Here is a 230,686-nt window from a genome sequence, read left to right on the forward strand (position 1 = left end):
TTACAAGAAAAGGTTGGAACTCTTAAAAAGAGAAGAATGATAAACTTCTTGATGAGATATAAGTAAAAATTTTTATGGATGTAGGTGAAGGAGTTTATAAAATTTTATAAAGTGTTTAAAGAAATGAGGAAGTTATGCCTACGATAAATCAGTTAATTCGATTAGGAAGAAAAAAACAAAAAGCGAAATCGAAATCTCCGGCGTTAAAGGGTTGTCCTCAAAGGCGAGGAGTTTGCGTTCGTGTAATGACCATTACTCCAAAAAAACCAAATTCAGCTCTCCGAAAGGTTGCAAGGGTGCGCTTAACAACAGGAATTGAAGTTACCGCATACATACCCGGTGAGGGTCATAATTTGCAAGAACATCATACTGTTTTGGTTCGAGGTGGAAGGGTTAAGGATCTCCCTGGAGTTAGGTATCACATAGTAAGAGGAACTTTAGATGCTTTGGGTGTTGAAAAACGTAGAAAAGGAAGATCAAAATATGGAACCAAAAAGCCAAAAGCATAGGAGATCATTATGGCACGAAGAAAATTGAATATCAAAAGAAGAATACCACCACCTGATCCAGTTTATGGAGATGTGCTTGTATCAAAGTTCATCAATATAATGATGAAACGGGGAAAAAAGTCAGTATCAGAAAAGATTTTTTATAAGGCGATGGAATTGATTAAACAAAAAACGGGAGAGGAAGGAATAGAGATTTGGAGGCAAGCAGTAGAAAATGCAAAACCAGAATTAGAAGTAAAAAGCCGTCGAGTAGGAGGAGTTACATATCAAGTGCCGGTTGAAGTACCACCTCATCGTCAAGAATCTTTGGCTATGCGTTGGATTATTAAATCCGCTAGAGAACGAAAAGGTAAGTCCATGATTGAAAAATTAGCAAATGAGATTATTGATGCAAAAAACAACACGGGTGGCGCAATCAAGAAAAAAGAAGAAACAAGAAAAATGGCAGAAGCCAACAGAGCATTCAGTCATTATCGATGGTAATTTCATATTAATTTCTTTCGGGAGACAATTATGCCAAGACAAATACCATTAGAAAGAACAAGAAATATTGGAATCATGGCTCACATCGATGCGGGGAAAACTACAACCACAGAAAGGATTTTATACTACACAGGAAAAACCTACAAAATAGGTGAGGTTCACGAAGGAACCACCGAAATGGACTGGATGGAGCAAGAAAGGGAAAGAGGAATCACAATCACCGCAGCGGCAACAACGACCTTCTGGAATGGAATGGAAAAACAGTATCTTCCGCATCGAATCAACATTATTGATACTCCAGGGCACGTTGACTTTACTGTAGAAGTCGAACGTTCCTTAAGAGTTTTGGATGGTGCAATTGCTGTTTATGATGGAGTGAATGGTGTTGAGCCACAAACGGAAACGGTTTGGAGACAGGCTGACAAATATAACGTTCCAAGAATTTGCTTCATAAATAAAATGGATAGAATAGGAGCTGATTTCTTTTTCAGTGTCAATAGTATAAAAGAACGCTTGGGGGCAAATGCAGTTCCTATCCAACTACCCATTGGAAAAGAAGCAGATTTTGTTGGGGTTGTTGATTTGATTCATAACCGAGAAATTATTTGGTCTGGTGAGGAATTAGGAGCAAAATTTTACTTTCAAGAAATAAGAAAAGAATTAAGAGACATAGCAGAAGAATATCGCAACAAACTTATAGAGTCTGCAGTTGAATGTGTTGATGAATTGTTAGAAAAATATTTAGATGGTGGTGAAATCACAGTTGAAGAATTAAAAAGAGCCATTCGGATTGGAACTCTACAAAGAAAGCTTTTCCCAGTTTTATGTGGAGCAGCCTTTAAAAACAAAGGGGTTCAGCCTCTTCTCGATGCTGTGATTGATTTTCTTCCTTCACCCGTTGATATTGCTCATGTAAAAGGGATTGATAAGAAAACTGGAGCTGAAATTGAAAGAAAAACTGATGACAATGAGCCATTCGCTGCTTTAGCTTTTAAGGTGATGACAGATCCTTATGTAGGAAAATTGACCTTCTTTAGAGTTTACTCAGGCACTTTAAAGAAAGGAACTTACGTATTGAATTCCACAAAAGATAAAAAAGAGAGAATGGGAAGGCTTCTTTTGATGCATGCGAATCAGCGAGAGGAAATTGATGAAGTAAATGCGGGTGATATTGCTGCTGCTGTAGGATTAAAAGACACAATCACCGGTGATACTTTGTGTGATGAAAATGCACCGATTGTCTTAGAAAGTATGTCTTTCCCTGATCCTGTGATTGATTTGGCAATAGAACCTCTGACAAGAGCAGATCAAGATAAATTGGGAACAGCTCTTATGAAATTAGCTGAAGAGGATCCTACCTTCCGAGTCAGAACTGATCACGAAACAGGGCAGACCATCATTTCTGGAATGGGAGAGCTACACTTAGAAATCATTGTGGATCGTTTAAAAAGAGAATTCAAAGTAGAAGCTAATGTTGGTAAGCCACAAGTTGCATACAGAGAAACCATCACTGGTTTTGCAGAAGTTGAAGGAAAATACATCAAACAAACTGGTGGTAGAGGTCAATATGGTCACGTCTGGATACGAGTAAAACCAAACGAACCTGGTAAAGGTTATCAGTTCATTAATTCTATTGTGGGTGGAGTAATTCCTAAAGAATATATACCTGCCGTAGATAAAGGTATTCAGGAAGCCATGCAAAGCGGTGTTTTGGCTGGTTATCCAGTCGTGGATGTAATTGTTGAGCTTTTCGATGGCTCTTATCATGAAGTTGACTCCTCAGAATTAGCGTTCAAAGTTGCCTCATCTATAGCCTTCAAAGATGCGTGTAAAAAAGCAAATCCAGTTCTGTTAGAACCCATCATGGATGTGGAAGTTGTAACGCCAGAGGAGTACATGGGTGATGTGGTGGGAGATTTGAATCGTAGACGCGGAAGAATTTTATCCATGGATCAAAGAGGGAATGCAAGGGTAATTCGATCAGAAGTACCCTTGGCAGAGATGTTTGGATACGCCACAGATTTACGAAGCTTTACACAGGGACGAGCTTCATATACGATGAAGTTTAAGCATTACGAACAAGTACCAACGAATATAGCAAATGAAATCATAGCAAAAGTTTCTGTTTAGTAAAAAAATAAAACATTTTTAGTAAATTATAGTAGACTAGACAATAACGTAAAAAAAATTAACATTCTCAGTAAAAAATCTGATTGATGAAAATTTAATCAAAGGGTAAAGATATGGCAAAAGAAAAGTTTGATCGTTCCAAACCGCATGTCAACGTAGGAACTATTGGGCACGTTGACCATGGGAAAACTACGTTAACATCCGCTATTACACATGTTTTAGCAAAATACAAAGGTGGAAGAAACAGACCCGTAAAATATGAAGAAATCGATAATGCACCCGAGGAGAAGGAACGAGGTATTACCATAGCAACTTCACATCAGGAGTATGAGACGGAGAAAAGACATTATGCACATGTGGATTGTCCAGGGCATGCCGACTATGTGAAGAACATGATTACTGGTGCGGCTCAAATGGATGCTGCCATCTTAGTGGTATCTGCAGTTGATGGACCTATGCCACAGACTCGAGAACACATTCTTTTAGCAAGACAAGTGGGGGTTCCATACATAGTAGTATTCATAAACAAAGTAGATGCTTTATCTCCAGATGAAAGAGAAGAAATGGTTGAGCTGGTAAAAGAAGAAGTAAAAGATCTGTTAGTAAAATATGGTTTTCCTGCAGATACTCCCATGATTGCAGGTTCAGCTCTAAAAGCCCTGGAAGGTGACAATTCAGAGATTGGTGAACAATCTATTTTAAAGCTCATGGATACAGTTGATGAGTACGTGCCATTGCCCAAAAGAGATATTGATAAGCCCTTCTTGATGCCGATTGAAGATGTATTCTCCATCACAGGTCGTGGAACTGTTGCAACGGGTAGAGTTGAAACAGGTAAACTAAACATTAACGATGAAGTTGAAATTGTGGGATTGCGTCCAACACAAAAGACAGTAGTGACAGGAATTGAAATGTTCAGAAAGCAATTAGATTTCGCTCAAGCTGGTGATAACATTGGAGCACTCCTTCGAGGTATTAAAAAAGAAGATATTGAGCGTGGACAAGTTCTAGCGAAACCAGGTACTATCACACCCCATAAAAAGTTCAAAGCAGAAGTGTATGTACTCAAAAAAGAAGAAGGTGGAAGGCACACACCTTTTAGAAACAACTACCGACCACAATTCTATTTCAGGACAACCGATGTAACCGGAACGATTATACTCCCTGATAACGTAGTCGTCATGCCTGGCGATAACGTCAATTTAACCGTAGAGCTGATAAGTCCCATAGCTATGGATGTAGGTCTTCGATTTGCGATACGTGAAGGGGGAAAAACCGTGGGTTCTGGGGTAGTTACTCAAATTATTGAATAACTCTAATTCAAAAGGGAATAGAATGGAGAGAAAAACTAAAAAGATTCGGATTAAGTTAAAATCTTTTGACCACAAATTGATTGATAAAGCTGCTATTGATATCGTGACTGCTGCAAAAAGGAATGGTGCCAAAGTATCTGGTCCCATTCCTCTTCCTACTGATATTGAAAGATTTACAGTATTACGTTCTGTCCATGTAAATAAGAAATCAAGAGAGCAATTTGAAATGAGAACACATAAACGTTTAATTGATATTTGGGAACCAAATGATCAAGTAATGGAAGCATTAGGAAAATTAAAACTTCCAGCCGGAGTGCAGGCAATAACTCTAAAAACTAAACAAAAATAGGAGATTTCTATGCCAAAAGGTTTGATTGCGAAAAAAATAGGTATGACCCGTATCTTTGATGAAGATCGAAATGAAGTTCCCGTAACGATATTAGAATGCGGACCTTGCTATGTGGCAGAAATACGAACAAAAGAGAAACATGGTTACGATGCGATTCAATTGGCATTCCAACCAACGAGAGAAAAACTATTAACAAGAGCTGAATTATTTCATTTAAAAAAATATGGTTTAGGACCGTTCAAAGTAATCAAAGAGTTTCGTGATTTCGGGTTAGAGGTTCAACCAGGCCAAGAAATCAAAGTAGATATTTTTTCAAAAGGTGAGGTAGTTAAAGTTCAAGGTATTTCAAAGGGGAAAGGATTTCAAGGTGTGATGAAGCGACATGGCTTTGGTGGTGGTAGAATGTCTCATGGTTCAAAATTCCATCGAGCACCAGGTTCCTTAGGTTCAAGTACGTTCCCTGCAGAGGTGGTAAAGGGGAAAAGAATGCCAGGACGTGCAGGTGGAAAAGCTGTAACTATTAGAAATTTAAAGATCATCGATGTTGATCCCGAAAACAATTTGCTAATTATAAAAGGTTCTGTTCCGGGTCCAAGAAAATCCATTTTAAAAGTAGAGGCACAAAAATGAATACAATGACTTTACCAAAAGAACGAAAAATAATTCTTTTAGATAAGAATGGGCAAAAGATAGGAGAAGAAAATCTTCTAGATGAGTTTCAAATTGATAATGAACATATTTCTTTACATTTGATTCATGAAGTATTAGAAATTGAACGTTGGAATCGGCGTCAAGGAACAAGGAAAACCAAAACGATCAGTGAAGTTTCAGGTGGGGGAAGAAAACCCTACCGACAAAAAGGAACAGGATATGCAAGACAAGGTTCTATTCGAGCTCCGCAATTTCGTGGTGGTGCAACTGTTTTTGGACCAAGACCACAAGACTTTTACAAAAAAGTAAACAAAAAAGTCAGAACTCTTGCACTAAAACAAGTCTTGAATTTGAAATCTTCAATTAAAGCTATTTACAAGATCGAAGGTTTCCCATTGAGTGGTTTTTCAACGAAAACTGTATATCAAGTTTTGAAAAGGGCTAATCTATTGCCTAATCATCAGGTAGCAATCATTCATAACAATGAACCATATTTATATCATTCGTCTCGAAATATTGAAAACGTAAATTTGATTGCAGGAAGTCGACCTACGATGCCAGAACTATTTTATAGCAATTTTTTGTTATTCACTAATGAAGGATTTCAAAATTTCTTATCTGTAATACGTTGAGAGAGGTAAATATGGATCCAAGTAAAGTATTGATTATGCCATACATCACAGAAAAAACAGAAATGTTGAAAAGCAATTCTAAAAAGGGACAAATCGTTGTTTTTAAAGTACATAAAAACGCAAATAAAACTTTGATTAAGCAAGCTATCTATGAACTCTATAAAGTCAAGGCATTAAAAGTAAATATCATAAACCAGCCATATAAGAAGACAAGGTTTCGAAATGTCATGACGAAAAAACCAGGTTTTAAAAAGGCAATTGTGTTACTTGAACCTGGTAAAGAAATTAAATTTGATTAAGCGAGGAGTATATGCCTATAAAAAAATTAAAGCCTTATACACCAACAACTCGTTATCAAACCTATTATGATTTTAGTGAGCTAGATGATGTTCCACCAAAAAAGTCTCTATTAGAAGTGCTTCATTATAAAGCCGGGCGAAATTCTCATGGTAGAATAACTGTTTATCATCGTGGCGGTCGACACAAAAGAAAATATCGTATTATAGACTTTAAGAGAGATAAATTTGATATTCCTGGAACAGTGGTTTCCATTGAGTATGATCCCAACCGATCAGCGAATATCGCTCTAATCAAGTATCCTGATGGAGAGTATCGGTATATTATAGCTCCTGATGGATTGAAAAAAGGAGAAACTGTTATCTCATCCAAAAAGAATAATGTTCCTATCAAAATAGGAAATGCAATGCCATTAGAAAAGATACCTCAAGGAACAAGTATACATAACGTAGAACTATATCCCGGGAAAGGAGGGCAACTTTGTAGAGCTGCAGGAACCTACGCTGTGTTGGCGGGTTTTGATGACAAATATGCCATTATACGACTACCATCCACAGAATTACGAAAAGTTCTAAAAACTTGTCTTGCAACCATAGGTGAGGTGGGGGCAAAGGATCATAATCTTGTAGTATATGGAAAAGCTGGTAGAAAGAGATGGGTTGGAATTCGACCCACTGTTCGAGGTGTGGCAATGAATCCGATTGATCACCCTCATGGTGGTGGTGAGGGTCGTAGTAAAGGAAATCACCCACAAACTCCTTGGGGAATACCAACACTTGGATATAAAACTCGAAAGAAACGAAAAAAATCGAATGCTTTGATTATTGAAAGAAGAAAAAGCAAAAAGAAAAAATAGTTAAGGAGATACTATGGCAAGGTCTGTAAAAAAAGGACCTTTTATCGACGATCACCTGTTAAAGAAAGTTCTGAAAGCGAGAGAAACCAATGACAGAAAGCCCATAAAAACATGGTCACGAAGATCTACAATTTTGCCAGAGATGATTGGATTAACTTTCTTGGTTCATAATGGTAGAAGATTTACACCAGTTTATGTCACTGAGCAAATGGTTGGTCACAAATTGGGTGAATTCTCTCCAACTAGAACCTACAAAGGACACACTTCATTAGATAAAAAAACTAAAAAACAAGGTAAGTAGGACATTGCTTATGGAAGCAAAAGCAATATCGAATTTCTTGATTATAAGTCCAAGAAAGTTAAGACTGGTTGCCAATGAAGTAAGAGGATATTACGTTGATGATGCTTTGAGTATCCTCAGGAATATGCCTAAAAAGGGAGCACGCTTTTTGGAAAAAACGATCTTGTCAGCAAAAGCAAATTATTTGTTTCTAAACCAAAAAGCAGACGAGAAAAAAATTTATATTAAGAAACTTTATGTTGATGCAGGTCCGATCTTGAAGCGTTATCGGCCAAGAGCTCGAGGACGAGCATTTCGAAGGTTAAAACGAACAAGTAAAATCACCGTAGTCGTAGCTGAATAAGAGGTAAATTATGGGACAAAAGGTAAATCCAATTGGATTACGATTGGGCATCAATAAAACATGGGATTCCTTGTGGTATGAGAAAGAAAATTATACAAAATACTTACAGCAGGATTTAATCATTAAAGACATCATCAAAAATTCTTATCCTCGTGGGACAATTGTAAGAATCCACATAAAAAGAATCATGGATAGGATTAATGTGACGATTGAGACTGTAAGACCAGGAACCATCATTGGTCAAAAAGGAAATAAAATTGAACAACTCAAACAGAAACTAAAATCCCTTCTCAAAAACGAGAACATCAATATAGCCATAAAAGAAAGAAGAAATCCGGAAACAATAGCTCAGATTATTGCAGATAATATTGCTGAGCAAATCGAAGATCGAATGCCTTATCGAAGAGCTATGAAGACTGCTATCCGCGCAGCGAGAAGAGTGAATGTTCAAGGAATTAAAGTTTCTGTATCAGGAAGACTAAATGGTGTTGATATGGCAAGGACGGAATTCTATATCGATGGAAGGGTTCCTCTGCAAACCTTGAGAGCAAATATAGATTATGCTGTAAGTGAGGCTTTTACTACTTATGGTGTCATTGGTGTTAAGGTATGGGTTTATTATGGAGATATTATTGAGCCCAAGAAAAACTTTAATCCTTTAGAAGTTGCGGAGACTTAGGAGATAAATTATGTTGAGTCCAAAAAAAGTAAAATATCGAAAAAGACAAAAAGGGCGTCTAAAAGGAAAGTCCACACGAGCAAATAAAGTTTCATTTGGTGAGTTTGGTCTAAAAGCCATCACAGCGGCAAGAATTACGGCACGACAGATTGAGGCAGCAAGAAGGGTGATATCGAGACATATCAAACGGGGAGGAAAACTTTGGATTAGAATATTTCCTGATTATCCCGTAACCAAAAAACCAGCTGAGACTAGGATGGGTTCAGGTAAAGGAAACCCTGAGTATTGGGTAGCAATCGTAAAACCAGGTCGAGTGATGTTTGAAATAAGTGGTATTCCAGAAGATGTCGTAAGAGAAGCTTTTCGTTTAGCAAGTCATAAATTGCCAGTAAAAACAACGATAGTCAAAAAAGAAATTATTTAGGAGTAGGCGGTGAAGAAAAAATCCAATTTCCATTCATTGACGGATGAAGAACTCCATAAACAGTTAAAACAAAAAAAAGAAGAATTATTAAAAATGAGGTTTTCTTTTGGAGTCTCGAAAGTAATGAAGAATCCAGCACAATATAGAAAAACCAAGAGGGATATTGCAAGGATACTCACCATACTCAGAAAAAGAGAATTACAGAAATCAAAAGCGTAAAAGGAGTGCATAGTATGGAGAATGTTCAAAAAAAAGAAAAAAAATTAAGAATTGTGGAAGGGGTAGTGGTATCTGACAAGATGAACAAAACCAGAGTTATTCTTGTGGAAAAAAGTATAATGCATCCTTTGTATAAAAAAGTAATCAAGAAATCCAAACGGATCAAAATTCATGATGAAAATAATGAAACAAAGGTGGGGGACGTAGTGCAAGCAATCGAAACACGTCCTTTATCTAAAGAAAAGCGACATGTATTGTTCAAAATCCTCAAAAAAGGAGAAGAGCAATGATCCAAGAACAAACAATTTTGAATGTTGCTGATAATACGGGTGCTAAAAAAGTGATGTGTATCAGAGTTTTAGGTAGCACGGGAAGAAAATACGCCACCGTGGGAGATATTATCGTAGTTTCTGTGAAACAAGCCCTACCTGAATATGGTTTACGGGACTCACGAGGTAAGAAGGTTCATAGTAAAGCAGTGCAAAGAGCGGTAATTCTTAGAACGAAAAAAGAAATCAAAAGACCTGATGGTTCCATTATCAAGTTTGATGACAATGCTTGTGCTTTGATAGATGAGAAATTAAATCCCAAAGGAACACGAATTTTCGGTCCTGTAGCGAGAGAATTGCGGGATAAGGACTTCAAAAAAATCATATCTTTAGCACCAGAGGTGGTTTAAGGAAATCCCTATGAAGTTAGATCGAAGAACGCTACAAAAAATTCAGAAAGAAGATCCAAAGCTTTATAATAAATTAAAACACAAAAAAACGAAGCTTAAAGTTAATGACGAAGTGATTGTGATTGCAGGAAAACACAAAGGGAAACGAGGAAAAATTTTATACATCGATCGTTTGAGACAAAGAGTGATCGTTCAAGGTATCAACAAAATCAAAAAATACGTTCGTCCCACTCAGGAAAATCCCAAGGGTGGAGTTATAGAGATTGAAGCTCCCATCCACATCTCGAATGTGATGTTTTATGACCCGAAGTTAAAAAGAGGTGTGCGAATAGGTTACAAATTTGATGAAGATCGAAAGGTTAGGGTTGCAAGAGGAAAAGGTGGAGGGAAAGAAATCGATTAGGAGGTTCGTATGCCAGTATTGAAAGATTTATATCGAAATGAAGTGATACCTAAACTGATGGAAAAATATAAATACAAAAGTATCATGCAGGTTCCAAAAATAGAGAAAGTAACATTGAATGTTGGGATTGGTAGTGCACCTTCAAATCCAAAGTTATTAGAAGCCGCAATGGAAGAATTAGCGATTATCACGGGACAACGACCAGTGAAAACAAAAGCTAAGAAATCCATAGCAGCATTCAAAATACGGCAGGGAATGAATATTGGTTGTATGGTTACGTTAAGACGAGATGTGATGTGGGAGTTTCTCTATAAATTGATTAAAGTAGCTCTACCTAGGGTGCGGGACTTTCGAGGTTTGAATCCAAAATCTTTCGATGGACGTGGAAACTACAACTTTTCTGTGAAAGAGCAAATTATCTTTCCAGAAATCAATATTGATAAGATTGAATCCTATCATGGAATGAATATCACCATAACAACCACAGCAAAAACAGATGATGAAGCCTTGTCATTATTAGAATTTCTTGGATTTCCATTCAGGAAAAATTGAAAGGAGTCAATATGGCAAGAAAGGCAATGATGGAGAAAGCAAAGCGAGAACCCAAGTTTAAAGTTAGAAAGAGAAACCGTTGTCCGTATTGTGGTAGACCAAGGGGATACCTTAGAAAATTTGGTATGTGCCGTATCTGTTTTAGAAAAAAAGCAGGATTTGGAGAAATTCCTGGAGTAATCAAAGCGTCTTGGTAAGAGGTGAAAAATGTCACTCATGGATCCCATAGCTGATATGATTACGAGAATTCGTAATGCTCAGATGTCAAAGCATGAAGAGGTAAAAGTTTCTCATTCCAGATTGAAAGAAGAAATACTAAAGATTTTAAAGCATGAGGGTTTTATCAGAGATTACGAAGTCATTGATCTGGGAAAAAACAAAAAAGAAGTTTTGATAAAATTAAAATATTACAATAACAAACCTGTGATAACTGCCATTGAGAGAATTTCGAAACCCGGTCGTAAAATCTACATAAAAGCAAGTGAAATTCAGCCAGTAATGAATAACAGAGGTATTGCTATATTATCTACATCCAAAGGAGTAATGATTAGTAGAAAAGCCAAAAAACTTGGTGTTGGTGGTGAGTATTTGATCAAAGTTTGGTGATGGAGGGAGTTTATGTCAAGGATTGGTGTTTTGCCAATATCTCTACCAAAAGGAGTCGAAGTAGTGGTAAAAGATGATGAGGTCTTAATAAAAGGACCTTTGGGACAAATCACACAAAAATTACCTGAGGGCGTTTCTGTTAAGGTTGAAAATCAACAAATCATTGTTCAACGCAAAAGTGATGAAAAACAACACAAAGCCAATCATGGATTGACAAGAGCTCTATTGAACAATCATGTCTTGGGAGTTACAAAGGGATGGACAAAAAGACTACAATTGGTAGGGGTAGGATATAGGGCAAACCTAAAAGGAAATACATTGGTTTTTACTCTTGGTTTTTCCCACGAAGTTCAATACGAATTACCCAAAGACGTAAAAGCTACAGTGGATCAGCAAGTAAAAATAGAGTTAACGGGAATAGACAAACAAAAAGTTGGGCAAGTTGCTGCAACAATAAGAGCTCTAAAACCACCTGAACCCTACAAGGGGAAAGGTATCAAATATGAAGATGAAGAAATTCGAAGAAAAGCGGGTAAAACTGGAAAAGGTAAGTAGATAACGAGGTGTCTATGAATCGCTTGGAACTCAAAAAGGTTCGATTAGAAAGAAGAAAAAAAAGAGTTAAATATGCAACTCAATCCAAAGATCCAGAAAGAAAAAGATTAATTATCATCAAAACCAATAGGTATTTATACGCACAAATTGTAGATAATACTACGGGGAAAACCCTTTTGAGTGTGGGGACTTTTTCCAAAGCTGTGGATATACCAGAAAATGAAAGTAAAAAAAATATAGAGGCAGCGAAGAAGTTAGGTCATTATATTGCTAAACTGGCGCTAGAACGAGGAATAACGAAAGTTTATTTGGATCGTCGAGGTAGAAAATATACGGGTAAAATCGCTGCCTTTGCTGATGCTGCAAGGGAAGCAGGTTTGCAATTTTAGGAGAAGTTTATGTTAATTAAAGATCAAAGAGAAGAATTGTATGAACGAGCAATAAAGGTCAATCGTGTAACCAAAGTCGTAAGGGGAGGTAGAAGATTCTCTTTTAATGCATTGGTTGTTGTAGGAAACAAAAAAGGGAAAGTAGGAATAGGATTTGGTAAAGCCAAAGAAGTTCCAGAAGCTATACGAAAAGCTATGGAAAGGGCAAAGAAAAATTTGATTGAAGTTGCCATTACCAAACGTCATACAATTCCCCATGATATTATCGGAGAATTCAAAGCAACCAAAGTTTGGTTAAAACCAGCATCACCAGGAACGGGTGTGATTGCGGGAGAGTCAGTGAAGGCTGTTTTAGAAATGGCGGGCTATCAAGATGTTTTGACAAAGGTTATAGGTTCAAAAAATTATTTAAATGTCGTCAAAGCAACGATGAAGGCTCTTCAGCAGTTGGAAACCCCTATCGAAACAGCAAAAAAAAGAGGGATTTCATTAAAACAACTATTTGGTGAATTGGATTAATCAAAGGAGTAAAAAAATGTCGATTTTGAAGCTCCAAGATGAGGGAGTAAAAAAAATACGGGTTACTTTAAAAAAAAGTCTTATCGGAAAGATCCCCAAACACCGAGCCACCTTAAAAGCACTTGGATTAAAAAAGATTGGAAGAAGTAGAGAAATTGATATGTCAAATAAAGCATTAGTAGGAATGGTGAAAGAAGTTGAGTATATGTTAAACATCGAGGTGATAGAATGAAAAACCAAGAGAAAGAAATTCTAAAAATTTCATCTTTAAAGCCAAGTAGAACCAAAAAGAAAGAAAAAAGAGATATTCCTATCTTTTTGCTACAACCATTCCCAGGTAGCAGAAAAAAGAAAAAACGCGTTGGTCGAGGAGAAGGTTCAGGGCACGGAAAAACATCGGGGCGAGGACAAAAAGGACAAAAAGCAAGGACAGGTTATTCCAAAAAGATAGGTTTCGAAGGTGGGCAAATGCCCCTTTACAAACGTATCCCCAAAAGAGGGTTTCATAATCCCTTCAAAATAGAATACCAAGTAGTGAATTTAGAAAAAATAGATAAAATCCAAACTCAAGGTGAAATCACAATCGAAACACTATATGAAAATGGTTTGATTAGAAAAAAGAATCAACCTGTTAAAATCTTGGGGATGGGAGAAATTTCAAAACCTCTAACGATTAAAGCTAATGCGGCTTCTAAGAGCGCAATCCAAAAAGTAGAATCAAAAGGTGGCAAAATCGAAATCATTCAATTTTAAATTATGAATATCCTGCTAAATATTTTTAGAATTGACGATTTGCGAAAAAAAATCCTATTTACGTTAGGACTTTTGGTAATCTATCGCTTTGGTTCGTTTATTACTATTCCGGGTGTTGACCCAATTGCTGTTGCGAATGCAAAACCTCGAGGACAAAGTATATTAGACATCGTAGATATTTTCTCAGGAGGTGCTCTCTTTAAACTCTCGATTTTTTCTTTAGGTATCATGCCGTATATTTCTGCTTCTATTATTATGAGTCTTTTGACGATCGTGATTCCATATTTGGCGCAACTCCAACGAGAAGGAGAATACGGGAGAAGAAAGATCAATCAATTTACACGTTTGGGAACGGTTTTGCTTTGCGCTATCCAATCACTTTTTATTCTACTTTGGGCGGTAGAACAAACCAGTAGGGATGGAATGCCATTAGTTTCTGAGACAATGCCTAGAGCTCTTTTTTATATTACAGGTATCATCACCATTACGACGGGGACCTTGATTCTCATGTGGATGGGAGAACAAATCACTGAGCGTGGATTAGGTAATGGAGCTTCTTTAATTATATTTGCTGGAATCATTGCAAGATTACCAACTAACATCATAAAAATGATTCAGGATCCGACCATTAAGTTTTTCGATATTTTTGTTTTGATTCTTCTTTTTATCGTTTTGATTGCTTTTACAGTAATACTTTCTCAGGGTGTGAGAAAAATCCCATTACAGTATGGGAAACGAATTGTGGGAAGAAGATTAGTTCAGGCTCAAAGTCAAAGTTTACAATTTAAATTAAATTCTGCAAACGTGATGCCTATTATCTTTGCATCGTCATTACTTTTATTCCCACAAACCATTTTTGGGATGTTAGGTTCACAGGCTCAATCTTGGATTGGATGGCAAATCCTACAAGAATGGTTGAATCCGTTTGCTCCCTCTTTTTGGCAACAACTTCCGTATTATATATTGTATTCAGGCTTGATCATTTTCTTTGCATATTTTTACACTGCTGTATATATCAACCCTCAAGAACTATCAGAAAATTTAAAAAAATACGGAGGATACATTCCTGGAGTAAGACCAGGTGTTCAAACAAAAGAATACTTAGAAAAAGTATTAAATCGTATCATTTTACCGGGGGCTATTTTTCTTTCAGGGCTTGCTATAGCTCCTTACCTTATAATTAACATGATGGATTTAAAGGCAAATCAAAACATACAGGGATTAGCTTATACCTTTGGTGGAACTTCTTTACTTATCATGGTGGGAGTAGCCCTTGACACCTTAAAGCAATTAGAAGCTCAGCTTATTATGAGAAATTATCAAGGATTTATGAAAAAAGGAAAACTAAAGGGAAGAACATGAAAATCATTGTTTTTATGGGACCACCTGGTGCTGGAAAAGGAACTCAAGCTAAAATCATTTGTCAACAATTACAAATACCCCAAATTTCAACCGGTGATATTTTAAGAAAAGCCATACAAGATCAAACGGAATTGGGGATGCAAGCCAAATCCTATATGGACAAAGGAGAACTCGTTCCTGACTCTGTTGTCGTTGGAATTGTTGAAGAACGTATAAAACAAGATGATTGTAAAAATGGATTTCTTTTGGATGGATTTCCAAGAACTATCAATCAAGCCATCGAATTGGAAAAGATGTTAGAAAAGCTTGAGAAAAAAATCAATGTAGTAATTAATATTGACGTTCCTGAAGAAGAACTAGTTAAAAGACTTTTAAATCGTGCGAAAATCGAGAATCGGTCCGATGACACAGAACCAGTAATTCGAAATCGGATGAGGACCTATTTTCAACAAACCTATCCGTTAATTGAATTTTATCAGAAAAAGGGGTTGCTTGTCAACATAGACGGCATGGGAACCATTGAAGAGATCACGGAAAGAATCATTACCAACATCAAAAACTGAATGACAAAAATAAAAATTAAAAAATCTTGGCTTTTTAGGTATGTCAAAAGAAGAGCCCATAGTAGTTGAAGGAAAAGTGATTGAAAATTTGCCAAATGCCATGTTTCGAGTTGAATTGGATAATGGTCATAAAGTATTAGCTCACATTTCAGGAAAAATGAGAATGCATTACATACGAATTTTGCCTGGTGATAGAGTACGAGTGGAATTATCACCCTATGATTTGACAAGAGGACGTATCACATATAGAATCCAATAGAGAATTTGAGGTAAAATATGAAAGTTAGAGCTTCAGTGAAGAAAATTTGCAGTGATTGTAAAATCATTCGAAGAAAAGGAGTGGTTCGAGTAATTTGTAAAAACCCAAAGCATAAGCAAAGGCAGGGGTAAAATAAAAAAGGAGAAAAAGGATGGCAAGGATAGCTGGGGTTGATTTACCAAAAGAAAAAAGAGTGGAAATAGGTTTGACATACATTTACGGGATAGGAAGAACACGTTCACAAATAATTTTAGACTCACTCAAAATCAATCGAGACAAAAAAGTAAAAGATTTAACTGATCAAGAAATTGCTGCTATCAAAGATTTCATTGAGAAAAATTATCGTGTTGAAGGTGATTTGAGAACAGAAGTAAGTTTAAACATCAAAAGGTTAATGGAAATTGGATGTTACCGAGGACTGCGTCATCGTATGGGACTTCCTGTTCGAGGACAAAGGACAAGAACAAATGCCAGAACAAGAAAAGGTGCGAGAAAAACCGTGCCTAATAAGAAAAAATAAAGCAAGAGGAGAAAAGAATGGCATCGAAGAAAAAAGAAAAACGAAATGTTCCAAGTGGAAGGATTTATATCAATGCTACATATAATAATACGATTGTAACCGTTACAGACGAACAAGGGAATGTGATTTGTTGGGCAAGTGCAGGACAATCCTTTAAAGGAACGAGGAAGTCAACTCCTTTTGCTGCACAAGTAACAGCAAAAGAAGCAATGCAAAAAGCAAAGGAATTCGGTTTTCGTGAAGCAGATATTCTTGTGAAAGGTCCAGGCTTGGGAAGAGAATCAGCCATCAAAGCCATAGCAAATGAAGGAATCAAAATACGAATGATCAAGGACATAACTCCTATTCCTCATAATGGATGTAGACCTCCTAAAAAAAGACGAGTTTAAAACAACTTACATTACCTTGAGGAATACATTATGAGATTTTTGATCCGACCACTAAAAAAACCTAAATCTATACAATACGAGACTATAGAAAATCAACCCAATTATGGTAAGTTTGTCATAGAACCTTTTGAACGGGGTTTTGCGGTAACAATAGGAAATGCTTTGAGAAGAACCTTGCTATCATCAATAGAAGGGAGTGCTATAACGGCTGTGAAGATTCAGGGTGTTGAACATGAATTTAGCACCATTCCAGGAGTACTTGAAGATGTCACGAGAATCATACTCAATTTAAAAAGAGTTCGATTGATTTACGATACAGAAAAAAAAGATGAAGCTAAAATTCTTCATATAGAAAAACATGGCGCTGGAGTACTAACAGCAGGAGATTTAGCGGTAGACTCAGCCATACAAATATTGAATCCTGATTTAGTAATAGCTACTCTAAACGAAGATGCAGATTTAATTATGGATATACAGGTTGAGCGTGGAAGAGGATATGTTCCTGCGGAATTGATAAAAAAAAATTCAGAGGTAATTGGCACTATAGCCGTTGATGCATTATTTTCACCAATACAAAAAGTAAATTTCACTGTAGAAGAAACAAGAAAAGACTCAAGAAGTGATTTAGAGAGATTAATATTAGAAATTTGGACCGATTCTTCTATCAAACCAAAAGATGCATTAAGTCAAGCAGCTAAAATTCTACGAGATAATTTAGCTGTCTTTGTTAATTTACAAGATGTTCAAGAAGATGAAGAAGAAGCTGAACATCCAGCTATTGAAGAGTCGTTGAAGAATAACTTAGAAAAACATGTGGAAGAATTAGAATTCTCAGTAAGAACGTTGTCTTTGTTAAAGTCTCTAGAAATTGAATTTGTTATCGACTTAGTAAAAAGGATGGAAGATGAATTTCAAAAATCAAAGCATTACTCAAAAGAATGTATAGAAGAAATTAAGGAAAAATTATCAGCTCTTAATTTAGAATTGGGAATGAAAGATATACCTTACATAAGGGAAACCTAAAACTGAGGTATTTCTATGAAAAAAGGAAAAAAAATAAAAAAGCTAAATCGTGTTACTTCTCATCGAAAAGCCATGTTAAAGAACATGGCAGTGAGTTTACTCGATCATGAGCAAATCATCACATCAAGGGCAAAAGCAAAAGCCCTTCGCCCCTTTGTAGAAAAATTGATCACAAAGGCAAAATACAATCTAAACGAAAATCTACCACCAGAAAGAAAATTGCATAACAAAAGATATGTAATGAGATTTATCAAAAATAGAAAAATTGTAGTAAAGCTATTTGATGATATCGCCAAACGTTTCGAAAATCGGAACGGAGGTTATGTAAGAATCATTCACTTACCAGAAAGGAATAGTGATAGCGCTCAGTTATCAATCGTAGAATTAGTAGAAAAACGAAAAACTAAAAGAATTCCAAGAAGAGAACTAATCAAACAACAAAAACTACAAGAGGAAAAAGAACGAGACTTACTAACAAGAAAAAAAGATAAAAAAGAGAAAGAAACAACTGATGTAACACAGGTCAAAAAGAAACAAGAAAAATGGTATCATAAATTCAAATTCGGTTTTGGAAAGAAAAAAGAAGAAAAATCAGAAGAAAAAAAAGAAAAGGACAAAAATGACCAAGAACAAAAAGAAGAATAAATTATCATTTCTTGAATTTTAAGAGATTTTCATATAACGCGATACCTTCATAAGCTTCTGCAAAGTTTGATTTTTCGTTTTTATAGATTGATAAATAAAAATCTATCCAAGGGTTGTTCTTCTTCAAGTTTATCTTTAATTCTTGAAGTTCGAAAAATTTTCTGTATCGTTTAGAAGGTGCTAAACGAAAAACACGAAGTCCATCGTTTCCAATTTGAATTCGTCCTTTTTCAAATTCTAAACGTAAAGAGAATTCAAAATATTTTTTTTTGCTCCCTGATTCGATCGTTACAATGATATCGTTTTTTTTTAAAACATGAAACGAAAGAATTTCTAATGAATTTTTGGTTTCCCAATAACTATAAAGAATTTCAGGAAAACCTACATACCAAAGAATGAGATCAATCAAGTGAATCCCGTCTTCTAATAAGGGATCGTGAAATATACTTTTTGCGAAAACTTTTCCTTCTAAAGAAAGGAACTCGCCAAAGGTTTTTCTATCTATGATTTCTTTTACTTTACGATAATAGTTGTGATATCTTCTTTCGAAATTGATATAAATTTGAATCTCTTGAGTTTGATATAGCTTTTTGATTTCTTCGATTTCTCGAGTGGAATAGGCTATGGGTTTTTCAACCATGAATTTAGTTTTGCCTTTTTTTAAAAAGAATGTTAAGATTTCTTTATGGCTTTTGGGTCCAGTTGTAATAACAATCAGGTCTGCCTCCTTGTAGGGTAAATTTTGATATGATGTAGTAGTGTAGATTTTGTTATCACCCCACCAGTCTAAGAATTTCTGAATTTTCTCTGGATTTCTATCACAAACAGCAATCAAATCAAAATGAGTATCCAGAGCTTTTATCGTGCCAGCATGAGTACATGGATGATAACGCCGATCATCATGTTCCAACTGCCATCCAATCCTACCTAAACCAATTAGAATTGTTTTTTGTTTCACAGATGGTTAGAAGAATAAAACCTTAATACCAATGAAAATCTGTAAAATACTCAAGGAAAGTTTTAAGTTTTTGTCAGAAATAAATGACTTCAAATTAGCGCCCATTGCACCACCAAGTATGGACCCTATGAGGGAAGGTATCACAAAAGGTAAATAATAATAACCTATCGAAGGTTGAGGCATTTCTATGCGTTTTTGAAAGAAAAAAAGAATCGAACTAAACAAAGACATAATGGTCATAACGAAAGTCGAAGTCGCTATCGACATTTCGAAGCTTTCATTTTTTCGAAAATAAGAAAAGAGAGGTATCATAATAACGCCTCCACCAGTTCCTGTAAGGGTCGAAAGAATAGAAGTCAAAAATCCAAAAAAAGTAAGTAATATATATTGTGCCTTTGGCAGGTTCTTTTGGTTTTTAATGGACTCACGCTTTTTTGATAATAAAGTTTCAATCAATGTTTTTATTCCTACCAACAAAACAAACATACCAAAAATCAATTTTATTTGTTCTGTATCCAATTTGTTTGTCAATACGACACCAACAACAACACCAGGAAGACCACCAAAAAGAAAAAATAAAGAAATGTCTTTAAAAATAAGTTTTTTTCTATAGTTAACAAGGCTTGCAGAAAAGGAAAGTAAAAAAGCAGTCAGTAGAGAAGTAGCGATAGCAATGTGACCAATAATACTATCTGGTAAAGAATGGATTTTCCCCAGATATAATATCATCGGAACGGTAAAAATCCCGCCTCCTATACCTAAACTTGAAGAAATAATTGCTATTATAAAACTAAAAAAAAATATTCCTACAAACTCGAGGGTGTTAAATATGAACATAATGTTACAGGAAAGGGAAATCAAAGAACATGTAAAGGAAGTTTTAAGAAAATATTATCAATCCCTCACAACAAAAAAAAATCAAAGAGGAAAACTTCTAATAGATGAAGAAATGATTTATAATGCAATAAGGGAGCCGTCAAGAGGTGATGTTAAGATTGTGGTTTTAGTGGATAAATCATATCACGTTTTTATAGAAAGCAAAAGACATGCGAAAAGTTATTTTTGTGTGATGAATGATACAGAAGCGTATCAGTATACAGACAGAAGACCTTATGATTATTTTGTTTCCTCACCTGATCCCAATCAAAATTATAACTTATATATAGCTTCTGTTTTTGACCTAAACATGTTAGATAATGCCAAAGAAAAAGTAAACAAACTTAGTTTCTATTCAATGATATTGGGAATCCTAAAACCAGTTGGTCAAGATACACAATACAACGATAAATCACAGGGAGAAAAAAGAGAAAATATAGAATTAGCTGAAGGTGACCTAAAATGGCAACACTATAGAAAGCTCAGTGATCTTGATCCAAAGAAAAAAGAATTAGAAGAATACTTTTTTGGTTTTCGATTGAAGTTCAGAAGATACAAACAACCTGAGGAAGAAAGAAAAATCATCATACTGCCGACAAAAATCAAAGAAATGGTAGGTATGATAGCAAGAGATATTTATCCATTGAACTTAAGAAATGTTTTAAGAAAAGATTTTCAAAAAGATCATGAAAGTTTAGTTCGTTATACCATTCAAGTATTGAGTAATTTGAATGATCTAGTAAACGAAAAAAGAAAAAATGTAAAGCAAAGCAATGAATACATAAAATATTTAGATGAGTTGGAAAAAGAAATTAATTATCAAATAAGCTTATTAGAATAAACGGTATATATACCAATGATTTTGTTCTTTTATTTCTTTTATAAAGTAAGGGTTGTTAAAACGATATGATTCATGAGGCATATCAAGAAGGTGGATTTTTAATTCCATCTCTGTTTCAGAGATAAGGTAAAAATCAGCTTTTATTTGGTGAGTTTTCTTCAATAAATCAAGCAATGAAGTTTGATTTTCATCATTGGTGATTTTTCTTAAATTTTGAGTGTTGCAATAATACGAAAAAAGAAAACTATTTTTATCCGTGATTTCTTTGATGAAATCTTCTTTACTTTTCCAAGATTTTAGGTCAATAAAAATCCCTTTTCTTTCGGATACATACGGAAAAATGGGAGTAAAATCCTGATTATCAACAGACATAAACATTAACTTTAAAAGAGAAAATACATGCTCTGTTTCTTTTTGATCGAAAGTTTTTATTGTGATAGGGATGATATCACCCATCACGAGTTTTTCTGAAATTGACTTATGACACGAAAAAAGACTAAATACGAGTAAGTATATTAGCAAGTTCTTCACGGCCAATCACCTTGATTTTTCGTAAATTCTGCAAAACTCGTTCTCCTCCACTCGAGAGTTTTGCACCGGATATGATATAGCCTTCGTTGGCATTCAATTCATTGATTTTGTTTTGAAAGTTTCTGATAAAAATATCAGAGATGGTTTGATTCTTCCATTGACGGATTTTGAACAATGCTTTTTTTCCTTCAAAATTTTGAGCTAAACAATCATAACCTTCATTATCTTCATTGGGAAGAGCCTTTATCACTTCATAACCAAAATAAGAAATCAATCGATTACATTTTTCCAAAAATTGATTTCTTGGTAAGGATATAAATGAATTAATGATTCCATCAACATCAATCGATGACTCTTCGGTTCTTTGTAAAGCATCTTTCATAAATTCTCCTGTTTGAGAGAGATCCAATTTGATTCCCATTTTTAATCCAGAGATATTGTAAATGAAATCCAATGAGAATAATTTATCCAACCAAGAATTGGCAAAATTCATAAAATCAAAACCAGATGGAGAGACATCACCTGCTTTGATAGTTCCTTCTTCTACAATCAATCGATAATCAGCAAGTTTTGAGACCGTTTGATCGTTAAGATCACGAGATTCTAAGATGAATAAATTTTCATGGGCATTATCTAAGTCTCCACCTAAGATTGCTATACATGCATAAGCTATCCGAATATAGTATTCTTCTTTTAGAAATCCTTCTTTTAGAACAATTTGCAATGCCATTCCTGCATGTTTCAAAGCTTGATTGTAGTTTCTTTTTTTGAAATAAAAACCCATCAATAATTTGTAAAACAAATAGCGAGTTTCGATTTGCTCAATTTGAGAAAGGTGATCTTCTAATTTGGTGATGATAGTGTCATCGTAGATCTTTCTCCGATAAAGTTCTATCCCTAAAAATAAAAGTGCTAATGTGTGATTGGGGTCTAAAGCAATCACTTCTTCAAAGAGCTCTATGGATTCTTTTTTATTCAAAATACTACAAACTATACCTCTTCCCAATAAAAATTCTGTTTGTTTAGGTACTAACGATATGAGTCTTTTAAAGAGCATATCGGCTCTTTCGAACATTTCCTGCCCAGCATATAAAAAGGCTAATCTTGCTAAAGCTTCGATGTTATTTTTATTAAAGCGCAAACTTTCTTCATAGTATTTGACGGTTTCTACGTAGTTTTCTCTACGATAGTAAAAATCTGCCACTTTGTTTATGATTTCAAAAAAAGATAAATTCGGGACCGTTTTTCTGATTTTGTAAAGTTGTTCATAATGTTGAATGGCATTTTCTTCATCTCCTTCCATTTCGTAAATCAAAGCCATTGTATAGTGATATTTGGGATTCTCAGGGTCTCTCTCTAATTTGCTGCGAATAAGGGCACGTGCATCTAAATAGTTTCCTTCTCTTGCTAAACTCAAAGCTTTTTCTACAACATCTTTGCGCAAACTAAAAAAGTAAATAAAAATGCTTAGTGCCAATACTGATAGAATTCCTACTACAATTCCAACAATATTCATAAAATATTAACTTCTTCGTGGGGAATGAAAATACTACCAACATTTCTTGGAACACCACCATAAGTGAAAATCTTTTCTATAGTCGAAAGAGTATGCTTTTTTAGCGATAAAAGAGCTCTTTGTTTTAGTTTGAGTAATTGAAAAAACTTGTGCCATCCCAGGGGGAATTCGTATATGATGCGGAGTTTTTCTAACCAGTTTTTTCTATACCATTTTCGAAGATAATGCTCATGTTCAAACAAGTAGGCATTTTCCGGTCTATCTCCAGCAACTTTGATAAAAACAATATAACTATCTTTTTTAAAGATTTCATAAGAACCCACGAGTTCAATCAAGTAGGCAGCTTCCATGTCACAAACATTTGCATGAAATTGATACTTTAAATCGATTTTTTCGATAGCATCAAAAACAGGTTTGTCAACTGTCACAAGAGTATATCTACCTGGACCACCGGCGAATTGGACTTGGTTTTTGGCTTTTACTATCGTATTGATCTTTACGAGATCACCAACTTGAATCCTCTCTCTTTCATCCAAAACTCCAACTAAACCGGCATTGATAATGACCTCTGGAACGACGTTTTCTAAAATCTTTCTGGTTTTCTTTCTTTCTTGTAACCCAGGTCCGGTAGTAGCTGCATATAAAGATGGATACTTCTGGGATTGATATGCATAGACATTTTTATTAAATTGAAAGGGATGTTCTTTTAATATTGGTTCTAACTCTTCACGCAACCCCGTCAGAAGTAAAACTATCATATTTTATCAAATATTTCGGAGATTCTTTGATTTAGGTAATGAAAAATCTCCATGCAAACTTTATCTTTTTTCAAAGGACCTATTTTGTGGGTTTGATTCCAGCGATCAAAAATATAAACTGTGTTTTCATTGTCACCAAAACCCATATGGGTTTTATAAACTTGATTAGCACAAATGAAGTGTATATTTTTTTTCTCTAGTTTTTCTTTTGCATAAACTTCTAAGTGATTGGTTTCAGCCGCAAAACCCACTAAAAGAAGCTTTTGGTAGTTTTTTTGTTTTTCTGTTCCAATGGTCTTGAGGATGTCTATGGTTGGTTTTAGTCGTATGATTACTTCTTCTTCGGACTTTTTGATTTTTTGTGTATATACGTCAGCAGGAGTGTAATCCGCTGGAGCTGCTGCCATGATCAAAAGGGTATTGTCTTCTAACTCATTGAAAACAGCCTCAGCCATGGATTCAGTGGTATCTACGGAAATGTTTTTGACTTCTGGAACTTCTTTATAGGGTTTTTCAGTATAACCAGCAATGTAAACCACTTCCCGAAAAAGGGATTTTCCAATCCGTGCAAGTTCATAACCTGTTCTTCCAGATGAGGGATTAGAAATATATCGGACAGGATCAATCCATTCCCTTGTGGGACCTGAAGTCACAATCAACTTAAATTCTTGTGAACGATAGGCTTTCATAGTGATACTTTAGGATGTATTTTTCAATCTCTGTTATATCCATCATTTTCCCAGGACCATGATCCCCACAGACCACTTCCCCTTCCGAAGGGTCCAAGATGATTACTCCATCTTCTTTTAAGGTTTTTAGGTTTCTTTGGACAGCTCTTGAAAGATACATGTTTGGATTCATTGCTGGCGCTACTATCACCGGACAAGTCATTGCTAAGTAAGCAGTGGTGATTGCATCGTCTGCAATACCATTTGCCATTTTTCCAATGATATTTGCCGTTGCGGGAACCACAGCAAAAACAGAAGCCTCATTTTTTACGTCAATATGCACCATTCCACTTTCCCAATCATCAATGATTACTGGTTTGTTGGTCAACGCTTCAAAAGTAACTTTACCAATGAGTTTAGCGGCATTTTTCGTCATCATCACTCTGACAGGTATTCCTTTTTTGGTTATACTTCTTACCAACTCACAAGTTTTATAAGCAGCAATACTTGCGCTCACTGCAATAACGGGATGTTTTATTATCATTAATATCAATTCTTTTTTGAATTTTGAGATTTACTATAACTTTTTGATTTTCAATGCTTGTTTGGAGCTCAGTTCAGTAGATTTTTAAGGAAATAAAAAACAATTTTTGAATATCAACTTTACTAAATGTCGCTTTAATTCGGAGAAGTTTAAACTTTAGTTTTTGACTTTTAAAAACAAATCACAATTCGTCAAACATAAACACTTTCTGAGGTTTCTTGTCTTGGGTAGATTAGGATTTTGTTGTTTTTGGGTAAAGTTTCATCAAGAATATCAATCAACGAATCAAAAATATCGTGGTAAGAAATAAACCCTTTTCGTGCACAAAAGAAAACCACCAAATCCTCATTATGAATTTCACGGAATATCTTTTCCAAATCTTTTTTTTCTTTCCAGTCTTGCTGAATGTGTCGGATTTTTAGCGTGTTTTTAGGAATGAATTTTTGGATTTCTTCGTAGGTCTTTGGGTTTGCCACTAAGTTGATCTCAAGATTGAGCTTTTGAAAAACTTCGAAGATTTTTGTTAAAATATATTCAATGTTTTTTTCTTTTTCGAGGAACTCACTCAGAAATAAATACACTTTCTTACTAAAATGAAGAGGATACTGAATATTCGTAATGAGGATGTTTTTCTCACTATTTTCTATGATGGTTTTGATTTTTTGTATTCCTAAAAGTTTATCTAATAAAGACACCTTTGATGGCCAACCCAAGATGATTATATTTGCCATGATTTCTCGTGCTTTGATGGCGATTCCACTTGCAGGATTTGTCTCAATGGCAGCAATCAATTGAAAATTATGATCTTTTTCAGATGTATTTTGCAAAATGTAATTTTCGATGTTTCTTTTGGCTTTTTGGATATTTTCTTCGGCTTTTTTATTATTTTCAACCACAGTCAAAATATGAATGGGATGAGAAGAATGATTCTGAAGGAGCTTTGCTAATTGAATTAGTTTATCCATGGCATTAAGATTTACTACCGGTATAAGGATGTTTTCGGTTTCTTCGATGCTTGGTGTTTGTTCACTTTGTAAGGCAATTTTCTTTGCAATGTAGTCCGTAAGAAATGAAGAAAATAAAGAAGTGAGCATGATTAAAATGATGGTTGAATTCAGTATTACTTCATCGACAATTTTGAGCTCAAATCCTACCAGCATGATGGCGAGAGTTGCAGCGGCATGAGCACTTGTCAGTCCATATAGTAAAGTCATTTGATCTCTACGCATGGGGAAAAACAATCCCATGGCATAAGCGGCTACTCCTTTCGTGATGATTGCTACGACTGAAAGCAAAATCGCAATCCCAAAGGTTCGAAAGTCTTTGAATAAAACTTTGGGATCAATAATCATTCCAACAGATATGAGAAAAATGGGAATAAAAATGGCATTCCCAACAAAAGTGATTCTTTGCATCAAAACCGACGATGAGGGAATATATCGGTTCAGAGCTAAACCCGCAGCAAAAGCTCCAATAATGGCTTCTAAGTAAATACTTTCTGCCAAATACACAGAAAGAAAAATAAAACTAAAAACCAAAGCCAATTGAAGGTGTGTTTCGCTTTCTACTTTTTGAAAAATCCATTTCGCAATTTTGGTAAGAACCAAAAAAATAAAAAGTAAATAAACACTAAATGCCACTAAGAAAAATACCACAAAATTGGCTTCCATGACTCCTTTGGCATAGTTTGAAATAAAAATAAACAATAACAGAACCAACGTATCAGTGATCATTGTCCCACTAACTGAAATTACGACTTCCTCTCGTTGGGTAAGTCCTAATTTACTTACAATAGGATAGGCAATCAAAGTATGTGTAGAAAACATGCTTGAGACCAACAAACTTCCTAATAAATCAAGTCCAATCACATAATAGCACAATGGAAAAGACAAAAGCAAAGGCAGCCAAAATGTAAACATTCCGAATGTTAAGCTTTTGTGTTTGTTTTGTTTGAATTCAGAAAGATTCAATTCCAATCCCGCTAAAAACATAATATAAATCAACCCTACCTTTGCGAAGAAATCAATGATGGGGGTTTTTTCGATGATTTTCGTGTTGTTCGGACCAAGAATGATCCCCATAAGTATCAAAACAAAAATATAAGGAAAGTTGATTTTTTTCGAGAGGATGGGAATGATGAAGATCAAAAGAAAAATGATAAAGAAAAATAGGTAATTGTTCTTATGAAATTGAAGAAATTCAAGAAAACCTATTTCCATCATTGATTTGTAAAAAAAATTAAGTAGAAATTGGTCAATGAAAATTTGTTTTTCTAAATTTAGAGCATTTTCTACAAATGGATAGTTTTTTGGGTTTTTGTTTAAGATCAAATTTTGGTTTGAATTTTAGTTTTTTTTATCAATTCCAAAATCAAGAAGCCAATTGTTGATACAATAAATGTGGTAAGAAAACTAATGATTGTGGTTAGGGCAAAGTAGAGTTCGAAAAATTCACAAATCAAAGTCGTTGTTACATTCGTGGCGATACTCAAAACTATCACCTTTGAAGAGAGAGGTTTTCGGAAGAGAATATAGAGGGTTGTGGTTGTAAACAAAACCCCATTTACGTAGTTCATCATGCCCAAAGCAAAAGATAGAAAATCTTGATTTTTTTTATAAAAAATATAAACTAAACTAAAAGAAAACATAACCACTAACGAAATCAAGCTATAAAAATAGTTTTTGAAGTTCCATGGGAACTTCCTCAAAAGAGATTTCCAAATGGCTCCAGTTGAGTGGATGGTGGAATCCAAAGTAGACATTGCCGCAGCAAACACAAAAACCAAAAAAAGGTTTTTCAGAACAAGGGATAAAAGTAAGTCGTGAGGAATGCTCAAAACGTACGAAAGCAGTGGGGATTTTTTATCAAATTCTCCTTCATGAGAAATCTCATACCCGATCAAAAAGAAAATCAAAATCACAAAAAAAACTACCCATCCTGAAGTAAAAAGTGATCTTTTTGCTTCATCAAGCTTTCGAACACTCAAAACTCGCTGTAAAATGTCTTGGTCAGCTCCATGAGAAGATAAAGTAAGTAATATACCACCAAAAAAGAGAAATAAAGATCGACTCAACGAAAAGTTTAGTTCATCCAAACGAACAAAAAAAGAACCATCAAAAGAAAATAACAAAAGAACCAAAATTCCGAAAAGAATCATGATCCCCCCTTGGAACTGATCTGTCAAGATCACGGAACGAAGACCACCACTCAGACTATAAATCCCTACAAAAAACCCCATGAGGATCAGATTCCAAACGATGGGTAGTTGTGTGATTTGACTTACTGCATAGCCTGCAAGGAAAAAACGAACACTCCCAGAAATATACTTAGCAATCAAAAAAGCAGAAGATAAAACATATTTTCCTTTGGGGGTGGTGATTCCTTCGTATAAAGACAGGCTCGGGAGCTGGTGAATATGTGGAAGATAAAACCAAGAAACAAGATACCTTCCGACAATATAGCCTAATCCTAAAAAGATAATACTTCCATTTTTTTCATAACCTACGGCAGGAAAAATCAAAATCGTAGCTACAGAGGTTTCCGTGGCAAAGATAGAAATCAGGGAAGATTTCCAACTTGTTTGTCGGTGGTTATAAAAATACGAATCATCACTCTTTTCTTTATCAATCCCTAAAATTGTTATATAAGTAAGGATGGCAAAATAAACAATCAGTAAAAAATATTCCATCACACTGGGACTTCGAAGTCCCTGAGGGCTTCGTTAAGGGAAGTTTTTTCATCTGTTGTGGTTTTTCGTTTTCCAATGATTAATGCGCAAGGTGTTCCATACTCACCCGCAGGGAATTTTTTGACTCTCGTGCCAGGGATAACTACGGAATTGGCAGGAACCCGACCTCGATAAATGACTTCTTTTTCTTGGGTTACGTCAATGATGGGGGTTGAGGCAGTCAAAATCACACCTGCGCCGATCACAGCTCTTTCTTCCACAATCACACCTTCAACGATGATGGCACGAGAACCAATGAAAGCATTGTCCTCGATAATCACAGGAGTTGCTTGGGGTGGTTCCAAAACTCCCCCAATCCCCACACCACCACTCAGATGAACATTTTTTCCAATTTGAGCACAGGAACCCACCGTTGCCCACGTATCAATCATGGTTCCTGTATCTACGTAAGCTCCGATATTCACATAACTTGGCATCATGACGACGCCTTTTTCTACGTAAGCACCATAACGAACCAAACCATGGGGAACAACTCGAACTCCTCGTTGTTGGTGATCAATCCGAACAGGGATTTTATCATAAAAAACTAAATCTCCCGCTGTGATGGTTTTCATATCTTCTATTCGAAAGTATAAGATAATGGCTTTTTTTATCCATTCATTGGTTTTCCAATTTCCTACTGAAATTCGCTCAGCAACTCGCACAATCCCTTGGTTTAGTAAATCAATCACTTCTTGGATTGCTGAATGATATTCTTTGTTTTTTTTGAAGTCAGGATCTTCGTAGGCTTTATTTATGGTTGTTTTTAATTTTTCAATATGCTCTTCCATGATTCCATCCGTTTGAAATTCAGAGTTTAGAAAAGAAAATTTTTCCGTTTATAGATAAAACTCAAGCGAAACCAGTATTGCTTTGAGGTGTTGTTCCCAAACTTCTTCAGGTGGCTGATTCCGTAAGATTTCCAATGTGATTGTAGGAATGTTTCTTTCCCAACCGGCATATGTTCCTAAGCTACCGGGAGTAGGATAACCAATGTCGGATTTAGGTTCTAAGTGATTGTATTCCGACATGGCTTTTGCTAAATCATAGCAATTCCCGTTATAGTTAATCATGGGGTTTTCATATGAATGAAAAGAGATAATGAATTTGGGTTGGATTCTTTCTATTAGCATCATGGTTATTTTTGTTTCGGGTTCACTTGCTGGATATGGTCCAGGATAATACTTGGGGTCTGTAAATTCGGAGCTCCAATCCTTTGTCGGAAGGTTTCGGTTTAGGTCCACGTTATTGTGATTGGTTCTTCGAAGAACGGAACAACCATCAGGATTCATTCTAGGACAAATCCAAAGATTGATTTTATCCGGGATCACAAGATTTTGTTGGCTAACTTCATGAATAAAACGTTCCAAAAAAAGAAACCCTTCGGACTCATTGCCATGAACACCACCAATGAACAATACCGAAAAAAAAGCCTCTGGATTTTCTTGATAGTAGAGCTCGATGGATTGATTTTTCACTGAGTATCCCACAAGTTGTTTTTTCATAAGACCAAGTTATTTAGTATTGTTTCGACTTGTAGAACTTTTTAAAAAAACTAATCACTACTTCTTCCCATGAGGTATTTTTCAATATAATCAGTGATATCTTGTATGTTTCGATTGATCATCCTTTTGAACTCTGGAGGAATGTTTTGGGATTTTACCATACGATAGTAGTTTAAAGCATTTTTTAGCATTTTTCTACGTGCAAATTCTTGGGCTTTGATAAGAAGAGGTTTGTATTTATAATAAACATATTCTAGTGTATGATAATCTTTACTCAATTGAAAGGCATTAGGGATTTTGCTAAAATCATACGTTAGCGTTAAGAAGGGAGCATCTTCTTCTTCGGGGGTTTTGAGTTCAAGAACACCCCGAATTTCTTGAACAGGTGGTTTGGATTCTGATAAATCCATAGGGGGTAATTCCAAATCTTCCACTCCTTCACCCAGTTGCTGATGGAGGGTTTCTTTCTTTGCTGAACCGGTAGTGGGCGTGTTGTCACCTTCTTGTTCTTGAGGTTCAGTTTGATCGAAGGGTTCTAACATTCCTCGTTCTTGTTCTTGTTGTGCAGTGTGGGGCATTTCACTGGTTTGAGGAAAGCCAGAAGGTGTAAATAGGGTTTCTGTGGTTTTCGTGAATTCATCTTGAATTTCTTCCGGGTCAGGTAAATGTAATGTTAATAAGTCAGGATTGAGGAATTCCACTTTAGAGATGGTTTCTTGTGGTTTTGATTCCAAGTCCGTGGAAAAATCATCGGGGGTTTCAGGTAAATCTAAAGATACCAAAGCAGGGTTTTGGAATTCCACTTTAGAGATGGTTTCTTGTGGTTTTGATTCCAAGTCCATGGAAAAATCATCGGGGGTTTCAGGTAAATCTAAAACATTCAAATCAGAATAAGAAAACAAATCATAACCTTGAACTTTTTCGGATGTGGCTTCTTCTTCAAAATCAGGTATATCTAAAACATATAGTTCAGGGCTGATTTCTTTTGTGGATGTTGAAATATCTGGTTTGGAGGTGATCTGCTCTGAGGAAGAGAGAGGTTGTTCTGATGCTAAACTTTCGTGAACTGATTTGGTGGAGATGATCGTTGTGGGGATTTCTTCACTTATCGTTTGATTTTCGAATATTTCTTCAGCTTCTGGCATTTCTAGAAGAACAAGATCATTTTTGTTAAAAGGAGTTGATACCATCTTGATGGATTCTTCTCCAACTTCTTGTTTTTTATCTTCAAACCAGTCCTCTTGTAGTTCAAGTTCATCGATGTTGATGATGGGAGCACCATTTTTTCTCTCGATTTCATCGACGATTGCTTCGGGTAATTCTAAAGCTTCAGAAGCTTCTTTATCTTTTGTAAGAGTTTCTTTTTTCTTTGTTGGTTTTGTTGGTTTTACGTTTTTGAGGATATTTTCTAATTCTTCTGTGTTATCAAGTTCTTCTCTTAGAGGTTCTGCTTCGATCTTGATGGTATTAAAAGAATTTTGGATTTCTTCGATGGCTTGTTGGATACCTTCGGGCAAATCTATTTCTTCTTGTTCTTGGAGCTGAGATGGGGTGGAAGCCCCCAAAGGACTAAATGTAGTCATTCCAAATTGATTAGTTTGAGTAGGAAGAACAGGAATAAAAATATCTTTTGCTTCTAAGGATTCTAAGGTTTGTTTTTCACGTGCTTGGGTTCTTAAAGCTTGTTCGAACTCTTCTTTTTTTTCTTCTAAGAACTTTTTTCTTTCTTGGTGTTTTTCGTATTTTTCCAAAAACTTTTCTCTTTCCTCGAAAAGATTGACTTTTCGGCGATCCTGTCCTGAGCGTCGATCAGGTCGATTGGGATCAAATACAAATTCTTTTCTGCGATCCTTCCCACTTCTTCGATCAATTAATGGCAAATGTTTAAATTTTTCCCATTCTCTTTCGAAATCTTCGTCGGTCCAACCGTCGGTTATCAGATTTCCTTTTTCATCAAACTTCCATTCTTGAGTTTGATCAAGTTCTTTCAAATAATCTTCAAAACGAGAAGGAACAGTCTGCCCAATCGGTAGTTCCTTTCTTGTGAGAGTAATTGCAGGGATTGCTACTTGTTTTCGGGACTCAGGAACTTCATCATCGTAAACAAACGAAGGAATGTAATAGTATATATTAGGAAGCTCTTTTTTCTGGGCTTTTATTTCTTTTTGTATTTCCCAATCTCCTTGGAAAGAAAAGGTTTTAAATTCTTTTTTTAGTTCTTCGATGATGGTTTTTTTGAGTTCTTCCCAACTCATGGGGATTTCTATCTTTTTTTCTGTTTCTTCAGGTTTTTGTTCCAACGTTGAAGCAAACTTCTTTTCTTTTGCTGTTTCATGAGTTATGGGTATTTGGCTGGTGGTTGGAGTTTTTGAGTAGTCTGTGATTTCGTTGGATTGAGGGATTTCTGTTGTTGCAGCTTGGTATTGAGGAGATTGGGTAGTAGTTTTTGTACTGACTTGTTCTTGGGTTAGGGGTTGAAAAGTAGATTTTCCTGCGGTGATTTGTTGGCTTTGTATGATTTCGGATTGGATGCCTTTGGATTGTATGTCTTTTTGGAAGGAAGCACTTTCCACTCGAAGTTCTTTTGCTGTTTCATGAGTTGTGGGTATTTGGCTGGTGGTTGGAGTTTTTGAGTAGTCTGTGATTTCGTTGGATTGAGGGATTTCTGTTGTTGCAGGTTGGTATTGAGGAGATTGGGTAGTAGTTTTTGTGCTGACTTGTTCTTGGGTTAGGGGTTGAAGAGTAGATTTTCCTGCGGTGATTTGTTGGCTTTGTATGATTTCGGATTGGATGCCTTTGGATTGTATGTCTTTTTGGAAGGAAGCACTTTCCACTCGAAGTTCTTTTGCTGTTATGGTGGCTTCGGGTAGTTCTATTTTGGGTTTGAGTTCTTTGAGGGTTTCCCCCATGATTTTGGTGATTTCTCTTGCAATATCTTCTGAGATTCTCAAAAGCCCTTCGTTGAATTTTTCTAAGGCTACTACTTGCGTGGATAAAGGAATTATGATTTCTGGAAATTCAATCGGTTCATCTTCTTCAATCCCCATAAGCCATTTTTTGATGTCTTCGATGTTGGTTCGAATTTTTTTTTGGATTCCTTCGTCAGGAATGCGCTTTTCGATCCGTTCGTATATGGATAGAGCTTCTTTTGCTCGTTGTTCTTCGACAAATTTTTCTGCATTAAGTAATGGTCTTCGATGCCGAGAAAAAGGAGAGGTTCGAGGTATGATTTCGTCAGTTGTGTATGTCACTTTTAGAGGTTTTCTTTTTTTACGAATTTCGGTTTTGATTTCTTCAACAGTTTTGTGAAGATCCGTAGTTTCTTTTACTGTTGGTTGTAATGGTGTTGGGATCGATTGAATGACACTTCTGAATTTCTGTAAGTCATCTTCATCAACCCTAAATACGATTTTCTGTTTTGCTTCGGGGATGGGAGGAGTTTCTTTTTGTTGTTGAGGTTCTTGTGGAGCTTCGCTTCTTTCGATTTTGTTTGGTTTTTCTTCTTCGGTTTCTCTTAGTAGATAATACGCCGCACCTGAAGCTAAAGAACCCAAAAGTAATAACAATAACCATTCCATATTGACTTTTTTACTACCATCGGCAATTTTAGTAGAAAAGAAAAAAAGTCAATAGGAATATGAAGTTTCAAATTCACAAGTTACTTTCAAACTTAGAAGGAGAGATACTTTTTAAAAATTCCCACTTATCAATTCCTTTTGTGGTTCCTGGAGACATCGTAGAAGTAAAAATTCAAAAAAGGCATGCACAACTCATCAAGCTCGAAAGAAACTCAAACTTTTCTCATCTGGTTGAACCAAAATGCAGATATTTTAGCGAATGTGGGGGTTGCAAAGGTCAACATTTGGATTATCCCTATCAATGGGGGTTAAAAACACAAGAACTAAAAAATTATTACCAAAAAGAGTTCTCACTCAAGATAGAAGAAGTATTGCCATCTCAAAAGTATCACTATCGCAACCGCATGGATTTTGTGGTAACCGAGGAAAAAGTTGGTTTACGAAAACTCTATGATTACAATTCCATTGTGGATATCGAACAATGCGAAATCCAATCCCAAGAAGCCAATGAGATTCTTTTGTCTTTTCGAAACTTGCTAAAAGAATACCCAAATTTGGGGTATTCACGAAAACTCCATCAAGGGGTCATAAAATATATAACCCTACGAGTTGGAGATAGCATCTTCGTAATTTTAACGATAAACGAAAATTATCACCACAACGAAGTGTTAAAACAATCATACCAAAATTTTTTACAAAAGTTCATACAAAAACTAAAAGAACTTCAGGACCAATTCCAAAAAACCATTTCCCTAAAGGAGTGTTATACAGGGACATTTTCTGAAGTTTCAAATGTACTGAATGGGAAAGTTCTTTTAGGCATGCCATATTTTGAAATCTCTTTCGCTGATTTGAAGTTTCAAATCCCACCAGATTCTTTTTTTCAACCCCATACTTCTGTCATAACTCAAATGATGGGAAAGGCGATTCAGTTTCTTAGAAAAACTAGAGCTCTTCCATCTTCTATTTCTTTGATGGATTTATTCTGTGGAGTGGGAACATTGCTTTTATTAGTTTATGATCGCTTGTCGGATACTTATTCTATAAAAGATATGATGGGAGTTGAATTCAGTGAATCATCCATTGCATGGGCTAAGGTGAACTTTGAATATTATCTTCGTTCCTCTCCAAAAATGACTTCTTTTGAGTTTCAAGCCAAAGATCTAACAAAAAAATTGGATATCAAACCCAGCGAAAATACAGTTTTGATTTTAGATCCTCCCAGAAGTGGTCTTCATAAAAACCTCATCAACTGGATCATAAAACATCAAAAACAAATTCGTTGGATACTTTATTTATCATGTAATCCTCAAAAACAAAAGGACGAAATCGAAATACTAAAAAAATTTTATCAAGTAAAATATATAGTTTTTGGTGATCCTTTCCCACATACAGCTCACTGGGAATCACTAATTGTCTTACAGGGTCATCAATTATCAAAATAAAGAAATCAAGGCAAATTTTCTTTATTTTAGAAAAAATACTTGAAGGAAACTTAACTTAGAATTTACTCTACCATCTGGGAGAAGCTTATGCAAGAACAAAACCAACAAGAAATATCAAAATTCCAGCAAGCTTATGAAGAACTCAAACAAAAGTTAGAATCCATCAGGGTGAAAGCAGAAGAAGAATTGAGATTATTGCGAGAGAAAGCCAAGGTTTATGGGGCAGGTGCAGAAGAATTCATCGATTCCGTTGGTAGATACGTAAAAGAAAATCCACAACGATCTTCCATTATTGCAATTTTGATTGGTTTTGTGATTGGTTTACTATTGGGACTATTAATCAAAAAGAATAACGATTAGTGCTTGAGAAAAATCCATCTTTATCCAAACCATTAACTGCTGAGGAAAAAGAAAAGTATTTTCGAAGAATCGAAAATTTTGTTTTTATCCTGTATGAAATATTAATCAAACCCAGAACGTTTTTTTTGTATTTCAAACAATATCTTCAGTTTGTTGTTAGAAAAAAACTTACTTTTGCTTTTTTCTCTCTGTTTTACTTTGTAGTGAGTTTGATTTTTCTGATTGCTTTTGTTCTTTTTTCGTTGGTAGCGCTGTTTTTTTTCTTTGAGCAAAGGTTTCGAAATCCAATTTTGAGTTCTTTTTTAGTAGCTTGGATTTCGTTTTTGATTTTTTTCGTTTTTTTATACATTAGTAATTTCTACTTAACAAGATTGAAAGATGTTTCTTCTTATGAAGACACTGAAAAATCAATTTAATATTTTTTTCGTTGGTTTGGTTTCCCTTACTTTTCTGTTTGAGGATATTTATGGATGGGGTGGGCATTATTTGATAACTCAAAAAGCTTTATCTCATCCAGAATTTCATTTCTTAGATCAAGAAGTAGAAGTAGAAAGTTTTGAGGATTTCCTTGCGAAAGAACGAGAAGGTCTCTATAAACTTTTTAAAGAATATTATGAATGGTTATATTCTTACCGACCAAATCGAATGAATCCAAAATATTTAGAAAAACCCTTTGACAAAGAAAACCCCACATTAGCAAGTTTTTTAAAAGCAGCTCGTTTGAATCCAGAAACGAAATTTTATTTGGTAAATCGAGTTTTGCCCGGAGAAAAACCAAAACAAAAAATTATTCCAACGAAAGAAGTTTATCCCTACTACAAAGACCAGGGTTTCTATTTTGTTTTTGAGGATGTCTCAAAGAAAAAGGTTTCTTTGCGATCCATTTTGATAACCTTTTCTGATGAGCCAGACTGGGTAATGGATCACCATTTATGGGAAATTCAAGAGTACGGTTATGGTAAGCAACCCTATGGAGAACCAGAAGGAGAAAGTAGCAAAGCCCCTTTCCACATGCAGTTTATGCATGAACCATGGCTTGTAAGGAATTTTGCTCCCTTCTTACTGGAAGGCATGGCAGTGGAGCGAATTGTTCTTTTCACGAAATTGGCGAAATATGCGAAAAAAACAAATCATCCTTACTGGGCATACCGATTCTTAGCTTGGACCTTACATTACTATCAAGATTTGGCACAACCTTATCATGCAAGAGCTGTCCCCGAAGGAAATACTTGGTATTATGTAAGATATATCTTGTCTTTTGATAAAAAAGGATTTCAAGATAGAACCACACAAGTTTTGAAAAATAAGCATTTTATTTACGAAGATTTCGTGAATGTGTACTTAGAGAAAGATTATATTTCACCCAATGATTTTACTAGGGCTTTATCAAGTTATTTGCAAAAAGAGCCATTAGTTTTTGACAACTTTCAAAAGTATCTTCAAGGTAAAGAAACGATTAACTACTATGATGTTGTTTGGGAATTAACTCAATATTCAACAGAGCATGCCTATGAATTGGATAAAAGCATACAAAAAATCTTTGGAGAAAAATATACTCGGGATCCAAAATACGATGTGGAAAGAGACCCTGAATACAACATCAGAAAAGTCATCGAAACACTAGACGAAGATAAAAAGAAATTATTGATTGAAATAACTGGCAGAGATTTCTTAAATACAGCGCAAATAACTCGTTTTGCAGTTTTGGATTTTTATAGAAATCCATGAGGACTATACTAGAATATTGCCAAATTTTAGGAGTGCAACCAGGAGATAGCTCAGAAAAAGTAAAAGCGGCTTTTCGTGCAAAAATCAAACAATTCCACCCTGACAAGGGTGGAGATGTCGAAAAAGCAAAACTCCTCCTTGAGGCTTATGAACGTTTGAAGGGAGGAGTTCCAATTTTACAAACCCAACAAAAACCCCAAGACCAACAAAAACAAGAAAAAAAACAAAATGAAAATACAGTCTATAAAGAAGCTTTTCGTGAGTTCTTGAATCGAGTTTTTAGTAATGACCCAATGATTTTGAAGATTATTAACGATGTCCTCAACCAATATGGATTTGATGAAATTCATTTTCCTTTTCGGGTAAAAAGATATTACAAACAAGAAGATGGTATTCATTCCGATGAAGCTATGAATCAATTTTTAAAATTAGAAAGAATGTTTCATCAAATTATGCAAAACTTCAATTCTCAAAAGGGAAGACCGATCAAATATCGGGCATTAGAACTCATTCAGGATTTGACCCAATTACAAGTTCGTTATCGTAGTTTGATGGTTCGTCATCCATCCATGACTTATAAGTGTCGTCAAAGGCTGGATCAAATCAAGGAAATCATCGATCATGCAAAGATGGTCTTGTGATGAATTTTTCTCATGAATATTATTTAAACGTAGCTCTCAAACAGGCAAAATTAGCAGAAAAAAAATGGGAGGTTCCAGTAGGAGCTGTTCTTGTGAAAGAAGGGAAAATAATTTCAAAAGGACATAACCTCCGAGTTACGAAAAACAATGGGATTTATCATGCTGAGGTGGTAGCTATCATCAAAGCTTGCAAAAAACTCAAGACTTGGCGATTAGATGGTTGTATTCTATATACCACCTTAGAGCCGTGTTTGATGTGTTCAGGTGCCATTATCCAAACAAGGATATCAAAAGTTGTCTTTGGTGCTATCGACGAAAAAGGCGGAGCGATTGTAAGTAAATATCAAGTTTTTGATGATCGTAAGTTAAATCACCACCCAGAATATGAATATATAAAGTGTGAGGAATGTAGTCAAATTTTAAAGAGATTTTTTCAAAACAAAAGAAGACAAATATCTGTTGATGCATAAAATAGTTGATAATGCTATACATTTGAATAAAAATTAAGATATGGCGGATGATTTTGAAGAATCCACATTGAGTGAAGAGCAGTTAGATGCGCTTTTAGGTTCTAGCGACATTGGAGCGAATTTAGGAAAGCAAAGTGATTCTTCAGCAGAAATTCAACAAATAACGGATCTTTTGAACAACCTTCCTCAATCTGATGTTACAATCAGTGATGAAGATTTACGTAATGTTTCTTTGGGAGAATTTGGAGGTACTCTTTTTACTGCATCTCCTACGGTAGATACAACGGAAGTTCAAAAGGCAGGAGTCGATTTAAAAACATTATATGATATTAATGTTCGTTTTGTTGTTGAATTAGGAAGGACATTTTTGTTTATTAAGGACATAATCCATTTGGGGGAAGGTTCCATCATTGAATTGGATAAAAACGTGGGGGATGAAGTGGATATTTACATTAACGAACGATTGTTTGGTAGAGGACGATTAATCATAGTTGATGAATATTATGGTGTTCAAATCACACAAATTCTAAATCCAGCCTTATTTAAAAATGTATAATTGATTTTATCTCATGTATAAGGTACAAAAAAATTTTTTTTTGTAATTAGATTATAAAATAACAAAAGTCGATAAGCTTTTTAAGAAAGGGAAGTGTCTTCAAAAGAAATGGTATGGATCGGGAAGTATTATTTCATCAAATTCATGCCAATATTAGAGAAATCGAAAAGGGAAACTTAGTAAAAGTTATTGAACTCCAAAATTCTTTGTCAGAGTTAGCAGAAACAATCCAAACTGAAGAAAAAGAAAAACTACAAACTATCATGAAAGAAATACCAAAACAAATCAAATATCCTCAAAAATTAGAGAAAACTCTATCGGATTTAAAAGAAGTTATAGAAAAGTATTTACCCGAATCAAGCATTCAAAATGAAAATCAAGAAAATATAAAATTCGAAAGTGCTATCAGCACTTCTACAAGACAAGAAGAATCAGAACTTTACTCATCAAATTATTTTGATCAACTAACAGATGATTTGGAGCTTTTAAGAAAGTTTTATTATGAAACAAAAGAGCATTTAGATAACATCCAAATCAATTTGATTGAGTTAGAATATGATCCAAGAAGCAAAGAAATATTAAATCAAATCTTTCGAAGTGTACATACCATTAAGGGATCTTCTGGTTTTTTGGGTTTAAAAAATTACGAAGATATATGCCACACGATTGAAGAAATTTTCGCTAAAGCTCGTGATGGTAAGATTTATCTAAGCAAAGAATTGATTGATATAATCTTCTTGGGGATAAAGCTCCTTCAAACATTACAAGATGTTTTTTTTATAGAAATCCAATCTAAGGAATTTGATATTCAAAGATTAATCAAAGAATTCAAAACGATAAATATATTTAGTTACGTTAAAATCATGAAGGAAATTGCTTCTAAGTTAGAATACAAAAAGTTAGGGGAAATCCTACAAGAAGAAGGAAAACTTCAGTTAGAACAATTAGAAAAAATTTTACAAAAACAAAAAGAACAACATCAACCCTTTGGGCAAATAGCCATAAAAGATGGATATATCAAATCAGACGACTTAGAAAAAGCCTTAAAAAAACAAGAAAGAATCAAAAAGAAAATTTTAGAAGGTCATTACGTAAAAGTGGCAAGTCATAAATTAAATACATTAGTAGACTTAGTAGGGGAGTTAGTAATCAATCAATCGATCCTAAAACAAGAAATTTTTGATTTGAAATCGAAATACAAAATTGATTTTTCGGATAGGACATTGAACCAGATCGACATGATCACTTCAATGGTTAAAAACATTGTTTTGACATTGGGAATGCTACCTATTAGGGAATTATTTAATAAGCTCAAAGTGGTAGCAAGAAACACTGCAAAAGAACTAAATAAAATTGTAACTACAGAAACCAAAGGAGAAGAAACGGAATTGGACCGTAGCGTAATAGAACTTTTGTATGAACCAATGATTCATATTTTGAGAAATGCTATTGATCATGGAATTGAAACCATAGAAGAGCGTTTACAAAAAAACAAATCCAAAACAGGAAAGATTCAACTCATGGCAGAAAACAAAGGAAGTGAAGTTTGGATCACAGTTGAAGATGATGGTAGAGGTATTCAGAAGCAAAAAATTTTGAAAAAAGCCGTCGAGATGCATGTGATTTCTGAAGAAAATGCCGTGAACTTAAACGAACGACAAGTGTATGAGCTTATGTTTGTTCCAGGACTTACCACAAAAGAAGAAACCACCTCTATCTCTGGGAGAGGAGTTGGATTGGATGTAGTGAAGAGAGCAATCGAGTCCTTACAAGGAAAAATAGAAATCCAAAGTAAAGAAGGAGAATTCTGTCGTTGGATTTTAAAAATTCCTCTAACTTTAGCGATTATTGATGGTTTTGTCGTAAAAGTTCTACAAACAAACTTTGTATTCCCTTTTCAGTATATCGAAGAAGTTTATGTATTCGATCGCTTTGAAGTATTGAATCAGGAACAATTGTTTGTTCGAAAGGAGGGTGTTTTGATGCCTGTCTATTTTTTTGAAGAAATTTTACTCGACAAAGGAATACCAAAGCAAAAAGGCATTTATCAATCTTTAGTGATAAAATACGAAAATCAAAAAGTCTGTATCGTTGTGGATGAAATCATAGGAAAGCAAGAAATTGTGATACGCAATTTAGGAGCTCTAGTGAAAAATCATCTCTATGCTGGTGGAACCATTTTTGGAGACGGAAGCATTGGTTTTGTTATTGATATTGAAAATTTAATGGAGAAATTGTTAAGCTAAGGAGTTCTTATGAAGCATATCCTTTTGGCGGATGATTCAGAGATCATTTTGGATATTGTGAAAAAAACTTTGACTATGTATTTTAAAGATTATAGCATATTAGAAGCTAAAGACGGAAAAGATGCATTAGAAAAAGCAAAAACATACAAAGATGATATACGTTTGTATGTCTTGGATGTAAATATGCCTCATATTGATGGTATTAGTTTAATCAAGCACATTAGAAGTTTTGATAAGGAAACACCGATACTTATGTTAACGACAGAAGTGGAAAAAGCGAAAATTGAGAAAGCAAAAGAATATGGAGCAACAGGTTGGATTGTTAAACCTTTTGAAGGAGAAAAATTCATTCAAATCGTAAAGATGTTGTTAGAATGATATGAACGAAATTAAAAACAAATACTTGGTTTTTACAATTGAAAAAGAACAATTTGCAATCTCTTTACCTCTTGTTCAAGAAGTCATAAGTTATCAGCCCATTTATCCTCTGTATGATGTTTCTTCTTATTTAAAGGGTGTGATCAATCTTAGAGGGAAAATCATTCCTGTTTTGGATCTACGTTTGAAGTTTGGACTGCCAGAAGTTGCTTATACTGAGAGAACGATTTTTATTATTATTAACTTGGAAAGCGAGAATCAGAGTTCTTTATTAGGATTAGTAGTTGATAGTGTTAAAGACGTGATCACTCTTGATGAAAGTGAAATCCAACAACCCCATGAAATTGGCTTTAAATTCAAAAGCAAATACATTCATGGTATAGCCCAATACCATGATGATGTAGTAATCATATTAGATATTCAGAAAATCCTTACCACGGAGGAAATCATCGAACTTCATGAACAAATAAAGGAGTAGTTTATGTTTAAAAACAAAACAGTTCAAACACAATTGATCATGGCTTTTGGTCTGGTTTTTTTAGGATTTGTTGTTGTTTTAGGTTTGTCTGGATTTACTGTATTTAAACTCTACAACTCTATAAAAGAATTATCAGATGTAAGTATTCCTTCTATTCATAGTATTTTTGATGTTGAAATTGCTGTAGTGAATCAACGTCGTAGTATTTTGGCATTTTATGCTGAATACAAAACGGGTGGCATGGATCTAAAACGAAGATTGGATAATCTGAAAGAAGCTATAGACTTTGAGGATAAATCATATAAGATTTACGATCCTATTGTGAGAACTGAAGAAGAAGATCAGATTTATCAAAAAGTATTAAAAGTGAAAGAGGAATATCACAATGAGTTAAACAAAATATATAATAAGATGGAAGAAGCTATTCGAACAAATGATGAAGAACAGAGAGAAAAAATCATCGAGCAAATTGGCAGCTATGCAATGAGAGGAAAGTATTTTGAAATATCTGTACAATATATTGATCTTGTTGATGAATTAGTTGACTATGTAGTGAAATACTATGGTCAAGATCAGCCTAGGGAAATATTAAAGCAAAGTAATTTTTTAATGATATTATTGTTGGTGTTAACAATTGTTATTTTTGTATTTATTATTTTGGTTTCTATTATGATGGGAAGAAATTTAACGAATATTTTATCTAAAATAATCCATAGTTTAGTTGATTCATCGGATTATGTTCAAAAGGCAACAGATCAAGTGAGTAGATCCTCGCAAGTTTTGTCGTCCCAATCAAGTCAATTAGCAAGCTTGGTAGAGGAAATCACAGCAAGTATAGAAGAACTTCAATCCATCATCGATTCCAACAGTAAAAGCGTTAATGAAGGAAAAACTCTTATGGAAGATACCGTGCAAAACACAGAAACTACCAAGAAAAATTCTCAAGATTTATTACAAGCGATGAATCAAATTATAGAAAATGCAAAAAAAATCAACAAAATCAACAAAGCCATTGAGGACATAGCTTTTCAAACAAATATATTGGCACTTAATGCCGCAGTAGAAGCTGCAAGAGCAGGAGATGCAGGAAGAGGATTCGCCGTTGTTGCAGATCAAGTAAAATCCTTAGCTCAAAAAAGTGCGGAATCTTCTAAAGAAACTATGGATTTGATTTTATCAATCCAAGAAAGTATAGAAAAAGGTCAAGATAAATTGCAGCAAACAATGGAAGCATTACATAAAACGAGTGAAAGTATTAATAAACTTTTAGTTCTTTTGAATGAAGTTGTTGTGGCTTTCAAAGAACAAGCAAAAGGAGCTCAGCAAATTACGTCTTCAATTTCTCAAATCAATCAATCCACTCAATTTATTGCATCGAGTTCAGAAGAAAACGCTTCTTTAGCCGAAGAATTACAATCTCAAATCATGCAGATAAATGGCACTATCAATGAATTAAACAGATTAATAAAAAAACCAAACGAACAGGAACTAAAAACAACCAACCAGAAACTTCCCGAAACAGAAAAACGAATAGTGAAGAAACAAGAACCAGTTCAAGCAAAATTAAAAACCATACATATAAAACCCGAAGATAAAATTCCTTTAGAAGATTTAGAATTCAAGGATTTTAAGGATTTTTAGATGAAGTTTCGAACTATGCGGAGAAGTTTATTAATCGCTACAATCATAGTTTTATTAGAAGTGATAATGGTTTTTATTCTTTTTTTTGTTCCAGATAGAGTTCAGTATTCATTGGTCTTATTTAAATTTCTCATCACAATAGGGCTTTTTTTGTATTTGATGTTTAATTATAGTAAAATATGCAGAACTCAGTTTGATATACAGAGATTATTATTGTCTAAAATTAAAGAGCCTCAACTAACTAATAAAAATATTTTGTTGAAATTAGAGTCGAGCCTACATCAGCTAAAAGACTCAGATGTGGCTCAAGATTTTTTTAAGAACTTCAAGGAAGAATTTGAAAGTCTAAAGCAATTAGAAAAAGATATAGAACATGAAGATGTATATGAAAGTTTAAGGAGCCATTTAGAACATGAAGAAAAAATACAAAAAATCTATGAAGGATATTTAAATCTCACTATTAGAATAATCGAAAAATTGACAAATAGAGAGTTATACCTAATTTTCATAGCAATTGAGATTATTATTGATTTTTTTAATGAATATGTTCGTTCTTTTTTTGCAGATATAAATACTCTATACCTTGATGTTCATAATTTATCAAGTGATTTTAATTTTCGTCATGAAGAGTTAAATCAAGAACTCCAAAAAATGCAAGAAACCTCAAAAATCACAAGTGATTTGCTATTAGAACAAAACCAAAAAATGCTGAATTTCTTTGAGTTTATAAAAAACTTCCAACAAAAAAACATAACTTTTACAGAGTCAATTTCAAAAGATTATGAAAAGAATTTAGAATTAGTAAAAAACATTCAAGATATAGCTGAGCGGATGAAGATGCTTTCTTTGAATCTTTCCATTGAAGCAAATCGAGGAGGATCCAACAAAGTGTTTGATGTTTTGGCACAGGAACTACAAAATTTCACGGAGAAAATACAAACATTCTCTCAAAAAATTCGAGAAGAAATCAATAACAACAATAATAAAATAAAACAAGAAGTTCAATATCACTTGGAAGAAATTCAGAAAGAAAATAGTATTATTAACGATATAGAAAATGTCTATTCAAAAATCCAAAAGGAATTTTCGGATTTCCATCAATTAAATGAATCCACCATTATAAAAACAAGAGAAGCTCTAAATGAAAGCAAAAATATGTTAATTGAAATTTTTAATCACTATCAATCTATCATAGTTGAAAAGGGAGCTGTAAATAATTTCAGTGAGTATTTAAAAGAAGTTCACAAAGAATACGAAATAAACTTAAAACAAATGCAAGAAATTATCTTTCGCGAAGAAGATTATCAAATCTTAGTCCGAAAAATAATAGAAAACTATAGCAAACGAATCAATACAGAAAAAGAATTAAAAATCTTACTCAATCTTTGTGATAAATATCAAGTTCCTGAATTAAAACAAGAAATTCAATCCCGATTTACCACAAAAGATGTTATTATTTTTTAATGGAAGTCAAGCTCAAAGACTCTACTTTTCGTAAATTGAAAAAGGTTTTCTATGAGCTTACTGGGATTGAATTGAAAGAAAAAAAATATTTGGTAGAAAATCGATTGGCAAAATATATCGGAGAGGATCGTGCCTACAAAACATATGAAGAATTTTATGAAGCAGTTCTAAAAGACAAAACGGGGGAAGTAAAGAATTTACTTGTTCAATCATTAGTTACGAATTATACGTTTTTTTTTCGTGATCCGATACATTTTGCTTTTGTGCGTTGGTATATCCGAAATTTTTACAACCAGCAAGAATACTTACACATTTGGTCGAATGGATGTTCCACAGGAGAAGAAGCCTATAGCATCGTAATTTCTGCTTTGTTAGAAAAACCTGATTTATCAAACGAAAAGTTCAAAGTTTTAGCAACCGATGTTTCCAAAGAAAACATACAAAAAGCCATCAAGGGAACCTATGAGAGCTGGAAGATGTCTTATGTGAAATCAAAAAAAAATATATTACATGGTTTTTTTCAGTATCATTCCTCAGAAGATTTTTATATCGTCAAACCACAAGTAAGAAGTTTTGTTTACTTTCGCATTTTGAATGTTTTATCACCTTATCCTTTCACAAAGGAATTTGATATTGTCTTTTTGCGAAATGTTTTGATTTATTTTGATCAATCCGAAAGAGAAGAGATCATAAATAAAATTTATCATTTTACGAAACGAAATGGATATCTTGTTCTGGGATTGTCAGAAAATTTGATTGGAATTACAAGTCCCTTTAAGCCTTTAAAGTATTCTATTTATAAAAAAACATAATGAATGTTTACAAAAACATTTCTTATAGAGAATCCCTTCGATTTTTGGGAAGAGGTATATATCGTTTTTTTCGTTTCCAGCCTTTTACGTTTTTGAAGAGAGTTAGGATTTATCTACAAGATTTACAGACATTTTTGAAACTTCATCCCTCAGAAGAAAAAATCATTTTGTATCCTGAACTTAATGAGAAGTTGGATTATACTCCTGTTGATCCTGTATTTTTTTACCAAGATACCTGGTTTGCTTATCATATTTTTCGAATCAAACCTTCTCATCATTATGATGTGGGAAGTTCCCTTATGACGATGGGGATTATCTCCCAAAATATTCCTGTGACTTTCATAGATATTCGACCTCCAAGGGGTGTGAGTCTTCCAAATTTTTATTTCTTGAAAGGTTCTATTGTGAATTTACCTTTTCCTGATGAATATGTAGAAACCATTTCTTCTTTGTGTGTGATTGAGCATGTAGGTTTGGGAAGATATGGTGATGATCTTGATCCTCAAGGAAGTGAAAAAGCAATTCAAGAACTCATACGTGTTATAAAGAAAAAAGGATACTTATTTTTGAGTACTTTAGTGGGAAGAGAAAATCGAATATATTTCAATGCTTTTCGAACATTTGCGAGAGCGTATTTATTAGAATTATTCCAAAATACAGAAATCATCGAAGAAAAATACATTTATGATTTCTATCTTTTGGATGAGTATGATCCTCAAAAAGAAGGAGTGGGTTTGTATCTATTGAGAAAAAAATAAACAATTGCTTTTTCTAAAGAAGAAAAAAAATTATTTAATCATGAAAACTAAAAAATCCACGTTGGCTTTTTTGGGATTTTCGTTTTTTGTATTGATATGGATTTTGTATTCCCAACCCTCACCCGAAGAAAAAATCAGCGAAGACAAAGAGGCACTGGCTTTGCTTTTTGGTGGATCTTCAAGGGAATCCAAAGGAACTTTTGAAAGAACAAAAAAACAGCAATCTCTTTACGATACAGAATTCTGGAAGGAAGGGGTAAAAGATCAAGCCGTTGGTGAAGAAACTCCATCGGACGAAGAAGAACCTGAAATCTTGGAAAAAGTAAGTGAAGGAAATCCCATTAATCCTCAAACAGGTCTTCCTTATACCGATGAGCAAATGGAAGCCTTCGATCGACTTCGTCAGAAGTTTCCCAATAACTCTTTAATCCCCAGACGCATGACTCCTGAAGAAAAAAAAGTAGAAGAAGATTATAAGCGCAGAATGCTGGAAATCCAATCTAAAGTTTCTATTCGTAGTGCTACAGCACAAGAAATCGAAGAATACTACCAATACCAAAAAAAGCCCATCGAGGATAGAATAGAATTGTTAAAATATGTTTTGCAAGAACTTCAAGATGAACTTACAGAAGAGATGATCAAACAATACCAAGAAGTGCTTCGAATGAACGAACAGCAGCTAAAAAACTTAGAAGAACAAAAGAAAATTCTTTTAAGAACTGCTATGTAGAATTTTTTTCAGAAAATAAAATGGAACCCAATGACACTTCTTCTTCTTTTGCGTTTTGCATGAATTTTTTGTATTCCAGATCTTCGTAGTAGGCATCCAATGCTTTTAAAGAAAGAGTAATTTTTTGGTTTTCTTTGTCTATCTTGGTAATCATAGCTTTGATGATTTGCTCTTTTTGGAAAACTTTAAAAATATCGTTTTGTTTTGTAATATTCAGCTCTTTTGTCGGGATGAAGCCAGAAAACTTCTCTGGAAGAAGAACCAGAATTCCTTGTTTTTTTACGTTCAGAATTTTTGCATCTACAATGTCTCCAACTTTGAAGGGAAGTTCGCCCAGCCATGGGTTTTTTTCGAGTTCTTTTGTGGAAAGTAAGATTTTGTCTTCCTTCCAGTCTATTTGGATTACTTTGGCGCGGATTTCTTCGCCCGTTTTGAATACTTCTGATGGGGTTTCGATTTTTTTGTAGGTGATTTCTTTTAGAGGCAAAAATGCCTCAAACCCAAAACCTAAATCTATTGTAGCTCCACTTTTTGTGATCTTTGTGATCTTTCCAAAAACCACCGAACCTAATTTTAGTTTTTCCATTAATTCTTTTTTGTATTGATCTTTTTGGATTTGTAAGTAATCAGAATGGGATACTACATAGTTTTCTTTTCCTTTCTCTAAAACAATAAAAAGAAATTGCATTCCTTTTGAGGCTTTCACAGGCATTTTGGATTTGGGACAAAAAGCGAGTTCATCTCCTATTCGGACGAAATAACCTTGTTCTAAAACTTCTTCGATGGTTCCTTTTAGGGGAATTTGGTTTGCCTTTGCTTTTTCAAAAATGATTTTTGAATAAGGAGCTACAGGAATGGTAGTAAAGTAATGCTCACCGCCTTTGTTTCCCATGTAGAATGCTAATAACGTTTCTTCTACATTGACTTGGATTTTTTGTTGGGAATCAACCAGTTGATTTCTGGGGATTACGCCTGAGCCAATTTCGGATTCTACAAAGACATATTCTGAGTCCTTTGTGTCTTTGACTATGATATAAGTTGGTTCACCTACATCGAGCTTTTTGGGTTTTTCTAAAGTCTCTAAGTAAATTTTTGCCATTTCTGTGTTTAATTTATCTTGACCTATTTGTTTACTTTTCATAAGTTCTCCTTTTAATCATTAAATCTCATTTTCTTTTTTTCTCCAATACCGAGTTCTTCGGGGGTGATTCCTAATTCTTCCATCAAGATTTCTCTTTGATCTTTGATTTTTCCTGACATGTAGCAAGAATAATCATTTGGTGCTGTAACAAGAAGATTGTCTTTTATTATTGGTTTCAATCGATAGCCGCACTCAAAAGTTTCTACTTCTTCGGGAATTTCTTTGGAAAATTCAGGGAGAGGTTTTTTTGTTTTTTCGTAATATCTACGCATGATACGTCCTAATGTGGGAGCTGCTACACTTCCACCAGCTTGACCATGTCCCAACGTGATAGTAGAACGATCAAAGCCAAACCAAAGGGTAAATACGAACTCAGGATTAAATGCCGTCACCCAAGCATCGGACCAGCTTGATGTGGTTCCCGTTTTTCCTGCAAAATCTCCTTTGAAGTTTTGACCACGTATGCCAGAAGTAAGGGTTCCTTTTTGGACGGCGGCTTCCATCATTTTTCTCATGATAAAAGCTGTTCCTTCGGAGATTACTTGGATTTCTCCTGTTCGAACTTTTTGTGCGATATTTTGTTTTACGAGCTCTTCTTGGCTATAGATGATTTGATTGTTTTCATCAACCACATATCGAATAGCGTAAGGAATCACATCTTTCCCTTCATTGGCGATGATTGCGGTTGCTACTGCCAATTCTTTTGGTGTAATTTCACTTGCTCCTAAAGAAAGTGATGGTTCAGCTTTTAGACGATAAGGGTTGGTAATCTTCATGAGTTTTTGAGCAAATTCAATGATGGGTTTCGGACCAGTTTTATTGTAAAGATCCACCGCACATGTATTCAGTGAATAAGCAAATGCAAAGGTAGCAGGAACTAATCCATAATAACTTCCTTCGTAATTTGTTGGGGTCCATACCGTTCCATCATCGAAAATAATTTGCATAGGTGTATCACTCAATACAGACATGGAATTGATCATTCGATTCTCAATAGCAGAACCATAGACAAAGATTTTAAAAGCGCTTCCAGGTTGTCTTAAGGCGAAAAGTGCACGATTAAACTGATTTGTTGGAGAAAATTCTCTTCCACCAATCATTGCTCGGATTCCACCAGTGGAAGGATCAATGCTTATAAGGGCACCTTCTACTTGTAAATTGTGTGAAAATCCTAAGGTTCTTTTTCGGATTTCCGTGAAGGCAGAGTTTTCATTTTGTAAGGGTAAAAATAAAGTCAGACCTTCTAAACTATCTAGTAAGTTTTCTTCGATATAGGATTCTAAAATTTGCTTATTGGTTGGTTCACTGATTTTGGGTTTTCCAATAGGAAGGATGTTTGATAAAATTTCATAAATGTCAAATAGTTCTAAATCCACTCCGCTTTTCCCATCCGCTAAAGCATGAGCTCTTCCAACCTCATCAGCACTCTTTAGGGTTTGTAGCATTTCTTCTTGGGATATTAATTGTAAGTCTAAGTCAAGAGTAGTATAGACTTTGAGTCCACCTCCGTAGAGTTTTTCATATCCTATACTTGGTTCGTTTTTCAAAATGGTTTCAACGTAATTTGTGAAGTAAGGAGCTAAATTGAGTCGATCTGCTCGTACATTTGTGGAAGGAGAATTCGTAATGAAGCTTCCCCAATACTTGTCCCAGAATTGATGAAAGATTTTTTGAGCTATTTCTTCTGAAATCATTCCCTCGTCGGCTAAACGATTTAATACAAACTGGTGTTGCTCTCTTGCATTTTCAGGAAATTTATACGGAGAAAATTCAATGGGTGATTTAGGGAGTCGTGATAAAAGAGCCGCTTCTCCTATGGTCAGATCTTCAACCCTTTTATTGAAATAAATTCTTGAGGCACAACTAAGTCCTTCACATCCATGACCGAAATACACTAAGTTGAGATATAGTTCTAAGATTTCATCTTTGGAAAGATTTTGTTCTAACTTTAGGGCTAAAATTAGTTCTTTGAATTTCTGGGTGTAAGTTCTTTTTCTTTCTTTATAGTAGTTCAAATAGAGGAGTTTTGCTACTTGTTGGGTGAGAGTAGAACCCCCTTGCACGATACGACCAGCCATCACGTTTTTGACAAATGCACGAAAAATTCCCGGAATATCAAAACCTATATGATGATAGAATTGATCATCTTCTACGATAAGAAAAGTCTTCAAGACTGTTGGTGGAACTCTTTCTAAAGGAGTGAGCTCAAACTTGTGGATGAATAGTTCAGCAAAAGGTTTTCCATAACGATCATAAAGTATAGTTGGCTTTGATGGTTGATATGCTTTGAGTAAAAACAAATCCCTATCATCAACCTCAGACAAGACCAATCCAAAAGAGATCCCTACGATGATGGTGATAAAAACCAAAAGTATTTTGTGAAATTTCAAAACTTTGCTTTTTGCAATTTCTTGATAATTATTAACTTGACTATTTTTCATCCTCGACCTTCTTTGAAGTATGCAAACATATCAATATGAGGTGCGATATCCAACACTTACTGATGGCATCTTTCGTTTATTGATTCTATTTTCCATTACCTTTATCTTACAAGTATTGGCAACCATTTTTTCTTTGCCATATTTTTATTCTTTAGTGGTTGTCGGGGGTGAGATTCACTGGATAGCGTTTTTTACTCATTTTTTCGTTTATCCCATAAGCATTGGGGGTTTTATCAGCTTTATTTTCGAAATGCTCCTTCTGTGGAGTTTTGGTTCTGAATTGGAATTACTTTGGGGGACTAAAAACTTTTATCGATACTTTTTTATTTCTATTTTTGGTGGGGCATTGATGATCTTTTTGGTGGGTTTTTTTCTTCCCGGAATGATTGCTTATTCTGCAACGGCGGGGATTTCCGCTCTCCTTTTGGCATATGCGATTTTGTTCCCTAATCGTCAGGTTTTGTTTTTCTTCGTGATTCCTTTGAAAATGAAATGGGTGGCTTTGATTCTCTTTATCTTTTTAGCTTTGGGTTCTACAAATCATTTTTTATTGAATATCGGTGGAGTGATTAGCGCTTCTTTGTATTTGCTTTACACGGTAAAAGCTGGCAGACTTCGACAAGAAAATCGCCATTACTCAACCAGAAGCAGCTCTCAGGTATCGAGGATTTTTTATGATGAATCCCATGAAAAAGAAAGTCCCTTACAAAGACTCAAAAACCGAATCGAAGAATTCAAGAAAAAACGAAGATTGGAGAAAAAACGTCAAGAGATCCTCCGACGCATTGAAATGAAAGAAGAGTTGGATCGCATTTTAGAGAAAATTTCAAAACAAGGAATGAATTCTTTGACGAGTGAAGAAAAAAAGTTCTTAGATAGGGCTTCCAAAGAATTATAAATCAGGAAAAAGAAATCTTAATTTTTGAAGTTGTTCTGGATTTCGTTTTTCCTTAGAAGTTATGATTGCCTTTTCCACGGTTCCCCTGTAGGGGTTAGGAAGTTTCACAACATCAGGGAGGATAGCTTTTAGAAGTTTTTTTGCGTTTTCTGTGTTTCGGTGGAGATTTTCTATCACCATCTCTACACTTACAGCTTCTTCATCTTCCTTCCAGCAATCGTAGTCCGTTGACATACAAACCATTTGGTATGAGATTTCTGCCTCTCTTGCCAATTTCGCTTCTGGTAGAACACTCATGTTGATGATATCAGCTCCCCAACTCCGATAAAGATGGGATTCAGCTCTTGTAGAAAAAGCAGGTCCTTCCATGCAAATTAGCGTTTTGTTAATGTGCATATTTACATCAAGAATATGTCTATAGGCATAAATCACTTCTGCCAATGAATGAGAAAAGGGATCAGCGAACATGATGTGTCCAACAACGCCATTTTCGAAAAAGGTGCTGGGACGTATTCCCTTAGTTCGATCGATAATTTGATGAGGAAGAACAAAATCCCTTGGCTTTATTTCTTCTCGAAGAGAACCCACAGCAGAAAAAGCAATGATATGCTCAACTCCTAAAGATTTCATAGCAGCAATATTGGCTCGATAAGGAACTTCTGTGGGATTGTAAACGTGACCTCGTCCATGTCGTGATAAAAACGCAATCAAAATATCTTGGTACTTTCCAATGAAGATAACATCCGAGGGTTTGCCCCATGGTGTATCGGGATAGTATTCTTTGATGATTTCAATCTCTTCTATTTGGTAGAAACCGGAACCACCAATCACACCCACAACAACAGAATCCATAGGTTCAAAGAAGAAATGGCATTGTTTTTGTCATTTCGAATTTTATTTGCAAAGCAAGGATTCTTTTTTGATTTTAGTTGACATTAAAATCAATTTTGAGTTAAATCAAATATAATAAATTATGAGTAATATCCAAATAAAAGAAAGAACAACAAAAAACAAACGAGAAAGGAGTGAAAGAAAGATATTCCAAGCAGCCATCAAGGTCATTGCTGAACAAGGCTATCATAACACTCGGATTTCTGATATTGCCAAAGAAGCTGGAGTTGCCTACGGATTAGTTTATCACTATTTCGGTTCAAAAGAAAATATCATGCAAAAGATTGTGGATGAGGTCACAAAAAAGTTTTCTGAAAAAATAGAAAGAATAAACACCGAAGGTATTCATACATTAGAAAAGTTAGCAAAGATTAGCGATTATATCTTTGATACTTATTTAGCAAGCAAAGAAATCATTCAACTTCTTATCAATGAAGTCATAAAAGAACCTCGCATAAACAAAGAAAAATTGATCGGAGAACGAATTATCAACAAGATCTCTGCAATCATAGAGGAGGGAAAACAAAAAAAAGAAATTTATTCATTCATTGAACCAAAAATATTTACGTTAGTATTTTTTGGTTCTATCCAAATGCTTCTTTCAGCCTTGGTGAACAAGTTTTATGAAATTGATGATTCTAATAAAGTACAAGTAATCAAAAAATTCAAAAAGCAAATTCGCTCTATGTTATTAAATGATTTAGAAAAATCCAACAAAACTTTTCTTTCGAACAATGAGTTATAAATCACATCAAGTGGATTTCTTTTGCGATTAGGTCCTCATAAGTTTCTTTTTCTCTGATGAGCTTGATGGTTCCGTCCTTACGTATAAGGACCTCTGCTGGTCGTGGTCGGCTATTATATTGGGATGCCATTGAGAAACCATAAGCACCCGTTGTGAGGATGGCTAAATACTCACCTTCTTTTAGTTGAGGTAGGATCCGATCCCGTGCAAAAAAATCCCCAGTTTCGCATATCGGACCTACGACATCAACATTCATCAAAGAAGTTTTGTTTTGCCGAACGGGAAGAATAGTATGGTAAGCAGAATACAATGTTGGACGTATGAGATCATTCATAGCTCCATCTACTATGTAGAATATCTTGTCGTAGTTTTTTTTGATGTATTGAATTTTGGTTAAAAACATGCCAGCTGGTCCCACAATACTTCTTCCTGGTTCTACTAAAATTGTGGCATGAGGGATTTCTTTCCAAGGAAGTTGAGTAAGTAAAGTTTCTAAATATTCTTTTGGGGTTGGAGGATTTTCGTCTTTGTAGCGGATTCCTAAACCACCTCCTATGTCAAAATACATGAGTTTTTTGTATTTGTTGAAGATTTTTATTAATTCTTTTGAACGTTGTAGAGCTTCGATTTTGGCGTTGAGATTTACTATCTGTGAGCCTATGTGGTATCCTAATCCCATGACTTCGATGTGCTTTAACGCTAATGCTTGTTTTAGAACATGTTCGAATTCTACATGAGAAATCCCAAACTTGTTTTCTTTTAATCCTGTTGATATGTAGGGGTGAGTTTGCGGATCGATGTCAGGATTGACTCGAATATTTATAGGTGCCGTGGTTTGTAGCTCTTTTGCGATTTCGTTAATCACAATAAGTTCGCTCGGTGATTCTACACTGAAAAGTAAAATGTTTTCTTTGAGGGCAAAAGAAATTTCTTCTTTACTTTTGCCAACTCCCGAAAACACAATTTTATTCGATGGAACATTGGCGATTTTACATTTATAGAGCTCCCCACCACTTACGATGTCAGCTCCCAATCCATAATCTTTGATGATCTTCAAGAGACTCAAATTCGAATTGGCTTTTACAGAGTAGCACAAAATGACCGGGTGATTCCGAGCACCATCAAGGTAGGATTGGATCCTTGATGCTAAAACCCCTTCAGAATAAACGTAAAGGGGGGTAGAAAATTCTTCTATGACTTTTAGAAGAGAAGTATTGGAAAAATGCAAGATAGTATCTTGATACTCTACACCTTCGAATTCCATAGGTTCGTTTTTTTTCAAAAGTTTCTCAAGAGTAGAGAATTTTGATAACACAAAAGTTTGATTTTTCATAACTTTTGTCGAAAAGACTAAAAAAAATTTACAAAAAGAAGCATTTTTTTAGATGGAATCAAAATGATAAGAATCATTGGTTTAATTTTTTTACTGTTTGTTTCTGTAATACAAGCTCAGAGTTTAGAAAAAAAACCCGACACAGAGGTGCATATCCCAGATACAGAAGTTCGAGAAGAAACAGAAATCCAATGGCGAGATTACGAAATCCCGAGTCAATTCCCCGAACTCCAAATTTTGGATCGAATGGATGCGAAAAAGAACGAACAAAATCTAAAAAAAGCCAAAGAATATTTTGATCTTTCAATCAAAATCATAAAAACGGCAAGACAAGAAAAAGAATTAGTGCCAAAACAATTCCAGCATTACCCCGAACAATATCCATGGCAGATTCACGAAAAAGAAGAAAAAATCAGAAAAAAGCAAAATGAAATCATGGCTCAAGCTTACCAAAAATCCAAAATCTATATCATCAAAGGATTGGAAGAATTAGAAAAGATCCAATCCCCAAAGGTAATCAAAACAGATTACTATATCCACCTAAAAAGTAACCTCATTCGGCATTTTGTGTTGACTCAACTTTCTTTGAACGACATTTCGGGAGTAATACCTCTGATTGAAGAGTATTTTCAACTGAAAGAATCCCACAAAGAAGAACCACCACCCTACAAAATATTAGCTTATTGTTATCAAAGATTAGAACAAGCATCTATAAAATCAAATACCTCAGAAGAAGTCATTTTGGAATACCGAAGAAACAAATATAAAAATTTGCTACAATACGTGAAGCTAAAGTACGGAAGTCAATCCCCTCAGTATGAATACATAAAAAAACAAATGGATCGAAACCTCATTCAAAACCTTATGTTTTTGTTTTGAGAAAATTTTGATTTGAAAGAAAATAGGCTTGGGTTTTATCGAAACCTAAAGCATGAAGAAACAAATCTTTAAAAATGCATACGTGAAAAGTTTAGTTCCCTTTTTTTATCCTGAAAGTATAGCGATTTTATATGCCAAAAATGAAGGAGTCTCCAAACAAGTCCTTTTGAATCTAATCCAAAATCCTTTTGGTGGGGTGATTTATCCCATTAATCCTGACGAAACCAATGTTTTGGGTATTAAAACTCATGCTTCTCTGGATGATGTGTCAGAACCCATTGATTTGGTGATTATCACGGAAGATTATCCTTATGCCTTCACATGTCTTCAAGAATGTTTGAGGAACAAACATAAAATCCAAGCCATAATGCTGATTTCTTTCGGTTTTCGAGATGATAGTCTCGTTTATAGTAAACTCAAAGAAACTTTTTTAGAAACCCTTCGGAAAGAAAATATTCGTGTTCTTGGTCCTAATTCGATTGGAATTATTTCTCCCTATACGAACTTTAATGGTAGTATACTTTCCTTTGAATTTAACAAAGGGAATATTGCTTTTTTAACTCAAAGTGGTTCTATAGGAAGTTCTATTTTGGATTGGTCCATCCAAAGAAAAATTGGCTTTAGTGGTTTTGTTTCTTTGGGATCTTCGATTGATGTGGATTTCGGGGAATTGATTGATTACTTTGGACATGATCCTCATACCAAAAGCATGATTCTATATTTAGAAACAATCAAGAATCCAAAAAATTTTCTCTCCGCGGCTCGGGAGATTTCGTTGAGTAAACCGATTGTTGTTTTACGTAGTGGAAAGTTTCCTCAAACCCAGAGTCTTATTAGAAGAAGAAGTGGTCATCCCATTGATGAAGAAGTTTTAAACGCTGCCTTTCATCGCTGTGGGATTTTACGAGTTGAGACCGTTGAAGATTTATTTTTCATGGCTGAGGTTCTTTCAGAACAAATGATACCCACCAATCATCATTTGGCAATTATCTCGAATGGAAGTGGGCTTACCTTTCTTGCCATGGATAAATATTTGGAACACTACGGTTCGTTTGTTGAGTTCAGTAAAGAAACAAAAGAACAAATCAAAAAAAGAACAAGTATCAAAGTCATAGAAAATCCTTTGATGCTTCCGCCAAATAGCTTAAGCAAAGATTTTATCGAAGTTATCAAAATATTGAATGAGGATCCCGTAGTTGATGGGATTTTATTGATTTTAGCTCCTTCTTCTATTTTGGATTTTCAGGATTTGATCCATCAAATCATAACCATTAAAACTACCATCAAAAAACCTTTTTTAATAAGTTTAGTGGGGGGAATTTTTATCGAAGATAGTTTGGAAAAAATCCGCAATGCAAATATACCTGTTTTTGATTTTCCGGATCAAGCAGTAAAGATTTTTCACTACATGTATCGTTATTATGTTTCGATACGAGCTCTTTACGAAACGCCAGAACCTCTATCAAAAGAAACTTATGATTACTTAACAATATTTCAAATCTTTCATCAAGTAGAAGAAAAAAGCTTTAATGTTCCTACTGAAGAGATTACTTTTTCTGAAGAAGAAAGCATGAAAGTAATACAATCTTTGGGAATCATCGAAGTCTTAGAGAAATTTTCTGAATACAAAGAATTAAAAGTCAAAGTTGGTTCATTCGTAGAAAGGATTATGGGACCTATTATTTATCTCCAAGTGGATTTGGATGAGAAAGCGAAAATTCCCATCAAAGCTTTAGGATTACCACCATTGAATACCACCCTCGTGAAAAGAATGTTTGAAACTTCAACAAATTTTAAATATGTTAAATTTCATGAATCAAACTTGGAAGCTTTGCAAACCATATTAATCATAATTAGTAATTTTGTTTTGGAATTTCCTCAAGTTTGTGAATTTGAATTTACAATTGATTTTTCTGTAGATGGATTTCGAGTTTTATCGCCAATATTGAAAATTTATCATCCCAATCAATTTTTGAAAAATTATGTTCTTCCTGTGATACGTCCTTATCCCAAACAATATATTGAAATCACTACCTTGAAAAATGGTTTATCAGTGCTTTTTCGCCCCATTCTTCCCGAGGATGAACCTTTGGTGATAGAATTTCATCAAAGTTTATCAGAACGAAGTGTATATCATCGATATATGCAACCTTTAGAATTAAAACATCGCATTAAACATGAAAGATTAGTTAGAATTTGTTTTTTGGATTTTGATAGAGAAATTGCCATCATAGCTTTGGATCGAGAAAATTCTAAGATTTTAGGAATAGGAAGGCTTTCTCATCATCCTTACAGAGACGAATCAGAATTTGCTATTTTGATTTCTGATGCTTATCAAGGAATGGGAATTGGAACAAAACTATTAGAAAAACTATTAGATATTGCAAGAAAAGAAAAAAAGAAAACCGTCTATGGCATCATTCTGAAAGAAAATATCCCTATGATAAAGGTTTGTGAAAAATTAGGTTTTCAAATTCACTCTATAGATATCGATTTAGTAAAAGCTGAAATCAGTCTATGAGTCAAAAACAACATAACAAAAAAGGAACTCCAAAAAAAGAAATAACATCGGCTGATTTGGTGATCATAGATGCACATGCATTAGCATATCGTGCTTACTATGCTTTGATACAGCAAAACTTTCGAAATTTGGATCAAACTCCTACGTGGGCTGTTTATGGTTTTTTTCGAATGTTATTTAAAATCCTAAATGACTATAAACCTAAATATATAGCAATCACTTGGGATTCCATTGAAAAAACATTTCGTCATCAAATTTATCAGGAATACAAATCCCATCGAAAACCCATGCCAGAGGACCTCATTTACCAAGTCGAGATGATTAAGGATTTTTTGAAAAAAATTGGTTTTCCCATCATTCTTGTGAATGGCTTTGAAGCCGACGATATTATTGCTACTTTGGTAGAAAAGTTTAAAAGTAAATATTATATCTTGCTTTTTACGGGAGATAAGGATTGCTTTCAGCTCTTGGATTCAAACGTAAAAATGCTAAGAGGCAAAAAGGGAGTTTCGGAGTTTGTGGAATTTACAGTAGAAATCCTCAAAGATGAATATGGGATTTTGCCCGAACAAGTCGTGGATTACATGGCATTGGTGGGTGATGAATCCGATAATGTTCCTGGAGCAAAAGGAATCGGACCAAAGATAGCAAGTGAGCTTATCCAAAAATATTCAACGATTGAAAATATATACGAACACTTAGATGAATTAAAGCCAAGTATTAGAGAAAAACTCATGCAAAGTAAAAGTGACGTTTTTTTATCTAAGGAATTAGTAAAGTTAAACAAAAACATATCTGAAATCAATCATATAACAGAAGAAGAACTAAAAGTGCCGAATTATCTTTCTCATGAAGTTTTATCGCTCTTTCGAAAAGAAGGATTCCAGCAAATCTATAAAGATCTTCTTAAAGAGTTTGAAAAAGAAAAATCAAAACCATCGATCCCAGCTGATGATTTGTTTTCTTTTTGGGAGCCTTCTACAAAAAAAACTCAAAAATTCCAAAAAGATGAAGTATCGTATTATTTCATTTCCAACGAAGAAGAACTTAAAAAACACATAGAAAAAATCCAAACTTATTCTCAATTAGTTATAGATGCTGAGACTTCTTCTTTAGATCCTTTTGATGCGAAATTAGTGGGAATTTCACTTTGTGGGGAAGAAAAAGAATCCTACTACATTTCGATTATAGAAGGAGATTCTTTATTTTCAGAAAAAGGAATACCACTCGATGTAGCTAAGTATTACTTACAAAAATTAATGGATCGTCCCATTCAATGGATAGGGCAGAATATCAAGTTTGATTACAAAGTCTTATACCATAAAGGCATTGTGTTGCCTGAAATACACTTTGATACCATGTTAGCAAGCTATTTATCAAATCCCACGATTCGACAACATAACTTAGATGACTTAGCCATGGAATATTTGAACTACGAAACAATCAAATACAAAGAAATTGCAGGGGAAGGGAAAAAACAAAAAACTTTGGACAAAATCGATCCTGAAAAAGTATATCTATACTCTTGTGAGGATGCGGATATCACCTTTCGTTTGTATAAAATCTTTCAACAAAAATTAAAAGAAAATCAATTGGAGAAGATTTTTTACGAAGTAGAAGTCCCCTTAGTGGAAGTTCTTTCAGTGATGGAGTTATATGGAGTAAAAATTGATACAGATTATTTAAGATTTTTATCAAATGAGTATGAACTAAAAATCCAAAACTTAATAAAGATGATTTATAATGAAGCTGGTGTAGAGTTCAATATCAACTCCACCAAAGAACTACAAACAATTCTGTTTGAAAAGATGAAACTCCCTGTCCAACGAAAAACCAAAACAGGATTTTCCACTGATCAAAGTGTATTAGAGAGTTTACGTTATTTACATCCGATGATTGAGTATCTTTTACAATATCGAAAGTTGGTGAAATTAAAAAATACTTATATAGATGTTTTGCCGCAACTCATAAATCCAAAAACCAAAAGAATCCATACGCACTTTTCTCAGACAAGCACTGCAACAGGACGTCTATCATCCAGCAATCCAAATCTACAAAACATTCCCATAAAAGAAGAAGAGGGAAGAGCTATACGTAAAGCTTTCATCCCCGAAAAGGGTTATAAAATAGTTTCTTTGGATTATTCTCAAATTGAGCTTCGTATTTTGGCACATTATTCAGAAGATGAACGTTTGATTCAGGCTTTTGAACGAGGAGATGATATCCATTTAAACACAGCTCAGTATTTGTTTGGTGTCAGTAGAGAACAAATCACTTCGGACATGAGGAGTAAAGCCAAGACATTGAATTTTTCCATCATTTATGGTGCAACTCCCTATGGGGTTTCTCAGAATTTAGGTATTGAGCCCGAAGAAGCAAAGGAATTGATAGAAAAGTTTCATAAAAGTTTTCCGGGTGTTCAAAGATATATGAACAAAGTAATTGAATTTGCAGAAAAATTTGGTTATGTAGAAACTCTATTGGGAAGAAGAAGATATATACCCAATATTACATCTCAAAACAAAAAACTCAAAGAAGCTGCCCAAAGAATAGCCATCAATACCCCCATTCAAGGGACAAGTGCGGATATCATCAAGCTTGCCATGATCCAAATCCACAAAGAGCTAAAGAGAAAAAAATTCCAATCGAAATTGGTTTTGCAAGTCCATGACGAATTAGTGTTCGAAGCAAAAGAAGAAGAAATAGAAGACTTAATAGCCATGGCAAAAAACCACATGGAAAATGCTATTAAGCTAAAGGTTCCTTTGAAAGTTGATGTGGGTATTGGTGATAACTGGGCGGAAGCCCATTGATTTTTAATCGTCATACATTTGAGAGTTTTCTTGAATGATTTGATTGAAACAAAATTCATGGATTCAATGATTTTGGGACGGAGCTCTTGTTTCTAAGTTTTTTTGATAAAACGCATGAGACTGAATTTGCCATCGCCTCTTGCTGCGAGATAAAGGAAGACAAAAGCGTAAAGAGCTGATAATTCACCATTATTCAGGATGGGCCAAAAGTTTTTGTGGGCATGCCATCCAAAATAGGCGACTGCCATCGTACCACTACTTATAAAGGCGGCAATTGCTGTAAATAAGCCAACGAGAATTAAAATTCCTCCAACCAATTCAATCATCCCGGCAAACCAGTAAATAGAACCAAAGGTTGCTATTTTGCCATCCAATCCACCAAAGATTTTTTGGATACCATGCTGAAGAAACAAAAAACCACTGACTGCTCTTAAAAGTGAGTAAATGAATTCTTCAAAATTTCTTAAAATGATCATAACATAAAGTTTTTGTGGCTATGGTGTTTGCAATCAAAAATAATCCCTCATTGCAAAAAGTAAAAAGTAAACAACAAAACTGAAAGTAAGATAGAAAAAGCAAATTCTGCCAAAATCATGGGGATCTTAAATTTCAAAGTTGTGATTGCTATGTGGATTGAAAGAATTAAAAGAGCAAAACCTAATACAATTAATGTAGTAGAGATAGCTCCTTCGTAAGTTGAATGGTAAAAAAGAAGTATGACGGGCAAAATCCCACTAAAAGTTATATATGCTCCATGACTAATCCAACTCATTAAGTATAGTCTAAGATCTTTTTCATCTCCATCAATGTTTGTAACAATGGCACCGACAATCAATTGATGGAAAATTCCGAGTCCTGCAAGGATCAAACCCACTATGATGATTCCATATCTGATAAGTTCCATTGCTTTTTAAACTTTTGTTTTAGCTTGATATGACAAGAAATTTCTAATTTTTTAATAAGTAGGTATTTTGGGTTCATAATTGATACTATTGTCTATTTTCATAAAGGTATCCATACACTGAGTGAAAGTAAAGTCTTCGCAGGTATAATAAATAGCGTGGATTCTATCATCAAAAAATCTTAAAAATCCAAGCTTTTTTACTTTTACTTGTCCGTCATCGAAAGAACCTAAAAATTGATAACTATAAATTTTTTTATTATTGAATTCGATTTCTATGTAGTTTTTTTCTATGTAGTTCCAGTTTTTATAATTCAAATTGATGGCTTTATACCAACCTGAAGCATATTGTTCTCGTTCAGTTTTTGTCTTTGTTGGATTGGGAAGTCCTCTATATTCCATCATAGGACCGTATACTTGATTTGGATCCTTACCATAAAAATGAAAAAAACGTTTAGAAGAAAAAAAAATTTCCCAATGGGATGGAACTTGGAACTGGATTTTACTATCAGTTAAGGTGATGGTTGAATAGAGAATTTCTGAATTTATAACAATATAGCTTTTACAATTATGAAAAAATAAGATTATAACTAAAAGAAAAAACTTCCCATTCTGCATTAATCAAAATGAATGACTATTTAAGTAGTGTTAATACTTCGTAACCATCAGGTGTTACTAAGATGGTATGTTCAAACTGGGCAGATAATTTTCCATCTTTAGTTCGAACTGTCCAATGATCATTTTCGTCGAAAATGACTTCATATGTCCCTTCATTGATCATGGGTTCTATGGTGAATGTCATTCCGGGCTTCATTACGATTTTAACTTCATTGTTTTTATAATGTGGAACGATGGGTTCTTCATGAAAGTTCTTCCCTATTCCATGACCAGCTAATTCCCTTACTATTCCGTATCCATAAGGTTTGATGAATTCTTCGATTGCATTCCCAATATCACATATTCGATTGCCTGGTTTGACAGCTTGTATCCCCACCCACATGGCTTTTTCTGTTATTTCGATGAGTTTTTTTGCATTTTCTGAAATCTTTCCTACAGCGAATGTTTTTGATGTGTCCCCGTGATAGCCTTTATACCGAACTGTTATATCTATGTTGATGATATCCCCTTCTTTTAGGATTTCTTCTTTTTTTGGTATGCCATGGCAGACCACGTTGTTGACGGATGTGCATATACTTTTAGGGAAACCTTTGTAGTTTAGTGGTGCGCTTTCGCCTCCTTTTTTGATTGTAAAACGATGAGCAAAATCGTTTAATTCTAATGTGGAAATACCTGGTTTAACTCTCAATCCTGTCTCATATAGGACCTCTGCTGCGAGTTTGCCTGCATCCCTCATTCTTTGGATTTCATATTGACTTTTGTAGTGTATCAATGAGCCACTCCTTGGAGAATACATGATGGCACCTCAATGATAGTAAATCATAAATTTACCATAGAGTCAATTCCGTATTTTATGGTTGCTAAAAATATATATTTTTACTTGTCATTCAAATTAATTCAATTTTTGTATAAAATCAATTTGAGTAAGGTATGAATATTAGATTTAAGATTGACTATTTTACTCAAAATTTAATTTTTTTAACATTAATCACTCAACTTTTTTATCTATAATAAGCTATGACTGACATTTTTATTCTTATTTTACTTACACTTTTGAATGGTTTTTTCTCAGCTTCAGAGATAGCTTTAATTACAATAAAAAAAAGTAGAGTTAAATCTTTAATTGAGAACAAAGTCAAGGGAGCTGAAATCATTAGACAATTACAAAATGATCCCAATCGTTTGTTTGCTACTATTCAGATTGGGGTCACGTTAGTTGGAACCATTGCCTCCGTCTTTGGCGGAGTAAAGGTAGTAGAGCAAATCTCTCAATTATTACAAAATTTGCCAATACCTAATTCGCTTCTTCCTTTCGTAGATGCGATTTCTTTTGCAATTGTTGTTTTATTTATTACGTATCTGCAAATTGTTCTCGGGGAGTTGGTGCCAAAGTCCTTGGCTTTGAATCATTCGGAGCGAGTAGCTCTTATTTTGGCTTATCCGATTTCTTTTTTTAACAGTTTATTTTATTATCTAAGCCAAATTTTGATAAGTTCTAGTAATTTCATTTTGAAGCCTTTTAAAGATAAAACAAGCTTCTCTGAAACTAAACTTTTAGCTGAGGAAATACTTCACTTGCTTGAAGAAGGAGTGAAGAAAGGCACAATTGAAACCAACGAGCATGAGATGATTGAGAACATTTTTGAAATCAATGAAACTGATGCAAGAGAAGTGATGGTGCCAAGAGTGGATATGGTGGCATTACCAGTAAACGCTAAGAGGGAAGAATTAATTAAAGTATTAGAAACAATGTATAGTAGGATACCTGTATATAAAGAAAACTTAGATAATATCGTTGGCATATTACATATCAAAGATCTTTTGCGGGCGTTTTGGAAAAAGAACTTAGAACTTAGTGATGAAGAAATAGCTATTTCGAAGATCATGCGTCCACCCTTCTTTGTCCCAGAGGGTATGAAAATAGGCAAAATCTTGCAAGAAATGCAAAAACGAAAAATTCAAATAGCTATCGTTGTTGATGAATACGGCGGAACTGCTGGACTTTTAACATTAGAAGATATTCTTGAAGAAATCGTAGGTGAGATTCAAGATGTAAGTGAAGGAAAAGAATCAGAAAATCAAATTTTAAAAATAGATGATAATACCTTCTTAGTGAATGGAAGTTGTAACATTTTTGATTTCAATGAGTTCATTAGCGAAGATGTGATACCGGAATCAGAAGCTTATACAACAGTGGCGGGTTTTATTATAGAGCAATTAGGAAGATTTCCAGAGATTGATGAAGCTTTTGAATACAAGAATTTAAAGTTTATAATAATGAAGAAAGAAAAACATAAAATCATTCAACTACGTGTAGAAAAACACAAAAAAGAAGTAATCCCACATAAAGTGAAAGTTTAAACTTGTTCATTGAATAAATAAAATATTTAGTAAACTGAGAATTGTATTTAATTCACATTTTGTAGCTTTTCTATAGGAAAAGAATTTACAGAAACTATTTATTAGATACTTTTTTATCTATGAGAATTAAGGAAATCACTAAAGAAAAGATTAAAAGGATCATATCATTATTAAAAGAAGCTGAATATTCCCAGCTTGAGACTGAATTGTATGAACTTTCTGATTTACTTATTCAAGAGAAGGAACATTTTCTAAAAGCTGAAGATTTAGACCAGATACTACAAAATATGACTCGTAATACAGAAGAATTCCGAAATCAGTTAATCAATCTAATAAACTTCATAGATAAGCGTTTGGAAGAACATAAAGGATATAATGAGAAGCGATTCGAGATGATTGATAAGCGGTTTGAGGACATGAACAAGCGATTTGAGGAGCAGATAAGTAATAGTGATAAGCGGTTTAATGATATGAATAAACGATTTGAGGAAATGAACAAGCGGTTTGAAGACATGAACAAACGATTTGAGGAACAAAGAGAACTGATGGATAAACGATTTGAGGATCAGATGAAAAACATTGATAAAAGATTTATGGAAGTGCATCAGAGATTTCATGATTTAAATAAAAGAATTGGTTTTATTCAATGGATGATAACATTCCTTTTTAGTGTTATGATGGGGATATTATCATTCTTTTATTATCAACATTATTCTTTAACTAAAGAAATTCTAAACGAGCTAAGAAAACCAAATCAAAAAATAGAAAATTTAAAAAATGATCATCAACAAATGAATGTCAATTTTCAAAAAGGAATTCTTGAAGGGTTATGGGTATAAACGGTATCGTTTCCATTCACCTTCTTTAAGAGAGGTTCTTTCGTAGATTACTCTGTCATGGAAGCGTGCTGGACGACCCTGCCAAAATTCAATCTTTAAAGGTTTTAAGATATATCCACCCCATTTTTCGGGTTTTGGGACTGTTTTGCCTTGAAATTCTATGAGAGCTCGTTGGAATGTCTGTTCCGCTTCGTCTCGATTTTTCATGATTTGGCTTTGTTTTGAAATCAATGCCGCTACTTGACTTTCATATGGACGAGACTGAAAATATTCTATTGCTTCTTTTTCCGAAGTTGTTTCAACTTTCCCAAAAATACGAACTTGACGAAAAAGCTCACTCCAAAAAAAAACTAACGTTGCATAAGGTTGATTTTCCAAATCTTTTCCTTTTTTGCTTTCATAATTTGTAAAAAAAACAAAACCTTCAGAATTAACTTCTTTGAGTAACATAATTCTTGCATCAGGATAATGATCAACTCCTACAGTTGCTAATGTCATAGCATTCGGTTCTTTTTCTGTTTTGATAGCTTCTTGTAGCCAAATTTTGAAAAATTCTATGGGATCTTCATCCATCTCTTCCTCTAAAAGTCTAGTACCTTGATATTCCCTTCGTAAAGATTTAAGATCAAAAGTCTTTTCTTCTTTATCCATATCCATAAAAATGAAATTTTCAATAAGACTACCTTCTCAATAAAAATTCTTCTAAATTTGTATTTTTTGATTTTTTTAGAATATAAAGACTTTAAAATCAAACTATTTAGAATTAAAATTTCAGTAAACAAATAGTTCTTAATCCGATGTTGATTAGAAAACAGATCAACTTTTTTAACTTTTAATGAGTTTTAAATAGATGAATTTTTCTTATGTTTAAAAAGTTTTTTTGAATTCCTAATTTATAATAATTTTTTTTATAAAAGTTTTAGGATTTAATTTCCTTAAGGAAGAGGATTCTCAATTCTTGTAGATTTCTTACTTGATTATTACAAAAAACGAAATATTTAGGAAAATAAAAATGAAATCAAAATCAGTATTCCTTCGAAAAGTATCTGATTTCTATCCAAAAGAAGAATGTGGAATATTTGGGATTTATGGAAATGAAGAAGCAGCAAATTTTACTTATTTAGGATTATATGCCCTACAGCATCGGGGGCAGGAAAGTGCTGGGATTGTTTCCACTGATGGTGAGAGATTATATCGATATGCTGGAATGGGACAGGTGGCTCACGTTTTTGATGAAGCTAAAATCAAAATGTTAATTGGTCATGCGGCTATAGGACATAATCGATATTCTACTACAGGAGCTTCTTTTTTAAGGAATGCTCAACCCATTCGGGTAGATTCTCGTCTGGGGAGTTTTGCTTTAGCCCATAACGGAAATATAGTAAATGCATGGGAAATACGAAAGAAATTAGAATCAGAAGGCTCTATTTTTCAAACTACTGTAGATACTGAAATTATCTTTCATCTAATGGCAAAAAGTAGAAAACAGGATTTTTTAGAGGCATTGGTATTTGCGTTGAAAGAAATAAGAGGAGCTTATAGTTTATTAGTATTAAATCCCAATGAACTTTATGCAATACGAGATCCGTATGGTTTTCGACCTTTAGTAATGGGTAAGCATAAATCAGGGGCGATTGCGTTTGCTTCAGAAACCTGTGCTTTTGATATTACGGAAATAGACTACATAAGAGATGTGGAACCAGGAGAAATCATTCGGGTCACAGAAAAAGGAATGGAAAGTTTTTTCCCATTTTCGAAAGTTGAAAGACAAGCATTGTGTATTTTTGAAAACATCTACTTTTCACGCCCTGATTCTTTTATCTTTAATCGAGCGGTTTTTGATGTTCGAAAAAATTTAGGTAGGTTTTTAGCTTTAGAACACCCTGCAAATGCAGACATTGTAACAGGCGTTCCTGATTCGTCCATTGTAGCTGCCATTGGATATGCTGAACAAAGTGGAATACCCTATACAACAGCCTTAATTCGCTCACATTACATTGGGAGAACTTTCATTGAACCTGAGCAAAGAATTCGAGACTTTGGAGCTAAGATAAAATACAACGTAGTTAAAAGTGTTGTGAATGGTAAAAGGGTCGTTGTTGTGGATGACTCAATCATGCGTGGAACCACATCAAGAAAGTTAATAAAGATGCTACGAAATGCTGGTGCAAAGGAAATCCACCTACGAATAAGTGCACCCCCAACGAGATTCCCCTGTTTTTATGGAATTGACATACCAACAAGGAGTGAATTGATTGCTTCCACTCATACCATTGAAGAAATAAAGAAATATCTACGTGTGGACTCGCTGGGTTATTTAAGTATTGAAATGGCTCTCAAAGCAATGGAAACAGAAAACTCATTACTTTCTCAGTGGTGTGATGCTTGTTTCACTGGGAATTATCCCGTTCCCATCTTTGAAGAAGATTATAATAACCAAAAAAAGCTATTCTCTGAGTATCTTCTTGAGGAGATGAAATAAAATGTTATTTTTTGATTTTGAACTTTCCTTTAATTAGAATGTTGATTTCCTCCACTTCTATATTTCCTAGTACATTTTTATCTAATTCGGGTAAGCTTAATAAGCAAGCAGGAATGTCATAAATTTTTCCTGTTTCTAAATCAAGGAAGTGATGATGTTTGGTAGTATTGGAATCATAGTAAATCCTATCAGAAGAAAAAATCAATTCACGAACAACATTCTTCTCTACAAATAATTTAAGGGTATTATATACTGTTGCTTGGCTTACTTTTTCATAATCTTTGTTTAAATGGTTCAAAATTTCTTCGGCTGAAACATGTTGGGGCTTTTGGTAAATAAAATGTGCAATTTCTATCCTTTGACTTGTGGGGTTGATACCTTTATTTCGTAGTAGCTCTGCCACTTCTCTTTTTGAGAGTTTGAACTTCATGTTATGCTTTTGCTCATCTTGTTTATCCTTTGCTTTTCTTTCTCTTTTTTTCTTTTCTATCATGATAACCCTCAAAAATCAAAGTATTTTAAAATTATTCTAATTTTATAAAAATCAAAATTTAAGACATTGACAACCTTTTTTATGTGTTTGTTATTTGTAGAAATCACTTTAAATGTATTTGATTTCTATAAAAAATTTGCCTTTTATTTTGTTTAAATAGCAGAGTTAAGAAAAAATTTAAAATTACTGATTATAATTCATTTAGAATCCCAATTAAGATTTTTTTGTATTATGATGAGTTAATATTCTACTCGCTTTGAAATTATGATAAATATTACAAGAAATTGTAATATATTCTTTATTTTTTATTCATACTGATGAGTATTAAGAAATTGATGTTAGTTTATCATAGTTATAGAAAAAATTCTTCTCGTCCAATTAAAATCGCATTTATAACTGATACTTATCCACCTGATGTAAACGGTGTTGCGCATTCTTTGTATCAAATTATTCAGATTTTAAAACAACATCATGAAATCCTAGTTTTAAGACCTGAGGATGATTTGATAGGAATCAAAATTCAACCACATATAAAGGAAGTGTTTTTCCCTTATCTTAATTTACCATTTTATAAAGAAGTTAAGTTGGGATTACCTTTTTATCAAAGAGTTTATGATTCAATAAAAGCATTTTCGCCTGATGTCGTTCATATTGTGACTGAAGGTCCCTTAGGTTTTATGGGATTATTGGTTGCAAGACAATTAGGAATCACTGTTGTTTCTGATTACCGAACAAATTTTACTGATTATTTAAAGTTTTATAATATAGAATTTCTCAGTGAATTTATTAAGTATTACTTAATTTATTTTCATAATCAGTGTGATTTGAATTTTGTTCCAACAAGAGAAATCAAAATTCAATTAAAGAAACAAGGAATAAATAATTTAAAAGTTTTAGGAAGAGGAGTGGATATAAGAAATTTTCACTATTCCAAATATGATGAAGATTTCCGAAAAGAATGGAACGTCAAAAAAGATGATTTATTGTTTCTTTATGTTGGCAGGATTGCTCTAGAAAAGAATTTAGAGCTCGTGTGTGATGTTTTTCGTTCTTTAAAGAAAAAATATCCGTTCATTCATCTTATGTTTGTTGGTGATGGACCTTATCGTTCAACGTTAGAACAAGAGTATAAAGAGATCCTCTTTTTGGGGGCAAAAAAGAAAGAAGAACTATCTAAAATTTACGCTTCGTCAGATTTGTTTTTGTTTCCGAGCAAAACAGAAACTTTCGGAAATGTGGTATTAGAAGCTTATGCAAGTGGTCTACCAATTATAGCTTATTCGTATGCTGCCTCGAAACTGATATATCAGCACAAAAAGACAGGAATTTTGATTCCATTTCATAAGAAGAACTCTCATGAGGTTTGGTACCAATATTTGGAACAATTAATTAAGCACCCCAATCGATTGAAAAAGCTAAAAATGAATATAAAAAATGAATATCACAAATTAAAAAAATTTACTTGGGAAGGTATTAGTGCACTCTTACTAAAGCATTATTATGAATTGCTCAAACAAAAGAGAAAAAAGAAAATCATCAATCTTTGAATAAGACGAAATCAAGGAACTTTAACTGCATTTGAGGGAGAAGAAACATTTTCAAGAATGCCAATAAAACTTACAACCCGAATTGATACAAAATAACCTTGTGTTAGATTTATAGGGAAATAGCAAAGATTAGCGAGACCTCGGGGGTTTTCGGAAACTTCCATGATATAAATGATACCGTAGTTTGGACGCTGAATGAAATTTACACAATCAATTCCGTTTTCTTTTGGTAAAAGAAAAACTTCTTTTTCGGTAGGAGCTTGAAATAATTTATATCCTTTGAACGTGTATTCAACATTCTGAGCTGCAACCCGCAATATATGACCATTACTTGTTCTTTCTATACCTTTGATTTTTGTTGTTTCCGATGAGCCTTCTATTGTAGAAAGTATAATCACTGGGTTGATGGATATCTTTTGTGATGAATAGTTAGTGCATGAAATAGCTAATAGCAAAAATAAAAAGAAAAAGTAATTCATTATAGATGAATTTTTATTATGAGATAAACCCAGCAAAAGCTGGGTTGGGATCACATGTTATCAATCAAAGCATTTCCGAATTCAGAAGTTCGAACTTCTTTGGCACCTTCCATCAATCTTGCGAAGTCATAAGTGACGATTTTCTTTGAAATGGTTCTATCCATAGCTTCAATGATTTTGTCGGCGGCTTCATTCCAACCCATATATCTTAACATCATCTCTCCTGAGAGTATCACAGAACTTGGATTTACTTTGTCTAAACCAGCATACTTAGGTGCAGTTCCATGAGTTGCTTCGAAAATGGCATGACCCGTTTCGTAATTGATGTTTCCACCTGGAGCGATTCCTATGCCTCCCACTTGAGCAGCTAAGGCGTCAGAAATATAATCACCATTGAGGTTCATGGTGGCAATTACGTCATAGTCTGTTGGACGTGTTAGTATTTGTTGAAGAAAGGCATCTGCGATTGCATCTTTTATAACGATTTCTCTTCCATTGACTTTAAGTACTTGCCATGGACCCCCGTCAAGATCGATAGAACCCATTGATTTTGAAAGTTCATATCCCCAATCTCGAAATGCCCCTTCCGTAAACTTCATGATGTTTCCTTTGTGGACTAAAGTCACGCTTTTTCGGTTATTCTTGATGGCATAGTCAATGGCGGCTTTGATCAATCGATAAGAACCTTCTTTACTGATTGGTTTGATACCAATACCAGATGTTTCAGGAAATCGAATTTTTTTGTAGTACTGAGGAAAATGTTCTTTTAATAATTCTAAAAACTTTTTATTTTCTTCTGTTCCTGCTTTGAATTCTATTCCCGCATAGATGTCTTCTGTGTTTTCACGAAAAATTACCATATCGACTTGTTCAGGGTGCTTAACAGGGCTTGGCACTCCTTTAAACCATCGAACTGGACGTAAACAAACATATAAATCCAATTCTTGTCGTAGAGCTACATTTAACGAACGAATCCCCGTTCCAACGGGAGTGGTCAGAGGTCCTTTGATACCTACTAAGTATTCACGAAACGTATCTATGGTTTCTTGAGGTAGCCAATCATTAAATTTTTGGAATGCCTTCTCTCCTGCATAGACTTCTTTCCACTGAATTTTTCGTTTGTTTCCATAAGCTTTTTCTACTGCGGCATCAATCACTCTGACGGCTGCCGCCCAAATGTCAGGACCTGTCCCATCACCTTCAATGTAGGGAATAATAGGGAAATCTGGAACCTTTAATTGACCATTTTCTATTCGAATTTTTTCTGCATTTATGACTGTCATATTTCCAATACATTCAGAAAAAATGAAAAGTCAAGAAACATAAGATGAAAATCATCAATTTCATGAAAATTATAACATGACAAAAAAATACGTTTAGTAAGAAATTAAACCGCATTATTTAAGTGTAAGCATAATTTTCTGTCTGCTTTTGATATAGTTGAGTTTTGCCGTATCATCATTATCCAAACCCTGTGGAATCTTTCATTACTATGTAGCGTTCTTTATATAATATACTCATTCTATAGGCTAAGCTGGATGGTATGCCTGATCTTTCTATAGGTTGGTTTTCGGTTGTTGAAAGGAACATTGGGGGAATTGCCAACTTAGCATAAAATTCTTTATCAATCAGAAGAGAAAAGTTACCGCAAAACCAAAATTTTCTTACTCCTCTTCCCTTAATAAAGTGCTTAAGAGATATAAGCATAACATTTAAGATTTTCCCATACAATAGGAATAGTCAAGTTAGTAGGGCTTAAAAATCTCTATTATGAAGCAAAGAGTTTATATCTCTAAAAGTATGAAAATAAAGTCCTAAGCTTGATATTCCCTTTTTTGGATACTTGTGAATCATTCCGTCCGTAGTTTGAATTTCTTTTAACATAAAACTTATGCTGGAAAACAAAAATTCAAACTCAAAGGGGGGTCCAATCATTATAAGGGGGATTACCTACTATTGTTAAAAAATCATCACTTAGATGTTATACTTTTCGCGTTATTAATGCATTTGTGTAAAAAACCCTTTCTGGAGAATAATTTCTTTTCAAGTATTCTACCGCTACAGAATCAATGTTGGCTAATCGAAAGTTCAAATCTTATAAATGCCCCGTATCCACCTTCAGGATCTATAACAACAGTATTAGCGCTGAAAAAAGGGAAAAGCAGTTCTTTAGCTTTTTCTACAATAACTGAAGGAGTATAAAAAGACCCTAACTTTATTCTTTCTTTTCTTATTAGATGTTTTGCTACTAACATTACAAAACAAAAAGTTTAAAGTTTAAGGATTAGTACATACCTTAGCTTGTAAAGGTATAACTCTAAACCACTGAACCACAGGAGTACACTGTTAATCGGTATTTGTCAATATTTCTTCGAGAATGTGATTAGGTGGTAAACATGATAAGCATGTGGCAACAGAAATAGTGTAGAAAAACCAGAAAAACTTGACTTCAAAAAGTCTATCAAGTTCCACAAGATAAACATTATCATCACAAAAAAGCTTAACATGTTTATATCTTCATTCTGTTTTTATTACCCAACGTAATATAATATATACAAAGAAATTACGGGTTATTGTGTTATCTTTAAAAAATCAAAAAACTAAAACAACAGGTTATGGTTTAAAAATTAATTTCAAAATAACTGAATCACATTTTTTTTCATTGAAGTTAAAAGGATATTTAGTTTATTTGATATTATGGCAGTAAGTAATCAACTATTATCGAAAGAAGCAAAGATACCAGAACTTTCAATTCCAATTCAGTTTTCAGAGGATTTGATAGCACTTCGTGATTTAGTTCGGGAGATTGTGAGGGAAGTTGTCATTCCTGCTAGAAAGGAATTAGATGAAAAAAACGAATATCCGTGGAAAGTTTTAGAAAAGTTTCGAGAAGCAGGACTTTTTCAAGCGATGTTTGATGAAGAATATGGTGGAATGGGGTTGGGAATGATGGCGAACATAATCTTAGCAGAAGAAATAGCTTATGGATGCTTGGGGATCGGAACTTCGTTTTTAGCTACCAAATTAGGAGCTCTTCCAATTGAAGTTGGAGGGACGGAAGAGCAAAAGAAAAAATGGCTTCCGAGGATTGCCTCAGGTGAGTTGATTGCAGCTTTTGGCTTGACCGAACCAAATGCAGGTTCAGATGTGCCAGCACTTCAAACCACTGCGGTAAAAAAAGGTGATAAGTATATCCTTAATGGAACGAAGCAATGGATATCAGGTGCTGGGCAAGCTCATGTCTATACTGTTTTTGCCATCACAGATAAAAGTCGAGGACCACGTGGTATAAGCTGCTTCATTGTGGAAAAAGGAACTCCTGGATTTAGTTTCGGTAAAAAAGAAGACAAATTGGGAATACGTGCTTCGGAGACGAGACAGTTAATCTTCGAGGATTGTGAAATTCCTGCCGAAAATTTAGTAGGAGGAAAAGAAAACAACGGTTTTGTTCAAGCACTAAAGACTTTGAATCTTTCACGTCCAGCTGTTGCTGCTTCAGCTGTGGGGTTAGCTCAAGGAGCATTTGATGCAGCTATGCAATATGCACGAGAAAGAGAGCAGTTTGGAGTAAAAATTGTGACATTTCAAGCAATTCAACATATGTTAGCAGAAATGGCTATGAAGATCGAAGCAGCAAGGTTGTTAACATACAAGGCAGCTATTTTGGCAGAGCAAGGACACAAAGAGACAGCGAAATTCTCTGCTATGGCGAAGTGTTATGCAGCGGATATAGCAATGGAAGTTGCAACGAACGCAGTCCAAATCTTTGGTGGCTATGGATATGTGAAAGATTATCCAGTTGAGAAGTATTTCCGAGATGCAAAGATTTTACAGATTTACGAGGGAACCAGTCAAATCCAAAAAAACGAAATTGCAGCAGGACTCATCAAAGAGGCAGCATCAAAGAAAGTGATCCTCAATATGTAATAACATTATAATTTTGAACATCAAGAATATTTTTCTTCTAGAAATTCTAAGAGAAATATTCTTGATGTTTTGCTTTTCGAAAAAAAATGCACATTAATGATAAAATCAAAATTGTCAGAACTCCAAATCCAATTACCCTCAATTCCAAAGCCAGTTGCATCATATATCCCAGCGAAAATCCATAATGGTTTGATTTATACAAGTGGTCAACTTCCCTTAAAAGAGGGGAACCTTCTTTCCGTGGGAATTTTAGACAAAGAAGAAGATATAGAAAAAGGCAAAAAGGCTATGGAGCAATGTTTTCTGAATGCGTTAGCTGCTGCGAGCTCTGTAATTGATATTGACTCCATAAAAGGGATTTTGAAGTTAACAGCCTATGTTGCATCTTCACCTCAATTCGTTTGGCAACATTTGGTTGCGAATGGTGCTTCCGACTTAGCTGTAAAAATTTTTGGAGAAAATGGCATTCATGCGCGTTCTGCCATTGGTGTTTGTTCTCTCCCTTTAAATGCTTCGGTGGAACTAGAAGTTATCTTCATTTTGTAAGAATAATGGAATTTCTTTCTTTTTATAAGTTTTGGTTTTTGTATTTATACAAAGGCTGGAGAAATTTAGTTCTGTTTCTTTTTGAATATTTTAAAGGTTTTACTTATGAATTCTGGGTTTTATTATTTGTTTCGATTCTTCTTTTGTTGATGGTAGTTTTCCCCTGGTTTTCATATCAAATCCAATTTGATGAATTGGAAACCATCTACCTTAGAACCAAAAAATGGTATTGGTTTTCTTTGCCCGTTTTAACAACTTTTCTATTTATGGTGATTCATCACAAACTAACTTATAGTATTCAACTGATCATTAACCTTTTCGTGATTTTTTTGTTTGTTTATGGTTATTGGAATACGTCAATACATATTAATATAAAAGGAGAATACGAGGTTTTGTATACGTATTATTTGTATTTTGTTGTGCTTGTGTTTCATACATTTTTGATAAGTTTTCTGAAAAAAGGAAAAAATACTTTTTTTGAACAAATCCATGAATTATGGAAGAAATACAAAAGAAAGATTCAAATGAACCACAAATAAAAGGTTTTTACCTGCCAAATCAAGCAAGGAATTTTTTTTTAAATCCTCGTAATTTCACTCAAGACAAGGATTTGATAGATAACCAAAAAATATTATCACAAATTTACGAAACCATCTACAATCTCTACGAAGCCAAAAAATCAGAAAATTACATTCCTACGGAAAAAGAAATCTATGAGGACCTTGAGTTTCGTAAAAAAGCCATTAGTGATAAAACCCCTCTTCCCCCGAAAGAAATAATTTATCGTTATTATTTTATGTTAGCAGCTCATGAGCCAGCTTTTATTGCAATATTACGGGAACTCCGATTTGACTTTCAAAATAAGTTTCATTTTATCACCAAGATAGCAATCCCTTTTAGAGATAATTTGGATTTTTTACAAAAATCGATTATGCAGGTTTTACATAACTCTATGGTGGCAATACGAAATCATATTCATGATTATAATCCAATCAATGAACTCAAAGAAAGAATCCAACTGTATAAATCAATAGATGAGCTAGAAGAAATCTTAGAATATGGACAAATTAATTATATGTTGAAAAAGATTTATTTTTATAAGAATCAAATCTATAATCCTACGGATAAGGACCTAAGTCGAATCAATATAGTAAACCAAAAAATCAAAGAGCATATACTAAAACCACTACTATACCAGCTAACAAAAGAAAATCATGTAGTTACCATCAAAAGGAAACTGCAAATTTCAACAGATATTTTGTTAGTGAATAACATAGAAATCATACAATCTCATTTTCATCTTTTGCTGGATTTGGTTATGAATGAAATTACAAAAAAAGTTATCTTTGAACAACTATCATCTGAGCAAATCAAAAAATTAGAAAATTTCAATCGTGTCGAGCAAGCGAATTTTATCTCAAATTTCATTTTAAGTCAGCCTCAAAATTTCCCCAAAGGAATACAACTTTTAGCAACTGATATTCTTGGGATACATGAATATATTCATAAACATCAAGAAAAAGAAAAATTAGAACAAGATAAAGAAGAATTAAAGCAATTGATCCAACGTTTAACGAAGGCAAGTGGTATATTAAGAGTTAAAAATCGAGATAAATCTATGGTTTCGGATCGGGTCCTGGATTACATTTTAAAAGGAGGTATGCCATCAATTTTGTTTGCAACGATTCCTATCTACGATTTTCAGCATCCAGAAGCGAAACATTATAACGAAATCTATTTTCTATGGAATGACAAAAAAAGCATCGGTAGGGCTATCGAACAGGCACAAGAACTCTTCAGAAAAATCAAAGATGTTCATTTCATTCGAATCCTTGAGCAGATGTTTCGATACCATGATAGAAGTGAACAAGAATTATCAAACATCATCCCTTCTTATTTAAGAGAAGATTTGGACAAACTAATTTCTGATTCTTATTTAGATAAACTTCCCATTTGGCTAAAAATATTTTATAAAATCATCAATGGAAAAATCAGTCGACATACTTTAAAAGAATTTTGGAAAGATTATTATCAAAAAAACAAACTAAAGTTTGATGAAGGTGTCGTTGAGGAAAAGGAAACAACAAAGACACAAACCCAAAGAAAAACTAAAGAAAGCAAAGATACCAAAGAAAACATAAATTTTTCTATGGAGCTCTATAAAAACGTTATCAAAAGAATAGAAGGTTATTTAGAGAGGGATTTTTTACCAACGGAAAAAATTATTTTAAAAGATTTTGAAAATCAAAAACGAGAATTACAGAATTTATTTCAGTCTATTAGTATGGGAGCAAAATCCTTTCAAGACATCATTTTTATCGAAACTAAACAAGATGTATACTTATTGAGCCGAAATTATCTGAAGCAAAACAAAGAAAGACTTATACAAAAATATAATCAAAAACTCCAAGAAGCAGAAGGTATAAAAACAAAAACGGGACAAGTCATAGCATTAAAGCTTGAGAAAGAAAAAGTAGAATTATATAAGAAAATCCTTCAAATTTTAAATCAGCTTTAGTTCATCAAATCACAAGTGCTTTGTAGAATTCCAGTAGATAAGTTTAAAGTTTAAAGGTCTGTCTTTCTCTTCTATCAAGCTTGTTCCTGTATTTGATAAAATCGTTTTTAAAGAAAACTCAAGTGGGAAAGAAAGAATGACAGAACTAAGGGTTTTGATATATGTTCCATGAGATACAATTATAGTGGTTAGATTTGAGTGATTGTTGAGGGAATACAAGTGAGAGAAAAACTTCTCAGCACGGTTCTTAACATCCATTATGCTTTCTCCTTCTGGGTAGGGCACGTTCACAGAGTTTTTGACTAAAAAGAAGAGTTCTGGTTCTTCTTTTTCGATTTCGTTGATCAGTTTCCCTTCCCACCTTCCGCAACGAATTTCTCGTAAGAGTTCATTCATTTCGAATTGCTCGATTGGGATTTGCTTTTCTTGAAAGGTTTGATATAAAATTTCGGCTGTTTGCCTTGCTCTTATTTGAGGAGAGGTAAAGAGAAAATCTACTTTCGGGATTTCACTTGCTAAGGTTTTCGCTAAACGGTTAGACTGTTCTATCCCTTTTTCATTGAGTTCGGTTTCTATCCCTCCTTGTAGGCGTTTTTCTTTATTGAAGTTTGTTTCTCCATGACGTATTAAATAAATCTTCAGCATTGCTAAATGTTGATAGGTTCTCCTATACTTTGGGCAAAGGCTTCCATGAGGGATTCGGAAATCGTAGGATGGGGATGCATGATTTTGGCTATGTTTTCAGGAAGTAGTTCCCCATATAAAGACACCATACCTTCTCCGATGATTTCTGTGGCATTTTTGCCTATAATGTGGATACCTAAGATTTTGTGGGTTTTTTTGTCGATGAGCACTTTGACGAAACCATCTCGTTCGTTTGCAGCATGAGCTCTTCCTAAAGCTTGGTAAGGAAATTTACCCACAATGTAATTGTAATTGAGTTCTTTTGCTTTTTTTTCGGTAAGTCCGACTGAAGCAATCTCAGGCTGAGAATATACACATGATGGTATCCATTGGTAACGAATGGGTTCTATTTGAACATCAAAGTTCGTGGAAACTTTTTTTTCTTTTTTTAGGCTTAAATAAGCATGCTCTGCGGCACGAATTCCCTCATGACTTGCCACGTGAGCCAAAGCAGGAGTTTCAATACAATCACCAATGGCATAAATGTTTGGATTCGTAGTTTGATAGTATGAATTCACAATGATTTTGTCTTTTTTTAAATCCACAAAAACTTTATCTAAGTTCAGGTTTTCTGTATTGGCTTGAATCCCTACCGCAAGTAAAACATGATCAAAATCTTCTTTTATAATTTCTTGTTCTTGTTTTTGTAATTCTACATGAACTTTATGATCTTGAATCTTGAATTCTCTGATAGTTGTTTGGGTGTGGATTTTGATATTTCGTTTGCTAAAAATGTTTTGTAGGGTTTTGGATATTTCTTCATCTTCGTTGGGTAGGATTTGAGGTAAAATTTCAATCAAGGTTACTTCTGTTCCCAAAAGATTATAAATATCAGCAAATTCTACCCCAATCGCACCTCCGCCGACAATCAATAGCTTTTTGGGAAGGGACTCTAACGTCATGGCTTTTTTATAATCAATCACGTAAGTGTTATCAATGGAAACATGAGGTAAATTTTTTGCACGAGCTCCCACAGCAATGATGGTTTTTTTGGTTTGCAGTTCTTCTATCACTTCGTTTGAATTTTCTTGCTTAAAGATTTGAATGGTAAAAGTATCTTTGAATTTTCCAAAGCCGTAATAAACATCGATTTGATTTTTCTTCATCAAGTATTCAACACCTTTGGACATTCGATTGGCAACACTACGAGAACGCTGAATTATTTTAGGAAAATCAATTTCCACTTGAGAGGTTTTTATTCCGAATTCTTGAGATTTCTTGATTTTGTCATACAAGTGGGCACTATCAAGCAATGCTTTTGTGGGAATACAACCCCAATTCAAACACACACCGCCAAGTTCTGATTTTTCGATAATAGCAGTTTTGAGTCCTAATTGGCTTCCTCTTATTGCCGCAACATATCCCCCAGGACCTGAACCAATCACCACAAGATCATAACTTTTCATTCTTTACTCTCCTTGGAGTTAGTGGCTTGCTTATTTTTTGAGTCCATTATTTTTATCTATTTGTGAAAGTGAAATCCATTTATGAAATAGTTTTTGTTTTTTTTATTTTGTTAAATGAAGTTTTATTCCCACAGACTAAGGATTTTATTTCTTTTGATTATTTGCAGTTTCCTAAGGTTTTAGTTTCTGAGCAGGAATATTTAGAAACATTCCCGAAAACACCTTTTCTTTTTGAGCTGGATCCATCAGACTTTGTCTTTTGTAGAAAAAATCCCGTTTCTACCCAGCAATTTCAAAAACAAAAGCCATTTTTGATGAAATTTTTAGGACGTGATTTTACAGATATAGGAGAATATCATAATGAAGTCATTTCGTATTTTTTGAAGACAAATCGAATCGAGGTTTCCATCCAAGCTTTAGAGGAATTGTATCAATGGGATCCCCTTTTCTTTGCAACCTTGTATAACTTAGGTCGACTCTATTATTTAAAAAAAGACTATCAAAAGAGTGTTTTTTATTTTCAAAAAATTTTATATTTTTTTCCGAACTATCCAAGAGCTCATTACTACTTGGGGAAGAACTATTTTGAGCTACGCCAGGATCTTTTGGGAGAATCACATTTTCGAAAAGCCATTGCATTACATCCGGATCAAATAGAATATTGGATAGGTTTGATAGATTTTTTCTATCAAAGACAGCAATTCCAAAAGTCACAATTGTATCTTCATCAAGCAGAAAAGAAGTTTCTATCTAATGTTTTCATTCAGTTTTACAAAGCACATTATTTGTTTCGGGAAAAAAAATACCCTCAAGCTCTACAAGTAGCCGAGTCAATTTCTGAAAATGAACTACCCAAAAAACAAAAACTGCAGCTTTGGTATCTCAAGTTTCAACTCTATGAAATCTCAGGCTCACTAAAAAGAGCGCAAGCAACTTTACAAAAAATTCTTTCTGAAGAGGAACCTGAATTTTTTCATGAATACAGCAGAACCTTTTTTCAACACCAACTGGAACGCATCACAAAATTGTTAGAAGAATGATTACCTTTCCTCTGCAAGAATGTTTAAAGCTAAAATCAAAGGAAGTATTCCCAGAAAAGAGGCGCTAAAAAAGTTCCACCAAATAGGAGGATCTCTTAATAGTTCCCTTGGGGCTTCTGCAATCATGATCCCCCAAGAAGAACTTCCGGGTTCTATGCCAATTCCAATAAACGTCAGGACGGTTTCGGCAACGATGATGTGTGAAGATGAAAGCGCAAAGGTGATTTTGACAATGGAACTCAGATTGGGTAGGATTTCTTCCCAAAGGATACGAAAATGGGATTTTCCCACAATGAGTGAGGATTTAATAAAATTCATTTCTCGGAGCTTTAGGGTTTCTCCTCGAGCAATGCGTGCCAATTCCACCCAACTGGTAAGACCAATCGCTATGATGATCCAAATCATGCCTCTACCGAAAATCATCAAAAAAGTAATCACGAACAATAGCCAAGGAATCGAAGCTACTGTAGTATAAAACCACTGAATGATATCATCAATCCAACCACCGAAATAGCCAGCAATCACACCTAAAACTATCCCGATGGGAATGGCAATCAAATTGACTCCAATTGCCAAAAGTAATGCCGTTTTTGCTCCTTTGAGGGTTTGTAATAGGACATCGTTTCCGTTGATGTCGGTTCCTAAGATGTGAAGTCCTTTGGGTTTTTCAAAGTGCTTCGATTCTCGATATAAACCAAAGGGCTCGGTGTAGGTTCTTTCTTTTTGAACATTGAGAACTTTCACAAACAAAGCGTCCAATAAAGAAAACTTTGCCCCCATTGAGTCTCGAAAGGAAATCAAATCCAAAAGCCCAATCACGAAGTAAATACTAACGATGATGTAGCTGATTTTTTTGAGTCTTTGTTGGGTTTGATTCATGACTTACTCCAGACGTATTCGAGGATCCACAAAAGCATAAGAAATATCCGTTAGAACGTTTCCTAACATATACAAAAAAGCTCCCAAATAGACTAAGGCTCGAATGACAGGAAAGTCTTGAGAAATAATGGCAGAATACATCATGTCCCCCATGCCAGGAATTCCAAAAAATTGTTCTAATAATAAGGAACCAGTAATCAAAAAAGGAAGACTCATCATCACTGTGGTCAAGATAGGGATTGAGGCATTTCGTAGCACGTGAAAAATCAAAACATACCATGTTGTAGCTCCCCGAAGACGAGAAGCCCTCACGAAAAGTTGGTATTTTTGATCCATAAGCACGGTGCGATAGAAACGTATCTGTCCTCCTAAACCCGCAATCACAGCTACGATGATGGCTGGTAAAGGATCACCATAAATAGGCACTATCTTTAGAAAGCTTCCAAAAATCCATCCTGCTAATAATAAATACACAGGAATAGCAATACTCATCGAAACTACGGCAAAAAAACTGATGGTCCTATCTACCCAAAGGGGACTATAAACCGACAACAAAGAAAAAAACAAACTTATAAAGATAGAAATCACAAAAGCAGGGAACATCACACTCAAAGAGGGAATTGCTCTTTCCTTCATTTGTTCTAAAATATCCCGATTGTTTTTGTCTTTGCCAAAATTGAAGGTAATGAGATCCTTTAAGCCTAGAAAATAACGAGAATAAAAAATGCTTTTTTCTTTAAATTCGGGATGAACCCTTCCATCAGGACGAACTTCTTCAGCATGATGTGGCAGATTCAAAAATAGTGGCAAATGATAGTTGTTGGCACGAACCCAATCTTGTAAAACGGGCAAAGGAGCTTGAGGTAAATGCACCTTCGCTATGGCAATGGGGTCCCGAAGATGAAAAAGCAAAAAGGTGATTGTATAGACTCCTATTGCAATAGGAATAGTGTAAAGAATCCTTCGAAGGATGTACTTCCACATAGAATCTCCCTAAAACAAAGAATTTATTTCTAACCATTTTTGAAAACGAAATTCTGGGTTCACACTTCGGTATTTGAGTTGATTTAGATCTAATGGATGTGGGATGATAGGCTCAAGCCATGGCCATTGGATAGAAAACGTAACAGGATGGAATGTAAAAGCTACGGGTAGATCACGTAGTAGTATCTCGTTCATACGATAAACCAAGTTCTTTCGAATCTCAGGTTGTGTGGTTTCTAATAGTTGTTCGTAGAGTCGATCAAATTCTGGGTTGATGTAGCCAGCTTCGTTATACCCAGTTTCTATGTTTTTACTATAAAACAATTGAAAGAAGTTTTGTGGATCGGGATAATCAGCTCCCCATCCCCAACCAGCAATTTGAAACTCACCCTTATGGCGTTTTTCGAAAAAGGTCGGAGCATCGTATAAATCCACTTTGAGTTCGATTCCGTATTTTGCCAGGGATTCTGTGTAGAAACGATAAACGGCTGTTCCTGCACCGCCTGCCACTGCTGTTAGCCGAAGTTCCAGAGGTTTTTGATTTTTGTCTCTACCTTGAGGGTGTCCTGGTGGATATCCTGCTTTTGTGAGCAACTCTGGAACAAGGTGTTGGCAGTTCCTTATGGGGTATTTTTTTATGAGAGGGTCATCTTCTAAGTGTCCTTCCATTTCGGGTGGTATGAGTCCATTCGCAGGTATGGCTCGATTGCGAAAAAAACGAAAAATCAATTCTTCTACGTCTATGGCACAAGCAATCGCTCTTCGAAGATGAGGATTGTTTTTGAAGATAGGATCTCGCAAGTTGAAAACCCAACCATAAGTGACAGGTTCTTTTGCCTGAGTGAGAAGTATTCCCATCTTTCGGTATTTTTCTGAGAGAACCGTTCCATCCAGAACTTGCTGCATAGTGTCTTGATTGAGTCCAATCCGGTCGATATAGCCTTGACGAAACAAGGTCCAAATCGTAGGACCGGAACGAATGATATGAAAATACACTTCTTCGATGCGAGGTAAAGATTCTTGAAAATATTCACTAGTTTCATAATAGTTAGGGTTTTTTCGTAAAATCATACGTTGATTTCGTTTCCATTCGTGTAGATAAAAAGCTCCAGAGCTGATAGGATGATGGTCCAGTAAATATTCTGGATTTCGTAGTGAGTATTCCAAACATTCTTTTGGCAAAGGGGAGGAAGCCGTCATAGCAAAGAAATATGGAATCCTTGGATCAGGTTTTTTTAAAAGAATCTCGATTCCGTTTTGATTGTATTTTCTTACTCCTTCGATTTCTCGTTCATACATTTCCATTGTTTCTTTTTGGGGGAAGGTTTCTAAATATTGTGAATATTCCATAAAACCAATGATATTATCCAAAAGTGGGAATGCAAAGGGATTGATTTTACGATTGGCGGTTCGCTTCAACATCAGAATGAAATCTTCTGCTAAGATAGGACGTTTCTTTTTGCCAAGACATTCTTCAGGATAATAATAGGCTTCTTTGAGTTCGAAACGAAAATAATAAACAAGCTGATTTTTATGGGATTTGTATCCTGTTTCTGGATAATCTTTTGCTAAGAGAGGAATCATTTTCAAGGGTCTGGCTTTGTAATCATACTGATATGGAGTAGCTGTGATGTTGGAAAGAATAGTGATGGAAATAACATCAGTTGCTTTAATGGGATCTAAGGTTCTAGGTTCATCCGCTAATGCAGAAAGTAATACTTTTTTGTTTTTATCAAAATCACTATAAGGGTTGTTCCAAGGTTCACGACAGCTGATTAAAAACAAAAATAGCAAAAGAATTATTGGCTTCATCGAGATAACGAAATTCTCATTAGGACTTCTTTTACAAGTGGATTTTTGATTAGCTAACCTTGATAAGAATTGATAAAGGTTGATAAAAATTGATAAGAAATGGCAGTATCGAAATATTAAAAAATTAAATTAAAAAAAGTATATAAAAAATGTTCATAAAAACTCAAAAAAAATTGACTTAAAAAAACTATGAAGTAAATTTAAAGAAATTGTATAAAAATTTTACATTCTTTATTTATTTTTTTTATTATAGTGATACGATACTTAAATATGATTAAAAAGACATGAAACGTAATAATTTTATATGATAGGATAGGATTATGGCAACAGCAAAGAAATCAAACAATAAAGCAGAAAAAAAATCAACAAAAAAGGAAACAAAGAAAGCTGAGAAAAAAACAGCAAAGAAAGCATCAAAGAAAACAGGAAAGTAATTACGTTGTAAAAATATATAAGCTTTTCCTGTTTGGGATCGATTCTATTCTTGTTGCTTTTTTTAAAATCTGTTTATGATTGTTTTATGATGCGATATTTCGTTGTCGTTTATTTGTTGTTCTTGTTTTTATCAGCTTGCAAAACAGGAGAGAAACTAAAAGAAAATACGAAAGAAGAAGCACCAGTTATTCTTGATAACAAAAAAAAAGAAGAAAATGAGCAAGCTTATTTGGGAATTTTATATACAGAATATGTCTATGGAGTTCAAGTAGTTGAGGTTTTTCCTGATAGCCCAGCTTCAAAAGCAGGTTTGGAGATAGGTGATATCATCTTATCAGCTAACGGATATCCTATCTTTGGTTCTTACACATTGAAAGAAAATATATTTTCAAGAAAACCTGGAACTGAAGTAATCATCGAAGTAGAAAAGATGAATGGGAAAAGAACAAAATTAAGGGCTGTTTTAGAACCCATGCCAGAGAAATATAAAAAATACTATCAAAATCATTGATGCAACATCACTTTACAAGTCCCGTCGTTGACATAAAAAGAGCTGATGTAGAAGACCTCATAAAAGTAGCCATTTACGAAGATGCACCAGATGGTGATATAACTTCAGAAACTCTTTTCGATAGAAATCACTTTAGTTTTGCGAAAGTCATTTCCAAGTCAAAAGGAATATTTTGTGGTAATAGGATTTCAGGTCTATTGATTGAAATTTTTAATGAAATTGCAAACTATAACATCAAGATTTTGAATTCATTGCAAGATGGGGATGAATTTTTAGAAAACCAAGAATTATTAAAACTCAAAGGAGAGACTGCTGGTTTATTGAGAATTGAGAGGGTGCTTTTGAATTTTATCCAGCTTCTTAGTGGGATTAGCACTCAAACTCATAAAGTCATCCAAGCAATACAAGGTATAAATAAGAGTATTTTTATTTTAGATACAAGAAAAACCATTCCAGGTTTTCGTATTTTATCCAAATATGCTGTCTATTGTGGAGGTGGAAGTAACCATAGAATACATCTTTCAGATATGGCAATGATCAAAGAAAATCATCTTTCAATAGGATTATCTCTCAAAGAAGCAGTAAGGCAAATCAAGTCGAAACACCCAACAAAACCCATTGAAATCGAGGTTCAGGATTTTCGTATGATTGAAGAAGTTTTAAGCATAGAACCTGATATAATCATGTTAGATAACTTTTCTATCGAAGAAATCAAGAAAGCCGTCGAATTGATTGAAGATTATTGTAATAATCACAGTTTATCTAAGCCAAAAATTGAAATCTCAGGAGGGTGGCGTCCTGACAAATTTTACTTGTTGAAGGATTTGGAAAACATAGGAGTAAGTATGGGATATCTAACCCACAATGTGCAGTTTTTAGATATGAGCATGGATTTTGAGACTTTATGAAAACTCTGATAGAACTACAAAATTTAGCTAAAGAAGCAGAAAAAACAAAGAACATACCCAAAGCAATCTATTATTACAAACAATTGTATGAAATTACGAGAAAACCAGCTTTTCTTTTTCAACTGGGATATTTGGAATCGTTGATTCCTAATCACGAGAATTCTGTATCTTTTTATGAAAAGTATGTTGACTACAATCCTGATGATACCATTGCTTATTACAACTTAGCCGTTGAATATTTTCATTTGAAGAATTATCCCAAAAGCATTTTGAACTTAAAAAAAGCCATACTTAAGAAACCGGATTTTCTTCAAGCCTACATTCTTCTGGGTTATATTTATGAAGTCATGGAAAACCATCAAGAGGCTTTTCGTTATTTCCAAAGGGTCTTATCAATAAAACCCAACTATCATTTAGCTTTACAGGGTATCATTTTTTCTCTCATCAAACAAAAACTTTATGATCAAGCATTGGGGGAATGTGAAAAGTATTTAAATCTCTATCCAAATGATCGCTTTATAAAAAATACAAGGGTTCAATTGTTGATCCAGTTAAAAAAAACAGAAGAAGCATTTTCAGAAATTAAAACGTTAGTGGAAACAGATGAAAGATATAAATCTTTTGAAAACTATATCCATCAGGTTCAAGAGAGAAGAGAACACGAATTCCAGGAATTTCTTTCAGAAACTCAAAAAAAACTTCAAGAAAAACTAGCATCCTTAGAAGAAGCCAACGAAGAAACCAACCCAGAAAGGAAGACATATTTGGACATTAGCTTACTCTCATTATTTTCAGGAAAAAAAGAACAAGCAATCGAATACTTACAAAAAGCATTGGAGCAAGAAAAAATAAAAAAAGATAAATAAGAAGTGATAATTTTCTTGAAGAAATTAACAGTAGTAAAAATTAGTAAAATTCAAAAAAAAAAGAAATGGAGGTTATAAAATGCAAAACTTACAAATTTTACTTTTAATCATTTCGATTTTAGGGATCAGTGAGCTTTTTTCTATTTCAGCTAGGACATATCGATTTTCGGGTGGTCCATCAGGTGGTGTGTATCAATATTTTGCCAGTGGAGTTTCTACCTTAGCTAAGAAAGCAAACATCAATCTTTTAGCTAGTGCCTCGGGTGGTGCAATTGAAAATATTCGTTTAGTGAATGCTGAAAAAGCAGATTTTGGTATCGCAAACTCAGGGGATGTTTACTCTGCGAGGATGGGGCAGCTTATAGGTGATAGTAAAAAATACGAAAATATTTTTGCCATTAATTTCTTTTATAGTGCTGTTGCTCAGCTCGTCGTGCGTGCTGAAGATAGAATCACTTCCGTTAAGCAATTAGAAGGAAAGCGAGTCGCTGTTGGAAATCCTGGTTCTGGTGCAGCAGCTGCAGCAGAAATATTTTTCAAAGAAATTGGTATTTGGGAAAAAATCAACAAAGAATTTTTGGGTTATCGTGAGGCTGCAGAAGCATTTAAAAATAGACAATTAGATGCGTTTTGGGTATTTGCTGGATATCCAAATGCAGCTATCACTGAAGCTGCCTTACAAAATAAAATTCAGTTAGTGGATGTGTACACTGAAGCAGAAAAAGCAGGAATGTTTAAAAAATATCCTTATCTGACTAAAGAAGTCTTACCAGCAAATACCTATAGCGGACAAACTCAAGAGGTAGCGACTTATAGTGACGCCGTGATTTTCTTTGCTCATAAGAATGTTCCTACAGAAGTTGTTTATAACCTACTGAAGGTTCTCTATAGTAAAGAAGGTTTGGAATATATGGTGAGTGTTCACAAAGCAGCTCAAGAAATGAAAATCGAGCATGGACTAAAGGGAATTGTGACGCCACTTCATCCAGGAGCTGAAAAATTCTGGAAGGAAATGAAAGTATTAAAATAATATGTTCGAAAAACTTAATAAATTCGAAAAGTTTGTTTTTAATCTTTTTTCCCTTTTTCTTGTTTTTTTTTATATATATTCAGCAATCATACAGCCTTTCCCTGTGCAATATCATCGTGGAGTTTATGTTCTCGCTGCTTATGTTCTGATTTTGTTTCTATATAAATCGAAGAATCCCATTTTAAGGATTGTAGATTATTTTCTTATTATTGTTTCTTTTTATGTAGTAGGTTATTGGATTTTGAATTTTACTGCTATTACATATCGAGCTGGAGCTGAAACCCTACAAGATCAAATTGTAGCATTGATTGGAGTTATAATCGGAATAGAAATAGCTCGAAGGGTAGTGGGGATTGTATTTGTAATCATTGGTATTGTGATGATTCTATATGGAGTATATGGAAAATACTTACCCGACATTATTGCTCATCCAGGGGATACGCTTTTAGGACTGGCAACGACCATTTTTTTCAAAAGTGATGGGATTTTTGGTGTAATGGCGGATGTGATTGCTTCTTATGTGCTTTTATTTGTGATTTTTGGTGCATTTTTGGAACGTTCTGGTTCACAGAAGTTTTTTATTGATCTTCCCATAGCATTAGTCGGTCATAAAATAGGTGGTCCTGGTAAAGTTGCTGTGATTGCAAGTGCCTTATTTGGTTCCATATCTGGAAGTGCAATCGCCAACACTGTTTCTACAGGTATGTTTACAATTCCTTTGATGAAAAAAGCAGGATTCAAACCTCACATAGCAGGAGCGATTGAACCAGCCGCCTCAATAGGGGGTATGTTTATGCCTCCTATTATGGGAGCTGGTGGTTTTATCATGTCGGAGTTAACAGGTGTTCCCTATAACAAAATCATGTTGATTTCTTTGTTTCCTGCTTTGATGTATTTTTTGAGTGTTTTTGTTCTTGTTCATTACTATGCTAAAGACAATAAAATTGTTGGTGAAAAATCAGATGTAGATGTAAAAACCCTTTTAAAAAGTGAATGGTACTATAGTTTACCTATCATTGTAATAACGGGAGCACTTTTATATGGTTTTTCTGCGAGTTATTCAGCAGTGTTAGGTATACTTACAACGATTATTATAAGTTGGTTCAAAAAAAAAACCCGAATTGATCATAATAAATTTTTAGAAGCAGTTCGTGTAGGTGTAGAAAATAGCTTAACTATTGGTGCTACCGTAGGAATCATTGGAATTATCATTGCAGTTTTGACATATAGTGGGATTATCGTGAGTTTTGCAGATATTGTGATTCAACTTGCTGGAGGGAATATCTTTTTGACCATTCTTTATATCGGTATTGCATCATTGATTTTAGGAATGGGGGTTCCAGTTACAGCTGCCTATTTGATCACAGCTGTTGTAGCCGTTCCTGCATTGACAAAGTTGGGGATTGACCCCATTGCCGCTCACATGATTGTTTATTGGTTATCTCAAGACTCAAACATAACTCCACCCGTATGCATCGCTGCTTTTACAGGTGCCACCATTGCAGGTGCGAATATGTGGAAGACAGCATTTGCTAGTTTTATTTTTGCCAAGTATCTTTATGTAGCTCCATTTCTTTTTGCTTATGTCCCAGCCTTCACCTTGAATGATACACCTGAAAATATTATCATTGCTTTCATTCTTATCACCATTGGAACATATTTGTTTTCTTATGTTTTGAGTTTTACTTGGTGGAAATATATAAAACGAATTTATCAAAGAACCTGAGCTTCTCGAGTTTTTGACTACATACCTAATAATTTTCATCGCCTAAATTGATTTTTCTGTCAATATGTAATTAGGGGCTATTGTATGAGTCATTATGATTATGATTTTATTGTGATTGGTTCCGGTTTTGGTGGAAGTGTTTCTGCCATGAGGTTGACTCAAAAAGGCTATAAGGTGGCTGTGATCGAAGCAGGAAAACGATTTCGAAATCAGGATTTTCCAAAAACTAACTGGAACTTACGAAAGTATTTCTGGTTTCCAACAATCTTTTTCTATGGTATCCAAAGAATCAATATCTTGAGACATACATTGATACTTTCGGGTGCTGGAGTTGGTGGCGGAAGTTTAGTTTATGCTAATACTCTTTACGTCCCACTGGAAGAATTCTTTGAACATCCCAAAGTGAAAGTTTTGGGTGGTTATGAAGAGCTCTTGCCTTACTATGAGATTGCAAAAAAAATGCTGGGAGTAGTTGAAACTCCTAAAACCTTTCGTGGAGATGAAATTTTAAAAAAAACAGCCGAAGAAATGGGTTTCGGACAGACTTTTCGTCCTACACCTGTGGGAGTTTACTTCGGGAAGGTTGATGATCCCCAAGATCCATACTTTGAAGGAGAGGGTCCAAAGAGAAATGGATGTATCTTTTGTGGAAATTGTATGGTAGGTTGTCGTCATAATGCTAAAAATTCTTTGGATAAAAATTACTTATATTTTGCTGAAAAATTAGGGGCAAAAGTTATCCCAGAGACCAAAGTGGTCGGCATATATCCCTTGAGTCCGGATGGATCGGAGGGATACGAAATTCGAACCATTACCACTACAAATCTTTTTGGGTACCCCAAAAGGGTTTTTCGAACAAAAGGGGTAGTTCTATCCGCTGGTGTTTTAGGCACACTGAAACTATTGTTTACTATGAAACAAAAAAAAATCATGCCAAACATCTCAGAAAAATTAGGGTATTACGTTCGAACGAATTCTGAATCCATCATCGGTGTGACTTCGAAACGAAAAGACGTGGATTTTTCGGAGGGGGTAGCGATTTCATCAAGTGTCTTTCCGGATAAGAATACTCATATTGAAATTGTTAGATACGGGAAAAATTCTGATGTAATGAACATCATGGGAGCACCCGCATTGATTGATGGAGGTGGAAAAATCCCCAGACAACTTCGATTTTTAATGGCTTTTTTACGACATCCCATTCGTTCAGTGCGACTACTTCTTCCTTTTGGTTTTGCTCAACGCTCTATCATTCTGTTAGTAATGCAGACTTTAGATAATTATTTAAAGATCGTCCATAAAAGGGAATTCTATTTTCCTTTCAAAAAAATCCTTACATCAGAATTGGATGAAGGAGAGCCTCCGCCCACGTATATCCCTATAGCAAATGAATTTGCAAGAAAGCTTTCTAAGCATATCAATGGAATTCCAAGAAGCTCCATCAATGAAGTTTTATTCGATATCCCCATGACAGCTCATATTTTAGGAGGAGCATGCATTGGAAGAACGCCTGATGATGGAGTGATTGACGAAAAAAATCGTTTATTTCATTATCAAAATTTTTATGTTTGTGATGGATCGATGATTCCTGCTAACTTAGGAGTAAATCCAAGCTTAAGTATAGTTGCATTTACAGAAAGAGCTATGTCCTTCATTCCGCCTAAGAACGACCAAATGCACATTTTTGAATTTGAAAAAAAGTGGGGAATAGAAGCTTTACTTTTACGAATGAAGTAAATTTCATTTTCCAACTTGCCAAAAAAATTAAAATTAATTTTTTGTATTGAAACCTATGTTTTCTTTAAGAGGAGTTTTAATTTTTATCGTTTTCTTTGCATTAAGTTTTCAATCGATCATTGCTGAAAAAGTTATTTTTAAAGATGGAACTATTTTGGAAGGAAAAGTTATTCGACAAACAAAAGATAAAATTCAATTACAATTCCCTGATGGTACCACAAGAATTATAGAAAAACAGGATATTGATCGAATCATTTACGAAAAACAGCCACCAAAAAAAGAAGAGCCAAAAGAAAAGCCCAAACCTCCAGAAATTCCAATAAAACCAGAAGAACCACCAAAAGTTGAAGTAGAATCGGAAATTGTTAAAGTCGAAGGGATACCTACAATAACTCAGCAAATCGCTCTTCCAGAAAAAACAAAAGATACTACTGGGATCTATTTTAAGTCCATTGTCTTTCCTGGATGGGGTTTAATGGATTTAGGAAAAAGTGGTAAGGGAATTGCCATTAGTTCGATTTTCTTAGCAAGTGCTTTCTATTATGCTAGTACATATCAAAAAACCAATGACTATAGAAAACTATATAAAGAAAATACAAACCTTATAAATTTTTTAGTTGATACAAATATATTAACCCCTTTTACTCCTGAGCATTTGTTGATGTTGAATAATATATCAAAAATAAAATCTTCATTTCGATCTTCTACACGAGATTTGTCAGTTGCTGCAACATGGTTGGTTTTCTTTTATTTTATCCAGTTAGGGATTACAAATAATGAAATTCAAAATGCTTATTATTTTGATTACAAAAAAACCGAAGTCTCTTTTTGTGATTGTAAAACCCTATTTTCTTTTACTCATACTCATCATTTTTAAAAAAAGCAATTCTTCTTTAGTTTAGAGTTTAGAAAATCTATTGAAGTTGAGAGATTTTTAAAAAAATCGAAACAATGGCATCTTTGAAGAGTAGGTTTCATTCTCTTTTGGAGAAATACTTTAAAAATAAAAAAATATTGTATTTAATAAATGGTTCCTTGATTTTTCTTATTAACCTTATATTAGCATATTTGATTTACAAAATCCCTTTTTCTCAAAATGAAAGAATACAGAATAATATAGCTAACTTAATTACAACAGAATTGATGGTTTTTATTTCTTTTATCATACATAATAACTTAACGTGGAAGGGAAACACCGGGAAATTTATTCACAAAATCTTTAAGTATCATACCATAATGGCAGTTTCGATTTTAATACGTGCAGTTTCATTTTATTTGTTTGATAGTATAGGATTTCCGTTTATGGTATCTACGGTTTTAAGTATTGCAATTATTGTGATATTTAACTTCTTGGGTTTTGACAAATTTGTGTTTAATAAGTATGAATGATCAGAAATACCCTTTTTCTGTAAGCGTTTTGGTTCCAGTATATAACGAAGAAAAAACAATAGGCATTGTATTACAAAAACTACTCAAACTACCATTCGTGAAAGAAATTATTGTTGTGAATGATTGTTCAAATGACAATACAGAAGAAGTCATATTGGGTTTTTTACAAAAACATCAAGATAAAATCATTTATCAAAAAAACGAAAAGAATTCTGGTAAAACAGCTTCCATTCGAAAAGCGAAGGCTTTGGCAACAGGCGATATTATCATCATTCAGGATGCAGATTTAGAATATGATCCAGATGAGATCGAAAGTGTGATAGAACCCATCCAAAAAGGAGTAGCAGATGTAGTATATGGAAGTAGATTTTTGGTCAAAAAAGCAGCGAGGGTATTATACTACTATCATTACATTGCGAACAAATTTTTGACTCATTTATCTAACCTATTCACAAATCTTAATATGACTGATATCGAAACTTGCTACAAAGCTTTTCGAAAAGAATACTTCAAAGATATGCCTCTAACAAGTAAAGGCTTCGGCATGGAGGTAGAAATTACAGCAACTATAGGTAAAATGCCTGTTCGAGTTTATGAAGTTCCCATTTCTTATTATGGACGAACATATGAAGAAGGAAAAAAAATTGGTTTTAAAGATGGGCTTTATGCAATATTCTATATATTTTATTTTAATCTTTTTGGGATGTGGAATAAAGAACGTCGTGAGTTCGTTAAACGATTTTATAAGAAAAAATCGGATTCTTAAATGAAGTTTGAACGATATTATTTTTATTACGTAGATTTTGATGGGAATCTATATCATGACAATACTTTACTAACAGATGAAAAATTCTTAGATTTTTTCTTTAAGCAAATTCAATACAATCAAACTCAAATGTTTGAGAATTATCCTTACTTATCACCTTGTGGAAAAGAAGCTAATTTCATTGCATGCCCGGATACACCGATTGTTTTCAGAAAAATCGAAGATCAAAAATTATATTTTGCGGGTAGTTTATCCATCCCTTTTGATGAAACGAAACTTGCTTATGTAGAAACAAGTGGGCTTTTGTATCATCACTGGAAGGACAACCTATATGGAAGATTGGGTAAATATGTAATGATGGAAATCGCAAATGAAATCTCACTAAAAGAAGGAAAGTATTTCTATAAAGAACGTTTAATTCCGACCTATTTTTCTTTTCAGGATTTGATCTTTAAAAAGTTCACCAAGTTGTGATTTAATAAATAGGGATAGAAGGATCAACTTCTTCCGCCCATCTTTTGATACCACCATCTAAATTTTTTACATTAGGAAATCCTTTAAAATAAAAAAAATAAGTAGCTTCTAAAGACCTAATTCCCGTATGGCAAAAGAAAACCATTTTGGTTTGCTTGTTCCATTTTTGTAGGATTTCCCATGCAAGTTCTTGTGTTAGCCATAACGAACCTGAGATATTTGCTATTTCTCTTTCCATAGCATCTCTGACATCTAAAAGAATCCAATCTTTTTCCTCTTCTAAAAGATGGGATAGTTCTTTTGGTGCGATTTGAAAACTTCGCTCTAATTTGACACTATCATAAATCAATTGGATTGCTTCTTGTAAATAAGGAAGTTTGTTATGTTTGATGAAGACTTTTTCAATCGTATCGTTCAAGGAATAACCACAGCTATTACAACCGCCAATATGATATTTTTGGAAAAGAACTCTTCTCGCTGAAGGATAATTTTGAAGAATTTCTGACATCTTAGTTTGAGGTTGGATTTCTAATGTATACATATAATAGAAAGAAATCAATGAACATTCAAAGAAAACAAAATTTCTTTATTTCAAAAAAGGATTTTCGAAAAACTTTGATTTTCTGATTTGTAATTATGAAATACAAAATTATGGTTTTTTTGGCATTCTTTTTCATGAGTTGTAAAACAAATCCCTTCAAAGATTTCTGGCACAGGCAAAAAGAATATCATCCCTATGTGGTCCTAACTTATCATGATGATGCTGTGAGTGTTACTGTGCTATTGGAAGAATTAAACCTCAAATCCGAATTTTCTTTCCCACCAGAACCTTATACAGAGAATTCTTTTTCAGTAATACAAGTTGGCGAGAACTTCCCTTTTGAAAAATTCAAAGAAATCACACTATTTATAAAAAATTACTATCCTCAACTTCGTTATGTGGACCTTATTACAAAAAATGATAGAGTGCCAGAGAAAAGTCTATATCTTCTTTTCATTGGTGCAAACACAGAAATAGCCATAAAAAAAAATCTAAAAGCATGGAATGATAAAGACTTTGAACAATTTCGAAATTCAAAAACCAAAGAAGAGATGATATCTTTCATCCAAAACAAAAATCAAAAGAATTAAAGTTGGATTTCTAATCCTACTGGGCAATGATCACTTCCAAGAATTTCCGATTCAATCCAACAGTTTTTTATCATCGATAAACTTTCTTCGGTTGCGAAAAAGTAGTCAATCCTCCAACCAATATTTCTTTCTCTTGCTCTTGTAATGGGATCCCAATAGGTGTATCTTCCTGGAGATGGATCAAATTTTCGAAAAACGTCAACATAACCCATAGATATTAATTTGTCTAAAAAAGCTCTTTCTTCTGGCAAGAAGCCCGAGACATTTTCATTTTCTTTAGGTCTAGCTAAATCAATCTCTTTGTGGGCAGTATTAAAATCCCCTGTGATGATTAAATACTTTTCTTTTCGTTGTCTTTCCCAAATGTGAAGGCAATATTCATAAAAATTCAATTTGTATTGAACTCTTTCGGGTCCTCTTTGCCCATTGGGAAAGTAAACATTCCACAAAATAAAGTCTTGAAATTCAGTGATTACGACTCTTCCTTCCTCGTTGAATTTTTTTTCGGGATGATCTTCCTCAAATCCAAATTGAACTTTTAAAGGTTTGATTTTTGTTAAAGTGGCTACACCAGAGTATCCCATTTTTTTCGCACTCATCCAATAAGAATGATATGGATAATCGAATATCTTTTTTGCTGTCGGATGTTGTAGGATTTGAGAAAAATGGGATTTGGTTTCTTGCAAACAGACGATGTCGGGGTCTTTTTCTTCGAGCCATGAAAAAAACGTTTTATTCGAAATGGCACGAAGCCCATTGACGTTCCACGTGTAGATGATTAAATTTTTTTTCTCTGTGATGGGCAAATGAAGCTCATGAATTTTGATTTGATCTTTTTGATCTTGAAGAGATGAAGGCTCACTCAGTGTTTCTTTTTTTTCTGGAAAGCTGAATTCCTCTTGGTTTTTTTGGGTTTTCTTTGCTTTTGGCATAGAAACAAGAATCGGACCCACCTACGTGGGTCAATAGAAGTTAAGATTATCTTAATAGTTGTAATACGGATTGTGGTCGTATGTTGGCTTGAGCTAACATAGCTGTTCCACTTTGGACTAAGATTTGGTTTTTCACAAATGCAACCGATTCTTCTGCCATATCTACGTCTCTGATACGAGATTCTGATGCTTGTGTGTTTTCATAGGCAATCATCAAACCTTTCGCGGCGTGTTCTAGTCGATTATAATAAGCACCCAAATCAGCTCTTTGTTTGTTAATTCGATACAAGGCAGCATCTAAAACGGCAATTGCATCGTTAGCGAAATCAGCTGTCGATAAGGTCAAAAGAGAACCGTCATATTTTCTTAGATTCAATGCTCGAGCAGTCATGGTTTGGATATAGATCCTTTCTCGATGGTGTTGATTAGGTCCTATGTGGAACCACATAGAAGACACTCTTGATCCTCTTGCAAAATCCCCTAAGAACAAATTCATTTTATTGAATTCTGCCTGAGAGGCAATTCGATCGACTTCATCAATTAACTGAGATACTTCCACTTGAATCATTTGTCGATCTTCTAATGTATAGATACCGTTTGCTGATTGGACTGCAAGAACACGAATCCTTTGAACTATATCATTGAGCTCTTGTAAATATCCTTCTGCTGTTTGGATGAAACTCATACCATCTTCGGCATTCCGTTCAGCTTGTCTTAGTCCATTGATTTGAGCTCTCATTTTCTCGGAAACTGCTAAGCCTGAGGCATCATCACCCGCTCGGTTAATCCTCAAACCAGAGGATAACTTCTCCATGTTTTTATCAACTGCGAATTGTTGGAATTTCAACACCCTGTGGGAGTTAATGGCTGATAAGTTATGATTTACAATCATCAGTTTCCTCCTTGAAACTTACTTTTGCTTCCTTGCTTCGTTTGAATTTAGCTTCGGTTTTTTTTTAGTTCGAAATAAGAGTGGATCGTAATTTTTGTGAATTTCTTGATTAAAATTCTCAATTTCCATCTTCACTTGTTGAAAAATATTTATTCAACAAGTTCCGATATTTCTATCAATGAATCAAGAAGATAAAACCATCTTAATTTTACTTACAACAGCTGTGCTTCTGATTTTTCTCGATATACAAGCAAAAAAACAGCAAGAGTTCATCAAAAACAACGTAAAAAAGGTATCAGTAAAGGAGTTAGTAGAATCATCAAAAGAAGCCTTAAACCAAGTTCAAAAAGAAGAATATATCAACAAAGTCAAAACTATGATTGAACAAAACATTCCCACAGAAGAAATACTAAAAACCATATCAAAAATCAAAAGTCTTATGTCATCAAATCAACTTGAGCAGTTATACCAAAAAAACAAAGAACTTTTGACATTGCCAATAGATCAAAAAGAGAACACAAATTTGAAATTATATTATTTACGTTTTCGTGATGATAAAACGACCGAAATCCAAGAAATCACGAGAAAAATCAAAGGGAAGATCACACCAGCTGTGGCATTACAAATACTTCAAAAAGGACCTCAAGAAGGCGAACCGAATTTGGTAAATGCCTTCTATACAAATATATCTATCAAAAACATAAGTTATGATGAAGAAACAAAAACGTTTCATCTCTTTTTCTCTTTGTCGTTTTTATCAGCAAATTCAAATGTTCAACGAGATCGCATCCTACAAATTTGTCACACAATAAAGCAATTCCCTAACATAAAAAATCTAATAATATGGATTGATGAAAATCCTTATTTTTTCCTTGATGACTGCTCAAAAGGATATCAAAAATTACAAATATGAAAATTTACTACTATACCCACAGAGGAAAAGTGAGAAAAAACAACGAAGATTCTATTTTGATTCAAGATCGACTATATCACGAAGTCAATTTTGAAAATCTAAAAGAAACAGAAATCAATCAAAACGAAATCCTACTTTGTGTAGCTGACGGGTTGGGAGGACACGAAAAGGGAGAAATAGCAAGCTTCTTGGTTTTAGATACATTGAGAAAGTCAAAAATCAAAAATCAAAATGACTTGCTTAATTCGCTTTCTTATTCAAAGCAAGTTCTCAACGAGTATGCAAAAAAAAATCCGAATGCTTTCGGCTTAGGAACTGTAATTGCGGGGATTTTTTTCATGAGTGAATATGCCATAGTTTTTAATGTAGGAGATTGTAGGGTTTATCTTTACAACAAAGAAAAAAAGTTAGCTCGTATTTCGAAAGATCATTCTGTTGTTGAGGAACTAAAAGATCGGGGTTTTCTTTTAGAAGGAGAAGAACGTTATCATCCGGAAAAACACGTTGTTACGTCTTGGATTTCTGGTGATAATGAAAGCAAAATTCCCAAAGTATTTTTTAGGTCATATCCTATTTCGTTTTTTCGAGGGGGCAGGATTTTGATATGTTCTGATGGATTGTGGGAGGCAATACCCGGCGAAGATATGGAACAATGCTTCGTACTTGATAATCCCCAATTTGTGGGTGAGTGTTTGATTCGAAAAACCTTTTTGAATGGAGCTTTTGATAATATAAGTTTTATTTTGGTGGAAAATGTATAGAAACAAATTTCTATATATTAGTTTTTTCTGATTATCAAGAATAAAATCAAAAAAATCTAAAATTAAAAAATCCAAACTTAAAAAATTAAAAATTAGTAATTTTTTGTTGACGATCAAAAGTAAAACATTTTTTTGTTTTCAGTGATTTGTTTGTTTAAGTACAAGAGGGGTGCAATATGTTGAAGAAATCAAAAGATAAGTTAGAATCAAATGATAAACAAGAAAAACAGGAGAAAAGATACTTTATTAGTGACGTTTTCGGAGAAAGAAAATTTTTACTTCTCAGAGAGTATGCTAGTAGAAAAGGATTGATTTATGTGGATGAACTCAAAGACCACATTGATAGTATTAAAAACATACGTGGGATTGGTCAAAAGAAATTGGAAATCATCTTAGAGAAAATCAACAACCCTGAAATCCCAACAAGAGTTGAACCACTCCAACTAAAAGAAATTGAATGGGAAACACCAATAGAAAGGGTGTTTCGTGGCTCATATCATGCTTTAATTGAGTATTGTCACAAAACAGGAAGAACCCGATTAAAAGATTTAAAAACCCTCACATTAGAAGAAATCCGAGCTATCAACTGGCCAGGCAATGCAATCTACAAATCCTTTTTGAAAAAACTAGAAAAATTTGGCATTATCCCCCAAGCTTCCAACGAACCTTTGGATTTGGAAAAACATACTATGGGACACTTAACAGATGATGTGAAGTTAAACAAAGCATTCCAAAATGCTCATGTTTCAAATCTAAAGGAATTCCTCCAATTAGGAAGGGAAGGAAGACTTGCCATCAAAAACTACGGAGAAATCAGCGAGAATTTACTCAGAGAACTTTTAAAAGAGCATGGTATTGATATCGATGAGTTCGAAAATCAATATCTGAATAAATACCCAAATCGTAATTTAGACCTAAAGATGGATGATTTTCTTCCAAAAATGAAGGAATTTTTAACACAAAGAGAATATTACATTATTACGAGTAGATCCTTAGAGAAAAAAACTTTGGAAGCGGTAGGTTCAGAATTGGATCTTACCCGTGAAAGGATACGCCAAATTGAAAAAAAAGCTGTAATCAGAACCAATATCTATATCGGACCCGTTATCCAAAAATACGCAGAAGAAATATACCAAATGGTAAAAGAAGCTGGTGGAAAAATGAAATTATCTCAATTATGTAAGACCCTTAAATGCAAGCCCGAAAGTGTAAATTTGGTCACCTATTTAGCAGGTTATCGTGATTTAAGAACAGAAGATGATTTGATTTTTATTGATCTTACACGAACTAGGGTTTGGAACGCCCCTACATATGACTACGCATAAACTTGGTAATAAAAAGATTTCTTTTCTTTTTAAGAGGGTTTTTCCCTCTTTTTATTTTGATTTCATGCATCTCTCCTTATAAATTTCGAAATTATTACATACAAGTAAACACCAAAAAAGAAACCTCAGAAACAAGCCATCAGCAAATAAAGACAGCAAGATTTTCTATTCACAAAGACAAAAATCAGTGTATTGATTTTCATGTTATTTTAAAAACACCCTTAGTTTACCCTTTTGTTCCAAATCGAGCTGAAAATGTTTTTGTAGAAAATGAAGTAGCAAAACTCCTGAAGGAAAATTTTTTTTGGATAAGAATCTATTTAAACAATCAAACAGATGAAACTTTGTATTTACTGAGTGATAGGATTTATCTTTCAGTAGATCAAAAGAAAACTACGATTGTCCCTGTTGAAGAAATCATAAAGAAATATCCGTTCTTGTTGGATTCATATCCCGTGTTCTGGTACGTTATTCCTAAGCCAGTTTATATTTATTTTGATGGGAAACGTGAATGGTGGAGAAACTTTTATTTTTTCCCCTTGAACCCGGAAGAAAGAAAAGCCAAGTTGCATTACTATGCGCAACATTATGCAAAAAAAACTTATGAAATCAAACCCAAAGAAGAGGTATTATTTTTTTTAGTTTTTGAAAAACTCCAACCGAACAAAGAACATACTTACGAATTCCATATGGAATTCAAACCTGAGTTGTGTAACGTATCTTTTCAATTCCGATATTGGATGGAATTATCTCACAAAAAAGAAGATGATATAATAGAACTATCTATTTTGAATGAATTGAGACAGCAAAATCAAAAGTGGAGTGAAGTTTATCGAGAAAAACTACAATCACGATATTATAAAGAATTCTCAAAAACCTACTTTGATTTCTTTGAATGATTCACTTAAAAACCTATTGAAGTCTTTTCCCTGAAAGAAAATTTGAAAAAATGAAGATTTATCAGTGGGAGAAAAAGTATTCGGAATTCTTTTTGATCGTTCTGATTATTATTTTCGTTTTTATTGTTCTTGCAGATAGTTATGCTTTCATTGGTGACACATTTGTAAAGGTTTTACAATCCTATTCATTAATACAAAACCGTTTTTTAAGCGAGGATTTGTATTATCCCTTTCGGGTTTATGATCCTGATTATCAATATTTTTATTTAAAAGTTCCTATGTTTTTAAACTTAGAAGACAAAAAATTAGGAGCTTTCCCTGTTTTTTATTCAATATTGATAGCACCCATTGTTTGGTTAGAACCCTATGCTCTTCCTTTTTTTACGCTAACAATAAATCTCATTTCTTATTGGATTTTAAAACATTATTGGAATCTTTCTAAATTTATGTTGGTTTTCTTCATCTTTGGAACTTTTCTTTTCTTAAATAGTGTAGATGGATCTGAAAGTAGTTTGCTTATTTTATTTCAGTTAGTGGGTTTGACTTTTCTTTTCAAAACTAACAAAGAAACTCTACATACTTTGTTGGGGATTTTTTTTCTAAGTTTAGGGATGTGGTTGAGGATAGAAATGTTTATTTTTATGGGTATTTTGATCCTTTTCTGGTTTCTCGTCTTTTGGGAAGAACTTAAGCATGATTTGAAAGAACAAAAAAAATTCCTACAAATCTTGGTGTTCAGTGGGATTTTTGTAAGTATCTATTTTCTTTTTCATTATTTTCATTATGGTCATATTTTCGGACCGAGATTTGTACTAAATATTAAATTAGAAGATTATTCCTTAATTCGCCAGCTGCGATTTATGTTGTCACTGTCTTTCTTTGGGGATAAGTTCTTTAAGTTGGGGTTTTTTGGTTATATCCCGTTGTTTTTGCTAACAATATTTTTTGCATTCAAAAGATTGGACATCTTAGATAAAAAAGATAAAGTTCTTTTCTTCACAGGATTGACGGCTGTTTTTGTATTGGGATTCTTGGCACCAAATGATGGTTTGGTAAATCTGGGTCCGCGTTATCTTATTTTGGGGATCGTCCCTTTCTTGGTCATTACAAATAAACTTTGGGAATTAAAAGTGATTTTTAAACGTGTTTTTATGGTATTTGCTTTTTACTCTTTTTTGATAACTACTCTTTACTTTTTTCTGTCAAGGGAGTACCTTAAGAATTTCAAACATTTTAATGAGATTATCGCAACCCAAAGAGGAGATTTTTATATTACCATTCATGGATTTGATGTAGTAAGTGCTGGTCTATTGGTATTAAGATCTCCTTTAATTCTTGTAGAAAATCCTGAGGATTATTCACTCATGGAAAAAATCAAAGCTTTTTTAGATTCTGATCAAACTTTAATTTTTTATTATAGCTCTTATTCTGAAAGTCAAAATAGAGACAAGATTCAAAAGATTATTTCATTTTTGGGTAAATACTTTATTTTAACTCATCAAATGAAGATTGATATAAAACAAGGAGAGTTTTATTTTACTTTTTATCACTTCAGAAAAAAATAAGCTTTCGTGAGAGAAGAATTCGGCAATAGGAACATGTTTTTTAAAATAGTTTTGGTTATAACAGTTCTTATTGGAGTCAGTTCGTTGAAAGCACAAAATATTGGTCCTTACATTCAAGGGGAGAAACGACCAAGCACTAATGACCCTAGTTATAAACCATCCATCATCCCTTTTTTCTTACAACGAAAAACGGAATTGGCTCCGATTGAGAGTTATATATTAGATCCTAATTTGAGTATTGAAAATTTCGTAAAACGAGAAAAAAAAGAAGAACTTACAAAAGAAGAAATAGAAGTTCTCGAAAATTTCAATTACAACCCTGAATACCAAAAATACTACTATCAAAAGTATTTTTTGCCGCAATTTGGTTTAGAATTCCAAGATAAACCTTTACTTCCGAGACTCGTATATCAAGAAAGTATATGGGAAAGAAGAATGACTATCTTTCTTTTGTCATTTCCCATCAGTTTAGGATTAACTTATTGGTCGTATCGATTTTATAAAGAAAATCGAAATTACCCTCCCATCCTGAGTCAGTCGGAAACGTTCGGAGTCTTTTTCTTAGCTTCCCTGATTTCTGCTTTTGTTGTTTATCATGACGAAAATTATCATAAAAGTTTGATTGAATATAGTAAAACCCTAAAAAAAGAAAAAAGTTATTGATTTATTTCTCGGTAAGTTCTTTTTTTAGGGTTGTAAAAATATTCAAAGCCGTTCGATAGTCTCCCGAAAATAAGCAAGCCATTCCATATTCAGAAAGTTCTTTATAAGTTTCTAATTGATTTTGCAAATATTTTTGTTTAAGCTCTTGATATTTTTGCTTATAGTAAGATTCATATTTGTCATAGTGATTTAGGTATTCTTTCCCTGTGATTTTTTTATAGACCGCTAAAAGCACTCGTTCTGCTTCTTTGTATTTTCTTGTTTTTAAATAGATTAGACCTACATGAAATAAATCTTCATCATCAAAAACTTCTCTGTATTGTTCAAAAACTTCTAAGGCTTTTTGGTAGTCTTTCAGTTTATAATATGCATGAAATAACTCTTTTACATAAAGTATTTTCAATATCCCTTTTTTTAAAAAGGAATTAGCTACTCTTATGATTGTATCATATTGTTGACTTTTTTTTGCTGAGTCAAAGAATCTTTCAATGATCCAATCTGAATAGTATCCTTTGGTTAGTATCCAAGTGCTCAACTTCCTTGCAGAGTAATGATAGTTTTTAGAATAATAGTCAATCATCGCTTCTAATAATTCTTTAAAAATCCCATTTGTTTTTACTTTTACTTCGTTTGGATTCGTCTCTATCAAAGATAAATAATAAAGTTCTTTTATGTTTTCATTAGCTTCATTATTGTTTTGTTTGTTATTATAAAATTCTTGGATTTCTCGAAATTTCTTTTGTGTGTAATATTCCCAAAGTTCTTCTACTTTCTCAGCCACCTTCATAATCTACCTCATCATTGATTTAATTCAAGATTTCGACGATTTTGAATATTCTTTTAAATATTTTTTTAATTGATATTTTTGAATTTTGTTTCGAAGGGTATTTCGATGTAACCCTAACAAATTTGCAGCCTCTGAGATTTTTCCATTACAGATAATGAGAGTTCTTAGTATGTGTTCTTTTTCAAGGTCTTCTAATTTGGGAAAACCCATAACTTGCTTTGTAGACTCATTGGTTTCTTCTTTTAGTTTATATAAAGCATTTTTATCAAATTTATTTAATATCTTTTGTGGCAAATCCTCTACTTTGAGTTCTCCATTTTCTGATAACACACATAATCGTTCAATTGTGTTTTCTAATTCACGTATATTTCCAGGCCATTGGTATTCCTTCAAAATCTTCCATAACAAGGGATCTTTTATAGAGTAGGGTTTTTTGTATTTTTTTTTAAATTGTTCAAGAAAGTAATTTGTTAAACTTTCAATATCTTCTTTCCTTTCGCGCAAAGGAAGCATTACTAATGGAACTACATTAAGTCGATAATACAAATCCTCTCGAAATAGACCTTTTTTTACTAAATCCTCAAGGTCTTTATTGGTGGCTGCTATCACTCGAACATCTACAAAAACTTCTTCCGCGCTTCCTAAAGGGACAATCGTTTTATCCTGCAATACTCGAAGTAGTTTGACTTGTAAGTTCAAAGGAAGTTCTGCAATTTCGTCTAAAAAAATTGTTCCTCCATCAGCAACTTTGAATTTCCCATCTCGGCTTTTGTGGGCACCAGTATAAGCACCTTTTTCTACTCCAAAAAGTTCAGACTCAAGTAGATTTTCAGGAATACTTCCGCAAGATACAGTGACAAAAGGTTTGTTTTTCCTTGGGCTTCGTTCGTGTATCATCCTTGCTAATTTTGTTTTACCTACACCGGATTCTCCTAAGATTAGAAGAGTAGTATCTACTTCTGCCATTTTTCGTGCAATCTTATAAACTTCTTCCATTCGAGGATTCAAAGAACCGGGGATAAAATGGAAATCTCTTGGAACATCTTCTTGTTTTATAAGAATTTGTATTTCTGGCAAATCTTCCTCATCAATCCATTCTTTGTTTTTTATGTATTCTAAAAATTCTTTCTCAGAAAGAATATTACTTTTTAAAATTTCATTTTCCAATTGACGCAGTTGCTTCCTTGATAACCAGCCATTTCGAAATAACTTTATCGAGATTTCATTAATATGGGAAGGTATCTTCATGCTTTTAAATCATTTAAGTTGATATTTTTTAATTTTATACTGTAGGGCTCCTCTTGATATTTTTAATTTTTTTGCAATTTGATATAGATTCCCTCCGTAGACTTCAAGGGCTTCTTGAAGTATATGTTTTTCATATTCAATAATCTCTTGTTTCATTCTTTCTAATTTTTTTATTTTGTGATCAAGGTCATGGTGGTTCTCAAAATTTTTGGGTAAATCTTCTGGAGTAATTTCATTTTTTTGGATGGTTATGGCAGTACGATAAAGTAAATTTTCTAACTCTCGAACATTTCCAGGCCAGGGGTATACCATAAACATTTTTATAACTTCTGGATGAATTGTAATTTTTTTTTTATATTTTTCTTCAATCGAATTCAAAAAATATTCTACAAGTACTGGGATATCTTCTTTTCTTTCCCTCAAAGGTGGAATATGGATATGAAAAGCAGAAATTCGATAATACAAATCAGCACGAAAACGTTCTTTTTGAATTTCATATTCTAAATCTTTACTTGTAGCAAAAATAAATCTCGCTGTTGACTTTAATGTTTTATTAGAACCAATTTTTTCATATTCATTCGTTTGTATGACTCGTAGTAATTTTATTTGATGTTCCAAAGGTAGTTCTCCAACTTCATCAATAAAGAGAGTTCCAAAAGAAGCTTTTTCTATTAAACCTTCAGTAGTAGTATTTGCATCGGTAAATGCACCTTTCACGTGACCAAATAGTTCATTTTCAATTAATTCCTTTGGTATAGCTGATAAATTTGCACTAACTAATCTTCCAGGGCGATCAGAATAGAGGTGGATAATTCTTACAAGCTGTTCTTTCCCTGTTCCAGTTTCACCAGTTATCAAAAGAGGGTTAGAGAACTTTGCATATTTCCTTGCTAAGCGGATAACTTCTGTAATGGTACTATCAGGGTGATATACAAAAGAAATTCCATGTAATTTGAAATTATCCTTTTCCATGTTTTTTTAAAATTTCTTGAGCTGTTTTTAGTAAAGTTGGATCTACAGGAACTCTTACCCACGTTTCTTTTTCTTTGAATTTTTTTAAAGACTCTGGCTTAATTTTGTCTTCACCAATCCATTTCCCTAATGCTAATATCATTCTTCTGTGTAAGTCTTCAATTTTTTCTTTGGCACCAGCTTTTTTATAGTATCCGTAAGCTAATAGAGGTAATTTTTTTTGATACATATAATAATCACCAAGTTGAATTAATCCATCTTTGTAGTCAGCTTTAATAAAAAATTCTTTTGCTGCTTTTAAGTTCCTACTTTCGAAAGCTTTTTTTCCTAATTCAATATATTTCTGTCTTTCTTGTGGTGATAATGATGAGTTCATAAGTTATGAAATATGAAATTAAAAAAAAAATCAATTCTTTTTAGATAGTAGTAAACTAAATCCATGATCATTTTAAATAAAAAACCCCTAGGGGGAACTAGGGGGAAAAGGAAGAGTGTTTATGAGAGTTGAGTGTGCACCTGTGGCGCATTCGCATTTAAGGAAGGTTTAAGGTACAAAAAATTTTTTCTATCTTAATAGTCAAACTTTTTTAAATCTGGATTTTGATTTTTTTTGGCTGAGTTTGTTCTTGTATTTTTTTTCTCATTTGAATTTCTTTTGATACGGAAATGTATTAAAAATAAATTTGAGAAGATAAACCAAAAAGTAATAAAATGTTATTAGCCATTTGAAAAAACCAATTTTTTGATTCAATTCTCAGAAGCGTTTGTCTATTTATTCTCTTTATTCTTGCAAACTTTTAACAGAATTGACTATTGGTTCTTCAAAATCTTTTGTTAATTCATAGAACTATCTTCGAAGATTTGTTATGTCTGATTTCTTCTGTGAAAGGTTTAAGGTCTGGACTTTGACAAATGATTCTTTTTTTTACAAAAAGTTCTGAAAGTCTTATTATTCTAACTTTAGTTAAGACTAATTATTTTCTTTCAATAAAAGTATGTTCTTTTTGATTTTAGCTTGCAAGAGTTCTTTTGTTAATAGCATGTTTGATATTTGTGAGCTCAAATTATAAGTGAAAATAAATTTTTGTTGTTTACACTATATATCAATTACCATACCCTCTTTGGCAAGTTCTATGTTTATAATTGAGTTGGGGTATTTTTCTTTTAGATAATCCTTTGCTTCTTCAAAAAGTTGGTAGGTGCTATAATCATCATGAGCAGGTTCATGATGGGTAAGGTATAATCTTTTTACGTTCCAAGCCACCGCACAATCTACAGCAATAACCATACAGGTGTGTCCCCAACCAATCTTTTGTTCTGCTTCTTTGAGTGAATATTGAGCATCAATTACAAGAACGTCTGCATTTTCAAAAAATTTCTTTTTCTTTTTTATAATTTTGGTTAACTCAGATCCAAAAAATTCCGTATCTGTAGCAAAAATAAAAGATTTGTTATTTTTTTCGATTCTATAAGCAACAGAATTCCCTGGATGTATCAGTGCTTCGGTTTTGATGATGAAACTTCCAATTTGAAACGTATCACCAACTTTAAAATAATGAAATTCTCTTTTTGACATCATTTCATGAAATCCCAATGGGAAAAACTGGAATCTTTGCTGAGTGATGAATCGTTCTTCACAATCTTCAAATGCAGAATAAAAATGAATATGATTAGTAGGAATATATCCGGGAATAAAAAATGGCCATCCTTGGATGTGATCCCAGTGTGTATGAGTAAGTAAGATATGAATATGACCAAAAATCCCTTTTGCCATCATATCATATCCTAATCTTCTAGCACCAGTTCCCATATCAAAGATCAACTGTTCATTTCCATCTTTTAATTCTACACAAGTAGTATTTCCGCCAATGATTTCTTTTAGATGGGGTGGTAATATTTCGTAGATTTTGTCTATGGATAAATAAGGATCATCCTTCCATTTTTTTTGGCTGATTTTTAGGATCTCTTTTATTCGGCTCTCGTAATCTATTGGATCTAGTGGCGATGGGATAGAACCCCTCACACCCCAAAATTTGACTTGCATTCTAAATTCCTTAATGGAAAACTATTATGATAAAATATTTATCATTAAAGTTATTATCGTAAATAAAGGATAAGTTTTTCAATGAAATCAGAAATTCAACGAAAATTACTTAGAATCATTCAAAGACCTGCGAAGTACAAACTTCATCCTAATGTGATAGTTCCCAAAACTATCGATACCATTTCGAAAGAGATTTTATTTTTCATTCAAGAGAGCTTTCATATATTGGAATTGGGATGTGGATGGGGTGAGTTCGCAATAGAGTGGTTAAAAAAACATCCTGAACATGAGTATATTGCTATGGAAAAAAAAGGTGATAGGATCAAAAAAATCATAAAAAAAATTGAAAAAAATAATATCAAAAATTTAAAAATCATTCCTGTTAATTTCCTATGGTTTTATCGAGAAATTCTACCCGAAAATAGCTTTGATTTGGTAATCATAAACTTTCCTGACCCATGGCCCAAAAGACGACATTGGAAACACCGTCTAATAAGTGAAAAATTTTTGATTGATACATATAATCTTTTAAGACACAATGGAAAAATCTATATAGCAACAGACTATGGACCTTATGCAAGGAAGATTATATCCTTATTTCGAAAAAGTAAATTATATATGCCAGTCCTTCCGTGGCCTAATTACACAAGAAAAAGATTTTTTTCGTTTCCTGAAAGCAAATTCGAAAAGCTCACTTTAAAAGAAAATCAACCTTATTATATGATGTGGAGAAAAGTTTGAATTAATCAATTATGAAAAATCAAGAATCAAAAAAGATATCTTTAACTTCCGAAGAAATCAAAGAAATCATCCGTCAATACCGGATAATGAGAAAACTAATCGAAACTGCACCAAAACGAAAATTGTTGGTTCCAGAAGAAAAGGAATGGCACTTACAACGAGAAGCATTTTTGAAAAATCACCCGCCAGTAAAAAAAATATTTTCAGACCTAATCATTTCTGAGGAAAATAAAGTTTAAATTGCAATAAGCATCACAACGTGATGTGCAAGTTTCAAAATTTCTGAACTCACTACCTTCAACCACACCATCGGAAATGCCACTATCTATACCACATTGCTGATAACATATATCAATACCGTTAGGACATAAGACAAGATAAAGTAGAGCTCTTTCTGTAAATGCATCTGGTTCTTTTTTACATTGAAAGAATAGACTTATTATGGAAAATAAAATTATTATAAATATATGCTTCATAACTATGAGGAAATGGAAAAAGTCTTTGTAGGCAAGAAAATAATTATTTTTTTGCTAATCTTTAACCATTGTTTGACTTTATATCCTGTTAAAGTTAATGTTTATCATAATTTAATGAAGATTGACCCCTATACAGAATGGCAAAGTAAAAACCAGAGTATAAAATTTTTCCCAGAAACCATTGTCTTTTTTCTCTTTCGGAAACAAAAGTCCATTATCTCTAATGAAAAAAACTTGATGAATTTATATAATCAAGCAACAGATTGTAAAGAAAAAAATGATATTTTGATCACTTGGTTTACCCAAGAAATCAACAAAATGGAGAACCTAAAAAAATGGAATCTGCAAACAAAAAATTTATTTCAAAATCTGGCATTAGATATCCTAACTCGTTGTCAGGAAGAAATCATACAAAGAAACGGAAAAAACCTTCTTTATTTGATAATGCTTTATGAGACTTATCAATAGTTTAGTGATGGCAATTTTAGGGATTATGATTCTTTCCTGCAAAATCAAGACCTATCCAACTTACTATTATCTTTTGTTTCCTTACCTAAGAGAGGGTTTAAATCGTCCCGAGAAGGTGCGAAATATCCAAGTGAAAAAACAAGATTACTTAATAGTTGAAATAACTTGGGAACCATCAAAAGATCCAGAACTCAACAGAAATGTTCCATATTACTTCATTTATTTGTATTATGAATATCCAAAAGAAAATTTGTTCTATGATAAGAAATATCTCTTTGATATCGTTTCTGAACCCAAGTATGTTTTGTTTTTGGGGAATTTTCGTGGTTCCATCTTTTTAGTAATAACCGCTTATGATTTGGGAGCTGAATCTGAGGTTTCTGACATCATTAAGATTGATCAGCCTTTTTAAAAGATGAAGTATCGAAAATATCTATTTGTCATTATATGTTTTTTTGTTATACCACAAGTGGTGATGGCAAAAGAAGAACCAAAATGGGATTCCTCTTTTTTGTGGGAGGTTGTTATACCCGGCTATAATTTTTTTCGAGAAGAAGAATACTTTTGGGGTGGGGTTTTTCTTGCTTTACGTTTAGCAAGTATTTATTCTGCCATCACGTACCACGAACGTTTTTTAAAATACCAGAGCTTAGAAAAAGCCGCTAAAACTGCAGATATTTTCTACGGTCAAGGAATAGCTTATAAAGACCCTATTGGAGGTGGATACCAAACTACTAAGGGATTTTCAATCCTTGCAGGTCGTTCTTTAGCCTATCGGGACTTTTCTATATCTGTGCAACTTCTTTTGTTGGGTATTGGAATCTACAAAGGATATATGGATACAAAAGAAAAATTTATTGATGATACACCTCCTGAGCTCCAATGGCAGTTTTCTTTTGTGATTCCTTTCCTTGATGATTAGGAGTTTTTTTAAACTATTTATATCATTCTCCCGGGTTTTTGAATAGAGAAGGGATGGTCTTCAAAATTATATAAATATCAAAAAGTAAGGACCAATTTTCAATGTAATAAATATCCGCTTCGACTCTTTTTTCTATAGAAGTGTCCCCTCTATAGCCTAATACTTGTGCCCAGCCTGTGATACCAGACTTTACGGAATGTCTGAGCATGTATTTTTCATATTCTTTTTTGAACTTTTTCACAAAGTGGATTCGCTCAGGACGAGGTCCAACAACTGACATATCTCCTTTTAAAACATTCCAAAACTGGGGGAGTTCGTCCAAAGAGGTTTTTCGAAGAAACCTGCCAATGGGTGTGACTCTCGGATCATTTTTTCTACCCCACGTTGTGTCTGAGGTGTTTTTATCTTGCACATACATGGTTCGAAATTTAATTAATTTGAAAACCTTACGATCCAAACCAACACGTTCTTGAACGAAAAAGATAGGGCCTTTAGATGACAACTTTACCAAAATAGCAATCAAAATCATCAAAGGAAAAGTCAAAATCAGCACGAACAAAGAAAACACAATATCAAAAGCTCTTTTCATGAAACGATGATAGGCATTATTCAAAGGAATGTCTCGAAGGACTAAAACAGGTAAACCGTCCATGTCTTCGATACGAACCTTGTGGGAAATTAGGTCCATTACACTAGGAACAATACGACATTCGATTCCTTCTGAATCACAAATCTTTATCAGTTTGTGAATTTCTTTAGGATTGTTTCTCAGGATTATAATTACAGTATGAATATGATATTGGTTGAGAATGTTATGAATATCATCGATTGTTCCAAGAATATATTTTGAGAGGTGAGGGTGGATGGGTTTATCTTTTGTTTCCTTCAGGATTCCTACGAGATTTAATCCGAAGAGTTTGTATTTTTTTATGTAATCAATGATTTTTCTGGTTTCTTTTTGTGTGCCAATGATTAAAAGGTTTTTTGTGTATTTGCCTTTTTCGATCGCATTGAGGATGTATTTTCGAAAGACATAATGTCCTGTGGAAATCAAAATCGAACTGATGATAACTGTATAAATAACCACTAACCTTGAGTAACTATGTTCTCTGTAGAAAAACAAAAAGGCTAATACAACAACTAGATTGATTCCAATCCCTCGAATAAGGGATAAAATTTCTTTATGGGGTTCGATGATGTTTTTAGGCTTGTAAACGTCCAACGCAATAAAAACAAATACTTGGAAAAAAGAAAACACCAATCCCAGAACACTGTACGTAACTATAATAGCCAAAAAAGACTGCGGAGGAAACCACAAGCCTGGAGCAAAAAATCCTTTTGTGTCAGCAACGAAGAAAAATTTTTTTTCAGGGGAAAGAATGTAAAAGTGTAGTATTGTAGCAATGATCACAGAAAGAAAGCTCAAAAAAAAGTCCAAAAAGAAATAAATGATTTTGAAGGTCTGACGTTTTTCACGGATCACAAGTTCTTTTTTTTTTGAATTCTATCTCTTGTATAGTAGAATTGCTATTGATGAAGAGTTCGTTTATTGAGTAGGTGTTTTGAAAAAAAATCAGGGATGTAGGATCCCTGATCATCCAATTGCGTCCCTTCCCCTTTCACCAGTGCGAATACGAATAACTTCGATAAGATCAGTTACAAAGATTTTTCCATCACCGATGTTTCCAGTTCTTGCTCCTTCGATGATGGCTTTGATGGTTGGTTCTACATAATCTTCATTCACTGCGATTTGTAAAATGGTCTTCTTTAACAAATTCACTTCGTGGATAACTCCACGATAAGACTCGTCGTATCCCTTTTGTTGACCTGCACCTAAGCCGGTAGTTACCGTCATTTTTGTTACTCCAGCTTTCATCAAAGCAGCTTTTACATCTTTTAATTTATATGGTTGAATGACAGCTGTGATTAACTTCATAAGCTACTCCTTTAAAAGTTTAATCAACTGTAAAAATTGTGAATCCATTGTAAGCTTCTTCTCCATGCTCACCGATGTCTAAGCCTTTGAGTTCTTCATCACGAGATACTCTGATTCCAATCGTATATTTTAGAATTAAAAACAAAATGAACATTGTAGCAAATGCCCATAGAGAAACCGCAAGTGAACCAATCACTTGAACAACAAAGTCTTTCCCTTCGCCAAATAATCCAGTGGCAATTCCACCCCAAAGACCATTGAGTCCGTGGACAGGCCATGCACCAACGGGATCATCAATTTTAAGGGCATCTAAAAGTTTCACTCCTGCGATGACAAGAAGTCCTGCAACTAACCCGATCAGTATCGCTTCTTTGTTATCGACCACATTACAATTTGCTGTGATTGCTACTAAACCTGCTAATGCACCGTTCAAGGACATTGTCAAGTCAGGCTTACGAAAGAAAATCCAAGAACCAATCATGGAAAACACTGCACCTGTCATAGCAGCAAGAGTAGTATTGACAGCAACTAACATCACAGCATGAACATTGTCTTTCCCATAAATAGCTAATTGAGAGCCAGGATTAAAGCCATACCAACCTAACCATAGGATAAAAACTCCCAGAGTTGCAAGAGCGAGATTATGACCTGGCATGGGTTGTGGCTTTCCATCAGGATCAAACTTACCAATTCTTGGTCCCAAAAGAATTGTAGCAGCAAGACCAGCAAAACCACCTACAGCATGAACAATGATCGAACCAGCAAAATCATGGAAACCTAATTGCGCTAACCATCCACCACCCCATTGCCAAAAACCACTAATGGGGTAAATTAGGCCTGTGATGAATACAGAATAAATAAGATACACAGAGAACTTCAATCTACCAGCAACAGCTCCAGAAACAATCGTTGCTGCGGTTGCTGCAAAAGCTAATTGGAAGAGAAAATTAGCTTGTGGATGGATGATAGCTCCACCTATTTCTTCTGGTGAACTTTCTGGAATAAAAAAGCCACCAAATCCAAAGAAACCGCCTTTGAAGGCTTCTCCAGGATACATGAGGTTATACCCAAAGATAAAGAAAATCAAACCTCCTACAGAAAAATCCATTAGGTTTTTAAATAGGATATTTACAGTGTTCTTTGCTGCATTCATCCCAGATTCTACCATAGCAAAACCTGCTTGCATCCAAATCACCAAAATCCCCGTTAAAAAAATCCAAAGGTTATCAATAGTATACGCACTATTTATGTCCATAGACGAACCAGAGTTTGTTTCTTCTCCAAAAACAGGTAAAGTGTAAACAAACAGAAAAAACAAAACTAACATAAAAATCGATTTCCCAAACCTTTTGGAATTGGAACTTCTCATATAGAGCTCCTTTTAACGATTTTTCCTGATTATTTGCAAGATTAATACCCACAGAAAATCCTAATTTTTTGCGAATAAGTTGTTCATTTTTTGCTAAAAATAAAGTGTATAATATGCAAATTGCTTAAAACATATACTTTTTTTATCCTAGGGATAAAAGATTTTATCGTATACAATAAATGAAAAAAACTATTTACTTTAAACGAAATGAAATATTTCAGTTTTCACAATGATGAATCAAGCTGAGACCAATGGAATTGAAGTTCTTTATGTTGATGAAATCTACAATAACAAAAGAGAAACAAAGATAATCAAAACCACGGCAGGAAAAACTATATTGGAAATTTCTTTAGAAAATGGGATTCCTCATATTCATGCTTGTGGGGGAAATGCGAAATGCACTACTTGTCGTGTTTGGGTGTATGCAGGCGAAGAACATTTGAGTCCTAAAAACGAGCTCGAAGAAAGATTATCGAAAAAAAAAGGTTTTCGCAGGCAAGAACGGTTAGCTTGTCAAACCAAAGTCTATGGAAATATCAAAATCAAGAGGATTGTAAAGGATGAGGTGGATTCGGATATTGTTTTATCTTACTATAGAAGTGGAAAAGAGCAAGCTTTAGCGGTTCTATTTGCGGATATTCGGGATTTTACGAGTTTTACAGAAAGACACTTGGCTTTTGATGTGGTTTATGTTTTGAACCGTTTTTACAAAAAAATGGGGGATGCCATTTTGAATAATGAAGGCTATTTAGACAAATTTATGGGGGATGGGATTTTAGCTCTTTTTGGTATCGATAGTTGGGATAATCAAAAAAAATGCGAGAACGCTTTTTCATCAGCCATTGAAATGTTAAAGGGCTTAGAAGAAATCAATCAGTATCTAAAAACCAACTATGACGAAGAAATTCGGATTGGGATTGGTTTACATTTTGGGACGGTAATCATAGGAGATTTGGGGCATCCGGAAAAAATGCAACTTACAGCGATTGGAGATACGATTAATTATACTTCTCGGTTAGAAAAGCTCACAAAACAAATTCAAGTTCCTGTTTTGGTATCTGAGGAATTTGCTAAGGTTCTAAATCGACCTGAAATCATAGAGAAAGAATACGTCGTTCAAATTCGAGGAAAAACCGGAAATTACAAAGTCTATTCTGTAAATACTCAAAAGAAAACTTATGCGTCTATACGAAATTTGATAAAACAGCATTTATCCAAATCACTGGCACCTTCTGTATTGAGGCTTGTTTTTCATGATGTTATGAGTGGGGGAAGTTTTACCTCAAACTTTCATGATGACTATAATATTGAATTGGAACTAAAAAAACCTATCAATAAAAATTTAGAATCAAGTGTGGATTTTATCAAAAAAATCAAAAATCTCATCAAAGACGAGCCATATTCTTATCGGGATATCCTTTACTTAGCAGGAGCTGTAGCAGTAGAAATCACAAGAGGTCCTTTTATCAACATCGTTGTTCCTATGTTTTCAGATCGAGGATTTTATGAAGTTGGTATCCCTGATGAGAATGAAACTTTTGAATCATTTTATAAAAAATTCCAACAATTAAATCTCACAAAACAAGACATGGTAGCTCTAATGGGAGCTCATACCTTAGGAAAAGCAAATGGAAAACCATTCACAGAAAATCTATTTACGTTCAATAACGAGTATTTTCGAAGATTGATTTTCTATCGAGATGACCCTCAGTTGAATTCTTTGCTACCGACGGATAAAGAATTATTAAAAGACAAAGAATGTCGAAAATATGTGGAAATCTATGCTTTTTCTCAAGAACGTTTTTTTAAAGATTTTTCAGAAGCATATATCAAGTTGATTCAGTTTGGTTATTGAGCTTTGATTGTTATCAGAACTCGAATACTACTTCTTGTGATAGTTTGCTATGAATTTCTGGTTTGTAAACATAACTTGATACTCGAAGATAATAAACCACATCAGTTTCAAACACAATAGGATACCTTAGGGGGAGCGTGTTTTTTTCTCTTGCTTTTTTTTCGTAGTAGTGATAGAGTTCGTCTTTCGTGAGGATTATGCGGATGTGATTTTTCATGTGTTGTTTTATGAAGGTGGGACGAATTTTGAGGAGTTCTTCTTCGTCTTTTGTTAAAGGAAAATCTAAAGTTTGCTTTTTTATGGGTATCCATCTGCCATTTCGATAAACTTCACTTATCGAGATCTCCGAGTGTTCTTTTTTAGTTCCAATATGGAGGTTATAGCCACCAAATTCTTCTATGATTTCTTCGGGGATTTTTTGCCACTCGATACAGACTTGATGTTCGTTTGTCAGCTCAGGGATGATTTTTACGCTTGATACTTTAGGAAGACTTTCGATGGTTGTGGTTATGATTTTGAATTCAGTGATTTTCGGTGTCGTTGTTCCTTTTGAGTCCTGCCTCATGAAGATGCGGAATTGTAAGTAGGGTCGTAATTCCCGAAAGGAAAAGGTTTTTTTATCTTTTTCTAAAGAAAAAGAAGTCCAGTTTGAATTTTCCGAAGGAGTCTCAGAAAAACGATATTCTACTTTCAAGATGGTTCCCTGTGGTTTTTCATATTGAACGAAAAATTGAACTTGAGATGTATTATGTCTTAGTTGAATCCAAGGAGAAGTTAAAAAAGAAACAGGATTTTGAATCCTACCAGACAAAAGGTCCCACTCCAAAGGTTGATAATCATAATAAGTTATAGGTGTAGTAAAAAAACCTTTTAAAATCAGAAAATCATCGAGATAACCAATCAAATTCTTTCCAATCACAATGGGTGGGTAGTCGAGAGAAGAAAAATCCCAAACTGCGTTTTTGGGAAGTTCAATGAGTTGTTGGAGTTTTGCATTAAAAAAAACCAAGATTTGATTCTTCTCAGTGCTAAAGCTAATTAAAATGTGATTCCATTTTCTAAGAGAAAGTTTTGGGGTAATCACTTTTTGAAAACTGAAAGGAACTTCTTTTTTTAGAACCGATTGGATTTTCAAAAGGATTTCTCCATTGTGATGATAAATCCAAAATCCTTTGATTCCTTCATTTGCGAAAGAAACCCACTCAAAAATGGTTTGGTAGGGGAATTCAAGCAAAGGAAAAAACCAAAAAGAAATTGTAAATGCTTCTGTGTTTTGATGGGGCCAAAACTTCGGATCAGTTTGAAGCTCTATGGTTTGATTGCGATTTTTAAAATAGCAAACATTTTTGATCTTAGTTTCTTTTTGGGTTTTTGTCAAAAAAACATCAGCTTTAATAAAAGGGTATTTCCCTGAATGTTCTTTGGGTTTTGTTTCTTGATTGCAGTCAAGATAAAGAATAGCGTCTTTGCGAAAATCAACAGGTTGAAGTTCGATGGTCTGTTCAATCAAGAAATCTTTTCTTTCTTCTTTAGGGATTTTTTTGAATTCTTGAATTACATCAATAGTGTCTTCTCGGAAAGATAAAACATTCCCATAAAGAGCTTGAAGACCCAAAACAATCAATACAAAACTTAAAACCCTCACGATTTTTTAGTTCGGTAGTTGAGATAATTTTTTGAACCATTCTCTTTTAAACTCATCTGGTAGCCAGTAGAAGAGTTCGTATTTTAGAATACTATAGACTTCAAACCAAATTTGAATATCTTTGGTGTGTTTTTCGTATTGGGAGTTTTTATCAATCCAAAAGCTCCAGATGGCTTTTTGGTATGAGTAAACACTTTCATACAACGCCTTTTTGTTTTCTTCGAAATCTTCCAAGATTTTTTCTTTCTCGTAAAGATTTCGTTCATCAAGAAAAAGTTTTAATTCTTCTTGTAATGTGTCGTAATAAAGACGAAGGGTTTTTTCGTGGAGCTTCCACTTTTCCTGCCACTTTTGAAAATAAATTTCTTGGCATTGGTTTTGTGGAATCAATTTCTTTTTCTCTAAGATTTCTGTTTTTATGTTGGAAAAGGCATCTTTATAGAACATGACCCACTTTTCTTTTTCTTGATTCAAAAAGACATTGGGGGAAACAGGAGTTCTGGGGAAAAAACGAATAATCTCGAAGTCAATTACAGGACAGTGAATTTCATTGTTTTTGGAATTCGAATAAGACTGACAAGAGAATCCTACACTCAAAATTAAAACTAAGATTATTTTATCGACGAGCCATGAGAATTTTCTTTTTTGTAATTCATCTAACTTTTTGGTTAATTTTTTATTTAAGAAAAAAACCAAAAAGTTTAAAAGATTAATGATAAACATTTTAAAATTTTTTTTGGTTTAGTAATTCTATGGAGGTAAAAAAATGAAGTTTTTTCATAGCTTCTCTTTTCTTATTTTTTTTCTGTTTTTTTTTCATCTAATCAGTTGTAAATCTATAAATCAAAAATTAGAAACCAATGCAAACGAAAAAGAAAAAGGAAATACAAACGAAATCACTACTTTACATAGTGATGAAAAGAAAGAGTCAAAAGATTTTCCTCAAAAAGAAATTGAAACTATTATCGCAAAATTAAAAGATAAAAAAGATCAAAAGCTAAGTCTTAACGAAGTTGTGCAAATTGTTGTTTACAATAGCAATCCAGTAAAACTCCAAAAATTGGAAATCATCAAATCAGATACAGACCTCAAAAAAGATGAAGGTAAATATGCCCCTGTATTGGATTTCAAATTCCAAAGTTATGAGCGAATCGATAAGCAACTTCCTCAATCCCTCTTTCAAGGAACAAAGATCAATCAAGATGTATATACCTTGGGAATACAAAAACTCTTCGAGAGTGGGACATTTCTTCGACTTGAAGGTTCGGATACGAGGTTTGACTCAAATGCAGGGGAAGGTCCTGTGGCTCTAACCAACCCCTTCTTTCAGCAGCTAAGACAACCACCACTACATACAGCGGCAATAAAAGTGATATTTCAACAAGATCTTTTGAAAAATGCTTTTGGGTATTCTCAGAAACGTTTAAAGGAAATTGCCAAGAAAAAGAGTTTGGTTCAGCGAGAACAGTTGGAATTCCAACTTGCCGGTTTGATTGTAAAAACCATCGTTGATTACTGGTCCTTAGCAATTGCGGAAATTGAATTAAAAACAGCTCAAGGTCTTCTAAATAACGTCAATACGATTCGAAACATCACATACCAAAAATTGAATTTTGGATTAGCAGAACCCTTTGAGGTCAATCAATGGGAAGCTCTTTACAACCAAGCAGAAATTGCCGTCAACACTGCTAAATTAGAAAGAGACACAAAAAGAAAAGAACTACTCAGAACCCTAAATTTGGATCCCAACATCGAAATTACGGGTTCAACCGAACTCATCAAGGAACTACCCAAAGACGTGGATGTTCAAAAGGACATCAATTATGCTCTACAAAATCGAAGGGACTATCGAATTCTTCTTCATTCCTATGAAATTGCAAGGTTATCCAAAGAATTAGCTGACAATAATTTACTTCCAACTGTGAGGATTGGTGGACAATATGCCATAAGGGATTTTGGAAGATACTCTAGCACAGCTTGGGATCAGGTGTATTTAGGTAAATATCCCGAAAAAGCCATTGAATTTTCGGTTCAATATCCTTTGTGGGATGAAGCAGCAAAGGTGGATTTACGAAATGCTGAAATTACTTTAAAGCAATTGGAAATCCAAAAGAAAGAATTGGAACGCCAAATTCAAGACGAAGTAGAATTGGGCTTTAAACAAATTCAGACGGCTTTTGATTCTTTGAAAAAAGCAGAACAAGCCTATCTAAAAACATTAAATTTTTACAATGGGCTTTTGCAGGGTTATCGTCGTGGTAGATTTAACGTAACAGCGGTAAAAAACGCTTTGGATGCACTCCTACAAGCTGAGAAAGGCTACAATCAAGCCCTAATTAGTTATAACATCACATTAGTTCGATATGATTTAACAAGAAACATTTTATTCGAAAAGTATAACATCAATCTTGACGAAATATTATATCAATATTCAAAATAACCATGATGATATGAAAGAAAGACTCAATATAGCAATTCTTTCGGGTTCCTCTCGAAAAGGAAGCAATACCATAAAAGTTGCTAAGGCTTTAAAACATTTACTTCAACAAAACGAGATTGTAGATCAAATTTATTTAATTGACATGGTGGATTCTGATATCCCACTTGTTGGGAGGGGAGAGATTAATAAAGAATTTTTAACGCCTTTTCAAAGACAATTGGTATATTCTTTTGAAAATTCAGAACTTATTCTTTTGTGTCTTCCCGAATACAATTGGATAACCAATCCGGAGGTGATCAATCTCTTTCATCAATTAGGAACAAAAGAGTTTTTTTCTTGCTTTCATTTGAAAGTTTTTGCAACCATTGGAGTTTCTTCGGGTAGAGGGGGGAGACGCCCCTGTATTGAACTCCATACATTATTGAATAAAATCATTAGCTTTATGGGTGCGATTTCGGTTGTTTCCCCATTAATTTTAGAATCTCATGAAACAGATAAAGAGTTTGATGAAGAAGGTAATTTTCTGAATAGACAAAATAGAGGAATTTATTATGAAAAATTTATAAACTTTACTGACTATACCTTGAAGTTATCGTCGAAGTGGCATTTCGGTAGAAATCCGTAGAGAAATCTCTACGGATGTTAATTTATTAATTTCTTAGGCTTTTGGCACCCAGGAAGTGCACCAACCTTTTGGACTCACAGGTCCTTTGATAAGATTACATTTACCACAAGGAGAATTTCCTTCTGGCAATACGTAAAGGGCACAGTTTTCGCACAACTTAGAAGGATCAGGAGTAAAATCCGTATATTGTAAATTTTTTCTTTGTTCTATTTCTTCTTGGGTTAAACCAGTTACATCATCACAAATTGGACCTTTTTGGGCTTGCTTTTCTTCTGGCTTACAATTAGAAATTATCATTGGTCCGAATAAAATAGTTGAACCTACAATACCGACTTGCTTTAAAAATTCTTTTCTTGTAATTTCCATATTTCCTCCTGAATTGACTACCATTATAACTAAACTTAAAATTTAGTTAAATAATATTCTATACTCGTATGATTATTTTAATTTATAATGAGACTCAATTTTATGAATCATCAAAACGTAAATTCTAATAAGTTATTTTGTTATATGGCTTTTCGTTTTTTTTTGTTGGATTCGTTTATAGATTATGATTGGCTTTTTCAGAAGTAAAGTCAATCTTAATTGGTCATTTGCTATTAAAGTAAAATTTTTTCTGCCAAAATGGTATGTTTTGTTAGTTTGGAATATATATTTTACATAAACTTTTTTTGGGGTTTGTTATATGTTTTTCAAAAATAAGTTCTATCTTCACTTGGTTGTGATTTTGATTTTAAATATCAGTATAAACACAATGTCATGGGAGTTTCAATTGTATAATTCTTACATCAATGATGTTTCTGACAGAAAAGCCACAGAATTGTTTGAAAGTGCTGTGTTTGTTCATAGTTATCAGACCTTTTTTACCCTCAATCCAGAGAGAATCCCTTTTGCAGTCTATGCACTATCAAGAGTAGGTAAGATTAAAATTCGTGCAATCAATAATTCAGCTAATTTTTATTATGTTCTTGATTCTCAATGGGGTTTGGGGATTGGTTATGAAGAAAGTTTAGCTGAGCTCACAAATTATCCTCAATTGAATGTTGATAACTATTTTGGAACTCTTGGATATCTGCCACTTCTTAATGAAGAAAGTCAAAATTTTGTGTTTCGAATCTATGATTTCTTATCCATTCTGCGTTCTAAAACTTTTATCGAACCCTTGAGAACTTGGAACATACAAATCAAATATAACTTTCAGATTGATGAAGACGAAAACTTTTTTGTGATACGTTATGGTAGTGGAAAGCTAGCTAATGGTTTTACTGCGAAATACGGTTTTGATGTAGGAGCGTATATACCTATCTATCCCTATTTGAGTTTTAGTTATTCTTTTTATTTTAACTATACGCAGCTACCTGTTTTTCAAAAGCCTGAGATATTTGAAGGTGGTCTTCGACTTGGATTTGTAGTAAATCTTTAATAAGGATTATAATTTCTCAAAAACTTGTATTGGATAAAATAAATTGGAAGATAGCCAGATTTCCCCTTCACTTTTAAGAAATATTTTTTCGACAAAGGAATATCTTTTTTTCTTAGGTGTTGATAGAATTCTTCACTCATTATGATTTCATTGGGTTTACAAGCCCTTTGTAATCGACTTGTAGTGTTTACTGCATCCCCAATCAAAGTAAATTCTGTACGGAATTGGTTTCCTAAATTTCCATGAATGGCTTCTCCACAATGTAGAGCAATCTTTACTTTTAGAGGTTCAAAGTTCTCGGGCTTATGGGAAATAAAAAAATGAATCATTTCTAATGCCGCCTTCAACGCGTCATCAGCAGTGCTAAAGTAAGCAAAGATATTATCCCCCATGAATTTATCAATGTCGCCCTCATTATCATAGATAATATCTGTCAAATGAGAAAAATAAGAATTCAAACTACTGATGATAAATTCTGGATCTTTATTTTCACTAAACTTAGTAAAATCTACTATGTCTAAAAACAAAAAGTAATATAAGTTTCTTTCATTTGGTATTTTGAACTTTTGATAAATAGCATTTTTTACTTTTTGGAATGTTTTTCTTGGCAAATATCGAAATATCATGTTTTGAAGATTTAAATTTTCTTCTAAGATACGAACTAATTTGTCATTCATTTCACTTAGCTTTTTAAACTCAATGTTAATGCTATCTAGTAAGATTTTTTTATAAATTATGTTTAATAAAATAGATATGAAGGATTGCAGAAAGTATTCAAACTCTTTTGTTCTTTTGGTTTGGGATTTGTAGAAAAACAATCCAATGAATTGGTTTTGATAAACAATAGGAATGAATTCAAACCCCATATTCAAAATGACATCATATAGCGTTGGCAAATTCTTTTTTATAACGTTTGAGTTTTCCAAATCTTCAAAATCGAAAATCTCAATCTGGGAGTTTAAGGGAATTTTCTTGTAATGTTCTAAAAATTCAAAATTAAAAATTTTGTAAGCTACTAATTCTAAACTGAGATCATCCACATTCAGAGTATAGATACCATATTCTGTAATATCCGTTATACTTTCTAATTCTTTTAGAATGATTGATAGCTTTTTTTCTGTGGTGGTATAAGATAAGTCAATCTCGAGGATTTCGTTGATGAAGCGATAAAACGTTAAATCTTGGGAACTAAATGTTAAATATTCCGTCAGATCATTTCCAAAAAAGATACTGTATTTTTCTTTTTTATTTTCTATCATTAATCCATCAAAGTAATAGTTTTTGTTTTGATTAGTGATTTTAACTAATTGATTTTGAATCACTAAATCATCAGTTTGATGTTCTGAGATTTGTTTAACTACTTTTAAAATGTGGTTTATATTTTTTCCTAAGAGTTCATCTTTATTGATGATTTTAAATTGCTTTTGAAACACATCATTAAAAAATACGATTTCATTCTTGTCATTTAATAAGAGAAATGACAATTTCTTTTGAAAAAATTCGTTTAAATAGTTTGTGATTTTTTCGTTGAAGTAGGTTTTCATGGAATGATCCTTTTATGAGATTTATAGTTGGCAAAATGATTATATTTCATTCAATTTTAAATTCAATCATTTTTTGTAATCATTATGATATTTTATTCGTTCGTAATAAATTCCGATTGTAATGAATGATGTTGCAATATGATGGTTCAAACGAATATCAAGAATTGCTCTTAGAATTCAAAGAGTACTTGTTGGTAGAAAAAGGTCTATCCACAAATACGATTGAGTCATACACAATGGATTTGAAGAAATTTTTTTTGTATCTGAAAGTTAATCAAATGTCAGTGTTGAGTTTGAACTGGCAACAAGGAATGGAAGTTTTAGCTTACGAACAAAAGCGGTTATCGAAAAAGAGTCTAAAGCGTTATGCTACAACCCTAAGGCAATTTTATCGTTTTTTGTGGATAAAAAAATACATCCAAGAAAATCCCTTTGAAAACTTAGAGCTTCCGAAAGTTCCAAGAACTATTCCTACTTATTTGACATGGGAAGAAGTGATTAGATTTTTTGAAGTCTTTGATCAAAAAAATCCTTTCGAGCTACGAGATCGTGCCATTTTTGAGTTGATGTATGCTTGTGGTCTTCGGGTTTCTGAAGTGGTGAATTTGAAGCTAAAAGACATAGATTTTTGGAATAGTGAGATTTGCGTCATGGGGAAGGGAGGACAACAACGTATCGTCCCCTTAGGAGAAAAAACCCATCAAACTTTGAAGCTCTATTTTGATGAGGCACGAAATCGAATCACCAAAAAAACATCCGAGTTTGTATTTCTGGGGAAAAAAGGAAATCGTTTGGATCGCAGGTCCGTATGGAGGTCCATAACAAAATACGCAAAAAGAGCTGGCTTGGAGAAAAAGATTTCGCCTCATACCCTTAGGCATAGCTTTGCAACCCATTTGATTCAAAATCAAGCTGATATTCGAGTAGTGCAGGAACTTCTGGGACACAAAGACATCACAGCAACCCAAATCTACACCCACATCACCAAAACATCTTTAAGAAACTTGCACAAACAATTCCATCCTCGTGGCTAAAATTATTTTTTTCGTTTGTGTGAGGGTCTTTTAAGGTTTTTTATCTGTGAAAAAAATCATACCTAAAACCAAAAAAAAAGTTGATAAAAAAGTTCTGTGATTTTTTTTGTTCATGAAGCTCCGAGGGAGGAAGTTGGGTGCAAATCCCACGCTCACGGTGGAACTGTGATTCTCCAGCCAATGGCTGGGGATAAGCCAGATCTTCCCCGGTGTAGTAAGCCCGTAAAACTGCTACACCGCCTATCTTCCGGTTTAGGATACCCATCCTGAACGAAGGTAGAGGGTCCCTCTGGAGCTGAAAAGGACTCTGGAGGGACTTTCTACCGAAATCAAGGAAAAATCTTTCCTTTGCTTTCGTAGATTCTCTCCAGAGTCTTAAAAAAACTTTACCATCAAGGAGAAAACTATGAGGAAACTAACAATTTTTATCACCATACTATTTTTTGGGTTTTTCGGATTTGTCAAGTGTAGCAACATGGCAACGCAAAAAGAAGGCAGCTTAGATAGCGATGCAGAAGCCTTACTCTTGTTGGACAACCTCACGAAAACAAATGAACTGGCAAATTTGAATGGGCAGATTAACAATCTACAAACACAGCTGAATAATTTAAATAATCGTTTAGGAGAACTCGAAATCAATGGAATCTGGAAGGATAATTTCGGTTCTATTTATGAAATCTATGGATCTACTAATACAATTGTAATTGATAACATCCCATCTAAAGGTTACTGGAAGAGTTTTGGCACAAGGTATATTGTAACTTATGATAATATAAAGAAAGTTCTCTACGTAAGGACAAAAGATGAACCTTCATGGGATAGTTGTGATGGGGATAATATAAATGGTGAATCAAATGTACCATGTTTTTCTCGCATTAATTGGGTAAAAGTGGGTAATTTCTATTACTACTGTGAAGATACCTTTAACAAAGGTTCTTTTGAGGAAATCAAAAATGCACCCTATCCTACTAATTACAAACCGGAAACTCCTGAAGTTCGTGGCAGCTGTGGAGGTTTCACTTGGTCAAAATTCGTTCAAAAATTGGATTAATACCTACTCTACCAGTCCCCTCTCTCGCCCCCTCGGGGGCTTTTTTTTGGAGTTTGACGATGAATGCTTTCAAAAACAAAAGAATATTTTTGATTATATCACTGTCCGTGCTTTGGGTGTTTCCTTATTGTAAAGAAAGTAAAAATGAAAGCCAGGATGTGTTAGCTTTGCTTAGTTTCTTACAATCAAATCCTTCGAGCCCTGAGCCTCAAGGTCCACAGAATCCCCAAAATCCAACGGTTGAGCCTCCTTGTCCCAGCCAATGGCGATTTCAAAATGTGTATTTAGCAAATAAAATCACAGAAGCTCCAGGATCCACAGGAGAAGGCTTCAAAGATTCACGAAAAGCGATTAACGGAATTTGTGGTTGTGGGAAGTTATGTGGTTCTTTGGATGTTTATAGTTTACAATCGAGTGCTACGACAGATTATTGCGAGCCCAACGAGAAGTGTGTGGTTCTCGAGTGGGAAGGAAAAAAAGTCAAAAACACTCAAGGCATTGACTTTGTAGTTTTCGAAAATGGATTTTGCTACAATAGTGAATCCAATTGTGGAGTTTCCCACTTCATGGAACCCATGTTTGTGGAAGTGAGTGTAGATGGAAATGCTTGGTGTGGTTGGAATCCTCAATACATTGGTGATAATACTCAAGCAAGTTTAACCAATCCAAACAATTGGCTTCGATTTGCTGGAGTCGAACCAGTAGTCTTTCATCAAGAAAAATGGCAACTATCTGAACAAGATATCTTCGACAAAACAAAAGCAGGAGGTGATGGCTTCGATTTATTGGATCCAAACTTTGGAAACTCTGGAGAAAATTGCACGACTACATTGAAAAGCCAGATCCAGTCAGATGGCTTTGTCTATTTACGTTTGACTTTTGTTGGAAGTCGTGGATTTAGTGTTCATAATTCATTTGATGGAACTGCTGATGTGGATGGGGTCGTGGCAAGAGAGGTAGGAACTCGCTAATGAAAAGGCTTACTTTTTTGTTGTTTTTTGTTTTCGTTTTTGGTTGCAAAGAGGAACGAAAACCGGTCCCACCTTATAAAGTAGAAATCCAAATCATTCTTCCAAACGAAGTAAAAATTTTTCAAAAAGAATATTCCGTTCAAAAGAGTGTGTATGAGGTCCTTTTAGATCTACAAAAAGAAAATCAGCTCCAGTTCGAGACAAAAGGCAGAGGAGAAACCCTATTTTTGGAGTCGATTGCTGGAGTTTCGAATCAAGGATTAGGAGATGATAAAAATAACTGGATCTACTTTGTGGATCAAAAGCTTGCTCAAGTGGGGATGGCTCAGATGGTTTTAGAGGACGACAGTGTTGTTGTATGGTGCTTTACGACTTGGAAAGAAAAAGAAAAATGTATCCAAAGCCCAACAAAAATCGAAGGAGATCCTCATGATAAAGTCATGGTTCCAAATCCTGCAAAATAACGGATTTAAAATTTTCGTTGTGTTGTTGTTCGTTGGGATTGGGGTTCTTTCACGTTTGGTGGATCACATCCCGAACTTTACTCCCATTGTGGGAATTGGTTTGTTTTTGTCTTATATCTACGGAAAAAACTTTAGCTTAGCTTTTGTGATTCTTACCATGTTGATTAGTGATGCCTTCATTGGTTTAGGTCATTTTTTGGTTCATGCAACAGTGTATTTTTCTTTGATGGTTCCATCGTTTCTTGGAGTAATTTTGAGAAAATTCCCCAACTATAAGTGGAAATATTTTATTTTGGTGAATTTGAGTTTGATAAGCAGTGTGATTTTTTATTTAACCACCAACTTCGCTGTGTGGTTATGGGGCGGATTATATGAACCCACTCTTGACGGACTAATGATGTCTTATATCATGGCTATTCCGTTTTTTAAGAATACCTTGGCAGGTGATTTGTTTTCTTCGTTGTTGGTGTTTGGCGTTTATGATTTGATTTATATCTGGCTTTCCAAAAAAGAAACCGCTCAACAAGATAGTAAAGAAATTTTATAAATAGAATTTATAAATTTTTTAATTTGTGATTCTTTATCGAAGAGAAATTCGAAGCCCTTGGATTCAGTTAGAACCAAAAGAAAAGTCGCATCTTCGTTCTTTGAGGCTGAAAGAAGGTGATACCCTTTGGGTTTCCGATGGAAATTCTCATGCATACAAGGGAATTCTTCGAAATGATGGATTGGTTGAGGTAGATCTTCAAACACCTTTTGAAGAATCAAAAGAACAAAATGTAGCGATTTTTTCAGCTCTGCCCTCAGGGAATCGATTAGACAAAATGTTGGATATGGCAACGCAGCTGGGGATGTCTCAGTTTTTCCCTGTCATTTATCAAAGGTCAGAACGAAAAGACTGGAACAAAGAAAGAATGGAAAGAATCGTCATGCAAGCAGGATCACAATCTCAACGCTGGAGTTTACCTAAGCTTCATCCCATCATTCCGTTTTCTGAGTTGGAAAGATATACCTCCTCATTTCATTATGTTTTTTACTTAGATGTAAACCCTCATGCAAACCTGACTTTGACGGACTTATTAAACTACGTTCAAAATATTTCATTAGAGGAGATGGCATTGATTGTTGGACCTGAGGGTGGATTTTCTGAAAAAGAAAAGCAATACTTAGAAAAGCATTTTCTTGGCTTTCGATTAGCACCCAATGTTCTTAGAATCGAAACAGCAGTTTTATCTGCCCTTTCTGTATTTTTTGTTTTGAGGGAATTGATAAAAAAATAAATTGTTTTTTGTTTAGAACAAAATAAAAAAAATTTCTAACATAAGTCAAAATCAAACAAAAGCACTAAAAATCAAAACCAAATACTCGCACAAGAAGAAAAGAAGAACTATCGTCCATGCGTCCCCGCTTGTTGTCATCGAACACATTTATGTTATCTCTAAGATTTACAAAAAAAAGTTTTTTGTTTCTGTTTGAGAAGAATTTTGACTTTTGAATGCTTCGAAAAAAAGAAAGAAAAGAAATCCTTTCTTTTTTTAAGCCTGATATTACGGATTTAGAAATCCAAGCCGTAGAGAAGGTTTTGCGTTCTCATTGGCTCACAACGGGCAAAGTTACCGAAGAGTTCGAGAACAAACTCAAAGAATATTGTCAGAGTGAAAACGCCATAGCCGTAAGCTCAGGCACTGCGGCTTTACATCTTTCCCTGAAGGCATTGGGATTACAACAAGGGGATGCGGTGTTTCTTCCTGCTTTTACATTCACAGCTACTGCAGAAGTGGTCATCAAGTGTCAAGCATACCCGATCTTTTTGGATGTGGATCGAAATTCGTATTTACTTACATCAGAAATCATACAAGAATACATTGATAGATATTGTGATTTTCAAAATCAGACTTTGATACACCTTCCCACCAAAACGAGAATTCGTGGGATTTTGTGTGTTCATTATGGGGGTCGTGTTTGTGATTTGACTTCATTGAATCAATTAGCGAAGAAATATCACTTATTTTTAGGAGAAGACGCAGCTCATGCCTTCGGTTCTACGTATAAACAAAAACCGATTGGAACTCAAAGTGATTTTTGTGTTTTTAGTTTTTATGCAACAAAAAACATCACAACAGGTGAAGGCGGAGCTGTCATTACCAATCATCACGAGGTTGCTCAGAAAATCCGAAGGATGAGGCTTCATGGCTTTGATGTGGAAACCTATCGACGAAAAAATTTCTATTACGATATCATCGAAGAAGGCTTCAAGTATAACATCCCAGACATTCTATCAGCCATAGGAATTGTGCAGTTATCACGAAATCACGAGATGAAAGAAAAACGAAAATACATTCATCAAAGATACCAAGAAGCCTTTCGAAATCTACCCAACATCCGACTCAATCCCGAAGATGAAGGCTCTTCTTATCATCTCTATACTCTCGAGGTTCCAAAACGAAATGATTTCATAGAGAAAATGAAGTCTTTGGGAATCCAAACATCAGTTCACTTTCCACCTTTGTATAGAATGAGCTACTACAGAAAGAAATTTTCATATAACGAAAAGGGTTTTCCCAATACAGAAGAAATTTATCATCACATTGTTTCTTTGCCAATCTATAGCAAAATGACAGAAGAAGATATCCAAGATGTTATCGATGCGGTAAAAATAGCTTTAGAAAATTTATAAATTTTTTATGATGTTTATTTGACGATACTTCCTGTTTCTACGTCTTTGTGGGGTAGAAGTAATGAGAGCTTTCCCTGATCGTTTGCGGCTAAAATCATGGCTTCGGAAACTCCAAACTTCATTTTTCTTGGTTGAAGGTTGGTAACAACTGCTACTTTCATTCCAACAATTTCGTTGGGTTGATAGTGTTCTTTAATACCTGCGAAAACATTTCTTGGGGTTTTTTCTCCCACATCAATTTTTAGTTGTAATAATTTATCAGCTCCTTCAACGAACTTTGCCTCGACTATCTTTCCTATTTTGATTTCGATCTTGTTGAAGTCTTCAATCGTAATCCACTGGGTTTTGGTTTCTTTTTCTTCTGCTTGTGGGATTTCTTTTTGTTCTTCTTGGAACATCTTTTCTACATCCTCCTTTTGAATGCGAGTAGCCAAGTGTCTGTAGGGATGAATTTTATGATTACTAGGCAAAAGGGTTTGCTTTTCTACTTTGTTTGATAGAATAGAAAATTGGTTCTTATATTCAACAGGAATATTCAAAAATTCCCAAACCCCTTTACTGAATGAAGGCAAAATAGGATAAAGATAGATACTCAAAATCCATCCAGCATTTAATACATCAGTTAGTATCTTTCTTGCTTCTTCGGGATTTTGTTTGATGACCACCCATGGTTCTTTTTCAGTGATATAACGATTGATTTCTGAGCCTAAATCTTCGAGAATTCGAACTACTTTTTGTAAATTTCGCTTTTCGTAATTATCAAGAATTTCGGATTTTTTCTGTAGGAGTGTTTGGATGAGTTGTTTTCCTTTTTCTGTGGGAGTCGATAGAGTATTATCCAAAGTTTCTAATAGTTTTGCCGATCGCGAAAAGATATTCGCAAAATTCCCAACAACCGAACCATTATATTTATTAACAAAATCTTCTATCGTAAAATCCAAATCATCAATGGAAGAACCTAATCGAGAAGCATAAAAGTACCTCAGGGCTTGTGGATCCAGAAACTTCAAATAACTTTGAGCTTTCACGAACGTTCCACGAGATTTTGACATCTTCTCACCATTGATGGTCAAAAAGCCATGAACAAAAACAGATGTAGGAGTTCGAAAATCCCCAGCTTTTAATAGTGCTGGCCAAAACAATGTATGGAAATAAACAATGTCTTTTCCAATAAAGTGATAGACTTCTGTTTTTTGTTCGTTTTCCACGTTCCAAAACTCAAAAAATGTTTTTTCTTTTTTGTGCTTTTGAAAATAATTCAAAGAAGAAGCAATGTATCCAACCGGTGCATCTAACCAGACATAAAAATATTTATTGGGTTCATCGGGGATTTCAAAGCCAAAATAAGGTCCGTCTCTACTAATGTCCCAATCCTTTAATCCTTGCTCGAACCATTCCATGAGTTTATTTTTGATTCCCTCATCTAAACGTGTTTGTGTCCACTCTTTGAGAAACTCAGTAAAGTCAGAAAGCTTAAAAAAAATATGATCCTCTTCTTTTTCGATTGGTATTGTGCCGCAAAGGGCACATCTTGGCTCAATCAAGTCAGTGGGTCGATAAGATGCTCCACATTTTTCACAAGAATCCCCATATTGATCTTCTGCACCGCATTTAGGACATTTCCCCTTCACATACCGATCAGGAAGAAACATTTTATCATGGGGACAAAACAACTGCTTTACTTTTTTTTTATAGATATGTCCTTTTTCTTTTGCTTTTAGGTAAATTCTTTCTGATAATGCTCGATTTTCGGTTGAGTTAGTAGTGTAGTAGTTATCAAACTCTACTTCGAATAAAGTCAAATCCCTTAAATGTTCTTTATAAATTTTTTCTATTAATTCTTCTGGAGTGAGATTTAATTTTTGAGCTGTGATCATGATGGGGGTTCCATGAGTATCATCAGCGCAGAAATAATATACTTCATTCCCCTGTAGTTTTTGGAACCGAACCCAAATGTCAGTCTGAATATATTCTACCAAATGTCCTAAATGAATAGGACCATTCGCATAAGGCAATGCGGAAGTAACGAGAATTTTTCTTTTTTTCATATCAATTGCTGGGATACCATACATTCAGATTTTGTTTAGGGAGTTGAGTCTTTCTCCACTCAAGCCAAGAACCCAAGTAGACTTTTACATCTTTATATTTGCTTTCTTTTAGAACAAGAGCCATAAAACATGCCCGAGCTCCATTGTAATCATATAGTATCGTGGGTCTTTCTAAAATCAAGTTTGCTTTTTTGAGTTTTTTTAACACAGTTTGTTTTGGTAGAAGGTATCCGGTTTCATCATATAATTCTAGCCAATCAAAATGAATTGACCCTGGAATTCTACCACAGATTTCTCCTGGTTCGGAATTGTTGAAGCGGGGGATCAAGCCTTCATATTCATCTTTAGTTCGAACATCAATCAGTTGAACCTTAATCAAGTTAATCTGCACATAACTAATAGAAACAATATCTTTAAATTGATAGGGTTTTTGAATTTTTGTTTCGCTAATCACAATCTTACCGGGCTCAAGTTCGCTTTCTGGGATTTCATCGAATAATTTGTTATAGATGTAGATTTTTTTATTTTTTTCTAGAATTTGCTTGAGCAAGAAAGCAAGCTTCCCCGCAAACATCCCTAATCCTTCATCAAATACAATGATATTTTCATAGTTCTCACTTAAATCTTCTATGCTTTTGAGAAATGAAGATAACTTCAACAAGGATTTATCACTTGAGCCAGTGGGTTTACGAATAAGAGCAGCACTGTAAGCTCCCTTTATGGTTTTTTCTTTGTAAAATTGTTCTTCTCTACAATCCAAAAGAAGGCTATTTTTCGGAATTTCAGAAATCAAAAATTTCCATTCTGATTTAGTATTTTCTTCTAAATTCTCCATAGTTTTAGAATGGAAATGATTCTCGAACTTCATAGTAATGTTCAAAATTTTTTTCGTTTGTTTGTAATCAAAAAAATTGTTAGCAAAAGACAAAAAAAATAGTTTTTACATTGTATGACAATATTTTTTCTTCATCAAGTGCCATTATAAAAAGGAGAAAACATGAAATTTGCTGTAATCACAGGGACGAGCAGAGGTTTAGGGTTGGGTATGGCTTCAGCTTTTTTGGAAAAATATAAGGTAATCGGAATATCGAGAAAAGAATCTCCATTGCTAAAAGAAAATCCGGGTCAATATTTTCATTTGTCTTTGGATTTAGAGCAACTCACTAAAATCGAGTCAAGGGTTATCAATTATCTCGAAAATCTAAGCAATCAGCATGAGCTCTATGTTGAATATTTAATTTTGAATTCAGCCGTATTAGGTCCAATAAAAGATATGTATGATACGTCTTTAGAAGAAATTCAGGAGGTAATGAATATTAACGTTTGGGCAAATAAAATTTTGTTGGATACATTTTTTTTATTAGAAGAAAAGCAAATCATACGAGGACCAGAGAAAATTTTAGCTATGTCCAGTGGCGCATCCCATAAAGGTGAAAGAGGTTGGAATGCTTATTCTATATCGAAAGCAGCACTCAATGTTATGATCAAGCTTTACTCAGAAGAAAGAAAAGAAAAACATTTTATTTCCCTAGCTCCAGGTATCATCCACACAGATATGCAGGACGAGATTTACCATAAAAAAATTGATTTAGAAAAATATCCTTCTTTCAAAAGGTTATATGAAGCAAGAGGAACTGAAAAAATGCCTTCACCGAACGTAGTGGGGAAAACTATATTCGATAAACTATCAAAAATCTTTTCTTCACCATCAGGTTCTTATGTAGATATAAGAACAATTTAATTTTTATGTGGGAGCTTTTTTTGATCGGATTTTTGGGTGTTTATCTTCCCGGTCCGGATATGCTTCTTGTGATTCGAACTTCTTTGTTTTATGGCAGAAAAGAAGCATTGATAGTTCTAATGGGCATCTTATCAGGAAATGTAATTTATTTGATGCCAGTTATCTTAGGTTATGCTATAGTAGTGCAAGAGGGAATTGGTTTTCTTTTTGTCTTTGGAGGAATTTTTCTTATTTGGATGAGTTTCAAAATCCGAAAGATTACAGAAATTGATTTTAGTATTACTAAAGACACACCAAAGAATTTTTACTTTTTGGGGTTGTTTACGAATCTTTCCAATCCCAAAGCCGTTCTTTATTTTTCTTCTGTGCTGCTACCATCTCTCTTAAAGAATCCTAAAGAACAGTTATTTTCAATCCTGTCATTTTTTGTAGGAGTTGTTTTGGCGTTCCTGAGCTTGATTTTGTTTCACCATTGGGTAAAAGAATTCATAAAGAAATACTTAAAAATACTCAATTTTGTTTTTTTTCTTTTGTTTTTTTCCTATGGAATGTATTTTCTGGTGTATGGGCTATATCTTATCTCCAATCATATCTTCCGAATTTGATAGAAGGATGAATCTTTTGTTTAGGGGGACTCATTTGTTCTTTTGGAAGGTGAATGAAGAATTTGGTTCCGCTTGAGTCGGACTCAAAAAAAACTTTTCCATTATGGTTTTCGACGATGTTTTTTACAATACTTAAACCTAAGCCTGTGCCTTTGCCTTGAGGTTTTGTTGTAAAAAATGGATCCCACACTTGATCCTGAATTTCCTTAGGGATTCCAGGTCCGTTATCAATTACTTGTATCTCAATCATTTTTTCTGAAAGTTCTTTTAAAAGGATTTGTATTTTTGGATTAAGGATGTTAGCATCAGTTATGGCTTGATATGCATTGAGAATAAGATTGATTAAAACTTGTTGAATTTGATTGGGATCACAAAAGATTTCATTGTGGTATTCATAAACTTTCTCGATGGGGATTCTGTCCTTTATTGTGCTTTGGGTCATCTCTATCGCATTTTCGATAATCGTAATCGGACTACACTTTAAAAATTCGTTTTTTGAAGAACGCGAATAACTTCTTAAAGATTGAACTATTTTTTGTATGGATTTAGAAGCTTCATGAATCCTTCTTAGATTGTCAAAAATCAAAGCCATTGATTTGAGGATTTTTAATAATTCTTTTCTTTCTGTTGGTTGACTATGAGAATAAAATTCTATGATTTTATTAAGCAAACTATCGTTATTTTGAAACACATCAAAACTACCAGTAAAAAAGTGAAAATCAATCAAGAATTGGATAAGATCTTCGTCATAGGGTAATCCCTGACTTTCTAAGTATTCTTTTAGGCTTTTTTTTAGTTTAAAGGTTCTCGTTTGGCTATAAGAACTATAGATGGAAATATGATAAATAAAATAATGCAAGATTGAAAAAAATTCATCTGTGAGATTTTGCATTCTTTTGTTTAGAAAAAAGCTTTCAATTACTTCTTCTGAATTTTTATAAATGTTTTGAACAGATGAAAGGATCACACTAGTGGGAGTATTTAACTCATGAGCAACCCCAGCTACCATGACTCCCAAGGTTGCCATTTTTTCCTGTTGAAGGATAGTCTGTTGTGCTCTTTTTAATTCTTCTGTTCGCTTTTCTACTTCGATTTCCAAGTTTTTTAATAAATTCTCTAATCGTTGATAAATCAAAGAATTTGATAAAGAAACAATCACGAAGTAGCGAAGTTCTTCCAAAATAAAGTATTCTGATATTGAAATATAAAGATCTGTTTTTGCATAGATGAAACCTAAAATGGTTTCGTTAAGAATAAGAGGGATGATCACATTGCAATTTTGTTTCTTCATGAATTGCTGAAGAATTTCTATGTGTTCAGGATTGCGAAGAACTTCTAAGTTTCTTTTTAAGAAAATGATGTCATATTCGCTCATGATAATTAATAAAGGGTCGAAGATTTGGTATTTTGGATTTTGGTCTTGTTTATGAAAATCAACGAAATGCCCAATTTCTTCATTCCAATAGTAAAAGCCTACTGTATCAGTTTTTAAAGTATCCTTCAAGAATTGTAGTGTGTAAGTTATGATATCATTTGTTTTTCTAAACTTGATGATGAATCTTCGGAATTGATCAATCTTTCGTTTTCCTGTGTAATCTCTCAAATCTTGTTTGTGAATGCCTAATCTTTTTTTGAGATATTTCTGAAATTTGATAAAAAAAGAATTGAACTTTTTTAAAAGAAAATTCATTATGTTTTTGTTATCAAATCGAAGCATATCTTCAAGCTTAATTTTTATTATGAGAATCTATCGGGTTCAGGAAATTCACGGTAATTTATTTTATATTTTTTCTGAGGAATCGAAAGAACAAAAGATTGCTGTTTTACGTGGAAAACTACGTATCTTAGAAAATGAACATCCGTCTAAGATCCCCTTTCGAAATCCTTGTTGTGTAGGCGATTTTGTAAAGGTACGTGAACCGAAAAATAATTCTTCCGATGATCATCCACTGATTGAAGAAGTTCTACCACGAAGAAATATTCTTTTACGAGCTTCTCCTTACGAAATCCATCCTTTAGGATCAAATTTGGATTATGCGGCTTTGATTGTGAGTTTAAAACAACCTGATTTGCGCTCAGGCTTCATTGATCGTTTTTTGATTGCATGCTTTACGGAGAATGTAGAGCCAGTTCTTTTCTTTACGAAGTGTGATTTGTTAGAAGACACTGAAGAAGATTATTTCTACTTTCAACAGAGCTTATACTATAAAAATATTGTAAACTTTATATATTGGGACAATTTACTCAAACCCAGTGATCGTGGGATTTTAGAGAAATGGAGCAAAGAACTTCAAGAAAAACTTCCAACCTTTCATGATTTTCAATACCATCACTCCAAAGGAACATTGCTCTTAGCTGGTCAATCAGGAACGGGAAAGTCAACCCTCACAAACTTGATTATGGGAAAAAATATTCAAAAAACTAATAGAACAAGTATTTCTACTGGTAAAGGTCGTCATACAACTACAACATCCACTCTTTTACAAGTAAATTCTGATTTCTACTTAATTGACACACCAGGTGTGAAAGAATGGGGACTTTCGCATCTAACAAAAAAAGAAATTTATGAATCTTACCCAGAATGGAAAGACTTTATTCAACATTGCAAATTTCGAAATTGTGATCACACTCCGAATATCGAAGGATGCAAGATCCAAGAGGCAATCAACAATCATAGGATACCCGAATGGAGAAAAGAAAACTTAGACCATATCATATTTTCAATCGACTATTATGAGAGAATACGTCCTGGTGATTATAAAAAGCCCACAGGGAGATTCCAAAATAAGTTTTTATAGTTCGATAATTGTTTGGATGAAGTTCTTCTTTTTTTTGGTTTTGCCTTTATTTTTTTCTTTCACACCTATGTGGGGCGATTGTATATTTCGTGTGTATGATTTTCAAAAACCCTATTTAGAACTCAAAGGAAAGTGGAAATTTTTTAAAGGTTCTGGGAATATTGCTTCTAATCCGAATATCGATGATAGTGATTGGACAAGGGTCTCAGTTCCATTCTTGTGGAAAGATATTGATGTTTTGGAAAACTATATAGGAGAGATTTGGTTGCGTTGTTCGATTGAATTTTACGAAATCCCGCAGGAACTCTATTTTGATTTAGGGGAAGTAAAAGAAATCGATGAGGTTTATTGGAACGGACAAAAAATAGGTGGCTTGGGAGACTTCGAAAAAAAAATACCTGACTTTTCTGAAAGGCGAATTTATGAAGTGCCTCCCAGCTTAATTCAAAATCAAAATGTGGTTGCTATACGATTATACGGAACGTGGAGTGAGGCAGGTTTGCCTGATGTCCCTACTTTGTATTTTACTTCTCAACCAGTAGCCAAAAAGCAAAAGTATGAATTTTTTGCCTTAGTTTTTAGTATCACTTACTTGATTACCTCGGTTTTCTTTATGATTTATGGTTGGTTTACGAAAGAGCCTGCAAATTTTTATTTTTCTTTATTTACGATAATTTTGAGTTTTTATCACATTATCATTGAAGGATTCCGTTATCATTTATTCGAGAATTTTCTTCTTTCATATGTAGTGGAGTTGCTCCTTTTGATTCCTTTGCCATTTTTGTTTTTGACATTTTTGAAAGTTTTACTAAATACAAGGCTTACGTTTTTTTATCGCTTTGTTGGATATTTTTCTCTTTTCTTGTTCGTAATTACTTTAGTTTCATCTTTAGTGCCTCATACTTACAAAACTTTGGTTCTATACGCTATCACTTATATAAATCTGATTAACTTGATGGTAGCTGTTGTCGAAGTTCTAAGACTTTTCTTACAAATAGAAATTCGAAAAAAATTGGCATATATTTGGTTCGGGATATTGAGTATGATTCCTTTTATCGCAATGGATATTTTGATTACGATTGAACTTCTTTCCTTTCCAAAAACATTTGTATTTGGATATTCTGTTTTTCTTGTTAGTTTTGCTATTCAATTATCAAAGCGAGCTACTCAGCTAAAAGAACTTTATCATCAACAGGAGGTAAGAATCAAACAATCAGAAAAACAAAAACTCAATATTATTTATAATGTTTCCAGTAAATTTCATTCAATGTTTGCCGAGCTGGAAGAAAATATAAAACAAAAAAAGGATCCTGAATCTTCTATATTGAAGACTCAGGTTTTTTTAGAAAGTCTGCAAATCTTAACTTCTCTTGAACAGAAAAAATATATCCCACAACCAGCAAAAATTAACCTAAAAGAAGAGATAGAAAAAATCATACAACTAGTTTTAAGAACTACTAAACAAAAAAAGCATCGAATTCAAGCAGAAATACCATCAGCTTTTTTCTGGATGGATATAAATTTGTTTAAGTTTATTTTATATCATTTGCTAGAAAATGCATTGCTTTACTCTAAAGATGTTGTTGGATGTAATGTGGAAATCGGAAGTTCTGAAAACCAATATGAAGATATATTGATTCTTAAAATCACTGATAATGGAATAGGGATTGCGAAAGATCAAGTTGATAAAATATTCACTAAGTATTATCGAGGGCATGACCATTCTATTCCTGGTGCTGGAATTGGTCTTACTTTAGTAAAAGAAGCTGTGGAATTTTTACATGGCACCGTTTCTGTTGACTCAAAGCCGTTTTTTTATACGATTTTTGAAGTTCAAATTCCATCACTGAGAGAAGTTCAATGAAATTCAAAAATTTTCTCTTTTTTTTCTTCGTTTTTCTTTCTTCTACAAATGCCGAAGAATGGAAAATCAGTTTAAAAGATGATAAAGAAAATATAGAACTTCAATCAAAGACGAATTGGAGTGAAATTCAGATACCAATTAATTTTGATGAATTCATTACAACAAAATCAAGAGTTGTTTGGTTAAGAAAAGAATTTACGATTGATAAAAATTCCCAATATGCCTTTTTAATTACACGTATCAACGTTCCAGTTGAGATCTATTTTAATGAAGTTTTAATCTATGACTCGAATAAACAACATCAAGAAGAAAATATTTTTATATCTTTACCCATGAATCTCTATCGAACAGATAACAATGTGATTGCTATGCGCATTTTTCTTGTCCATCCAATAGCAAGTGGTATATATGGCACAACTGAAATAAACGAATTTTCAAAACTGTATCCAAAATACTTATTTTTTTATACTGAATATTTCATTTTTGCAATTTTAATGATTGGTGTAGGTTTGTTTCTATTGGGGTTTTTTGTTCATAGCCGGAATGAGATTTTTTCAATATATCTTTCACTTTATAACATTATAATAGGATTTAGCATATTGGGAAGTAGTGAGTTATTATTAAGAGAAGTTCCTTTTCCAAAATTAATACAATCCTTTGCTTTTTCTCTGTTGATATTTGTTCCTTTTCTTTATCGAAGGTTTTTTCTAAGATACTTATATCAAGAAATTGAAGCTAAACATTATGATATTGTTATATCTGTATTTTTATTTTTCTTTCTATTCACCATCAATCTTATGGGAGCTGAAAAACTAAAGATTTTAAACTACCTTTGGGCACCATTATTAGGAATTATTTTTTTGAGTTTTATTTATAAGAAATACTTGAAGATAATTTGGGATTTTCACATAAAGGATTTTGTTTTTTTTGCTTATTGGTTAATATTTATTTTGTATTTAGTCATTAAAATCTATACCTATGAGTTTTTTGAAACTAACTATTCTCTTTTCGATGAAGTAGGAATGGTATTATTCTTTTTTCCCTCATTACTTATAGCAATAAATTTTTTAAAGACTCATAGGGAAATCAAAGAGAAAAATCAGAAGCTATTACTATTGGATGTTTTTCAAACGAACATCTTTCAATATATTTTGACACTTCTAAAAAAGCCTATTTTGGATTTTTTAACAAATTTACAATCAATGTCTATAAAAGAATCTTCTCCAAATCAAATTCAAGCCATGATACATAAGCTAAAAGACATGGAAAATCGTCTTAATGATATCCTAGAATTGAGTAGACTTGAAACTATCAAAGAACCAGAGTCTTATGAAGAAGTTGAATTAAAAGAGTTTTTAGTAGAAATCTTAGGAAAAAAAGAAATTTTTTATACCATCAAAATTGACAAGGATATAAAAATAGAAACCAGTTTAGAATTAGTAAACTCGTTACTAGTAAGGTTTTTTGAATTTCCAGGTTTCCAAGGGATAAAGAATAAAAATTTAGTTGTGATAAATGATGAACAAAAAGTATATTTTCGTTTTTTCTTTCATAGTGAGAATTATAAGATTATAAGTAGAGTTTATAATGTCTTTAAAGAAAAATTGATTGATAATGAGGGTTGGTGGATCTTAGGAAAAATCATCAAAGAAAATTTGAGAATTTTAGGTGGGGATTTCAATTTAAGGTCAATCCAAAAACACTACTTATTAATTGAGTTTTCTTTTAGGTTCAAAAACCAAGAAATCGGAAAAGCCTATTCTTCTCAGAAAAAAAGAAAGAGAGAAGTTCCTTTGGTTTATAGTCTTGCAGAAACAAAACAAAAGATGCTAAAAGATCATCAAAGTGAAGATATGCTTTTGCAAAGAATTAAAAACCTATTTAAAAAAAGGATTGCATAAAAAGAAAGAAAGGAAAAAACTTTAACATGGATTATGCAGAAATTAAAATCAATGGTAAGTTCATTAGATTGCCTTTAATTAAAGGTTCAGACGGAAAACAAGCTATAGATATTCGTTTTTTTAATCAAGAGAATAATATCACAACTTTTGATACAGCATTAAATAGCACATCCATTGCCAAAAGCCAAATTAGTTATATTGACTCTAAAAATGGAAAGCTTTACTATCGTGGATATGATGTAGAGGAACTTGTTGAAAAATCTACATTTGTAGAAGTGGCATTTTTATTGATTTATGGTCATTTACCTACTAAGGAGGAAATGAAGAAGTTCTCTTTGGAATTAAGTAAGCACTCTATGATACATGAATCCATGAGGCTTTTCTTCGATGCTTTCCCTGGCACAGCACATCCGTTAGCAATCTTGGCTACATTAGTAACAGCTCTCTCTGCGTATTATCCTTTGTCATTTGAAGAAAACATGAAAAAAGGCATTGATATACGAATCAGATTATTAGCCAAAGTTCGGACATTAGCTGCTTGGGCATACAAGAAAAGTGTTGGACAACCTATCATATATCCTCGTGATGAATTACCCTACTGCACGAATTTTCTAAATATGATGTTTGCTACGCCTGCTGAACCTTATCAAGTAGATCCAATAGATGATCGGATACTCAATCAAGTTCTTATACTCTATGCTGATCATGAGATGAATGCTACAACAACAACAGTGCGGATTGTAGCAAGTGGAAGGGCAAATTTATTTGCATGTATAAATGCTGGTATTTGTTCTCTTTGGGGATCGAGGGAATCTGACGCAAATGTCCCACCAATTGTGATGCTAGAAGAAATGATTAACAAAAACTTAACTCCAGAAGTATACTTTCGAGATTTTCTCTACGGTAAGAGGCAATTGAAACTCAACAGTTTAGGACATCCAGCTTATGAAACGGAAGATCCTCGTGCCAGAGTCAGCCGAAGGTTGTTTAAAGACTATTATCAATTGAAGTTACAAAAGGATCCCACAATTGCGAATGACCCTATTATCAAAAAAGCTTTAGAAGTCGAAGATTATGTTTCTAATCATCCCCTCTTCAAGGAAATGAACTTGTATTTGAATGTAGAGTTTTATTCAGCGTTGATCTTTAAGCTCTTGGGAATTCCTCCAAAAATGAATAATGTTATCCGAACAATTGGTAAATTACCAGGATGGTTAGCTCATTGGTCTGAGCAACGAGAAGATCCGGATCGAAAATCCTATCGTCCAAGGCAAGTTTACGTAGGGAATTTAAACAAAAAGTATATTCCTATTGATGAACGAACATAAAAATCAAATGGTTTTCGAATAAATGGGCTTTTGATCTTTCTTGTTTTCCAAGAAAGCATCAAAAGCCATAGCTACGTTTCTGATTAGAGGTCTTCCATTGGGTAAAATCTTTAATTGGTGGTTTTCAATTTCTATAAGCCCATCTTCAATGAGGGGTTTTAATTTTTGAATTGAATTATGGAAATATTCATAAAATTTTATACGATATGTTTCTTCAATCTCACTGAAATCTACGTATAAATTACACATAATTTTCAGGATTACGTCCCTTCGAAGGATATCATCGAAGTTCATCTGATAACCATCATGAATCGGAAGTTTGTTAAGATCCAGAGTTTTTCGGTATTCTTCTAATCCTTTTTTGTTACGAATATATAAGTTTTGGAATTGTCCTATGGCTGTAATCCCAAAGGCAATCACATCCATAGAATCTAAAACAGTGTATCCTTGAAAGTTTCGATGAAGTTTTTTTTGCAAAAATGCTTTGGATAATTCATCCTCAGGTTTTGCAAAATGATCAAGTCCGATATAAATATAACCATTCTCAGTAAGGGTTTCTACGATATTTTTAAAGATTTGGATTTTTTCTAATGGAGAGGGGAGTTTCTCCAAAGGAATTAATTTTTGGTGCTTCTTTATCCATGGAACGTGAGCATAACTAAAAAACGCCAATCGATCTGGCTTCCATTCTAATATCTTTATTAGATTGTTTTCATATGAACTTTTAGTTTGATAGGGAAGACCATAGATAAAATCCATATTGATAGAATCAAATCCCAAATCTCGGGCAGAGTAGTATAATTCTTCTATGAGTTCAACTGGTTGTATTCGATGGACACTAACTTGAACTTCGTCGTTTATATCCTGAACACCAAAACTTATGCGGTTAAATCCTAAGTTCTTGAGTAATTGTAATTGTTCTTTTTTCGTAGTTCGGGGATCAAGTTCTATACTGATTTCAGCGTGAGGATCAATAACAAAGTGCTCTTTGATGAATAAAAAAAGATCTTCGATTTGATTGAGAGACAAAAAATTTGGGGTTCCACCGCCCCAGTGGAGTTGATGAACCACATGATCACTTTTCAAATAAGACAAAACCAATTCTACTTCTTTTTTTAAGTATTTCAGATATCGCTCAATGATTTCTTGGTTTTGAGTTATTACAACATTACATCCACAATAATAACATAAGCTCTTACAAAACGGAATGTGAAAGTATAACGAAATCTTTGGAGTTACTTTATGAGAACTCAAATATTCAATATACTCTTTTTCTCCAACATCTGAAGAAAAATTCGGAACAGGAGGATAACTTGTATACCTCGGACCTGAAACATTATGTTTTTGAACAATCTCTGGATGAATTTCGATCTTCATCTACACGGTATCTCCCTCTTGGGGAAACTGCACATGACTCATCTCGCTGGAGGAGTATCTATTTACAGCTTCTAAATATGCATAGGCAGAAGCTTCTAAAATATCTGTGGATGTTGCTCTTCCAGCATAGAGTTTATTTTTGATCTGAACGAGCACACTTACTTGAGCTTGTGCGTCTGTTCCTTCGCTGATAGGTTGGAGGCGATAGCTTTTGATTTTCGTTTGGATTCCCGTGATACGGTCAATCGCATTGCAAATAGCTTCGACGGGACCGTCTCCCGTTGCGGCTTCAGTCAATACGATTGGATCTCCATTTTCGTCTTTTAACTCATTGTCTTTTAACTTCACTGTGGCTGTAGGAGTAGTTCCTTTCCCAGTGAAAATATGGAGTTTTATGATTTCATAGCGATTCCCTAATCTTTTTCGTGTGGCGTCATCAACAATGGCTAAAATATCTTCGTCGTAGACTTCTTTCTTTTTATCTGCAAGTTCAGTGAATTTCTGAAAGATTTCTTCAAATTGTTTTTCATCAAAGGTATAACCCAATCGAGTGAGTTTATCTTTAAGAGCATGTCTTCCACTGTGTCTTCCCAAAACAATCCGATTAGAGGGAAGTCCCACAGACTCTGGAGTCATGATTTCGTATGTTAGAGGATTTTTCAACACTCCATCTTGATGTATCCCTGACTCATGAGCAAACGCATTATCTCCCACAATGGCTTTGTTGGGTTGAACCACCATTCCCGTTACTGTTCGAACCAAGAGACTTGTCTTCATGATTTCTTGGGTCTTTATGTTGGTTCGTACTTTGAAGTATTCACCACGAGTATAGATTGCCATGACAACTTCTTCTAAGGCGGTATTTCCTGCGCGTTCCCCGATACCATTGATGGTGCATTCGATTTGTCTTGCTCCAGCTCGGACTGCCGCCAAGCTATTCGCTGTTGCCATCCCTAAATCATTATGACAATGTGCACTGAAAATGACTTTATCAGCATGATCACACTTTTGGATTAAATAACGAAAAAGTTCGTAATACTCGTCGGGAGTGGTATAACCTACGGTATCGGGGATGTTGATAACAGTGGCACCAGCTTCAATCACTCGAGAAATGAGCTCTACTAAAAACTCTTTTTCACTTCGAGTAGCATCTTCAGGGGAAAATTCCACATCATGAGTGTAGTCTTTTGCCCACTTGACAGCTTCCACGGCTTTTTCTATCACTTTGTTGGGTTCAAGTCCAAGTTTGTATTTCATGTGAATGGGGCTTGAGGCAATAAAAGTATGAATTCTTTTTCTTCTGGCGTCCTTGAGGGCTTCTGCGGCAACTTCTATGTCTTTTCGTACAGCTCTTGCTAAGGCGGCAATGATGGGACCTTCGATTTCTCTAGCAATCCTTTGGACGGCGCGAAACTGCACTGGGCTCGAGATGGGAAAGCCCGCTTCAATGATATCAACTCCCAGGGCTTCTAATCGGTGGGCAACCTCTACTTTTTGTTCTTCTGTCATTGCCGCACCTGGACATTGCTCTCCATCCCTCAACGTGGTGTCAAAAATATAAACCAAATCTTTTTCACTTTTTTCAATTGTTCTTTGAATTGCTTGTTCTGTTTGAGTATTCATAGTTTTCTTGAGATTACTTCTACAATATATTTTAAGACTCGATTTCGAAAAGAATTTTTTTTGCTTGTTCTTTCTCTGGGGACTCGGGAAGAATTTTGATGGTTCTTTTGAGTTCTTCCAAAAACTTTTTTTGTTCGTCAGGTTTTAAGGAGTAAAACAATTCTTTGTGATCCTGACGTTGGGTGTAGTTTTTATATAGAAAACTGATTGTTTTGTAATACATTCCTAAGGGAAAATCAGGATCATCTCTTTTTAACCAAGCAAGATAAGCATTCCAGTAACTATAAGCTTTTTTGTAGTCCCTTTTTTTTGTTTGAATCACAGCTAAATTGTATAAAAGATTTTTTCTGTTTTGGTAATAATTTTGATCATTTGGAGATAGCACTTGATGAGCTTTTAAGATATATTCTTCTGATTTTTCCAAATCATTGATTTGAAAGTAATAAGAACCTAATTGAAAGTAATAGTAATAATTTTTTGATTCTTTTTGAGTGTTAGCTATGAGTTCTTCATGATAAGTAGCTCTTTTTAGAATTGAATTTACTCGATCTATGTATATGGGTTTGGAAAAATACCCTTCAATTCGACCAAGTTCATAAAGATTGGAATCAAATATAATCACAGTGGGATATCCATGAACATGGAATCTATCCGGTATCTCTGGGTGTTTGTCTCCATCAATAAGAACAAATACAAATCGATTTAAAAACTTCTGAAATTCTTTTGAATGATAGATTTCTTTTTCTATGACTTTGCAGTAATGACATGTTTTGGAATAAAAATCCACAAAAATGGGTTTTTTTTCTTTTTGTGCTAATTCTTTCGCTTTTTCTAGGTCCGAAATCCAATTTGGTTTTGCTAATAGAGTAGAAGTTAGAAAAAATATTAAATACAATTTATAAAATTTCATAATATTTTTGCAAAATGTTTGTATATGCCAAAATGATTTCTTTAGTTTTTTCTAAGCCATTAGGATTTTTGTCAGGATGATATTTTTTCAGTAAATTATGATAAATTTGTTTTAATTCTTCTTTGGTTTTTGGAAGTTCTGAGATTTCTAAGATTTTTAAATATTCGTTTTGTTCTTTGGTTTTGGATTTTTGAAATTTTTCGTCATTTGGTATCCATTGATTTTGTAAGCAAATTCTTTTTAGTTTTTCGAAGAAATTATGATATAAATTTTTTTCGGAGATGATTTTTCGTTCAAAACAATCTTGGATGTATTGATTGAGGATATACAAATTAAAATCGTTGGGTTTGATGTTTTTTTTCGAAAGAAAGATTTCAGCAGCTTTTCGAAAAAATAATTCTTCTTCGAAATTCAAGTTAAAATAAAACATCAAGCCTTCATATACATCAGTGCAAGCAGAAACACTCGTTTGCAAACTTTCATATCGAACTTCATGATTTTCTAAAAATGCTAATGTGATGGAAATATAGTATTCTAACCAGTCCCATAGTTCTTCTTGAGAAAAGAAAAAGCCTAAACTTTTTAAATGATTCAATAAATTTTGTTTTTTGTTATATTTCAATATTTCAATCAAAAGATCAAAATTTTCTTTGTCAAAGTAATCGGGAGGTTGATAAATAGAAAATTCTCGATAGAGAAAAGAAACATACTCTTCGTATTTAAAATTCAATTCCTCGAGGACGTAATGATAGGGAATTCGGTGATAAATGTTATTAGCAAATTCCAAGAACTCATCATAAAGAATCGATGTTTTTTTCATATCATTCTGTATACATGGGAAGAGCGATTTGACCTGTTCTTGCAATCTCTAAAATTTCGTATTCGCTCAAAACTTTGAATAAACTATTGATTTGACGTGGATTGCCTTGGACTTCAATTAGAATCGTGTTTTCGTGGATTTCGTGGATTTTTCCATTGAAAATCTCAATGATTCCAAAAAACTCACTTCTTTTATCAGGCATTACTTTGATACGCAGTAGGATCAATTCTCGTATTACGGCTTGAGAATAATTCAATATTCGCACATCTAAAACATCCGCTAATTTGAGTAGCTGCCCCTTGAGTTGATTGGCGGTATTTTCGTCCCCCATCATAACAATAGTGATAACAGAAATTTCGGGATTAGGTGTTTCTCCCACAGCAATACTATCAATATTGAATCCACGACGTGTGAAAAGACCAGAAACATGACTCATCACTCCTGGTTTGTTCCGAACTGTGATAGATAAGATATGCTTCATTCATTCCTCCAGAGTTGAAATTAGGTTTTTTATAAGTAATATTAAGTCAAATCATTTCAATTAGATGACATCAAAAATACTTTAAATTCTTTGTTTTGATGAATTTTTGGCAATATGCTTCGGATTTTGTTCTATTTGATTCTTTTCCCCTTTAGGTTGGTTTTTTTTGTCTATTATAAATCAAGATATCTCTTGATGAAAGAACGTGATTTGTATCTTCAAATCCCAACGAGTTTTTCTTTTTATCATAAAGCAGGACTCTTGCGTTTCTTTTTTGACAAAAAAGAAATCAATTATTTTTTCTTTTTGGTTCTTTTAGAAAAGGTTTCGAAAGAAAAAAAAATCAAAAATGTGTTAATAGAAATCCCATCAATTGAGGATTTATCATTCACTCAAGTCGAAGATATTGTCCATTTATTAGAAAAAATCAAAAATAGCGGAAAGACACTTTATGCCTATATCGAAGAAGGGGGGATTAAAACCCTTTTGGTGGCTTCGGTTTGTCATTATCGCTATGCGGGTGATTGGGCACAGTTTTCCGTTCTACTTCCTAAACTTGATCAATTTTACTTAGGAGATTTTTTAAGGTCCTTTGGCATACGTTTAGAAGTCTACGCAATGGGGAAATATAAAAGTGCTGGAGAAATCTACACGCGAAACAAGATCTCACCTTATGCAAAAGAAAATTTTATAGAACTTATACAAGATCAAAGAAAAATCATACAAGACATGTTGTTTCGTTCTCATGGATTGTCTCAAGAACAAAAAGAAAAACTATGGAATTTATTTCTCAAACAATCCATCATCAATGCAAAAGAGCTACAATCTCTTGGTTTTATCCATGATTTGGTGGATAAAGTTCAATTTCGAGAATTCGTTCAAAGTCAGAGTAATCCCACCATACCCAACGAAATCCAACATTCCATTCAAGGACAAGGAGACATTTTACCTAAAGAAACCAACGAAACTTCCATGAAAAAACCAACAAGAAAATTAATGGAGTTTGAACAGTTCTACAAAGTTCAAAGAAGAAAAGAAATCACTTTGTTTCCACAAATTCGAAAAAAGCAATTAGCGATTGTTGTGATGGATGGTATCATTCTAAGAGGAGATGAAGAAGACGAACCCAGATCAAATGCCATCAACTCCAAAGGATACGCGAAAATTTTACAAGAATTAAGGGAATCACCGGAATCAGCCGTGTTAATTTATCTCAATAGTCCTGGGGGGATGAGCGATGCCAGTGAATTACTCTTTCAAGAAATACGAAAGTTATCTCGAATCAAACCAGTTTATGTGCTACAAGCAGATGTTTCTGCTTCTGGGGGATATTATATTTCTTGTGGGGGGAACAAAGTCTTTTCGTATCGTTCTACCATTACGGGTTCTATTGGTGTTTTGCGTATGCGCCCCAACTTAAAAGAACTCTACAAAAAGCTAAAGATTCAAAAATCCAAACTCATGTTTGATAAAACCTCTGAGATTTTTTCAGAAGCTATGGATCTAACAGAAGAAGGAAAAAAACTATTAGAAAACTCCACGAGAGAAATTTATTCAGTATTTTTAGATCGGGTAGCCAGAGGACGTGGAAAAGATATTTCCTATGTGAAAAAGTTTGCAGAAGGTAGAGTATATTCTGCAACGCGTTTTAAAGAAGCGGGATTAATAGATGAAATCACTACTTTTAACGAAACGATTGCCATGATTAAAAAGGACCTAAAACTTACAGAAAAACAGCCTTTGTTTTTGAATTTATATCCAATGGTGAAGATTGATTTCCGAGAAATCTTAAGAATTCGAAAGTTATTTTCCCAAAACATGTTCTTTGATCTCAAAAAGATTTTTTTTATTATGAAAACACCACTACTTATTTCAATTGAAGGGTTAGAATGCTACTCCAAAAGACATTAATTCTTTTGATTGGGGTATTGATTTTCTCGTGCAGGAGTTCATCGGAAATTCAATATCTTCAAAAACAGGATTGGGTTTATGGAACAACCTTCACAGTGGTCATAGAAATAGAAAAAAAAGAAAATCAACAGTTCAACGAAGAAGAACTATTAAAAAAAATCTATGCAATCCTCAAGGAAATCAATCATGCCTTTTCTCTGTATGAGTCTCAAAGCAAAATCAATCGTTTGAATCGAAACCAAGAAGCTCATTTTACAAAAAAAGAAATGGAATTATTTGTTTTAGCAAAAGAAATTTGCAAGCTCACTGGTGGTTATTTTTTCCCCTACAGTAGATTAACTATAAATCAACTAAAAACAAAAAAGCTTCTTGTGAAAGGAAAACATAATGACTTCTGTGATATGTTTTCAGTCGAACAGGAAAGTAATTTCTACAAAATCAAGAAACGATTTCCTTTTGTGGAATTTGATTTTAATGCCATTGCCAAAGGCTATGCAGTGGATGAAATCAAAGCGTATTTATTATCAAAGAATTTGACTACTTTTTTGGTGGAATGGGGTGGAGAAGTTTGTGTGGGTAGAGCTCCCAAAAAAAGCCCTAAAGGTTGGAGGGTAGGGATTGAGTCTCCAAAATCGGATCTACTAAAAAAAGAAATTGATGAGTTTTTGTTTCTTCAAAATACGTGTTTGGCTTCTTCGGGTAATTATGCAAAAAAGCATATTTGGAATCCTTTTGGTGAGATTTCTCAAGAATCAGAGGCTATGACGATAAGTGTTTTTGGTCCTTCCTGCACGATTGCTGATGCCTATGCTACGGCATTGGTGGTAAACCCAAATTTGAGTTTGTATACCGATCAGTATAAACTAAAAATCACACGTTGATTTTCTTGTTTGACGAAGCATCTTGTATTATATAATGAGGCAAGAAATGAAACAAATTCAAAGTTTTTGGAAAAAGCATTTCGAAAAGCCCTTATTGGAAGTTTATCCTCCATGGTGGATTTTAGGAATGATTTTGATTGTGATGATGGATCTTTTTTCAAAAAAATGGATGACTGATCATCTCGTTTTTCATTTAACTTATCATCAGTTAGAAAATGTAAAGAATAGTTCTTTTCATGCTTTGCTGAATGGAATCCCTTACATTCCAATCTTAGGGGAAGATGGAAAATACATCAAATTTCGCTTGGTTTTTAATGATCGATTTATATTTGGTTTGGGACCTTCTGTTCCAACATTGGGAATATTTTTGACGTTTTCTGCAATTGTGTTTTTGTTTTTCTATCGTTGGAAACACTACCAATTTGGGAATGGGTTTTCTTGGATGCTAATTTTTTCTGGTGCATTGGGGAATTTCATTGATAAGCTTTTTATCAAGTCTGTTGATACAAGGGAATGGGTATTTTCTATTTTTCCTAAAAAAGGTTATGTTAGTGGGGTAGTAGATTTTGTTGAGTGTATTTGGTTTGGGTGGGAAAGTTTTTCGGATATTCCTGTTTTGTCCTTTCTTGCTTGGGATACCTGGCCTACTTTTAACCTTGCTGATAGCGTGATTGTTGTTGGAATTAGCTTACTATTGATTGAGGGTTTTGTGATAGAGTTTTTAAAAGAAAAAAAAATTAACTATTGACGAAAAAAAAGAATTTTTTTTTGCTATCTAAACAATGGAGAGGCTATGGAAATATTCGTTAGAAGAAGAATTTAGATTGATTGATGAAATCATCCAAAGTCAGCTTCTGAAAGAAAAGAGTCAAAAATTCGAAAAACTCATAAAACCTTATTATAATGATCTTTTTGCTGTTGCATTTTCGATTTTGAAAAATCAAAATGATGCTAAAGAAGCATTGCAGGAAGCCCTAATTTCTGCGTATTTGAATTTACATAAGTTCAAAAAAAATTCCTCAATAAAAACATGGCTTTATAAAATTGTTCGGAACAAATCGATTGATCATCAAAAGAGATTACTCAAAAAATCTCAAAGCCTAGACTCTGATATTTTCTTTGAACTAATTACGAAAGAAGACATAGAAAAATATACATTTGAGCAAGAACAAAAGGAATTGTTAGAAAGTCTAAATAAAATGATAGAAAAACTAGACGACGAAGAAAAGGAACTGATTATGATGAGGTATTATAACGACATGAGTTATGAAGAAATTTCAGAAGTGAAAAAAATCAAATTAGGAACTGTCAAAAGCAGACTTCACCATGTGAAAGAGAAATTAAAAAAAATGATACAAAAACAAAAAGATTATTTTCTTCTGAAGATCATCATGCTTTTAGTTTTGTAGCCTATGGAGAAGAAAGAACTTTTGATCAATGATGATGAGCTTGAAAGAGCTCTTAATGAATTGGGTTATATTTTTCGAAAAAAAGTAGAAGAAAATCTTCCTGATGAGGAAGAATTTTTTCGTAAATTGAACCAAGCCATTGAGAGAGAAGAAAATCAAGTTTATTTTAAAAAAGAAAATGTTGAAACATTAAGTTCCCATCGATGGAAATTTTTCTCACAAAAATGGTTTTATGCTGCTGCATTGATGGTGTTTGTTGTTTTTAGTGTTGTTTATTTTTTTGATGATTTGATGCAAAAACAACAACCTATCATTGAAAACCAGAAGATGGGGGTTGGTTCTCCCATGGTGATACCAGAAGCCGAAACAGAACAAGAACGAGAGCTGCTACAAAAACTTTTTGAAGAAGAAGATCCTGAGAAAAAACAAAAATACTTAGATGAATTACTAAAATACTATAAACAAACGAATCAAGAAGAAAAAATCAAAAAGTTAATCGAAGCATACGATTAGTAAATTTTCTTTACAAAAGTAGTGCTCTTTTTTTATTTCAATTATCACTTTTTATCACTTTAAAAGGGGAGATCAATGGACTCAGTGCTTAAGGAAATAGAAAAAGAAAATCTATTTTTTTTATCTCAAAAAGAAATGCCAGATGTTTGGTACAATATCCAAGCGGACTTAAAATCACCATTAAAGCCGCCTTTACATCCTGCAACGAAACAACCCATCACCTTTGATGATATGTTGCCATTATTCCCAGTAGCATTGATTGAGCAAGAGATGAGCAAACAAAAATGGATTTCAATTCCAGGCGAAGTGATGGATATATATCGCTTATGGAGACCTGCACCCCTCATTCGTGCAGCTCGTTGGGAAAAATACTTACAAACACCAGCAAAGATCTTTTTTAAGTATGAGGGGGTGTCTCCTACGGGTTCCCATAAACCAAATACGGCAGTGCCTCAGGCTTACTACAACAAAAAAGAAGGGGTAAAAAAAATTACCACCGAAACAGGGGCAGGTCAATGGGGTTCCTCCTTAGCTTTTGCTTGTTCCTTGTTCGATTTGGAATGTGAAATTTACATGGTGAAAGTATCCTATCATCAAAAGCCATATAGAAAAACCATCATGCAAATGTATGGCGCTAAAGTAATTCCTTCGCCATCGGATTTGACAGAATCAGGAAGAAAAATCTTAAGTGAGCAACCTGATTCACCGGGTTCTCTGGGAATTGCCATTTCCGAAGCAATTGAAGTAGCCATTAAGAATCCAAATACAAAGTATTCTCTTGGTTCTGTTTTGAATCATGTTTTGATGCATCAAACCATCATTGGACTTGAGGCAAAAATCCAACTCGAAAAATTAGGAATAAAACCGGATGTTTTGATTGGATCCGTTGGTGGTGGATCGAATTTTGCGGGTTTTACCTTTCCTTTCATTGAGGACATTCTTGCGGGGAAACACAAAATAAAGGTGATTGCTGTTGAACCTGCCGCCTGTCCTACCCTTACGAGAGGGAAGTTTACTTACGATTTTGGCGATACTGTTGGCTTAACGCCATTGATCCCTATGTTTACGTTAGGACACAAATTTGTTCCAACTCCGATACATGCAGGTGGTTTACGTTATCATGGAGCAGCGCCTTTAGTAAGTCAATTGGTATTGGATGGAATCATCACACCCATAGCATATCATCAAAGAGAATGTTTTCAATCAGCTGTTGAATTCGCTAAAACTCAAGGAATTATTCCAGCTCCCGAATCTACTCATGCCGTTCACGCAGCAATGGTAGAAGCAATCCGTTGTAGAGAAGAAAATCAAGAGAAAGTAATAATTTTTAACCTTTCAGGTCATGGACATTTAGATCTTTCTGCGTATGAATCTTATCTTGAAGGAAAAATGATGGATTATTCTTTAGAACAAGATATCATTGATAAGAACCTTGCTTTGGTAGAAAATCTATCATCCCTGTAAAAAGGGATGATGTATTAATCTTCTAACAAATTATTCAAGCTATCTAAGAATTGTTCTAAAGGAACACCATATCCTATGCAAACTTGTTCAATGGTTTCGAACTCGTTGATGGAACAATGGGAGCAGCCTCCTAAGTGATAGCTTGCAAATACGAGTGCTGCATCCGGGTGTAAGGACAAAGCTTCTCCAACAGTCATATCAGATGTGAAATATTTTTTTCCTTGTGTACTGACTTCTTTCATAGAATAACTCCTATTCTATTTTTTACAAAATAATCTAATCTTTTTTTTTATGGCAATCAATAAATGATTTCAAAACCTGCTGGAATCAATTTTGGTGGTACTGACTCTGTTTCGAGTTTGCTAACTTTTGATAAGGGTGGTCCTTTTTTGAGGGCTTGAAGGAATTTTTCTAAGTTTTCTTTCGTTCCTTTAGCAAAACATTCTACACTTCCATCTGAGAGATTTTTTACGGTCCCTTCGATATTGTATTGTCTAGCCATCATTACAGCAAATTGTCGATATCCTACTCCCTGCACTCTTCCATATACTTTGATTTTCATCCCCAAAATTTCCATAAATACAAGTATTTTTAAATTTTTTTGTTGTCGATTTTATTTAGGTTTAGAATAATTTTGTAGTTTTAGAATGAAGGTTTTTAAGATTTTTTTAATTTTCTTAGGATTGTTTGGAACTTGTAAAACCTTAGATGAAATTCCTTCTCCCCAAAAAGGAAGTTATGAAAATCCCATAAAGTTTCGTTCTCAACAAGAAGTGATTGCATGCCTCAAACAATGGGAAAAACAAACAGATTTGAAAATTCACTACCAAGAATCAGTGATTGGTATCAACTTTCAATTTTTAGATAAATTTGGTTTCCCCTATAAGCGATTTATCATGAAGTTTCACAATAAAAAAGAGTCATTATTTGGTATTCCTGATGTTCTTTATTTTTATGTAGATACACATCATAATATAAATGAGTGTGAAAAACAAAGTTTAACAGAGATATTGAGATTTTAGGAATGTTTCCTTGATTTTACTTAGATTTTACTTAACTTGACTTGGATTGAAAAAAATTGTATTCGAAACTCAGAAATATTAGTTTAATGACTTAGATTTGAAAATTTTAGAAAACGATTGTCAATGTTTTGTATTTGCTTTTCTTTACATCATGAATTTGCATCAAATCGAAGAGATTGTGAAAAATTCCCTAAAGAAAGTAGAACATCCAACCTACAAAATGACATTATTCGAGTTAGGAATGTTTGACAAAATCGAAGAAGAAGGAGGAACTTTAAAAATCCATCTAAAATCCCCTGATGATGATCGAAAAGCTCAAATCCAAATTGAAGCCCAACTACGAGGGATACTTAATCAAGCAGGTCTTCCCAAGGGATACAAAATTCGATTCACTTTGGATGAAAGTATCAAACCTGAGGAATTAGAAAATACAATACAAAACGTAAAGAACATTGTTCTGATAGGTTCAGGAAAGGGCGGAGTAGGTAAGTCTACCGTTACTGCGAATTTAGCTATAGCTCTTATGAATCAAGGGTATGATGTTGGGATTTTAGATGCTGATATCTATGGTCCTTCGATTGGAAAAATGTTTGGCTACGAAGGAAGAGTTCCTTTATACGGAGATGGAAAATCAAAAGTATATCCTGTTGTGAAATATAGTGTTAAGATCATGTCCTTTTCTTTCCTTTTGGAACCCGGTCAGGCTGTAATTTGGCGAGGTCCTATGTTAGGTAAAGCAATGGAACAATTATTATTCGAAGTGGACTGGGGCGCATTAGATTTTCTATTGATTGATCTTCCTCCTGGAACAGGTGACGTGCAACTATCTTTAGCTCAATATGTGGAGGTGGATGGTGCAATTGTGGTAACAACTCCTCAAACCGTAGCCATTCAAGATGCCAAACGGGCGATTGGAATGTTTCAAAAAGTGAATATACCCGTATTAGGCATTATCGAAAATATGTCAGAGTTTGTTTGTCCTCATTGCGGAATGACTTCTTATATCTTTTCAAAAAATGGTGGGAAGCATTTTGCAGAAGAATACGAAGTTCCCTTTTTGGGTTCTATTCCCTTAGAAACAACCATCATGGAATCAGGAGAAATAGGAAAACCAATTTTATTGAATTTAGATGCCAATAAAAGAATAGTAGAGGCTTATAATGAGATAGCTACAAAAGTAGCTACGGAAGTTCAACGCTATAAAGTGAATACAAACTAATCTTTTTTGTTTTGTTGGTTTCGGATATCTTGAAGTAATGTGTGAGAAAAATCGTATAGGTTTTCTGCGACTTTTCTTAATACTTCATCCGTATCATAAAATCCTGACTTCAATCTTTCTTTGACTTCTTGGATTTTTTGGGTATCAACGCTTTTCGCTTGTTCTTTTACGATGTTGATTAGATGTTGGATTCTTGCTTCTTCGGAAATCTGAATGGTATCTTTTTTCGCTGTGACTGGCTCAATACTGTTTGTTTTACCAGCCTTCTTAGGTTCATAAATAGGACTAATACCACTAACTTTATCAATGTTCATATTTCTATACCTCAAACTTAGTATCGGTTAGTTGAAAAATTTTATAAAGCATTTTTTAGGGACTACTTTTTTTTTCTTTACTAGGTGCAATCAAAATTGTAAACTCTCCTTTTGGGGGGATCATGCTTTTATCGAGCTGATAGGGGGGAAACAAGTAAAAGTTTTCAAACTTTTTTGTCATTTCTCTGCCAATCAGGATTTCTCTTTCTGGGAAAACTTCCCTTACTTCCTCTAAAAGTTCAAAGACGCGATGTACTGATTCAAATATCACAATACAGCCTTCAAAGGCTTTGTATTCTAAAAGAGTTTGTTTTCGTCTTGTTTTTTTTGAACTCAAAAAACCAAGAAATAGTGTAGGATTGGTTTGCCAGCCAGAAACACTCAAAATTGTAGATAATGCCGATGGACCGGGAATGGGAATTATGGGAACTTCAGGCAGATTTTCTCGAACAAAACGAACTAAATGAGACACGGGATCAGAAATCCCCGGTGTTCCCGCATCGGTGATAAACCCCACAGCTTTTTTTTCTGTGAGTTTGTTTTTGGCAAATTCTATATCCGAACGGATTTGATGAATACGAAAGGATTTGAGGGGAGAATCAATTTTATAAGTTTGGAATAGGATTTTGGCTTTTCTTGTATCTTCTGCTAAGACGACATCACATTCTTGTAAAGTTTCAAGAGCTCGCAAGGTGATGTCTTTTAAATTACCAATCGGTGTAGAAATGATGTATAAGCCAGGTTTTTGTAAGCTCATGGTTCATAACAAGCAGTTTCTTTCGGACAAGGTAGAAAACTACTCTTTGCACAAGCGGATATCTCAGGACCCGGGGAAGATAAAATCCCAGTTCGAAGAACAGCTCTCAAGCGAAAGTAGTATCGCTCACAGATTTGGAAGGGGATTTCTGAGGGATGGGGTTTTAAGTTCGGGACACGTTTCTTCTGGATTTTTGATGATTCCACACTGACTTCGTCTTTGGTGTGAAAAAAAGTAGGTTCATAGCCTTGAGGCAAATAAGGAGAGATTCCAATACCAGCTTGAATTAAATCAGGTGATATGGTCGATGTGGAGATGTATAAATTATAGCCTACAAATTCATCTTCAGTATTAGTCACATAATAATATATATCGAATTCTATTCTTATTTGGTTGTTCTGTTGTATTTCAACAGGTTTTACATCCACTATGGCAGGAGAGTTTACAGGATAAAACGTGTAGATGGGAAATACTGGCGTGCTTGTGTTGGTCCCACAGGCAAAAAGAAAAACTAAAAAAACAAACTCAATTTTGAGTTGTTTGATTTTCATAGAAGTGTTTAGCATGGAAGTTGTATTCTCTGTTTCCAATATGAAGGACAAACTTTTGAGGTAAAGGATCTTCTCCTCCTTCGTTAAAGGGATGACAACTCAAGACTCTCTTAATCGATAAATACAGAGCTATCAAAAAAGGATAGTTCTTAAATGCCAAGTAAGAGTATTCAGAACAAGAAGGGGTATAACGACAAACAGGACCAAATAAAAACGTAATCATTGGAGAAATAAAAAACTGATAAAATCGGATGATCAATCTAACACCAAAATTAATGATTTCATCAATGATAAACATAGAATCACGATATAAAAGAAATTTAAGTCATCAATTAGATTTTATTCAGAAGGGATAAAAATTTCCACTCGCCGATTTTTAGCACGATTTTCTGGAGTATCATTAGGATACAAAGGCTTTTGAGATCCCATTCCTTTATAAGATATTCTTTCTGGAGGAATTCCTTTATCTTTCAAAAAATCAGCAATGGCTTTTGCACGTTTTTCGGATAGCTCTAAGTTGTAATCTTCATCCCCGATGTTGTCGGTATGACCGTAAATTTGAATTTCTCTTTCGGGAAGTTTTTTTAGAACCTCAGAGATTTTTTCTAAAACTGGATAAGCGTCCGGTTTAATTTTATAAGAATCAAAATCAAAAAGAATATTTCCTAAGTTGATTTCCACTCCATTTTCTTTGGGTTCAATCGGAATAGAGAAGTCCTCGAGTTCTTTTTCAACTCGTTTTGCTAATTCTTCTTTTTTGAGTTTTTTGATTTTTCGATATGTGCTTTCGATTTCAATAAATTCTCTAAGAACTTGTTGGTTTTTTAAATGGAATTCATAGTAGAGTTTTTGTTCATCGAAAATGGGGATTTGATATTTTTCTGAAAAATACAAAATTCCTTCGGAGCTCCCCATGATTTTTGCAATCGGACCGATTGCTGGCACCACTCGATGATGGATTCGGTAGTGAAATTTGATTTTATGAGCGTGAGTTTTTTCTCCAAAGTATTCTTTCTCTTCTATCCCTTCATAATGGTAATGAACTTCAAAGGGAATAGTGATTTTTAAATTCCACTCGGGAAGCCAAAGGATTTCATAGGCGGGTTTTTTCCATTCTTTGGGTAATGGATTTTTCTTCTCTGGAAAAGTTGGGATGCCTAGGTAATTTGGATACTTTACATTTCTTTCAACTTGATAACTTCCATTGGAATAAAGAATAAATCTAGATGGGTATTCTTCTTCTTTCTTATAGGTTTCTTCTTTATGTGGATTTCGACTGTAGGTAGTAAAAGTTCCTGATAGGGTAAAGGATTGATTTTGGATGTTTTCAACACTTAAATAAATTTTATGTTTTTCCTGTTTGGTTTGAAGTGGGCTTTGGATTTTATGCTGTTTTTCTATGATATAAATATCATCAGACTCAAAATGAAATTCAAAAGCGAAAATGGGAAAGACGATAAAAAAAGCAATTATTAAGTAATTAAAATGATTTTGCTTCTTCATTGGGATGCTTTTCGACGTTTTAAAAAAATTCTTAATAAAGATTGAAAAAATAATTTCAAATGAATTTATGTCTATCTATGATAGTTATAGAAAATTTTGACCATATAAGCTTAGGAACTGCTAATCTAAAGAAGGCAGTTGAGTTTTATCGAGAAATCCTCGATTGTGATGTGTTAGAACAAAACGACAAATACGCATTGTTAGAAATCGATAGAATCATCATAAAGTTCAATTATATTCCAAATTATAAGTTTCCTATAAATAATCCTGCTGGGTTTACCATTTCCTTTAGTTTGGATGTGGATGATTTCACAGATGCCATCATCGAATTAGAGAAAAATAGCATTCCTATTGTTCACGGACCGATTCCTATCGAAGGGGGTGAGTCACTACTCATCAAGGATCCAGACGGACATTGGATTGAACTTCTCTATAAAGAATGATCAAGCTTGAATGTCAATCACAGCTCCTTTGACACGAAATGTCTCAGCTGCTTGGTTCGGCAGGACTGCATTTGATGCCATTTGGATTCGTCTTTCTTGTTTGGTTTCCATCATTTCGCCTGGTATGGGGGCTTCTTTTCTGACGGGTGGTTCACCTTGATTCAAAGGTCGAAAATATGATACATTTTTCAATCCCAACTCAGGTGATATTCTTGTTTCCATAAGAAAAAGAAAGAAGAAAATCTTACGTTGTCAATGAAAATCATTTTTTAAAGATGGGAACTTATTGACAAAATCAATGATAAGCTTTGCTTTATAAACAAATGAAAAAGTTTTCTCTTCCCCCACCTTGGAGATTAAAGGGTAGGGGATATATTTTGCTTTATCGGTTTTCAGAGAAGTTTGTTCAAACCCATTGTGTATTACCCAAGGATATATCTTTTTTTGGTGGATTTGGAAGTGTTATGATAGTTCAGTATCATTACTCTAATGCTGGTCCATATGATGAATTGTTATTTATTCCTGGGAAAGTAGAGCTAACAAAAATGGTTTTCAACTCCATCGGACATACCATTTCAAAAATCTACGTATCCACTGAAATAAGTAAAATCAGTGGAAGAGAAAATTGGGGTATCCCCAAAGAATTAGCACATTTCTATTGGGAAAGGGTATCTTCAAAAAGAGAAATCATCAAAATTGGAGTAAACAAATCTATTTTTTTTGAAATTGATATTTCTCATCAAACTTGGTTTTTCCCTATCTCCATGGATTTCCTTCCCTTCAGATTGATGCAATACAAAGATAATCAAGTATTCATCACGAAGTTTGAAGGTTTTGGCAAAGCTACCTTAGCAAGTGTGAAGATGATTGATGTCATACCAGAATATTTTCCTCCCGTAAGAAAGCCTTTGATAGCGTTTTATATTGATTCTTTCGAACTCCAATTCCCACAACCTATCATAAAAAATCTTTAGAATCACTCTTTAGGTATGGGAGTAATGTGAAAGACACGTTGATTTTTCTCCCAGATGACGTATAAAACATTTTCTTTTTGCATGCGCAGTAATGTTTCAGCTAAAATGGCAGTGAATTGTCGTCTTAGGTTTCCTCCCATCAAATAACCTAACTCAACAATATCTTTTTTGCAAAGTTCTTGTATAAACCTTGAATAGTTTTCACAAAGAAAACTAAAATCGACATAGAATTCATCATAAAAAATATCAATACTGATACCATAGGCATGAGTTGAATTTTCTATTGCATTCGGGTTTTTAAGTTTTAAAAGTTTTTGGTAATCAGCAGGTCTGAGAGCTGAAGAAATCGCCAACTTCACTTTTATAGGGTATGATTGAAAATTCAGAGTTTTTTGAAACTCTTCACCAATAAGAATGAGCACAGGATAGAATTTCCTATGAAAATAACGAAATTCATTAGGAACATTATAAAAAAAGTAATAGGTTCTTATGTCAGGATTTTCTAATGATTTAAAGTTATTTTGATTTAGTTCCTTGCTCGATCTGATGGAAGTAAGTTGATAATGATTTGCTAATTCGATATGATAAGGATAAAGATAAGTTCTTAAGGATTTCTTTTTTTCCTCATCAAGCCAGTCCTCAAAAATAGGAAAGTTTTGATATATGAATTGGTAAAACTCTTTGATAGCTAAATTTTTTGTTTTTGTGTAGCTACGGAGTTCTCTTTGTAATTTTAGTTTGGAATATAAGAGATATGCAATGACAATCGTTAAAATTGTGATAACAATCAAAAGAAAAAAGTTTTTTAAATTCTTCATATAGTTTTAGAAATTTTTTTTATGAGAGTGACAGAATTTCCTTTGCTATTGTAAACAATTCTATCAAAAGCATTCTTTGCAATGAAAATCCCACGACCATGAAGAGAGTCTAAATGGATGTTCTTCTTTTCTAAGTATTTTTTTACATCAAAGCCATTCCCTTCATCGGTGATTTTATAGGCTACTTCTTTTGGGGTAAAACGATATTCCACAATCACTTTTTTATTTTGATAATGAGGATCTCTTAATTTGTTTCTTAAATATTCATGATAGTTGCCTTTTTCTAAATATTTTTTCTTATCTTCGTAGGTAATTTCTAAGTTTCCATGTTCTATTGCATTGATTAAAATTTCTCGTAGTCCTACACGAATCATGCTTAGTTCTAATTCATCAATGAGTTCACTTAGTTCTTCTGTAAGCTTAGCTATGATATTATCTATCAAATAAATGTCTGTATTAAAAACAAAACTTGAATATTCCTTTGTTAAATATTGAAAGATTGGGTCTTTTTTAACTAAGGTTGCTCGAGCAAAAATTTCATCTACCTTGTTATTTCTAAAAATTTTTTCTAAGACAATATCAAATAACTTAAAGGGTATGTCATCATAAGACTTCAAAGGAACCTGGATTTTTAGAGTTTTACCATTTTCTATAAAGTTTTGGATTCTTTCAGTGTATAGATCAAGAACTTTACTTCTTTGGACGTCCTGATATATCAAAGAAAAAAAGCTTTTTTCTGTAAATTCATATTTTGGGATTTTTAGAATTTTCTCAAAACTATCACTTATTTCTATGATGTTTCCCTTTGGATCTAGGATAAATAAAATATCAGATGTTTGATTGAAAATAAGCTTATACTTTTTTTCCGATAGTTTTATGATTTCATTGGCTTTTCTGAGTTTATTGATTTTTGCTTGAAGTTTTTTGTTCAAATTGGTAAGCTGATTGTTGAAGTCTAATAAATGAAAGATAACACGAATACCTGAGTGTATCATTAGCAGCGTAAATCCTATTTCCATGTATTTGGGTCTTTGTAATTTTGTGATATACAAGATAATATCAAATATTGCAGGAATAAAAAGAAGTAATACATTAATTAAATGTGTAAAGCTTTCAGTAGAAATAGAAAATCGGAGCTTTGATAGAAAGTTTTCTTTTTTTGTTTGGTTTATTTCTTCTATAAGACTAATTGTATTAGAAATCGAAAGGACAGCCATTATAATAGGAATAGTAGAAAGCCATAAAAGTTGTAAATCAAACAATGTATTATCAGGCAAAATTAAAATAAAAAAGAAAAATACGGTTCCGTGATAAAAAGAAATATCAAAAATCCACTTTTTCCAACTTTTTATTTTTTTTATTGAATGTTGGTAAGTTTTCACAAGCAAAGGGATGAGTAAATATAAAGTTAAAGATCGTATTCGAAAAACCAGATTATAATCAGAGATGACTTCAAGTTCATCAAAAAGGGAGGATCGTATAAAAAAGAAAATGGCAATAACAATAGAGAATAAACTGAAGTAAAGATGTTTTTTTTTTTCTTTACGTTTCAAGAAAATAGTTAAATAAAAAATCCCAATCAAAATAGAAAGATTAATAAAGAAAACTTGTAAATAAATACGTTTTTGCTTAAAAAGGTCAATGAACTCATCGAAAAGATAGGGATTCCCAAAAAAAAAGCCTGTTTCTCGAGATAAAGGATCCCCTTTGATGTGAATACATAAAGTATTAGTTCCGATTTTGATTAAAGTCTTAGGGATTGGGATTATAACATCTTTGATATTAACTTGTTTTTCTTTGGATCTATCTACAATGAGTTCTTGATTCCAATAGATGGCATAATACTCTCCAATCTTAGCAAACAATATAGCAGGAGATTTCATTTTATCGTAATCACTTTCAGAAACGGGAACGTAAAAAAGAAAAGTGAAATCAAGAGGTGGAAGACTTCGAAGTTCGAAAAAATTTCTCTTTGGAATGTCCAAAACATCAGAAAAGTCTGGCACATGAATTTTTCGATTCCCTACATTTGCTTCGATTTTGTAGAAACCTTGTGAAACTGCTTCTTCTTCACTCAATGTGCAATTTTCAATATGAAAACCTTTTTTGATATAAACAGGAAGTCCCGTAAGGTCAACAGGATAGGACATTAAACTTTTAGTTTTGTATATAACAAAAAAGACAATTAAAATAAATATTACTTTTGGATTAGTAAAACTACTGTGCAGCATGCTATTCCCTCACTTCTTCCTATAAAACCTAATTTTTCTGTGGTTGTTGCTTTTATAGCTATTTGACTTTTTGGGATTTGACAAAGTTCTGAAATTTTCTCGATGATTTTTTCTCTGAATGGTTTGATTTTAGGTTTCTCAGCCAGTAAAGTGATGTCTATGTTTCCGATCTCGAAGTTTTTTTCTTTCATAAGCTGTAGAGCGTGTTTTAAGATTATTTTCGAGTCTAGGTTTTTATTTTTCGAGTCGGTATCAGGAAAATGGATCCCTATATCAGTTTCCCCAATAGCTCCCAAAATGGCATCAGAAAGAGAATGAAGAAGAATATCCCCATCGGAATGGGCAATGATACGATATTCAGAAGGAATTTCCACTCCTCCCAGACGTATGAAATCAACTTGATTTGTTTTTTCTATTCGATGAACGTCAATCCCTTGTCCTATCCGAATTTGCATTAAATTCAAATCTTTTTTTATTCATTGTGTATAAAACAATTTTTTTTATAAAATCAAAATCTATCTTATTTTTAATTTTCATCAGAATGAGACTATCCAGCCATCTTTTTCGAAAGTTTTAGAAAGTCGAAAGATACGGTTTTCTTCGAAGTGCGGAGCATGGATTTGTAGTCCAATCGGAAGTCCTGTCTCTGTTTTTGCGATGGGAACATTCATCGCAGGTATTCCAGCCAAGTTGACGGAGATTGTCAAAATATCGCTTTTATACATGGCTATCGGATCGTTTGTTTTCTCTCCGATTTTAAAGGGAACCGTTGGACTTGTGGGAGATAAAATAAAATCAACTTCTTTGAAGAATTGTTTGTATTCTTCCCGTATCATTTTTCTTGCTTTTTGAGCCTTGTGATAAAAGGCTTCGTAATATCCAGAAGAAAGAACATAAGTTCCTAAAAGGATTCTTCGTTTTACCTCAGGACCAAATCCTTCAGTTCGAGAACGAATGAAAACATCAAATACATTTTTTGCATTTGGAGAACGATATCCATACCGAACACCATCATACCTTGCTAAGTTACTTGATGCTTCTGCTGTTGCTAAAATATAATATACAGCTATGGAATATTTCCAAAGTTGAGATTGAATTTCTTGAATTTGATAACCTTCTTTTATAAGTTTTTCTTTGAGCTCTTGGAATGCTTTTATGACGTCATCATCAAAACCTTCTTCCCCAGGTTGTGGGAAATACAAACCTAATTTGACTTTTTTCTTTTCTGTTTTTGTGTAGGCTTTGGGTTTTGTATCAATAGGGATTTGATCGGACTTGGGGTGAGAAGTGGAGTCATAGCGATCATAACCTTGTATGATGGAAAGCACCAAAGCAATATCGTTGGTATTTCTTGCAAAAGGTCCGATTTGATCTAAACTAGAAGCAAACGCCACCAAACCATAACGGGAAACCCTGCCATAAGTGGGTTTAAGTCCATAGACCCCACAAAAAGAAGCTGGCTGACGGATAGAACCTCCCGTGTCCGAACCTAGTGATGCGGGAACGATCTTTGCCGCTACACTTGCCGCTGAACCACCCGAAGATCCGCCGGGAACCCTTTCTGGATCAAGGGGATTTTTCGTGATACCAAAAGCAGAGTTTTCAGTGGATGAACCCATGGCAAATTCATCCATGTTGGTTCTTCCAAACAAAATAGCACCACTATCTTTGAGTTTTTTTATCACTGTAGCAGAGTAGGGAGCTATGAAGTTATATAAAATTTTTGATGCACATGTAGTTTGTTCTCCTTCCTCACAGATATTGTCTTTGATGGAAATAGGTATCCCTTCCAAAGGTCTTGGTTTTTTCTTATCGTAATAACTCTGTGATACTTCTGCTTGCTTGAGGATTTTTTCTGGATCTAACTTCAAAAAAATAAAATAGTCCTTTGTCTTTTCAGCTTTCTCGAGGGAGGCTTGCATGAGCTCTTTTACAGAATAAACTTTCTTTTTTAGGTTTTTTATATGTTCTTCAATGGAGTGATTTAAAATTTCATTCATACGAACCTCTAATTTTCTTGTTCAATAATTCCGGGAACTACGAAATGTCCTGATTCCCAATCGGGAGCATTTTGGGCAATAGCGTTCAAGCTCAACGTAGCTTCTGGAATGTCTTTTCGAAAGATATTCATAGTGTCTTCTTGGGTATAGTCTTCGGTGATTGAAGAGGTGTCAATTTCTTCGATTTGCTTAACGTATTCTAAGATCTTTAGAAAATCCTTTTCGAGATTCTTAAGACTTTCATCATTTGGATCCAAGCGAGCAAGAAAGCATAGTTCTTTGAATTCTTCTGTCATGATAGCAAAATGTTTAGATTAAGTTTCTTCGTCAAATCTAATGAATAAAAAATTTGCTTGTATTTTTAAAGTAGTAGAATAATTACTCAACTTTAATACATAGAACAAAAAAAGACTTGTCAAGTAATGGCTTTTTTGTAAAATATACCTATACCATGTATTGGTAAAATTGGAGGTTTATCATGAGATTACTGAATCATGAAGCTCAAGAAGAAACAAGAAAGATCCTGTCGGAAATGAGAGATGATGTAAAAATGATTCTTTTTGTTTCTGATGATGGTTGCATGTATTGTGAAGATACAAAGCAATTAATATCAGAAGTTGCTGAGTTATCCCCCAAGCTTCAATTCGAAGTTTACAATTTTGATTTTAGTCGAGAAAAAGCAGAATATTATCAAGTAGATAAAGTTCCTGCTCTCATTTTAGAGAACAAACGAGATTATGGGATTCGTTTTTATGGTATTCCCTCAGGTTATGAATTTGGAACTTTACTTCAAGATTTGATTTATGTATCCAACCTAAAAACTGATCTTTCACCAAAAACTCTTGACTTCATACGAAACCACATTAAACAACCTATTCATATTCAAGTGTTTGTGACTCCCACTTGTCCGTATTGTCCAAGAGCTGTTCTTTTAGCGCATTCCTTTGCTTTGGAAAGTGAATATGTGCGAGCAGACATGATAGAAGCAACCGAATTTCCTGACTTATCAAGAAAATATAGAGTCTTTGGTGTTCCCAAGACTGTGATTAATGATCGGATTCATATAGAAGGAGCAGTTCCAGAATCAGTCTTCATCAAGAAACTTCAAGAAATCCTCTAAAAGCGATTTTTAGTTTTGAAGAGCATTCATTATTTTTTCTACTACAAGATGGAGGTTTTCTTTTTTGAGGGAGGATACTGCAATACTTTTTTCAAAAATAAGAGGTTCTAATTTCCATCGTGCGATGCGATCAATACGTTCATTATGTTTTAATTTATCCCATTTACTTCGTATGACAAAAAAAGGCTTTTGATGGTCAAGGCAGTAATCAATGATTGATAGTTCTTCCTCTTGAAACTCTCTTCGAACATCTACAATCAACAAAAGAATTTTTAAATGAGGATTTTTGGCAATATACTGGTCTATCATCACGCGTAGGTTTTGGATTTCGGTTTTTGTTGCTTCCGAATATCCATACCCCGGCAAGTCTACTAAAAAGAATTCTTTGTATAAGTTTTTGTAAGAAGGAATGTAATAATAATTGATAGTTCTTGTTTTTCCGGGTTTTGATGAGGTTTTTGCAAGGTCTTTATGATTGCACAGAGCATTAATCAGACTAGATTTTCCTGAGTTGGATCTTCCAGTGATAGCAACAACGGGGATGGGTGGGATCTTCGCTTGGTTTATCGCTTCTATATGAGAAAAAGCCCTATAAAACCTTGCGTTTGGAAAATATGAAATCTTACTCATACCCAAGAGAAGTTAAGATCTTGGGTATTGATATTTCTTTGTATGTTTCGGGGTAAAAGAATTCAAGTGCCATCTCGGCTTTATCGGTGAAAATCCCACTACTACCAAACCAATGAAGAAGAATCATTTGAAAAGGCTGATTGATGGTATAATGATGAACTAAAATCCCTTCTTTCAGAGCTCGGTATTGATTCCAAGGATAACCCAGATAACCAGAAGCTCCCAAGTGGGCACCCAGTTCCTTTGTGATACGAATTAGGTTTGCAAAACCCTGATGTTCTTTTTCTGCCTCTTCATCTACGAGAAACACACGAGGTACTTTGGGTGCGTATTTCTTGAACTGCTTTACGCTTTCAATCTCAAAGGATTGTAAAATCACTTTTGCGTACTTTGCGGACTGGGAGGGCTGGCTTTTGCTTTGGATGGGAGGATTCCCCAGAGCTTCAAGATCAACTTCCTCAGGAGAAATCCATCCAGTTTCTAAAAGAAGTAAAATCATTTCTTTTTCTATCCCAGGGTATTTGTGTGCCAATTTTGTTTCTAAGTAAAGTCCAAGGATGGGTTTTTGCTTCGCAATCTGAGCTAATTCTTTTAAAGTCAGAATCTTCGTATTTTTAAAAGAACTTCTGGCTCGATCGGGAAACTTTTCGTTAAACCAGCTTCCTGCATCCAGTTCCATTAATTCTTTATAAGTGAAATTTCCAATTTCTTCTTCAACGCGATCAGGAAAAACATCTTTTATGTTTGTAGTTCGTTTTAAGTCTTTGTCATGAAAACATATCAACACACCATCCTTTGTTCGTTGGATGTCAGCCTCTAAGTACAAATCCTTCCCTAATTCCATCGCTGCCAAGTAAGCAGGTAATGTTTCTTCAGGAGCATAAAAAGAAAGTCCTCGATGTGCCATTACCACAGGATAAGGAATTCGATTTTTCTCTGCAATTTCTTGATTCATGCTCTTTAATTGAAACCAAAAGACACCAACACCAAAAATCAAAAGAAGTAAAATGACAAAAATTGCTCTATACATAATGCTTAATCTTTTTTTAACTCTATATTATCAATCAATCTTACATTTTCCGTATAAACGGCTACTGCAATAAGATCGTTTTCTCGGACCTTTTCCACACTTTCCAGAGTGATGGGATCTACAATTTCCACATATTCTACACGATTTAAACTTCCAGTTTCGATGATGTCTTTGATGATTTCTTTCAATACGTTGGGTTGAGTTTCTCCTTTCATCCACTCATTTTTGGCTATACGCAAAGCCCGAGAAATTAAAACAGCATCGTTGTAGCTTTTTTCAGAAAGACGAACATTTCTAGAGCTCATTGCTAATCCTGATTCTTCTCGCACAAGTGGACAACCAACAATTTCTATATCTAAGTTGAGTTCTTCCACCATTTTTTGAATGATACGATATTGTTGGTAATCCTTTTTCCCAAAGTAAGCTTTATTTGGTTCCACCAAATGAAAAAGTTTTAGAACCACCAGCAATACGCCTTGAAAGTGCCCTGGTCGATACAAACCACATAGTTTATTCGTCAAACTGGGTATGTCTAAAGTGATCGTGGGTTTTGTGGGATAAATTTCTTCCAATTCAGGAGCAAAAACCAAATCCACGTTTTCTTGTTGTAAAAGACGTAAATCTCTTTCCAAATCCCTTGGATAATTTTTCAAATCCTCTTCTGAATTGAATTGAATCGGATTTACGAAAATGCTTACCACAATAAAATCACACTCTTTTTGAGCCTCTCTTACTAAAGAAAGATGCCCTTCATGTAAATAACCCATTGTTGGTATAAAACCAATGGTTTTATTATCTCTTTTTGCCTGATGGATTTCTTCTTTTAGGTTCTTAATTTTTTTTACTAATTTTAGCGTTTTCATGTTTCAATAACCATTTTTTTATTTCAATTCCTCCGGCAAATCCAACTAAGGATTCATTTTTTCCTATCACCCTATGACAAGGAATGAGGATGGGGATAGGGTTTTTTCTACAAGCTTGACCAACAGCTCTCGCATAGGATTTGGAAAATCCTGCACGGACAGCTAATTCCTCGTAAGACACGACTTCTCCCATAGGAATTTTGTTCAGTTCTTTCCAAACCTGAATTTGAAACTCCGTTCCTTCTAAAATGAAGTTTGGTTTGTTTTTGAGGGGTAGGTGATGAAAATAGTTATGGAAGTATTCTACTACTACTTTTATGAATTTTTTTTGGTGTTGGTCTAGGGGATTTGTCTGAATTTCTTTGGTTTCTTTTAAAAACCGAATTTTTTTGATAAAGTATTCGTTTTGGTATGCAATTTCTATTTCTAAAAAAACAGGTGGATGATGGTAATGATAAATCATTTTTTGAGTTCTCGTTCAAGGATAAAGTTCAATAGGTTTTCAGAAGTTCTTAAAATGATTTTTTGAACCTCCACAAATTTGGAATAACCACTATAATAGGGATCAGGAACGTCTGGGACGTGATGGGAATTTATCACTTCGGGATCGAATTCCCGAAAAAGAAAAACTTTCTTTTGATGATCATTATTGTTTCCTAATTTCAAAATATCTGAATAATTATAATGATCCATTGCAATGATATAGTCAAAATCATCAAGGTCCTTATAGGTTAATTGCCTTGCTTTGTGTTGGATAGTGATCCCCATTTCTAACCCCGCTTTTATGGTATTGGGATGAGGAGATTCTCCTATGTGATAAGCACTAACCCCAGCTGCATCAACATGAAAATACTCTTCTAACTTTTTATCTCTAATGAGTTTGATAAAAGTTCCTTTAGCGGCAGGAGAACGACAAATGTTTCCATGACATACAAAAAGAACCCGAATTTTCTTTTTCTCCATCTTTTGAAGTTTCTAAAAACTTTTCTTTTTTGTCAAATCAAAACACCAGAATTTATGTTATACATTTTTTTACTAAGAAAAATTTATAAAAAATAAATATTTTTCAATTTTCAGCGAAACACTCATATTGGAAGAATTATCACAAAAATAGCACCGCCTTCAGGATTATCTTTGATAAAAACTGATCCTTTGTGGATTCTTACGATTTGCCTTACAATTGATAAACCCAAACCAGTGCCACCTTCTTTACGAGAGCGATCCTTATCAATTCGAAAAAACCTTTCGAAGATTTTTTCTTTATACTCATCTGGTATACCAGGACCATAATCCTTCACAGAAATCGATACTTTACCGTGATTGAACTTTTCTACAATGATTTCGATTTTATCATTTTCTTTTGAATATCTCGCAGCATTACTAACTAAGTTTAAGATCAGATGTTCCAGCAAAAGTGGATCAGCGTAAATCTTAGGGACATTTCCAAGAAATTTATAAATTATCTTTAGATTTTTCGTTTTTAAAATACCTTCAATGATATAGTTTAATTCTGAAAAAAATTGCCTTAAATCCAACTCAATCGGATGGAAAGGATATGATTTTGATTCTAAAGACGAAATCATCACCATATCATTAATGATCCTTTCCATTCTTTCTGCATTTCTTAAAATGCCTTCTAAAAAAGTAGTTATCAGTTTGTCTTTGGCATTAAGTTCTATCCGATCCAGTAAAGTTTCTGTGTAGCCTTTGATACTCGTGATGGGGGTTTTTAACTCATGACTTGCATTTTGTAAGAAATCTTCTCGCAATCGCTTGACGTTTTGTTCCTGAGTTATATCATTGATTATGAACAAATAAAGCTTTTCATTTTCTTGAGGTGAATTTAAGCCTTGGAACGATATAGGATAATAGCGAAGTTGATAGTAATGATCTTTATTAGAGAACTCAAAGATATTCTGATCAATCTTGTATCCACCAAAAACATATTCAGAATTTTTCCCGTATAAAACTTTATAAATTATATCCAAGATAGTAGAATTTTTAATCACTTCGAAATAATTACTGCCAATAAGCTCATTGGTTTTATTATATCTTTCTTCTATGGTATAGCAAAATTTTTCCTGAACAAATTCATTAATGTATAGAATTTTTCCATCATGATGTAGGCACAAAACCCCTTCTTTCAGGTTGTTTAAAAGGGCATTCAAAAGACTTTTTTCTAAATTGAGTTCCTCTAAGTGCTTTGAGAATCGATTCAAAAAATCATGAGTATAATTTTTTAATAATTGGATTTCCGAAATCTTTGTTTGGATGCTATCGAAGTTATCAACCTTGGGGAATTTTTCAAATTGTAGGAGAATTTGCTTAATAGGAATTACAATGTAATTGCTAGTTCTAATGATCAAATAAATCGTAAACAAATACAAACCAAGAGTAACAGGAATAAAGACAAAGATTCTCTGAAAAAAAATGGTATTATCTTTTAGATAAACAACGAAAAACGAAAAAAGAAAAATTACGTAAAAAGCAGTTACTATAAGAATAAGCCGATAGAGAATACCTTTCATTCCAAAGGAAAAAGAAAAATCAAATCAATTCCCTCGGAAACGATAGCCAACTCCGCGTATGGTTTCTAATCGATGTTTCTCTTCTCCTAATTTCTCTCGAAGTCGCTTGATATTCACGTCCACAGTTCGGTCGGAAACATAAACTTCTCTACCCCATACTCTATCTAAAAGTTTATCTCTTGTAAAAGCGATGTCGGGATTTTCCATGAATAACTTCAAAAGTTTAAATTCAATTAAAGTTAAGTCCACTTCTCGTCCATTGATGGTAACTCTATGAGCAGTTTTGTTCATGTGGATTCCACCGATTGTAATGGAACCTTCTTGTAGTTCTTCATCACCTCTATGTCTGCGAAGAACCGCTTTTACTCTTGCAATCAATTCCCTCGGACTAAAGGGTTTTCTAATATAATCATCTGCTCCAATCTCTAACCCTAAGATTGCATCCAACTCTCCTGATTTCGCTGTTACCATAATCACGGGAACATTGTAATGGGATTTAATTTTTTTACATAAATCTAAGCCATTGATTCCAGGTATCATGATGTCCAACAAAATGATATCAGGAAGGTTCTTTTGAATTTTGTTCCATGCATCAATTCCATTGTCAGTTTTTGAGACAATGAATCCTTCCGCTTCTAAGTTATAAGCTAAAATGTTTTGGATATCTTCTTCGTCTTCTACAATAAGAGCTCTAAGCCCTTGCATTTCACTTTTATCTTTTGAGTTGGTTTTTTGTTGTGAGATTTGTGTGGAATTATTCATGAATGCGAGATTATCAATTATTTTTTACAAGAAGATTTCAAATCCATTAATAATGATAATGACTCAGCGGGTGAGGGGACTCGAACCCCCTCCAAAAGCTTGGAAGGCTTTTGTGCTGCCGTTACACCACACCCGCAGGTAATCTACAATTTTTCATTACCTATCATTTCGTCAATTCAAAATCAGAGCAAATTTTAAGTTTGTTTAAATATATTGTATGATGTTTTTGCCAGCTTGCTTTGCCAGAAGAAGAAGAGCATCAGCGGATCTTAACAACTGATGGTGATCGTTAACATCTTCTGGATATGAAGCAATTCCCATAGAAAATTGGATTTTTATGATGTTATGGGAATCTATCATGATTTCTTTTTGGTTGATAACTTCTTTTAGTTGTTTTGAGAAGGCAATTGCTTTATCTTTTGACGTGTTAGGCATAAGGATGATAAACTCATCACCGCCGTAACGAAAAACGTAGAAATTATGATTGTATGATCTTAGAATTTCCGAAAATTCCCATAATACTTTATCACCAACTTCATGTCCATATTGATCATTGATTTGCTTAAAATTATCTAAATCTAACAGCAATAGGGACAAGGAATTATTGGTTTTTTTTGATTCTTTGAATTTATTCTGAACTATGAATCGAAAATATCGAATGTTATAAAGTTCTGTCAAAGGATCTTTAATCGCCATCATCTCAATATTTTTATAGTATTCCCTTACTCCATAGGCAGACCAGAGAAATAGAGCGAAAGGAATCAAACTTATGAAACTTAAAATAAAAAAATTCCTGAAAGCTGCATTCTTTTTTTCTTTTAGGTAAAATAAAATCTCGTCATGATGATACTGGTAAAAATCAAGTAAAGATTGAATGTTCTCATTATAAATTTTTTGGATTTCCTTGTCTCTATAAATAATAGGTTGCATTCCATTGATTATCATTTGGTTACGTATGTTTTGGATGATATTATTGTTTTTGATTTTAATAAGTTTTTCTCTAAATTTCTCTGGTGAAATGTTGATCATACCTATGGTATACAATTTTTGTAGTTCAACTGCCTCTAAGAATTCCTTGAATAATCTCTGTTTGATTTCTGGTGGAATTTGAACAAAGTTTAATAGAAATAAAATTTCTTTTTCTTTATAAGCATTTTCCAGAATAATGAAGAAAATGGTTTTTCCTAATAGAAAACGATAGAGCTCTATGTCACTTATTTTGTATTTATAATAAATTTTTGTTTCTCTGATGATGTTGCTGATACTATCGGTATAGGTTCTATAAACTTCATATAAGGAAATACCATCCTTTGGATTGTTTCGAATATAATTGATCTTTTGGAGTAATTCCTCAGTTAATAGTAATTCTTGTTCATTTAAATTTCTATTTCCATAGATATTCTTTTTGATTTCATTAAAGAGAGATTGATTTGAGATAGTCGTATGTAAAAGAAACTCTCGTTCTTTTTGTAAATCCATTGTCAGAACAATACGTTTATTGAGATCAAAAACAGAATACTCAGATTTGTAAACTTCCTTTAAAGGTTGAATTGCCAGAATATAAAACAGAAAACTAGCAGAGAAAAATAATAAAACCAACGGTGAAAATAAAACTATAATCAGTTTGGTTTTTTGCAATTTCTGCGATATCATTTTCATACTTTATTCTAAATATATGCTCGTAACTGCAATGATTTTTTAAGAAATTAATTTTTTTTTATCTTTATACGAAACCAAAAAATTATTTTAGTTTGTAAATATGGATTTTCAATTTTTGAGGAAAGCCAATAAAAAAAATTTGGTTCCTAATGATTTTATGAGAGATATGGGGTTCCATTTGGATTTTGAAGTTTTTTATTTCCTCCTTAAAGGGAAGATTGATGATGAATTCTTTTTCTTGAAACTCCTGTCCTAAAGGCAAATTCCAATCGAACAAAATTTCGCTATCGAACTGACTAAAATGTCCCTTGATGGTTAATTTATTCCTCAACAAGGGGAAAGGACCAAACAAAAACTGAGAATTCCACAAATCCTTTTTTCGTATTCCTTTAAAGATAAAGATTTTATCTTTGGTTTCACTGATGACTAATTCTCGAAAAAGCAAAATCAACTCAGAAGAAGCCCAGCCATGGAAGCCATCCCCCATCACTCCTCCTTCTGTCGTGGGGTGTATGGCTTCGGGATATGCCCAGAACTTTCCTCTTTTCTTTAGGACATTTTTTAGAATTTTTCTTGCTATTTTAACTTGGTTTAACTTCAAAAAGCTATGAGCCACTTGCAAACTAAGATAAATATTAAATCCCGAGTGAATAATAGGATGAAAAAACAAATTATCAATAAAGTAATTTTTATACAGTGTTCTTAGTGTATTTTGGATTTCTTGATGTGAAAGCAAATTCAGTTGTAAAGGATATAAATCCACAATGCTACCAATTATTCCAGGATCAATATCTCGATTGGGAGCAGCTGTTAATACGCCATACTTTTCCCTTTCATAACGAGAGATTTCCAAAAAATCTTTTGCATAAATTTCCATTTGTTTTTGGAAGTATTTGTGGTGTTCTTTAAACTCAGGGAATAATGAACATGCATAAGCGGCATCTCGAAGCCCAGCAATAGACCAAAGATTATCCCAATAGTAATAATCAGCAGGTCCGAGATGTTCTGCACTAAAACCTGAAGGAAGTAATTTCTTTTGATAACCTTTTCTTCTTTTTTTGATAATCCAATGAGCTCCTTTTATGATGGAAGGAAGGGTTTCTTTTAATAATTCAAGGTCGCCTGATTTTTTGTAATAGTCAATGATAGTCCAAATCGCTTGTCCTGTTGAGTCCCACTCACCTTCGTGGGATTTGAAAAAACCATCACTTTCTTGACGCTTTGGGTAGGTTTCTAGTACTTTTCTCGTTTCTTCTAAAAAATTCCAACTTGATAGAGCAGAAAGCATAAAAGCAGAGTCCCGGAACCAAAACTGCCGATAGGTATAAACTCCCGGTGTGATTTTCTTTTCTGTTTGTAATTCAAAGACAATGTTGCTATGAACATCAGCAGCTTCGTTCCAAATCTTTTTGGCTGTAATAAAAGAACTTTTCTTTGAAACGGATTCTTTCCATTGGGATTTAGAATCTTCAATCTCTTGATAAAAACGTTGTTGGTTTTTGTAAATATTCGTAATAGGTTCATAACAACGTAGAATATAATTTGTTTTAATTTTCTTATTGCTTTCTACGTCTTTTGCTTTTGTTTTACGTTTTTCCGTAATGTCTCCTATGGAATCAAAAGGGTCTAATTGAGCCGGAGCAAGTTGTTCATAGGTTCGAACATAAAACAAAATGGGATGACTTAAACTCGGAGATAATCGATAAATAAGAGCCCCTGTGGAAACTCCATGAGGACAATTGATTTCTTTATTGTTGGTTCTTTCTAAGTACGCATCTCCTGTTTCTAAATTTGAAAGATGCACCTCATCAGGTTTGGTTAGAAATATGATTTCTTTTTCGTGATTCACATAAACGCTTGCAAAGTTTTCTTCTTCTTCGTAGAGTAAATGATTGATGATAGTTCCTCCTTCTGTATTGAAAGGACGAATGCCTATGATTAAATCCCAATTCGAATCCAAAACTCTGTATTCGATCAAGCTTAAGATTGTTGTATTGGTGGTTTTATCTCCTATGAGCTTCCATTTTAGTTGTAAATCGTTTTTGGTGTAAGTTATAATGGGGATTGGTAGGTTCTCCTCGAGTTCAATTTTGATATTTACGTCATTACGATTGGGAGTAAAAAACTGATATTTGTGTCGGAAAGCCAGTTCAATTGTGTAATAACCTATAACGGGGGAGAACGCTCCAGCAGGATCAATAATAGAAAAGCTACTTGAATTCGGACCTCGAAACCCAAACCAATTACGATGGGTTAAGTTCAAGCTCAGCATGGAGCTCGCTCGAGGGATAAAGGAAGGATCCTTAGGATTGTATTGTCTTTCTACCCAATAAGGTCCAATAAAATTTCGATAAAACTGAAAAAAACAGTAATTCCACATCCCAGAGGCAATCACCCGAGATGCTAAAGGCAAATTCTCAGAAGGGAATTCTGCTTTTTTCGGATTTGTAAGAGAAAAGCCACTTCGAACTAAATCAAAGAATTCAGGATGAACATTAAAAAAATGAATGAATTGGTAGAGAAATTTTTTAAAAAGAAACATGTTATGCTATTGCGTCAGCTTCGTCTTCATAAATATGAAACATATCCATGAGCTCTACTACTTCAAATACTCGTTTGACCGGCAAAGATAAATTGGTAAGTTTTAGCTGGCGATTTTTCTCTTTTAGTTGCCTCATTACGGAAACAAACACCCTTAATCCAGAAGAAGACATATACTCAACATCGCTCAAATTTAAAACTAAATTTTTTGTTGGGTGCTTTTCAATCAAATCATTTAAATAAGCTTCTAATTCTGTAGCCATATGCACATCAATCCTTCCATGCAAGGCAACAATGATATGATTGTTCTTTTCAGAAGTCTCAAAATTCATAAAGGATCTCCTAGCATAGAGTTATATTCTTAATTTTAAGTTTGAATAAGAATTCAACAACTATTTTGATTTATGATTTTATTAAATTTGCTTGATGATGGTTAAGAAGTTTACTCCATCTTTGTGCACATAACGAACTTTGTCCATTAAAGTGTGAATTAAGTATATACCGAAACCACCCACTTTTTCGCCCAAAAGATTTTTTTGGATATCAGGCTTTTGTAGATTGTAAAAGTTATATTCTTTTCCTTTATCGATGAAGGTGATAATAATTTTTTTATTTTGGTATCGGATTTTACATTTGAAGATAGGTTTATGTACGTTTAGTCCTTTATAGGCGTAAGAAACAATATTCGTAGCGATTTCATCGCATGCCAAAAGAATATCGTTGAGTATATCTTCTGATGTTTGGAATCTTCGTAAGATTCGATAAATTTCATTAATCAATTTAGGGACGCTTTCAACTTTTGCAGGTAAGATCAGCGAGAAAGAATTCTTTTTGAACCTCAAGGAAAACTTGCAAATGAGCAAAGTAAAATCATCATCTAAAATATCTTTATTAGTATAATGCACTACATCATCATAAATTTTCTTTATGATTTCCTCTGACTTTAGATGACGATGTTCTATTACTTTTCGAACTAATCTTTCAATGCCATATTCTTGATTTTCATTATCAGTAGACTCTGTTACTCCATCTGTGTAGAGCACAAGGATATCTCCATCTTTCAAAGGAATGGTTTTTTTATCGTAATGAATTTCTGTTGATTTCAAAACTCCTAAAGGAAAACCTTTTGCATTGAGTAAATCATAACTTCCATCTTCGTGAACCAAAATCATATGATTATGACCTGCAGTGGCATATTCTAAAATCCCTTCCTTTGAGTTATATTTCGCCAAAAAAACTGTGACAAACATTCCTGATTCTGACTCTTCAAAAAGTAATTCATTCGAATGGAGTAAGATCTTCGAGGGATCATGTTCTTTTCTCATCACAGTTCTCAAAATAGAACTTGCTACTGCCATAAAAATGGCTGCTGGTAAAGATTTCCCAGAAACATCGGCAATGACAAAATAGGCATCGCCATAAGGGGACTCAATGTAATAATCAAAAAAATCGCCACCAGTTGTTTTGGCTGGAATGGTATTTGCAAAAAACTCTAATTCGTGATGTTTAGATATATCTGTGGGAAGAATATTTTTTTGTATCCTTGCAGTGATTTCTATTTCTTTTTGAATTCCTGCATACTCAATACTTTCATATGTTTTCGATACTTGAGAACCTATTGTAAGCAGGATACGAAAATCATCATTTTCAAAATGAAGTTTGCCATGAGGTTCTGTGGCACACAGAACTGCAAAAGGACTTCCATTACTTTTGATTAAAGGAATCAAAATCGCTGATTTTGATTGATACCTCTCAGGAGTGATATAAGGTTGGAGTTCAGGAATGTCATCAAAGTTTCTTATGTAGAACGGGATCTTTTTTTCAAATACAAATTGGATAAGTTTTGGTGAAATCTCCCAATCATGGATTTGGAATCCAATATTTGCTAAAATATGAAACTTTTTGAAGTTGTAATCATATACCACAAAAGAAAGACGATTGATTTTTAGCTCATTTTGGATTGTATTTAAAACATTTCTTGCAATAACTTGAATATCTTGGTTTTCCACTAAAATTTGGGCTATTTTATGAAGGGTTGTTAATTCTCGAACCTTTTGTTCTAATTGGATATTGGTTCTTTCAATCTCATCCATGAGTTTTCTTCTTTGTAGTGCGATAGCTACGGAGTCCGAGAAACTACGGAATAGCTCTAAATCTTCTTGGGAAAACTCTGAGCGATCCAGTGTGTTGATGACTTCAATCACTCCAATCACTTCGTTATGAACCACCAAAGGACATGCTATTAAATTTCTTGTTGTAGTATGACTGATTTTATCTACATCCTGATAAAAATCAGGATTGCTCCTAACATCATTCACAATAAAAGATTTTTGGGTCTCAGCGCATTTCCCTGCAATTCCTTTTCCTTTGGGAATACGAATACCTTTTAAGTTGCTTTTCCCTGTGATAATGTCAAAAACCAAATCTCCTGTTTGCTTATCGATCAAAAATAAACTCGCACTCTCAGCTCGTAATACCTTCGCTGCACTTTCTAACACATTTTGTATCATTTCTTCCAACTTTTTGGAAGAGTTAATAATATTCGATACCTCAAGCAGAGAATAAAACTTTTTTTGTAAATCCTGATTGATATAGTTCAGCCTTGAGTTTTCCATCAACATGAAAAGAGAATTTTGTAAGGGAATATAAATCTGACCATCTTTATATAGACCATTTTTGACGGTTTTTACGAATATATCAAAAACATTTTTGATGGTTTGTAGGTCCGTATCGTAAAAAAGGTTGTTTGGCTTAGCTCTGAGGAAGAGTACTCCTAATGGGATTTGATTTGAATTTTCATTAATAGCAAGGTTGAAAATCAAGATTGAATTTTTTAGTTCATGCAGCTTTGCTATTTCGCTATTGTAATTGATTAAAATATTTTCCTGCCTGCGAAAAAATTCATTAATCAGTGTCCATTCACTATCTTCTACATCTTTTTGGTTATTCAATAAAAATAACTCATTTTCGTTATTGATTAAAAATAAAATTGCACTTTCGATATTTAATGCTAAAGAAAGTTCTTTTTTGAAAAATTCGATTATGTCTATAAAATGTTCAGAAACTAAAATTTCTTTCAATGAGATTTGAGTTTGTTTTTCCAATTCCATTTCTTAAACTTTGTTTTCGAAAAGTTTTGTAATTGAATTTGCATTGTAAAGATCAATCGGGCGATTTGAGCAATATTCAATGGCTTTGGGATGAAAATCAGAAACGCACATATAGATCCCTTTGTAGGCATTTTCCATTTTCATGGCTTCATGGAATTCTCTTACTTGTGATTCTGATACGGGTTTCATTTCTCTGTATAATCGAATAAGGATGCTATTGGTTTTATACTGAGGATTTGCATAATTAGAACAAACTGCTGTTATAGTCGAGTCACTATCAACATTGAGAGATAAGGCTTTATAATTGAGTTTCTCTATAATTTTGCGAAACAAAGTTTCAAATTGAACTCTGTTTGAGGTTAGAATATCTTTTATGATGTCGCTTGTTTTAAAATCAGAATATTGTTTGAGTTTGGCTTTTACATCTTTGTAATCTGGCTGAGTACTATGGATGTATTCCCAATGTTCAAGGGCTTTTTCGATATTTTTGAGTTTTTCTGCCGCTAGAGCAATGTAATAATGTGTAAGTAAATTCTCTTGAGTTCCTTTGGGGAACATACCGCTTGCTTTTTCTAATTCCATTATGCCTTGAGAAAAGGATTCTGTATCAATCAAAATAATTCCTTTCAAAAGTAATGCCCTTGACTTTAACTTGCTGTCTTTTTCAACAATATCCAAATATTGTATAGCTTTTTGAAATTCTCCAAGATATCTAAGGGTTTGGGCTAAATAATAAAGGTTTTCTGAATCATGGGGATTGATTTCTTTTGCTTTTTCTAAATAATTCTTCGCTTCAGTATAAAATTTCAAATGAAAACACGCTTTTCCTAAGGTGGTTAGAGTTGGAAAATGTTTTGAGTTAAGTTGGAGTCCTTGTTTTAAAACATTCATTGAGTTTTGATATAATTTTGCTCGGTAAAGTAAGCGCCCAGCATTATAAAAGTGTTCTATGTTGGTAGGTTCAATAGTAGTAAGAATAAGAAATTCATTTTTTGCTTCATTGAAATTTCCATTTTTTTCTAAAGAATGTGCCAGATGGGTTCGAACAACAATTTCATTTACATTTTGGTTGTATCTTCCGAACTTTAAGATTCTTCGTGCATACAAAATAGCATTGGAGTGATCCCCTAATTTTTCGTAAGCTTGAGCCAAAAGGAAGTTTACGTTAGGATCCCGCTCATCTTTTTCCAATTGCTTTTCTAAAAGAACAATGGCGTCTTTGTAGTGTCCTTTTTGGATCAAGCTTTGAGCTTCGTCTAAATCCCCCGCCGAAGTCAAGTATTTATAAATCCAAACAACACCAATCAAAGAAACAAAGATCAAAACTCCAATGGAGATGTAGACTAAGTTTTCCACAAGTGGTATGTTTCCAAAAGAAACTAAAAAAATCAAGTTCAAATCAAGAACAATTTTATGAGTCTCAGCTAAGCGACATGGCTTTTAAAAGAGATAGACACACAATACTTCAAAAAATAATTGAATAACATTTAAAAAAGGAGTTTCTATGGAACTTCGAGATATACTTATCAACCTTTTTCATTTTGTAGTTTTTTTTGGTTCCCTGATGGCTTTCGTTTACGCGATTGTATATCGCGTTCGTATCATGAATAAGTCCCAACCTGTAAAAGACCTTGCTTCGTGGGATGCACGGATTCGTTCTTTTCTTTTTAATGTTTTGTTCCAACAAAAGCTCTATAAAAACCCTCTTCGAGGTATCATGCATGCATTTATCTTTTATGGATTTATTGTTTATATTTTTCACACAACAAGCCAAATGATTGCGGGGAATCTCTGGTCAATCTTTCAATTACTTGGGATTGATCCTTATTTGTTTACGATATCTAGATACATTCAAATCTTTTCTTTGAATGAATTCTCCGCATTAGCAATCATTGTTGGTTTAATAATTCTAATGGTTTTGACGTATCAGCTCTACGTTCACCTCGATGGGAAAAATAATTATGATCCCAATCGAAATGTTTCTTTGCAATGGAAGATACTATCACTTCTTGGGATAAAATTTTTGGCTTTACTTTTGGTCGTGGTTGCTTCTGGTGAGCACGTTTATGAAGCAATTGTTCTTAATTTTTCTATTCTGGTTTTGGTAGGTCTTTTGTTTTTTGCTTATCGTCGTTGGATTTTGAAGGCAAAAGGTTTGGATATTCCTTCACCTCAATCTGCCATTGTGATTGGTTTGATTTCTGTGTTGATGGTTTCTACAATTGTGGGTTTAACCGCTAAAGCCTATTTGGAAAACCATGCCTTCTCTTGGGTAAATACTTTGATGTTTCCTTTACTGGAGTTTTTGGGAATGGATCAGCCTTTTGAGGCAAGGTCTCTATTAGAGTTCGCATGGTGGCTTCATTTAGCTACTGTGTATGCTTTTATGATTTACATACCCAATTCTAAGCACTCTCATTTACTATATGCTCCTGCAAATTTCTTTTTGATACGGGAAAAGCCACGTGGTGCTATGGATTACATCGACATTGAAAATTCACAAGTATGGGGAGCAGCAAACATAACAGAATTCAAATGGACCACTCTTTTAGATAGTTTATCCTGTATTGAATGTGGAAGATGCACAGTGGAATGTCCTGCAAATCGAACTGGTAAACCCCTCAATCCCAAAAAGATCATGGTGGATATTAAGCATGCCATGATGGATTACGCCAATGAGATTCTATCAAACACAGAATCAGCCAACTCAAGAGTGATTGGAGAACCTTATATCACAGAAGAAGAACTTTGGTCCTGCACTACTTGTTATGCTTGTGTGGAAACCTGTCCTGTTGGAGATAACCAATTAGATGCTATTTTGGAAATGAGAAGGTATTTGGTTTTGGGAGAAAGTAACTTTCCTTCTCAGCTCCAGTTGGCATTCACCAACATGGAAAAAAACGCAAATCCATGGGGAATAGGGGCTCACACAAGAGCTGATTGGGCAGAAGGCTTAGGAGTGAAAACTTTAGCAGAAGATCCCAATGTAGAGGTCCTGTATTGGGTAGGGTGTGCAGCATCTTTTGATGAAAGGAATCGAAAAGTAGCGAGAACTTTAGTAGAAATTTTTCGGAGCGCAGGAGTCTCTTTTGGAATTCTAGGCACGGAAGAAAATTGCTCGGGAGACAGCGCAAGACGTGGAGGAAATGAATACTTATACCAAATGTTAGCTCAAACCAACGTAAATACATTAAATCAGTATAATGTAAAGACTATTGTCACAGCATGTCCTCATTGCTATAACACAATAAAAAACGAATATCCACAGTTTGGTGGAAACTATGAAGTCTATCATCACACTCAGTTTCTTGATAAACTCATAAAAGAAGGAAAAATCACTTTGGATCCAGAAAAAAAAGAAAAGCTAAAATCCATAAGTATTACCTACCATGACTCATGCTATTTGGGAAGATACAACAGTATCTATGATGAACCAAGAAACTTACTTGAGCAGTCAACCAGTACTTCTATTATTGAGGCAGAAGATCACAGAAAAAAAGGTCTATGTTGTGGGGCAGGGGGAGCTCAAATGTGGATGGAAGAAAAATACGAACGTGTCAACATCAAACGAACTGAACAGTTGCTCAAAACTGGAGCCAATATGATAGGTGTTGCTTGTCCATTTTGCATGATAATGATTACCGACGGCGTTAAAGCAAAAGGAAAGCAAGAAGAAGTAAAAGTTATGGATGTATCGGAAGTTTTACTATCAGCAATCAAAAAACAAGATAAAATATCTTCAATCCATGCATAAAAATAAAGATTGACATCAAGATAAATTTCTGTGTTTTTGTTTTTAGGGGGCTTAGCTCAGCTGGTTAGAGCGCTTGCTTGACATGCAAGAGGTCAGTGGTTCAAATCCACTAGCTCCCAATTTTTTACTTCGAAAAGCAATCAAAATTAAACTTTACCTACAATGAATTAAGTTCCACACAAAAAATCATTAATTTTGTATAGAATACATAATTTTCAATTTACAACAAAGTTGAATTATAAAAAGTGATATATAAAAACACTTTATAATTCCTAAGGAGTTCCCTCAATGATCGTCAAACGCTTATTCACCACGTCTGTTGGAAGAAAAACCATTGTAGCTATCACAGGGATTCTTTTAATCCTTTTTATCATCGCCCACATGTTAGGAAACTGGAATATGTTTTTAGGTCCGGATGCCATGAACTCTTATGCTCAGGCTTTGCATGACCTAGGCGGACTTTTGTGGGTAGCAAGAATTGGACTACTTGTTGTGTTTGTTCTTCATGTTTTTTTTACTATTCAGTTGAATATTGAAAACAAAATGGCGCGACCAGTCCCCTACTACAAAAAAGAATACATCAAGGCTAGTTTGTCTTCTCGAACTATGGTTCTTTCTGGATTGGTTGTATTTTCATTTGTAGTTTATCATTTGCTTCATTACACATTTGGTGTGATACAACCCGAAACCTATAAAGGAAATCTTACTGACTCCATGGGAAGACCCGATGTGTATTCAATGGTAATCTTTAGTTTTCGAAATCCTTTGATTTCTTTGAGCTATATCATCGCTATGTTACTTTTAGCTATGCATTTGGATCATGCTTTTCAAAGCGCATTTCAAACCTTAGGTTTTGCAAACAAAAGAAATTTCCCAAAGTTAATCCAGTTTTCAAGGGCTTTTGCTATATTTGTATTTTTAGGATATTCCGTCATTCCATTGTCAGTGTTATTAGGTATTATTAATTAAAATAATTTATAGAAGGAGTTCCTATGAGTTTAGATGGAAAAGTTCCCACAGGTCCGATTGAACAAAAATGGAGTAAACATCGTTTTGAACTAAAATTAGTTAACCCAGCAAATAAAAGAAAATACGATATAATAGTGGTTGGAACAGGTTTAGCTGGAGCCTCAGCAGCGGCTACCTTAGGTGGTTTGGGTTATAATGTGAAAGTGTTTACTTTTCATGATACCCCAAGAAGAGCTCATAGCATTGCTGCGCAAGGTGGAATTAACGCTGCAAAAAACTATCAGGGTGATGGGGATAGTATTTTCAGACTCTTCTATGATACCATCAAGGGGGGAGATTTCCGATCAAGAGAAGCAAACGTCTATCGCTTAGCAGAAGTGAGTGTGAATATCATCGATCAAGCCGTTGCTCAAGGGGTTCCTTTTGCTCGTGAGTATGGTGGGTATTTGGCAAATCGTTCTTTTGGTGGAGCTCAAGTATCAAGAACTTTCTACGCTCGTGGACAGACCGGACAACAATTACTTCTTGGTGCTTATCAGGCTTTGATGCAACAAGTTGATGCAGGGAATGTCAAGCTATATCCTCGACATGAAATGTTAGATGTGGTGATTGTAAATGGACATGCAAGAGGTATCATCACAAGAGACTTGGTCTCTGGAAAGATCACTAAACACAGTGCTCATGCTGTTGTTTTAGCTACGGGTGGTTATAGTAATGTTTACTTCTGGTCCACGAATGCAAAGAATTGTAATGTGACTGCTACGTATCGGGCATACAAACGAGGAGCTTACTTTGCGAATCCATGCTTTACACAAACCCATCCAACTTGTATACCCGCATCCGGAGATTATCAATCAAAATTGACCCTCATGTCTGAATCACTTCGAAACGATGGAAGAGTTTGGGTGCCAAAAAAAATAGGGGACAAGCGCCATCCCAACGAAATCCCCGAAGAAGAACGAGATTATTACCTTGAGCGAAAATACCCAAGTTTCGGGAATTTGGTTCCACGAGACATTGCTTCCAGAGCGGCAAAATATGTTTGTGATGAAGGAAGGGGAGTAGGACCAGGAGAAAAACCTTATGCTGTGTATTTAGACTTTAAAGATGCCATTCAAAGATTGGGAAAAGAAAAGATTGCTGAACGATATGGAAACCTTTTTGAAATGTATCAAAAAATCACGAATGAAAATCCCTATGAGGTCCCCATGAGGATTTATCCAGCTCCTCACTATACCATGGGAGGTTTGTGGGTAGATTATAACCTTATGAGCAATATTCCTGGTTTGTTTGTGATAGGGGAAGCGAATTTTTCCGATCATGGGGCAAATCGCTTGGGAGCAAGTGCTTTGATGCAAGGTCTTGCGGATGGTTATTTCATTTTGCCGTATACCATCGGTGGTTATTTAGCAACCGTAAGTTGGGATAAGGTTTCTTCGGATTTACCAGAATTTAATGATGCAGCCAAAGAAGTAGAAAAACACATCAAAAGGCTTCTTTCCGTGAATGGTTCGAAGTCTCCCGATTATTTTCACATGGAATTAGGAAGATTGATGTTGGATAAAGTTGGTATGTCTCGAAATCGACAAGGTCTCGAGGAAGCACTAAAGAAAATCCCCGAAATTCGAGAACGCTTTTGGAAAGAAGTACGAGTATCAGGTAATGGTGAGTCTATCAACCAAACCTTAGAAAAAGCGGGTCGAGTTGCGGACTTTTTGGAGTTTGCAGAACTTATGGCATATGATGCTTTACATCGAGAAGAATCCTGTGGAGGACACTTCCGAGAAGAATATCAAACCCCTGATGGAGAAGCCGTGCGTAATGATGAAAAATTTGCTTATGTGGCTGCATGGGAATATACAGGAGTAGGTAATACTCCCATATTACACAAAGAAGAACTAAAATTTGAAGTTGTAAAACCATCAATAAGGAGTTATAAATAAGGAGTTTTTTATGAAAATCACGTTATATATATGGAGACAATCAGGTCCCAACGATGAAGGAAAATTTGTTCGCTATGATGTAGAAAAAGTGAGTCCACATTGGTCTTTTCTTGAACTTTTAGATGTTTTGAATAACCAGCTAATTGAAAAAGGAGAAGAACCAGTAGCTTTTGAACATGATTGTCGAGAAGGCATTTGTGGTAGCTGTGGTTTCATGATCAATGGCGTAGCTCATGGAAGACAATATGCTCCTGAGGGACGAACTACTGTTTGTCAACTTCACATGTTTCGTTTCAAAGATGGAGATGAGTTATATCTCGAGCCTTTCCGTGCAAAAGCCTTTCCCGTCTTAAAGGACTTAATGGTGGATCGGAGCGCTTTTGATAAAATCATTGAGGCGGGTGGATATATCACGGTTCATGCAGGGAACGCTCCTGATGGTAATACTATATTGATTCAAAAAGACATAGCCAACGAGGCAATGAACGCTGCCGAATGCATTGGCTGTGGAGCTTGTGTAGCTTCTTGTAAAAATGCTTCGGCAATGTTATTTGTGTCAGCCAAAATTTCTCATTTAGGTTTATTACCTCAAGGACAACCAGAAAGAAAGCGTAGAGCTCAACGAATGATTGCTAAAATGGATGAATTAGGGTTTGGAAACTGCACCAATCAATATGAATGCGAAGCCGTCTGCCCTAAAGGTATCCGAAAGGACTTCATAGGAAGGATGAATCGGGATTTTCTCTTTTCTGTTAACACGGAAACAGAAAGTAAGGATTTCGTAGGAGCTATTTAAATTCAAAAAGATTCGACCTTCACAAAGTCGGATTTTTTCCATAAGCTATGCAAATAAATTCCCTCCTGAAGGAGGGCTTCCTTCCCTCCTTCTTCTCGATCGATGATACATACTACATGTTGAACTTTTAGGTTCATTTCTCGAAAAGCTGATATAGCCTTCAAAGTCGAAGAGGCTGTGGTGATCACATCATCAACCACTAAAACTTCATCTAAATTTTCAATCAAACCTTCGATACGTTTTTTCGTTCCATGTTCTTTTGTTTCTTTGCGAACAATTAGAGGATAACAAATTACACCCTTTTGGAAGTAATAAAAAGAAATCCCATAGGCTATTGGATCAGCTCCTAAGGTCATCCCCCCCACTGCTTTGGGGACAGGGATTTGATTTTTCGGTAGTAGTTCTTCACATATCGCTTTAGAGAGCTCCCATAAATATTCAGGATGTAATGTGATCTTTTTACAGTTGAAATAATGATGGGATAATTTCCCAGAAGAAAGTTGAAAGGGCTTTTCATTATACTCATAAATAAAATGATGAGTTTTGTCAAAGAGAGCCTTAGCCAAAGGATGCATTTATGAAGAAGAATCTTCTTTTAGTGGGATTGTCGATTCTTTTTGGAATTATCGGGACCTTGTCATTGGAGCCTTTTCGTGTTCCTGTTTTACGATGGATGGTTCCGTGGGTTTTATTTTACGTAGGGGATGTTTTAAAACATCAATCCATCAAAAAGATTCTTTTGTATTCGTTTCTGATTGCTTTGAGTGGATGTGTCTTCGCTTTTCATTGGATTATTCATCTTTTTGTTGAATATGGAGGAATCCCTTTATATGCTTCTCTTTTGTTGTTTATTCCCTATTCTTTTTTGCTGAATACAAAAATCCCTTTGATACTTCTTTTTCTTTCGAAACTAAAACCAAAATTTCGTATTTTTTCAAAATATACTCTTTTGGGGATCCCTCTAATAATTACCTTACTTGATATTTTTACACCCCAAGTCTTCAACTGGTATTGGGGGAATTTAGTAACTCAAAATCTATATTTTTCTCAAATAGCAGATATTGTTGGGATACATGGAATCACGTTCTTTTATATTTTGTTTTCCTATGTGTTTTATCGATTGTTTAAAATTTTTATAAAAAATTATAAATTACTTTTGAAAGTTAAACTGATTAAAATATATGCTGTTTTTCTTTTTCTTTTTGTTTTAATTCATGTTTATGGTTTTTTTCAGATCAATTATTACGATAATTTGTCCCAAAATGTGCCAAAAATTCGCGTAGCTCTCATCCAGCCCAATGCTCCCTTAGAGAAATATGGTGAAAATAAAGTAACAGAAAATGTCTTGATTGAACTCATGTCAAAGACCATACCCAGACTTGTAGAAGAAGCCATCTTGAAGAGTGAAGGTAAATTAGACTTAGTAGTTTTACCAGAGTCAGCGATTCCATACTATACCACTCAAAAAGAATTTATCACTTTAAGGCTCAATGTTTACCATCCTAATTTTGAGTATTTGATACATTCCATCAATGGAAAATACAATGTGGATGTTTTTTTTAATGAGTTGGGCTATGGTTTGAAGGGTAATAGAATTCAAGTTTACAATTCGTCAGCTCTGTTTTCTCGCTTAGGGAAAAAAGATGCCATTTATCATAAACGAAGATTGATAGCTTTTGGTGAACAAATTCCCTATGCAGAATTTTTGGACTCAACAGGCTTAATCCAGTTCGTTCCCGAGTCGGTTCGTTATAGCAGATTTCAGCCCGGAACTGATTTTACTTTGATACCTTATTCTTTACAAAATTATCAAAATCCTATTAATGAACAAAAAGAATTCCCTTTTCAAGTTGTTGATGAGATACTCTCAGAAGAAAAAATCAAAAAATATTTCGAAAATCGAAAGTGGGAAGTATTTGGATACTTTATGCCTTTGATCTGTTATGAAGTAATTCAGCCGGATTATGTTTTAGAATTTTTTCGAAACTCAAGATCTTCAATTGATTTTATAGTAAATATTACTCAAGATAAATGGTATGGGAAAACTATCCAAAGTTATCAACACTTAGAGTTAGCAAGAATTCGTTCCATAGAGTTTCGAAAATCTTTGGTTCGATCTACAAATAGTGGAGTAAGTACATCAGTTGATCCCATAGGAAGATATATTCATCCAATTTACGGAAATCTTTTGACTTCGCAGGAGACCGAAGAGGTTCAAGTTGTTGATATTCCCATCATTAGGGATGTCTCGACTATCTATACTAAGATTGGTATTGGATGGCTTTGGTTCTTGGGATTTTTGTATATTTTCTTGTTGGTTTTAATGAAACTCAAATAGCTTCTTCTTCAAAATTACGAAATTCTGTTTTGGGAGTTTTGTGGTATAAAGAAACAATCTTTGCATCTTCGGGTGGTTTGATACGAGGACCAATTTCCCATATTAAAGCTTTTTGTAGAAGTTCTTCATCTTCAAGAGCTAAAGCATAAATTTTAAAGACCATGAATGACTCAAAAAAGTATTTCTTTTCTTTAAAGTCCAATAATTTTTGTTTGCTTATCGTTTTTTCATCTTTATCAATGGAAGAAATCTGCCTTTGAGCAATGAAAATCTGAGAAATCCTTTCCTGATCTTTCCCTGCAATCGATAAATGCTGAAAATATGGGGAAATTTGTTTCTTTACGTATTGATCTATGGTTTCATTCTTTTGTTTCCACTTTTCTGGGTGAAAAACCTCATGCACTAAATCAGCAAATATGAGAGCCATGTAAATGTTGTAGGTTAAATCCTCTCTTTCCACCAACATCCTATCTGCAATTTGTAATCTACGGTAAATGAGAGTTTCCGCAAAAGAAATCTTTTTCTTTTTAAAATTGAATGTTTTGTTTGTTAAGGGTATGCTATGTTCGATCAAATTTGGAAATAAAACATCAAACAACCCATACTGATGCATCATTTCCATGGTTTTAGCACAAGATCCCGTTTTAAAAATTTTCATGAATTCTTCTTGCAGTCTACTTTTGTTTACTTTTAGTATTTCATCTTTGTATTTTAGAATAGCTTTTGAGCTCTTTTTTTCTATTTGAAAATCCAATAAAATCGAAAATTTTATGGCTCGTATCATACGAACTGGATCTTCTTTAAATGAGATTTCTGGAGGCCCAATCACTCTAATCAGTCGATTTTTGATGTCTTCAACTCCACCCGTATAATCAATCAAAACCTCTTTTATGGGATCGAAAAACAAAGCGTTGATAGTGAAATCTCTTCGGGAAGCATCTTCTTTCGAATTTCCATATATGTTATCTCTTTTGAGGAGAGAATGATCAATTTCTTGAATATTAGGATTCAATCGATGTTGGGGAATTTTACGAAAAGTCGAAACCTCAATGATTTTTATATCTTCGGGACGTTTTTTGGATTTAAAATAAACATGAACAATCTTAAATCGCTTTCCTATGATTCGGCTATTTGTAAATAATCGTTTTATTTCTTTTGGTGTAGCATTCGTAACTATATCAAAATCTTTTGGAGTGCGTTGTAGCAATAAATCCCGTATACAACCTCCAACAAAATAAGCTTTGTATTTATTTTTGACTAATCTACGGATGATTTTCATTCCTTCTTTGTCCATCATGTGACTTCTAAGGAAATGAAATTCTCGATAGATTCTTTTTCCCTCAGGATATTTAAGAAACGAATCAATGGTTCTTTTTTTAGTGAAGAATTCCTTGATCTTTTTAAGCATAACTAAAAAGTTTTCTTTGGATGTTTTGATTATAGTTTTGATTATAAAAAAAAACTATTTTTGTTGCTTTTAAAATCAAGTATTTTACCAATAGGGTAAGAAAAATATGGAGTTTAGCAACATTAACTACGTAAAATATAGATACCTCATACGTAAGTTACAAAAATTTATTAATTGGGGTTGGGGTGGGGTTACGATCATGATCTACACAGACATAAGGAATGACCCCAAAAAGCTAAGACTCAATCTTTTTTCAATCTTATTTTTTATAGTATTGTTATACATAATGATTTTTTTAGTATTCACATTTTGGATCGATAAATATCAAGATGAGGTTTTTACAGAAAAATTGAAAACTAAGCAATATCTAATAATCAATCTATATTATTCTTTACAAATCAAAAACCATTACTTTCACAAAATAGAAAAGAACTTAAAAAAACTTTATGAATACTCGAAGTGGGATGAGTTTCTTGATCAGTATCTGAAAAAACAAAAAAACCACCAAATCCAACAAAGAACAACCAAAATCGAAGAAGAAATTGATTTAGCAAACAAACTAAAAGAACAAATAAATCATGAGTTTTTTACCAAGACCAAATTTCTTTTAGAACAGCTATGGCATAAAACTCATATCTATGCGGTTATTCCCAAAGGAACTCCAATGTTTTTGGGAACTTTTTATATCACATCAGGATTTGGAGTACGAGAGGATCCTTTTAACGATGTGATAGGGAATTTTCATACAGGTGTTGATTTTGCATCAGCAGAAAATACCCCAATCATTGCTGTGAATGATGGAAAAGTTGTAAAGGTCTCTTTTCTACCCAATAACAGTGGTTATGGAAATTATGTAATCATACATCATGGATTAGGTTTTCAAACCCTCTATGCTCATTGTAGCCGGATAACAGTTCAAGAACAAAGTTGGGTTTCGGCAGATCAAATCATAGCCTATGTAGGAAGGACAGGAAGAGCTACTGGAAATCACCTGCATTACGAAGTTCGTGTTGGTTTTGAAAATCCTATAGATCCAGATTTGTTTCTAAAGCTGAAATAGTTTGAGCTTCTTCGGGTATCTCTATGTATGTGCAGGAAGAACAAGCAATATACTTTCCTTTTTGTTTTTCTGTTTTTTCTAACAGTAATTTTCCACAAAGAGGACATGATCGATTTTCTACAGGTTTGTCCCAAGTGGTGAATTCACAATCCGGGTAACGTGAACATCCGTAGAAAACACGCCCCTTCTGTTTTTTTAGAGTTTTTGCGATAATATCTCCCTCTTCGCACTTGGGGCATTTTCCTAGGGGAATAGGCTTGGCATTTGTGCATTCAGGAAAGCCTGAGCAAGCCAAGAAATACCCATTCCTTCCAATCTTTTTTACCATTGGTCTTCCACATTTATCACATTTTACATCAGTTGGTTCTTCTAAAAAAGATCTCATCGATTGCATGTGCGCCTGAGCATGCTCTACTTTTTTCATAAAAGGATCATAAAATTTTTTCAACATATCTACCCAATGCATCTCCGAATTTGCAATTTGATCCAATTCTTCTTCCATTTTCGCAGTGAATTGGATGTCGACTAACTCAGGAAAATACTCAACAAGCATTTTGTTAACCAAGATGCCTAATTCTGTAGTTTTTAAAGCCCTTTGTTGCCTAACAACATAATATCTTTTTAGTAAGGTTTGTATTGTAGGAGCGTAAGTCGAAGGTCTTCCTACACCACTTTCTTCTAAGACTTTGACTAACGTTGCATCGGTATATCTAGGAGGAGGTTGAGTAAAATGTTGCTTCGGGATGACTTTTAAAAGTTTTGCGGAGCTCCCTTCTTGGAGTAGGAGTTCTTTGCCTGTTTCTTCGTCATCTTCTTCTTGATATATCAAAGTGAATCCTTTGAACTTTACTTTTTTGAAGTTTGCTCGAAATACAAATTCTTCTTGCTGATCGCTTATTCCTAATATGTCAATGGATGTGGTTTCAGAGATCTCTTCTGCCATTTGAGAAGCAACAAACTTTTGCCAAATCAATTGGTATAAACGGAATTGATCCCTATCAAGATAGGGCTGGACCCTCTCTGGTGTAAATTCAACGTTAGTAGGACGAATAGCTTCGTGGGCTTCTTGAGCATTCTTTGAAGCTTTAGAAAAAACCCTTACTTCTGAGCTGAGATACTCTTTTCCAATCTTTTCTTGGATGTAGTTCCTTACCATCTGAATGGCTTCTTCACTTACTCGAGTGCTGTCTGTTCTCATGTAGGTGATGAGTCCTACGGGAGTTCCCTCTACTTCTACTCCTTCATATAGTTGTTGAGCAATCATCATTGTTTTTTGAGAGGTGAATCCCAATCGGTTGGAAGCATCTTGTTGGAGCTTGGAGGTTGTATAGGGAGCTGTTGGCTGTCGTTTTCTTTCTTTGGTTTTGATGGAGTGAATAATATAATTCGAGATTGATGGGAGTTTTTTTTGTATTTCTTCTGCTTGTTCTTGATTTTTGATTTCGGGTTTTTTCCCTTGGATTTGTATTAGTTCGGTTTTGAGTTTCTTCTTGTCGATGGAGAACTCAGCTTCTATGGTCCAGTATTCTTCGGGTATAAAGTTTTGAATCTCTTCTTCTCGTTCGCAAATCAAACGTAAAGCAACTGATTGAACACGTCCAGCTGAAAGCCCCTTCTTGATTTTCTTCCATAGGATGGGAGAGATGTTATATCCCACTAAACGATCCAATATCCTTCGGGCTTGTTGGGAGTTTACGAGATTCATATTGATATCCCGTGGTGATTGCATTGCTTTTTTAATCCCACTTTCCGTGATTTCATGGAACTCTACACGTTTTATATTCGAATTTTTTTCTTGTAGGATTTTTGCAATGTGGTATGATATTGCTTCACCTTCTCGGTCTGGGTCTGTTGCTAGAAGAACGCCTTTTGTGAGTTCTGCTATTTTTTTTAGGTGATTTAAAATTTTTGCTCGCCCACGAATAATCAGATACTCAGGTTCAAAACCATTATTTACATTCACTCCTAAACGGGATTTGGGCAGATCCATAACATGCCCCATGCAAGCTTCGACGATATAATTTTTCCCTAAATACTTGTTTATGGTTTTGGCTTTTGCAGGTGATTCAACAACTACTAGGGTTTTGTCCTTGAGTTCTGATGGATTTTCAATTTTTTGTTTTTTGGATTTCATAGCATAACATCATCCAACTAATTTTTGGAAGTTCTTTCTTTAAAAATCCCTATTTTTGACAACTAAGTTTAATAAATCCTATTATATTATAGGTTTTCAATTTTTAATTGATGGGCACCATCACTAATTAGCATTTGATTCCCTAAATTATGTTTAGTATTTCGAAAAAGGGGATGATCAAAACAAATGATTTCTCGGTTCTCCTGAAGAGCGTATTCGGCAGTGATCAGAGCTCCACTTTTACTCCCTGCTTGCATTATGAACAAATAATTTGAGAATCCTGCAATAATACGGTTCCTCAAAGGAAATGTATATTTCCCGGGCTTATGGGTGGGAAAAAATTCACTGATAAAAATCATTTCTTTTTTTTCTTCTTGGGCTTTGAAGAATATTTCTTTGTTTTTTTTAGGAGAGATTTCATCAATCCCACAGCCTAAAATTCCTATGGTAGAAACACTAAAAAAAACAGAAGCTCTATGAACCCTTTCATCAACTCCCTTAGCAAATCCAGAAACAGTAGCTATCGTAGAACTTTGGTTATCTGTTTTCGTGCTTTGAGGAAACAAATCCTTATGGCTATTCCATTCTACGAGTTGAGATATTAATTTTTTAGAACTCTTTAGCAAAGAAAAAAATTCAATTAAGCGATCAACGGCAAGAAGCGAAATCGATAGAGGCTTACGAGTTCCCACGATAGAAATCATATCATATTGATTGAAATTTGTATTTTCTTTTTGAATGCTATGCTTCAAAAATAAAACCAAAGGAGGATCATAAATTTCTTTTAGTAATCTTGGATATTCTGGCTCATCGAAAAACAAAAGCGAATCAAATTCGAATTTGCTTTTCTTCTTTTCGATGTAATTCAAGGCTTTTCGTTTTCCATATTCGATCCATCTTTTACCGTAATATGTCTTAAGGATTTTCTTGTTGTTGGGTTCATCCCATGGGTTCTCTGTGATGGAAAATTTTTTTTGGTTTTCTTTGATTCGATGTAAAAAGCCTTTTCGATAGGGTAGAGATGATAGAAAAAGAGCTGAAATTATTCTTGCTGCTTGATTTTGCATTCTGCCTTTCTTTCAATACAAACTTGAAGTTCATTTAAGTTGTAGAGTGCTTGTTGATACTGGAGATTGTTTTGGATATTCCCTCGCAGGATTTGGTTTTTATGCATTTCCTCAAGAGTTTTTATGATTTTTTCATAAACAAAAAAAGCTTCTTGGAATTGTCCGTCTTCTGCTAAAATGTTTGCTTTGGCAAAGTATGCTTGGATGTTATAAGGATCTGCTTGATTTACCTGATTTAAGTATTCGATTGCTTTTTCTACATCACGGAATTCATTCGTAGTTTTTCCGTAAAGGATACCCAAAACATAATAAAAACGCATATCTTTGGGTTTCAACTGGAGTCCTCTTTCTAATAAAAACACAGCCGTCTGAAATCGTTCTTTTTCCCAGCCCAGAGCTCGAGAAGCATTCCCATAGCACAATCCCGCATCATAAAGCAAATCTGCACTAATGGGATAACGAGATAAAGCTTTTTGAAAATAGGTTATAGCTTCTTCGAATAAAGAGATATCTTGAACTTGACGTAATTCCTTTTGGACAGATTGTTTAAAAAATTCTTTGGATAACTCAAAAGAGCTTTGTTCCATCAGGGCTTTTCCTATTTTCCATGCAATTTCGCCTTGAAGTTTATTTTCTTCTGCGAATTTATGGATTAATTCGTATAAGGTTCTTGCTTTTTCTTCTGATACTTGAAGGTCCTTTTTCCATTTTTCTAAATCTTCTTCTTGGATTTCTATTCTTCGTTCTTTTCTGTGACGTTCTGCCCAATTCTGAAGGAAATGACTAATATCTGAGCAATAGCTAAAAAAAACAAAAAGACTCAAAATAAAAATTCTATTCATGTGATTCTCCTGATGAAAAATTTATTGTTTGATGAATTTCACATTTTTACATTCTCAAGCCATAAAAATGCATAAAATTTTAAGTCAAATTTTTGAGATTGAAAACCTTTGCTTCGAAAAACCATACACTTTAAATCAACTACAATCTCTTTGGGAAAAACCATTTTATTGTTTTTATTTGCTTTTGGAAAATCGAACTATCTTTTCGTTTGAACATGATTATACAAATGAGAAACAAATCACCCTCAAACCAATCATTGGGTATTCCGTTTTTTTAGAAAGTATTGATGAACTTGAGCTGTTGCGATTTGCCATACATCCCTCCTATCAGAATCAAGGTCTTGGAACTTGGTTTTTATCTTCTATTATAGATATGTATAAAACGAAAGGAATTTTTAAAAAAATTTTCTTAGAAGTCTCAGAGAAAAATCAAATAGCCATAAGACTTTATGAAAATTTAGGATTTCGTTTAGTTGCCAAAAGAAAAAACTATTATGAAAGTTCACATGCACTCATAATGTATTTAGAATTATGAGAGGATGTTATTTTTGATTTTCTAGGGTCTTGAAATTTCATGATTTTAGTCAATAAACAATCACAAAAATTTCAATTTTTTTGTTTACAAATCGCTTATTTTCAAAAATTCGTATTTTTAAGCCGAAGTGGCGGAACTGGTAGACGCAGTAGACTCAAAATCTACCGGGCATTACGCTCGTGTGGGTTCGAATCCCACCTTCGGCATTAAACCAAGTTATAAATACAGTTTTCCTTATGTTTCTTTTGATTTCGTAAATCACAATTACACTTATATATAATTCTTAATTTTTCTTTTGTTTTTTTGCCTTCTTTGTCCTTTGTTGAAGTTTTTGAATCTGATATTGTTTCTAGAATTGAAATTTCCACAGAAACCTCCATGTTTTTGTGATCCTTCCTTGAGGTATCGAATTTAGTTTCGGTAAATGAAAGTTAAATGTTCAGAAATTCTCGAATATAAGTAAATAATTACGATGAATTTTTATTTGATTTTTTTTATAAAATTTTTTTACTAATTCCATACCTTCTAGATTTAAAACTAACGAAAAGCTCAAAAATCTTCCATGATGACTCAAAGAAATAGGATATGAATTTCCTTGGTGATATAGTTTTGGTGGTAGATAAAAGTTATTCTCTGGGTCGAATTCTCTAATTACTTCAACATTTGCTTTGAATATTTCAAAAAATGTTTTTTGTATATACTTTCTTATAAGATGGGATTGACTTTTATTTTGTTTTAATTCTGGGTCTGAAAGTTGTATGATCCATGAGCAAAAATAAATAAAGAATTCTTTTTTTTGATGTAGTTTTGATTCTGAAAGATAGTGGCTAATTGTTGTTAGAAAGTTTTTTTTTTATCGAGGTAAATGTAGTTTTTCAAAAAGAGATTTTGATATTTTGTAACTTCCATATTGGGTAAGACTTCATAATCTTTATATCGAAAACTATGTAAGTTCAATGTTCGTGATATGGCTTTGTAAGCAGACTCTTTAAGTGCCCAAATAGTCCACAAGAGAATTAATTTCTCATGTAATGGTTCAAGTGTAGAAAAAAAATGTTCTATTTCGTTTGGTGTGCCAATTTTTTGAATAAATCTTTGGTTAAGATGATCTAACGAAGTATCAGGATCTTCAAGATCAACAATATCATTACCAAACCAAACTTCATCGAGCGGAAGAAAAATATTCATTTTCCATTCTGAGTAATTCATCCAAAATTTGTAGTGTTAGCTCTCTGTGGGCACGTATCCCTTTTTGTTGGGTCCTTGGTTCTAATAATTTGTATTGAATATAAAATTTTTGATCTTTTTCTGGAAATACTGATTTTTCTTTTTGTTTTTCACCTCGTAAATAAATCACTAATACCTTAGTATTGGGAACCTCATACAAAAGTTGCCCCACTCCATAGTGTATTTGATCCTTCAAAATGCGACCTGTTGGACTTCGGGTTCCCTCAATGAAAATACATACAGGCTCATTTTTCTTGAGTAAGTATTTAAGTTTGTTCATTACGAGTTCTTTGTGTTCTTGTGTTCCATTTCTTTCAAAAAGAATACATTTGGTGAGATAAGCTATGATGCGAAACAAAAGATTCCTTTCTACATTCTCTTTTGCTGGAATGTTCCAAGGGAAGGTTCGGAATCTTAAGGAATAAAAAATGCTTCCACCTAATGCCCAGGCTATGATTGCTGAGTCTATAAAAGTTAAATGGTTAGGACAAATGAGAATAGGTTCTTTTTTCTTATGAACTTCTCGATAGAACTTCCTGATTTTAGCTAATTCCGATATCTTATATTTTCTCACAAATCGAAAATAAAAAACAACCAAAATTGCAAGTATGGGGAATATGATATTACCAATCAGTTTTTGGATGTATAATTCCGTTTTTGCTTTTATTGATAGCTTCTGCACTTTGAAGGAAATTAAAAAAGGGACGTATGTCCCTTTTGAGATCAGCCAATTTTATTTTTGATGAGATCCACAGCAGCTCCCACAGTTTGGACTTTGTCTGCTTCAGAGTCGTCGATTTCAATGTTGAATTCATCTTCGAGAGCTAAGATGATATCGACCAGACGTGAAGAATTAATCTCTAAATCTTTTAGTAAATTTGTTTCCGAGGTTGCATTATTCAAAGCTTCTTTGTTTTTAGCATAGGGTCCTAAAATTTTTAGGACTTTTTCCATTATTTCTTTGTTATCCATAGGAAACTCCTTTTGAATTATTTTTTAATAATTACACTATCCTTCCCATTTTTTATAAATCACACAACCATTCACGTCTCCAAAACCAAAGCTTGCTTTTGCAAAAATCCGAACATCTTTGTAAATAGTTTCTCTTACTACCCTATGTTCGAAGGGTTTGATTTTTTCATGGATATCTTCGCAGTTAATAGAAGGATGCAAAAAGCCTTGTTCTAGTTGTAAAATCACTGCTACGGACTCAATACTTCCCGCTGCTCCCAAGGTATGTCCAATCAAGGATTTCGTCGATTGTATGTAAGGGAATTTCTCAGGTGGAAGTCCCAAAGCAACTGACCAGTTATTCACTTCGATGGGATCAGCCATCGTTGCCGTCAAGTGACCATTTATGGCATCTATCTCCTCGGGTTGTATACATGCTCTTTTCACAGCTTCACGAATACAAATCTGAACGGAAGTAGGATTGGGTGCGGTCATGCTTCCCCCCATTCGATGTCCACCACAATTAAGGTATCCACCCAGTATTTCTGCGTAAATCCTTGCTCCTCGTTTTTGGGCATGCTCTAAGCTTTCTAATACTAAGATACCTGCACCAGAGCCAGGAACAAAACCAGCTGCACTCGCACTCATTGGACGAGAAGCTCGTTCTGGTTGATCGTTGTATTTAGAACTTAAAACCCTCATGGCATCAAAAGCGCCCCAAACATACTTAGAAGATGACTCGGCGCCTCCCGCCAACATGATTTCTGCATCCCCACGTTTTATCCTTTCATAAGACAATAAAATTGCTTCAGTTCCCGTATTACAAGCACTGCTGTTGGAAAATGTGTTATTCCCTAAAGCTAACAAACCACTCAATTTCGCAGAAAGAGAACTCATCATGATTTGTTCAACCATAGTAGAACCTAATCTTCGCACTTTTCCAGAATCAATAAAAGGGATGACCTTTTCTGCTATCGTATCAATTCCTGAAAGTCCTAACCCAATTACGCAGCCAGCATCCCAATTTACATAATCTGATTTGGGATCAGGAACTTCAAATCCTGCGTCTTTCCATGCATCAATACCCGCAATCGAAGAAAGAATCATGATTTCATTCATGGCTAGCAATTCTTCTTCAGTAAAATACTTTTTTGCTTTTTCCTCTAAGATTTCTTTATCAATCCAGCCCCCCACTTGGCATCCAAATTTGAGTTCTTCTAATTCTTTTCGAAATCGAATACCACTTTTTCCTTGCTTCAATGCTTGAGAAAACTCTTCTTTCCCATGACCATTGGATGTGATAACGCCGATTCCTGTAATAACAACTCTTCTTTCCATGATCCACCTCTCTATTTTATGATATTGCTACTCCTGCAAGTTCACCTACAGCAACAAGGGTTCCTTCGGTTTTTTTTACTTCGACTTTTGATTTGATTTTATTTTTTCTGTGATAAATCAAATCCCCTCTGATAAAGATAGTCTCTTCGGGTAAAACCATGTTGATGAATTCCACAGTTGCTTCGGTGAACAAAGTTATTTTATCGACCGGTCGATTCTTTAACATTTCTAAGTAAATCCCTAAAGCAACGACTCCAGTTTGAGCCATAGTCTCAAGAATAATTACACCAGGAGTGATGGGATTGTTCGGAAAATGACCATCGTAAAAATATTCATTTTTTTTGAAGGTGTATTTCCCTACAATATGCTTATCTGAAAGTTCTATGATGTCTTCTATGAAACGAAAGGGTGGTTTTTGAGGGATAGACTCTAGAATCTTTTTTTTGATTTCGAAATCAACCACCATACATACCTCCGTTCACGTGAATTACCGTTCCTGTGATATAACTACCTGATGTTGCTAAAAATCCCACAACTTCTGCGATTTCTTCTGGTTTTCCCATGCGTCCTAGAGGGATCTTTTCCAAGATTTTTTTCTTGTGCTCTTCTGGTAAATCTTTGGTCATATCAGTATCGATAAATCCTGGAGCTATAGAATTTACTAAAATTCCGTATTCTGCAAATTCCATTGCTGCTGTTTTGGTGAAGTTATCAATTGCCGCTTTGGTCATGCCATAAATGGACTGGGTGGGATTTCCAGTGCTTCCGATGATGGATGAGATGTTGATGATTCTTCCCGAACGATTGCGTATCATGAATCGAACAAGTCTTTTAGTTAAATACCAGACTGATCTCATATTCGTTGAAATGATTTTATCAAATTCTTCCAATGATGCATTAAATATAGGATTATCTTTTACAAATCCTGCATTATTGACTAATACTTCCAGTGTCAATTTTGAATTTTTAATTTCGTCATAAATTTTATCACAGCCTTCAATCGTAGAGATGTCTGCTTGAATGAGTAGTCCTTCACCTAATTCTTCTTTTAGGGTTTCAGCTTCCTTTTGAGAGGTGTGATAATGAATTCCCACGAGAAAACCTTTTTTATAGAGCTCACGTGCAATCGCACGACCAATCCCTCTACTCGCTCCTGTTACTAAAGCTAATTTTTTTTCTGACATAAAACCTCCTGTTATTTTTTCAGTATCCCACCAATAGAATGTTGGGTAGGGAAGGGGTAATCTTTGTAAGATATGTTTTTAAAAATACCTACTCTAGCTTTTTCTATGCTATAAATGGGAGTTCCATCCACAAATAACTTTCCATCTGCGATGGCGATGGCGACCCCTTGTTCTCGTAATTCACTGTAACGAAGAATTTCAATCTCATAGCGTATGATTTTATTCCATGGACGAACTTGACCCTCGAATTCAATCTTCTCAGCTCCTAATGCTCTTCCAACTCCAATTGCACCATTGGTGCAAGAGTAAAAACCGATCAATTGCCAAATGGCATCTATTCCAAAAGAACCCGGCATAACTGGATCATCTCGGAAATGAAACTGAAAAAACCACTCATCAAGAAGAATATCTTTTTCAGCTATGATTTTTCCTTTTTTTCCCATTTTTTCAATCGATACGATTCTGTCTACTAACAAAAACGGCGGAGCTGGGAGCTTTGCTAATTCTCCTGGGGGATCTTCTATCAATTTCCCTAAAGAAAAAGCAATTAACTCCACTTTATCAAAATAAGTTCTTTGCAAAAATTCGTGATATTTCATTGCTAACTTCCTATCCTTTCTCCACCATCAACTCTTATGATAGCTCCATTAATCCATGAAGTTTCATCTAAACTCATAACATAAACCACGTTTGCCACATCCTCAGGAGTGGTCAAACGTCCCAAGGGGTTTCTCAATCTTGAGTGCGCAGACATTTGAGCGCTTCCGGGAATAAGACGTAATGCAGGAGTGTCTGTAACACCAGGTTGCAAAATATTACTTCTGATTCCATAGGGACCGAACTCAAAAGCAATAGAACGTGAAACTGATTCTAAAGCTAATTTGGCGGCACTTACCGCTGCATATCCACGCCATGCCACTTCATTTCCTTCACTGGTAAGTCCTAATACCCTTGCATCATCAGCAAAAAGATTCCTTTCGAAAATTTCTTTCGTCCAAGTATACAGACTAGTGCCCATTGCATAGATAGTGTTGGCGAAGTCTTCATCTGTTAAAAAGATTTCTTGGTTATATTCCGGTTCTTTAGCTAGATACATCAATTCATCAATATTTTCTTCGAGAAAAAGTTTGGTTGCTACTTCTCTGAGTTTTTCTTTTTCAATTCCTAAAGCATTCGCTAACTTTTCTACGGGATCGTAATTGTGATGTTTTTTCAAACGAACCATTAACTTGAGATTTCCAAAGGCAATTGAATGAAGTAGGGTTCTGATTTTTCCGTTGGTAGCTTCCAGTTCTTTTTCGAGTTCATCTAATACTGTTTTTCTTCCTTCTTCACTCAAAGCATCGAGATTAAAAGTCAAAAGTTTTACGTTTTCTTTACGGATTTGATCAAACTCAGGTTCAATGCGGTGCATTGCCCCTTTGCGATCTCGATGAACTATGCAGATATGCATTCCTGCTTTTGCCAGACGTTTCGCACTCGCTAAACCAAAACCACTTGAACCACCTAAAATTAATGCCCAGTAATTTTTACCTAAAAATGACATAACAACTCCTTAATTTTTTTCTATGTCAGGAAAAACTTTATACATACTACGAACGTTGATGATGGATGGAACCTCATGATTGAGTGTTAGGAAGAATTTTCCTAAGGGTCTGTTCGGTCCAATCTCAATGATGGGCAGACCTTGTTGGATGAGAACCTTCATGTTTTGTATCCAATCAACAGAGCCACTGATTTGCCGAACCAAATTTTCTATCAGAGTCTCGGGTTGATGGAAAGTACCTGTAAAGTTTGATAAAACATTGACGCAAAGTTCTTTTCTGGCAGTAAACTGCGAGATATAATCACGAAATTCTTCTTCGATTTCCTTCATCAAACGAGAATGAAAGGGTGCACTAACATTCAAAAATACAGCATCAATATTAGGAAACTGAGTTTTAATTTCTTTTACAGCGTTCTCAACTTTGTCTTTATAACCACTGATCACTACTTGATCTTTAGAATTTATGTTCGCTAAATCAACATCATGCTTTTTTAGGATTTCTTTGTAATTATATTGCTCAATATCCGTAGAAATCAAGGCTGCCATAGAACCCACACCCTCTGGCACAGCTTTCTGCATCAACTGTCCACGCTTTTTGACAATTTTAACTGCATCTTTGAGTTGAAAAACACCAGCCGCTGCTAAAGCAGAATATTCTCCTAAGCTATGTCCTGCAAAATATTTACCATGTTTTTGGTATTTTTTTAAAACTTCATAGACAGCCATTTCCATGGTTAAGATACTTGGCTGAGTATATTCTGTAAGATTCAATTTTGGGTTTTCTTCAAAACAGATGGCTTTTAGATCTTCCCCTAATGACTCTGATGCTTCATCAAAAACCCTTTTGGATTCTTCGAATTCTTGATAAAAATCTGAACCCATGCCTGGTCTTTGAGAACCTTGTCCCGCAAATACATAAGAATACATAAAAAACCTCTTTTGGATACATAACAAGTATTTATGACGCTAATATGTGTCAACTAATCTAAGTTTTAGTTTGATTATAAAGAAAATTGACTAAATGAATTTTGTTCACTCAACTAATTGGAATTTGATAAAGCAAAAGTATGTTCAATTTGATTACGTATCCAAATCTTTAGAATAAATAATAACTTGATTTCTCCCTCTCCTTTTGCATTCATATAAAGCTTTGTCAGCTCTTTCAATTAAATTTTTATTGGTTTTTGCATCAAGATTTGGTTCAAAACGTGCAATCCCAGCTGATACGGTTACTTTTAGTATTTTATTTTCATAAGGGATTTCTAATGCTTCTACACTTTTTCGATATTCTTCTCCAATCGCATACGCTTCTTGATCGCTTGTTAATCCCGGCATAACCAAACAAAATTCTTCACCTCCATAGCGAGCGGCAAAAAAAGGAGATTTTGCAATCTTTTGAAGTTGTTTTGCAACTGCCTTTAAGACTTCATCTCCAGCTTGGTGTCCATGGGTATCATTAAAACTCTTGAATTTATCAACATCACTCATCATTAGATATAGAGGAGTTCCGCGTTTTAGTGCTTTTTCTCTTTCATCTTTAAGCCTTGATTGAAAGTATGCGTGGTTTTTTAGTCCTGTCATTAAGTCATTCGTTGCCCTTTCGTATAACCATGCATTGTCAACAGCAATAGCACCTAGAGATGCCAGATCGACAAGAAATTCTTTTTCTGAATGGGTATATTCGGTTCCCACAATCTTTTCACCTAATACAATAAGACCGATTATATTCCCTTTGGCTTTCATGGGGATCACTAAGTGAGCACCTAATTCTTTTAGAATTTGAATTTCTTTTTCATTGTGTAGCTGTTCCTTTGCCATCAACTCCAGTAAAGTATAAGCTTTGTTTGTTCCTTTTAGAAATTCAATTAGCCGAGACTCTAATTTAAGCCTATAATAACTTATAGGATGAATTAAATCAAATCCTTTTAAATCAGGATTCAAATCTAAATAATCAGAATCCATATCATGAATTAGAAATAATGCCGCTGAAAATGTTTGCATTTGAGCCAAACAAACGTCAATGACAGCATTGATAAGATACTTATAGTCCAACGTTGAATTTAGTGCTCTTGAAATTTCGATCAACTGACGCTGATCGTAAATTTTCTTTTCATAATTTAAAATCTCTTGAGGAAATGTAAATATTTTGTCCTCAGAATCAGCCATATATGACTCCTTTAGGAGAAATTTTTTGTTTTTCAATCATAAATAAGACAATCATAAATAAACCTATTATCATAATTTCGGTTTTTGTTTTTATCATCTTCAAAACATCAGTATTATTTGTTTTTTTCTAATAAAAATTTAAAAAATTCAGAATACTAACAATAATTTTTTGTTTTTTCCGATGGCATTAATATGATAATCAAGCATTTAAAAGAACATATCGTCAATCCCATTTCTATTGGAACTTTGGCACTCGGTGTGGCTATCGGGGCGATAACTACTAATCTAAAGCAAAAAGAATGTAATTTACAAAAACCCTCTTTAGTCATTCTTAAAGATCAGCAACAAAAACAAGGTAACCTAATAGCCATAACCTCGAATGAGGTCATTTTATCAATAGACGAAAAAAAAGAAGTCATTCCTTTTTCTTCCATTCTGCGAGTCATTTTGTATGAGAACGAAATGAATTTGGAAAGGGAATCTTTTCTAAATTCTCATGAACCATTCATTGGCACTTACAAACTTTGGGTTGGAGGACATGAAGGCTTTTTGACAATTTATAAAACATCTCAAGGTTCATTTGGAGGGTATGTAGAATTTCCCAACTGGGGAAAGGGAAAAAAGGAAATTCTTTCGTTCGTCCAAATAGCAGGAAATCAAATCCAATTTATGCGTTCTTGTTATAAAGAAAGTTGCAAAGAGATCGGTTCTCCTTACGAATTTCGACAATCCTATATTGGTTATATCAATTCCAAAAGAGAAATTGAAGGTAGATACACAGGAACACATAGCTCAGGAACCTGGAAGGCCATTCCCCTAAAAAATTAAATTACTCTACTAAAGAATGAACAAAAGGTTTCACAAAATAAGGTTCATAGTTATTCTTTAGAGCAAATTCTCTATAAGTCATGGTTAGCCTTTGGCTTAAATTGGCAGATGGAATTTCAAAAATCTTTTGAAAAATCCTGATCCCTGTACTTTCACTCCATGTTGGAATGAGGATACCATTCCCCTTGTGAGGTATTACCGGGAAATCTGGTTTTGAGAAGAGTTCATATTCTTTCTTCTTGTTTTTGAGTAGAAAATACAACACATTTTCGTTGGATTGCTTGGGAAAGAACGAAACTAGAAGTAATCCCTTCCCTTTGTGAGCATTGTTTTTAAAACTTGCAATCAATTCCAGATCGTTGAACCTTTTTTGTTTTGATTCAGTAATGACTTCGAACTTAGGGATTTCGTTTTTGATAAAAGGCTTTCGTTTTTCCTCAAAATCCAAAGGATAAAATACAAAATAGAGATTTTCTCTGTAGGGAATCGGAGCTTCTTTATGGGATCCACTAAGCCATAAATAAGTTTTTCTTGTTTGAGGATGAGAATAAGGGATTTTGGAATAGAAATCTACTAATAGTTCAGTTTTTTCGTATTCACTTTGAAAATACGTTTTTTCATAAAAATATCTTTGTAATTGCAAACGAAAATCAAGGCTTTGTATGTTTAGTTTTTTACATTCTTGTTGCTTTATAGAGCAAAAGTAAGTGTCCCCATCAAGTTCAATGATACTTACAAAATCTTCTTCTTGATTGAGAACTTTTTGAATTCTACTAAATTTGTCAGTGTAGTTTTTATCTTCAGTGTCCTTCATAAATGCAATGTTCTGAAAGTCTCTTATCTGGTTTTTCTTTAAGAGATTTTTCAAAAGAATATCGTAGATATTTTTGTGGTAATTTTCGTCTATTTCTGACCATGGGAATTTTTCAAGATTGGCTTTTAGATTTTCTGGGGGTTCAAAAAGAAGCTTGATGATGTTTTCTGCAATCCCTTTTGTTTTGGGGAATCGCTCAACTACTTTCAAAATAAATGAATCGTCGATTTTATATTGCATAGCTCTCAAGATAAGCAGAGGATTTAGAATTTCCTGAACGTATTTTTCGCTTTCTTTGTGGAAGATACATTGATATTGATTTTGATACTTTTGATAAAATGAAAATGCTGTTTGATACTCAAAATTTTGGATGTATCTCGACAAAATCCGGGATAAAAATAAAACACCACGGAAGCATGATTTTTCAAAAATCAAAGGAAGTAATGAATTCCAGTTCTGATGAATTACTTTATAAGTATCAAAAGGTATGTTTTGTAATGAAAATTGAAGATAAACGAATTCGTCGATTTCAGTAAAATCTTGGCATTGATTTCGCTTTCCATTTTGGCACAAGAACTTTTCTAAATTCAAGTTCTTATCTTGGTAGATGTTTTTGAGGTATTCATAAAAGGCAATTCGAGTAGGATAACGTTTGTCCTGAAAGTTTTCGATGTATTCCTCCCTCAGAGTTTGAACAATCAGATCAAATTTATTTTGATAAAGATTATTAAGAAGTTTTAGATTGGGATCCTCAAAATTAGAATTGAGTTCTTTAAAACTTCCCTTAAGTTTTAAAAAGTTAATATAGATTTCATTTTTGATGTAGTCTTCTTTGTAGACTTCGTATTTGCCTGCAATGTGATTTGCCATGTGGTATAAAGCATGATGTTGGAGCTTCTCGATTAAAATGTCGGTAAATGAAGTATCGTATTGTTTATTGTATATAACTTCTTCTACTTTTTGGTAGTTTGGAGTTGGCTTTGATAATTCCATCAAGATGTCAATTGTATTCTGGTAAATTTGAAGTTTTTCTTTATGGGGATAGATCTGGTTTAATTCTTTTAGTGTTTCTTGGATTTGCTGATAGTCTTGGGTATAAGAAAAAGCATTCAAAACCATCACATAGTAACGCAACTCTTCTAATCTTGAGCCCTTTTCTTTGATTTTTTGTTTTAGCATTTCTTGATAAGTTTTATATAGTGGATTCTTAGTTCGAATCAAAGCTCCTAAAATATAATTCTTTGTTTTGAGGTCTTCTTCGTAAGAATCTGATAAAGAAAAATAAAAGAGAGCTTCTTGGGGAGAGGTCTTATATAATTTTAATCCCTTTTCGAGGGTTTTTTTTGCTAATTCTTTTTTGTAGTTTTTCAAGTTATCTTGATGGTAACCCAAGATTCCCCAGGTAAGGTTTTGAGGATCCATGATTGTTGATGCACCAAGCTTATGAAAGAACTCATAAGAAATCCATAGACTATCAAAAGAAAAATGAGGATTTTTATTGGAGTGGATTTTTACTATTGAGGCGGTAAAATGAGATCGAAAGGAAGCTCCGATTCCGTTCGAACGAGTATTCATCAAAAATGCCAAGGGGGATAATGTAAATTCTTTATAGTCTTGTTCTGGGATTACTGTGTTTGGATTATGATTAAAAAGGTTTTTAAAGGCAATGGTTTTAAGATCATCAGGTTGAGTTATATGAACTGGATAGGTCTCAAAAATAGAGCTTCGTAAAACAACATTCGATTGACCTTTTAAAAAATCATAATAGGGCTTAATGCGAAAATAAGAATACTTATCAGGTATCAAAACTACATTTTTTTCTTTAGCGCACTTTTGTATGTCTGAAGGCAAAAAAAGTTCTTCATACAAGAATTTGTTTTTGTAATAACTCAAACAAGAGTCTCTTTCATAAGAAAAAAAGAAGATTATTTGTGGATTATTGTTTTGATTAAAATTGATTCTTTGAGGGAAAAGAAAATCCTGAAATTGTGGATAATAACTAACAAATTTTTCTTTTAGGATTTGATAGATTTTGTAGTGCTTTTGTATCTGTTCTTTAAGTATTTTTACGTTTTTTTCTTGAAGTCGTTCTTGTATTTCAAGTTGCTTTAAGTTTCGTATGATTTCTATCACCCTTATCCATGAAGAAAAGATACTTGTTATGTTTTTATCTGGAAATTGAAGTTTTGAACTTAAAAAATAATTATGCAATAGATAAAACCGATATTTTTCTCTAAAAACAACAATCTTTTGATAATCTTTTAACTGAAGTAAGCAATAGGTGTATTTATAATAAAAATCATCCAAAATCCACGGATTTTCTATGTATAGTAAATTAAGGTTAGAATCAAGATAAGCAATGATTCGCTCATAGTAATTGGCGGCTTGTTTACAATTTTTTTGGTAGTAAAATACATCCCCGTAGATTTTTAAAATTTCAATAGTTTCTGTAGGTAAATCCAATCCTGTGATTTCTATGTAAAGTGCATTGATTTTTTCCAAGAATTCATTAGGTATGGGTTGGTTTTTTATGTTTGTATATTGAACATAGGTCTTGAAGTAGTTGACGTGAATTCTAAAATAGAGTCGATCCATCTCTAATTTTTTGTAGCTTTGGATCAATCGCTCAAATTCTTGTAGAGACGCAAAGAAGATATTTTCGTCTTTTTTGGTGAGTCCTTCATAGTAAAGTAGCAGAGCTCGGATGTGATAGAATTCCAAGAGCTCTATTTCTACTTGTTCTTTGATGATTTCGTCATCTCTTTCTGTGAATTCGTAGTCTGGATTTTCAATTCTTCTTGCTTTTTCATATTCTGCTTTTCGGATTTGATAGTAGTCGCTTTTGAATTTATCTAATTTTTCTTTTAGTTGTTCGATTTTTCTTATAGCTTCTTTTCTTGCAGATTCTTCATTTAAATCTTGATGTTCTAATTCTTCAAAGATTACATAAAAAGAATTCTTAAAGTTTTTATAATAATCAGTTGTGAATTGAAATTTATATGCTAATTCATAAGCTTCTTGAAATGCTTTGTAGGAACGTTCGTAATCCAAGAGTTGTTTATAAATGTAGCCTTCTTGATTTAACAAAGCTATGTATGCTTCCTTACCTAAACGAACATCGTAATCATACTTTTTGATGGTTTCTTTTTTCTCTTGTATGACTTTTAATAAAGAATCGACATCTTTTAGTTCCGAATAGGAATTCCTTTGAATCCCTAAAGAAATCAAATAACTACGTAGGCTGGGGATTTCATAAGGCATTCGGCTATCCCCGATAATGGCAAAATCTTCTCCAAATTTCATAAATAAACTAATTAACCTACCTCCCACGGTTTGAGGGATGAAGATTTCATCATTCCTTTTGAGTCCTACTTTGAGAGTTTCTTTCATGGCTTCTTCGGAAAACCTTAGAGCTCCCGAAAGATCAAGATTGTTCAAAGAATTCAAAGCAAGGAGATTGTAAATATTATAAACTTTAACTGCATCTTCTGTCTGGATATCTTCGATGATTTGCTGTAGTTCGTCAATGGCGTTGGTATAGTCTTTGCCATAGAAATAAATCAGGGTTTTGTAAGTTTTTAATACCAATAAAATATCTCTCCAGTATTGAATTTCCTGATCAAACTTAGTTTTCAGGTTATTTCTAAGTAAGGGAAGGGTTACTTTTTGGGGTTCTAATTTCGATATAGTGGCATTGTAGTTTTTTAGCTTCTCTTGATAGATAGAATCAAATAATGTGTATGATTTGTCTAAATAAGAAATTGCTTTTAAGTATTCGTCTTCAAAAAAATACGCTTTGGCGAAGTAAAAGTAAAACAAAGCTTTCGTTTGAAAGTCTTGGTAATCCCATATGGTTTCTTGAACCTTCTCGAAGTTTTCAATGGCTTTTTTATAATTTCGAACAATATAGTAATTCAAGCCCAAGTTCAAAAAAACCTCAGGTGAGGTCTTTTTGTTGGATAAATTTTGTATCTCAATTAGGCTTTCTAACAGAGTGATGTTTTTTTCAAAGAGCCTTTCAGGAAACGTGTTGGCATATAAATCCTGATAAAAAATGCCATCTGTTTGTTTTTTCGGTCGAATACCCGTTAAATAGCGAAATACCCGATCCACATAACCAGGGGGATTGAGTATAGAAGCTTCTTTTCGATAGTCGATATACGAATACAAATACGAAAGTAACAATGTTGCATCTTCGTTGGTTGGATCTAAAATCATAATGTATTGCAAGATGTACTCTGCTTCTTTGAGTTCGAGTAGAATTTCTCTTTTTCTACGGATCATTTCTTCATTCGAAATAGAATATCCTTTTCTGAAGAGATAATCATAATAGTTTTCTCTTTCGATGGACTTTCGGATTAAAGTATAAGCATGACCATATAAAACAGAGTAATCAAAGTTCTGCAAAGAACCTTTAAAAGCAATCTCTCGATAACCATAAAGTAAATCATTGAAAATTGTTCCTGCGAAAGGATCTTTTTCTACAAGTAAATTGGTGATTTCTTTTTGAGTTAAAAACAGAGCTCTTTTTTCTTCCCAATCAATCAGATAACGAAAACGTTCTACAGAAAGATCAATCTTTAAGCGATGATAAAAGACCGACCATTTTTGGTAATAATCACGAAAAGAACCCGAAAGATGAACACTTATGAACAAAAGATTAATCATGTTTGCATAAGCATAGCTTGATAGATACATTAACTGGTTGGTTTCAAAAGCAAGTTCTATAGGGATTTGATTTTGATTTTGGTATTCATTTCGATAAGTTCTGCAGAGGTTTTCATATCTACGTTCATATTCAACATAGTCATAAGAATCAATCAATTGTCCTGCTAAAGAATCAGGAGCACAAAATTCATCCAAATTGTCTTTATCAATCGCAGTTAAAGATACAAGGGGTGTTTGTAATAACTGAAATCCTTTTATGAATTCGTTTTCAATGGCTTCATAAATAAGTTTTGCCGCTTTTCTATATTTCATCACGTATTCATAGGATGATGAAATCAAACCTTCAATCTCATCTTCTCCTAGTTCTATGTTTAAGTTTTTGTCATAGGCATTGATAAAAGAATACCTTGCCTCTAAAAGTTCTTTTTCTAACCCTAATTTCTTATAGATTAGAATCTTCTGCCTCAAAATCAAAAGGTTTAAGTATTTATAATGAGGTTTTTGTAGATTGGTAAGGAGTTTGAGGGTTTCCAGTGCCTTAGTATATTCATTTTGCAGAAAATACTTTTGAGCAATGGAATAGGAAATATAGTATTTGAGTTCTTCTGTTGGGGCTTTTTGTTGGAGATCTAGTAGCTGCGATAAGCTTTTTTTATCGAGTTCATCCAGCAAAGCCTCAGAATATGAAACCAACAAAGAAGGAAACTTCGATAAAGTCTCTAAGTAGCTTTCATTTGAGTTTAAATACTTTTGGGTTTGTAGGTTTTCTTTGATGACTTCGAATTGTACAAAAGGGAACTTCACAAAAGAAGGTTCTACTTTTTGAAAGTAAGAAAATGCTAAGTTTTTGTTTTGACGAAGGTAAATATTTCCTAAACGAAAGTAAAAATAGTTTTTAGTAAAAGAGTCTGGATTTTTCTTAAGAAATTCTTCTTCTAAATTTTGGAGTTTCCCAAGAGCCTTCTGGGTTTCATAACTTCGTAATTGGTAAAAGATTTCAATCAAAGGGTTTTGAGAGATTCTGTTTTTGAAGTATTGTTCGAAATATTCAAGTTTTTGTTTGTCTTTTTGTTTTGAGTAAAATTCCATCAAATCAAAGATGACTTCTCCTTCAATCACAAGAAATTCAGGATGGTTTGTATCATAGTTTAATACAGATTGAAGGATTAGGGGATAGCTATGATGGTTTTGATTTTGTAAAGCAAAATCATATTGTAAAAAGGGCGATGATAGTTTTGGAATATTTCCTTCAGAAAAAGTCAGAAAAATATCTTTTTGGCGATAGTGATTAGAAATATAAAAAATGCTATCTTGTATGTAGCTTGAGATTTGGAGCTCTGTAATGTTTTTATCATCAGGAAGCACTTGGGAAATCACAAGTCCATCAAAACTCATTTTGAGTATAGTAGAGTTGTCATAAGGATCAAAGCTTTGGTTTAAGTTTGTATCTCGGGGAATGTGAATAAAATAGATTTGATTCTTTTGGGGATGGAGAGAAGGTTTGATGGCTAATCCATCAATCGGTTTTTCGAAAAATCTCGGAGTAATAGAAAGGATTTGATTCGTTGAGACATCCCAAATGCCAAATTCCGAAAGGATTTGTTGTCCTTGCATTTTATTGAATAAAATTTTTCCCTTTTGGTGGGTGGGATAGTACAAGGGTATGGGAAGGGCTTTCTCGGGTTTTTGTCTGACTTTACCATCTTCTAAATCAAAAGAAATACGCCAAAGGTAATAACCATCCGAGCACCGATTCGATAGGAAATAAATATAATCCTGATTTTCTACAACGAACGGAAAATCCTCAACGTATTTGCCCTTACACTTCGAATCAGAAGAAAAGTAATCATCGATAAATTTTGATAAGTTTTGGGAATATTGCCAGTAGTTCAAACGTATACGTCTTGTAATATAAGCCTCAAAAATTTCTTTGGGGTTAATGTAGGTGAAGTATATATCACCGTTAATATCATCATTATACGACACAAAGAGAAGAAGATACAAATCTTCGTGGATTTTTTTTAGATAGGGTCTTGTTTGTTTCGCAGGATGCTCAATAATTTTTAGTTGCAAGACAGTATTTAAATCCCTCAACCAGAGATCCAGATTGCCTGCATCGTTTGATGCAAAAATCAAGTATCCATCATCAGAAACGAAAAAAGTTTCTTCTTCAAAAGGCTGAACAACAATGGGAAATGGCTCGTGGAATTTTTCTTTATAGTGTTTTTGCAGAAGCGGTTGGTAATAAAACTCAGGGATTTTACGTATGGGCGGAGTATAACAAGCAGCTCCAATAAAAATCAGTAGTAAAAATAAAACTTTATCTTTTATACCAACCAATTTTTGGATCATAGTTCCACCCTAAATGACGAAAAGATTTTTTATAACTTTCTAAAAAGCTCTGAGCGAGTTGTTGGTCTTTTTTCTGTAAGAACAAAACAACCTTTTCTTTGTTTTGGTTCATTATCAAAATGCCTTGCTGAGCTAATTCAAGATGTTTGAAATCTGTGGTTTTTCGATAAGTTTCGGGAACCAAAAGAAAATTCCCAAAGCCATCGATTCCAATATAATCCCGAAGCATGTAGTATTCCATCATGCTTTTGTAGAGCTCTAACTTTTCTAAGGGTTCGCGGATTTCCTCGTAGATGGTAAGTTGCTTCTCTCTTATGGGATTAACAAAGTTGGATGAGGTAATTATCCATCCTTCCGGAACCAATTCTGTTTTTTCTCCCAAAATTTGTTTCTCTATGGCTGTTTTTTCTGATGTCAACGTGATGGGAGGAACATCAACGGAAATGCAACTTTTATCAAAAATCCAGCTGGTTAAAGGATTTTGTAAGGGATTTACAACTTCATTCACTGTGGCACAATAGGAAAAATAAGAAAAAAAAGAAACCAATAAAATTATCCATCTGAATTTAATCATAGCTTTACTCCAATTCCATCTGGATTTCTTTTTCGCTACGTTTGATAAACTCAGCTAAGGGGATTCTTTCTTGGCGGATTTCTTCTTCCCTTGGACGTATGAGCCGGGATAACGAGAAAAACCCAGGACTCGAAACTCGAATAGAAGTATATACCAATCCGTTTTTTAATTCTAAATCGATGGAATTGATCCGTAAAGTGTTATTCACTACCGAAGCTACAATCGTAGGAGCAATGATTCGAACCAAAAAGCCTCCAAAATCCTTGCTGATTTGATAGACGGAAACCGACATTTCGGTGGTTGTAAAAAAATCTTGAAGGTTAAAAGTTCTTATCTTTGCATAACCACTCAAAATACCTTTAAATACATTTTCTGCTTTTGGAAAAAGGGAGTTCAAATCGAAATTCACGATATATAGATCACCTTGTAATTCCATATGATTGGGTTGCAAGTTTGAAAGGTTGAAATAAAAATTTTTCAACTCAATATCTCCGTTTTTTTGATCCTTCAAAAAAGAAGAAAATCTCAAATAGGGAATCCACAAAATATTTTTTTGATAACTGAGATATCCTTCAATCGCTTTGTTGTTTTTACTACCTAAATAATAAAACCCTTCTTTGAAATAGGCATTATCGATACTATAATTCGAACGAATGCTTTGAACAACGAAATTAGGCTGAGGCAAAGAAAAAAATTCTTCTTTCTGAAAAGAAACAGGGAATTTTTCTTCTAACTGATGTTCAAACGGCAAAGTTAGGTTGACATTCTGAACCTCATAGAACCGACACAACTCTTTGTTGGGAGAATCACAAGGTAGAATATATTTTACATCAAAGTTTCGGATGAACAAATTACCTTGGATTTGCTTTCCTAAGATGTCTACTTCTAACAAAAGGTTTCCTCGAAGAAAAAGATTTTTATATACCTCAGCAGTCTTATAATTTTGGTATTGGAACAATATTTCCAATCGTGGTTCCCACTCTCGTTTTTTTACTAACGCTCCTTTGGTTTTGAGAATCAAGTTTTGATCCCAACCTTGTAAAAAAAGTTCATCAAAAGAAATCTTCGATGGATTTTGTTTGATATCTGTTTTGATTAAAATTTCTGTTGGATGTAGTGAAGGAAGAAGCAAAGATAAATTCCCTCGATATTGACTCTCTTGAGAAAAAGTCAGCTCTGCTTTTCCTTTTAAGAAGATGCCTTCTTTTAAGATTCCTTTTAAGGGTTGGATTTGAGGTTTTAAACTTAGTGGGATGTTGTCTTCAAAAACTCCAAATTGAAAGCTCAAATCTTTTAGATCAATCAAAATGTTTTGATAAGAAGAAAACTCCATTTGGGAGTTTCCTTTCAAAGTTAAGATTGATTGTTTTGCTGAGTCAGAAATTAAAAGTCTTTCTACATCAACAAAGATCTTTGTTAAATCTAAAAGATGGATCATCCCCGAAGCCAAAAGTTCTAAGTGGTGTTTTTTTGAGTATGAATTTTCAAAAAGGTATTGTAATTCCTTTCCTGTAAGTTTTGCTTGTAGAGTTATGTTTTGAATTGTTTTGTCTATAATTCCATTCAATTCTAAAGAAGCGTTCCCCAAAAGAAAGGGTTTTGTGAAGGTATCCAAAAGAAAATTTTCGATGATAAGTTTTGTATTAATGTTATCGTAAATATTTCCCGTGAGGGTGATGTTGGATGTAAGAAATTGGGATTTCAAAACTAAGTAATGGATTTCTTTGATAAAACCTAAAACTAAATTCGATGGGGTTTCTTGTTGATTAGCCGGCGGGGAATAAAAAAAAGAAGAAATATCAAACTTTCCTTCTATTCCAAAAAACAGATTCTTCACAGAATAATCTTCGAAGTAAAAATAATCTGATCGTAGCTTGAGCTTTCCAAATATATCTTTAATATGTCCTTGAAGGTTGATTTCTTCGAAAGAGAGATTTCCTCCTAACCGAATGGGTTTATCTAAGATGAACGAAAGGATCTTGCTATAATTTTCAAAAGAAAATTTACTATGAGGGTTTGCTTTTTGAGAAATTTCTATAAAACTATTGTCTTGGTCATATTGGAATTTACCAATCAGAAATAAAAGATAATTTTGGTTTTCTTGTAAAGAGACTTGTTCAATGATATATAAATTTTCTTTGGGTTGGTATTGGATTTTGATGAGGAATTCTGTGTTTGTTGAAATCTTTTGCTTTTCGATCTGTAGATCCTTTACTTGTAGCTGGGTATTTAGATGAAAAGTATAGGGTTCTTCTTTTTTGTAAAGCTTTAAGTTGATAATAGGATTAGAAGAGAATGCATAACTTTTTTGATATTCAAGAGAAAATTCTTTTTGAGGATTCAATTCTATGAGGACATCATCAATGAGATCTAAAAGCTTAAGATTTAGCGGAATTTCTGAGAATCTTTTCGATACAAGTCCTGTGATTAACGTCAGGTTTTGGATTTGTAGGGATTCTATGGTTTTTTTGGTTTTTTGGATGGTTTGATCTTTTTTGTAGAGAAAGCTGAGGTTTTGAATTTTTATAAGAAAATACAATTTAATGGGTAAGTAGAGAGAAATTTTTTCTGGGAGCGGTTCTTCTTGTGGTGGGGACTCTTCTTCCGGTAGTTTTCCAATCAGACTTTCGAAATTCCAGCGGTCATCAAGTTGGTATAAGAAAATATTCGGTTCTACGAGAGAAATTTCTCGAATTCCTATGTCTCCAATCAGAATTCCCAAAAGAAAATAATCAATCTTGATTTTTTTCACTTCAATAAATGAAGTGTTTGTGATTTTATCAAAAATCTTTAGGTTATCCACGTCAATACCCGTAAAAAGCCCAACTTTGTTAACGTGATATTCAATCACCGCATCAGGGAAAAGTTCAGCAAGGTAAGGCTTCAAAAATCGGTTGAGAAAAAACGCAGAAACTATGAAATTGTATAGGAAGATCAAAAGAACAAACAAACTTCCCAAAAGAATTTTAAAAGCATTCGCTTTTAACCACTTCATTTTTTCGGGAATCCTTTTAATTTCTGAGATTACTCTTTGTCAATTTGTTTATTAAACAAAAAAATTAAGAACAAAAGACCATGATTCAACAAAGAAAGTAGGAATAGAGTGGAATAATCAAAATGGCTCAAAAGAAATCCATAGGTAAAGTTTCCAACGATAGCTCCCATGGATAGGGATGCCACCATGAAAAGCCCAAAGGCGGTGCCGTTGTATTCTTCGGGATACTTTTTGTGGAAGAAGTAAATGACTCCTGCCATGTATCCGGTAAAGTGAATGCCATGGAGTAGCTGAGAAAATAAAATCCAATTTCCTCCATAATAAGTGTTATGAAGTAAAAGCAAAAGAAAACGTATTATGCCACTAAATAAAGAAATCAAAAATAAAAAATTCAATCCATAGCGATAAATCAAGCGTTGAGTCAAAGGAAAAAAGGGAATTTCTAAAATGACCCCTAAAATCCAGCCCCCATAGACAAATTTCATTCCACCTAATTGATAAAAATATGCACCCAAATAGAAATCTATCATTTGGTAAGAGAAATAATAAAAAAACGACAAAACAAAAAAAATCCAGTACTGGTATCTAAAAGTGATATAAAAAACTTCTTTGAAATAATAAGGATTGTTGGATTTTCGATTTTCGGGTAAAGTAATCAAAATCAAAACGAACGTAAGAATATGAAGCCAGGCGCCGATTTGTCCTCCTCTCGAGGTTTGTGAGGTCTGTAGATTTGTTGGTAAGAAAACAAAACTTTCTAATAAAAACATGGTAATTTGCATCAAGAAAAAGCCAAATGTTCCGCCAGCTCTACTGATAGAAAAACCTTTATAAGAAAGGGTTTCCAAGGTTGCTATCTGAGTGATTTGAATCAAAGCAGCAAACAAAAACCGAACAAGAAAAGAAAAAAACAAAACTACTTCAAAATCCAACGATGGCAAAAAAAGGAGATACTGTGATGGCACAAGTAAAGCCGCAAATATCCAACCCCATAATCTTAATTTTTTGGTTTTATCCGATAACCAACCGGTAAAGAAATAACCTATAGGATAACCCACTTGACCTGCGAAAAACAAGTATTTCGCTTGTTCTTGAAACCTCTCGATGAAATAAGGGCTCAAGGAAACAAAATACGAACCCAACCCAAAATAAGAAATCAAATACAACAAAAAGTAAAGTATCATTTGCTTTTTTTGTATCAAAGTTTGTAGATACGTGATCTTTGAGAGATTCATATTGACTTTAAAATCAATTTCTTAAAATAGGACATGTCCAAATTCTTGAATCATTGAGAAAATACGATGAAAATTCCAACGAAAATTACAGAGATGCTTCGAATTGATTATCCCATTATTGGAGCTCCGATGTTTTTGGTTTCATATCCTGATCTGGTGGTTTCGGTTTCTGAAGCGGGAGGGATTGGATGCTTTCCTGCTTTGAATTATCGAACCATTGAAGACCTAAAACATGGGTTGGAAGAAATTCGTTCTCGAACCAAAAAACCAATTGGAGTAAACATTATTTTACATAAAGATCACAATCCCTATTGGAGAAAGCAATTTGATGTATGCTTGGAATACAAAGTAGAACTAATCATTACCAGTTTGGGTTCACCGAGAAGCATTGTGAATGAAGCAAAATCCGTAGGGGCAAAGGTTTTTTGTGATGTTACTACGTTACGTCATGCACAATTAGTGGCAAAAGCAGGAGCTGATGCTTTGATTGCTGTTTGTTGGGGTGCTGGTGGTCATGGGGGAACCATCTCTCCTTTTGTGTTGATACCTCAGTTGAAAGAAGAAACGGGATTACCTGTGGTTGCTGCTGGTGCCATCACTACGGGAAGGCAAATGGCAGCGGCATTGGCGTTGGGAGCTGATGCCGTTTATGTGGGGACTCGCTTCATTGCAACTCCAGAATCCAAAGCAAGCGAAGAATACAAACAAATGATCTTAGAATCCACAGCAGAAGAATTGGTGTATACTGATGAGGTAAGTGGGATTCCAGCAAACTGGTTAAAAAAAAGTTTAGAAAAGGCAAAAATTACCAAGCCAGCAACAATTGTAGGCAAAAACCCTACAGAAGAAGAAATCGAAAAAGAATACAAGCGTTGGAGGGATATTTGGTCAGCAGGTCAAGGGATTTCTTTGATCAAAGACATTCAACCGGCAAAAGACATAATTGCCAGCATGGTCGATGAATATTTGAATATCATAAAGACTCTTCCTCAAGCCGTCTATGCCTTAGATTGATAATGGATTAAAAATAAAACTGTATTATTTTATATGTATGCTGTTTTATCCACCTAAACAGAGAGAAGAAGTGAACCCAAAACTTCTTCAACAAGAATTCTTCATTAAAGGGAATTACGAAGAACTCAAGGATTTTGTTTATAACGGAGAACAACTCAAGCTAGAGGAAGATCAATGGAAAGAACTGCTCACAGAATGGCAGTTCTACATCTTACGAGAAAAGGGAACGGAACGAGCTTTTACTGGAAAATACTATCTCAACAAAGAAGAAGGTGTGTATGTTTGTTCTGGGTGTGGGCTTCCTTTGTTTTTGTCAGAAACAAAGTATCCTTCGGGGAGTGGATGGCCATCGTTTTTTGCTCCCATCCAAAAAGAAAACGAACCCCCAAGAATTCGAGAAGCACTTGATACATCCTATGGGATGTTTCGGATGGAAATTTTGTGTTCTCGTTGTGGTGGTCATTTGGGACATGTTTTTCCTGATGGTCCAAAACCCACAGGACTTCGTTATTGTGTGAATTCGGCTTCTATCTTTTTCATTCCTAAGAAAAAATAAACCTTATCGGCGGAAAAGTTTACTTCTTCCTTCTTCTATCCAATAAATCGATTGGATATCGGGATAATGATCAAAGATGGTCATCAAAAAAGCTTTTTGGTATTTCGTTAATAAATCCATGAGTTCGTCTTCTTTCATTTTTTTCTGATAGGGATATTTTTTGAGTTTGTTTATATCAAAGTAAATGAATAGCCTCTGATCGTCTCGATGAACATGCAAAATTCCTAAGCTAAAATTTGGAAAATAAAAGGTTTCTTCGGTTTCTTGGAGATTTCCACGCAAGAAAAACTTTGGCTGTTGGACCAATTGGGCTAAAAACAAAACATCGTTTTCAATCTGAGATGTTAGAACTACCTCTGTTTTGAGAGACAATAAAGCAAAGTCGTCTTTACGATAGCTATAGTAGGTGATTTCTTCAGGTTGATTCCACAAAGAAACAGGATAGATTCGATGGGGAGATAAGAACTTCCAAGGATTGCTATCGGATAGATACAAAAAAAAAGCTAAGTTCAAAAAAACAACCCCAGCGAAAAACAGGAGCTTTCTTTGGGATGGAGTATAGTATTCGTTGAACTTGTTTTTAATCAGTAGGATTTTGCTTTGTAGAAAACTTTTCATTTTTTTATTGTGGATTACTAAGGGATTTGATGTATTCTCTGTGGAGTTGTTTTTGGAGTTCTTGTATGGCTTTTCCTTCGGGAGTTGACATGAAGTAGTAAAACCAAGCATAATAACCACCCAACACTAAAAATCCTACTGCCATAATTCTTAGTGCCAAAATCCTACGTTTGCTCCATGTCTTCATATAGTTTTTGTGCAATATTCCAAAAGACATCAAAAGAAAGTAAATCCCAACTCCCAAATACACAATAATATAAAACATAGAGATTAATTAAATTCTAAGCTTTAGTCAAGTCAAGAAAATCCTAAGATTAAGTATCCTCAAGTCCAAAAAAGAAACGAAATCCATTTTCTTTGTAAAAATTCTAAAAAATAAATTCGATAGTTTGATTATAGTTGAAAATTGGTTTACAAAACAATCGATATACACTAATTATAATTTAGTAAACATTTGTTATGCTTTTCATCAAAAGGAGTGAAAAATGAAAATCAATCGTTTTTACACTAACTCAATCCAAAGTGAAGCCTTCTTCAATGAAAACATGCCGTGGGAAAGTCGAGTGTGGGATTTATTTGAATGGGAGGTTCGAAGTTCGAAGATTGTAAATCCTGATGGAACCGTGGTTTTTTCGATGGAAAATGTGGAAGTTCCCGAACATTGGTCTCAAGTTGCCGTTGATATCCTTGCTCAAAAGTATTTCCGAAAGGCAGGAGTTCCCAAATATACAAAACCCATAGAAGAAGAAAACGTCCCCAGATGGTTGCAACGTAGGGTCCCAGATTATGAAAAACTATCACATTTACCTAAGGAAGAACAGTTTAAAGGTGAGTTTTCAGCAAAACAAGTATTTCATCGAATGGCAGGAACATGGACCTACTGGGGATGGAAATATAAATACTTCACAACAGAAGAAGATGCATTAGCATATTACGAAGAAATGCTTTATATTTTAGCAAATCAGATTGGAGCCCCGAATTCACCTCAGTGGTTTAATACTGGGCTTTTCTGGGCTTATGGGATTGAAGGAAGAAGTCAAGGTCATTATTTTGTGGATCCAGAAACCGAGACCATACAGCGTTCGAATTATGCCTATGTGCGTCCTCAACCCCATGCATGTTTTATTCAGTCTGTAAAAGATGATCTTGTAAACGAAGGTGGAATCATGGATTTATGGATAAAAGAAGCAAGGCTGTTCAAATATGGTTCTGGAACAGGAACGAATTTTTCCTCTATCAGAGGAGAAGGTGAACCTCTATCAGGTGGTGGAAAGAGCTCAGGACTGATGAGTTTTTTGAAGATCGGTGATCGTTCTGCGGGTGCCATCAAATCGGGCGGAACTACAAGAAGAGCAGCCAAAATGGTCATTCTTGATGTAGATCATCCTGACATAGAAGCCTTCATCGATTGGAAAGTCAAAGAAGAATACAAAGTTTTGGATTTAGTGGTTGGATCAAGAATCGTAAAACAACACATCAAAACAATTTGGGATGCAATCCAGTCAGAACCCAACAAAGAAATCAAATTTGATTACAATAAAAACCAAGCTTTAAAGAAAGCTGTTTTTGAAGCAAAAAGGTCTCATGTTCCTGATTCTTTTATCATGAAGCTGATTGATTTAGCAAAGCAAGGAAGATCTATTCATGATTTTGAAGAGTTCAATACAGACTGGGAGTCAGAAGCCTATAACACAGTTTCAGGGCAGAATTCAAATAATTCTGTGAGAGTTACAAATGAATTCATGAATGCAGTTTTTCAAGGAAGAGAATGGAATCTTTATTGGAGAACAGAGTTAGATAAGGCAAAAGCGGAAAGACGTTCTCCAAAACCTCACAAGAAAGTTTCCGCACGAGATCTTTGGGACAAAATTGCCTACGCAGCATGGAGTTGTGCAGACCCTGGAATTCAGTATCATACTACGATTAATGAGTGGCATACATGTCCTGCGGGTGGGGAAATTACTGCTTCTAATCCGTGTTCAGAGTACATGTTTTTGGATGATACTGCTTGTAACTTGGCATCCATCAATTTGATTAAGTTTTTAGATCGAAAAATCAATGAATTTGATGATATTTCGTTTCGGTATGTAGTCAGGCTTTGGACAATCACCTTGGAAATTTCTGTCACAATGGCGCAATTTCCTTCAAAAGAGATTGCTTTGCGTTCTTATGAGTATCGAACCATTGGATTGGGTTATGCAAATGTTGGAGCTCTTCTAATGCAAATGGGGATACCTTATGATTCAGAGAAAGGTCGATCTATCATAGGTGCAATAACGGCAATCATGCATCATACGGCAGCAGCAACGAGCGCTGAGATGGCAAAAGAACTTGGGGCTTTCAAACGGTATGAAGAAAACAAACAACATTTTCTACGAGTGATGAGGAATCATCGTAGAGCTGTATATAATGCTCAGCCTGAGGAATACGAAGGATTAAGTATCACACCATTAGGACTAAATCCTGAGTATGTTCCAGAAAATCTTCTCAAAGCAGCAAAAGAAGAAGCAGACAGATCCTTGGAGTTAGGAGAGAAGTATGGTTATCGGAATGCTCAGTTTACAGCGATTGCTCCTACTGGAACGATTGGTCTTGTGATGGATTGTGATACCACAGGGATTGAACCGGATTTTGCGTTAGTTAAATACAAGAAACTTTCTGGTGGCGGATACTTCAAGATTATCAATCAATCTGTGCCACATGCTTTGCGGGTTTTAGGGTATTCGAATGAACAAATCGAAGATATTGTGAAGTACACCATCGGTCATGGAACTCTACGAAATGCACCATACATCAACCATCAGACTCTGAGACAAAAGGGATTCGATGAAGAAACCATACAGAAAATTGAATCGTTAATACCCACTGCCTATGATATTCGTTTTATTTTCAATCGGTTTACTTTAGGAGATGAACTAATCGAAAGACTCACTCGAAGAAAACCTTCTGAGCTCCCTACAAATTTCGATCTTCTCAAGCACTTGGGATTTACGGAAGAAGAAATTCGACATGCAAATGACTACGTCACAGGAACAGGGACTATTGAGGGAGCACCACACTTAAAAGAAGAACATTATCCTGTTTTTGATTGTGCAAATCGTAATGGTAAATACGGTAAACGGTATTTGTCATGGAAAGCCCACGTGCTCATGATGGCATCTGTTCAACCCTTTGTTTCGGGTGCCATTTCGAAAACTGTAAATCTTCCCTCAGATGCTACCATTGATGATGTAAAAGAAGTGTATGAGTTTTCATGGAGGATGGGATTAAAGGCAATCGCTCTCTATCGTGATGGAAGCAAATTATCTCAACCGTTGAGTATCGTTCTTGAAGATGAAAACTTTATCAAAGAATATCAAGAAACAACATCAACAGCAGAGAAAGTAGAAAAAGTAGCTCAAAGAATGGAAAGGATTGTGTCTAAACGTCAAAGACTTCCCTCAAGAAGGACAGGATATACCCAAAAAGCGATTGTAGGTGGACACAAAATTTATCTTCGAACAGGTGAATACGAAGACGGAAGGTTAGGGGAAATCTTCTTAGATATGCACAAAGAAGGAGCAGCTTTCCGATCATTGATGAACTCATTTGCCATAGCAGTATCGTTGGGTTTGCAATATGGTGTTCCGTTAGAAGAGTATGTTGATGCTTTTATTTTCACGAAGTTTGAACCAAATGGAGTCGTTCAAGGGAATCCGCACATCAAAATGGCAACTTCTGTAATAGACTATATTTTTAGAGAATTAGCTATTACGTATTTGGGACGTTATGATTTGGCTCACGTTGAACCAGAATCAATCTCACCCGATGCTGTTTATAAACACAAAATAGAAGTAAAAACATCTCCACCACAGCAACCAGAACGGGATTTACCTTCTTGGATAGTATCAAAACCAATCGAAACCAAACAAAGATCCGTAGAAACTCGCTCGCAAACCAATCTAGAGTTCGAAAGAAAACTCACTTTAAGCACATTAGCAAAAATGCAAGGCTATGAAGGGGATCCTTGCCCTGAATGTGGTCAGTTCACATTAGTTCGAAATGGCAATTGTCTTAAGTGCGTAAGTTGTGGAGCTACTACGGGATGTAGTTAAAAGAAAGATTGTGCCTTTCTTAAGATTTTGTTTTGATGATAAATTTGCCAAATTCCAAAATCAAAATGATGTAATGTTTTTCAATATCCATCTGCAGAAATTTCTTTCTCCCTTCATCTTGGTAATAATAGATAAGCCTTTTTTTGTGAGAAAAGGTTCTGTCTTTTGTAAGTTGAAAATTTTTTTCAATATTGAATTCTGAATTTTTAATATATAAAAGAATACTTGATTGACCGTAAGGGCGAATTTCAAGGAAAGAATTTCGGGCTACTTCTCTTACAATGATTTTTTTTACTTTTAGTTCTAACACACAATTTCGTTTTTTACTCTGATTTTGGATTTTATATTCGATTTCGCAATCAAGTTGTGAGTCTTTGAAAAAAGAATGCAAAAGGGAGTTTTTCAGCTCTTCCCACTCGTTGGCGTATAACCACACTGAGTTTAGAAATATTAGAAATAAAAAACTAAAAGTTAACTTGTTCTTCTGGATAAAGCTCATTGGTAAAGATCAATTCAATTCGCTCATTTCTGTAGGAGGAAAATAAGGTTTTTTCTTGGTAGTCTGGTCGAATCTCTCCCCAACCACGAAAAAAGATTTGTTTATAGGGAATTTCTTTTTTCAAAAGCAGGTATAGCATCTTGGCAATTTCTTCAGTTTCTTTGAGGTTTTCTTCCTCTTCCCCATAAGCATCAGAATGAACGTAAATATAGAAATACTTTTTTTGTGAACTTTGGAATTCTTCTTGGATGTTTTTAGCGTATTGGCTTAGGTAGTTTTTGATGGTTTCTTTGTTTCTTGTTGGATCCAAGTTAGATAATGGGATTTTCGAAAGATAAGTTTGCTGGTGTTTTCGAAAATATAAATCTGTTGTGAAAGTTTTTGTTATTTTAGTTTTTTGTTGGGTAATGTCGATGACTTCTACCTCCAGAAGAAAGTTTTCGAAACTTTCTAAAGGCAGGTTCAAAATATTATCACCGAACCAAAAGATTTCTTTTTCCCAGAAGTCTTGTTTTTTGATGAGTTGTTTTGCTGGGAGCTTCCATGATTTTAAAAAGACTTTTTCTTGTTTTGCAAGTAGATACAAAGAAAGATTAACTTCTTGAAGAAAAGTGTTCTCTTTTATCGTTATTTGAAAGCTCTGATAGAAATCGGGATAATATGGATTGGGTCTGAATTTCGAAGATTTAAGTTCAACTGAAACAATAGGTGCCGTATCATCAATGAAAAGAAGGAGATTTGCAATCACTGGGATTGAATGCAGTTTTTCGAAATCAAAAATTTGGTGAGCTTCACGAAAGAAAATGATCTGACAATATTGATTTTTGGGTAGGGTTTGAAGGAGTCTTTCTATTCCTTGTTCTGAGAGTTCTTCTTTTCCATCCCTAAAAAATTCCCATTTGGTTTTGAAAAGTTTTTCTTTTAGGCAATAGATTTGATGGTAGTTTGATGAGACAGCTTTAGCTTGATAGGGTTTCCATTGTTTTTGGGTGTAAATTAAGATTTCGAACTTTCGGTATTCTTGTCGAACATAGCCATAACCATTCGAATTGAGAAACATAGGAGAAATTCTTAGCAAAAGCTCAGGTTCAAAAGGCAAAACTAAAATCCCATGCAAAATTTCTTGGTATTGTTGCTTTTCTTTGGTAGTATAATTGAGTCCCATTAGATAAACAGAAAAATCCGAAACTTGCTTTTTTCTTTCTCCGTTCCATGTAATAAAATTGTTTTTTGGGCTCATGTTTTCGTAATAAATTTGATGATTGTGATTAAGCAAAAAGCCCCTGATTTCTCTGAAAGAAGTTTGATGAAAATAAATCTCGGCAGTATTCTTTGGTGGTAAGAATTCTTTGTTTTTTTCATCCCACAAACGGAAAATATATGTTTGACGTAACTCCCATTGGATTTCTTCGTTTGGTGTGAGGATTTCTATGGGGATTACAAAATCCTTTCGTATGTTTCCATAATCATAAAAGACAGATAAGACTACTTCGTATCGTCCTTCTTTTTGAATTTGACCTTTTTCGTCTTTCCCATTCCATACAATTACGTGTTCTTTTTGAAGTTTTTGTCGATCCTCAGGCTGGTGGATAAACACGATTTGACTTTCAGGATTGTAGATTTTTATTTCCCAATCTTTTACTTTGATGGGAAGGTTTTGATGTAAGATCACGTAAAAAAGAACTTCATCATTATAACCATCTTGGTTGGGGGAAAGAAAGCTCGAGCTTGCCTTGAAATCAATATATGAGAGTTGATTTCCAAATACATTTGATGCGAATGCGAAAAAGAGAAATAAGAATTTGAAATGACGAAATCTCATAATTGGATTTTCTTTACCAAGATATGATAAGCACATTTCCCATCAATAAGTTTCAGGACATCCCACTACCAGAGAAAGGTTCGAAGGTTATAGTTGCTATGTCGGGTGGGGTTGATAGTGCTGTTTCTGCCTTACTTTTGAAGGAATTAGGTTTTGATGTGATTGGTGTGAATTTACGAGTTTGGGAATATGAAGAAGAAACTTGTCATTCGCACAAAAAGTCATGTTGCACTCCTAAAGATGTTTACGATGCAAAAGAAGTCGGTATGATTTTAGGTATTCCCTTCTATGTCATCAAAATGGAAAAAGTCTTCAAAGAAAAAGTGATAGATCGATTTGTATTGGACTATCAAAAAGCAAGGACACCGAATCCTTGTGTAGATTGCAATTCTTTTGTTAAGTTTGGAGCTCTTTGGGAAAAAGCCAAATCCTTGGGGATTTCCTACATAGCAACAGGGCACTATGCAAAAGTCTATCAAACACCTCATGGGCGTTTTACCATACAAGATGCCGTAGATAAAAATAAGAATCAGGCTTATTATCTATATGGTGTTTCCCAAGACTCACTGAAGCACACGATCTTTCCTCTGGGGAATTTTACCAAAAGTGAAGTTCGAGAGATTGCAAAAAAATACCGATTACCGGTTGCACAAAAATCAGAATCTCAAGAAATCTGCTTCATACCAGAAAATGACTATCGAAAATTTTTAGAAAAGCAGGGTATTGAATGGACTCCTGGGTTTTTTCGTGATGTTCACGGACGGATTTTAGGAAAGCACAAAGGAAAAGAACACTTCACCATCGGGCAAAGGAAAGGTTTAGGTATTTCTTGGAAAGAACCATTATATGTGATAGATATCTTAGAAAACGGAGATGTCATTTTGGGCTCAAGAAGGGAGCTCTATTTTCGCTCCTTTGAAGTAGAACAAGTGAATTTTCTTTATTACTCTGAACGTGAGTTTTCTAAGAGTTTTAGCGAAAAAGAACTACTTTGCAGGGTTCAAATTCGTTATCGAAGTAGCCCTCAAAGAGCTTATGTTCGATACTTGGGGTTTGATGAAACCATTTCTTGGAATGGAAAACCTAAAGGACATAAGCTCAAGGTAGAGTTAGAAACACCTATCCCTGCGGTAACTCCCGGACAAAGTGCCGTTTTTTATCCTCACGAAACGATACAACCTTCCGACATCCTTCTTATGGGAGGTGTGATTTCTAAAGAAAACTTAATACATGAATATAAACAAGATATAAATTTATAAATTTTTTTTATAAAGTTTCTAAAATGTACAAAACATTGTTTAAATTTTCGAAACATGGAAAATTATACTCAAACTTATATTTCCATGGTCCTCAAATATCAAATCAAAATTCTCATAAAAGCGAACAAAACATTATAAATTCTTGCCATTAAAAAAAGCTCAAATTACAAATTGAGCTTCCCAGTTTTCCAAAAGAGGTAATTCGAATTCCGAAACAGAGAAATTGCGATCTTCGTTCTCTAAATGTCGGACAACACAGCTCTTTTTCTTTTTGTTGTAGATCATGGTCGTATAAGAGAGAGGCAAGCGCAGCTTGAGAACTTCACCTTGAGGTTGATGTGTGGAGTTCAAGATTTCGTATTTCAGTAGGATGTTGTTGTTATTTTCTCTTTTTCCCTCAATCTTTGCTAAAAAGTGCTTAGATTTGTATTGATTGGAAATTCCGTCATCTATGTAAACAAAACCTTCGATTTTAGCATCAGGATAGATTTCAAAAATCAAATTGCTTTGTAGAGTTTCTTCGGTATTTTTTCTGGGTATAGCCATCGGAATGGCACTTCCAGCTCGAATGAACAAGGGATAATATCCTCTCTGAACGGGGAAATTTAACCAACGATTTCCGTGGTAGATCTTAGCACTTTCAAACTCAAACCAATTGCCAGGAGGCAAATAAACATTGATATTTGATATACTTGGTAACAAAACTGGACATGCTAAAAGATTATTTCCCAAGAAAAATTGGTTTTTTAGGTTTTCGTCTTCTTCTGAAAGTTCTCCATGTTCGTAAAAAATAGGTCTTACGATAGGTTTTCCTTTTTGGTGGGCTTCATAAAAAAGATAGTATAGATAAAACAAGAGCTGGTATCTTCTTCGAATGTGCTTTTTGACTCGTTGTAGTGTTGCGTTCGGAAACTTCCACGGTTCTTGGGAATAAGAAAATAAAACCGTGTGATTTCGAAAAAAAGGAAGCAAAGAGCCTAATTCCACCCAGCGTTCAAAAAGTTCAGGATTTCGAAAGAATTTAAAGATTGAAAGGACTCCTTTTCGTGGAGCTCCAAACCCTCCAATATCAGCTCCAACATAATAAACCCCTGACAAAGTAAGATTCATCACCATGTATAAGTTTTCTCTGAGATGTTCCCAGGAAGTGTGGTTGTCTCCAGTCCACAAAAAAGCCCATTTGTGAATTCCTATAGTTCCTGATCTAGTCAAAATAAAAGGACGATTTTCGGGGTTATGTTCTTCGAAAGCCTTGAATGTCGTTTCTGCCTCGAAGTTTGCGTATTGATTTCGGTATCGCAAGTGGGATCCAAGTTTATGGGAAAGGGATTCTTTTAATGGTTCAATCGTAGTACCTAATTTCAGGACAGGTTCGTTCATATCATTCCAAATGCCTGCCATCCCGAGTTCTAAATGATCTTTGAGTCGTTGTTTCCACCATTCTCTTGCTTTCTCGTCAGTAAAATCCACCAGGTGAACATTCCCAGCCCATAGCTTTGCTTGATAATAAGATTGTTCTGATTTACAGAAATAATCATTTTTTGTGCTTTCTTGATATAATGGATTTTGAGGATCAATGGCAATTCCGGGATTAGTGATGGCAACAAGCCTGATTCCTTTTTGTTTTAAAGTCTCGATCATAGTTTTTGGATCAGGGAAGCGTTTTTTATTCCATGTAAACACTCGATATCGATCCATATGATGGATATCTAAATAAATGGCATCTAAGGGAACCTCATGTTTTTGAGCTTCTTGGGCAACTTCGAGAACCTTCTTTTGGGTTTTGTAGGACCATCGAGATTGATGATACCCTAATGCCCATATGGGTGGCAAGAATGGCTGACCCAAGAGCTTCATCATGTTCGTGAGGATTTCTTCAGGTGTTCCAATCAGAATCAAAAAGTCTATGATTTCTGTTTCTCGTTTGTGGTAGTAGGAAACTAAGA

At 34.0% G+C, this 230,686-nt stretch carries 227 protein-coding genes, 3 tRNA genes and 2 pseudogenes (1 of these 232 cut by a window edge); 127 read left to right on the top strand and 105 right to left on the bottom strand.

From position 1 onward, the window contains the following. Window positions 1–134 precede the first annotated feature (134 nt). The 33 genes from rpsL (at window position 135) to rplQ (ending at window position 18,403) form a co-directional block, all read left to right on the top strand. The gene (gene rpsL / locus NZ853_03130; GenBank protein ID MCS7204666.1) at window positions 135–509 is read left to right on the top strand and encodes a 30S ribosomal protein S12; all 375 of its coding nucleotides are present in this window, start codon (window positions 135–137) and stop codon (window positions 507–509) included. A 9-nt stretch (window positions 510–518) separates the two neighbouring features. Next, on the top strand, window positions 519–992 hold the full coding sequence (gene rpsG, locus NZ853_03135) for a 30S ribosomal protein S7 (GenBank protein ID MCS7204667.1): 474 nt from the start codon (window positions 519–521) through the stop codon (window positions 990–992). A 30-nt stretch (window positions 993–1,022) separates the two neighbouring features. After that, complete coding sequence (gene fusA / locus NZ853_03140) at window positions 1,023–3,122, top strand: elongation factor G (GenBank protein MCS7204668.1); 2,100 nt, start codon at window positions 1,023–1,025, stop codon at window positions 3,120–3,122. Window positions 3,123–3,235: 113 nt separating this feature from the next. Beyond that, on the top strand, window positions 3,236–4,435 hold the full coding sequence (gene tuf, locus NZ853_03145; protein MCS7204669.1) for an elongation factor Tu: 1,200 nt from the start codon (window positions 3,236–3,238) through the stop codon (window positions 4,433–4,435). 22 nt (window positions 4,436–4,457) lie between these two features. After that, on the top strand, window positions 4,458–4,784 hold the full coding sequence (gene rpsJ, locus NZ853_03150; GenBank protein ID MCS7204670.1) for a 30S ribosomal protein S10: 327 nt from the start codon (window positions 4,458–4,460) through the stop codon (window positions 4,782–4,784). 9 nt (window positions 4,785–4,793) lie between these two features. Then, window positions 4,794–5,414, top strand: coding sequence for a 50S ribosomal protein L3 (gene rplC / locus NZ853_03155; GenBank protein MCS7204671.1), 621 nt, complete (start codon window positions 4,794–4,796; stop codon window positions 5,412–5,414). Next, the gene (gene rplD, locus NZ853_03160; protein ID MCS7204672.1) at window positions 5,411–6,067 is read left to right on the top strand and encodes a 50S ribosomal protein L4; all 657 of its coding nucleotides are present in this window, start codon (window positions 5,411–5,413) and stop codon (window positions 6,065–6,067) included. Before rplC ends, rplD begins: the two co-directional genes overlap by 4 nt. 11 nt (window positions 6,068–6,078) lie before the next feature. Beyond that, the gene (locus NZ853_03165) at window positions 6,079–6,366 is read left to right on the top strand and encodes a 50S ribosomal protein L23 (protein MCS7204673.1); all 288 of its coding nucleotides are present in this window, start codon (window positions 6,079–6,081) and stop codon (window positions 6,364–6,366) included. An 11-nt stretch (window positions 6,367–6,377) separates the two neighbouring features. Continuing rightward, the gene (gene rplB / locus NZ853_03170; protein MCS7204674.1) at window positions 6,378–7,220 is read left to right on the top strand and encodes a 50S ribosomal protein L2; all 843 of its coding nucleotides are present in this window, start codon (window positions 6,378–6,380) and stop codon (window positions 7,218–7,220) included. 13 nt (window positions 7,221–7,233) lie between these two features. Further along, complete coding sequence (rpsS, locus tag NZ853_03175; GenBank protein MCS7204675.1) at window positions 7,234–7,521, top strand: 30S ribosomal protein S19; 288 nt, start codon at window positions 7,234–7,236, stop codon at window positions 7,519–7,521. 10 nt (window positions 7,522–7,531) lie between these two features. After that, window positions 7,532–7,864 (top strand): 50S ribosomal protein L22, encoded by a 333-nt coding sequence (gene rplV, locus NZ853_03180; protein ID MCS7204676.1) that lies wholly within the window; start codon window positions 7,532–7,534, stop codon window positions 7,862–7,864. Window positions 7,865–7,874: 10 nt separating this feature from the next. Further along, window positions 7,875–8,543 carry a 30S ribosomal protein S3 gene (gene rpsC / locus NZ853_03185; GenBank protein MCS7204677.1) on the top strand — a complete coding sequence of 223 codons (669 nt, stop codon included), beginning with the start codon at window positions 7,875–7,877 and terminating at the stop codon, window positions 8,541–8,543. Between the two features lie 10 nt (window positions 8,544–8,553). Then, on the top strand, window positions 8,554–8,967 hold the full coding sequence (rplP, locus tag NZ853_03190; protein MCS7204678.1) for a 50S ribosomal protein L16: 414 nt from the start codon (window positions 8,554–8,556) through the stop codon (window positions 8,965–8,967). Window positions 8,968–8,976: 9 nt separating this feature from the next. Then, window positions 8,977–9,186, top strand: a complete 210-nt coding sequence (rpmC, locus tag NZ853_03195) for a 50S ribosomal protein L29 (protein ID MCS7204679.1) — start codon at window positions 8,977–8,979, stop codon at window positions 9,184–9,186. Between the two features lie 14 nt (window positions 9,187–9,200). Beyond that, on the top strand, window positions 9,201–9,476 hold the full coding sequence (rpsQ, locus tag NZ853_03200; GenBank protein MCS7204680.1) for a 30S ribosomal protein S17: 276 nt from the start codon (window positions 9,201–9,203) through the stop codon (window positions 9,474–9,476). Further along, on the top strand, window positions 9,473–9,865 hold the full coding sequence (rplN, locus tag NZ853_03205) for a 50S ribosomal protein L14 (GenBank protein ID MCS7204681.1): 393 nt from the start codon (window positions 9,473–9,475) through the stop codon (window positions 9,863–9,865). The genes rpsQ and rplN overlap by 4 nt, the downstream gene beginning before the upstream one ends. 10 nt (window positions 9,866–9,875) lie before the next feature. Further along, window positions 9,876–10,268, top strand: coding sequence for a 50S ribosomal protein L24 (gene rplX / locus NZ853_03210; protein MCS7204682.1), 393 nt, complete (start codon window positions 9,876–9,878; stop codon window positions 10,266–10,268). Between the two features lie 9 nt (window positions 10,269–10,277). Beyond that, complete coding sequence (gene rplE / locus NZ853_03215) at window positions 10,278–10,820, top strand: 50S ribosomal protein L5 (GenBank protein MCS7204683.1); 543 nt, start codon at window positions 10,278–10,280, stop codon at window positions 10,818–10,820. A gap of 11 nt (window positions 10,821–10,831) precedes the next feature. Next, on the top strand, window positions 10,832–11,017 hold the full coding sequence (locus tag NZ853_03220; protein ID MCS7204684.1) for a type Z 30S ribosomal protein S14: 186 nt from the start codon (window positions 10,832–10,834) through the stop codon (window positions 11,015–11,017). Window positions 11,018–11,027: 10 nt separating this feature from the next. Beyond that, window positions 11,028–11,426, top strand: a complete 399-nt coding sequence (rpsH, locus tag NZ853_03225; protein ID MCS7204685.1) for a 30S ribosomal protein S8 — start codon at window positions 11,028–11,030, stop codon at window positions 11,424–11,426. 12 nt (window positions 11,427–11,438) lie between these two features. Further along, window positions 11,439–11,981: a 50S ribosomal protein L6 gene (gene rplF, locus NZ853_03230; protein MCS7204686.1), complete on the top strand. Its 543-nt coding sequence runs from the start codon at window positions 11,439–11,441 to the stop codon at window positions 11,979–11,981. Between the two features lie 14 nt (window positions 11,982–11,995). Next, window positions 11,996–12,370, top strand: coding sequence for a 50S ribosomal protein L18 (gene rplR / locus NZ853_03235; GenBank protein MCS7204687.1), 375 nt, complete (start codon window positions 11,996–11,998; stop codon window positions 12,368–12,370). Window positions 12,371–12,379: 9 nt separating this feature from the next. Beyond that, a complete protein-coding gene (rpsE, locus tag NZ853_03240; GenBank protein MCS7204688.1) occupies window positions 12,380–12,889 on the top strand; it encodes a 30S ribosomal protein S5 in 510 nt (169 codons plus the stop codon). A 16-nt stretch (window positions 12,890–12,905) separates the two neighbouring features. Then, window positions 12,906–13,121, top strand: coding sequence for a 50S ribosomal protein L30 (gene rpmD / locus NZ853_03245; protein ID MCS7204689.1), 216 nt, complete (start codon window positions 12,906–12,908; stop codon window positions 13,119–13,121). A 74-nt stretch (window positions 13,122–13,195) separates the two neighbouring features. Beyond that, on the top strand, window positions 13,196–13,642 hold the full coding sequence (rplO, locus tag NZ853_03250) for a 50S ribosomal protein L15 (GenBank protein ID MCS7204690.1): 447 nt from the start codon (window positions 13,196–13,198) through the stop codon (window positions 13,640–13,642). Window positions 13,643–13,645: 3 nt separating this feature from the next. Then, complete coding sequence (secY, locus tag NZ853_03255; protein MCS7204691.1) at window positions 13,646–15,004, top strand: preprotein translocase subunit SecY; 1,359 nt, start codon at window positions 13,646–13,648, stop codon at window positions 15,002–15,004. After that, complete coding sequence (locus tag NZ853_03260; protein MCS7204692.1) at window positions 15,001–15,567, top strand: adenylate kinase; 567 nt, start codon at window positions 15,001–15,003, stop codon at window positions 15,565–15,567. The genes secY and NZ853_03260 overlap by 4 nt, the downstream gene beginning before the upstream one ends. A 40-nt stretch (window positions 15,568–15,607) precedes the next feature. Continuing rightward, entirely contained in the window at window positions 15,608–15,826 is a 219-nt protein-coding gene (infA, locus tag NZ853_03265; GenBank protein ID MCS7204693.1) for a translation initiation factor IF-1, read from the top strand. A gap of 17 nt (window positions 15,827–15,843) precedes the next feature. Next, entirely contained in the window at window positions 15,844–15,957 is a 114-nt protein-coding gene (gene rpmJ, locus NZ853_03270) for a 50S ribosomal protein L36 (protein MCS7204694.1), read from the top strand. 20 nt (window positions 15,958–15,977) lie between these two features. After that, window positions 15,978–16,346, top strand: a complete 369-nt coding sequence (rpsM, locus tag NZ853_03275) for a 30S ribosomal protein S13 (protein MCS7204695.1) — start codon at window positions 15,978–15,980, stop codon at window positions 16,344–16,346. A 17-nt stretch (window positions 16,347–16,363) separates the two neighbouring features. Continuing rightward, window positions 16,364–16,735: a 30S ribosomal protein S11 gene (gene rpsK, locus NZ853_03280; GenBank protein MCS7204696.1), complete on the top strand. Its 372-nt coding sequence runs from the start codon at window positions 16,364–16,366 to the stop codon at window positions 16,733–16,735. Between the two features lie 30 nt (window positions 16,736–16,765). Next, on the top strand, window positions 16,766–17,758 hold the full coding sequence (locus NZ853_03285) for a DNA-directed RNA polymerase subunit alpha (protein MCS7204697.1): 993 nt from the start codon (window positions 16,766–16,768) through the stop codon (window positions 17,756–17,758). Between the two features lie 15 nt (window positions 17,759–17,773). Then, complete coding sequence (gene rplQ / locus NZ853_03290) at window positions 17,774–18,403, top strand: 50S ribosomal protein L17 (protein MCS7204698.1); 630 nt, start codon at window positions 17,774–17,776, stop codon at window positions 18,401–18,403. A 4-nt stretch (window positions 18,404–18,407) separates the two neighbouring features. Here rplQ and NZ853_03295 read toward each other — a convergent pair whose 3' ends face one another. Then, window positions 18,408–19,361, bottom strand: coding sequence for a Gfo/Idh/MocA family oxidoreductase (locus tag NZ853_03295; protein MCS7204699.1), 954 nt, complete (start codon window positions 19,359–19,361; stop codon window positions 18,408–18,410). A 6-nt stretch (window positions 19,362–19,367) separates the two neighbouring features. Continuing rightward, window positions 19,368–20,198, bottom strand: a complete 831-nt coding sequence (locus NZ853_03300) for a sulfite exporter TauE/SafE family protein (GenBank protein MCS7204700.1) — start codon at window positions 20,196–20,198, stop codon at window positions 19,368–19,370. Here NZ853_03300 and NZ853_03305 point away from each other — a divergent pair. Next, window positions 20,191–21,078 (top strand): hypothetical protein, encoded by an 888-nt coding sequence (locus NZ853_03305; protein ID MCS7204701.1) that lies wholly within the window; start codon window positions 20,191–20,193, stop codon window positions 21,076–21,078. The two genes, NZ853_03300 and NZ853_03305, sit on opposite strands and share 8 nt — an antisense overlap. On the opposite strand, the gene NZ853_03310 is transcribed toward NZ853_03305, so the two are convergent. The 10 genes and pseudogenes from NZ853_03310 to NZ853_03355 all read right to left on the bottom strand — a co-directional run bounded on the left by NZ853_03310 (window position 21,070) and on the right by NZ853_03355 (window position 30,701). Continuing rightward, window positions 21,070–21,534 (bottom strand): hypothetical protein, encoded by a 465-nt coding sequence (locus NZ853_03310; protein MCS7204702.1) that lies wholly within the window; start codon window positions 21,532–21,534, stop codon window positions 21,070–21,072. The two genes, NZ853_03305 and NZ853_03310, sit on opposite strands and share 9 nt — an antisense overlap. A gap of 40 nt (window positions 21,535–21,574) precedes the next feature. After that, complete coding sequence (locus NZ853_03315) at window positions 21,575–23,125, bottom strand: tetratricopeptide repeat protein (GenBank protein MCS7204703.1); 1,551 nt, start codon at window positions 23,123–23,125, stop codon at window positions 21,575–21,577. After that, on the bottom strand, window positions 23,122–23,883 hold the full coding sequence (locus NZ853_03320) for a hypothetical protein (protein ID MCS7204704.1): 762 nt from the start codon (window positions 23,881–23,883) through the stop codon (window positions 23,122–23,124). The genes NZ853_03315 and NZ853_03320 overlap by 4 nt, the downstream gene beginning before the upstream one ends. After that, on the bottom strand, window positions 23,880–24,572 hold the full coding sequence (locus NZ853_03325; protein MCS7204705.1) for a phosphopantothenoylcysteine decarboxylase: 693 nt from the start codon (window positions 24,570–24,572) through the stop codon (window positions 23,880–23,882). The genes NZ853_03320 and NZ853_03325 overlap by 4 nt, the downstream gene beginning before the upstream one ends. Beyond that, the gene (locus tag NZ853_03330; protein MCS7204706.1) at window positions 24,544–25,095 is read right to left on the bottom strand and encodes a phosphopantothenoylcysteine decarboxylase; all 552 of its coding nucleotides are present in this window, start codon (window positions 25,093–25,095) and stop codon (window positions 24,544–24,546) included. Before NZ853_03330 ends, NZ853_03325 begins: the two co-directional genes overlap by 29 nt. A gap of 191 nt (window positions 25,096–25,286) precedes the next feature. Beyond that, a complete protein-coding gene (locus tag NZ853_03335; GenBank protein MCS7204707.1) occupies window positions 25,287–27,314 on the bottom strand; it encodes a cation:proton antiporter in 2,028 nt (675 codons plus the stop codon). Window positions 27,315–27,421: 107 nt separating this feature from the next. Beyond that, window positions 27,422–28,783 (bottom strand): hypothetical protein, encoded by a 1,362-nt coding sequence (locus tag NZ853_03340; GenBank protein ID MCS7204708.1) that lies wholly within the window; start codon window positions 28,781–28,783, stop codon window positions 27,422–27,424. Next, the gene (locus tag NZ853_03345; GenBank protein ID MCS7204709.1) at window positions 28,783–29,613 is read right to left on the bottom strand and encodes a 2,3,4,5-tetrahydropyridine-2,6-dicarboxylate N-succinyltransferase; all 831 of its coding nucleotides are present in this window, start codon (window positions 29,611–29,613) and stop codon (window positions 28,783–28,785) included. Before NZ853_03345 ends, NZ853_03340 begins: the two co-directional genes overlap by 1 nt. Window positions 29,614–29,661: 48 nt before the next feature. After that, on the bottom strand, window positions 29,662–30,327 hold the full coding sequence (locus tag NZ853_03350) for a DUF2817 domain-containing protein (GenBank protein MCS7204710.1): 666 nt from the start codon (window positions 30,325–30,327) through the stop codon (window positions 29,662–29,664). A gap of 50 nt (window positions 30,328–30,377) precedes the next feature. Then, a pseudogene (locus NZ853_03355) lies at window positions 30,378–30,701 on the bottom strand (hypothetical protein). A gap of 3,263 nt (window positions 30,702–33,964) precedes the next feature. Here NZ853_03355 and NZ853_03360 point away from each other — a divergent pair. The 15 genes from NZ853_03360 to NZ853_03430 all read left to right on the top strand — a co-directional run bounded on the left by NZ853_03360 (window position 33,965) and on the right by NZ853_03430 (window position 47,612). After that, window positions 33,965–35,350, top strand: coding sequence for a hypothetical protein (locus tag NZ853_03360; protein MCS7204711.1), 1,386 nt, complete (start codon window positions 33,965–33,967; stop codon window positions 35,348–35,350). Window positions 35,351–35,437: 87 nt separating this feature from the next. After that, window positions 35,438–35,710 carry a hypothetical protein gene (locus NZ853_03365; protein MCS7204712.1) on the top strand — a complete coding sequence of 91 codons (273 nt, stop codon included), beginning with the start codon at window positions 35,438–35,440 and terminating at the stop codon, window positions 35,708–35,710. Continuing rightward, the gene (locus tag NZ853_03370; protein MCS7204713.1) at window positions 35,710–36,126 is read left to right on the top strand and encodes a hypothetical protein; all 417 of its coding nucleotides are present in this window, start codon (window positions 35,710–35,712) and stop codon (window positions 36,124–36,126) included. The genes NZ853_03365 and NZ853_03370 overlap by 1 nt, the downstream gene beginning before the upstream one ends. After that, window positions 36,101–37,438 (top strand): hypothetical protein, encoded by a 1,338-nt coding sequence (locus NZ853_03375; GenBank protein MCS7204714.1) that lies wholly within the window; start codon window positions 36,101–36,103, stop codon window positions 37,436–37,438. Before NZ853_03370 ends, NZ853_03375 begins: the two co-directional genes overlap by 26 nt. After that, window positions 37,435–38,079 (top strand): DnaJ domain-containing protein, encoded by a 645-nt coding sequence (locus tag NZ853_03380; GenBank protein MCS7204715.1) that lies wholly within the window; start codon window positions 37,435–37,437, stop codon window positions 38,077–38,079. The genes NZ853_03375 and NZ853_03380 overlap by 4 nt, the downstream gene beginning before the upstream one ends. Beyond that, on the top strand, window positions 38,079–38,549 hold the full coding sequence (locus NZ853_03385) for a nucleoside deaminase (protein ID MCS7204716.1): 471 nt from the start codon (window positions 38,079–38,081) through the stop codon (window positions 38,547–38,549). Before NZ853_03380 ends, NZ853_03385 begins: the two co-directional genes overlap by 1 nt. 40 nt (window positions 38,550–38,589) lie before the next feature. Continuing rightward, the gene (gene fliN, locus NZ853_03390; protein MCS7204717.1) at window positions 38,590–39,105 is read left to right on the top strand and encodes a flagellar motor switch protein FliN; all 516 of its coding nucleotides are present in this window, start codon (window positions 38,590–38,592) and stop codon (window positions 39,103–39,105) included. A gap of 113 nt (window positions 39,106–39,218) precedes the next feature. Continuing rightward, window positions 39,219–41,351 (top strand): ATP-binding protein, encoded by a 2,133-nt coding sequence (locus NZ853_03395; GenBank protein MCS7204718.1) that lies wholly within the window; start codon window positions 39,219–39,221, stop codon window positions 41,349–41,351. A 9-nt stretch (window positions 41,352–41,360) separates the two neighbouring features. Then, window positions 41,361–41,729: a response regulator gene (locus NZ853_03400; protein MCS7204719.1), complete on the top strand. Its 369-nt coding sequence runs from the start codon at window positions 41,361–41,363 to the stop codon at window positions 41,727–41,729. A 1-nt stretch (window position 41,730) separates the two neighbouring features. Continuing rightward, the gene (locus NZ853_03405) at window positions 41,731–42,207 is read left to right on the top strand and encodes a chemotaxis protein CheW (protein ID MCS7204720.1); all 477 of its coding nucleotides are present in this window, start codon (window positions 41,731–41,733) and stop codon (window positions 42,205–42,207) included. Between the two features lie 3 nt (window positions 42,208–42,210). Then, a complete protein-coding gene (locus NZ853_03410; GenBank protein MCS7204721.1) occupies window positions 42,211–43,848 on the top strand; it encodes a methyl-accepting chemotaxis protein in 1,638 nt (545 codons plus the stop codon). Next, window positions 43,849–45,312, top strand: a complete 1,464-nt coding sequence (locus tag NZ853_03415) for a methyl-accepting chemotaxis protein (GenBank protein MCS7204722.1) — start codon at window positions 43,849–43,851, stop codon at window positions 45,310–45,312. After that, a complete protein-coding gene (locus NZ853_03420; protein ID MCS7204723.1) occupies window positions 45,312–46,124 on the top strand; it encodes a protein-glutamate O-methyltransferase CheR in 813 nt (270 codons plus the stop codon). The genes NZ853_03415 and NZ853_03420 overlap by 1 nt, the downstream gene beginning before the upstream one ends. Next, complete coding sequence (locus tag NZ853_03425; GenBank protein MCS7204724.1) at window positions 46,124–46,882, top strand: DUF268 domain-containing protein; 759 nt, start codon at window positions 46,124–46,126, stop codon at window positions 46,880–46,882. Before NZ853_03420 ends, NZ853_03425 begins: the two co-directional genes overlap by 1 nt. Before the next feature lie 40 nt (window positions 46,883–46,922). After that, window positions 46,923–47,612 carry a hypothetical protein gene (locus tag NZ853_03430; protein ID MCS7204725.1) on the top strand — a complete coding sequence of 230 codons (690 nt, stop codon included), beginning with the start codon at window positions 46,923–46,925 and terminating at the stop codon, window positions 47,610–47,612. Here the strand turns inward: NZ853_03430 and NZ853_03435 are convergent. Together NZ853_03435 and NZ853_03440 are read right to left on the bottom strand one after the other, a co-directional pair. After that, on the bottom strand, window positions 47,605–48,753 hold the full coding sequence (locus NZ853_03435; protein ID MCS7204726.1) for a S1 RNA-binding domain-containing protein: 1,149 nt from the start codon (window positions 48,751–48,753) through the stop codon (window positions 47,605–47,607). The two genes, NZ853_03430 and NZ853_03435, sit on opposite strands and share 8 nt — an antisense overlap. 11 nt (window positions 48,754–48,764) lie before the next feature. Further along, complete coding sequence (locus NZ853_03440; GenBank protein MCS7204727.1) at window positions 48,765–51,194, bottom strand: transglycosylase domain-containing protein; 2,430 nt, start codon at window positions 51,192–51,194, stop codon at window positions 48,765–48,767. 19 nt (window positions 51,195–51,213) lie between these two features. Here NZ853_03440 and NZ853_03445 point away from each other — a divergent pair, with 19 nt between their 5' ends. Beyond that, entirely contained in the window at window positions 51,214–52,092 is an 879-nt protein-coding gene (locus NZ853_03445) for a rhomboid family intramembrane serine protease (GenBank protein ID MCS7204728.1), read from the top strand. Here the strand turns inward: NZ853_03445 and mtnP are convergent. Continuing rightward, on the bottom strand, window positions 52,087–52,944 hold the full coding sequence (mtnP, locus tag NZ853_03450) for an S-methyl-5'-thioadenosine phosphorylase (GenBank protein MCS7204729.1): 858 nt from the start codon (window positions 52,942–52,944) through the stop codon (window positions 52,087–52,089). The two genes, NZ853_03445 and mtnP, sit on opposite strands and share 6 nt — an antisense overlap. Window positions 52,945–53,065: 121 nt before the next feature. Between mtnP and NZ853_03455 the strand changes: the two genes are divergently transcribed. After that, window positions 53,066–53,728 carry a TetR/AcrR family transcriptional regulator gene (locus NZ853_03455; protein ID MCS7204730.1) on the top strand — a complete coding sequence of 221 codons (663 nt, stop codon included), beginning with the start codon at window positions 53,066–53,068 and terminating at the stop codon, window positions 53,726–53,728. A 1-nt stretch (window position 53,729) separates the two neighbouring features. Here NZ853_03455 and lysA read toward each other — a convergent pair whose 3' ends face one another. Further along, on the bottom strand, window positions 53,730–55,061 hold the full coding sequence (gene lysA, locus NZ853_03460; GenBank protein MCS7204731.1) for a diaminopimelate decarboxylase: 1,332 nt from the start codon (window positions 55,059–55,061) through the stop codon (window positions 53,730–53,732). Window positions 55,062–55,124: 63 nt separating this feature from the next. Here lysA and NZ853_03465 point away from each other — a divergent pair, with 63 nt between their 5' ends. Genes NZ853_03465 through polA form a run of 3 tightly spaced genes read left to right on the top strand, consistent with a single transcriptional unit; the run spans window position 55,125 to window position 61,274 of the window. Then, window positions 55,125–55,940, top strand: a complete 816-nt coding sequence (locus NZ853_03465) for a hypothetical protein (protein MCS7204732.1) — start codon at window positions 55,125–55,127, stop codon at window positions 55,938–55,940. 52 nt (window positions 55,941–55,992) lie between these two features. Further along, window positions 55,993–58,461, top strand: a complete 2,469-nt coding sequence (locus NZ853_03470) for a GNAT family N-acetyltransferase (protein ID MCS7204733.1) — start codon at window positions 55,993–55,995, stop codon at window positions 58,459–58,461. Further along, on the top strand, window positions 58,458–61,274 hold the full coding sequence (gene polA / locus NZ853_03475) for a DNA polymerase I (GenBank protein MCS7204734.1): 2,817 nt from the start codon (window positions 58,458–58,460) through the stop codon (window positions 61,272–61,274). Before NZ853_03470 ends, polA begins: the two co-directional genes overlap by 4 nt. Before the next feature lie 92 nt (window positions 61,275–61,366). Here polA and NZ853_03480 read toward each other — a convergent pair whose 3' ends face one another. From NZ853_03480 to map, 4 genes are read right to left on the bottom strand one after another with little or no spacing between them, the layout of a single operon-like run. Then, a complete protein-coding gene (locus NZ853_03480; GenBank protein ID MCS7204735.1) occupies window positions 61,367–61,750 on the bottom strand; it encodes a DoxX family protein in 384 nt (127 codons plus the stop codon). Between the two features lie 47 nt (window positions 61,751–61,797). Continuing rightward, entirely contained in the window at window positions 61,798–62,178 is a 381-nt protein-coding gene (locus NZ853_03485; GenBank protein ID MCS7204736.1) for a hypothetical protein, read from the bottom strand. 51 nt (window positions 62,179–62,229) lie between these two features. Next, complete coding sequence (locus NZ853_03490) at window positions 62,230–62,793, bottom strand: hypothetical protein (protein ID MCS7204737.1); 564 nt, start codon at window positions 62,791–62,793, stop codon at window positions 62,230–62,232. Window positions 62,794–62,809: 16 nt separating this feature from the next. Next, window positions 62,810–63,565, bottom strand: a complete 756-nt coding sequence (gene map, locus NZ853_03495; GenBank protein MCS7204738.1) for a type I methionyl aminopeptidase — start codon at window positions 63,563–63,565, stop codon at window positions 62,810–62,812. Window positions 63,566–63,810: 245 nt separating this feature from the next. Between map and NZ853_03500 the strand changes: the two genes are divergently transcribed. Then, window positions 63,811–65,154 carry a hemolysin family protein gene (locus tag NZ853_03500; protein MCS7204739.1) on the top strand — a complete coding sequence of 448 codons (1,344 nt, stop codon included), beginning with the start codon at window positions 63,811–63,813 and terminating at the stop codon, window positions 65,152–65,154. A gap of 119 nt (window positions 65,155–65,273) precedes the next feature. Then, on the top strand, window positions 65,274–65,993 hold the full coding sequence (locus NZ853_03505; protein MCS7204740.1) for a hypothetical protein: 720 nt from the start codon (window positions 65,274–65,276) through the stop codon (window positions 65,991–65,993). On the opposite strand, the gene pdxH is transcribed toward NZ853_03505, so the two are convergent. Further along, window positions 65,982–66,644 carry a pyridoxamine 5'-phosphate oxidase gene (gene pdxH, locus NZ853_03510; protein MCS7204741.1) on the bottom strand — a complete coding sequence of 221 codons (663 nt, stop codon included), beginning with the start codon at window positions 66,642–66,644 and terminating at the stop codon, window positions 65,982–65,984. The two genes, NZ853_03505 and pdxH, sit on opposite strands and share 12 nt — an antisense overlap. 361 nt (window positions 66,645–67,005) lie before the next feature. Here pdxH and purF point away from each other — a divergent pair, with 361 nt between their 5' ends. Continuing rightward, window positions 67,006–68,475, top strand: a complete 1,470-nt coding sequence (gene purF / locus NZ853_03515) for an amidophosphoribosyltransferase (protein MCS7204742.1) — start codon at window positions 67,006–67,008, stop codon at window positions 68,473–68,475. Window positions 68,476–68,479: 4 nt separating this feature from the next. On the opposite strand, the gene NZ853_03520 is transcribed toward purF, so the two are convergent. After that, window positions 68,480–68,968 (bottom strand): transcriptional repressor, encoded by a 489-nt coding sequence (locus NZ853_03520; protein ID MCS7204743.1) that lies wholly within the window; start codon window positions 68,966–68,968, stop codon window positions 68,480–68,482. A gap of 335 nt (window positions 68,969–69,303) precedes the next feature. Between NZ853_03520 and NZ853_03525 the strand changes: the two genes are divergently transcribed. Then, the gene (locus NZ853_03525) at window positions 69,304–70,515 is read left to right on the top strand and encodes a glycosyltransferase family 1 protein (protein MCS7204744.1); all 1,212 of its coding nucleotides are present in this window, start codon (window positions 69,304–69,306) and stop codon (window positions 70,513–70,515) included. Between the two features lie 11 nt (window positions 70,516–70,526). Here the strand turns inward: NZ853_03525 and NZ853_03530 are convergent, their stop codons facing one another. The 4 genes from NZ853_03530 to NZ853_03545 form a co-directional block, all read right to left on the bottom strand. After that, window positions 70,527–70,994 carry a hypothetical protein gene (locus tag NZ853_03530; protein ID MCS7204745.1) on the bottom strand — a complete coding sequence of 156 codons (468 nt, stop codon included), beginning with the start codon at window positions 70,992–70,994 and terminating at the stop codon, window positions 70,527–70,529. 50 nt (window positions 70,995–71,044) lie between these two features. Beyond that, the gene (gene icd, locus NZ853_03535; protein MCS7204746.1) at window positions 71,045–72,277 is read right to left on the bottom strand and encodes an NADP-dependent isocitrate dehydrogenase; all 1,233 of its coding nucleotides are present in this window, start codon (window positions 72,275–72,277) and stop codon (window positions 71,045–71,047) included. 178 nt (window positions 72,278–72,455) lie between these two features. Continuing rightward, window positions 72,456–72,701 carry a hypothetical protein gene (locus NZ853_03540; protein ID MCS7204747.1) on the bottom strand — a complete coding sequence of 82 codons (246 nt, stop codon included), beginning with the start codon at window positions 72,699–72,701 and terminating at the stop codon, window positions 72,456–72,458. A 359-nt stretch (window positions 72,702–73,060) separates the two neighbouring features. Continuing rightward, window positions 73,061–73,249: a hypothetical protein gene (locus tag NZ853_03545; GenBank protein ID MCS7204748.1), complete on the bottom strand. Its 189-nt coding sequence runs from the start codon at window positions 73,247–73,249 to the stop codon at window positions 73,061–73,063. A 442-nt stretch (window positions 73,250–73,691) separates the two neighbouring features. Here NZ853_03545 and NZ853_03550 point away from each other — a divergent pair, with 442 nt between their 5' ends. The 4 genes from NZ853_03550 (at window position 73,692) to NZ853_03565 (ending at window position 77,985) form a co-directional block, all read left to right on the top strand. After that, window positions 73,692–74,921, top strand: coding sequence for an acyl-CoA dehydrogenase family protein (locus tag NZ853_03550; GenBank protein MCS7204749.1), 1,230 nt, complete (start codon window positions 73,692–73,694; stop codon window positions 74,919–74,921). Window positions 74,922–75,017: 96 nt separating this feature from the next. After that, window positions 75,018–75,467, top strand: a complete 450-nt coding sequence (locus NZ853_03555; GenBank protein ID MCS7204750.1) for a RidA family protein — start codon at window positions 75,018–75,020, stop codon at window positions 75,465–75,467. 5 nt (window positions 75,468–75,472) lie between these two features. Beyond that, window positions 75,473–76,006, top strand: coding sequence for a hypothetical protein (locus tag NZ853_03560; GenBank protein MCS7204751.1), 534 nt, complete (start codon window positions 75,473–75,475; stop codon window positions 76,004–76,006). Continuing rightward, complete coding sequence (locus NZ853_03565; GenBank protein ID MCS7204752.1) at window positions 75,964–77,985, top strand: hypothetical protein; 2,022 nt, start codon at window positions 75,964–75,966, stop codon at window positions 77,983–77,985. Before NZ853_03560 ends, NZ853_03565 begins: the two co-directional genes overlap by 43 nt. A gap of 9 nt (window positions 77,986–77,994) precedes the next feature. Here NZ853_03565 and NZ853_03570 read toward each other — a convergent pair whose 3' ends face one another. Next, window positions 77,995–78,630 carry a histidine phosphatase family protein gene (locus NZ853_03570; protein MCS7204753.1) on the bottom strand — a complete coding sequence of 212 codons (636 nt, stop codon included), beginning with the start codon at window positions 78,628–78,630 and terminating at the stop codon, window positions 77,995–77,997. Window positions 78,631–78,632: 2 nt separating this feature from the next. Continuing rightward, a complete protein-coding gene (lpdA, locus tag NZ853_03575) occupies window positions 78,633–80,075 on the bottom strand; it encodes a dihydrolipoyl dehydrogenase (GenBank protein ID MCS7204754.1) in 1,443 nt (480 codons plus the stop codon). Between the two features lie 68 nt (window positions 80,076–80,143). Between lpdA and NZ853_03580 the strand changes: the two genes are divergently transcribed. Further along, window positions 80,144–81,115, top strand: coding sequence for a tetratricopeptide repeat protein (locus NZ853_03580; GenBank protein MCS7204755.1), 972 nt, complete (start codon window positions 80,144–80,146; stop codon window positions 81,113–81,115). On the opposite strand, the gene NZ853_03585 is transcribed toward NZ853_03580, so the two are convergent. Genes NZ853_03585 through NZ853_03595 form a run of 3 tightly spaced genes read right to left on the bottom strand, consistent with a single transcriptional unit; the run spans window position 81,116 to window position 84,790 of the window. Beyond that, a complete protein-coding gene (locus NZ853_03585) occupies window positions 81,116–81,994 on the bottom strand; it encodes an ABC transporter permease (protein MCS7204756.1) in 879 nt (292 codons plus the stop codon). A gap of 3 nt (window positions 81,995–81,997) precedes the next feature. Beyond that, window positions 81,998–82,978 carry an ABC transporter permease gene (locus tag NZ853_03590; GenBank protein MCS7204757.1) on the bottom strand — a complete coding sequence of 327 codons (981 nt, stop codon included), beginning with the start codon at window positions 82,976–82,978 and terminating at the stop codon, window positions 81,998–82,000. A gap of 9 nt (window positions 82,979–82,987) precedes the next feature. Further along, the gene (locus tag NZ853_03595; protein MCS7204758.1) at window positions 82,988–84,790 is read right to left on the bottom strand and encodes an ABC transporter substrate-binding protein; all 1,803 of its coding nucleotides are present in this window, start codon (window positions 84,788–84,790) and stop codon (window positions 82,988–82,990) included. Between the two features lie 520 nt (window positions 84,791–85,310). Between NZ853_03595 and NZ853_03600 the strand changes: the two genes are divergently transcribed. The 10 genes from NZ853_03600 (at window position 85,311) to NZ853_03645 (ending at window position 94,632) form a co-directional block, all read left to right on the top strand. Then, window positions 85,311–85,736, top strand: a complete 426-nt coding sequence (locus NZ853_03600) for a PDZ domain-containing protein (protein ID MCS7204759.1) — start codon at window positions 85,311–85,313, stop codon at window positions 85,734–85,736. After that, a complete protein-coding gene (nadC, locus tag NZ853_03605) occupies window positions 85,736–86,644 on the top strand; it encodes a carboxylating nicotinate-nucleotide diphosphorylase (GenBank protein ID MCS7204760.1) in 909 nt (302 codons plus the stop codon). Before NZ853_03600 ends, nadC begins: the two co-directional genes overlap by 1 nt. Next, window positions 86,641–87,510 carry a tetratricopeptide repeat protein gene (locus NZ853_03610; protein MCS7204761.1) on the top strand — a complete coding sequence of 290 codons (870 nt, stop codon included), beginning with the start codon at window positions 86,641–86,643 and terminating at the stop codon, window positions 87,508–87,510. The genes nadC and NZ853_03610 overlap by 4 nt, the downstream gene beginning before the upstream one ends. A 79-nt stretch (window positions 87,511–87,589) precedes the next feature. Continuing rightward, the gene (locus NZ853_03615; protein ID MCS7204762.1) at window positions 87,590–88,540 is read left to right on the top strand and encodes a TAXI family TRAP transporter solute-binding subunit; all 951 of its coding nucleotides are present in this window, start codon (window positions 87,590–87,592) and stop codon (window positions 88,538–88,540) included. A 1-nt stretch (window position 88,541) separates the two neighbouring features. Beyond that, window positions 88,542–90,266 carry a TRAP transporter fused permease subunit gene (locus NZ853_03620; protein ID MCS7204763.1) on the top strand — a complete coding sequence of 575 codons (1,725 nt, stop codon included), beginning with the start codon at window positions 88,542–88,544 and terminating at the stop codon, window positions 90,264–90,266. An 84-nt stretch (window positions 90,267–90,350) separates the two neighbouring features. Continuing rightward, the gene (locus tag NZ853_03625) at window positions 90,351–92,003 is read left to right on the top strand and encodes a GMC family oxidoreductase (GenBank protein MCS7204764.1); all 1,653 of its coding nucleotides are present in this window, start codon (window positions 90,351–90,353) and stop codon (window positions 92,001–92,003) included. A gap of 55 nt (window positions 92,004–92,058) precedes the next feature. Beyond that, a complete protein-coding gene (locus NZ853_03630) occupies window positions 92,059–92,880 on the top strand; it encodes a hypothetical protein (protein MCS7204765.1) in 822 nt (273 codons plus the stop codon). A 74-nt stretch (window positions 92,881–92,954) separates the two neighbouring features. After that, window positions 92,955–93,392, top strand: coding sequence for a GtrA family protein (locus tag NZ853_03635; GenBank protein ID MCS7204766.1), 438 nt, complete (start codon window positions 92,955–92,957; stop codon window positions 93,390–93,392). Continuing rightward, entirely contained in the window at window positions 93,385–94,158 is a 774-nt protein-coding gene (locus NZ853_03640; GenBank protein MCS7204767.1) for a glycosyltransferase family 2 protein, read from the top strand. Before NZ853_03635 ends, NZ853_03640 begins: the two co-directional genes overlap by 8 nt. Beyond that, window positions 94,159–94,632 (top strand): DUF4505 family protein, encoded by a 474-nt coding sequence (locus NZ853_03645; GenBank protein MCS7204768.1) that lies wholly within the window; start codon window positions 94,159–94,161, stop codon window positions 94,630–94,632. Window position 94,633: 1 nt separating this feature from the next. Here NZ853_03645 and NZ853_03650 read toward each other — a convergent pair whose 3' ends face one another. Beyond that, the gene (locus tag NZ853_03650) at window positions 94,634–95,191 is read right to left on the bottom strand and encodes a rhodanese-like domain-containing protein (GenBank protein ID MCS7204769.1); all 558 of its coding nucleotides are present in this window, start codon (window positions 95,189–95,191) and stop codon (window positions 94,634–94,636) included. 77 nt (window positions 95,192–95,268) lie between these two features. On the opposite strand from NZ853_03650, the gene NZ853_03655 reads away from it, so the two are divergent. Then, window positions 95,269–95,763: a hypothetical protein gene (locus NZ853_03655; protein ID MCS7204770.1), complete on the top strand. Its 495-nt coding sequence runs from the start codon at window positions 95,269–95,271 to the stop codon at window positions 95,761–95,763. Here the strand turns inward: NZ853_03655 and NZ853_03660 are convergent. Then, window positions 95,760–96,695 carry an exodeoxyribonuclease III gene (locus NZ853_03660; GenBank protein MCS7204771.1) on the bottom strand — a complete coding sequence of 312 codons (936 nt, stop codon included), beginning with the start codon at window positions 96,693–96,695 and terminating at the stop codon, window positions 95,760–95,762. The two genes, NZ853_03655 and NZ853_03660, sit on opposite strands and share 4 nt — an antisense overlap. 46 nt (window positions 96,696–96,741) lie before the next feature. Further along, window positions 96,742–97,587, bottom strand: a complete 846-nt coding sequence (locus NZ853_03665; protein ID MCS7204772.1) for a flagellin — start codon at window positions 97,585–97,587, stop codon at window positions 96,742–96,744. 178 nt (window positions 97,588–97,765) lie between these two features. Here NZ853_03665 and NZ853_03670 point away from each other — a divergent pair, with 178 nt between their 5' ends. From NZ853_03670 to NZ853_03695, 6 genes are all read left to right on the top strand, one after another. Then, a complete protein-coding gene (locus NZ853_03670) occupies window positions 97,766–98,500 on the top strand; it encodes a GerMN domain-containing protein (GenBank protein ID MCS7204773.1) in 735 nt (244 codons plus the stop codon). After that, complete coding sequence (locus tag NZ853_03675) at window positions 98,497–99,261, top strand: hypothetical protein (protein MCS7204774.1); 765 nt, start codon at window positions 98,497–98,499, stop codon at window positions 99,259–99,261. The genes NZ853_03670 and NZ853_03675 overlap by 4 nt, the downstream gene beginning before the upstream one ends. A gap of 176 nt (window positions 99,262–99,437) precedes the next feature. Next, window positions 99,438–100,586: a hypothetical protein gene (locus NZ853_03680; GenBank protein ID MCS7204775.1), complete on the top strand. Its 1,149-nt coding sequence runs from the start codon at window positions 99,438–99,440 to the stop codon at window positions 100,584–100,586. 2 nt (window positions 100,587–100,588) lie between these two features. Beyond that, window positions 100,589–101,485, top strand: a complete 897-nt coding sequence (locus NZ853_03685; GenBank protein MCS7204776.1) for a hypothetical protein — start codon at window positions 100,589–100,591, stop codon at window positions 101,483–101,485. Between the two features lie 50 nt (window positions 101,486–101,535). Next, a complete protein-coding gene (locus NZ853_03690; protein MCS7204777.1) occupies window positions 101,536–103,050 on the top strand; it encodes a hypothetical protein in 1,515 nt (504 codons plus the stop codon). Window positions 103,051–103,083: 33 nt separating this feature from the next. Then, window positions 103,084–103,713 carry a hypothetical protein gene (locus tag NZ853_03695; protein ID MCS7204778.1) on the top strand — a complete coding sequence of 210 codons (630 nt, stop codon included), beginning with the start codon at window positions 103,084–103,086 and terminating at the stop codon, window positions 103,711–103,713. 1 nt (window position 103,714) lies between these two features. Here NZ853_03695 and NZ853_03700 read toward each other — a convergent pair whose 3' ends face one another. The 5 genes from NZ853_03700 to NZ853_03720 all read right to left on the bottom strand — a co-directional run bounded on the left by NZ853_03700 (window position 103,715) and on the right by NZ853_03720 (window position 108,764). Continuing rightward, a complete protein-coding gene (locus tag NZ853_03700) occupies window positions 103,715–104,500 on the bottom strand; it encodes a tetratricopeptide repeat protein (GenBank protein MCS7204779.1) in 786 nt (261 codons plus the stop codon). Between the two features lie 24 nt (window positions 104,501–104,524). After that, window positions 104,525–105,748 (bottom strand): sigma-54 dependent transcriptional regulator, encoded by a 1,224-nt coding sequence (locus tag NZ853_03705; GenBank protein ID MCS7204780.1) that lies wholly within the window; start codon window positions 105,746–105,748, stop codon window positions 104,525–104,527. A 9-nt stretch (window positions 105,749–105,757) separates the two neighbouring features. Then, entirely contained in the window at window positions 105,758–106,720 is a 963-nt protein-coding gene (locus NZ853_03710; protein ID MCS7204781.1) for a sigma-54 dependent transcriptional regulator, read from the bottom strand. After that, the gene (locus NZ853_03715) at window positions 106,707–107,096 is read right to left on the bottom strand and encodes a hypothetical protein (protein ID MCS7204782.1); all 390 of its coding nucleotides are present in this window, start codon (window positions 107,094–107,096) and stop codon (window positions 106,707–106,709) included. Before NZ853_03715 ends, NZ853_03710 begins: the two co-directional genes overlap by 14 nt. Before the next feature lie 720 nt (window positions 107,097–107,816). Next, window positions 107,817–108,764 carry an MBL fold metallo-hydrolase gene (locus tag NZ853_03720; protein MCS7204783.1) on the bottom strand — a complete coding sequence of 316 codons (948 nt, stop codon included), beginning with the start codon at window positions 108,762–108,764 and terminating at the stop codon, window positions 107,817–107,819. Window positions 108,765–108,845: 81 nt separating this feature from the next. Here NZ853_03720 and NZ853_03725 point away from each other — a divergent pair, with 81 nt between their 5' ends. From NZ853_03725 to NZ853_03745, 5 genes are all read left to right on the top strand, one after another. After that, the gene (locus tag NZ853_03725) at window positions 108,846–109,505 is read left to right on the top strand and encodes a methyltransferase (GenBank protein ID MCS7204784.1); all 660 of its coding nucleotides are present in this window, start codon (window positions 108,846–108,848) and stop codon (window positions 109,503–109,505) included. Between the two features lie 11 nt (window positions 109,506–109,516). After that, the gene (locus NZ853_03730) at window positions 109,517–109,744 is read left to right on the top strand and encodes a hypothetical protein (protein MCS7204785.1); all 228 of its coding nucleotides are present in this window, start codon (window positions 109,517–109,519) and stop codon (window positions 109,742–109,744) included. 249 nt (window positions 109,745–109,993) lie between these two features. Continuing rightward, window positions 109,994–110,449, top strand: a complete 456-nt coding sequence (locus NZ853_03735; protein MCS7204786.1) for a hypothetical protein — start codon at window positions 109,994–109,996, stop codon at window positions 110,447–110,449. Beyond that, entirely contained in the window at window positions 110,433–110,861 is a 429-nt protein-coding gene (locus NZ853_03740; protein MCS7204787.1) for a hypothetical protein, read from the top strand. The genes NZ853_03735 and NZ853_03740 overlap by 17 nt, the downstream gene beginning before the upstream one ends. Before the next feature lie 3 nt (window positions 110,862–110,864). Then, complete coding sequence (locus NZ853_03745) at window positions 110,865–111,371, top strand: hypothetical protein (protein MCS7204788.1); 507 nt, start codon at window positions 110,865–110,867, stop codon at window positions 111,369–111,371. A gap of 22 nt (window positions 111,372–111,393) precedes the next feature. Here the strand turns inward: NZ853_03745 and NZ853_03750 are convergent, their stop codons facing one another. The 3 genes from NZ853_03750 to amt all read right to left on the bottom strand — a co-directional run bounded on the left by NZ853_03750 (window position 111,394) and on the right by amt (window position 114,676). Then, on the bottom strand, window positions 111,394–112,854 hold the full coding sequence (locus tag NZ853_03750; GenBank protein ID MCS7204789.1) for an undecaprenyl-phosphate glucose phosphotransferase: 1,461 nt from the start codon (window positions 112,852–112,854) through the stop codon (window positions 111,394–111,396). 111 nt (window positions 112,855–112,965) lie between these two features. Next, window positions 112,966–113,307 (bottom strand): P-II family nitrogen regulator, encoded by a 342-nt coding sequence (locus NZ853_03755; GenBank protein ID MCS7204790.1) that lies wholly within the window; start codon window positions 113,305–113,307, stop codon window positions 112,966–112,968. Between the two features lie 19 nt (window positions 113,308–113,326). Further along, complete coding sequence (gene amt / locus NZ853_03760; GenBank protein ID MCS7204791.1) at window positions 113,327–114,676, bottom strand: ammonium transporter; 1,350 nt, start codon at window positions 114,674–114,676, stop codon at window positions 113,327–113,329. A 232-nt stretch (window positions 114,677–114,908) separates the two neighbouring features. Here amt and NZ853_03765 point away from each other — a divergent pair, with 232 nt between their 5' ends. Further along, window positions 114,909–116,531 carry a 2Fe-2S iron-sulfur cluster-binding protein gene (locus NZ853_03765; protein ID MCS7204792.1) on the top strand — a complete coding sequence of 541 codons (1,623 nt, stop codon included), beginning with the start codon at window positions 114,909–114,911 and terminating at the stop codon, window positions 116,529–116,531. A 13-nt stretch (window positions 116,532–116,544) separates the two neighbouring features. On the opposite strand, the gene NZ853_03770 is transcribed toward NZ853_03765, so the two are convergent. Both NZ853_03770 and NZ853_03775 read right to left on the bottom strand, forming a co-directional pair. Continuing rightward, on the bottom strand, window positions 116,545–118,176 hold the full coding sequence (locus tag NZ853_03770) for a LamG domain-containing protein (GenBank protein ID MCS7204793.1): 1,632 nt from the start codon (window positions 118,174–118,176) through the stop codon (window positions 116,545–116,547). A gap of 6 nt (window positions 118,177–118,182) precedes the next feature. Beyond that, window positions 118,183–118,899, bottom strand: a complete 717-nt coding sequence (locus NZ853_03775) for a hypothetical protein (GenBank protein ID MCS7204794.1) — start codon at window positions 118,897–118,899, stop codon at window positions 118,183–118,185. Window positions 118,900–118,942: 43 nt separating this feature from the next. Between NZ853_03775 and NZ853_03780 the strand changes: the two genes are divergently transcribed. Then, complete coding sequence (locus tag NZ853_03780) at window positions 118,943–120,616, top strand: TolC family protein (protein MCS7204795.1); 1,674 nt, start codon at window positions 118,943–118,945, stop codon at window positions 120,614–120,616. 10 nt (window positions 120,617–120,626) lie between these two features. Then, window positions 120,627–121,241: an NAD(P)H-dependent oxidoreductase gene (locus NZ853_03785; protein MCS7204796.1), complete on the top strand. Its 615-nt coding sequence runs from the start codon at window positions 120,627–120,629 to the stop codon at window positions 121,239–121,241. 33 nt (window positions 121,242–121,274) lie between these two features. Here NZ853_03785 and NZ853_03790 read toward each other — a convergent pair whose 3' ends face one another. Further along, entirely contained in the window at window positions 121,275–121,607 is a 333-nt protein-coding gene (locus NZ853_03790; protein ID MCS7204797.1) for a high-potential iron-sulfur protein, read from the bottom strand. 319 nt (window positions 121,608–121,926) lie between these two features. Between NZ853_03790 and NZ853_03795 the strand changes: the two genes are divergently transcribed. Further along, the gene (locus NZ853_03795; GenBank protein MCS7204798.1) at window positions 121,927–122,664 is read left to right on the top strand and encodes a hypothetical protein; all 738 of its coding nucleotides are present in this window, start codon (window positions 121,927–121,929) and stop codon (window positions 122,662–122,664) included. Here NZ853_03795 and NZ853_03800 read toward each other — a convergent pair. Next, on the bottom strand, window positions 122,661–124,208 hold the full coding sequence (locus tag NZ853_03800; GenBank protein MCS7204799.1) for an adenylate/guanylate cyclase domain-containing protein: 1,548 nt from the start codon (window positions 124,206–124,208) through the stop codon (window positions 122,661–122,663). The genes NZ853_03795 and NZ853_03800 overlap by 4 nt on opposite strands. 125 nt (window positions 124,209–124,333) lie before the next feature. Between NZ853_03800 and xerD the strand changes: the two genes are divergently transcribed. The 7 genes from xerD to NZ853_03835 all read left to right on the top strand — a co-directional run bounded on the left by xerD (window position 124,334) and on the right by NZ853_03835 (window position 130,405). Next, window positions 124,334–125,242 carry a site-specific tyrosine recombinase XerD gene (gene xerD, locus NZ853_03805; protein MCS7204800.1) on the top strand — a complete coding sequence of 303 codons (909 nt, stop codon included), beginning with the start codon at window positions 124,334–124,336 and terminating at the stop codon, window positions 125,240–125,242. A gap of 406 nt (window positions 125,243–125,648) precedes the next feature. Further along, on the top strand, window positions 125,649–126,293 hold the full coding sequence (locus tag NZ853_03810; protein MCS7204801.1) for a hypothetical protein: 645 nt from the start codon (window positions 125,649–125,651) through the stop codon (window positions 126,291–126,293). Between the two features lie 59 nt (window positions 126,294–126,352). Then, the gene (locus NZ853_03815; GenBank protein ID MCS7204802.1) at window positions 126,353–127,264 is read left to right on the top strand and encodes an LIC_13355 family lipoprotein; all 912 of its coding nucleotides are present in this window, start codon (window positions 126,353–126,355) and stop codon (window positions 127,262–127,264) included. Beyond that, window positions 127,264–127,728: a DUF4430 domain-containing protein gene (locus NZ853_03820; protein MCS7204803.1), complete on the top strand. Its 465-nt coding sequence runs from the start codon at window positions 127,264–127,266 to the stop codon at window positions 127,726–127,728. The genes NZ853_03815 and NZ853_03820 overlap by 1 nt, the downstream gene beginning before the upstream one ends. Continuing rightward, the gene (locus NZ853_03825) at window positions 127,694–128,275 is read left to right on the top strand and encodes a hypothetical protein (protein MCS7204804.1); all 582 of its coding nucleotides are present in this window, start codon (window positions 127,694–127,696) and stop codon (window positions 128,273–128,275) included. The genes NZ853_03820 and NZ853_03825 overlap by 35 nt, the downstream gene beginning before the upstream one ends. A gap of 25 nt (window positions 128,276–128,300) precedes the next feature. Then, entirely contained in the window at window positions 128,301–129,008 is a 708-nt protein-coding gene (locus NZ853_03830) for a 16S rRNA (uracil(1498)-N(3))-methyltransferase (GenBank protein MCS7204805.1), read from the top strand. A 215-nt stretch (window positions 129,009–129,223) separates the two neighbouring features. Continuing rightward, a complete protein-coding gene (locus tag NZ853_03835; GenBank protein MCS7204806.1) occupies window positions 129,224–130,405 on the top strand; it encodes a DegT/DnrJ/EryC1/StrS family aminotransferase in 1,182 nt (393 codons plus the stop codon). 14 nt (window positions 130,406–130,419) lie between these two features. On the opposite strand, the gene metG is transcribed toward NZ853_03835, so the two are convergent. Continuing rightward, window positions 130,420–132,453, bottom strand: coding sequence for a methionine--tRNA ligase (gene metG / locus NZ853_03840; protein ID MCS7204807.1), 2,034 nt, complete (start codon window positions 132,451–132,453; stop codon window positions 130,420–130,422). A 1-nt stretch (window position 132,454) separates the two neighbouring features. Continuing rightward, window positions 132,455–133,321, bottom strand: coding sequence for a sulfurtransferase (locus NZ853_03845; protein ID MCS7204808.1), 867 nt, complete (start codon window positions 133,319–133,321; stop codon window positions 132,455–132,457). Between the two features lie 129 nt (window positions 133,322–133,450). Here NZ853_03845 and NZ853_03850 point away from each other — a divergent pair, with 129 nt between their 5' ends. Both NZ853_03850 and NZ853_03855 read left to right on the top strand, forming a co-directional pair. After that, complete coding sequence (locus NZ853_03850; protein ID MCS7204809.1) at window positions 133,451–134,194, top strand: SDR family NAD(P)-dependent oxidoreductase; 744 nt, start codon at window positions 133,451–133,453, stop codon at window positions 134,192–134,194. Window positions 134,195–134,199: 5 nt separating this feature from the next. Further along, on the top strand, window positions 134,200–134,799 hold the full coding sequence (locus tag NZ853_03855) for a LysE family translocator (protein ID MCS7204810.1): 600 nt from the start codon (window positions 134,200–134,202) through the stop codon (window positions 134,797–134,799). On the opposite strand, the gene NZ853_03860 is transcribed toward NZ853_03855, so the two are convergent. Both NZ853_03860 and NZ853_03865 read right to left on the bottom strand, forming a co-directional pair. Then, window positions 134,771–135,241, bottom strand: a complete 471-nt coding sequence (locus NZ853_03860; protein MCS7204811.1) for a HAMP domain-containing histidine kinase — start codon at window positions 135,239–135,241, stop codon at window positions 134,771–134,773. The two genes, NZ853_03855 and NZ853_03860, sit on opposite strands and share 29 nt — an antisense overlap. A gap of 492 nt (window positions 135,242–135,733) precedes the next feature. Further along, window positions 135,734–135,832 (bottom strand): annotated as a pseudogene (locus NZ853_03865) (sensor histidine kinase). 706 nt (window positions 135,833–136,538) lie between these two features. Between NZ853_03865 and rsgA the strand changes: the two are divergent. Genes rsgA through NZ853_03885 form a run of 4 tightly spaced genes read left to right on the top strand, consistent with a single transcriptional unit; the run spans window position 136,539 to window position 142,690 of the window. Then, window positions 136,539–137,597: a ribosome small subunit-dependent GTPase A gene (gene rsgA / locus NZ853_03870; GenBank protein MCS7204812.1), complete on the top strand. Its 1,059-nt coding sequence runs from the start codon at window positions 136,539–136,541 to the stop codon at window positions 137,595–137,597. 16 nt (window positions 137,598–137,613) lie between these two features. After that, complete coding sequence (locus tag NZ853_03875) at window positions 137,614–139,461, top strand: HAMP domain-containing histidine kinase (GenBank protein ID MCS7204813.1); 1,848 nt, start codon at window positions 137,614–137,616, stop codon at window positions 139,459–139,461. Next, window positions 139,458–141,362 (top strand): hypothetical protein, encoded by a 1,905-nt coding sequence (locus tag NZ853_03880; protein MCS7204814.1) that lies wholly within the window; start codon window positions 139,458–139,460, stop codon window positions 141,360–141,362. The genes NZ853_03875 and NZ853_03880 overlap by 4 nt, the downstream gene beginning before the upstream one ends. A 26-nt stretch (window positions 141,363–141,388) precedes the next feature. Continuing rightward, a complete protein-coding gene (locus NZ853_03885; protein ID MCS7204815.1) occupies window positions 141,389–142,690 on the top strand; it encodes a citrate synthase in 1,302 nt (433 codons plus the stop codon). 3 nt (window positions 142,691–142,693) lie between these two features. On the opposite strand, the gene hemN is transcribed toward NZ853_03885, so the two are convergent. From hemN to ilvN, 5 genes are read right to left on the bottom strand one after another with little or no spacing between them, the layout of a single operon-like run. After that, window positions 142,694–144,067, bottom strand: coding sequence for an oxygen-independent coproporphyrinogen III oxidase (gene hemN / locus NZ853_03890; protein ID MCS7204816.1), 1,374 nt, complete (start codon window positions 144,065–144,067; stop codon window positions 142,694–142,696). Beyond that, window positions 144,068–145,690, bottom strand: a complete 1,623-nt coding sequence (locus tag NZ853_03895) for a 2-isopropylmalate synthase (GenBank protein MCS7204817.1) — start codon at window positions 145,688–145,690, stop codon at window positions 144,068–144,070. Window positions 145,691–145,721: 31 nt separating this feature from the next. Continuing rightward, window positions 145,722–146,600 carry a thioredoxin family protein gene (locus tag NZ853_03900; GenBank protein MCS7204818.1) on the bottom strand — a complete coding sequence of 293 codons (879 nt, stop codon included), beginning with the start codon at window positions 146,598–146,600 and terminating at the stop codon, window positions 145,722–145,724. Further along, window positions 146,587–147,420 carry a DnaJ domain-containing protein gene (locus NZ853_03905; protein MCS7204819.1) on the bottom strand — a complete coding sequence of 278 codons (834 nt, stop codon included), beginning with the start codon at window positions 147,418–147,420 and terminating at the stop codon, window positions 146,587–146,589. The genes NZ853_03900 and NZ853_03905 overlap by 14 nt, the downstream gene beginning before the upstream one ends. A 1-nt stretch (window position 147,421) precedes the next feature. Further along, window positions 147,422–147,901 carry an acetolactate synthase small subunit gene (gene ilvN, locus NZ853_03910; protein MCS7204820.1) on the bottom strand — a complete coding sequence of 160 codons (480 nt, stop codon included), beginning with the start codon at window positions 147,899–147,901 and terminating at the stop codon, window positions 147,422–147,424. A gap of 195 nt (window positions 147,902–148,096) precedes the next feature. Here ilvN and NZ853_03915 point away from each other — a divergent pair, with 195 nt between their 5' ends. The 6 genes from NZ853_03915 (at window position 148,097) to NZ853_03940 (ending at window position 154,079) form a co-directional block, all read left to right on the top strand. Next, window positions 148,097–149,812: a S49 family peptidase gene (locus NZ853_03915; GenBank protein MCS7204821.1), complete on the top strand. Its 1,716-nt coding sequence runs from the start codon at window positions 148,097–148,099 to the stop codon at window positions 149,810–149,812. Beyond that, window positions 149,791–150,693 (top strand): FAD:protein FMN transferase, encoded by a 903-nt coding sequence (locus NZ853_03920; protein ID MCS7204822.1) that lies wholly within the window; start codon window positions 149,791–149,793, stop codon window positions 150,691–150,693. The genes NZ853_03915 and NZ853_03920 overlap by 22 nt, the downstream gene beginning before the upstream one ends. A gap of 46 nt (window positions 150,694–150,739) precedes the next feature. Further along, window positions 150,740–151,441 (top strand): signal peptidase II, encoded by a 702-nt coding sequence (locus NZ853_03925; GenBank protein ID MCS7204823.1) that lies wholly within the window; start codon window positions 150,740–150,742, stop codon window positions 151,439–151,441. A gap of 34 nt (window positions 151,442–151,475) precedes the next feature. Next, on the top strand, window positions 151,476–152,102 hold the full coding sequence (locus NZ853_03930) for a sigma-70 family RNA polymerase sigma factor (protein MCS7204824.1): 627 nt from the start codon (window positions 151,476–151,478) through the stop codon (window positions 152,100–152,102). A gap of 3 nt (window positions 152,103–152,105) precedes the next feature. Next, window positions 152,106–152,615, top strand: a complete 510-nt coding sequence (locus NZ853_03935) for a hypothetical protein (GenBank protein ID MCS7204825.1) — start codon at window positions 152,106–152,108, stop codon at window positions 152,613–152,615. 75 nt (window positions 152,616–152,690) lie between these two features. After that, the gene (locus tag NZ853_03940) at window positions 152,691–154,079 is read left to right on the top strand and encodes a TrpB-like pyridoxal phosphate-dependent enzyme (GenBank protein ID MCS7204826.1); all 1,389 of its coding nucleotides are present in this window, start codon (window positions 152,691–152,693) and stop codon (window positions 154,077–154,079) included. Between the two features lie 14 nt (window positions 154,080–154,093). On the opposite strand, the gene NZ853_03945 is transcribed toward NZ853_03940, so the two are convergent. Together NZ853_03945 and NZ853_03950 are read right to left on the bottom strand one after the other, a co-directional pair. Continuing rightward, window positions 154,094–154,321 (bottom strand): DUF1858 domain-containing protein, encoded by a 228-nt coding sequence (locus NZ853_03945; GenBank protein ID MCS7204827.1) that lies wholly within the window; start codon window positions 154,319–154,321, stop codon window positions 154,094–154,096. Window positions 154,322–154,377: 56 nt separating this feature from the next. Continuing rightward, complete coding sequence (locus tag NZ853_03950) at window positions 154,378–154,656, bottom strand: acylphosphatase (GenBank protein MCS7204828.1); 279 nt, start codon at window positions 154,654–154,656, stop codon at window positions 154,378–154,380. A 70-nt stretch (window positions 154,657–154,726) separates the two neighbouring features. Between NZ853_03950 and NZ853_03955 the strand changes: the two genes are divergently transcribed. Continuing rightward, window positions 154,727–155,101, top strand: a complete 375-nt coding sequence (locus NZ853_03955) for a hypothetical protein (protein MCS7204829.1) — start codon at window positions 154,727–154,729, stop codon at window positions 155,099–155,101. A 151-nt stretch (window positions 155,102–155,252) separates the two neighbouring features. Continuing rightward, entirely contained in the window at window positions 155,253–156,320 is a 1,068-nt protein-coding gene (locus NZ853_03960; protein ID MCS7204830.1) for an Mrp/NBP35 family ATP-binding protein, read from the top strand. Here NZ853_03960 and NZ853_03965 read toward each other — a convergent pair. The 5 genes from NZ853_03965 to NZ853_03985 are packed head-to-tail and all read right to left on the bottom strand — an operon-like array spanning window position 156,317 to window position 159,445. Next, window positions 156,317–156,634 (bottom strand): flagellar biosynthesis anti-sigma factor FlgM, encoded by a 318-nt coding sequence (locus NZ853_03965; GenBank protein ID MCS7204831.1) that lies wholly within the window; start codon window positions 156,632–156,634, stop codon window positions 156,317–156,319. The genes NZ853_03960 and NZ853_03965 overlap by 4 nt on opposite strands. 55 nt (window positions 156,635–156,689) lie before the next feature. Beyond that, window positions 156,690–157,391, bottom strand: coding sequence for a 16S rRNA (cytidine(1402)-2'-O)-methyltransferase (gene rsmI / locus NZ853_03970; protein ID MCS7204832.1), 702 nt, complete (start codon window positions 157,389–157,391; stop codon window positions 156,690–156,692). Next, window positions 157,388–157,942, bottom strand: coding sequence for a hypothetical protein (locus NZ853_03975; GenBank protein ID MCS7204833.1), 555 nt, complete (start codon window positions 157,940–157,942; stop codon window positions 157,388–157,390). The genes rsmI and NZ853_03975 overlap by 4 nt, the downstream gene beginning before the upstream one ends. Continuing rightward, window positions 157,917–158,240, bottom strand: a complete 324-nt coding sequence (gene yidD / locus NZ853_03980; protein ID MCS7204834.1) for a membrane protein insertion efficiency factor YidD — start codon at window positions 158,238–158,240, stop codon at window positions 157,917–157,919. Before yidD ends, NZ853_03975 begins: the two co-directional genes overlap by 26 nt. Window positions 158,241–158,281: 41 nt before the next feature. After that, window positions 158,282–159,445, bottom strand: coding sequence for an OmpA family protein (locus NZ853_03985; GenBank protein MCS7204835.1), 1,164 nt, complete (start codon window positions 159,443–159,445; stop codon window positions 158,282–158,284). A 77-nt stretch (window positions 159,446–159,522) separates the two neighbouring features. Here NZ853_03985 and NZ853_03990 point away from each other — a divergent pair, with 77 nt between their 5' ends. Further along, complete coding sequence (locus NZ853_03990; protein ID MCS7204836.1) at window positions 159,523–159,888, top strand: VOC family protein; 366 nt, start codon at window positions 159,523–159,525, stop codon at window positions 159,886–159,888. Here the strand turns inward: NZ853_03990 and NZ853_03995 are convergent, their stop codons facing one another. Beyond that, a complete protein-coding gene (locus tag NZ853_03995) occupies window positions 159,889–160,110 on the bottom strand; it encodes a hypothetical protein (protein MCS7204837.1) in 222 nt (73 codons plus the stop codon). It abuts the gene before it with no gap. 101 nt (window positions 160,111–160,211) lie between these two features. Between NZ853_03995 and NZ853_04000 the strand changes: the two genes are divergently transcribed. After that, window positions 160,212–160,862: an acetoacetate decarboxylase family protein gene (locus NZ853_04000; protein MCS7204838.1), complete on the top strand. Its 651-nt coding sequence runs from the start codon at window positions 160,212–160,214 to the stop codon at window positions 160,860–160,862. 2 nt (window positions 160,863–160,864) lie between these two features. On the opposite strand, the gene NZ853_04005 is transcribed toward NZ853_04000, so the two are convergent. From NZ853_04005 to gatC, 5 genes are all read right to left on the bottom strand, one after another. Then, entirely contained in the window at window positions 160,865–161,680 is an 816-nt protein-coding gene (locus NZ853_04005; protein MCS7204839.1) for a DUF5715 family protein, read from the bottom strand. Then, window positions 161,677–163,830, bottom strand: a complete 2,154-nt coding sequence (locus NZ853_04010; protein ID MCS7204840.1) for an ATP-binding protein — start codon at window positions 163,828–163,830, stop codon at window positions 161,677–161,679. The genes NZ853_04005 and NZ853_04010 overlap by 4 nt, the downstream gene beginning before the upstream one ends. Before the next feature lie 47 nt (window positions 163,831–163,877). Continuing rightward, on the bottom strand, window positions 163,878–164,366 hold the full coding sequence (gene ispF / locus NZ853_04015) for a 2-C-methyl-D-erythritol 2,4-cyclodiphosphate synthase (GenBank protein ID MCS7204841.1): 489 nt from the start codon (window positions 164,364–164,366) through the stop codon (window positions 163,878–163,880). 81 nt (window positions 164,367–164,447) lie between these two features. Further along, window positions 164,448–165,911: an Asp-tRNA(Asn)/Glu-tRNA(Gln) amidotransferase subunit GatA gene (gene gatA, locus NZ853_04020; GenBank protein MCS7204842.1), complete on the bottom strand. Its 1,464-nt coding sequence runs from the start codon at window positions 165,909–165,911 to the stop codon at window positions 164,448–164,450. Window positions 165,912–165,919: 8 nt separating this feature from the next. Next, a complete protein-coding gene (gene gatC, locus NZ853_04025; protein MCS7204843.1) occupies window positions 165,920–166,207 on the bottom strand; it encodes an Asp-tRNA(Asn)/Glu-tRNA(Gln) amidotransferase subunit GatC in 288 nt (95 codons plus the stop codon). 182 nt (window positions 166,208–166,389) lie between these two features. Here gatC and NZ853_04030 point away from each other — a divergent pair, with 182 nt between their 5' ends. After that, complete coding sequence (locus NZ853_04030; protein ID MCS7204844.1) at window positions 166,390–167,031, top strand: thioredoxin family protein; 642 nt, start codon at window positions 166,390–166,392, stop codon at window positions 167,029–167,031. 9 nt (window positions 167,032–167,040) lie between these two features. Here NZ853_04030 and yihA read toward each other — a convergent pair whose 3' ends face one another. The 13 genes from yihA to NZ853_04095 form a co-directional block, all read right to left on the bottom strand. After that, window positions 167,041–167,661 carry a ribosome biogenesis GTP-binding protein YihA/YsxC gene (gene yihA, locus NZ853_04035; protein MCS7204845.1) on the bottom strand — a complete coding sequence of 207 codons (621 nt, stop codon included), beginning with the start codon at window positions 167,659–167,661 and terminating at the stop codon, window positions 167,041–167,043. After that, the gene (locus NZ853_04040) at window positions 167,654–168,691 is read right to left on the bottom strand and encodes a hypothetical protein (GenBank protein MCS7204846.1); all 1,038 of its coding nucleotides are present in this window, start codon (window positions 168,689–168,691) and stop codon (window positions 167,654–167,656) included. Before NZ853_04040 ends, yihA begins: the two co-directional genes overlap by 8 nt. 5 nt (window positions 168,692–168,696) lie before the next feature. Continuing rightward, window positions 168,697–169,554 carry a pantoate--beta-alanine ligase gene (gene panC / locus NZ853_04045; protein MCS7204847.1) on the bottom strand — a complete coding sequence of 286 codons (858 nt, stop codon included), beginning with the start codon at window positions 169,552–169,554 and terminating at the stop codon, window positions 168,697–168,699. After that, window positions 169,523–170,017 (bottom strand): MGMT family protein, encoded by a 495-nt coding sequence (locus NZ853_04050; GenBank protein ID MCS7204848.1) that lies wholly within the window; start codon window positions 170,015–170,017, stop codon window positions 169,523–169,525. Before NZ853_04050 ends, panC begins: the two co-directional genes overlap by 32 nt. Then, window positions 170,014–170,517 (bottom strand): low molecular weight phosphotyrosine protein phosphatase, encoded by a 504-nt coding sequence (locus tag NZ853_04055; GenBank protein MCS7204849.1) that lies wholly within the window; start codon window positions 170,515–170,517, stop codon window positions 170,014–170,016. Before NZ853_04055 ends, NZ853_04050 begins: the two co-directional genes overlap by 4 nt. A 122-nt stretch (window positions 170,518–170,639) precedes the next feature. Beyond that, complete coding sequence (locus NZ853_04060) at window positions 170,640–172,082, bottom strand: ATP-binding protein (GenBank protein MCS7204850.1); 1,443 nt, start codon at window positions 172,080–172,082, stop codon at window positions 170,640–170,642. Between the two features lie 24 nt (window positions 172,083–172,106). Beyond that, window positions 172,107–172,844 (bottom strand): response regulator, encoded by a 738-nt coding sequence (locus NZ853_04065; GenBank protein ID MCS7204851.1) that lies wholly within the window; start codon window positions 172,842–172,844, stop codon window positions 172,107–172,109. Between the two features lie 65 nt (window positions 172,845–172,909). Next, a tRNA-Gly gene (locus tag NZ853_04070) sits at window positions 172,910–172,980 on the bottom strand. A 68-nt stretch (window positions 172,981–173,048) separates the two neighbouring features. Beyond that, the gene (locus tag NZ853_04075; protein ID MCS7204852.1) at window positions 173,049–174,503 is read right to left on the bottom strand and encodes a GGDEF domain-containing protein; all 1,455 of its coding nucleotides are present in this window, start codon (window positions 174,501–174,503) and stop codon (window positions 173,049–173,051) included. 82 nt (window positions 174,504–174,585) lie between these two features. Continuing rightward, window positions 174,586–177,045: a hypothetical protein gene (locus tag NZ853_04080; GenBank protein MCS7204853.1), complete on the bottom strand. Its 2,460-nt coding sequence runs from the start codon at window positions 177,043–177,045 to the stop codon at window positions 174,586–174,588. A 1-nt stretch (window position 177,046) separates the two neighbouring features. Next, window positions 177,047–177,376 carry an STAS domain-containing protein gene (locus tag NZ853_04085; protein MCS7204854.1) on the bottom strand — a complete coding sequence of 110 codons (330 nt, stop codon included), beginning with the start codon at window positions 177,374–177,376 and terminating at the stop codon, window positions 177,047–177,049. Window positions 177,377–177,457: 81 nt separating this feature from the next. Beyond that, window positions 177,458–180,154, bottom strand: a complete 2,697-nt coding sequence (locus tag NZ853_04090) for a SpoIIE family protein phosphatase (GenBank protein ID MCS7204855.1) — start codon at window positions 180,152–180,154, stop codon at window positions 177,458–177,460. A gap of 3 nt (window positions 180,155–180,157) precedes the next feature. Further along, window positions 180,158–181,510 (bottom strand): tetratricopeptide repeat protein, encoded by a 1,353-nt coding sequence (locus NZ853_04095; protein ID MCS7204856.1) that lies wholly within the window; start codon window positions 181,508–181,510, stop codon window positions 180,158–180,160. A gap of 148 nt (window positions 181,511–181,658) precedes the next feature. On the opposite strand from NZ853_04095, the gene NZ853_04100 reads away from it, so the two are divergent. The 5 genes from NZ853_04100 to NZ853_04120 all read left to right on the top strand — a co-directional run bounded on the left by NZ853_04100 (window position 181,659) and on the right by NZ853_04120 (window position 187,616). Continuing rightward, the gene (locus NZ853_04100; GenBank protein MCS7204857.1) at window positions 181,659–183,908 is read left to right on the top strand and encodes a (Fe-S)-binding protein; all 2,250 of its coding nucleotides are present in this window, start codon (window positions 181,659–181,661) and stop codon (window positions 183,906–183,908) included. A 45-nt stretch (window positions 183,909–183,953) separates the two neighbouring features. Beyond that, window positions 183,954–184,027 (top strand) — tRNA-Val (locus tag NZ853_04105). Window positions 184,028–184,196: 169 nt separating this feature from the next. Further along, window positions 184,197–184,877 carry a succinate dehydrogenase cytochrome b subunit gene (locus tag NZ853_04110; protein ID MCS7204858.1) on the top strand — a complete coding sequence of 227 codons (681 nt, stop codon included), beginning with the start codon at window positions 184,197–184,199 and terminating at the stop codon, window positions 184,875–184,877. Between the two features lie 23 nt (window positions 184,878–184,900). Next, window positions 184,901–186,820 (top strand): fumarate reductase/succinate dehydrogenase flavoprotein subunit, encoded by a 1,920-nt coding sequence (locus tag NZ853_04115; protein MCS7204859.1) that lies wholly within the window; start codon window positions 184,901–184,903, stop codon window positions 186,818–186,820. A gap of 10 nt (window positions 186,821–186,830) precedes the next feature. Continuing rightward, window positions 186,831–187,616, top strand: coding sequence for a succinate dehydrogenase/fumarate reductase iron-sulfur subunit (locus tag NZ853_04120; GenBank protein ID MCS7204860.1), 786 nt, complete (start codon window positions 186,831–186,833; stop codon window positions 187,614–187,616). A gap of 2 nt (window positions 187,617–187,618) precedes the next feature. Here the strand turns inward: NZ853_04120 and NZ853_04125 are convergent, their stop codons facing one another. Next, a complete protein-coding gene (locus NZ853_04125) occupies window positions 187,619–188,191 on the bottom strand; it encodes an orotate phosphoribosyltransferase (protein MCS7204861.1) in 573 nt (190 codons plus the stop codon). Between the two features lie 2 nt (window positions 188,192–188,193). Between NZ853_04125 and NZ853_04130 the strand changes: the two genes are divergently transcribed. Beyond that, complete coding sequence (locus NZ853_04130) at window positions 188,194–189,954, top strand: hypothetical protein (GenBank protein ID MCS7204862.1); 1,761 nt, start codon at window positions 188,194–188,196, stop codon at window positions 189,952–189,954. On the opposite strand, the gene NZ853_04135 is transcribed toward NZ853_04130, so the two are convergent. Beyond that, window positions 189,947–191,362 carry a CCA tRNA nucleotidyltransferase gene (locus NZ853_04135; GenBank protein ID MCS7204863.1) on the bottom strand — a complete coding sequence of 472 codons (1,416 nt, stop codon included), beginning with the start codon at window positions 191,360–191,362 and terminating at the stop codon, window positions 189,947–189,949. The genes NZ853_04130 and NZ853_04135 overlap by 8 nt on opposite strands. 106 nt (window positions 191,363–191,468) lie before the next feature. On the opposite strand from NZ853_04135, the gene NZ853_04140 reads away from it, so the two are divergent. Next, window positions 191,469–192,422 (top strand): M23 family metallopeptidase, encoded by a 954-nt coding sequence (locus NZ853_04140; protein MCS7204864.1) that lies wholly within the window; start codon window positions 191,469–191,471, stop codon window positions 192,420–192,422. Here the strand turns inward: NZ853_04140 and topA are convergent. The 3 genes from topA to NZ853_04155 form a co-directional block, all read right to left on the bottom strand. Beyond that, window positions 192,388–194,556 (bottom strand): type I DNA topoisomerase, encoded by a 2,169-nt coding sequence (topA, locus tag NZ853_04145; GenBank protein MCS7204865.1) that lies wholly within the window; start codon window positions 194,554–194,556, stop codon window positions 192,388–192,390. The two genes, NZ853_04140 and topA, sit on opposite strands and share 35 nt — an antisense overlap. Before the next feature lie 86 nt (window positions 194,557–194,642). Beyond that, complete coding sequence (locus NZ853_04150) at window positions 194,643–195,623, bottom strand: DNA-protecting protein DprA (protein ID MCS7204866.1); 981 nt, start codon at window positions 195,621–195,623, stop codon at window positions 194,643–194,645. Continuing rightward, entirely contained in the window at window positions 195,599–196,465 is an 867-nt protein-coding gene (locus NZ853_04155; protein MCS7204867.1) for a hypothetical protein, read from the bottom strand. Before NZ853_04155 ends, NZ853_04150 begins: the two co-directional genes overlap by 25 nt. Before the next feature lie 31 nt (window positions 196,466–196,496). Here NZ853_04155 and NZ853_04160 point away from each other — a divergent pair, with 31 nt between their 5' ends. Then, window positions 196,497–197,000 (top strand): GNAT family N-acetyltransferase, encoded by a 504-nt coding sequence (locus NZ853_04160; protein ID MCS7204868.1) that lies wholly within the window; start codon window positions 196,497–196,499, stop codon window positions 196,998–197,000. 121 nt (window positions 197,001–197,121) lie between these two features. Then, window positions 197,122–197,206: transfer RNA gene (locus tag NZ853_04165), tRNA-Leu, on the top strand. Window positions 197,207–197,837: 631 nt separating this feature from the next. On the opposite strand, the gene NZ853_04170 is transcribed toward NZ853_04165, so the two are convergent. The 10 genes from NZ853_04170 to NZ853_04215 all read right to left on the bottom strand — a co-directional run bounded on the left by NZ853_04170 (window position 197,838) and on the right by NZ853_04215 (window position 205,412). Then, a complete protein-coding gene (locus tag NZ853_04170) occupies window positions 197,838–198,188 on the bottom strand; it encodes a 4'-phosphopantetheinyl transferase superfamily protein (GenBank protein ID MCS7204869.1) in 351 nt (116 codons plus the stop codon). Next, window positions 198,163–198,909 carry a 1-acyl-sn-glycerol-3-phosphate acyltransferase gene (locus NZ853_04175; protein MCS7204870.1) on the bottom strand — a complete coding sequence of 249 codons (747 nt, stop codon included), beginning with the start codon at window positions 198,907–198,909 and terminating at the stop codon, window positions 198,163–198,165. Before NZ853_04175 ends, NZ853_04170 begins: the two co-directional genes overlap by 26 nt. A 41-nt stretch (window positions 198,910–198,950) precedes the next feature. After that, the gene (locus NZ853_04180; protein ID MCS7204871.1) at window positions 198,951–199,199 is read right to left on the bottom strand and encodes an acyl carrier protein; all 249 of its coding nucleotides are present in this window, start codon (window positions 199,197–199,199) and stop codon (window positions 198,951–198,953) included. Between the two features lie 36 nt (window positions 199,200–199,235). Continuing rightward, window positions 199,236–200,516, bottom strand: a complete 1,281-nt coding sequence (locus NZ853_04185) for a beta-ketoacyl-[acyl-carrier-protein] synthase family protein (GenBank protein ID MCS7204872.1) — start codon at window positions 200,514–200,516, stop codon at window positions 199,236–199,238. Between the two features lie 16 nt (window positions 200,517–200,532). Continuing rightward, window positions 200,533–200,982, bottom strand: coding sequence for a beta-hydroxyacyl-ACP dehydratase (locus NZ853_04190; GenBank protein MCS7204873.1), 450 nt, complete (start codon window positions 200,980–200,982; stop codon window positions 200,533–200,535). Further along, entirely contained in the window at window positions 200,972–201,700 is a 729-nt protein-coding gene (locus NZ853_04195) for a 3-oxoacyl-ACP reductase FabG (protein ID MCS7204874.1), read from the bottom strand. Before NZ853_04195 ends, NZ853_04190 begins: the two co-directional genes overlap by 11 nt. 11 nt (window positions 201,701–201,711) lie before the next feature. Beyond that, the gene (gene fabA / locus NZ853_04200) at window positions 201,712–202,299 is read right to left on the bottom strand and encodes a bifunctional 3-hydroxydecanoyl-ACP dehydratase/trans-2-decenoyl-ACP isomerase (GenBank protein ID MCS7204875.1); all 588 of its coding nucleotides are present in this window, start codon (window positions 202,297–202,299) and stop codon (window positions 201,712–201,714) included. Window positions 202,300–202,301: 2 nt separating this feature from the next. Next, a complete protein-coding gene (locus NZ853_04205) occupies window positions 202,302–203,246 on the bottom strand; it encodes an SDR family oxidoreductase (GenBank protein MCS7204876.1) in 945 nt (314 codons plus the stop codon). A gap of 9 nt (window positions 203,247–203,255) precedes the next feature. Beyond that, complete coding sequence (fabD, locus tag NZ853_04210; GenBank protein ID MCS7204877.1) at window positions 203,256–204,173, bottom strand: ACP S-malonyltransferase; 918 nt, start codon at window positions 204,171–204,173, stop codon at window positions 203,256–203,258. Between the two features lie 153 nt (window positions 204,174–204,326). Beyond that, a complete protein-coding gene (locus NZ853_04215; GenBank protein ID MCS7204878.1) occupies window positions 204,327–205,412 on the bottom strand; it encodes a sensor domain-containing diguanylate cyclase in 1,086 nt (361 codons plus the stop codon). 192 nt (window positions 205,413–205,604) lie between these two features. Between NZ853_04215 and NZ853_04220 the strand changes: the two genes are divergently transcribed. Then, a complete protein-coding gene (locus tag NZ853_04220) occupies window positions 205,605–206,240 on the top strand; it encodes a hypothetical protein (protein ID MCS7204879.1) in 636 nt (211 codons plus the stop codon). Between the two features lies 1 nt (window position 206,241). Here NZ853_04220 and NZ853_04225 read toward each other — a convergent pair whose 3' ends face one another. From NZ853_04225 to NZ853_04240, 4 genes are read right to left on the bottom strand one after another with little or no spacing between them, the layout of a single operon-like run. Continuing rightward, the gene (locus NZ853_04225; protein ID MCS7204880.1) at window positions 206,242–214,074 is read right to left on the bottom strand and encodes a hypothetical protein; all 7,833 of its coding nucleotides are present in this window, start codon (window positions 214,072–214,074) and stop codon (window positions 206,242–206,244) included. Next, window positions 214,043–214,648: a hypothetical protein gene (locus NZ853_04230; GenBank protein MCS7204881.1), complete on the bottom strand. Its 606-nt coding sequence runs from the start codon at window positions 214,646–214,648 to the stop codon at window positions 214,043–214,045. The genes NZ853_04225 and NZ853_04230 overlap by 32 nt, the downstream gene beginning before the upstream one ends. Window positions 214,649–214,652: 4 nt before the next feature. Beyond that, window positions 214,653–217,643: a hypothetical protein gene (locus tag NZ853_04235; protein MCS7204882.1), complete on the bottom strand. Its 2,991-nt coding sequence runs from the start codon at window positions 217,641–217,643 to the stop codon at window positions 214,653–214,655. Between the two features lie 29 nt (window positions 217,644–217,672). Next, a complete protein-coding gene (locus tag NZ853_04240; GenBank protein ID MCS7204883.1) occupies window positions 217,673–218,878 on the bottom strand; it encodes an MFS transporter in 1,206 nt (401 codons plus the stop codon). A gap of 66 nt (window positions 218,879–218,944) precedes the next feature. On the opposite strand from NZ853_04240, the gene NZ853_04245 reads away from it, so the two are divergent. Both NZ853_04245 and msrB read left to right on the top strand, forming a co-directional pair. Next, window positions 218,945–219,892: a nitronate monooxygenase gene (locus tag NZ853_04245; protein ID MCS7204884.1), complete on the top strand. Its 948-nt coding sequence runs from the start codon at window positions 218,945–218,947 to the stop codon at window positions 219,890–219,892. Between the two features lie 103 nt (window positions 219,893–219,995). After that, entirely contained in the window at window positions 219,996–220,448 is a 453-nt protein-coding gene (gene msrB, locus NZ853_04250) for a peptide-methionine (R)-S-oxide reductase MsrB (protein ID MCS7204885.1), read from the top strand. A 3-nt stretch (window positions 220,449–220,451) separates the two neighbouring features. Here msrB and NZ853_04255 read toward each other — a convergent pair whose 3' ends face one another. Together NZ853_04255 and NZ853_04260 are read right to left on the bottom strand one after the other, a co-directional pair. Then, window positions 220,452–221,066: a hypothetical protein gene (locus NZ853_04255; GenBank protein ID MCS7204886.1), complete on the bottom strand. Its 615-nt coding sequence runs from the start codon at window positions 221,064–221,066 to the stop codon at window positions 220,452–220,454. A gap of 4 nt (window positions 221,067–221,070) precedes the next feature. After that, the gene (locus NZ853_04260) at window positions 221,071–221,331 is read right to left on the bottom strand and encodes a hypothetical protein (GenBank protein ID MCS7204887.1); all 261 of its coding nucleotides are present in this window, start codon (window positions 221,329–221,331) and stop codon (window positions 221,071–221,073) included. 280 nt (window positions 221,332–221,611) lie between these two features. On the opposite strand from NZ853_04260, the gene NZ853_04265 reads away from it, so the two are divergent. Beyond that, on the top strand, window positions 221,612–225,160 hold the full coding sequence (locus NZ853_04265; protein MCS7204888.1) for a vitamin B12-dependent ribonucleotide reductase: 3,549 nt from the start codon (window positions 221,612–221,614) through the stop codon (window positions 225,158–225,160). 19 nt (window positions 225,161–225,179) lie between these two features. On the opposite strand, the gene NZ853_04270 is transcribed toward NZ853_04265, so the two are convergent. Together NZ853_04270 and NZ853_04275 are read right to left on the bottom strand one after the other, a co-directional pair. Beyond that, on the bottom strand, window positions 225,180–225,551 hold the full coding sequence (locus NZ853_04270; protein MCS7204889.1) for a hypothetical protein: 372 nt from the start codon (window positions 225,549–225,551) through the stop codon (window positions 225,180–225,182). Between the two features lie 73 nt (window positions 225,552–225,624). Beyond that, window positions 225,625–227,481 (bottom strand): hypothetical protein, encoded by a 1,857-nt coding sequence (locus NZ853_04275; GenBank protein MCS7204890.1) that lies wholly within the window; start codon window positions 227,479–227,481, stop codon window positions 225,625–225,627. 23 nt (window positions 227,482–227,504) lie between these two features. On the opposite strand from NZ853_04275, the gene mnmA reads away from it, so the two are divergent. Next, window positions 227,505–228,740: a tRNA 2-thiouridine(34) synthase MnmA gene (gene mnmA, locus NZ853_04280; GenBank protein ID MCS7204891.1), complete on the top strand. Its 1,236-nt coding sequence runs from the start codon at window positions 227,505–227,507 to the stop codon at window positions 228,738–228,740. Between the two features lie 159 nt (window positions 228,741–228,899). Here mnmA and NZ853_04285 read toward each other — a convergent pair whose 3' ends face one another. Next, on the bottom strand, window positions 228,900–230,686 hold the 3' portion of the coding sequence (locus NZ853_04285) for a glycoside hydrolase family 31 protein (GenBank protein ID MCS7204892.1). The gene runs 544 nt beyond the window's last position; the window shows 1,787 of its 2,331 coding nt (coding positions 545–2,331); its start codon lies beyond the right edge, outside the window; it ends in the stop codon at window positions 228,900–228,902.

Source organism: Leptospiraceae bacterium, assembly GCA_025059995.1.
GTDB lineage: Bacteria > Spirochaetota > Leptospiria > Leptospirales > Leptonemataceae > SKYB61.

Excerpts from the sequence above, each read along its gene's own strand:
- NZ853_03730 (MCS7204785.1), top strand. The coding sequence starts at position 109,517 with ATGAAAAATCAAGAATCAAAAAAGATATCTTTAACTTCCGAAGAAATC.
- rpmD (MCS7204689.1), top strand. The coding sequence starts at position 12,906 with ATGTCGATTTTGAAGCTCCAAGATGAGGGAGTAAAAAAAATACGGGTT.
- NZ853_03895 (MCS7204817.1), bottom strand. The coding sequence starts at position 145,690 with ATGAATACTCAAACAGAACAAGCAATTCAAAGAACAATTGAAAAAAGT.
- NZ853_04230 (MCS7204881.1), bottom strand. The coding sequence starts at position 214,648 with ATGATTAAATTCAGATGGATAATTTTATTGGTTTCTTTTTTTTCTTAT.
- NZ853_03925 (MCS7204823.1), top strand. The coding sequence starts at position 150,740 with ATGAAACAAATTCAAAGTTTTTGGAAAAAGCATTTCGAAAAGCCCTTA.
- NZ853_03775 (MCS7204794.1), bottom strand. The coding sequence starts at position 118,899 with ATGTTTATCATTAATCTTTTAAACTTTTTGGTTTTTTTCTTAAATAAA.
- rplC (MCS7204671.1), top strand. The coding sequence starts at position 4,794 with ATGCCAAAAGGTTTGATTGCGAAAAAAATAGGTATGACCCGTATCTTT.
- lpdA (MCS7204754.1), bottom strand. The coding sequence starts at position 80,075 with ATGAAAAGTTATGATCTTGTGGTGATTGGTTCAGGTCCTGGGGGATAT.
- NZ853_04110 (MCS7204858.1), top strand. The coding sequence starts at position 184,197 with ATGATCGTCAAACGCTTATTCACCACGTCTGTTGGAAGAAAAACCATT.
- NZ853_04080 (MCS7204853.1), bottom strand. The coding sequence starts at position 177,045 with ATGTTTCTTTTTAAAAAATTTCTCTACCAATTCATTCATTTTTTTAAT.
- rpsQ (MCS7204680.1), top strand. The coding sequence starts at position 9,201 with ATGGAGAATGTTCAAAAAAAAGAAAAAAAATTAAGAATTGTGGAAGGG.
- NZ853_03610 (MCS7204761.1), top strand. The coding sequence starts at position 86,641 with ATGAAAACTCTGATAGAACTACAAAATTTAGCTAAAGAAGCAGAAAAA.
- NZ853_03965 (MCS7204831.1), bottom strand. The coding sequence starts at position 156,634 with ATGAACATTGATAAAGTTAGTGGTATTAGTCCTATTTATGAACCTAAG.
- NZ853_04255 (MCS7204886.1), bottom strand. The coding sequence starts at position 221,066 with ATGAAAAGTTTTCTACAAAGCAAAATCCTACTGATTAAAAACAAGTTC.
- NZ853_04120 (MCS7204860.1), top strand. The coding sequence starts at position 186,831 with ATGAAAATCACGTTATATATATGGAGACAATCAGGTCCCAACGATGAA.
- NZ853_04085 (MCS7204854.1), bottom strand. The coding sequence starts at position 177,376 with ATGAATTTTGAGACTTCTGAAAAGAACAATCATATCATTGTTGCCTTG.
- NZ853_03300 (MCS7204700.1), bottom strand. The coding sequence starts at position 20,198 with ATGTTCATATTTAACACCCTCGAGTTTGTAGGAATATTTTTTTTTAGT.
- NZ853_04275 (MCS7204890.1), bottom strand. The coding sequence starts at position 227,481 with ATGAGATTTCGTCATTTCAAATTCTTATTTCTCTTTTTCGCATTCGCA.
- NZ853_03570 (MCS7204753.1), bottom strand. The coding sequence starts at position 78,630 with ATGCTGAAGATTTATTTAATACGTCATGGAGAAACAAACTTCAATAAA.
- NZ853_03715 (MCS7204782.1), bottom strand. The coding sequence starts at position 107,096 with ATGAACTCATCATTATCACCACAAGAAAGACAGAAATATATTGAATTA.
- NZ853_03420 (MCS7204723.1), top strand. The coding sequence starts at position 45,312 with ATGGAAGTCAAGCTCAAAGACTCTACTTTTCGTAAATTGAAAAAGGTT.
- NZ853_03320 (MCS7204704.1), bottom strand. The coding sequence starts at position 23,883 with ATGATAGTTTTACTTCTGACGGGGTTGCGTGAAGAGTTAGAACCAATA.
- NZ853_03815 (MCS7204802.1), top strand. The coding sequence starts at position 126,353 with ATGAATGCTTTCAAAAACAAAAGAATATTTTTGATTATATCACTGTCC.
- NZ853_03425 (MCS7204724.1), top strand. The coding sequence starts at position 46,124 with ATGAATGTTTACAAAAACATTTCTTATAGAGAATCCCTTCGATTTTTG.
- NZ853_04000 (MCS7204838.1), top strand. The coding sequence starts at position 160,212 with ATGAAAAAGTTTTCTCTTCCCCCACCTTGGAGATTAAAGGGTAGGGGA.
- NZ853_04240 (MCS7204883.1), bottom strand. The coding sequence starts at position 218,878 with ATGAATCTCTCAAAGATCACGTATCTACAAACTTTGATACAAAAAAAG.
- NZ853_03220 (MCS7204684.1), top strand. The coding sequence starts at position 10,832 with ATGGCAAGAAAGGCAATGATGGAGAAAGCAAAGCGAGAACCCAAGTTT.
- NZ853_04125 (MCS7204861.1), bottom strand. The coding sequence starts at position 188,191 with ATGCATCCTTTGGCTAAGGCTCTCTTTGACAAAACTCATCATTTTATT.
- NZ853_03710 (MCS7204781.1), bottom strand. The coding sequence starts at position 106,720 with ATGGAAAAGGATAATTTCAAATTACATGGAATTTCTTTTGTATATCAC.
- rpsK (MCS7204696.1), top strand. The coding sequence starts at position 16,364 with ATGGCATCGAAGAAAAAAGAAAAACGAAATGTTCCAAGTGGAAGGATT.
- NZ853_03875 (MCS7204813.1), top strand. The coding sequence starts at position 137,614 with ATGAAGTTCTTCTTTTTTTTGGTTTTGCCTTTATTTTTTTCTTTCACA.
- NZ853_03595 (MCS7204758.1), bottom strand. The coding sequence starts at position 84,790 with ATGAAGCCAATAATTCTTTTGCTATTTTTGTTTTTAATCAGCTGTCGT.
- NZ853_03920 (MCS7204822.1), top strand. The coding sequence starts at position 149,791 with ATGCTACTCCAAAAGACATTAATTCTTTTGATTGGGGTATTGATTTTC.
- NZ853_03340 (MCS7204708.1), bottom strand. The coding sequence starts at position 28,783 with ATGGAATATTTTTTACTGATTGTTTATTTTGCCATCCTTACTTATATA.
- NZ853_04170 (MCS7204869.1), bottom strand. The coding sequence starts at position 198,188 with ATGAATATTTTTCTTCCGCTCGATGAAGTTTGGTTTGGTAATGATATT.
- NZ853_04040 (MCS7204846.1), bottom strand. The coding sequence starts at position 168,691 with ATGTATAGAGCAATTTTTGTCATTTTACTTCTTTTGATTTTTGGTGTT.
- NZ853_03855 (MCS7204810.1), top strand. The coding sequence starts at position 134,200 with ATGTGGGAGCTTTTTTTGATCGGATTTTTGGGTGTTTATCTTCCCGGT.
- NZ853_03660 (MCS7204771.1), bottom strand. The coding sequence starts at position 96,695 with ATGCCAAAAGCAAAGAAAACCCAAAAAAACCAAGAGGAATTCAGCTTT.
- rpmJ (MCS7204694.1), top strand. The coding sequence starts at position 15,844 with ATGAAAGTTAGAGCTTCAGTGAAGAAAATTTGCAGTGATTGTAAAATC.
- NZ853_03960 (MCS7204830.1), top strand. The coding sequence starts at position 155,253 with ATGAATTTGCATCAAATCGAAGAGATTGTGAAAAATTCCCTAAAGAAA.
- NZ853_04185 (MCS7204872.1), bottom strand. The coding sequence starts at position 200,516 with ATGGAAAGAAGAGTTGTTATTACAGGAATCGGCGTTATCACATCCAAT.
- fusA (MCS7204668.1), top strand. The coding sequence starts at position 1,023 with ATGCCAAGACAAATACCATTAGAAAGAACAAGAAATATTGGAATCATG.
- yidD (MCS7204834.1), bottom strand. The coding sequence starts at position 158,240 with ATGTTTATCATTGATGAAATCATTAATTTTGGTGTTAGATTGATCATC.
- pdxH (MCS7204741.1), bottom strand. The coding sequence starts at position 66,644 with ATGGATAAAGAAGAAAAGACTTTTGATCTTAAATCTTTACGAAGGGAA.
- fabA (MCS7204875.1), bottom strand. The coding sequence starts at position 202,299 with ATGAAATATCACGAATTTTTGCAAAGAACTTATTTTGATAAAGTGGAG.
- NZ853_03400 (MCS7204719.1), top strand. The coding sequence starts at position 41,361 with ATGAAGCATATCCTTTTGGCGGATGATTCAGAGATCATTTTGGATATT.
- NZ853_03620 (MCS7204763.1), top strand. The coding sequence starts at position 88,542 with ATGTTCGAAAAACTTAATAAATTCGAAAAGTTTGTTTTTAATCTTTTT.
- NZ853_03695 (MCS7204778.1), top strand. The coding sequence starts at position 103,084 with ATGTTTTTTAAAATAGTTTTGGTTATAACAGTTCTTATTGGAGTCAGT.
- NZ853_04135 (MCS7204863.1), bottom strand. The coding sequence starts at position 191,362 with ATGCTTAAAAAGATCAAGGAATTCTTCACTAAAAAAAGAACCATTGAT.
- NZ853_03635 (MCS7204766.1), top strand. The coding sequence starts at position 92,955 with ATGGCATCTTTGAAGAGTAGGTTTCATTCTCTTTTGGAGAAATACTTT.
- polA (MCS7204734.1), top strand. The coding sequence starts at position 58,458 with ATGAGTCAAAAACAACATAACAAAAAAGGAACTCCAAAAAAAGAAATA.
- NZ853_04060 (MCS7204850.1), bottom strand. The coding sequence starts at position 172,082 with ATGAAAGGTATTCTCTATCGGCTTATTCTTATAGTAACTGCTTTTTAC.
- NZ853_04205 (MCS7204876.1), bottom strand. The coding sequence starts at position 203,246 with ATGTCATTTTTAGGTAAAAATTACTGGGCATTAATTTTAGGTGGTTCA.
- NZ853_04220 (MCS7204879.1), top strand. The coding sequence starts at position 205,605 with ATGATAATCAAGCATTTAAAAGAACATATCGTCAATCCCATTTCTATT.
- NZ853_03630 (MCS7204765.1), top strand. The coding sequence starts at position 92,059 with ATGTTTTCTTTAAGAGGAGTTTTAATTTTTATCGTTTTCTTTGCATTA.
- NZ853_03260 (MCS7204692.1), top strand. The coding sequence starts at position 15,001 with ATGAAAATCATTGTTTTTATGGGACCACCTGGTGCTGGAAAAGGAACT.
- NZ853_03860 (MCS7204811.1), bottom strand. The coding sequence starts at position 135,241 with ATGACCCAAAGCACAATAAAGGACAGAATCCCCATCGAGAAAGTTTAT.
- gatA (MCS7204842.1), bottom strand. The coding sequence starts at position 165,911 with ATGAATGAAATTTTAAATCACTCCATTGAAGAACATATAAAAAACCTA.
- fliN (MCS7204717.1), top strand. The coding sequence starts at position 38,590 with ATGGCGGATGATTTTGAAGAATCCACATTGAGTGAAGAGCAGTTAGAT.
- NZ853_03800 (MCS7204799.1), bottom strand. The coding sequence starts at position 124,208 with ATGAAAACCTACTTCAACGAAAAAATCACAAACTATTTAAACGAATTT.
- NZ853_03690 (MCS7204777.1), top strand. The coding sequence starts at position 101,536 with ATGAAGATTTATCAGTGGGAGAAAAAGTATTCGGAATTCTTTTTGATC.
- nadC (MCS7204760.1), top strand. The coding sequence starts at position 85,736 with ATGCAACATCACTTTACAAGTCCCGTCGTTGACATAAAAAGAGCTGAT.
- NZ853_03380 (MCS7204715.1), top strand. The coding sequence starts at position 37,435 with ATGAGGACTATACTAGAATATTGCCAAATTTTAGGAGTGCAACCAGGA.
- rplF (MCS7204686.1), top strand. The coding sequence starts at position 11,439 with ATGTCAAGGATTGGTGTTTTGCCAATATCTCTACCAAAAGGAGTCGAA.
- NZ853_03430 (MCS7204725.1), top strand. The coding sequence starts at position 46,923 with ATGAAAACTAAAAAATCCACGTTGGCTTTTTTGGGATTTTCGTTTTTT.
- NZ853_03350 (MCS7204710.1), bottom strand. The coding sequence starts at position 30,327 with ATGAAAAAACAACTTGTGGGATACTCAGTGAAAAATCAATCCATCGAG.
- NZ853_03705 (MCS7204780.1), bottom strand. The coding sequence starts at position 105,748 with ATGAAGATACCTTCCCATATTAATGAAATCTCGATAAAGTTATTTCGA.
- mnmA (MCS7204891.1), top strand. The coding sequence starts at position 227,505 with ATGATAAGCACATTTCCCATCAATAAGTTTCAGGACATCCCACTACCA.
- NZ853_03940 (MCS7204826.1), top strand. The coding sequence starts at position 152,691 with ATGGACTCAGTGCTTAAGGAAATAGAAAAAGAAAATCTATTTTTTTTA.
- NZ853_03315 (MCS7204703.1), bottom strand. The coding sequence starts at position 23,125 with ATGAATATTGTTGGAATTGTAGTAGGAATTCTATCAGTATTGGCACTA.
- rpsG (MCS7204667.1), top strand. The coding sequence starts at position 519 with ATGGCACGAAGAAAATTGAATATCAAAAGAAGAATACCACCACCTGAT.
- NZ853_04075 (MCS7204852.1), bottom strand. The coding sequence starts at position 174,503 with ATGAAAATGATATCGCAGAAATTGCAAAAAACCAAACTGATTATAGTT.
- NZ853_04260 (MCS7204887.1), bottom strand. The coding sequence starts at position 221,331 with ATGTTTTATATTATTGTGTATTTGGGAGTTGGGATTTACTTTCTTTTG.
- yihA (MCS7204845.1), bottom strand. The coding sequence starts at position 167,661 with ATGAGTAAGATTTCATATTTTCCAAACGCAAGGTTTTATAGGGCTTTT.
- rpsH (MCS7204685.1), top strand. The coding sequence starts at position 11,028 with ATGTCACTCATGGATCCCATAGCTGATATGATTACGAGAATTCGTAAT.
- NZ853_03565 (MCS7204752.1), top strand. The coding sequence starts at position 75,964 with ATGGAAGAAATACAAAAGAAAGATTCAAATGAACCACAAATAAAAGGT.
- NZ853_04190 (MCS7204873.1), bottom strand. The coding sequence starts at position 200,982 with ATGGTGGTTGATTTCGAAATCAAAAAAAAGATTCTAGAGTCTATCCCT.
- NZ853_03500 (MCS7204739.1), top strand. The coding sequence starts at position 63,811 with ATGACTGACATTTTTATTCTTATTTTACTTACACTTTTGAATGGTTTT.
- purF (MCS7204742.1), top strand. The coding sequence starts at position 67,006 with ATGAAATCAAAATCAGTATTCCTTCGAAAAGTATCTGATTTCTATCCA.
- NZ853_03675 (MCS7204774.1), top strand. The coding sequence starts at position 98,497 with ATGAAAATTTACTACTATACCCACAGAGGAAAAGTGAGAAAAAACAAC.
- NZ853_03330 (MCS7204706.1), bottom strand. The coding sequence starts at position 25,095 with ATGATAATAAAACATCCCGTTATTGCAGTGAGCGCAAGTATTGCTGCT.
- NZ853_03375 (MCS7204714.1), top strand. The coding sequence starts at position 36,101 with ATGAAGACACTGAAAAATCAATTTAATATTTTTTTCGTTGGTTTGGTT.
- rpsS (MCS7204675.1), top strand. The coding sequence starts at position 7,234 with ATGGCAAGGTCTGTAAAAAAAGGACCTTTTATCGACGATCACCTGTTA.
- NZ853_04115 (MCS7204859.1), top strand. The coding sequence starts at position 184,901 with ATGAGTTTAGATGGAAAAGTTCCCACAGGTCCGATTGAACAAAAATGG.
- NZ853_03700 (MCS7204779.1), bottom strand. The coding sequence starts at position 104,500 with ATGAAGGTGGCTGAGAAAGTAGAAGAACTTTGGGAATATTACACACAA.
- lysA (MCS7204731.1), bottom strand. The coding sequence starts at position 55,061 with ATGAAAAATCAAACTTTTGTGTTATCAAAATTCTCTACTCTTGAGAAA.
- NZ853_03415 (MCS7204722.1), top strand. The coding sequence starts at position 43,849 with ATGAAGTTTCGAACTATGCGGAGAAGTTTATTAATCGCTACAATCATA.
- rplB (MCS7204674.1), top strand. The coding sequence starts at position 6,378 with ATGCCTATAAAAAAATTAAAGCCTTATACACCAACAACTCGTTATCAA.
- NZ853_04245 (MCS7204884.1), top strand. The coding sequence starts at position 218,945 with ATGAAAATTCCAACGAAAATTACAGAGATGCTTCGAATTGATTATCCC.
- NZ853_04155 (MCS7204867.1), bottom strand. The coding sequence starts at position 196,465 with ATGAATAGAATTTTTATTTTGAGTCTTTTTGTTTTTTTTAGCTATTGC.
- NZ853_03880 (MCS7204814.1), top strand. The coding sequence starts at position 139,458 with ATGAAATTCAAAAATTTTCTCTTTTTTTTCTTCGTTTTTCTTTCTTCT.
- NZ853_03585 (MCS7204756.1), bottom strand. The coding sequence starts at position 81,994 with ATGAATCAAACCCAACAAAGACTCAAAAAAATCAGCTACATCATCGTT.
- NZ853_03885 (MCS7204815.1), top strand. The coding sequence starts at position 141,389 with ATGGATTATGCAGAAATTAAAATCAATGGTAAGTTCATTAGATTGCCT.
- NZ853_03780 (MCS7204795.1), top strand. The coding sequence starts at position 118,943 with ATGAAGTTTTTTCATAGCTTCTCTTTTCTTATTTTTTTTCTGTTTTTT.
- NZ853_03550 (MCS7204749.1), top strand. The coding sequence starts at position 73,692 with ATGGCAGTAAGTAATCAACTATTATCGAAAGAAGCAAAGATACCAGAA.
- NZ853_03720 (MCS7204783.1), bottom strand. The coding sequence starts at position 108,764 with ATGCAAGTCAAATTTTGGGGTGTGAGGGGTTCTATCCCATCGCCACTA.
- NZ853_03410 (MCS7204721.1), top strand. The coding sequence starts at position 42,211 with ATGTTTAAAAACAAAACAGTTCAAACACAATTGATCATGGCTTTTGGT.
- NZ853_03345 (MCS7204709.1), bottom strand. The coding sequence starts at position 29,613 with ATGGAAGAGCATATTGAAAAATTAAAAACAACCATAAATAAAGCCTAC.
- NZ853_04225 (MCS7204880.1), bottom strand. The coding sequence starts at position 214,074 with ATGATCCAAAAATTGGTTGGTATAAAAGATAAAGTTTTATTTTTACTA.
- NZ853_03820 (MCS7204803.1), top strand. The coding sequence starts at position 127,264 with ATGAAAAGGCTTACTTTTTTGTTGTTTTTTGTTTTCGTTTTTGGTTGC.
- NZ853_03950 (MCS7204828.1), bottom strand. The coding sequence starts at position 154,656 with ATGGAAATTTTGGGGATGAAAATCAAAGTATATGGAAGAGTGCAGGGA.
- NZ853_03670 (MCS7204773.1), top strand. The coding sequence starts at position 97,766 with ATGAATCAAGAAGATAAAACCATCTTAATTTTACTTACAACAGCTGTG.
- NZ853_03795 (MCS7204798.1), top strand. The coding sequence starts at position 121,927 with ATGTTTTTCAAAAATAAGTTCTATCTTCACTTGGTTGTGATTTTGATT.
- NZ853_03490 (MCS7204737.1), bottom strand. The coding sequence starts at position 62,793 with ATGCAGAATGGGAAGTTTTTTCTTTTAGTTATAATCTTATTTTTTCAT.
- rplD (MCS7204672.1), top strand. The coding sequence starts at position 5,411 with ATGAATACAATGACTTTACCAAAAGAACGAAAAATAATTCTTTTAGAT.
- panC (MCS7204847.1), bottom strand. The coding sequence starts at position 169,554 with ATGAAAACGCTAAAATTAGTAAAAAAAATTAAGAACCTAAAAGAAGAA.
- NZ853_03945 (MCS7204827.1), bottom strand. The coding sequence starts at position 154,321 with ATGAAAGAAGTCAGTACACAAGGAAAAAAATATTTCACATCTGATATG.
- rpsC (MCS7204677.1), top strand. The coding sequence starts at position 7,875 with ATGGGACAAAAGGTAAATCCAATTGGATTACGATTGGGCATCAATAAA.
- NZ853_04010 (MCS7204840.1), bottom strand. The coding sequence starts at position 163,830 with ATGTCCTATCCTGTTGACCTTACGGGACTTCCTGTTTATATCAAAAAA.
- NZ853_03825 (MCS7204804.1), top strand. The coding sequence starts at position 127,694 with ATGATAAAGTCATGGTTCCAAATCCTGCAAAATAACGGATTTAAAATT.
- NZ853_03755 (MCS7204790.1), bottom strand. The coding sequence starts at position 113,307 with ATGAAGTTAATCACAGCTGTCATTCAACCATATAAATTAAAAGATGTA.
- NZ853_04130 (MCS7204862.1), top strand. The coding sequence starts at position 188,194 with ATGAAGAAGAATCTTCTTTTAGTGGGATTGTCGATTCTTTTTGGAATT.
- NZ853_03645 (MCS7204768.1), top strand. The coding sequence starts at position 94,159 with ATGAAGTTTGAACGATATTATTTTTATTACGTAGATTTTGATGGGAAT.
- NZ853_04100 (MCS7204857.1), top strand. The coding sequence starts at position 181,659 with ATGGAACTTCGAGATATACTTATCAACCTTTTTCATTTTGTAGTTTTT.
- NZ853_03985 (MCS7204835.1), bottom strand. The coding sequence starts at position 159,445 with ATGAAGAAGCAAAATCATTTTAATTACTTAATAATTGCTTTTTTTATC.
- NZ853_03900 (MCS7204818.1), bottom strand. The coding sequence starts at position 146,600 with ATGAAATTTTATAAATTGTATTTAATATTTTTTCTAACTTCTACTCTA.
- mtnP (MCS7204729.1), bottom strand. The coding sequence starts at position 52,944 with ATGGATTCTGTTGTTGTGGGTGTGATTGGTGGTTCCGGTTTCTACCAA.
- NZ853_03990 (MCS7204836.1), top strand. The coding sequence starts at position 159,523 with ATGATAGTTATAGAAAATTTTGACCATATAAGCTTAGGAACTGCTAAT.
- NZ853_03335 (MCS7204707.1), bottom strand. The coding sequence starts at position 27,314 with ATGGAAATAGGTTTTCTTGAATTTCTTCAATTTCATAAGAACAATTAC.
- NZ853_03835 (MCS7204806.1), top strand. The coding sequence starts at position 129,224 with ATGCTTCGAAAAAAAGAAAGAAAAGAAATCCTTTCTTTTTTTAAGCCT.
- NZ853_03445 (MCS7204728.1), top strand. The coding sequence starts at position 51,214 with ATGCAAACATATCAATATGAGGTGCGATATCCAACACTTACTGATGGC.
- NZ853_03745 (MCS7204788.1), top strand. The coding sequence starts at position 110,865 with ATGAAGTATCGAAAATATCTATTTGTCATTATATGTTTTTTTGTTATA.
- rplQ (MCS7204698.1), top strand. The coding sequence starts at position 17,774 with ATGAAAAAAGGAAAAAAAATAAAAAAGCTAAATCGTGTTACTTCTCAT.
- NZ853_03810 (MCS7204801.1), top strand. The coding sequence starts at position 125,649 with ATGAGGAAACTAACAATTTTTATCACCATACTATTTTTTGGGTTTTTC.
- NZ853_03665 (MCS7204772.1), bottom strand. The coding sequence starts at position 97,587 with ATGATTGTAAATCATAACTTATCAGCCATTAACTCCCACAGGGTGTTG.
- amt (MCS7204791.1), bottom strand. The coding sequence starts at position 114,676 with ATGAGAAGTTCCAATTCCAAAAGGTTTGGGAAATCGATTTTTATGTTA.
- rplE (MCS7204683.1), top strand. The coding sequence starts at position 10,278 with ATGCCAGTATTGAAAGATTTATATCGAAATGAAGTGATACCTAAACTG.
- NZ853_03485 (MCS7204736.1), bottom strand. The coding sequence starts at position 62,178 with ATGGAACTTATCAGATATGGAATCATCATAGTGGGTTTGATCCTTGCA.
- NZ853_03545 (MCS7204748.1), bottom strand. The coding sequence starts at position 73,249 with ATGTTAGTAGCAAAACATCTAATAAGAAAAGAAAGAATAAAGTTAGGG.
- rplR (MCS7204687.1), top strand. The coding sequence starts at position 11,996 with ATGAATCGCTTGGAACTCAAAAAGGTTCGATTAGAAAGAAGAAAAAAA.
- NZ853_03735 (MCS7204786.1), top strand. The coding sequence starts at position 109,994 with ATGGAAAAAGTCTTTGTAGGCAAGAAAATAATTATTTTTTTGCTAATC.
- NZ853_03725 (MCS7204784.1), top strand. The coding sequence starts at position 108,846 with ATGAAATCAGAAATTCAACGAAAATTACTTAGAATCATTCAAAGACCT.
- gatC (MCS7204843.1), bottom strand. The coding sequence starts at position 166,207 with ATGACAGAAGAATTCAAAGAACTATGCTTTCTTGCTCGCTTGGATCCA.
- NZ853_03285 (MCS7204697.1), top strand. The coding sequence starts at position 16,766 with ATGAGATTTTTGATCCGACCACTAAAAAAACCTAAATCTATACAATAC.
- metG (MCS7204807.1), bottom strand. The coding sequence starts at position 132,453 with ATGAAAAAAAGAAAAATTCTCGTTACTTCCGCATTGCCTTATGCGAAT.
- rsgA (MCS7204812.1), top strand. The coding sequence starts at position 136,539 with ATGAGAATCTATCGGGTTCAGGAAATTCACGGTAATTTATTTTATATT.
- NZ853_03600 (MCS7204759.1), top strand. The coding sequence starts at position 85,311 with ATGATGCGATATTTCGTTGTCGTTTATTTGTTGTTCTTGTTTTTATCA.
- ispF (MCS7204841.1), bottom strand. The coding sequence starts at position 164,366 with ATGCAAATTCGGATAGGACAAGGGATTGACGTTCATCGAATAGAAAAA.
- NZ853_04030 (MCS7204844.1), top strand. The coding sequence starts at position 166,390 with ATGAGATTACTGAATCATGAAGCTCAAGAAGAAACAAGAAAGATCCTG.
- NZ853_04195 (MCS7204874.1), bottom strand. The coding sequence starts at position 201,700 with ATGTCAGAAAAAAAATTAGCTTTAGTAACAGGAGCGAGTAGAGGGATT.
- NZ853_04090 (MCS7204855.1), bottom strand. The coding sequence starts at position 180,154 with ATGGAATTGGAAAAACAAACTCAAATCTCATTGAAAGAAATTTTAGTT.
- rplV (MCS7204676.1), top strand. The coding sequence starts at position 7,532 with ATGGAAGCAAAAGCAATATCGAATTTCTTGATTATAAGTCCAAGAAAG.
- NZ853_04050 (MCS7204848.1), bottom strand. The coding sequence starts at position 170,017 with ATGATTTATCATTACCATCATCCACCTGTTTTTTTAGAAATAGAAATT.
- rplP (MCS7204678.1), top strand. The coding sequence starts at position 8,554 with ATGTTGAGTCCAAAAAAAGTAAAATATCGAAAAAGACAAAAAGGGCGT.
- rpsL (MCS7204666.1), top strand. The coding sequence starts at position 135 with ATGCCTACGATAAATCAGTTAATTCGATTAGGAAGAAAAAAACAAAAA.
- NZ853_03625 (MCS7204764.1), top strand. The coding sequence starts at position 90,351 with ATGAGTCATTATGATTATGATTTTATTGTGATTGGTTCCGGTTTTGGT.
- NZ853_04150 (MCS7204866.1), bottom strand. The coding sequence starts at position 195,623 with ATGCAAAATCAAGCAGCAAGAATAATTTCAGCTCTTTTTCTATCATCT.
- rplX (MCS7204682.1), top strand. The coding sequence starts at position 9,876 with ATGAAGTTAGATCGAAGAACGCTACAAAAAATTCAGAAAGAAGATCCA.
- NZ853_03915 (MCS7204821.1), top strand. The coding sequence starts at position 148,097 with ATGAAAGAACGTGATTTGTATCTTCAAATCCCAACGAGTTTTTCTTTT.
- NZ853_03975 (MCS7204833.1), bottom strand. The coding sequence starts at position 157,942 with ATGAAAATCAAACAACTCAAAATTGAGTTTGTTTTTTTAGTTTTTCTT.
- NZ853_04180 (MCS7204871.1), bottom strand. The coding sequence starts at position 199,199 with ATGGATAACAAAGAAATAATGGAAAAAGTCCTAAAAATTTTAGGACCC.
- NZ853_03480 (MCS7204735.1), bottom strand. The coding sequence starts at position 61,750 with ATGATCATTTTAAGAAATTTTGAAGAATTCATTTACTCACTTTTAAGA.
- fabD (MCS7204877.1), bottom strand. The coding sequence starts at position 204,173 with ATGTATTCTTATGTATTTGCGGGACAAGGTTCTCAAAGACCAGGCATG.
- secY (MCS7204691.1), top strand. The coding sequence starts at position 13,646 with ATGAATATCCTGCTAAATATTTTTAGAATTGACGATTTGCGAAAAAAA.
- NZ853_04055 (MCS7204849.1), bottom strand. The coding sequence starts at position 170,517 with ATGGAGAAAAAGAAAATTCGGGTTCTTTTTGTATGTCATGGAAACATT.
- NZ853_03470 (MCS7204733.1), top strand. The coding sequence starts at position 55,993 with ATGAAGAAACAAATCTTTAAAAATGCATACGTGAAAAGTTTAGTTCCC.
- NZ853_03505 (MCS7204740.1), top strand. The coding sequence starts at position 65,274 with ATGAGAATTAAGGAAATCACTAAAGAAAAGATTAAAAGGATCATATCA.
- NZ853_03440 (MCS7204727.1), bottom strand. The coding sequence starts at position 51,194 with ATGAAAAATAGTCAAGTTAATAATTATCAAGAAATTGCAAAAAGCAAA.
- NZ853_03555 (MCS7204750.1), top strand. The coding sequence starts at position 75,018 with ATGATAAAATCAAAATTGTCAGAACTCCAAATCCAATTACCCTCAATT.
- ilvN (MCS7204820.1), bottom strand. The coding sequence starts at position 147,901 with ATGAAGCATATCTTATCTATCACAGTTCGGAACAAACCAGGAGTGATG.
- NZ853_03790 (MCS7204797.1), bottom strand. The coding sequence starts at position 121,607 with ATGGAAATTACAAGAAAAGAATTTTTAAAGCAAGTCGGTATTGTAGGT.
- NZ853_03360 (MCS7204711.1), top strand. The coding sequence starts at position 33,965 with ATGAAGTTTCAAATTCACAAGTTACTTTCAAACTTAGAAGGAGAGATA.
- NZ853_03995 (MCS7204837.1), bottom strand. The coding sequence starts at position 160,110 with ATGGAAACAAGAATATCACCTGAGTTGGGATTGAAAAATGTATCATAT.
- NZ853_04140 (MCS7204864.1), top strand. The coding sequence starts at position 191,469 with ATGGAGTTTAGCAACATTAACTACGTAAAATATAGATACCTCATACGT.
- NZ853_03455 (MCS7204730.1), top strand. The coding sequence starts at position 53,066 with ATGAGTAATATCCAAATAAAAGAAAGAACAACAAAAAACAAACGAGAA.
- NZ853_03305 (MCS7204701.1), top strand. The coding sequence starts at position 20,191 with ATGAACATAATGTTACAGGAAAGGGAAATCAAAGAACATGTAAAGGAA.
- NZ853_03640 (MCS7204767.1), top strand. The coding sequence starts at position 93,385 with ATGAATGATCAGAAATACCCTTTTTCTGTAAGCGTTTTGGTTCCAGTA.
- NZ853_04215 (MCS7204878.1), bottom strand. The coding sequence starts at position 205,412 with ATGGCTGATTCTGAGGACAAAATATTTACATTTCCTCAAGAGATTTTA.
- NZ853_03845 (MCS7204808.1), bottom strand. The coding sequence starts at position 133,321 with ATGAAGTTCGAGAATCATTTCCATTCTAAAACTATGGAGAATTTAGAA.
- NZ853_03465 (MCS7204732.1), top strand. The coding sequence starts at position 55,125 with ATGATAAGAATCATTGGTTTAATTTTTTTACTGTTTGTTTCTGTAATA.
- NZ853_03740 (MCS7204787.1), top strand. The coding sequence starts at position 110,433 with ATGAGACTTATCAATAGTTTAGTGATGGCAATTTTAGGGATTATGATT.
- NZ853_03165 (MCS7204673.1), top strand. The coding sequence starts at position 6,079 with ATGGATCCAAGTAAAGTATTGATTATGCCATACATCACAGAAAAAACA.
- NZ853_03655 (MCS7204770.1), top strand. The coding sequence starts at position 95,269 with ATGAAATACAAAATTATGGTTTTTTTGGCATTCTTTTTCATGAGTTGT.
- NZ853_03905 (MCS7204819.1), bottom strand. The coding sequence starts at position 147,420 with ATGAAAAAAACATCGATTCTTTATGATGAGTTCTTGGAATTTGCTAAT.
- NZ853_04005 (MCS7204839.1), bottom strand. The coding sequence starts at position 161,680 with ATGAAGAATTTAAAAAACTTTTTTCTTTTGATTGTTATCACAATTTTA.
- icd (MCS7204746.1), bottom strand. The coding sequence starts at position 72,277 with ATGACAGTCATAAATGCAGAAAAAATTCGAATAGAAAATGGTCAATTA.
- NZ853_03310 (MCS7204702.1), bottom strand. The coding sequence starts at position 21,534 with ATGGGTGATATCATCCCTATCACAATAAAAACTTTCGATCAAAAAGAA.
- rpsM (MCS7204695.1), top strand. The coding sequence starts at position 15,978 with ATGGCAAGGATAGCTGGGGTTGATTTACCAAAAGAAAAAAGAGTGGAA.
- infA (MCS7204693.1), top strand. The coding sequence starts at position 15,608 with ATGTCAAAAGAAGAGCCCATAGTAGTTGAAGGAAAAGTGATTGAAAAT.
- NZ853_03590 (MCS7204757.1), bottom strand. The coding sequence starts at position 82,978 with ATGTGGAAGTACATCCTTCGAAGGATTCTTTACACTATTCCTATTGCA.
- NZ853_03930 (MCS7204824.1), top strand. The coding sequence starts at position 151,476 with ATGGAGAGGCTATGGAAATATTCGTTAGAAGAAGAATTTAGATTGATT.
- NZ853_03560 (MCS7204751.1), top strand. The coding sequence starts at position 75,473 with ATGGAATTTCTTTCTTTTTATAAGTTTTGGTTTTTGTATTTATACAAA.
- rsmI (MCS7204832.1), bottom strand. The coding sequence starts at position 157,391 with ATGAGCTTACAAAAACCTGGCTTATACATCATTTCTACACCGATTGGT.
- xerD (MCS7204800.1), top strand. The coding sequence starts at position 124,334 with ATGATGTTGCAATATGATGGTTCAAACGAATATCAAGAATTGCTCTTA.
- hemN (MCS7204816.1), bottom strand. The coding sequence starts at position 144,067 with ATGAAGATCGAAATTCATCCAGAGATTGTTCAAAAACATAATGTTTCA.
- NZ853_04065 (MCS7204851.1), bottom strand. The coding sequence starts at position 172,844 with ATGAATAATTCCACACAAATCTCACAACAAAAAACCAACTCAAAAGAT.
- NZ853_03765 (MCS7204792.1), top strand. The coding sequence starts at position 114,909 with ATGAATCAAGCTGAGACCAATGGAATTGAAGTTCTTTATGTTGATGAA.
- NZ853_03955 (MCS7204829.1), top strand. The coding sequence starts at position 154,727 with ATGAAGGTTTTTAAGATTTTTTTAATTTTCTTAGGATTGTTTGGAACT.
- tuf (MCS7204669.1), top strand. The coding sequence starts at position 3,236 with ATGGCAAAAGAAAAGTTTGATCGTTCCAAACCGCATGTCAACGTAGGA.
- NZ853_04265 (MCS7204888.1), top strand. The coding sequence starts at position 221,612 with ATGCCGTGGGAAAGTCGAGTGTGGGATTTATTTGAATGGGAGGTTCGA.
- rplN (MCS7204681.1), top strand. The coding sequence starts at position 9,473 with ATGATCCAAGAACAAACAATTTTGAATGTTGCTGATAATACGGGTGCT.
- NZ853_03785 (MCS7204796.1), top strand. The coding sequence starts at position 120,627 with ATGAAAGAAAGACTCAATATAGCAATTCTTTCGGGTTCCTCTCGAAAA.
- NZ853_03850 (MCS7204809.1), top strand. The coding sequence starts at position 133,451 with ATGAAATTTGCTGTAATCACAGGGACGAGCAGAGGTTTAGGGTTGGGT.
- NZ853_03680 (MCS7204775.1), top strand. The coding sequence starts at position 99,438 with ATGTTGAAGAAATCAAAAGATAAGTTAGAATCAAATGATAAACAAGAA.
- NZ853_03405 (MCS7204720.1), top strand. The coding sequence starts at position 41,731 with ATGAACGAAATTAAAAACAAATACTTGGTTTTTACAATTGAAAAAGAA.
- NZ853_03525 (MCS7204744.1), top strand. The coding sequence starts at position 69,304 with ATGTTAGTTTATCATAGTTATAGAAAAAATTCTTCTCGTCCAATTAAA.
- NZ853_04160 (MCS7204868.1), top strand. The coding sequence starts at position 196,497 with ATGAATTTCACATTTTTACATTCTCAAGCCATAAAAATGCATAAAATT.
- NZ853_03935 (MCS7204825.1), top strand. The coding sequence starts at position 152,106 with ATGGAGAAGAAAGAACTTTTGATCAATGATGATGAGCTTGAAAGAGCT.
- topA (MCS7204865.1), bottom strand. The coding sequence starts at position 194,556 with ATGAAATCCAAAAAACAAAAAATTGAAAATCCATCAGAACTCAAGGAC.
- NZ853_03365 (MCS7204712.1), top strand. The coding sequence starts at position 35,438 with ATGCAAGAACAAAACCAACAAGAAATATCAAAATTCCAGCAAGCTTAT.
- NZ853_03395 (MCS7204718.1), top strand. The coding sequence starts at position 39,219 with ATGGATCGGGAAGTATTATTTCATCAAATTCATGCCAATATTAGAGAA.
- NZ853_03435 (MCS7204726.1), bottom strand. The coding sequence starts at position 48,753 with ATGAAAAGTAAACAAATAGGTCAAGATAAATTAAACACAGAAATGGCA.
- NZ853_03520 (MCS7204743.1), bottom strand. The coding sequence starts at position 68,968 with ATGATAGAAAAGAAAAAAAGAGAAAGAAAAGCAAAGGATAAACAAGAT.
- rpsE (MCS7204688.1), top strand. The coding sequence starts at position 12,380 with ATGTTAATTAAAGATCAAAGAGAAGAATTGTATGAACGAGCAATAAAG.
- NZ853_03540 (MCS7204747.1), bottom strand. The coding sequence starts at position 72,701 with ATGCTTATATCTCTTAAGCACTTTATTAAGGGAAGAGGAGTAAGAAAA.
- NZ853_04235 (MCS7204882.1), bottom strand. The coding sequence starts at position 217,643 with ATGAAGTGGTTAAAAGCGAATGCTTTTAAAATTCTTTTGGGAAGTTTG.
- NZ853_03385 (MCS7204716.1), top strand. The coding sequence starts at position 38,079 with ATGAATTTTTCTCATGAATATTATTTAAACGTAGCTCTCAAACAGGCA.
- rpsJ (MCS7204670.1), top strand. The coding sequence starts at position 4,458 with ATGGAGAGAAAAACTAAAAAGATTCGGATTAAGTTAAAATCTTTTGAC.
- NZ853_03615 (MCS7204762.1), top strand. The coding sequence starts at position 87,590 with ATGCAAAACTTACAAATTTTACTTTTAATCATTTCGATTTTAGGGATC.
- NZ853_03325 (MCS7204705.1), bottom strand. The coding sequence starts at position 24,572 with ATGAAAGCCTATCGTTCACAAGAATTTAAGTTGATTGTGACTTCAGGT.
- NZ853_03530 (MCS7204745.1), bottom strand. The coding sequence starts at position 70,994 with ATGAATTACTTTTTCTTTTTATTTTTGCTATTAGCTATTTCATGCACT.